The organism is Corynebacterium sp. 74A, from assembly GCF_008930665.1.
GTDB lineage: Bacteria > Actinomycetota > Actinomycetes > Mycobacteriales > Mycobacteriaceae > Corynebacterium > Corynebacterium megadyptis.
The window spans coordinates 57086-287771 of sequence record NZ_PQMG01000003.1 but is presented as its reverse complement, the minus strand read 5'-3'; the positions used below and the strand labels follow the sequence as shown (position 1 = coordinate 287771).

The following is a 230686-nucleotide window of genomic DNA, read 5'->3' as shown; positions in this document are numbered from 1 at the left end:
ATGTGGAATTTGCCGTGCAGCTGCTGCAGATGGTGCACGGCCGCGTGGACGAGACCCTGCGCACCAAGGCCACCGTGTCTGCACTCGAGGCGCTTATCGACGCCGGCTATGTGGGCCGTGAAGACGGCAAGGTGCTCATCGAGGACTATGAGTTTCTCCGCACCATCGAACACCGCTTGCAGTTGCAGCGCCTGCGGCGCACACATGCCCTGCCCAAGCCGGAGGACACCACCGCCCTGCGGTGGCTGGCGCGGTCTGCCGGGCTGCGCGGCGAGGGACGCGGCACCAGCGCGGAAACCCTGTTGAAGAAGCTCAAACGCGTCTCCATTCAGGTCCGTGGGCTGCACACGCGGCTGTTCTACCGCCCCTTGCTGGGCTCGGTGGCGGCGCTCGATTCGGGCACGCTCACCTTGAGTAAGGAATCCGCGAAGCTGCAGCTGGCTGCTTTGGGTTATCAATTCCCAGATCGGGCCTATGAGCATCTCACGGCGCTCGCCTCGGGCTCCTCCCGCAAGGCCAAGATCCAGGCGATGCTGCTGCCCACCCTGATGGAGTGGCTGGGCGATACCGCCAACCCGGACCAAGGCCTGCTCAACTATCGCAAGCTCTCGGATGCGGCCTATGACCGCACGTGGTTCTTGCGTACCCTGCGCGATGAGGGGATCGTGGGGCAGCGCCTGATGAAAGTGCTGGGGACCTCGCCCTATGCGGCGAATCTGGTGGTCTCCGCCCCCGAGGTGCTCAAGCTCTTTAGCGACTCCGCCAAGGGACCGCGGCTTTTGGAGCAATCCCCGGAGACTATTGCCAAGTCACTGCGTGCGGCCGCGGCCCGGCACGATGATCCCGACCGGGCGATCACCGTGGCCCGCTCTCTGCGTCGAGTAGAGCTGGCGCGTATCGCCTCCGCGGATCTCCTCGGGCTTATCGACGTGCAGACGGTGTGTGCGAGCCTCTCGGAGATCTGGGATGCGGTGCTCGACGCCGCCCTCGCCGCCGAGATCCGCGGCTCCGTGCACAAGGGCGAGGTGGACAAACCCCTTGCCCGCATCGCGGTGATCGGTATGGGCCGATTGGGCGGTAAGGAGCTGGGATATGGCTCCGATGCCGATGTGATGTTTGTGGCCGAGCCCGTGGAGTCGGTGGGGGAGAATGAGGCGCTGATGTGGGCTAAGCGCATCGTCGATCGCATGCGCCGCCGGCTGAGCAAGCCCTCCAGCGATCCCTCCCTCGAGGTGGATTTGGGCCTGCGCCCCGAAGGGAAATCGGGGGCCGTGGCCCGCACCGTGGAAAGCTATCAGCGCTACTACTCCTCGTGGGGTGCGGTATGGGAGAAGCAGGCGCTGCTGCGGGCCACCGACATTGCCGGCGATAAGGAGCTGGGCGTGCAGTTCCTTGCCGCCATCGACGAGTTCCGCTATCCCCCTGAAGGCGTGGATGAGAAGACTGTGCGCGAGGTGCGCCGCATGAAGGCGCGCGTGGACAATGAGCGCTTGCCGCGCGGCGCGGATCGTAAAACCCACACCAAGCTGGGGCGGGGCGCGCTCACCGATATCGAGTGGACGGTGCAACTCGTGAGTATGCTCGAGGCGCACAAGCACCCAGCCCTGCACACCACCTCCACCTTGGAGGCGCTGGATGTGATGGAACATGAGGGCATCGTGGACGCGGAGAAGGTACAGATTCTGCGCTCCGCATGGCTGGCCGCCACCCGCGCCCGCAATGCGCTGGTGCTGGTGCGGGGCAAGCGCACCGATCAGCTGCCGCAGCCCGGGCCGCAGCTCGCGGAAACCGCGGCGGCCGCCGGCTGGAACCCCATGAATTACCAGGAATTTTTGGAGGACTATCTGAAAAAGACCCGCCGCGCTCGGCAGGTGGTGGACGAGGTGTTCTGGGGCGAGTCCACCATCAGTGATGAGATTGCCGATTCGGAGGGGATGGAGCACCGATTCGGACCCATGGGTTCTTTCTCCGGCGGCGGCCAGCAGCGGCCCCAGCAGATGCGGCGCATTCCCCAGGGGAGTGAGCGTTTCTAAATCGCTACACTGGGGTGCACGTAGTGCCTAGAAGGAGCAGTGCAATGAATATTTCGATGCGTATCGGGCTCGATATGGATAGCCCTACCGTCGCTGATCTCATCGAGTTCGCCGATACCCTCCGTACCCTCGGGGTCGATCCCGAGGAGTATCTCGTGATCGATGAGGACACGCGCGAGATCTATGTAGAGCACAACGGCGTGCCCGGTGCTCCCTCCGCTGCCTCGGCCGCCGAGGATGTGGTGGACGCGGAGGAGGTGGAGGATGCCGAGCCCGCAGCGGCGACCCCGCCCACCGGAGATGAGGGCGAGGACAGGATCGAATTTCCGCGCGGTACGAGCTTCGACGCCGGCAAGGTCTATGACGCCGTGCGTCAAACCTTAGGCGACCAAGCGGTGCACAGCGTGGTGGATGCGCTGCTGCGGGGCCGTGGTGGCCCCAGCCCGCGCTAGCGGCGCTCGCGGCGGCGCGCCCACACCAAAGCACTGGCGCCCAGCGCCCACACGATGAGGGCGGCGAGCCCAGCGAAGCGGAAATCGCCCCACGTGTAGTGGGTGCTGTCCGCGGCGGCGACGTCGAGAAGCATGCCATAGCCTTGGGCGACGATCATGCCGGCGGTGAAGCCGCCCATGTTGGCCAAGCCCGTGCCCGTGGCGAGTACCTCGTGGGGCACGGCCTCGCGCACCTGGTCGAAGCCATAATTGGCCACCGGAGCGAGCGCACCCATCACCACATTGAGCACCACGATCCACGCCACCCCGCGCGGGGAGGAGCTGCAGAAAAATAGCGCCCACAGCGCTATCGTGATGCCCGAGCTCACCAGCGCCAGCATCCAGCGATTCGCCCCGAAGCGCGCCGAGATGAACCCGTGGAGCGGGCCGGCAAGAACCTGAACTACGGTATTGACCACCAGCACCCAGCCGGCGACGTGGGCGCTGATTCCCATGCCGAGGGTCATCAGCGGGATGCCCCAGGTGAGAGTGAAGACCACCTGTGGAAATAGGCCGATGCCGTGAATGAAGAAGCCCTGCCAGCAGGCCGGATGGGTGGCCACGATACGCAGGCGGGCCCGCAGCGGCTGGGTGGAACTCACCAGCCGGCGGGGCGGCTCCTGAATAGCCACCCAGGCCGCCAGCGCCACCAGCACGCCCGCCGCCGCCGCGGAAATGAAGGCCACTTCCCAGCCCGCGGCGTGGAGGATACCGAGAAACACCACCGCGGAAAGAAACTGGCCCACCTGTCCCAACGCGGCAGTCAGCTGCGTGAAAATGGGCGCCCGGTGCAAGGGAAACCACTGCGGAATGATGCGCATCACCGACAAAAATGCGGTGGCATCGCCCATCGCCACCAGCACCCGGGCGATGATGGCCACCGTAAAGCTCGTGCTCAGCGCGAGCACCAGCTGGCCGCCGGCCATGACGAGGGCGCCGGCGACGAGCAGGCGGCGGGCACCGAAACGATCAATCAGCACGCCGGTGGGAATCTGGGCGAGGGCATAGACCCCCATTTGCACCGCGGTGAACACGGCGAGCCCACTGGCGGAGGCGGAAAAACGCTCGAAGGCTTCGACGCTGGCCACGCCAAAGGAACCGCGGCCCATGATGGCCACGATGTAGACCACGACGGCGGCCAGCCACACCACGATCGCTTGGCGCTGGCTGACGGCAGCGGTGGGGTCGGTGGGGTCGGTGGCGCCAGCGGCGGACGCGGCATCAGAGGTGTTCATCATCCACCACGATAGTGCTGGGAAGAGCGCTGCTGGCAGGCGGGTCCTAGGCAGAGTCCGAGCGTTGGTAGTGTCGAGTCTGTCCGCCTGTGGCCCGCAGCGATAAGGAAGGCTTTGGAGCTGAAGTATGTCTACCCCGATTCACGATTACCTATCGCTCGCCCTCGAGTCCATCGACTATGACGCGGAAGGCACGGTCGCCGACTATATCCCCGTGCTGGCGCAGGCCGATCCGGAGCGCAAGGCCATCGGCCTGTGCACCTCGCATGGCCGCATCTACTGTGTCGGCGATGCCGAGCACGAATTCTCCATGCAGTCAGTCTCCAAGCCCTTCGCCTATGCCCTCGCCCTCGAAGAATGTGGGTTGCAGACCGTCTTAGAAACCGTGGGCGTGGAGCCTTCCGGCGAGGCGTTTAATGAACTGTCTTTGGATACGCCCACCAACCGCCCGGTTAATCCCATGATTAATGCGGGGGCGATCGCTATTAACCAGCTGATTAATGGCGTGGACTCCACCATTGAAGAACGCGTGGAGAAGATCCTTGCCCAATTCTCTCGGCTGGCCGGCCGCGAGCTCAGCGTGGACATGGCGGTGGCCTATTCGGAATTGGACAACTCGGATCGTAACTTCGCCATCGCGCACATGCTGCGCTCCTACGGCATCATCGGCGACGACGCCCATGACGCCGTGGTCTCCTATGTGTATCAGTGCTCCATCAACGTCACCGTGCGGGATCTCGCGGTCATGGCCGCCACCCTGTCCAATGGTGGGGTGCAGCCGCTCACCGGCGAGCAGGTCGTGAGCGAGGACGTGTGCCACCAAGCCTTGGCCGTGATGGCCTCGGCGGGCATGTATGACGCCGCCGGGCGATGGATGACCTCCGTGGGCATTCCCGCTAAATCGGGGGTTTCGGGCGGCATGATGGGCTGTCTGCCCGGGCAGCTGGGCATTGCCACCTTCTCCCCGCCGCTCGACGTCAATGGCAACTCGGTGCTGGGGCGCAAGGTATTCCAGCGGCTCTCCCGTGATTGGGGCCTGCACTTGATGTCCACCGACCGGCGTGGCGTGAACGCGGTGCGCGAGCTGGTCCAAGAGGGAGATATTTCCCTTCTCAAGCTGCAGGGAACGCTCAATTTCTCGGCCGGCGAGGCCTTATTGCACGCCATGCGCACCCGCGAGATTCGCGGCCCGATCTTCGCCGTGGACATCTCTCGCGTTATCTCTTTGGCACCGGTGGCCTTGCGCATGCTGCTCGAGGGGCTGCGGCGGCTGCGCGAGGAGGGCCACCGCGTGGTGATCATCGACCCCGATTCGCAGGTGGACCAATCCTCCCTCAGCGGGGATGAGTGCTTTGAAGTAGTCACCGATATCGGGTTGATTCGGTACTAGCGCCAGGCTGGCGCCGCCACAGCGGGGGTAGTGGCGGCCGCGCCGCGGCTCGCTCCGGAACTATCGCCCAATAGGGGGTAGAGCGGCGAAAAAAAGTGAAGAACTTTGCATAACTTACATTGGGGAAGGGGGTGTATCGGGCGCGAAATGCGACATGGTTACCCCCATGCAGGTAGATTATTGATGCATCAAAGTATTTTTTAGTCCATTTTGTCCGTCACTTGCGGCATGGGTTGCGATGGTGGTGTGCCGCACCTTTGCAGACGTGCAAAGAAGTTTAGGCGAGGCTCATTTTTTTGCGGGGGTGGTGCGCTCGGATGAGAAAGGAAAGTTGCTTCACAGTCTTCACATCTGTCTGTAGTGTCTCACTTCACAACGGCTGCACATTATGAGCTCCACGTCACATGCATGGAGGCATGTGGTGGATCATAGTGTCGGTCGATATGAGCCCAACCTTTGATAATAGGAAGTGAGACACCCATGCCTGTGTCCCCATCCCCCTCCTCGCACGGTAGGGATCCGGTCGTGCCCCGGACTCCCACCGAGCAGGATTTCATCGAGACCGCCCACACAGAAGACTTCACACACCTGCGTAGCACCTTCCGTGGATTTGTCTTCCCCGTCTTCGTCGCCTTCATCACCTGGTATCTGCTCTACATTGTCACCGCCACCTTCTTGGTGGACGTGGTGACCATCAAGGTGTTCGGCTATATCAACCTCGGCATGGTCCTCGGCATCGCCCAGTTCCTCACCGCCGGGATTGTCACCTGGGCCTATCTGCGCTTCGCCGATAACACGCTGGATCCCGCCTCCGCGCTGATCCGCGAGCAGATGAACGAGCGCCTCAGTGAGCCCCAGCAGCACTAGCGCCGCCCCCTCCTAGCAGATACCAAGGACTACTTATGACTCACTCCACAACAGTGCTCGCGACTGAAGCGATCAGCACCGGCAACCCGGTGCTCAATATCTCCATCTTCGTGGCGTTCATCGTGGCCACTATGGGCATCGTGATCCGCGTGACCCGCCAGACCTCGCAGAAGGGTTCCGATTTCTACACCGGCGGCGCCTCCTTCTCCGGCAAGCAAAACGGCCTCGCCATTGCCGGCGACTACCTCTCCGCCGCCGCCTTCCTCGGCGTCACCGGCGCCATCGCCCTCTATGGCTATGACGGCTTCCTCTACTCCGTGGGCTTCCTCGTGGCCCTGCTGGTGGCCCTCGTGCTCGTGGCAGAACCGTTGCGCAATACTGGCCGCTTCACCATGGCCGATGTGCTCTCCTTCCGGCTGAAGCAAGGGCCGGTGCGTACCGCGGCTGCGATCTCGACGCTGTCTATTTCGCTGTTCTATCTCATCGCCCAAATGGCCGGCGCCGGCGGCCTCGTCGCCCTGCTGCTGGGCATCGAGGGCAAGGTCGCGCAGTCAGGCGTGGTCGCCATCGTCGGTGTGCTCATGATCGTCTACGTGCTCGTCGGCGGCATGAAGGGCACCACCTACGTGCAGATGATCAAGGCAGTGCTGCTCGTGGGCGGCTCCATCCTCATCACCCTGCTGACTTTCTTCGCCGTGAAGGGTGGCTTCAATGAGCTGCTCGGATCCGCCGTGGCCAATCACCCCAAGGGCGAGGATATCCTCGGGCCGGGCCTGAAATACGGCGCCTCCACGCTGACCAAACTGGACTTCGTCTCCCTCGGCATGGCGCTCGTCTTCGGCACCGCTGGCCTGCCGCACGTGCTCATGCGTTTCTACACCGTGCCCACCGCCCATGAGGCACGCCGCTCGGTGGCGTGGACCATCGCCATCGTCGCGCTCTTCTTCCTGCTCACCGTATTCATGGGCTATGGCGCCGCGGCGCTGGTGGGCCCCGAGCAGATCCAGGCCGCACCCGGTGGAGTGAACTCTGCTGTGCTGCTGCTCTCGGCGCGGGTCGGCGGCACGATCTTCATGGCTGTGATCTCTGCCATTGCTTTCGCCACCATCCTCGCCGTGGTCGCCGGTCTGGCCATCACCGCCTCGGCCTCGGTGGCACATGACCTCTACAACAACGTGATCCGTAAGGGGCAGGCCACCGAGGAGGAGCAGGTGCGAGTCTCGCGCATCACCGTGGTGGTCATCGGCGTACTCGCCATCGTCATGGGCATTGGTGCCATGGGCCAAAATATCGCCTTCTTGGTTGCCTTGGCCTTCGGTATCGCCGCCGCGGCCAACCTGCCCACGATCATTTACTCGCTCTACTGGAAGCGCTTCAACACCACCGGCGCTCTGTTCTCCATGTACGGCGGCCTGCTCACCTCCGTCATTCTCATCGTGCTCTCCCCAGCATTCTCCGGCTCGGAGACGGCCATGCTGCCGAATGCGGACTTCGCGATCTTCCCGATTACCAATCCCGCGATCGTCGCGATCCCTGCCGGGTTCCTCCTCGGCATTATCGGCACCTACCTCGGTAAGCCCGATAACTTCGAGGGCAAAGCGGCGGAGATGGAAGTGCGCGCTCTCACCGGAATCGGCGCCGCTAAGGCGGTGCAGCACTAGCTGCTTCTCGCTTATCGACGCCACCTCGCGCCACACCGGCCCACCACCTCAGTGCAGACTCGAGGGGTGGGCCGGTGGTGATTTTAGTGGGCGGTGGTCAGCCGCGAAATATGCCAGGTCATGCCCAGCGCGCCCAAGGGGAACAGGGTGTAGACGAGCACATGATCCACGCGCCAGATGGCCAAGGCCACGGCCAGCCATATCGTGGTGAGGGTGAAAATCTTGTGCTTTTTGCTCATCGCCCCAGATTGATAGTTGGTGATATAGGGGCCGAGTTGCGGGTGGGAGAGCAGCCAGTCGTGCATCCGCGGGGAGCTTTTGGCAAAGCAATACGCTGCGAGGAGCAAAAACGGCGTCGTGGGAAACAGCGGCAATACTATGCCGATGATCCCGCATCCGGTGGCGATCACACCGACCGCCCGCAGCATAAACTTAAGCACCCTTGCATACTAACAAGGGTGCTTTAGGCAAGACTAATATTTGCTGCTTGGCGCTAGGCGAGGCGTTCGTCGATGAAGTTCTTGACGCGCTGGGCATCATTGGGCATATCGAAGACGCGGAATTCCACATCTTCAATCCCAGCAAAGCGCTCCGGTGCTTCTGGGGCAGAGCCAATGGCCTCGGTGATGGTCTCGGCGAATTTCACCGGCAGCGCCGTCTCCAAGCAGATGATGGGGGAGTCGGTGGACTCGCGGTTCTGCTCGGCGGCGGCCACACCATCCGCGGTGTGGGGATCGATGAGCACCCCATAGTCGCGGTGCACGCGGGCGATGGTGCGCAGGCGATCGGCGTGGGTGGACGTGCCGGCGAGGAAGCCATACTCCGCTGCGGCGCGGGCAAAGGCGGGATGCTCGCTGAGCGAGAAACCGCCCTGCTTCACCTGGGTGCCAAAGAGTTCCGCGGTGGCCGCTGCGTCGCGGTCGAGGAGATCGAAGATGAATCGCTCGAAGTTGGAGGCCTTGGAGATGTCCATCGACGGCGAGGAGGTGGCTTGGGTTTCGGCGGAGCTGCGCACCCGGTAATCGCCGGTGCGGAAGAACTCCTCCAACACATTGTTTTCGTTCGTGGCTACGATCAGCTTGTCGATGGGAACGCCCATCGAGCGCGCGATATGGCCGGCGCAAATATCACCGAAATTGCCGGTGGGCACGGAGAAGGACACCTGCTGCTCATTGGAGGAGGTGGCGCGAATCCAGCAGGAAACGTAGTAGACCACCTGCGCCATGAGCCGCGCCCAGTTGATGGAGTTCACCGCACCGATCGACCGGGTGGATTTAAAGTCGGCATCCGCAGAAATGTCTTTGACCACGTCCTGGCAGTCATCGAAGACGCCATCGAGGGCGATATTGAAGATATTGTCATCGTGCAGGCCAAACATTTGGGCCTGCTGGAAGGGCGTCATACGCCCTGCGGGGGTGAGCATGAACACGCGGATATTATCGCGCCCGCGCATGGCATATTCCGCCGAGGATCCGGTATCGCCGGAGGTGGCGCCCACGATATTGAGCGACTGCTCGCGCCGGGCCAGCTCGTATTCAAAGAGCTCGCCCAGCAGCTGCATGGCCATGTCCTTAAAAGCGGCCGTGGGGCCCATGGACAAGCGTCCGAGCAGCAGGCCATCGCCTAGGGCGCGCACCGGAACGATCTCCGGGGCCGAGAATTTCGGGGTGGTGTAGGCGCGCTCGCAGATACCGCGCAGATCCTCCGCGGGAATGTCATCGACGAATAGCTGTAGCACCTCGAAAGCGAGGGCGGCATAGCCCTGCTCATTCAGCACAGATCGCCACTGAGTGAGCTGCTCGTCGCTGAGCTGCGGGTAGCTTTCGGGCAAAAAGAGCCCGCCGTCGGGGGCGAGGCCGCCGAGGAGAATGTCGGTGAAGGAATACGGGGTAGCCGAGGTATCGCGAGTAGAAATGTAGTGCACCTCACCCAGCTTAGGGGGTTGCTGCAGTGAGCAAAACTTCAACCCCGCTCCTGCGGCGGATGTCTCCCCTGAAGCGGGTGAGGGCGCGGGCGCACCGGCTATCCGTGCAGCGTGTGCGGGTAGAGTCAGGTGATATGCCTACACCTGACTATATTCTCAGTCTTCGTGAAAAAATCGGCCACGAGCCGCTGCTTTTACCAGGGGTGACCGCGATCGTGTTACGCGAGTCCACCACCGGCAATTTCCTCAATGCTCCCGAAGTATTGCTCGTCCGCCGCGCGGATAATGATATGTGGACGCCGGTCACCGGTATCGCCGATGCAGGAGAAGAACCCACCACCACGGCCGTACGCGAGGTCAAAGAAGAGGCCTGCCTCGATACCCGAGTGGCCGCGCTTCTCGGGTGCGGGGCAGTGGGGCCGGTGACCTATCCCAATGGAGACGTCGCCTCCTATATCGATATCGCCTTCCGTCTCGAGCTGGTGGGCGAGGGCGAGCCGGCCGTGGGCGATGACGAATCCAGCGCGGTGGGCTGGTTCAGCATCGCCCAGCTGCCCTCCTCCGTGGCGCCGCGCTTCCGACTGCTCATCGCCGACGCCGTTGCGCAACGACGCCGCCCGCAGGGCTTCCAGCCGCGCATGGGCTATCACAAGCGGGACAAGCCGGCCTTCTAGCGGCGGGGGAGGCCGTGGCCACCGGCCCTGTGGGGGAGGGGTCGGTGATGGCCGTAATAGACATAAAGGGTTCGGTTTTGGGGGAGATAACTGGGGGTGTCTGGGCGCAAAACGAAAGGACACATATGCCCGCTTACCGATTGGTAGCTTTGTTTCCTGTGGTGTGGTGATCATTTTCAAATTCGCGGGGGTATAACTCATTACCATTTCGTAGCTTATGTGAATAGGCATGGGATGAATTCTTCAAAACGCCAGCTAGAAGACGGTTACTGTTTCGTAGTTTTGGGAGTCCTTATCCTCAAAAAACAGGCCCCGAAAGGGGGTAGTGACGGCGCCGTAGGTTAGCGGGATAGTGTGCTACAAGTCACATCAAAATGTGTATAGCTCACTGCATATATGTCTGCGACCTGCATTTATGTTCCTTTGTGTGGGACTTGCTTTGCCCTGCTAATAAAAAGCACCCTTTTGGGGTGGGGTGGGCGCTGTTACTCTGGACTTTGACATCAGGACTCAGTGCTCTTGGTGATGAGAGTGTTAGAACTTTCCTAACTCCCGCACTGCGTCCTCACCTCAACCCATTGTTGGCCTCCACCGATGCGCCGAAGCTCACCTGTTGGTGAGTGCAACACGAGGCGTCGACGGGCCGGAAAGGTCGTGAATTTCACATGGCTTCCACATCGAAGCAGGCACTCAACCCCGAGTACTACGAAGAATCTTGGGAGAAGTTCGGTTCAGAGAAATTTGACGTCGTCATCATCGGCGGGGGCTCGGTGGGCGCAGGTGCTGCCCTTGACGCCGCCACCCGTGGTCTCAAGGTCGCGGTGATCGAGACCCGCGACTTTGCCTCCGGCACCTCCTCTCGTTCCTCCAAGATGTTCCACGGCGGTTTGCGTTACCTCGCGATGCTGGACTTCCGCCTCGTGGCAGAATCCCTCCGCGAGCGCGAGCTGAATATGTCCACTCTGGCTCCGCACCAGGTCAAGCCGCTGAAGTTCCTCTTCCCGTTGACCAACCGCGTGTGGGAGCGGGTCATGATGTTCGGCGGCTTCACTCTCTATGACCTCATGGGTGGCGCCAAGACCGTCCCCATGCAGAAGCACTACACCCGCAAGGGCGCCCTCAAGGTAGTCCCAGCGCTGAAGGAAGATGCTGTTGTCGGTGGTATCCGCTACTACGACACGCTTGTCGATGACGCCCGCCACACCATGACGGTGCTACGCACCGCCGCCGAGTACGGCGCCACCATCCGCACCTCCACCCAGGTGGTCGGTTTTGAGAAGAAGCACGGCCGCGTCGTTGGTGCTACCCTGCGCGACACCGACACTGGCCGTGAGACCAGCGTCCACGGCTCCGTATTCATCAACGCCACCGGCGTGTGGAATGACGACATCCACAAGATGGCCGGCGTGGAGGGTAAGTTCTCCGTGCACGCATCCAAGGGCGTGCACATTGTGGTGCCGAAGGACAAGATCGAATCCGACGCCGCACTCTGCTTCGTCACCGAGAAGTCGGTGCTCTTCGTGATCCCGTGGGGCGAGTACTGGATCGTCGGCACCACCGACACCGAGTACACCGAGGGGCGCCCGGACCCGGCCCCCACCAAGGAAGACATCGACTACATCTTGGGCGAGCTCAACGAGCGGGTGCGCACCCCGATCACCCACGGCGATATCGTGGGCGTCTACTCCGGTCTGCGCCCGCTGGTGGCCGGCTCCTCCGATACCACCACCAAGCTCTCCCGCAACCACGCTGTTGCCCGCGACCTGCCAGGCCTGATTTCCGTGGCCGGCGGTAAGTACACCACCTACCGCGTGATCGGTAAGGATGCCGTGGATCTCGCTATCGGCGACATCCCGAAGCAGGTTCCGGAGTCCATCACCGATCAGACCCCGATCCTGGGCGCCGATGGCTACCATGCGCTCGCCAACCAAGTGGACGCTCTGGCGGCTCGCCACGGGCTGCCCGCCGCGACCATCGAGCACCTGCTCGGCCGCTATGGCTCCCTCTATGAAGAGGTGCTGGCCCCGGCCGCCGAGGATAAGGACCTGCTCACGCCCATCGAGGGTGCAGAGGGCTATATCTGGGCAGAGGTGCTCTACGCCGTCACCCACGAGGGTGCGCTGCACCTGGAGGACGTGCTCAACCGCCGCCTGCGCGTGGCTATGGAGTACGACGACCGCGGCACCGTCGCGGCCGAGGCTGTTGCCACCTTCATCGCCCCGCACCTTGGCTGGGATGACGCAACTGTGGAAGCAGAGCTGGAGAGCTTCCGCGGCCGCGTCGAGGCCGAGCTCAACGCCGAAAAGGCTCTCACCGATGCCGCTGCCACCGACTACATGATCAAGGCCGGCGATCCCCGAACCAACATCGACGAAAGCGTAGATATCTAATGATCACAGCAACCCAAGCGCTGGGCTGGGAATTCCTCGGCACCGCCCTGCTCCTGCTCCTCGGTAATGGAGTGTGCGCCGTTAATACGCTGCGCACCTCCGGCGCCCGGAACACTGGCTGGCTTCTCATTGCCCTCGGTTGGGGTATGGCCGTGTTTATCGGTGCCTCCGTGGCCAATGTCTCCGGAGGCCACCTGAACCCGGCCGTGACTGTGATGCTTGCGCTCAATGGTGCCACCCCGTGGGAGCTCGTTCCTTATTACATCGTCGGTCAGATGCTCGGCGGTCTCTTCGGAGCAGTGCTCTGCTACCTCACCTTCAAGCAGCTTTTCGACGCCAACTCGCTGGACGACAACGGCGAGAACACCGATGCGAACAGTGTGACCGGTGGCATCTTCTTCACCGGCCCCGCCCATCCGAAGAATGGCTGGAACGCATTCACCGAGTTCATGGCAACCTTCGTGCTCCTGGCCTTCATCGCCTGGGGTCCCACCGGTGGCGAGCTCGGCCCGATGACCTACTTCGCCGTGGCCTTCGTGGTGGTCTCCATCGGTATGTCCCTTGGTACCCCCACCGGTTATGCCATCAACCCGGCCCGTGACCTTGGTCCTCGTATCGCCTATGCCTTCCTCCTGCCCATCAAGGGCAAAGCCGACGCGAACTGGGGCTACGCCTGGGTTCCTGTTGTCGCCCCGATGATTGCAGCCGTCGTCGTTGGCCTCATGGCCACCGTCATGTAATCCACCTTCCCCCATCACCCCACCATTGGAGAACACTATGTCCACCAAATACATTGCCGCGATTGATCAAGGTACTACCTCGACTCGCTGCATCATTTTCGATCACGACGCCAACCAAGTCTCTGTGGGCCAGTACGAGCACAAGCAGTACTTCCCACAGAAGGGCTGGGTGGAGCACGACCCCAAGGAGATTTGGGACAACACCCGCCGCGCCGTCGGCCGCGCTCTGGCTAACCAGGACATTTCCGCCCAGGATGTGCTGGCTGTCGGTATTACCAACCAGCGCGAGACCACCATTGTCTGGGACAAGAACACCGGTGAGCCCATCTACAACGCCATCGTGTGGCAGGACACCCGCACCACTGAGATCTGCCGCAAGCTGATCGGTGAGGGCACTGCCGATAAGTGGCAGAAGCGCACGGGTCTGCTCATCAACTCCTATCCGGCCGGCCCGAAGGTGAAGTGGATTCTCGACAACGTCGAGGGCGCCCGCGAGCGTGCCGAGAAGGGCGAGCTGCTCTTCGGCACCATCGACACTTGGCTGCTGTGGAACATGACCGGTGGCGCCGAGGGTGACGATGGGGCAGAGGCGCTGCACGCCACCGATGTCACCAACGCCTCCCGTACCTTGCTCATGGACCTGGAAACCCTGGAGTGGGACGAGGAGCTGTGCGAGGCCATGGGTATTCCGATGTCCATGCTTCCCGAGATCCGCCCCTCCGTGGGTGACTTCCGCTCCATCCGTGCCCGCGGCTCGCTCTCCGGGGTGCCGATCAAGGCCATCTTGGGCGACCAGCAGGCTGCCATGTTCGGCCAGGGCTGCTTCCGCGCCGGCGACGCCAAGAACACCTATGGCACCGGCCTGTTCTTGTTGCTCAACACCGGCACCAAGCCGCAGCTGAGCGAAAACGGCCTGCTCACCACCGTCTGCTACCAGCTCGAGGGCGAAAAGCCCGTCTACGCCCTGGAGGGCTCGGTATCCATGGGTGGCTCCCTAGTGCAGTGGCTGCGAGACAACCTGCAGCTGATCCCCAACTCGCCCTCCGTGGAGAATCTCGCTCGCGAGGCCAAGGACAATGGCGGCGTGTACATCGTGCCCGCCTTCTCGGGGCTATTCGCCCCGCGCTGGCGCTCCGATGCCCGCGGCGTGATCGTCGGCCTGACCCGCTTCACCAACCGCAAGCACATCGCCCGCGCCGTGCTGGAGGCCACTGCCTACCAGACCCGCGAGGTGGCCGACGCCATGGTGGCCGATTCCGGAGTGGAGATCACCAACCTGCGCGTCGACGGCGGCATGACCATGAACGAGCTGCTCATGCAGTTCCAGTCCGATATTCTGGGCACCAAGGTGGTGCGCCCGAAGAACGTGGAAACCACCGCGACCGGCGCGGCCTACGCTGCCGGCCTGGGGGTCGGCTTCTGGGAAGACCTGGCTGCATTGAAGGACCAGTCCTCTGAGGCGAAGACATGGAGCCCCTCCATGCCGCAAGAAGAGGTTGATCGTCTCTACAGCGATTGGAACCGTGCTGTGGAACGCTCCTATAACTGGGAGGTCCCCGAGGAGGATTAACCTCCGTACGGGACAGTGTGTGAGGGAATAGATACAAGCCCCGTTCACGGTGTGCATTCGCACTCATAGCCACCGTGGGCGGGGCTTGGCCCTGTCCGTGTCCGCTCGGCACGCTACGATACTCAACTATGCGTTGCCTCAGAATCTCCCTCGCCGCCCTAGCCACCACCGCACTCATCATGCCGCTCGCCGCCTGCGGCTCGGATGCCGATAATTCTGCCGCGGAGTCCCCTGCCGCCGCAGCCTCTAGCTCCGCCAGCGAGGAGGCTCCCGCTGCGGCGGATGTGCCCGCAGATACCGCCGGCACATGCGCCCCGATCGAGGGGCCGAGCGCCGAGGTTACCGTCGGCGATACCGGCTATACCGTGGCGATGCCCCTGCCCGAGGGCTGGGAGCGCCACCCAGAGGCCGAAGCCGATTCCATTCTGCTGTCCATGAGCTCCGGCTCGGTCACCGCCAGCATTGTGGGCGGCACCGTCGAGGTCGGCCCAGAGGAGGCCTTCCAGCAATACACCGACACCCTGAACATGCTCTCCCAGGATGGTGACCTCCAGGTCACCGACGCCCCCGAAGTCTGCGGCTATCCTGCGAAGAACATGACCTACAACACCACCATGCTGGATGTGCAGGTCGTGCAGGAGGCGAAGATGATCGTGGTGCCGCTCGGGGAGCGTTCGATTAGCCTCGTGGCCACCGTGATCGATGAATCAGGCGAGCCGGTGCAGTCAGAACTACGGGACCAGTTGCTGGAGAATATCTACATCAACGCCCCCGCCTAAACGGGGATTAATCCGGCGAGGTGGCGTCGATAAGCGTGGCGGCAGCCGCGAGAACCTCAGGGGTCACGTCGCGCTTCGCCGTGCAGCAGAATCCGGAATTGATTTCGTTGTAGTACAGGCCATCGCCCAGCAGCAGCACGGCGATGGCCACATTCTCGTTGGGGCAGTAGCGCCGCAGCTCGGCGAGAAAGCGTTCCTGTACCAGCGACAGCGCGTTCTCCACGGTGTCGCTGTGGCTCGCGCCGATCTTTGTGACGGCCATGAGCGTGCGGCCGAAGTGATCATTGGTGACGGCGGAGGTGCGCAGGTAGTAGTTCACCGCGCCCTCCTCGGCGGTGCGCATCGTCTCAATATCGTCGCTGGTGCGGCGCTTCAGCCTGTCGATGAGACCGTCTGCGAGCGCCTGTTTGCTGGGGAAGTGGTAGAGCAGCCCGCCCTTGGAACAGCCGGCGGCCTGCGCGATGGCCTTGATTGTGGCGGCCTGATCATCGCGTTCAATGAGCAGCGTTTCATAGGCGTCGAGGACAGCTTCGCGTGCGGACATGCCGTCATACTAGCGCAGTAAGGTGCTCTTTACCAGCAAAACTGTACCGGCTGGACGGTTTAGTCTGGGTCTGTTAGATTGTGTATCGCTATGACTCCAGAACAGAGAGATAGATGGAAGGCCCTGGCGGTACTCATGCTGCCGGTGCTGCTCGTCTCCATCGATAACACGGTCCTCAGCTTCGCCCTGCCAAATATCTCCGAGCAGCTGACGCCCACGGGCACCCAGCTGCTGTGGTTGGTGGATATCTACCCGCTGGTATTGGCTGGATTGCTGATCCCCATGGGCAGTATCGGCGATCGCGTAGGCCGGCGCCTCATGCTGCTGATCGGTTGCTCTGGCTTCGCGGTGATCTCCGTGGTGGCCGCCCTCGCTCCGAGCGCCGCCCTGTTGGTGGTATCTCGTGCGGGCATGGGCCTGTTCGGTGCGATGATCATGCCGGCCACGCTCTCCTTGATTCGTAATATCTTTAGTGATCCCACGGAGCGTCGCCTCGCCATTGCGATTTGGGCCGCGGGATTCTCCGGCGGCGCCGCCATTGGCCCCGTTGTGGGTGGCGTGTTGCTCGAGCACTTCTACTGGGGCTCCGTCTTCTTGATGGCTATCCCAGTGCTCGTGCCGTTGATCGTGCTGGGGCCACTGTGGATCCCCGAATCTCGTAACCCGAATCCTGGGGCGCTGGATGTTGTCTCCATTGTGCTCGCGTTTTTCACCATGGGGCCGATCGTGCTGGCGATCAAAAACATCGGCGCCTCCGGCTTCAGCTGGCAACCGATTCTCTTCGCCACCACCGGCGTGCTCTGCGGTGTGCTCTTTGTGCGCCGGCAGCTGGGCAGTGCGAATCCGATGCTCGACATGCGTCTGTTCCGGTTGGGTCAATTTTCCGGCGCCGTGCTGGCCAACCTCTTTGCCATTCTGTCGCTGGTGGGGCTGCTGTATTTCATCTCCCAGCACTTCCAGCTGGTCAGTGGACATAGCCCCATGGTGGCCGGGCTCTTGCTCGTGCCGGGAATGATCGCCACGATCATCGCCGGCCTGCTGGTGGTAAGGGCAGCTATGCGTATCGACGCTCATCTGCTGGTGACTTTCGGACTGCTGATGAACGCGGTCGGCTATCTCCTGGTGCTGTTCTCGGGTCGCTCCCACTCCGACGTGGGCCTCGTGCTCGCCTTCATGGTGATCGGCATCGGTGTGGGCGTGGCGGAGACGATTTCTAATGACCTCATTCTCTCCGCTGTGCCGCCGGAGAAGTCCGGGGCGGCATCCGCGATCTCGGAAACCGCCTATGAGGTGGGGGCCGTGCTTGGCACCGCGGTGCTCGGCTCGGTGGTAAATGCCGTCTATCGCAGCAATGTGGATGTGCCCGACGCCATCTCCGGCTCCGCGGCCGCTACCGCCCGCGATACTCTCGGCGGCGCTATTGCCACCGCAGAGTCCATCGGCGGTGAGGCGGGGGAGGCGCTCGCTGCCTCGGCGCGGGCCGCCTTCGATTCTGGCGTGGTGGTGACCTCCGCGATCGCCGTGGTGCTTATGGGCGCGACCGCGACGATGGCATTTTTCACCCTGCGCCCACAGCGTTAAGCGCACAGTGCGGTAGCGTGGTTCACAACCACCAGCCACACCGCCGCATAGTGCAGCGCGGCGGCCACCACCGTGGCGGCATGAAAATACTCGTGGTAGCCGATATAGCGGGCATTACGTCCTGGGCGTTTGAGGCCATAGATGACAGACCCCGCGGAATAGATCACGCCACCGGCGGCAAGAAGCCACACCACAGTCCATCCCGTGCCCGCAAGAAGTTGCGGGAGGATAGGAACCACGAGCCAGCCCAAGACGAGATACACTGCCACATCCAGCCAGCGGGGATGGTTGATCCACACCATATTCAGTGCCACCGCGGCGGCGGCGCCGGCCCACGCGGCCACGAGCATCCACTCAGCGAGAGGGGAGTCGACACTCAACAACAACATGGGGGTGTAGGTGGCGGCGATAAAGACGGCGATGGTGGAATGATCGGCACGACGCCACCACATCACGGTGCTGGGGCGGCGCCACGGCCCAAGATGGTAGGTCGCCGACACACTAAACAGGGCCACCATGCCCGCCCCATAAATCATCACGCCGCTCGCTTGGGCTGGGGTGAGCATGATCCAGCTATAGGTAGCCAACACACTGGCGGCAATGATTCCCAGCACGGTGGCCACGGCGTGTACCCAGCCGCGCCCCCGCGGTCGCTCGCCGCGATAAGCACGAGTGCTGTGGACCGTTATTGTGGAGGGTTCCACGGGGGACGCCTTTCTCTTATGGGGTGTGCCGAAGGCCGTAATGGATAGTGTATGCCTAGCCATTCTTCCTACCCGCCGCGGTGGGTGGACGTTCACAGCTTAAGCTCGGGTGAATTCACCGGCAAGGCGAGCTAGATCACGTATAAAGTTCGAGCATAGCTGGGGTATCGCCCCACTAGGGGGTAATCTATTGACACTCTTCTCCAGATAGTTTTAGCCTAAGCTCAGCTTGGTTCAATCAATTGAACCTTGTCTCGAGCCGCGTCCAAAAAGTGATTTTTTGGACAGTGGCGCGATGTAAACCGTAACTGTGCACAAAAGGAAAGGGCTCTCATGAAGCTTTCCCGCTCCATTCTCGCAATCGCCGCCGCCGGCTCTCTGGCGCTCGCTGGCTGCTCCAGCGAGGAGGCCAAGGACACTGTGTCGTCCGCAACCGAATCTGCTACCTCCGCCGTCTCCGAGGCTAGCGAGACCGCCTCCGAGGCCGCCTCGGATGCCACCGAGGCCACCAAGGCCACCCTCGCCGACTGGGATGGCACCTACCGCAGCCTCGGCAGCTACATTGAGGACCCTGAGATGGAGGAAGGCTTCGCCAAGGCTGCTGAAGAGCACGGCGAGAGCGTCGACGAGCTCAAGAAGGAGCTGCAGGAGTCCTACGGTCTGCCCTACGAGGGCCTGGTTGTCGATGGCGACTCCATGACCTTCGTCAAGACCGCGGACGAGCTGGAGAACCCCTCCGAGGAACCCGTCGAGTACGAGTTCCTCGAGTCCGTGGATAAGAGCTTCAACGGCAAAGACTTCACTTGGTACGTTTTCGAGGCCAAGGGTGACGCCGAGAACAAGTATGTCCTGCTCATGCCGAAGCACGGTGAGGAGACCCTCGAGCACTTCCACGCTCGTTTCGGCGATGACAAGGATGCCCTTCTCGATTCCGAGAACTTCCCGACTTTCGTGAACCCAGATAGCGCTACCCAGGCACAGATCCAAGAAGAGCTTCTGGAGCACGCTCACTAAAATTGATGGAGGTTGTGCCGATTAGGCACGCATTGAAGTGATGAAAAGAATCCTTCTGCTCCTCAGTTTGCTTGTCGCTCTCGCTGGTTGCGCGGCTTCGCCTAGTGCAACGAACGGCGGGGGCGACGAGTCGTCTTCAGGCCCTTCAGGCGATACTCCGCTGATCTACGCGTCGTTTTATCCCATCTACAGCCTCGTGTCCGAGATCGCCGGCGATCACGCCGAGGTGCGTAGCTTTTTGCCCCAAGGCCAAGACCCGCATCTCTGGGAGCCCACACCGAAAAACATCAAGGCCCTCTCTGAGGCCGACATGCTCGTAGTCAACGGCGCCAATATGGAGCCGTGGTTACCGCAAATTCGCGACATTCTGCCCAACCTGCCGGTATTGCAGCTTTCTGACTACGTGGACCTCATTAACTACAAGGGCGCAGCCGCTCTCGGCGAGTTCCAATACATGGGGCGCGGCACCATTGATAGTTCGAGGAACTACACCATGGTCTTTGGTCACACCCACGAACGCTCGCTGCGCGGTGCCTTCTTCCCCTTCGAGGAAGGCCTGAGCGAGCAGGACTACATCGACAAAGGCCGCGAGGTGATGGACGATAAGGGGGCACAGCTCGAGCAGCGTGCCGCCACCGAGGTCGTCCCCGGCCAGGTGTATGACATTCAGATGGGTCACCAATCTGGCGAAGTGACCTTCAAATTCCCCGAGTCGGGGGAGTGGGTGTTCGTCTCTGATCGCGTCTCCGAGTCTCTGCTGGAATACAGCTTCGTGGATGGTGACGGCCATGAGCTACAGCTGAGCAATGTGGTCGACGGAGGTTCCTCCGAAACGGATACCGTGAGCTTCGACCCGCACTCGTGGCTATCGGTGGTCAACGCTAAGCGCTACGCGAATGCCATCAACGTGGAACTGGGCAAGCTGATCCCCGCTCATGAAAAAGAGATCGAGAAGAACAAGTCCAACCTGGTGCGTGAACTCACCACCATGGAGGCACAGTTCAAGGAGAAGCTGCTCGACGCCCCGCGCCGCGATTTCGTGACCGCCCACAATGCTTTCGCGTACCTCGCACGTGACTATCAGCTCACTCAGCATCCGCTGCAGGGGCTGACGACGAACTCGGCTCCGAGCCTGCGCGTGCTTACCGATTCCATTCGCTTCGCCCGTGCGCAAGACATCGACGTTGTGTATTACGAAGACGGCACCGATCCCAAGACCGCGAATGTGGTGGCCGAAGAAGTCGATGGTCGGGCGCTGCCGCTGAACTCCATGGAGTACGGCGGAGGCGACAAAGGCTACACGGGATATATGCGCATGAACCTAGAAAACCTCTACGAATCATTGGGGGAAAAGCAGTGAGCACCGCAGTTATCGAAACAAAGGACCTGCACTTTTCTTTCGGCCGTTTTCCCGTCCTCAAAGGGGTGAACTTCACCCTCAATAACGGCGAGGCTGTGTGTCTCACCGGTGAGAACGGCTGCGGCAAGTCCACCGCCCTGAAGATCTTCATCGGCGCCTATAAGCCCACCGAGGGCACCTCGATGTTGTTCGGATCGCCCTCGGCGAAGGGGGATCAGCTCCACCGCGTCGGGTATGTGCCGCAGGCCACCACCACCGAGAAGATCTCCTTTCCCATCACCTCCCGCGAGTTGGTGGCCCAAGGCCTGACTCGGGAGATGGGAATGTTCACCTTCGCTCGGAAGACGCAACGGGACAAGGCAGAGGAGACGCTCCGCTCCATGGGGCTGGAGAAGATCATCGACGTACCTTTCTCTGAGCTGTCCGGTGGTTTACAGCAGCGGGTGCTCATCTCCCGTGCGCTCATTACCCAACCCGATCTACTCATCCTGGATGAGCCGATCTCTGGTGTCGACGCCGGCTCTCGTGTCGAGTTTCTCACTCTCATTGAGCAGCTGCGTAAGGAGCATGGCCTCACCGTGCTCATGGTTACGCACGATCTCGACGAAATCCGCCGACATGTCACCATTGATCGCATCCAACGCATCGAGGAAGGACAGTTGATCGATGCTTGAGCTTTTCTTCGAATTCGAGTTCGTCCGCCGCACCCTGCTGGTGGGCCTGCTGCTCTCGATATCCATTCCCTTGATCGGCATCGTGATGGTGGCACGCCGCACCGCGATGATGGGCGATGCGCTCTCCCACACCTCGCTTGCCGGCGTGGCCCTCGGCCTGATCGCGGGCTTCAGCCCCGTCGTTGGCGCCATTGTGGTAGCCGTTATCGGTGCCTTCGGCATCGAGCTTATGCGTAAGAAGTTCCCGCAGTACGGCGACATGGCTACGGCTGTGACCCTCAGTGCCGGCCTTGGTGTGGCCGTGATCCTCGCCGACCTGGCGCCGAGTGGCCGTAGCTTCGAGTCCTATCTCTTCGGCTCGATTACCGCCGTCACCCAATTCGATGTGTGGGCCACCTCCATCGTGTTTGTGCTCGTCGTCGCCGCCAGCGTGGTGTTCTACGGCAGCCTGCAAGATATGGTGGTCGATCCTTTGCTGGCTCGTATCTCCGGCACCAAGGTGCAGTTGGTGAACACCGTGTTCACCGCGCTCGCCGCAGTCACTGTGGCATTGGCCGCCAAGGTGATCGGTGCGCTGCTCGTGGTCTCTCTCATGGTGCTGCCAGTGGCCACCGCGCTCATTGTGGCCCGCAGCTACAAGCAGGCCTATTTGCTCTCGATCGTGCTGGGCATCATTTACACCATGCTCGGCATGACTCTCAGCTACACCTTCGATCTGCGCCCCGGTGGTGCGATCGTCGTCACCGCTGTGGTGGGCCTCCTGATCTTCGTTGGCTACCGCGCCATCGTGAAGCCGGATCGTAAGCAGTCGGCGCTCAGCGATACCTCCGCAGTGCTCAGCCGCGCCGCCTAAACCGCCGCCGCTGAGTACAGACACCATCACGGGCCTTGGTCGGCCTGCAGGGACGAGCACCTCATTCCCGCCGCAGGTACGACGAGGGCCCGTATTTGTGTATCGTCCGGCGCCCGACGTGCACGGTCGCTCGCGGGCAATCGCAAACGGATCGTTATCCATATATAGATCAGCGGCGATATATCTCCGGTAGCCTTGGGTGCTGTTTACCCTTGTCGCAGTATCGAAGGGTGTCTATTTATGAAGAAACTACCGAAGACACTCATCGCTCTGGGTGCCGCCAGCGCAGTGGACCAAGCCGGCTGCTCCAGCGACGAGGTTTCCGATAGCGTATCCGATGCCACCAGCGCCGCCCTCGAGGTGGCCACCGAGGCCACCGATGCGGTCTCCGATAAGGCAGATGAGGCTGCGGCCGCCCTGCAGGATTGGGATGGCTCCTACCGCAGTCTCGGCAGCTATATCAACGATCCCGAAATGGCCGCCGACTTCGCCAAGGCCGCTCTCGAGCATTCCGAGAACTGGGCGCTGATCTGAAGAACACGATCCTCGAGACCGTGGATCCTACAGTCGGCGATGATGATGACTTCACGTGGTACGTATTCAGGGGCACGGATGACACCGCCCCGTACCCCTTCCTGCTGATTGGCGAGAAGGAAAAGGAGGATGACCCCACCTTCTTCCACGCCCGTTTCGGCGAGGACAAGGTCGGCAGCTGCCGACCTTCCTCGATCCCGCCACCGCCGATCAGTCCAGCATCGAGGAACTGCTCTTCGATCACGATCTCGCCGAGCATGACCACGACGACTAAGCCGGAAGCGCCGTAGTCGACCGCCTTCTTTCGCTCTATGCGGGAAGGCGGTCGTCGTCTGTCCGGGCCGTGATGGTGGCGGGAGGAGGCGTCGATAAGCATAAAAAACACCGCCCGCAACGAATGATGCGGACGGTGGAGCTACGCGCAGCGTTTAGCAGTCGTAGTAGAGCTCGTACTCCAGCGGGGTCGGGCCCATGCGAGACGGGGTGATCTCGGTGTCCCACTTGTACTTGACGTAGGTGTCGATGAGATCCTCGGTGAACACGTCGCCTTCGGTGAGGAAGTCGGCGTCCTTCTCAAGTGCGGCCAAGGACTCCTCCAGGGAGGTAGGCGCGGTCGGGATGGACGCGGCCTCTTCCGGCGGCAGCTCGTAGAGGTCCTTATCCACGGGCGCATGCGGCTCGATGCGGTTCTTCACACCGTCCAAGCCGGCGAGCATCATCGCGGAGAACGCGAAGTAGGGGTTCGCCGAAGGATCTGGGGCGCGGAACTCGATGCGCTTGGCCTTCGGGTTCGAGCCGGTGATCGGGATGCGCACGGCGGCGGAGCGGTTGCGCTGCGAGTACACGAGGTTGATCGGGGCCTCGAAGCCCTTCACCAGGCGGTGGTAGGAGTTCAGCGTCGGGTTCGAGAACGCCAGCACAGCGCCGGCGTGTTCCAGGATGCCGCCGATGAAGTAGCGGGCGGTATCGGAGAGGCCAGCGTAGCCGGACTCGTCGTGGAAGAGCGGCTCGCCGTCCTTCCACAGCGACAGGTGAGCGTGCATGCCGCTACCGGCGGAGTGTGCCAGCGGCTTCGGCATGAAGGTGGCGGTCTTGCCCCACTTGATGGCGGTGTTCTTCACCACGTACTTGAAGCTCTGCAGCAGATCGGCGCTCTGGAGCAGGGTGTCGAAGCGGTAGTTGATCTCCTGCTGACCATTGCCCACCTCGTGGTGGAAGCGCTCCACATCGAAGCCGATGCGCAGCAGGTTCTTGGCCATGGCGTCACGCAGATCCATGGTCTGGTCATAGGGGGCAGTGGGGAAGTAGCCGCCCTGGTGTCGGTTCTTATAACCCAGGTTGGGGCTGCCGTCGATCTGCGTTGCAGCGTCGCGGTTCCACCAGCCCTCGCCGGAGTCCACCTCGTAGAAGCTGCGATGCACATCGGAGGCGTAGCGCACCTTGTCGAAGAGATAGAACTCGGCCTCGGCGCCGACGAAGCAGGTGTCGGCGATGCCGGTCGAAGCTAGATACTCCTCCGCCTTACGGGCCACATTGCGCGGGTCGCGGGTGAAGGGCTCGCGGGTGAAGGGGTCGTGCACGAAGAATCGAAGGTTGAGGGTCTTCGCAGCGCGGAAGGGATCGATATAGGCGTTCGACAGATCCGGCAGAAGATTCATGTCCGACTGGTCGATCGTGGTGAATCCGCGAATCGACGAGCCATCGAACGCCAGTCCCTCCTCCATTGCGTCCTCGTCGAGCATGGACGCTGGGATAGTGAGGTGATGCTCCGTGCCGGGAACATCGGTAAAGCGCACGTCTACAAACTCAATGTTTTCGTCCTGAATAAATTTGACTACGTCGCTCGGGGTTTCAAACTCCACGGGTGTTAGCTCCTTGGGGCTATTTTATTGGGGTGAGATCTCCTCCCCAGTCTAGGTGCTACATCGCTGCCGTGGGGCCGCTATGGCGTGTGAGTTATGCGCGCTTATCGACGCAGCCCTCCAGTTAATGAACACCGTCAGGTATGAGGAGAACGGCGCGGGCTATATTGCGATATAGCGCGTGCCGCTGAAACTCCATAGTACCCGAATATCTATAGCTCGAACGAAAAGGGGGGTGTTTCGCCCAGCGGCCAAGGGCACTGGTGGCGCCACGCGGCCGTGAGCGTGATGAGGAAAAGGGCAGCGCGAATAGTTTCATTTCTATCGTGTCCCCGATTACATTGGGATCATGGCAGAAAAGAGGCGTAGCTGGCTTGACGGTCCCGCAATTCCTAGTTCGGCCGAGAACGCCGATCGACCCGCCAAGTGGGCTGGTGAAAAGCTCGGATTCCCAGAGTCGGGGCCCGGCGCTTTGGCATCGGTGATGCGGCGGTCCGTCGGTGTTCTCGTGGACTGGACCCTGTGTTGGGGTACCGCCATCATCATCGATCAGTTCTCTGATTTCTTCACCGGTACCGCCACCCTGACATATCTGTGCTACTTCATCCTGGGCACGATCAGCGTGGCGTTGCTCGCCCGTACTCCTGGGCAGGCCTTGCTGGGAGTTGGTGTGGCCCGCATTGATGAGGAGACCACGGTGGGGCTGTGGAGGGCCGCCGCCCGTACTGCTCTCACCCTGCTGATCTTCCCCGCCGCGATGGTGGATGAGGACGGCCGCGGAATCCACGACCGAGTCACCAAAACCGCCGTAATCTTCGGCTAAAAGAACGCATGCAGGCCCCTGGTTAATTACCAGGGGCCTGTACTACGAGGTGCGTCGAGGCGCGTGCTAGAGCAGCATGAACACCAAGACTTGGGCCAGGATGATCTTCGCCACCATGGAAACGGGGTAGACCGTGGTGTAGCCAATCGCAGGCAGTTCATTCTTGGTCTGGTCAGAGACATAGCTGAGCACGGCAGGATGGGTTTGCACGCCGGCGAGAATGCCGGCAACCTGGCCGAACGGAATCTTCATCCAGAAATAGCCGGCGAGAATGGTGATCGTCGAGACCAATACGGTGATGATGAAGCCCACGCCGATGATGGTCAATGAGGCAGGATCGCTGAGCGCAGTTTTAAAGCCCGCCCCAGCCGTGGTACCAATTCCCGCGAGAAAGAGGGTGATGCCGGTGGTGCGAAGGACGTTATTCGCGCTATAGGAAACCTGCCAGACCACCGGCCCGGTGCGGCCAATCGCGCCCAAGACCAGCGCGACGAGGAGCGGGCCTCCCGCGCTGCCCAGTTTGAGTTCAGAACCGCCAGGCAGCGGGAAGGGGATGAGGCCAACAAGTAGGCCCAAGGCCAAGCCGGCCAGCAGCGGCAGCATGTCGGCATTGGACACCCGCGCATAGGAGTCACCGAAAATACGATTCGCCCGGCGCAGTGTTTGTGGGTCGGCCACCACACGGACGCGGTCGCCGAGCTGCAGCATCATATCGGGAGTGGCCACCATGTCGGCGTCGCCGCGGCGAACACGGGTGACCAGCATGCCCTGGAGCTTCGGCTCAAGCTTCGACAACGGTACTCCCACGACGTCCTTCGAGGAGACGAAGATGCGGCGAAAGTCCAGCTCTTCGTCGTGAGAGGGCCCGCCTTCGAGAGGTTTTCCGAGGCGCTCGACGGCCCGCTCGACCTCGGACGGTTCGCCGACGATGGTGAGGATATCGCCGGGGCGCACCCGATCGCCATACTCCGCCAGCCCTTCCCGGTGTCCGTGTTGGACACGGGAAATAATCACGCGCAGTTGCCACAGCAGTGGAATATTGTCCACGGCCGGAACATCATTGGCGATCACCAAGACGCGCTGTGACACCAGCTCGTGGGGCGCCACGCCGGCATCGATGGCTTCCTGCTCATGATCGATCTTGAGCACTTTCGCCAAGATGGCGATCACCATGATCACGCCGAGCACACCCAGCGGATAGGCGAGGGAATAGGCCACCACGGGCAGATCGAGGTGCTCCGGTTTCGAGATCTCGGCCAGTGAATCCACCACCGCGGCCAGTGCCGGAGTATTGGTGACCGCGCCGGTAAACATGCCGGCACCGGTAGACTCCCCCAAGCCGGTGAGCGTGATCAATCCCCAGGATATGGCCGTGACTAAAGACAGCACCGCGAGGATGAAAGCATTGTGCTTGAGCCCACGGGTGCGTAAAGAGGCGAAGAATGTCGGCCCTGCCTCGAGCCCGATGGTGTAGACGAATAACGCCAACCCCAGCAGGTACACCACCTCGGGAAGCTTCACGCCCGGTTCAACGGTGGCAAAGCCTAATCCAACAAAGAGTACAGCGGCTACCCCGAGGCGAAATCCCCCGATGTTAATCCTGCCGATAATCAGCCCCACCGCCATGATGACAGTGAGCGCGAGCAGGTGGTTCTCAGCAAAGATACTCACCCATCCATCATTGCACGTTCGCAGTCTAAAACATAGGACGCCCACCCGTGCCAAACAGGCGTGGGGGAGGGCAGAGAAAAACCTCCGCGCCCAGTGGGCAGCGGAGGTAAGAGGCAGTGCTTGTGGCTGATTTTGAGGCGCGGTCTACTTGGAACGACGCTGGGCGGCGCGGCGGGCCCGGCGGTTCATACCCGCCATGGATGCGCCCTTGGGCACAGGTCCCTTCGGCATGCCAGCGGCCTGGAGCGGGTCGCGGTCCATGGCTTCGAAACGAGCAGAAAGGGCGCCCAGCTCCTTCTTCTTATAGTTGCGGGGCAGCTTCATCATTTCCTTTTGCAGGTTGCGCACCCGCACCTGGTCCTCGCCCTCGCCGGCGAAAATCTCATAGATCGGGGTCTGCCCAGCGATACGCACGAGGCGGCGCTTGTAATTCGCCATGAGCGGGCGGACCCGCTTGATGTCGCCCTCGCCAACGAGCACCACACCGGCGGGGCCGATGACGCGGTGTACGGCATCCATGTGGTGGTTGGTGGCCACCGCGGTGCGGGTGTGCCACTCCACGCCGGGACCACTACGCAGATTCTCGAGCGCCCAGCCGGCGGCGCCGGCCTGGCCCTCGGCGCGATCGTACACGGTGTTTTCCACGCGTTTGGTGAAGATGTACATCGCCAAAGCGAAGCCCAGCACCAGGCCCAGCGGTAGCAGGAACCACTGGCCACCAAAGAGCGAACCGATGAGGAAGAAGACGAGGCCGAGACCGATGATGGCCAGAAGCATGAGCGGAACGAGCTTCTTGTCGTTCTTCGCCTGCATCTTGAAGGCCTGCCAGACCTGCGCCCGGCTTTGCTTGCGCTGCTGTTTCTTCAGCGCCTTTTCTTCCTTCGCGGCCTGCTTTGCCGCTAGTTTCCGTTGTTTCTTATTCGTATCAGCCATGTGTTTTAGGATAGGCGATCAGCGTGCTCACGCCCGCATTGCCTCCTCCTGTGTCACCCTTTCCTCACGTGTGTCTGTCGGGGCCGTTCTAGCGGCGGGCAGAGGTTACCGGAGTGTCCTTGGACGCGCCATAGCGCTGAATGAGGCTGGAGGCCTCTTGGGCAGTAGTGCCGGTCTCTTCGCCCAGGTGCGCGAGATTCTCCGGCAGGGCCTCTCCACGCTCGGCCATCGCCCGCGCATAGAGGCGCCCAGCGCGGTAGGAGGAGCGCACCAGCGGCCCAGACATCACGGCCTTAAACCCGATCTCCTTCGCGGCCTTGGAATGCGCCACGAACTCCTCGGGCTTCACCCAGCGATCGATGGGGTGGAAGAGCGGGCCCGGGCGGAGATACTGCGTGATGGTGAGGATCTCACAGCCGGCATCATGTAAATCCTGCATCGCCTCGCGTACTTCCTCCACCGTCTCGCCCATGCCAAGGATGAAGTTGGACTTGGTCACGAGCCCATAGTCACGAGCTTGGCGGATCACATCCAAAGAACGCTCATAGCGGAAGGCGGGACGGATCTTTTTAAAGATGCGCGGCACCGTTTCCACATTGTGCGCGAATACCTCCGGCTCGGACTCGAAGACCTGCTGCAGGGCATCTGTGTTGCCCCGGAAATCATCGACCAGCAGCTCCACACCCGTGTTGGGGTTGAGTTTGTGGATCTGGCGGCAGGTCTCGGCGTAAATCCACGATGCCCCATCGGGGAGATCGTCGCGGGCCACGCCAGTAATCGTGGAGTAATTCAGCTGCATCTCCTGCACGGACTCAGCAACACGACGAGGCTCATCGCGATCGACCTCTGTGGGCCTACCCGTGGCAATCTGGCAGAAATCACAGCGCCGGGTGCACTGATCGCCGCCGACCAAGAAGGTGGCCTCGCGGTCCTCCCAGCACTCGTGAATATTGGGACAACCGGCCTCTTGGCACACCGTGTGCAGAGAGGCGCCGGACACGCGATTTTTCATGTCCTTATACTCCGGGCCAGTTTTGACCTGGGTGCGGATCCAGCGTGGCTTATTCTCAATCGGAGTCTCGGCGTTCCGCGCCTCGATGCGTAGTAGCTTCTTTTCGCTCACTTTGTCCTCAAATTAGTGGCCCCACCGTGGGCGAGGCGTGTGTTTTATAGCGATAGTTTCCGGATGGCAGCTGGGGAGCAGGGGTCCTCGGCGGAGCCAAAGCTGTGATCGGCCACCTCCAGCCGGCCTGCAAAAGCCTCAACCAGCCAGTGGTAACACGGCTCAATCACATCCTCCACCCGCACATCGGTGTCCAGCTCCCGTGACAGGGTAGTGACCCCAGCGTCACTAATGCCACAAGGAACGATGTGATCGTAATACTCCAAGGTGTTATCACAGTTCAGCGCAAAACCATGCATAGTTATTCCCCGCGTAATGCGAATACCCAATGCCGCGATCTTGCGATCTGGGCCGCGCTCATCAGCGGGCACCCACACCCCCGAGCGGCCATCAATCCGCCCAGCCTTGCTCAACCCCAGCGAACGCACCAGTTGAATGAGGGCCTCCTCGACGCGGCGAACATAGTCCACCACATCCACCGGATCCCGCAATTTGATGATGGGATAGCCCACCAGCTGGCCCGGACCATGCCACGTGATTCGCCCGCCGCGATCCACATCAATGCAGGGCACACCATTGGTTGGGCGATCTGACTCCTGCGTGCGCTTCCCCGCCGTGTAGGTGGAGGGGTGCTCGAGCATGAGCACGCGGTCAGCGATCTCATCGCGGGCGCGCGCCGCCGCCAGATCCGCCTGCTCGTGCCACATCTCCACATAGTCGCGGTTGCCTAGCCGGTGCAGCTCAATAGGGGTATCGAGATGCCTGATCGCTTGGCTTGCGGGGGTAAAAGGCTCGCGCGGTGCAGTCATAATGACTCAAGGGTACACGCGCCCTGTGGCGTGCACCTCACTCGCCTTGCTGCCGTGGGCGGCAGCTGGTTGCGGGGCAGAGGTGGGCGTCGATAAGCAGGAAAAGGCCGCTCCACACAATAAGCGTGAAGCGGCTGATAGACGAGTTAGGCGTTCTGTGCCTCGTACTCGGCGGCGTCCATGAGCTCGCCGACCTCCTGCACCTCGACCTCGAAGAGATAACCGCCCGCGAAGGGCTCGTCATTGATCAGGCCCGGGTTATCCTCGAGCTCCTCGTTGACGGAGCTGACGGTACCGGTGACCGGGGCGTAGATATCCGAGACGGACTTGGTGGATTCGACTTCACCGCAGATCTCGCCAGCCTCCACGGAATCGCCCACAGCGGGCAGATCCACGAAGACGATCTCGCCGAGACGATCCGCGGCGATGGACGTCAGACCAACTTTGACGGTGTTGCCGGCGGCGTCATCCGCGGCGCAATCGATCCACTCGTGATCCTCGGAGTAGGAGAAAGTGGAGGGCAGCTGGGACATGGGTGAGTCCTTTCTGTCGAGCTGGAGAACGTAATGGGAAATAGTTTAGCCGCGCTTGTAGAAGGGGCGGGCAACAATGGTCATCGGCTGGCGCTTGCCACGCACATCCGCCTCGAGGGTGGCGCCCTCTGCAGCGTGATCGGCGTTTACATAGGCCAAAGCGATGGGGTGGCCGAGGGTGGGGGAGAGCTGGCCGGAGGTGATCTCGCCGACGCGCTCCTCACCGACATACAGCACGGATCCGGCGCGAGCGGCGCGACGCCCCTCGCCTCGCAGCCCCACGAGCTTGCGCTGCGGGGTGGGCAGCTCGCGGAGCTGATCGCCGTAGAACTCACCCGTCTTGTTCTTGCCCACGAGCACGCGCAAGCCGGCATCGACGGGTGTGAGATCCTCGCTCAACTCGTGGCCATAGAGCGGCATAGCGGCCTCGAGACGCAGGGAATCCCGGGCGGCTAGGCCACAGACGGCACCCTCATAGGCCTCGAGCTTGTCGACCACTGCGGAGAACACAGCGGGGGCGTGCTCCTTGTCCACATACACCTCGAAACCATCCTCGCCGGTGTAGCCGGTGCGAGCCACGAGGGTGTCCACCCCGGCCACCGCGAGCGGGGCGGCGGAGTAGTAGCTGAGCCCGTTGAGAGTGTCGGTCGATTCGGCGGGAACCAGTTCACTGAGCAGCTCGGCGCTGCGCGGGCCCTGGACGGCGATGAGGGCGGTGTCCAAGCTCTGGTTCTCGAGCACCAGATCAGCATCGGCGAAGCGCTCGCGGGCGCGATCCTCGAAGGCGGCCCACACGGCGGGCTGGTTGCCGGCGTTGGGCACCACCAAGAACTCGTCCTCGGCGAGGCGATAGCTGATGAGATCATCGATGATGCCGCCCTCGGCGTTGACGATCATCGAATACTTCGCCTTGCCCACCGGCAAGGTGGACAGCTGCGAGACGAGCACATAATCCAAGAATGCGGCGGCATCGCTACCGCGCACCGAGAGCTCGCCCATATGTGACAGGTCGAAGACGCCGACACGCTCGCGCACGGCGCGGTGTTCTTCGAGCTCGCGGCCGTACTTCAGCGGCATATTCCAGCCCCCGAAGTCGGTGAAGCTGGCGCCGAGCTTCTCGTTGAGATCGTGCAACGGGGAGTGCAAAAGATCAGTCATGGTGAGCCTTTCGGGTTAAGCGTGGTCGGAGTCGATGTCGAAGGCCTCCGGCGGCGGGCAGGAGCAGACCAAGTTGCGATCGCCATAGGCGTCATCAATACGTCGGACGGCGGGAAAGTACTTATCGCGGCGCAGCCCCGGCACGGGGAAGGCGGCCTTTTCGCGGCTGAACTTCTCGTTCCACTCATCGCTGATGACGCTGGCCGCGGTGAAGGGAGCCTTGCGGATCACGGAGTCCTCCACGGCGACCGTGCCGTCGATGATCTCCTGGATCTCTTCGCGGATCACGAGCATCGCCTCCACGAAGCGATCGAGCTCCGCAAGGTCCTCGGACTCGGTGGGCTCCACCATGAGGGTGCCGGCCACAGGGAAAGCGAGGGTGGGGGCGTGGAAACCGAAGTCCACCAGGCGCTTGCACACGTCGAGGGCGGTGACACCGGACTTCTTGGTCAGCTCCTGCAGATCCACGATGCATTCGTGCGCGACCAAACCATTCTTGCCGGTATAGAGCACCGGATAGGCGCCCTCGAGCTTCTTCACGATGTAGTTGGCGGCAAGCACGGCATGGGCGGAGGCGGCGAAGAGGCCTTCGCTGCTCATCAACCGCAGATACATCCACGAAATGGGGGTCACGCCCGCCGAGCCATAGTAGGTGGCAGAGATCGGCACGCCCTCGCCCACGGGGGCATCCTCATGAGGATTAGCGGTGCGGGCATCGGTGGGCAGGAAGGGCACCAAGTGCTCGGCCACACCGATCGGGCCCACGCCCGGGCCGCCACCACCGTGCGGAATGGTGAAGGTCTTGTGCAGATTCAGGTGGGAGACGTCGCCGCCGAACGCGCCGGGGCGGGCAATACCGGCGAGGGCATTCATGTTGGCGCCATCGATGTAGACCTGGCCACCGGCCTCGTGCACCAGCTCGCACACCTCGCCCACATTCTCCTCATACACGCCATGGGTGGAGGGGTAGGTGATCATGATGGCGGCGACGTGGCCGGCATGGACCTCCAGCTTGGCCTTGAGATCCTCGATATCGACCGTGCCATCATCAGCGGTGGCCACCACGACCACGCGCAGGTTCGCCAACGCAGCAGAGGCGGCATTGGTGCCGTGGGCGGAGGCAGGCACAATGCACACATCGCGCTGCTCATCGCCACGGGAGACGTGGTAGCGGCGGATAGCCAGCAAACCGGCCAGCTCGCCCTGGGAGCCGGCATTGGGCTGCACCGACACTTTGGCGTAGCCGGTGATCTCTGCCAACCATTTTTCGAGATCCTCGATGATGCGACGCCAGCCCTTGGTATGCGATTCCGGAGCGAAGGGGTGCACATCCGCCAGATGGGGCCAGGTGATCGGCTCGACCGCAGAGGTGGGATTGAGCTTCATGGTGCAAGAGCCCAGCGGGATCATGGTGCGGTCGAGGGCCAGATCGCGGTCGCCGAGACGGCGAATATAGCGCATCATCTGGGTTTCGGAGTGGATCTGGGAGAAGATCTCATGCCGCAGCGGTTCATCGGCGCGCTCCTGCTCGATGCGCGACTCGGCCTCCTGCTCCAGGGCATCTTCGGCGATACCGAAGATGCGGCACAAGGCCGCCATATCGTCCTCTGTAGTGGCCTCGCCGAAGTTCACGCACACGCGGTCCTCGTCTACCGCGCGGATGAGATAGCCCTCCTCGAGGGCGGTGGTGGAGAACTCTTCGGCACGGTTGCCCGTGGAAATGCAGACGGTATCGAAGAAGGTGGAGTGCACCAGCGATAGCTTCGCGTCCGCAGACTCGATGGCAGCGGCAAAGCTGCAGGCCTTGCGGTGGATTTCGCGGGCGATGCACTTGAGTCCCTCCGCGCCGTGATAGACGGCATACATCGAGGCCATGACGGCCAGCAATGCTTGGGCGGTACAGATATTGCTGGTGGCGCGATCGCGGCGAATATGCTGCTCACGGGTCTGCAGAGCCAGACGATACGCCGGGAAGCCATCGAGATCCTTACTCACGCCCACGATGCGGCCTGGGATCTGGCGTTTCAAGGAGTCGGTGACCGCCATGAACGCGGCATGCGGCCCGCCGAAGAAGAACGGCACACCGAAACGCTGGGTGGTGCCCACGCACACGTCCGCGCCGAGATCACCAGGGGCGGTGTGCAGGACCAGCATCATGGGATCCGCTACCACCGTGGCGAGGCCGCCACGATCGTGGGTGGCGTCGATAAGCGAAGAAATATCGCGAACATCGCCCTCGGTGCCGGTGTAGGCAATCACGGTGCCCACAAGGTCCTCGGCGACCAACCCCACGGACAGGTCTTGGACGTGCGCGTCGAGCTCCATAACGCGGGCACGCTCGCGGGCGATGCTCAGCACCTGGGGATGTAGGCGGCTGTCCAACACCACGCTGCGACCCTTCTTCACCTTGCGGCTCATCAAGCTAATGGCCTCGGCCACGGCTGTGGCCTCATCCAGCAGCGAGGCATTCGCGATGGGCAGGTTGTACAGCTCGGAGATCATGGTCTGAAAGTTCAGCAGGGCCTCGAGGCGGCCCTGGGAGATCTCCGGCTGATAGGGGGTATAGGCGGTATAGAAGCCGGCATCCTCAAGAACGCCCCGCCGGATCACCGACGGGGTGATGGTGGAGGAGAAGCCTTGGCCATAGAAGGACTTGAGGGGGATGTTCTGCTCGGCGTCGTGGGCGAGCACGCGCTGCGCCTCAAATTCCGACTGCTCGCTCGGCAGGTTCATCCGCTCGGTATTGATAATCGAGGCCGGGACGGCCTTCTCAATGAGTTCGTCCAACGAGGAGACGCCAAGCGTGTCCAGCATGATCGAAGTTTCATGAGCGTCGGGGCCGATATGGCGATCGCTGAAAGACAAAGTGGGCCTTTCCGTGGGGTTGATGTGCCTTGGGGATTAAGGACAGTAAGGAAAAGAAATGTCCCTCTCATTATAGGAGCTGGGTCACTGTTTGGGATTGAGAGTGGTGGCCCCCATTCTCGGATTGCAGACATCCTGCGGTGATGGATTGCGGGGGTAGCGGTGGGGGTAACTGCGGGGTGGTACATAAAGACAACCACCCCGCGCTGGCGTTGAAGCACTGCGCGGGGTGGTTGGGGAGAGCCGTGTGTTTAGCTCAGCTCGAGATCCTCGGTGAAGTCGATGTTCTCGAGGCGGTCACGGACGGTGGTCATGAAGCGACCAGCGTCAGCGCCGTCGATGATCTGGTGATCATAGGAGAAGGGCAGGTAGGCCATCTGGCGGATAGCGATGGCGTCATTGCCGTTCTCGCTGACCACGACCGGACGCTTGGTGATAGCGCCGGTGCCCACCATGGCTGCCTGCGGCGGAACCACGATCGGGGTATCGGAGAGCGCACCCTCGGAACCAATATTGGTGATGGTGAAGGTGCCACCGGTCAGATCGGCCGGCTTGAGCTTGTTATTGCGGGCACGATCAGCCAGGTCCACGATCGCCTTCGCCAGCTCCGGCAGGGACAGCTTCTCTGCTTCGTGGATCACCGGGGTGAGCAGGCCCTTCGGCGTGTCGACGGCGATAGCCAGTCCGACGCTCGGGTGGTAGGTGATCTCCTTGGTGTCAGCGTTGTAGGAGGCGTTGACATTCGGGTGAGACACCAGGGCCTCCACGATGGCCTTCGCGAAGAAGGGCAGGTAGGTGAGGTTCACACCATGAGCCTTGGTGAAGGCCGGCTTGGCCTCCTTGCGCAGGGCAGCAATGGTGGTCATGTCCACCTCGTGCAGCTGGGTGAGCTGTGCGGAGATCTGCAGGGCCTCGAGGGTCTTCTTCGCGGTGATCTCGCGAATACGGTTGACCTTCTGGGTGGTGCCACGCAGTTCGGCCTTGGCCGGGTCCACAGACTTGGTGGACACGCGGGGAGTCTCCTCCTTGGCCGGGGCCGCGTCCTCGGACTCGCCCTTGGCGGCAGCCAGCACATCCTGCTTGCGGATGCGGCCGCCCACGCCGGTGCCCTCGACAGTGGAGAGATCAATGCCGTGCTTATCAGCCAGCTTCCGCACGAGCGGGGTCACATACGGCAGGTTATCGCCGGTATTGACCTTCTCCTGCTTCTTCTCTTCCTTCTTCTCAGGCTGAGCCTCGGACTTCTCCTCCTTCTTCGGAGCAGACTCCTGCTTAGGCTCCTCCTTCTTCTCGTCCTTTTCTTCCTTGGCTTCAGCCTCTTCGGCCTCGTCTTCATCCGAGTCGTCGGAGGAGCTGGCGGCGTCGGCGTCGCCGATGCGGGCGATGACGTCACCGACGTCGACGGTGTCGTCTTCTTCGGCGAGGATCTCGAGTAGGGTGCCGGCGACGGGGGAGGGGACCTCGGTATCGACCTTGTCGGTGGAGACTTCGAGGAGTGGTTCGTCGACCTCGACGCTGTCGCCGACGGACTTCAGCCAGGAGGTGATGGTGCCTTCTGTAACGGACTCGCCCAGCTCGGGCATGGCCACGTCGGTGGCCTCGCTGGAGGAGGACTTCTTGTCAGCCTTCGGCTTGTCCTCAGACTCCTTCTTCTCTTCCTTGGCTTCAGCCTCTTCGGCCTCGTCTTCATCCGAGTCGTCGTCGGAGTCGTCGGAGGAGCTGGCGGCGTCGGCGTCGCCGATGCGGGCGATGACGTCACCGACGTCGACGGTGTCGTCTTCTTCGGCGAGGATCTCGAGTAGGGTGCCGGCGACGGGGGAGGGGACCTCGGTATCGACCTTGTCGGTGGAGACTTCGAGGAGTGGTTCGTCGACCTCGACGCTGTCGCCGACGGACTTCAGCCAGGAGGTGATGGTGCCTTCTGTAACGGACTCGCCCAGCTCGGGCATGGCCACGTCGGTGGCCTCGCTGGAGGAGGACTTCTTGTCAGCCTTCGGCTTGTCCTCAGACTCCTTCTTCTCTTCCTTGGCTTCAGCCTCTTCGGCCTCGTCTTCATCCGAGTCGTCGTCGGAGTCGTCGGAGGAGCTGGCGGCGTCGGCGTCGCCGATGCGGGCGATGACGTCACCGACGTCGACGGTGTCGTCTTCTTCGGCGAGGATCTCGAGTAGGGTGCCGGCGATGGGGGAAGGAACCTCGGTATCAACCTTGTCGGTGGACACCTCGAGGAGCGGTTCGTCGACCTCGACCGTATCGCCCACGGACTTCAGCCACGTGGTGATGGTGCCTTCTGTAACTGACTCGCCCAACTCGGGCATCTCTACGGAGAACGCCATTGTTTTTAAGTCTCCTCGCATGAAAGTAGCGTGTGAAAAATCGTCAAACGGTAACAACAAAGAGAGTACCGCTTTTAAGGGTTCATTGTAGGCGGTTAGGCTCCGCATTCTGTGCATAGCGTGCCCCCATCCGCGTGGCCCCGCGCGTGGGAGTGCATCTCTGCATGCTGTGCAGGCGCGCCGCGGCCCCCAGTGGAGAGCAGCCCCGCCTTATCGCAGGGGGCTTGTAGAATGATGTGTCATGTTCAATCTTTTCAACCGTGGCAGATCCAAAAAGGGGCTCAAGGCTCCCCGCAGCGCCACCGGATCCATCCGGGACGCCGATCTCGCCGAGCTGCGCGCATGGATGCAGGGCCGTGGCTTCGTGGAGGGCTTTGTTGAGCCCGAAACGCTGGTGAATGAGATGAGCGTGGTGTTGGTGGATGAGCATGGGGACTTCATCCGCCGCCGGATTGGCGGGCCCAAGGGCATCAACGACACCGCCTCCGCGCTGGGTATCGGCCTCTTCGATGTGGAGGAGACGGGGTATCCGCAAAGGATGCGCGAGCGAATCGAACGTGACCGTATCCTCCGCAAGCGCGAGGAACAGCGGCAGCGGCGCGAGGAGTGGGAAAAGAGACACAATGAGCCCGAGGGCGACGTCGATAAGTAGCCCTAGGTAGAAGGCAGAGAAAAAGAAAAATCCCATCCACCGAAGTGGATGGGATTAGTCATGGGTGCAGGTCTTTAACCATTGGCCGAGATGTCACGGAGCAGATCCACCAGGGTGCGCACCGGAACACCGGTGGCGCGCTTCGGGGTATAGCCGTGGACGGCGGTGGTGTTGAAGGCGGGGCCCGCGATATCGATGTGGGCCCACGGTATGCCCTCGCCGACGAAACGGCTGAGGAAATAGCCGGCCTGCATCATGCCGGCGGAGCGGTTGGTGCCAATGTTGCGCAGATCCGCGGAAGGCGAGGAGAACTGCTCGGCGATCTCCTCCGGAATCGGCATGGCCCATGCCGGCTCACCTGCATCGCGGCCCGTGGCGGCAATGCGCTCACGGAGAGCTTCATCGCCCATCACGCCGGAGGTACGGTCCCCCAAAGCAACTACCTGGGCGCCGGTGAGGGTGGCGCTATCGATGAGATAGTCCGGGTTGTCCTCGCTGGCGCGAACCAAGGCATCCGCAAGGATGAGGCGGCCCTCGGCGTCGGTGTTCTGGATCTCGGAGGTGGTGCCGCCATAGTGGGTGATCACATCACCCGGACGGTAGGCCTTGCCACCCGGCATGTTCTCCGCTAGCGGGATAGTGGCGGTGATCTGCACCGGCAGCTCGAGGCGGGCGGCGGCAATGATGGTGGCGATCATGGCCGCGGAACCGCCCATATCGGAGATCATGTTCTCCATATTGGCTCCCGGCTTGATGGAGATGCCGCCGGTATCGAAGGTCACGCCCTTGCCCACCAAGCCCACATGGGTCTTCGCCTTCTTCGGCTTCCACTCCAGACGAACAAGCCGCGGGGTGCGGGACGAGCCCATGCCTACGGCGAGGATGCCGCCAAAACCGCGCTTGGCGAGCTTCTTCTCATCCAGCACGGTGGCCTGCAGCCCCACCTTCGCGGCTTCTTCGGCCACGAAGGATGCATAGGACTCGGGGTAGAGGTGCGAGGAGGGAGTGTTGACGAGGTCGCGGCACAGCGCCACGGACTCGGCCACAATCACGGCGGCCTCGAAGTCCTTCTTATCGGCGCCGAGGAAGGCCACCGAGGTAGGCCGGGTGCTCTCGCCTTCAGTGCGCAGTCCGCGATAGTCATAAGCACCCAGCGCACAGCCCTCGACGGCGGCTGCGGTATTGAGCTCAGAGAGGGTGGTGGCCACAACGGCGTGCTCGGGCAGGCTGCGCATGGCGTTACCGGCGGCACGGCGAATCGTCTCCGCATCGGAGTCCTCGGCAGCGCCCAGACCCACCGCGGCGACTGCCTCTACCTTGAGCTTTTTCGGGGCGGGCACAGTGTGCACGGTGCCGGCCTTGCCGGTCGCGCCGACAGCGCTCAGCGCAGCGCACAAGGAGCGCGCCGAGGCATCGTCCAGCGGCCCCAGTACGGGCAGCTCCAATTCACTCTCGCCCTCATAAACGGGCACGAGTAGCACGGAGGTGTTCTTCTCCAGCTTCTTGCTTCGCTTTAATTCAGGCAGGTAGCCGCGCGCGGGCAGGGAGTTCACCATATGGTTCGCAATCCTTTCTGTACAGCGGTCAATGCTTATCGACGCCCAGCTGTGGTCGGTGGCGCCGGCAGCGTCTTGTGAATAAGACTTCCACCAGCCTAGCGTGAGCAGAGAAGCGCCGTCGCGAGTTGGTTGCCCGAAACTTAGGGTAATCAGGGCTCGGAAACCAGAGAGGGAGTAGCTTAATACCATGCAAGATTTAGAGTTCACCATTAGGAAGAACGAGAACCCCACCCCCGCCGCTGAGATCGCGAAGATTCTTGAGGCCCCGGGGTTTGGCAAGCACTTCACCGATCACATGGTGACCATTGAGTGGTCCCACGATAAGGGATGGCACGACGCCCAGGTGCGTCCCTATGGCCCGCTGTCCTTTGATCCGGCCACGAATGTCTTTCATTATGGACAGGCCATTTTCGAAGGGCTGAAGGCCTATCGGCACGAGGATGGCTCCATTGTGACCTTCCGCCCCTACGCCAACGCTGCGCGTTTCCAAAACTCGGCGCACCGCTTGGCCATGCCGCAGCTGCCCCAAGAGGTATTCCTCGAGTCCATCCGCCAGCTGGTGGATATCGATCGCGACTGGGTCCCGGCCGCCGGCGGCGAGGAATCTCTGTACCTGCGTCCCTTCATGATCTCCACCGAGACCTCCTTGGGCGTGCACCCGGCGAATAGCTACACTTATGTGCTCATCGCCTCCCCAGCCGGCGCCTACTTCTCGCGAGGCATCAAGCCCGTGTCGGTGTGGATTTGTGAGGACTTCGTCCGCGCCGCCCGCGGTGGTACCGGTGCGGCCAAGTGTGCTGGCAACTACGCTGCCTCGCTCTTGGCCCAGGCCCAGGCGGAAGAAAAGGGCTGCGACCAGGTGGTGTGGCTGGACTCTATCGAGCTGAACTACATCGAGGAGATGGGCGGCATGAATCTCATGTTCGTCTACGGCGAAGGGGAGGATGTCACCGTGGTGACCCCCGCCCTGTCCGGCTCCCTGCTTCCCGGCGTGACCCGCGATTCTCTGCTGCAGGTGGCCCGCGATCTCGGCTACCAGGTGGAGGAGAAGCTGGTGTCGAAGGAGCAGTGGCGTGACGACGCCACCTCGGGGGCCATGACCGAGGCCCTGGCCTGCGGAACCGCGGCTGTGATCACCCCGGTGGGCGCGGTGAAGTCCGCCCACGGCGATTTTGAGATCGCCGGCGGTGCCACCGGCACAGTCACCATGGAGCTGCGCAATCACCTGACGGGTATCCAGCGCGGCACCGTGGAGGATACCCACGGCTGGATTCACACTCTCATCGAGGCCTAAGCGGCTGAGTCATAGCAGACAACACCGGCGCTGTCCCTTAAAAGAAGGGGGCGCCGGTGTTGTTGTGTGCGTGAGATGTATCGCTTAAATCTAAGGGTGGCTTAGAGAGCCGAGAGATCGATGTTGAGGTCGAGCAGATCGGTGGAGCCGAAGTGCGCACCGGAGAAATCTACGGTGGTGAGGTTCGGCAGGATCGCCGGTGCTGGGGGCGGGCAGCAATTGTTGCCGCCAAACTCGAGGTACAGATCTTTGATGGGGCCATCAACGATCTCATTAATGGATAGGACGAAGGACAAAGTGTGTCTCCCTCTTGTGGTGCCACAATCGTGGCTTTCTGAACACTTGCACAGAGGAGATTAATTGCTCGCTCACTAAGGGGCAATAAGTAAAAAAACGCTGTGTGCGCTGGGGAAACAATGCTGATGCGGCCGCAGAAAATTTATTCATTACTTCTCGCTCGGGGCGGGAATTTTCTCCACGATGTCGACGTGTCCACAACGCCTGCGGCGGGAGCATGCCGTGTCACCCCCGCTGCCTCCCCCTGCACCTAAGGGGCGAGCCAGGAGAGGCTAAGCCCGTAGGCCACGGCGGCAAGGGCGGTGGTGATCTCGATGATCGCGCCGGTGCAATCCCCATTGAGTCCGCCGAAGCGGCGAGCCATATGGCGCACCAGGCCCTCGGCGCAGAGCCAGATCACCGCGGTGCTCACGATCGTAGCGGCAGCCATGCCACAAGCACCCAGCGCGAGCCACCCCGCAGTGGAGACGATGCAGAATCCGGCGGCCCATGCGGCCACCCGCCACGCGGGCACGGTGCCCATGATCAGTGCCCCGAAACCGGTGGGAGAGAGCGCCTGGCGGTGCGGCGATGCACTGCGGCGACACACCACCAGCGCCGACCACCGGGAGAGAAAGAAGATACTGAGCAGGGCCAGTACCAGCGCGGCCGAAGGGGCTACTGCGCCGAGAACAGTGGCCAGCCCAGCCACCTGGGTGAGCAGGGCGAGCACGACCGCGCCCATACCCAGCGCCCCGGTATAGCGATCGCCAAGAATCTCGCGTGCTCGCTCCGGCGGAGCATAGGAGCCCAGCGCATCGCCCACATCGGCCAGCCCATCAAGGTGCATGAGGCGGCTCAAGAGTTGCACCGCCACCACGACGAGTACCGCGGCCAGCGCGGCGGAGGCGGGGGCGCAAACCACAGCGATCAGGGTGGCGACGACGCCGAAGGCGAGGCCGACCAGCGGAACGGAGGTCATGGCCCGCCGGCCCGTGGTGCTATCAAATACCGTGGCCCCGCGGAGGGGAACCACGGTGAGCCAAGAAAAGATGGTGGCTGGCCCCTCCCACAGCGGATGGCCGTGGCGGCCACCGCCGGAGGGGCCCGCTTTACCCGACACTCTCGTCCTCATTGTGGGTGGAGACTCCCGCAGAGCTGAACGTGGCCATGTCCGTCATGATGTCTACAGCAGCCCGCACGATCGGCAGGGCAGCGGCGGCGCCGGAGCCCTCCCCGAGGCGCATACCGAAATCCAGAACTGGGGTGAGATCTAAGGCTTCGAGTGCGGCGGAGTGCGCCGGCTCCACGGAACGGTGTCCTGCGATCCACCACTGACGCGCGCCGGGAGCGAGGCGGTTGGCCCAGAGCGCGGCGGCGGTGACGACGACGCCGTCGAGGATCACGGGGGTGCGGCGCACCGCAGCCTGGGCGAGGAACCCAGCCATGGCGGCCAGATCCGGCGAGCCGATGGTACGCAGCACACTGACGGGTTCCCGGTTGAGCAAGCGAGCGCGGAACATGGCATCCCGCACCGCGGCGACCTTGCGTTTCCAGCCTTCATCGTCGATGCCGGTGCCGCGGCCGACCACCACAACGGGCTCTAGGCGGGTGGCGACGCCGGTGAGGGCAGCTGCCGGGGTGGTATTGCCGATGCCGAGGTCGCCGGCGATGAGGAGGTCCGCGCCGCGATCGATTTCTTCATCGGCGATGCGCTTGCCGATCTCGAGGGCGCGCACCACCTGCTCATTAGTCATGGCATCTTCGCGGTCGATTGAACCGCAGGACCGGGAGACGCGCTCATCGCCCCACACATCGTGGTCGAGGGAGACATCCACCAGCCGCACCTCGGCGCCGGCGGCCCGGCCCAGCACATTGATCGCGGCGCCGCCGTGGCGGATATTCTCCGCCATCTGAATCGAGACCTCAGAAGGATAGGCGGAGACACCATTGGCGGCGATGCCGTGATCGCCAGCGAAAACCACAATGGTGGGCTGAGTAATGGTGCGCGGCGGGCACTGGTCCTGGCAGGAGGAGATCCAGATGCCGATCTCTTCGTAGCGGCCGAGGGCGCCCACAGGCTTCGTCAGGTCCGCTTGGTGCGCGATCGCCGCCTGCCGCGCCGCAGTGCTAGGGGGATCTACCTTGGCAAATAGATCGGAGGCGGAGGGCAGGGACTCCATGAGACAGCTCCTTATAGTGGCACGGGAAACCGCGGGTGGTTTCCGCATTGGGGATCAGACGTACCCAGAATACGGCCGCAGCACCGAGAATTTCATTTTTTTAAGGGCAGCGCCTGGCCGGCGACCACCAAGGTGACGCGGTCCATCACCGCGGCGAGCTGCGCATTCAGCCAGCCCAGCTCATCGCGAAAGAGCCGGCCGGAGCGGTGCTCGGGGATCACACCCATGCCCACCTCTGGGCTGACCAGTACCAGTGTGGTGGATGCGGGAAGCGAGGAGATGGCGTCGATAAGCGCCGTGCAGCGCGGGCGGATGGTGCCGCGCGGTGCCTCCCACGCTTGGGCGCGGTCGAGCTCATGGGTGATCCACGTTCCCAGATCGTCCACCAACAGAGTCGCGGCAGGCGGGGTGCGCAGCACAGCGAGAAGATCGGAGGAATCATCCGTGCGCCACCGCGGATCACGGCGGCGCTGATGCTCGGCGATGCGGGTGGCGAAATCCTCATCCCCCGGCCACGGCCGAGCGGTGGCCACATAGAGCACATCTGGGGCATCGCTGAGCAGCGCTTCGGCATAGCCCGACTTGCCACTGCGGGCCCCGCCGAGAATCAGATGACGCATCGCGCACCTTTCAGCATGGCTCTAGACCTCGGCGCCGATCTCCACGCGCGGGCGCGGGGAACGCCAGCGGCGGGGCTGGCCGGCGCGGGAGAAAGCGTAGAAGCCCAAACCGAAACCAGGCTCGGTGGAGCCTGGGAACTTCAGGCGGGCGGCCCTATTCACGCGGCGGCCCATGATGATGCCTTCGATGAAGATCGCCAGCATAATGATCATCGCGATCACCGATGCTGCCATCGAAATCTGCGGCACGGCATTAGAGACCAGCATGATAAACAGCAGGATCAGGGCCAGCGGCATCATCATATTGGTGATGAACCGGCGGGCATCCACCCAGTCGCGGGCAAAGCCACGCACCTCGCCCTTATCGCGCTCGAGGAGATAGCGCTCGTCGCCGCGGTCCATGGCCTCTTGGACCCGGCGCTGCTCGTCGCGGCGCTGCCGCTTCTGCCGCGCCTTGTACTCCTTGTACTCCTCCTTCGTCATCGACTCCTTGAACTTCTTCCGCCGAGCGCGGGCCTCGGCGCGCGTCTCCGGTGCGGAGAAGTGCTCGCGGCGCACCCCGCGCTCGCGCTCACGCTCATTGCGCTTCGGGGTGGGGCGGCCCTTCTTCGGGGTATAGCCCCGCGGCCGCTGCTCTTCGGAGTCGGTGGAATGCTCCGCCGCAGCGCTGGTGTCAGCGGGGGCGTCGGATGCGGTCTCGTCTTGATTCTTCTGCCACGGTAGTTTCACGCCTAATAGGCTAGTAAAAGAATCCCCAGAGATACCCATCGGCGCGCGCGAAGTACCCACGCTGGCCGGCGCGGCAGGTGATACGGGTATGTGGTGGCGGCGACGCACCCCCGCCCGAGCTGCAGCGCGGCGGGCCGGAGCGCTGTTCACAGGCTTCCCGCCGGCGAACACAGGGTGGGGAATAGGTGCCTGTGAGGATGTGTTTACACTCAGTAGAGGCACGCGGTAGCCTTGGTGCCACTGACATGACAGCAGCGTCCGTGCTCGGGAGCACAGCATCAGCCCGCCTCCCACGAGGATCGCCGTGTGTCGTATGACTCAATAACTATAAGGAGAATCCACTCACCATGACTGCACCCGAATCCGCCACCGGAGTAATCCTCACCGAGGCTGCCGCCGCGAAGGCGAAGGCCCTGCTCGAGCAGGAGGGGCGCGAAGATCTCTCCCTGCGTATCGCCGTGCAGCCTGGCGGCTGCTCTGGTCTGCGTTATCAGCTCTACTTTGATGACCGTTCCTTGGACGGCGACAAGATGGATGAGGTCGGCGGCGTGAAGCTTGTCGTGGACAAGATGAGCACCCCATATCTCGCCGGCGCCACCATTGATTTCTCCGACACCATCGAAGCCCAGGGCTTTACCATCGACAACCCGAACGCCACCGGCTCCTGTGCCTGCGGCGACTCCTTCCACTAAGCACGCACGTGTGAGTGGAGGGCGGCGTCGATAAGCGTCCATACACACACCACAGCCCAGCTCCCGATTGCGCGGGATGCTGGGCTGTGGTGCTGTGTGTGGTGGTTTAGAGATCCACCGGGTAGTCGCGCTGCTCGATCTGCGGATCGATGCGCTTTTCCACGAAGATGCCGTGCCAGACCATGAAGGCCAGCACCGTCCACAGGCGACGGGAGTGATCCGAGGTACCGGCGCGGTGCTCGGCGAGCATCTTCAGCACCTCAGGCTTATTGAAGATCTCCTCGGTCTGGGACTCGTTGATGGTGTCCTGCGCCCAGCCGTGCAGTTCATCGCCAGCCAGCCAGTGACGCATCGGGACGGGGAAGCCCAGCTTCTTGCGGTGGAGCACGTGCGCCGGCACGATCTGCTCCATGGCCTTACGCAGCGCGTACTTGGTGGTGGACTGCGCGATCTTGAGCTCGTGCGGGATGGTCTCCGCCACGGCGAAAACTTCCTTATCAAGGAAGGGCACGCGTAGCTCGAGGGAGTGGGCCATATTGATCTTGTCGGCCTTGACCAAGATATCGCCGCGCATCCAGGTGAAGAGATCGAGGTGCTGCATGCGGGCTACCGGATCCATGTGGGTGGACTCGGCGTAGATCGGTGCCGTGACCTCACGGTGATCCCACTCGCGGCTCGCCCATGGAATCACCCGCTGCATCTGCTCGAAGTTGAAGGAGCGCGCATTGCCGTAGTAGCGCTCCTCCATCGTCATGGTGCCGCGCTCGAGCAGCGACTTGCCCTTCATGCCCTCGGGCAGCACAGCGCCCAAACGACGCAGCCCCGCGCGCAGGGGAGAGGGCACCTTCTCAAAGGGCGCCAGCGACAGCGGCTCCTTATATATTGTGTAGCCGCCGAAGAGCTCATCGGCGCCCTCGCCGGACAGCACCACCTTGACGTGTTTGCGGGCCTCCTGCGCCACGAAATACAGCGGCACCAGCGAGGGGTCCGCCACCGGATCATCCAGGTACCACATGATCCGCGGAATCGCCGTGGCGTACTCCTCCGGGGAGACGATCTTCACGATGTGCTCGACGCCGATCGCCTCCGCGGATTCCGCCGCCACATCCACCTCGGAATAGCCCTCGCGCTCGAAGCCGGTGGTGAAGGTCAACAGGTTCGGATTGTGCCGCTTAGCGAGGGTGGCGATGGCGGTGGAGTCGATACCGCCAGAGAGGAACGAGCCGACAGTCACATCTGCACGCATATGCTTTTCGACGCTATCCTCCAGCGCCCGAGCGATACGGTCAAAAAGATCCTGTTCGGCACCCTTGGCCACGGGGGTGGTGTTGAACTGCGGGCGGAAATAGCGCTGCTGCACCAGGTTCTCGCCCGGGCGCACCGTGGCGAAGCAACCCGACTCGAGGCGGCGAATATCCTCGTGGAGCGACTCCGGCTCCGGCACATACTGCAAGTCCACGTAGTGCTCGATGGCGCGATAGTCAAGGCCCAACTCCAGACCGATGGCCTCCGCCATGGAGAAAATGGTCTTCTTCTCGGAGGAAAAGACCGTGCCGGCTGGGGTAGTGGCGAAGTAGAGCGGCTTAATGCCGAACTGATCGCGAGCCAGGAAGAGGACCTGCTCCTTGGTATCCCAGATGGCGATGGCAAACATACCCCGGAGGTGCTCGACCACCTTATCGCCCCAGTGGTGATAGCCCACGGCAATAGTTTCAGTATCGCCATCGGTGTGGAAGGTATAGCCCTCCTTACGTAGGGTCTCCCGCAATTCGATGTAGTTGTAGATCTCGCCGTTGAAGGTCATCGAGTAACGATCCGGCTCACCCTCTGGGCCCCAGTGTAGGGGCTGGTGGGAATGTGCGAGGTCGATGATAGAGAGGCGGTTGAAGCCAAAGACAGCATGCTCATCGTGCCAGGTGCCCGAGGCGTCGGGGCCGCGGTGATGCATGCAGGGCAGCGCCTGCTCCACGGCGTGTTGAAAGTCGGCGGCATTCGCCTCGGCGGTGAGCATTCCAAGAAGACCACACATAGTCGGGCTGGTTCCTCGATTCCTAAAGAGTGTCAGAGGGCTATAGATATTAGGGACGTAGCGTACAGTGCCGACGGTGCGCTCTGGCGCGACCGACACTGCTGCGGGATCCCCGCGACGGGCGCGGGCTATGGCGCCTGAGGCGGCGCGGGTTCAGCCACGGTGCCCAAGCGCGCGACGTATCCACGACAGGGCATGCTACGCCGTTCCCAATAGTACAGCCGTGATCACGTGGAGCCCTAAGCGTTAGGCGGGCTGGGTCGAGGGGCGTGTAGTCTCAATACTCGCCATGGCGCGGCCGCGATGGTGCCCGTGATGCGAGCGCGAGCGGGGGCGGCTACGCCCGAACGGGGGAGAACAGCACACCCCGAAACTGGTGACTTAGGGCACAATATTGACGGGTATCGCTCTCGTTGTGGCAGGAAGTGCCGAGTACAATCCTCAGAGAATTTTCAGGAATTACCCGAATCCTTAAAGAATCATGACAAACAACATGGAAAAACAGCCGATATGCAGTACTCTGCTTAGTTAAGAGAGTGTCTTAGGACGAGCTCGCAGCTCTAGGCACTCATAAAGTTTTTGTGTGGACAGGAAGGCAGACACACGTGGAACAGCGTAAAAAGCGTGGTATTTCGCGCAAGGCGATGCTTGCAGGCGTCACCGGTGTCAGCGCACTTGCGTTGACTGGTTGTGACGTCACCCCACCTGATAACGGTTTTTTCCATGCCCTGCGCATGGGTTGGCCCGAGGGTGTGACCCCTGAGTCGTACGAGATGGGAAACTTCTGGGTGTGGGTCTGGGTTACAGCCTGGATCATCGGCATCATCATGTGGGGCCTCATGATTTACTCGATCTTTGGGTTCTCCGCGAAGCGCGCTAAGAAGGCTGGCAAGGACGAGTTCCCGCGCCAGACCCAGTACAACATCCCCCTTGAACTCGTGCTCACCGGTGTGCCAATCCTCATTGTGATGGCACTGTTCTTCTTCACCGTGCAGACCCAGGACCGCGTCACCGCGTTGGATAAGGATCCGAAGGTGACTGTGGATGTTACCGCCTACCAGTGGAACTGGAAGTTCGGTTACCAAGAGGTGGACGGCCAGTTCACCCCGACCGGTAACGAGTACCAGGGCACCGATGAGAAGCGTCAGGCTGCAGCCGAGGCATCCGCTAAGGATCCCGAGGGCGTGAAGAACCCGAACCCGATTCACGGCACGTCCCTGAACGATCGTTCGTACCTCCACTACAACAAGATCGAGACCGTGGGCACCACCGAAGAGGTTCCGGTTCTGGTCCTGCCGACCAACACCGCAATCTCCTTCCAGTTGGCTTCCGCTGACGTCTCCCACTCTTTCTGGGTGCCGGAGTTCCTCTTCAAGCGCGACGTGTACTCCCACCCGGAGGCTAATAAGTCTCAGCGTGAGTTCCAGATTGAGAGCATCGATAAGGAAGGCGCATTTGTGGGGCGCTGCGCTGAGATGTGCGGTACCTACCACGCCATGATGAACTTCGAAGTTCGTGCAGTCTCCCCCGAGAAGTTCAAGCAGTACCTCGAGTACCGTATTAATAATCCGCAGGCCACCAACGCGGCTGCTCTGGAGTCGATCGGCGAGGCCCCCTACGCCACCTCCACTGCTCCGTTCGTCTCTGGCCGTGAGGATTCTCGCGATGGCGGGAACTTCCTCGACAAGCCCGGCGCCAACGCGGGCAACTAGGAAACGAGGTCAAGAAACATGAAGGTCAGCTCTAAACTCTTGTACGCCCTCACCGCATACATTGGTGCGGCGTCCATCATCTACATTTTCGCGACCATCTTCGTTGAAGACTCCGGAAACCTGCCGGGTGGCGAGTGGATCGGTATCACCATGCTGGTGATCTCCACTCTCATGACCCTGATGCTCGCGGGCTACTTCCACTTCACTGAGAAGCGCCAAGACATCCTCCCGCAGGATTGGGAGGAAGCAGAAGTGGAAGACGGTGCCGGCACGTACGGCTTCTTCTCCACGAGCTCCATTTGGCCGGCCGTGATGTCTGGTTCCATCTTCGTGCTGGGCGCGGGCATTATCTACATGCACTACTGGATGATTGGCTTCGGTGCGGTTCTGGTTATCTGGTCCACCACCATGCTCAACCTGCAGTACGGCATCCCGAAGGAAAAGCACTAAGTCTTTTTCCGAGACAACGGTTAGACGGGCCCGCGGTGTGTAGGTTGTCTGCTTCCTACGTACGGCCCGTATAGCGCACAAAAACTTTTCACGCGGCACCCACCTCACTTTCGGTTGAGGCGGGTGCCGCGTGTGTTGTATCTAAGGGCAGCCTAAGAACCCCGGCTGACCTAGGCGCGGTTCTGGGACATCGTGGCGCTCTGTCCTCATTGAGGGTGGGGGAGGTGAATCTTCGGGCGGATAGCGCCTCCGCATGGGGGTAACTATGGGGGTCGGGACCCAGTTGTGTAACGTTGTGAGATGAATCTCGCCGTTCTTAGGGTGCATTTATGAGAGTTAATAAGCACTGATCCGCTAGCATAAACGCATACTCACTTTCGCCCGCAGAGATAGCAGAGCGCGAGAGAATTGGGCACACGCTGCTGAGATCCTCGACGATCACGCTGCGGGCCCGCTTGGGGGAGTGACTGCCACCGCCGACGGAGGGGCGTCGGATTCGGTTCCAAAAAGTTCCCGGCTCATCGAAAACTTCTTAAATTCTTAGAAAACCCTCGAGTGCGAACTGGGAAAACAGAAAAAGTTGGCGCTATATCGGGGGTAGATGATGAATCTTCCTTAGGAATCAGTCATACTGAGAAGCGTGACGAGCGCAGTAAATAACTCAGGAACGGCAGCAACACAGCGCGTTGCCGCACTGAACCGACCCAACATGGTCAGTGTGGGAACGATCGTGTTCCTGTCTCAGGAATTGATGTTCTTCTGTGGTCTGTTCGCCATGTACTTCGTCTCCCGCGCCAATGGCCAGGGAGTTTCGTGGGACGAGGGAACGGGCCACCTCAATGTCCCCTACGCGATGATGATCACGGCGATCCTTATTTCGTCGTCCTTCACCGCACAGTGGGGCGTTTTTGCAGCAGAAAGGGGTGACGTCTTCGGTCTCCGCCGGTGGTATGCACTGTCTGCGCTGTTGGGCGCGATCTTCCTCGTTGGCCAGGCATACGAGTACTACCACTTGGTCGAGCACGGCTTGACTATTCAGAGCAGTGTCTACGGCTCGGTCTTCTTCATTACGACTGGCTTCCACGCAGCCCACGTCCTCGCGGGCGTTCTGGCCTTTGTGGTTGTCCTGCTTCGTATCGCGAAGTCCAAGTTCACGCCGGCACAGGCAACCGCAGCAATGGCAGTGTCCTACTACTGGCACTTCGTCGATGTTGTCTGGATTGCCCTGTTCGCAACCATTTACTTCATTCAGTAGGCCGTATCGGTCTCGCGCCATTTCTGGCTCTCAACCGCAGTCTGTGACAGGCAGGCGCTAATGCGGCAGGGCAGAAGGAGTGGTCGCGGATCAACAGCCCTTCACTTTCCGAAACCCGAAAAAGGAAAATGATGGATACCACACCACACGATGTTTCTGCGGCGAAGTCCGCGGAAGCAAAGAAGACCCGGACGCGGCGTAAGGCACGCCGTTCCGTCGCGGGTGCTCTTGCACTCACGGTGGGTCTGACTGGCGCCGGCCTGCTGGCTCACGCACTGACCCCCGATGCACAGGTAGCAACCGCCCAAAAAGACGATGCCGCTCTCGTTCAAGAGGGCAAGGACATCTACGACGTAGCCTGCATTACGTGCCACGGCACCAACCTTCAGGGCGTTGAGGGACGCGGTCCCTCCCTGATCGGTGTTGGCGAAGGCGCCGTGTACTTCCAGGTGCACTCTGGCCGTATGCCGATGCTGCGCAATGAGGCACAGGCACAGCGCAAGACCCCGCGCTACAACGAGCACCAGGCACTGGCCCTCGCCGCATATGTTGACGCCAACGGTGGCGGTCCCGGCCTCGTGAAGAACGAAGATGGCACCATCGCCATGGACTCGCTGCGCGGTAGCCACTACGACGGCACTATCGATCCGGCAGACGTCGCCCGCGGTGGCGAGCTCTTCCGACTGAACTGCGCGTCGTGCCACAACTTCACCGGACGTGGCGGTGCGCTCTCCTCCGGTAAGTACGCTCCGGTTCTGGATCCCGCCAACGAGCAAGAGATCTACCAGGCTATGCTCACTGGCCCCCAGAACATGCCGAAGTTCTCTGATCGTCAGCTCTCGCTGGACGAGAAGAAGGACATCATCGCGTACATCAAGTCCACGAAGGAAACCCCGAGCCCCGGTGGTTGGAGCCTCGGCGGCCTCGGCCCAGTGGCTGAGGGTATGTTCATGTGGCTTGCCGGTATGGCAGCGCTTATCGCTGCTGCTCTGTGGATTGGATCGCGCTCATGAGCAAAAACAGCAAAGAATACACCTCGCAAGAACTCGCTGCGATGAGCAACGAGGAGCTCGCCCGTCTCGGAACCGAGCTTGATGACGTCACGGTTGCGTACCGCAAGGAACGCTTCCCTATTGAGAATGACCCCGCAGAGAAGCGAGCCGAGCGCTCGGTCGCTTTCTTCTTCATCGCGGGCATCGTTCTCATGCTCGCCTTCATGGCGATCTACCTCTTCTGGCCGTGGCAGTACAAGGCACTCGGCCAAGAGGGACTGTGGCTTTACACCTTCTACACCCCGATGTTGGGCCTGACTGCCGGTCTGGGCATCATCTCGATGGGTATGGGCGTAGTTACCTATGTGAAGAAGTTCATCCCCGAAGAGATTTCCGTCCAGCAGCGTCACGACGGCGGCTCCGCTGAGGTCGATGCAAAGACCCTCGGCGCGTTGTTCAACGACGCATGGGAGACCTCCACTCTGGGGCGTCGCAAGATGCTCAAGGGTGTCATGGGCGCCGGCGCAGCCGTCGCCGGCTTGGGAATCTTGGCCCCGCTCGGCGGCATGGTGAAGAACCCGTGGAAGCCTCACGAGTTGGGCATCCAGGGTGACGGGACCCTTTGGACCTCCGGCTGGACCCTCTCCGAGCACGGCACCAAGCTGTACTTGGGGCGCGACACCGGCGTGACCGCGGAGAAGCACGATGGGCACTACACCACCCAGGGCGTGACCCGTCTGGTGCGTATGCGTCCCGAAGACCTGTTGGCAGCCTCGATGGAAACGGTGTTCCCGCTTCCTGACGAGTACGTCAACGACGGTGACCGCTACGACAAGCAGGCCATGGTCTACGAGGAGCACATGCACTCGATCCACGGTCCGCGTAACGCCGTCATGTTGATCCGCCTGCGCAGCGCCGACGCTGCCAAGGTGATCGAGCGTGTCGGACAGGAAAACTTCCACTACGGCGACTACTACGCCTACTCCAAGATCTGCACGCACATCGGTTGCCCGACCTCGCTCTACGAGGCCCAGACCAACCGAATCCTGTGCCCCTGTCACCAATCGCAGTTCGACGCTTTGCACTTCGGCAAGCCGGTGTTCGGCCCCGCCGCTCGTGCGCTGCCGCAGCTGCCCATTACCGTCGATGAAGATGGTTACCTCGTCGCCGCAGGCAACTTTATCGAGTCTGTCGGACCGGCATTCTGGGAGCGTAAATCATGAGCAATAAACTAGCTGAGCGCGCAGAAGCCATTGACTCTCGCTACAGCGGAGCCGGCTTCCTGCGCACCCAAATTAACAAGGTGTTCCCGACTCACTGGTCCTTTATGCTCGGTGAGATCGCGCTGTACAGCTTCATTATCCTGATCGTCACGGGTGTCTATCTGACCCTGTTCTTCGATCCGTCTATCTCCAAGGTCATCTACGACGGTGCCTACGCACCGCTCAACGGTGTGGAGATGTCTCGTGCCTACGAGACCGCGCTGAACATCTCCTTCGAGGTGCGTGGTGGTCTGTTTATTCGACAGATGCACCACTGGGCCGCCTTGGCCTTCGCGATCTCCATCATCGTGCACATGATGCGTATCTTCTTCACCGGCGCCTTCCGTCGCCCGCGTGAAGCGAACTGGATCATCGGCAGCGTGCTGATGCTGCTGTCCGTCGCCGAGGGCTTCTTCGGCTACTCACTGCCGGACGATCTACTCTCCGGTGTGGGTCTGCGCATTATGTCCGCCATCATCGTCGGTATGCCGATCATCGGTACCTGGATGCACTGGCTGATCTTCGGTGGAGACTTCCCCTCCGATATCATGCTGGACCGCTTCTACATCGCTCACGTGCTGATCCTGCCGGGCATTATCTTGGCTTTGATCGGTGCACACCTGGCGATTGTCTGGTTCCAGAAGCACACCCAGTTCCCGGGCGCAGGCCGCACCGAGAACAACGTTGTGGGCGTCCGCATTCTCCCGGTGTTCGCTCTGAAGGCCTCTGCCTTCGGCATCATCACCGCCGGTGCTCTGGCCCTCATGGCAGGTATCACCACGATCAACGCCATTTGGAACATTGGCCCCTACAACCCGGCACAGGTCTCCGCTGGTTCCCAGCCCGATATCTACATGCTGTGGACTGACGGTGCTGCCCGTGTCATGCCGGCGTGGGAGCTCTACATCGGTAACCACACCATCCCGGCCGTGTTCTGGGTTGCCATCATGCTCGGCATCCTCGTGGTCCTGCTCTTCGCCTACCCGTGGATCGAGAAGAAGATCACCGGCGACGACGAGCACCACAACCTGCTGCAGCGTCCCCGCGACGTACCGGCGCGTACTGGTATCGGCGTGATGGCCTTGGTCTTCTACGGATTGCTGACCGTCTCTGGTGGTAACGACCTCTTCGCTTATCACTTCGATATCTCGCTCAACGCCATGACGTGGGTTGGTCGTATCGGCCTCATCTTGCTGCCGCCGATCTCTTACTTCATCACCTACCGCATCTGCGTTGGCCTTCAACGCGCTGACCGCGAGGTGCTGGAGCACGGCGTGGAAACCGGCGTGATCGTGCGCCTGCCGCACGGCGAGTACGTGGAAGTTCACCAGCCCATCGGTCCGGTGGACGAACACGGACACCAGATTCCGCTCGATTACGCAGGCGCCAAGGTGCCAAACCAGCCGAACCAGCTTGGTTTCGGTGGACACCCGGGTCGCGGCCTGTGGAAGGCCGACAGCGAGGATGTCGCTCGCCGCGCTGCCGAGATCGAGCACGCCAACGAAGAGGAAGAGCGCACCATGCTCGAGAACCTCAACGAGGCTAATCGCCGCGCCGACAAGGATGCCGGCCGCGACTAGCGTCACACCTGAAGTGCATATGCTGTACTGAGACTACTGCGTCATAGAGTTAAGGACCTTCACCCTAGGGGTGAGGGTCCTTCTCTTATGTTCGGGTCACACAAGCGAGGGCCCGTACCCCGCGCCCGTACCCCGCGCCCGCACCCCGCGCCCGCAGTCCGCGTGGTGGGGAGAAGCTGCCCGTGGCTACCGTGGTTGGTAGCACGCTCCGCCGGTGGATCACAGGCCCTGCGCGGTAGGGAAGAGGCGCGCACAGCGCGCTTCGGCCCGCCATACCGCCAGCACGCAGTACTGGAGGAACGCTGCCTTCTAGAGAGTGCGGTGGTGCGCCCAGGGGGTGCAACCGAAGCGTCTGCGGCGCTAGTCCTCAGACATAGGAGACCTAGCTTTGATCGCGCTGAGATAACGTTGAGGGCACGATCACGGCCCGATAACGGCCATAGTGGGGAAGGTCACAAAAATATTTCTGGAGTCCTGAGCGACGGTGGGCAACCCCCACTATCGGTGCAGTATAGGCCTAAAATATGCGAAAAAACGCAGGTAAAAGAGCCGGTGTTCGAACATTCTGTGGGCGCGTCGCGGTCGCTCCTTTCGATCACCGAATGGTCACTAGAAGATTACGACTTGATAACAGCGCCTAGATTTTGCTGAAAGCTGGACAAGTATCGTTGCCGTTTCGTAACCTAAACGAGACTTCGCGGGACGAAGCAGAGAGTAAAAAACGATCTGGTCGCCACCGACGAACATCTACCGAAAAGAATAAGCCAGACCTAATCCGGCACAGTCTCTGATCGACTCCGATCATGGGGATGCCGCCGGAGCCGGGGAACCACCTAATTATCTGGGGTGAAATTCTCGCAAGAGTGCTCATTATAGAGAGCGCGGCGCGAGGATGGGAGGCCTTCCGGATGCCTAGCCCGTCAGCTAACCCGGCCGGTTCAAACAAGGAAGACGTGGAAAAGTTTCAAATGGGTAATCACAATCGTCGTAGCGCAAGCCGTATCGTTCGCAACGCAGCAGCCGCAACCGCTGTCGCCGCCGGTGCCTCCGCCGCACTGGCCACTCCGGCTCAGGCCCTCGACATCAACGTGCCGGTCGTTGGCAACGTGTCCGTTCCTGGCGTGCCGAACGTTCCCGGTGTGCCGGCAGAGATCAACAACATCGTTGACACCGGCCAGCTGACCTCTCAACTGCCCGTGCAGATTCCCGGTCAGGCTCAGGTCGCCCGCTCTGTCGCTCCGGCATCCTCCAACTCCGTTGGTGACCGCATCGTGAGCATCGCTCGCTCCAAGACCGGCGCTCCCTACGTGTGGGGCGCTGCTGGCCCGGACGCCTTCGACTGCTCCGGCTTCACCTCCTGGGTCTACTCCCAGGTGGGCAAGTCCATCCCGCGCACCTCTCAGCAGCAGGCAGCTGCCGGCATCCGCGTGCCGCTGTCCCAGATCCAGCCCGGCGACATCGTTGCCTACTACGGCGGCGCTTCCCACGTCGGTATCTACGTGGGCAATGGCACCATCATCGACGCCATGCAGTCCGGCACTCCGGTGGGCGAGCGTCCGCTCGACTACATGCCGATCCACTCCGTGGTTCGCTTCTAAGAGCCACCGGCTAGACCAGCCGTGACAGCACACCGCAGACCAACGAACGGTCTGCGGTTTTGTCGTTATGGTGGCGCCTCGGCATCCGCTGGGTCGCCGGTGCTCATAGACCCTCTTCGCCCGCCGCCTACGTTTGGGGGTGGGCAAGGCAGTGGCCGTGCCGAGCTGGATAGGCCAATAACTTTCACCACTGTGATTTACTCTAAGCTTCAGTGGCCACATCAAGGTTGGTATTGGCAGAATTTACGCTAAACTTACCTGCTATCTGGGTGTTTGCTCCCTAGGGGAGCAGGAACACCACACAGCGAGGCCCTTGGCCCGCTGTAGCTTTTACTGTGACGCTGTTGTTTCAGCGCCGGCACTTCGAACTCGCACGTGGAGAACACATGAAACTCACCAAGCTCGGGCTTATTACCTGCGCCCTTGCCCTATCTGCCAGCAGCATTGCCGCGCCCCTCGCCAGCGCTGACCCCGCCCAGATGGACAGCCTCATTAAGGAGATGGACGCGGTCTCCCACGAGGCCACTGCGAAGAACGAGGAAGTCAAGCAGCTCTCCATCGACATTGACAAGAGCAAGGAGGAGGCGGGTCGCCTCGCGGAGGAGTTCCAGCGCGCTTCTGCAGCTGCGCAAGAAGCAGCCGAGAACGCCGAGAGCATCCGTAGCGATGTGAACCAGGTGGCTAAGGCTCGCTACCGAGGTGCGAGCCTCGATCCTCTTTCTGGTATCTCCTCGGCCCATAACCCGCAGGACGCCATTGATCGCACTGCCTATATGAGCGCTCTGGTTCAGCGTAATGAGCGCATCATTGTGGAATTGCAGGAGGCGCTGCGCGAGGCCGCTCAGGAACACGAGCGTGCCGCCGCAGCCAAGGCGGTGGCTGATTTCCGTCTCGGCGACCTGAAGGCCCAGCGTGCCAAGCTCGAACGTGAGCAGGATGAGCTGAATAAGCGCACCAGCGAGCTGGAGGCGCGTATCGACGCGCTCGAGCCGAGCTTGCGTCAGGCCTGGCAAAATAAGAACGGCCCCATCGAGGGATTCGATCTCGCCGGTATTACCAGCTCGAACCCGGGCGGGATGAGCGCGGTTAATGCCGCGATGAGCAAGCTCGGCGCTCCTTATGGCTGGGGAGCCACCGGCCCCGACGCCTTCGACTGCTCCGGGCTGATGGTGTGGTCCTATGCGCAGCAGGGCAAGTCCATTCCGCGTACCTCCCAGGCCCAGATGGCTGGTGGGACGCCGGTCTCTCGTGATCAGCTGCAGCCGGGCGATATCGTGGGCTACTACCCCGGAGCCACCCACGTGGGCATGTACATCGGCGATGGCAAGCTGGTTCACGCCTCGGATTACGGTATTCCCGTGCAGGTCGTCTCCGTGGATTCGATGCCCTTCTACGGCGCGCGCCGCTACTAATACCGTCCGGCCCCTCTTCACACCACCGTCCTCTCCGGGAGGATCGCGTGGTGTGATTTTTTTAGGCCCCACGGTGCGGCCTAGGGTGCGTCGCTAGAATGGGGTGACTATGGGCCGCACGCTGCTTGTTACCAATGATTTCCCGCCCACAGTCGGCGGGATCCAGTCCTATCTCCGTGATTTCGTCTCCTATCTCGACCCCGCGGAGATCGTGGTGTTGGCCTCCACACAAGACGCTGCGGCGGCCGCGGCATGGGATGCGCAGGCCGAGTACACGGTGGTGCGCTGGCCTCGCCGGGTCATGCTGCCCACCCCAGGGCTCAAGGCGGAGATGTGTCGTCTCATCGCGCTCTACGACATCCACACCGTATGGTTTGGGGCCGCGGCTCCACTCGCGGTGCTCGGCTCGGCGGCGCGGGCGGCTGGGGCCCGCCAGGTGGTGGCCACCACCCATGGCCATGAGGTCGGGTGGTCGATGCTGCCCGGGGCCCGGCAGATTCTGCGGCGCATTGGCCGTTCCGCTGATGTGGTTACCTATATCTCCGACTACACCTTGGGCCGGATCCGCCCAGCACTGGGCCCCCATCCCCGCTATGAGCCCTTGCCCTCAGGCGTGGATCCCGAGCTATTTCACCCCCTGAGCGAGACGCAGCGGCAACAGGTGCGCGCCCGCTATGGATTTGGCGATGAGCCGCTGATCATCTGTATCTCGCGGCTTGTGCCCCGTAAGGGGCAAGACCAGTTGGTCCGCGCTATGCCGCGTATCCTTGCCCGCCACCCCGAGGCGCGGCTCGTACTTGTCGGCACCGGCTCTTATGAGAAGAAGCTGCGCACGCTTATCGACGCCAACTCCCTTGGCAGCGAGCGCATCCACCTCATGGGCCAGCTTGAATTCACCGAGATGCGGCAGCTGCTTGCCGCCAGCGATGTCTTTAGTATGCCTGCGCGTACCCGCGGCAAAGGCTTGGACGTCGAGGGACTCGGTATCGTCTACCTCGAGGCCCAGGCCTGCGGGGTGCCGGTGGTAGCAGGCGACTCTGGCGGTGCGCCAGAGACCGTGACCAAGGAGACTGGCATCGTGGTCGATGGCCGCGATATCGACAGCCTGGTGGATGCGCTAGTTCATGTGCTCGATGATGACGTCCTGCGCAGCACAATGGGCGAGCGGGGCCGTGCCCATGTGCTGGAGCACTGGGCGTGGCCGATTATGGCGGCACGGCTGCAGCGTATTCTTTGCTCATCCAGCGATTAGAGTGGCGCAGTCTGGCGCATATATACTGGGTGAGTTTTAACGTCTAGAGACGGGACCTATAGAGCTTCCATTATGTCTGCCACCCACTCCATCGGTTTCGATATCGGCGGTACCAACCTTCGCGGCGCCGTAGTGACGCCCGAGGGGCGCATTATCGACTCGGCACAGGTTCCCACCCCGTCCACCCAGCGTGGGCTCGACGAGGCGATTGCGTATGTGGTCACGTCTCTGCGTTCTCGCCACGATGTGGGGGCGGTGGGGCTGGCTGTCGCCGGCTTTATTGATCCCGATTGTGAGCGGGTGCGTTTCGCCCCGCATCTGCCGTGGCGCGATAAGAATGTGCGCGCGGATATCGAGCGGCTCATTGACCTGCCCGTTGTGCTCGAGCACGACGCCAATGCTGCCGCGTGGGGCGAGTACCGTTTCGGTGCCGCCCGCGATGCGCAGACGTGGGTGCTATTTGCTATCGGCACTGGGATCGGGGCGACGCTCATGCATAACGGGGAAATTTATCGTGGCGCTTTCGGCACTGCCCCCGAGTTTGGTCACATCACGGTGGTTCCCGATGGGCGCCGCTGCCCCTGCGGCAAACGGGGCTGTTTAGAGCGTTATTGCTCGGGCACGGCGCTGCCGGATTTTGCCAAGGAGATCATCGGCTCCGGTGAGTTCGAGGATTCGAGCTTTGTGCGCCGCTTCCGCTCGCAGGCTGATGAGCTCACCGGCAGGCGGATTATGCAGGCGGCCTGTAATGGTGATCCTGCCGCGCTGAAGGTGGTGGAGCACTTTAGCCATTGGCTAGGAGAGGGGCTGGCCATTGTCGCCGATATCCTCGACCCCGAACTCATTGTGGTCGGCGGTGGCGTGGCCAAGGATTCCCCACTGTATCTGGAGGCCGCGAAGCAGCGCTTCGCGCGGCGCATTGTGGGCGCCGGATACCGTCCGCTCGCCGATATTAAGACGGTGGAGCTGGGCTCGGATGCTGGCATGATTGGCGCCGCCGATCGGGCGCGCACCCGTTTCCTCGCCCCGGTGGAGTGATTCTGTGCGCACCGAGGGGCTCCCTGCGGCGAAACTTCGGGACGTGAAGGCTAGTTTCTACTAACCTATACTTACGGTCCTCCTGGGAGGACAGATCATGCATTCACCGGCGCCGAGCCGTGGTGTGCCCCGTGCAGGGCAGATCATCTGCAGCGCCCCATTTGCTAGGGAAGTCGCACATGAAAAACAAGTGGTACTGGGTGTTTAAGAACATCCTCATCGGACCCTTCCTGCGGGTGTATAACCGCCCAGAGATCGAAGGCAAGGAGAATATCCCAGCGAGTGGCTCTGCGATCATCGCCTCTAGCCATCAGTCCGTGATGGACTCCTTCTTCTTCCCGCTGCTGTGCGACCGTGAGATCACCTTCCTCGCCAAAAACGAGTACTTCACCGGTACTGGTCTGGTGGGCAAGATCCAGCTGTGGTTTTTTACCTCGCTACGCCAGGTGCCGATCGACCGCACATCTGAGGATGCTGCCGCTAACGCTATTGCTGCGGCCCGTAAGGTGTTCGATCGCGGAGACGTGCTCGGCGTCTACCCCGAGGGCACCCGGTCGCCGGATGGTCGCATCTATCGCGGCAAGACCGGCATGGCCCGCACCGCCTTGGAGTGCCAGCAGCCCATCGTGCCGGTGGCGATGATTAATTCCCGCAAGGCCAATCCCATTGGCTCGTGGATTGTGCGCCCCGCCAAGGTATGGATGAAGGTTGCCCCACCGATCGACCCTATCGCCTTTGTGCAGGAGCGCGGCCTAGACCCCGATAGCTATGAGGCCGCTCGCGCGCTCACCGACCACATCACGGCCCTGTTCTCGGAGATGTCCGGCTATCCCTATGTGAACCTCTACGCCGCCGATGTCAAAGAAGCGCTCGCTGCGGGCAAGGGCTATCCGGAAGGGGCAGAACTCCCCGCCAATTGGGAGGGCTAAGACAGCTATTTTTAGGTTACGCTAAGGTGGCATAGTTTAACTTTTTTGAGCGGCGTCGATAGGGTTAGGGAAGTCCTGCACAACCCCCTATCGGCGCCGCTGCTGCATGCGCACTCGCGGTGATCGTGTCGGGGAGCTGAGCGTCGATAAGCGCGCTCGTCGATGAAGGGGCACGAGGGAGAAAGTGAAGGGCGCATGATGCAGAATCAGCCTGCCGCGCGATATAACGCTGCCGATGTGGAACAGCGGATGGAGCCGGATGCCACCGGCCACGGGATGCCACATATGCATGAGCGCACGGTGGTGAAAGAGCGCCTGAAGTGGCCCGACGCCGCGAAGGGGCTGTCCATTGTGGGGGTGGCGCTGCTGCACGTGTGCTTAGAGGTGCCCTATGGTATGGACACCTGGCTGGCGGAGCTCAACCATCTGCTGGATCCACTGCGCATGCCGCTATTCTTCTTGGTCTCCGGCTACTTCTCGGCGAAAGTGCTGCGCTTTTCCCTCCGCGAGGTCTTCACCAAACGTATCTGGTTTTTCTTTCTGCCCTACCTGGTGTGGATGCCCATTTATTTGTTCATCAAAGAGTATGAGATGGTGCGCTTCGCCGACTTTGAGCACCGCGGGACGGGGTGGGTATTCGATAGCGTGCTCCGCGGCGAGGGCATGTACTGGTTCCTGTATTGCTTGGCCGTGTTCTGCCTCTGGGCATGGGCCACTCGTCGGCTGAGCAATGGAGTGGCAGTGGCCGCCTCCTTTAGCCCGGTGCTGCTGCAGCTCACCCCCGTGAGCGCGTCGATTGTGCTGCATTTCGCGCAATATCTGCCCATCTACATGATCGGACTGCGCTACCGTTTCGCCATCACTTGGATTGCCCGCAGCTGCGCCAAGCCGCGCTTCATTGCGGCCTATGCACTCAGTGGGCTGGCAGCCTATGCGGCGCATGAATGGTGGCTGGACTCGGCTCGCTCTGAGGCGATCATGGACATACCCGTGCGCGAGGAAGGCATGTGGGGATGGAACACTGAGTTCATCGACCTCATCGAGGGGCTGATGTGGCGGCTCTGGCTGCTGCCCACGGCCATTTTGTTGGCGGTGGCGCTCGCTAGCGTGCCGCTGCTGTTTTCCGCACTCGCTTTCGTCGGCCGCCACACCCTCGTGGTCTACATCGGTCACCCTATCGCGATCTCCGTGCTCTTCGGCATGCTCTTTCGCTACCGTGAGGACGTGCTCATTGAACCGGGTAACGGGCTCCTAGCCAGCCCATCGCTCTGGGTGATCGGCGTGTTCATCGTGGCTATGGCCGCCTGCTATGTCTTCTACCTGCTCTCTCGTATACCAGTGATCGGCTGGACTCTGGCGCCGCCGGCGATCGATCCGATGATTGCAGGCCGCAGGGATGCGAGGAAGAATCATCCGGACAACAACGCCGAATCGGCCGCGGCCGTCCACCACCAACACTCCTAGTCGCGGGCGTGTGGCCGGCTGTGGCGAGGGTGGCTATACCCCCGCTGAGCACGTGGCGCGCTGGTGTGCTTAGACTGAAATAACACTTCGAGTACGTTCGCCTTTCTGTGCTCTGTCGGCTTCTCTTAACCGTGCAGCGCGCAAACGGCCACGCTCGCGCCGGGGCACACGAGTTTCCGGGGCGTAGAAAGCAAGCAGACAACCACCGTGCGATTCTTCTACGACACCGAGTTTATTGAGGACGGGACCACCATCGAGCTGGTCTCCATCGGGATTGTTGCCGAGGACGGCCGTGAATATTACGCCGTGTCGAGCGAGTTTGATCCGCGCTCAGCCAATGACTGGGTGCGCGCGCACGTGCTCGACAAGCTGCCGGAGCGCGGCAGCCGCGAGTGGAAAACGCGGGCCACCATCCGCCACGAGGTCTTTGAGTTCCTCACCCATGACGGCACGCGCCCCGAATTGTGGGCCTGGGTGGGCGCCTATGACCACATTGTGCTCGCGCAGCTCTGGGGGGATATGCGGGGCCTGCCACGGCAGCTGCCGCGCTTTACCCGCGAGCTGAAGCAGTACTGGGAAATGGCTGGTAGACCGCAACTACCCGCCGTGCCGAGCGCAGTACACGATGCGCTTGTCGACGCTAGGCATAACCGCGCCAAGTTTCTTATCTGCACCAACGCCATGCCGCTGGGCCTCGATGGGGCGGCTCAGTCCATCTCGCGCCGAAAGTAGCATCCGCCCCGCTCTGCTGGGGTAGGCAAGGGGAGGGAAGAATAGTTCGGTGTGCTAAGAATAAACGTGTGAGTTGGAGTGTAGATATATCAGAATCCGAGCTGCCCGATCTTCCCCCGCTGCCTGCGGGCATTCGGGAGCGTTTCGACGATGTCGTGGCGCGCCCAGCCAAGCAGCAGCCGTCGTGGGACGAGAAGGAAGCCCTTGCGGTGCGCAAGATCCTCGAGTCTGTGCCGCCGGTGGTGCTGCCACCGGAGATTCACCTGTTGAAGAACCAGCTGCGTGAAGTGGCGCTTGGTAATGCATTCCTGCTGCAAGGCGGCGACTGCGCCGAAACCTTCGAGGCCAATACTGAGCCGCACATCAAGGCGAATGTGAAGACCCTGCTGCAGATGGCGGTCGTATTGACCTATGGCGCTTCCACCCCGGTGGTGAAGATGGCCCGTATTGCTGGCCAGTACGCCAAGCCGCGCTCCCAGGATCTCGATGCCAATGGGCTGCCCAATTACCGTGGCGACATCGTCAATGGCGTGGAGGCAACCCCTGAGGCGCGCCGCCACGACCCGGCCCGCATGATCCGCGCATACGCAAACTCCTCGGCCGCGATGAACTTGGTGCGTGCCCTTACTGCCTCCGGCACGGCGGATCTGTACCGCCTGACGGAGTGGAACCGCGAGTTCGTGGCTCAATCGCCGGCTGGTGCCCGCTATGAGGCCCTGGCGCGGGAGATCGAGCGCGGACTGAGCTTCATGCAGGCCTGCGGTGTCTCCGACGAGTCCCTGCGCCAAGCCAATATCTTCTGCTCCCACGAGGCGTTGCTGGTGGATTATGAGCGCGCCATGCTGCGTCTCGGCCAGGACGAAAACGGCGACACCGGACTCTACGATCTCTCCGCGCACCAGCTGTGGATCGGTGAGCGCACCCGCGGCATCGACGATTTCCACGTCAACTTCGCCGCGTTGATCTCTAACCCCGTGGGCATCAAGCTGGGCCCGAAGACCAGCCCAGAAGAGGCCGTTGCCTACGCCGAGAAGCTGGATCCGAACAAGGAACCGGGGCGTTTGGCCATGGTGGCCCGCATGGGACACGACAAAGTGCGCACCGTGCTGCCCGGAATCGTCCGCGCCGTGGAAGAAGCCGGCCACAAGGTGGTGTGGCAGACCGATCCGATGCACGGCAACACCCACACCTCCTCGAATGGGTACAAGACCCGCCACTTCGACAAGGTGCTGGATGAGGTGCAGGGCTTCTTCGAGGTGCATCGCGCCCTCGGCACCCACGCCGGCGGCATCCACGTGGAGCTCACCGGAGAAGACGTCACCGAGTGCCTGGGTGGCGCCGAAGACATCACTGATATCGATCTGCCCGGTCGCTATGAGTCGGCCTGCGATCCGCGGCTGAACACCCAGCAGTCCTTGGAGCTGTCTTTCCTCGTCGCGGAGATGCTGCGCAACCAGTAGCGTCCTGCTCGCGACACGCCCACGGCCCGCCTTCCTGATACAGGGAGTGCGGGCCGTTGTGTTGTGCGGGCTGGGCGCTAAAGGGCCGTGAGTTCGATGGTCACGTCCCCGCGGGAGGAGTCTCTGCTCAGTCCAGGGAGGGGACTTTGGGCGATCACGCGATCATCGTCGTCTAGCCCCGAGGTATCCACCGCGAAGCCGTCCTTGGTGAGTTGTTTCACCGCATCGGATACCCGCTTGCCCAAAACACTCGGGATCTTCACCTTCGACGCCACCTCCACGGAGACGGTGGGGTTGGACGGATCCAGGGCGGAGCCGGGGGAGGGGCTCACCGCCACCACTTCATCGACCACGCGGCCGGTCTGCGATACATAGGAGGCATCCCGGACGCTGATACCGGCGTCGGAGAGGACGTCTTTCGCCTCGTCGAGGCTCAGCCCAGTGATCTTCGGTACCTTGATGGCATTCGACATCACCAGGATCACCGAGTCGCCGCGGTTCAGCGAGGTACCGGAGGAGGGGATGGTCGATACCGCCTCGTCTGGGTCCACGCCCTCGTCGTATTCCTTGCGCACGTCGGAGACCTTCAAGCCGGCCCGCTTGAGCATAGCGCGGGCAGAGTCTTCGCTGCGGCCGCGAATGTCCGGCACCTCGACGGGGGCGGGGCCTTTGGACAGAATCACCGATACCGCCGATCCCACCTTCACCTCGGTGCCGGGGGAGGGAGAAACGTCGAGGACTTTGCCGGCGGGAACGGTGTCATCATAGGCGGCCTCGCCCAGCTCCCACTCCAAGGTGCGGTCGGTGACCGCCGCCTCGTATTTCAGCGGATCGTGGTCTTGGGGGATGGCGGGGACGGTCGGCTTGCCACGGGAGAGGAGTACCACGACATCATGACCGCGTGGTACTCGCTCGCCAAAAGGGGGCTGGGTATTCACCGCCTCCCCAGCCGCGGCCTCGTCGTCATAGATCTCGTCGGTACTTACCGAAAAACCAGCCTCCTGCACGGTCGCTACGGCCTGTTCTTGGTCCATGCCGAGGACCGAGGGGATATCGCCGTAGCGTCCGGAGCCGAACCACCAACCGCCCACGGCCACCGCTGCGGTGGTGAGGGCAATCACCACCAGCCATACCCAAAAACCGATGCCGCGGCGATTACCGGCGGGCCGAGACGGGCGCGAGGGCGCTGCCGACGCAGCGGGGGCCGGGGGATTATCAGGGGCATCGTAGGCGGTGGGCTGTGCCGCGCCATGCGGGGTGGGGGCGTCGGGGGCGCCCATGGGTCCTGCCGGAACCGCCGGACCTGCCGGAACCGCCGGACCGACTGGCCCGGCCGGAGGAACGGCGCCAAAGGTGCGGGTTTCCTGCGTGGTGGCGTGCGGGCCGGCCTCCTCCGGGGTATCGGGGAATTGTCCCTCGCGCGGGTGATGTGGCTGGCCGGGGCCTTCCACGTGGCCGTTGGGCCCGGGATGCATCGCGGGGCTCACCACGGTGGTGGCCCGGTGTGCGGCACCGTGGCGGGGCACGGGCACGGAGAAATCGGGAAGGTTCAGGGTGCGTGCGGCGTCGTTGACGGCGTCGAGGAACTCTTGGGCGTCGGCGAAGCGATCGGCGGGGTTGCGCGCACAGGCGCGGGCCACGAGCTCGTCGAATTCTGGGGGGACGCCGTCGATGCGCGTGGAGGGCGGCGGCACATCCGCGTGCAGGCGTGCGTAGGCGTGGGCCATGGGGTTGTCCCCAGTGAAGGGGGTATCGCCGCTGAGAAGTTCGAAGAGCACGATGCCGGCGGAGTACACATCCGAGGCGGGGCCGACCGAGGAGCCGTCGACCTGCTCGGGGGAGAGATAGGAGACGGTGCCGATGATCTGGTCGGAGGTGTGGTGGGCATGCGATGTGGCGCGCACCAGCCCGAAATCGGCGAGCTTGACCTGATGGTTGCCGTTGATCAGCACGTTATCGGGCTTGACGTCGCGGTGCACCATGCCTTCGCGGTGCGCCACCGCCAGCGCGGTGAGGACACTACGCATCACAGCGGTGGCCGCGTGCGGCGGCATGGGGCCGCGCTCGGAGAGCAGCTCGCGCAGGGTGCCGCCGGTGATCAGTTCCATGATGAGGAATACGTGATCGCCGGAGGAGTTCGTGTCATAGACATTCACGAGGCTCGGGTGCGAGAGCTGCGCCATGGAGCGGGCCTCGCGGCGAAAACGCTCCCGCGAGACGGGGTCATCCATGAGCCGATCATCGAGCACCTTTGCCGCCACGGGGCGCCCGAGGCGTAGGTCTAGGCACCGGTACACAGAGGACATTCCGCCCCGAGCGATAAGAGTTTCCACTCGGTAGCGCTGATCGAGAAGTGTGCCGACCGCCAGTTGAGTCATGGTGAATAGTATGCCTGCATTAACGAAGTTAAGCTAACCGTTTGTCGTCACTCTGTAATACATTAGGTGCCGTGAGTTCGATTCCAGTGTCCAAGGATGTTTTAAGCCCTGACGAGCCCGTGCTAGCCATCCCTGATGTGGCTGAGCGCATGGGTGTGGTGGTGACGAAGGTGCATCACCTGGTCCGCGATCATCAGCTGCTTGTGGTGCAGCGGGATGGCGTGAAATATGTTCCGGAGCGCTTCCTCAACGAGGACGGGTCGCTCAACCGCTTTGTGCCCGGAGTGATCGCGCTATTGTCCGATGGCCACTACACGGACGCTGAGATCCTGGAGTATCTCTTCAGCGCCGATGATTCGCTGCCCGGTCGCCCCGTCGACGCTCTACACGGGCATCTCGCCCGCGAGGTCATGCGCCGCGCCCAGGCTATGGCTCTCTAAACCCAGCACGCTTATTGACGCCCCGTCGCCGGCACAGCATCCTTTTGCCGCAACGCAGCCCTGCGTTCGGCTCAGGCTGTGCGGTGCTGGGGCTGTTGTCGTTCTGCGTCGGTGAAGATATAGCCGGTGGCGAAGTAAGCCACGATGGTGGTGGGCACCATCCAGACTGGGTTGTAGAGCTGGTGATTGCCGCTGCCGGTGAAGGCGAGCGCAATGATGATAGACAGCAGGGTGGTGGCCTTGATGACTCTCATCGAGGGATGGAAGGTCCCAATCACATTGAGCAGGCTGGTGTAATACCACGGGAGGGTGACGGCGTTGAATACCACTGCGCAGCCATAGGCCACGGCGATGCCGATGATATTGCGCCGATTGTTCTGGCGATAGATCCACCACGCTGCTGCGATGCCAAGAAGCATGATGACCCCGCAGATGGGGCGGGTGATGGCCAGCGCGGTGTTATAGGTGAAGTCATCGGTGATGAACAGGATCACCGGGGTGACAATGTCGGCGATGAGGGAGGGCAACGCCAGCGGGTTGATCACCTTCGAGTTCCCCGAAAGCTGCGATACCCACCCCCAGTTCGAGCCCGAGGCGGCGGTGACCGCGATCATCACCACGGCGAACTCCACCACCATCCAGGCGCCGGTAACGAAGAAGGCGATGAGCGCGCGGGGAGTAGGAGTGAGCCCCGTCCGGCGTTCGAGGACGGCCGCGAGATGGCGGGCTCCCATCCAGACGATAAACGGCAGTGCCAGCGCCGCCGTGGCCTTGAGCGAGACCGCGACAGACACCAGTAGCACGGCGCAGAGGAAGCGCTGGCGCAGCGCGCAGAGCAGGCCAAGGCTGACCAAGCCCACCATGAGCGATTCGTTATGCATGCCGCCCACCAGATGGAGCACCATCACGGGGTTGGCCACGCCCAGCCACAGAGCCAGCGCGGGCGAGCCCCCGAGGCAGCGCGCAATCTTCGGCGTTGACCACGCGATAGCGATGAAGCCGGCGATAGAGACCACCTTGTACAGCAGCACGCCAAGGGTGACGTTCTCGCCGACTAGGCTCGTAACGCCCTCGCCGATCCACAGGTGCAGCGGCCCATAGGGGGTGGTGGTGTTGCGCCAGTCGTGGCTGACTTCCAGCAGGAAGGGGCCCGGATTGACCGCGGCACCCTGGGTGTAGGGGTCGAAGCCATCGCGCAGCATCGCTCCCTGCATGAGATAGCTATACACGTCGCGCGAGAGAATCGGGGCGGCGAAAAGAAGTGGCGCGACCCAGGTGATAAGGCAGAAGCGGATCTCAGCGACTTTGTCCTTCTCGGAGAGCCGCGGATTCCACATCACCTGCCGGCCTAAGAGCACCCACGCGGCCACAGCGCCCATAATGCCGAGCCAGACGATGGTATTGGACACCCCAGCGCCATGGCCGTAGCCCATAAAGTCCAGCCCGAGTGCCTCTAACACTCCGCCGCGGTTGCGGATGGCGCCACCGCCATAGGATCCCGCGATAATCAGTACTGCTGCGGCGAGGCCGACCCAGCGCGCACGAGCCCAGTCCATCGCCACTACATCCTCCGCGCGGTCGCGCGCTCCGCAAGATCGCCGAGAATACCCTCCACCGCGGGTACCGCTGTGATGGTGGCGAGCGCCTGGTTCTTCAACTCGGTGATGTGGCTTTCCACCTCATCCACAGCTCCGGAGTCCGCGATAATCTCCGCTAGCTCCTGAATATCGGCGGAACTCTCCACCTGGCCGAGGCCTTCACGCAGCCGGGCAGCCCGCTGCGGGGCCTGAACATCGAGAATCGCGAGCGTGCGCGCCACCAATACAGTGCGCTTTCCCTCGCGAAGGTCATCGCCGGCCGGTTTGCCGGTGACGGCTGGGTCGCCGAAGACCCCGAGGACATCATCTCGCAGCTGGAAAGCTATTCCCACATCGCGCCCATAGGAGCGATAGGCGGCAATAGTTTCCTCGTTTGCGCCGGCAATAGCGGCCCCTAGGTGCAGCGGACGCTCGATGGTGTAGGCGGCCGTTTTATAGCGATTGACGCGCATGGGTGCTTCCACGCCCTCGACGCCTTTGGACTCGATGGTGATATCGAGGATCTGTCCACCGATCACTTCATGGCGCATCGCCCGCCACGGCTCACGCATGCGCCGCAGAGCGGCATCTGACAGGCCGGAATCCATCACCATGTCATCGGCGTACACCAAGGCCATATCGCCGAGCAAAATCGCCAGTGATTCGCCAAAGTGGGCGGCATCGCCGGAAAAGCCTTGCTCCCGGTGATAAGCCTCCACCCGTCGGTGCACGGTGGGGAAGCCGCGCCGAGTATCGGAGGAATCGATGATGTCATCGTGAATAAGAGCGCAGGCTTGGATGAACTCCAGGGCGGATAGGGCGGTGGTGACAGCCTCAATATCCTCGGGGCATTCGGGGCTCCGGGCGCCCATGTAGCCGGTCCAGCCAAAGAGGGGACGCATACGCTTGCCGCCGCTGAGCACGAAATCTTCCAGTACCGCGGTGCCGAGATGCACGTTTTCGTCCATTGCGAGGGAGTGGTGCTTGCGCTGTGTGCAGTAGCTCAGCAAATGCTCACGGACGACCAGAGGAATGGCCTGAATGGGGTCGGTGAACAGCTCTGAGTGAGTCGACATCACAGTCTCTCCAGATCGATAGTGGGGTATGGGGTCAGCGAGGCCCCAACCGGCGGCGAGGAGGGTCTAGGTTGTATCACTGTTGACTCTAGCGTGTGCTGCAGACATGGGGTGCGTGCGGGGCACATAATTTTCTGCGGGAATGAACCGCTCTGTTCACTTTTGGGGGCAATTCGCGCACAAAGCGGTTTGTATGTGCTTTAATGCAGCACCATGCCCACAACACAGCCGCAGCACCGTTCGGTTATCGACGCCATCACTGCCCCTCGCGATGCCCGCGTGGCCTTCTCGGTGGAATTCATGCCACCCCGCGATGACGCAGCCGAGCAGCGCATGTGGGATGCGGCGAGCACCTTCCACGACCTGGGGGCGGCCTTCGCCTCGGTGACCTATGGTGCGGGCGGGTCTACCCGCGAGCGCACTGGCCGCATCGCGCGACGGCTCTCGCAGCATCCGCTGACCACCTTGGTGCATCTGACCTTGGTGGAACACACCGCGGAGGAACTTACGTCAATCCTGCGGGAATACGCCCACCTGGGGCTCACCAATCTCTTGGCCCTGCGCGGTGATCCGCCCGGCAACCCGCTGGGGGAGTGGGTGCCCACCGAAGGCGGGCTGAACTATGCAATCGATCTCATCCGCTTAACCAAATCGGTGGAGGAGTGTCGCGACTTCACTATCGGCGTCGCCAGTTTCCCCGAAGGCCACTATCGCGCAGAGAACCTCGACGCGGACACGCACTGGACCCTAGAGAAATTGCGCGCTGGGGCGGAGTTTTCCATCACCCAAATGTTTTTTGATGTGGAGCACTTCCTGCGGCTCCGGGATCGCCTCGCTGCCGCCGATCCCGTGCACGGCTCGAAGCCGGTGATCCCTGGGCTGATGCCGATCACGAGCCTGCGCTCGGCCCGCCGCCAAGTGGAGTTGTCCGGCTCCTCCTTGCCGGCGGCGCTCGAACGGCGTTTGCTCGCCGCAGAGACGGATGAGCAGGTCCGTGCTGTGGGGATCGATGTGGCCTCCGAGATGGCCGAGCGTTTGATCGCGGAAGGGGTGGAGGATCTGCACTTTATGACGATGAACTTCGCCCGTGCCACCCAAGAGGTGCTGCACAATCTCGGTATGGCCCCGAAGTGGCAGCCGAGCGCCTAGGAAGCGGTGGGAAGGTAGAGCACCGCGAAGGGGCGGGAATCACCCAAGAAGCGAAAATTGCGCAGAAGATCCTGGAAGCCTAGAGAGCGGTAGAGGCCGAAGGCGCGGTTGTTTTCCCCTGCGGTTTCTGGAGTGGAGAGAAGAATGTGGGTGGGGGCGGCGTCGATAAACGACCTAATGAGGCGGCGTCCAATGCCTCGGCCTTGATAGGCGGGATCGACGTGAATCTCGGAGAGTTCCACATAATCGTTGAGGGTGTCTAGCTGCGGACTATGGGCGCCGTAGGTCTGGCGCACCCCGTGATAGACCTGATTGAACCACCACTGGGTGCTATTGCTGCGAAAGCCGTACACCACGCCGACGATGGAACGATCATGGACGGCGATGAAGGCGTGAAAGTCGCGGTTGCGGGAGTTATGTCGCCACGCAGAAACGCGGGAATCGGCCAAGGTGGGGTCATAGCCCATCGCGCGGATGTAGATGTCCACTAAGTGCGGGGTCAGCATGCAAAACTCGACGGTGCTGAGTTCGCGTATTTCCTCCACGGCCATAACTTTTTATTTCACCATTCTTCTCTGCGATGTGTGGCTCATTCTAGCCGAACATTGCCAGTAGAACACATGTTCGAACACGGCGGGTGGGGTGTCCTGGGTGCTCACTAATGTCACAGCTAAACAACGCACCAGAACACTCAATAATTAAGGAGCAGCTCATGGCCACCCCGATCGTATCCTCCACCGTCTCTTCCCTTCGCCCCCGCGTTCCGAATAGTGTCCGGCTTTTCCGCAGTGCCGTGGACAATTATGAGGCCGCGCAGCAGGCGCTGCTGGACGATAAACTGCTCGATGCTCTCGAATATGGATACCGCGCGGCGCTGCGCCTCGCGGGAGCGCGGGTAGCAGATAGTCCGGTGGCGAAGCGGCGGCGGCTGCCGCGTTCCGCTTGGGATCAGCTGCGCCTAGTAGATCAGCGCGGGGCCGAGTATGCGGATCTCTTCGAGGCGTTCTCCCGGGTGAGGCAGCGTGCACTTAATGGTCTTGATCGGCGCATTTCTCCAGCCCGCGTGGGCACCTTGATACGGCTGGTAGAGTCCTTCCTAGACGATGTAGATGAGCAGCTGCATCCCACTTCCACCGCAGCCTAGAAGTTCGGCCGCACTGTCGCCTAGCGGCGGCTAGTGATGGCGGGGCGTGTGGGGCTGTCGGGGGTGGGAGTGCTGCCGGTGAATGGTGATCGGAACAATTCACGGCAGTGAAACGTTGTTGTATTTTGAAGACCCATCAGCGGCAGGTGCTCTGCACATGGAGCCCAGCCACACACCCGCCCGGGAGGAACAGTGTCGCTTTCAGAGCAGGAGAAAAAGCTTCTCCGTGAGATTGAGCAGTCACTACTTGCAGACGATCCCAAGTTTGGATCCTCGATTAAAGAGGAATCCGCTTTCGGTGGTGGTTCCGGATCGCTGAGCCTGCGAGGGATTGCCGTCGGCGTCATCGGTCTTCTTGTGCTGATTGGTGGCATCGCGCTGAGCCAGGCCAACCTGTGGTTCATCGCTCTCGGCGCAGTGGGCTTTCTCATCATGTTTGGCGCTGGCCTCTGGATGCTGCGTAGCGGTGGCGATGGCGGCTCGTTCGATTCCGGTCCGAAGCTGCACACCGTCAGCAGCTCCCGCCCTGCAGCCGCACCGAAACAAGACACGAGCTCGATGGAGGAGCGTTTCCGCCGCCGCTTCGGCGAGCATTAATCTCCGCCGGTGATCTCTAGGGGGCTAAGGGTCTGACGCTCCCACCCAGCGCGCACCTGAAGGTGCGCGCTTTTTTCATGCCCATACCGCGCGCCATCGGCGTCGACGCACCCCTATGGCGCTGCCGCACTGCGCGGCTTCCCACTTTCTCCCACCACGATCCCCCACTGCGCCCCACGCGGAGCTCCCCACTGAGTAAAAAGTGAAGATAGTGCGGCTGAAAAGCGAAAAGATAGAGGTGGTGCGTATGGGGATCCTGGGGGTCAAGACCACTACAGTCACCTCTCGTGTCCTATTGTGACGTTCTGAAGTGCCCTCGCGCACAGTGTCTCCCACTGTGGTCGAGAGAAAAATACCGCCATGAACAGTGGTTTTAGTGAGAAGAAAAAGAAATGGGCGGCGCAGGCTGTTAAAAGTGGGGGAAAGTGGGGTATTGTGGGGCCTAGGTCAGCTGGCCGGCTCATTGTGGCCGCTCGGCGGGCAGGAAATTGGATATCGAAGGCATGCGAGATGTGCACCTGAGTGCCGCGTTGAACGAGGTATCCCGCATCACTGGGTTTCGAGGTGATTGACACGTAAAGGAGGCCAATAAACCCATGTTTCTTGGCACCTATACCCCGAAGCTCGATGACAAGGGACGGTTGACGCTGCCGGCAAAGTTTCGTGAGGAACTTGCGGGCGGCCTCATGGTTACCAAGGGCCAAGATCACAGCTTGGCCGTGTATCCCCGTGAGGAGTTTGCCGCTCGAGCACGCAAGGCAGCGGCGGTGTCGCGTACCAACCCAAAGGCGAGGGCGTTTATTCGTAACCTCGCTGCGAGCGCGGACGAGCAACGCCCTGACGGGCACGGCCGAATTACCCTTTCGGCGGCGCATCGCGAGTATGCGGCCTTGAAGAAAGAGTGCGTAGTGATCGGCTCGGTCGACTTCCTAGAAATCTGGGATGCCGAGGCATGGGCTGCGTACCAGGCCGAAACTGAGGATTCCTTCGCGGATGCAGAGGATGACGTTTTGGGCGGCTTTATCTAACACGAGGCCCGCTGTCGACCACGCGCACGCGGTGTGTGTAGACCTCCGGCTGAGGTTGAAGTTCTGGTGTACTTCCCCGATACCAGAATGTTCCCTCGGACGGAGCTCTATATACACCGCCGACGTGTCCGGTGAGACCACATCTATTTGCCTGCACGACTCATAGCGAGAGGGGGTGCGATCGCGCACCATGACGGCACAGCACACACAACAGGAACACGACGTGGATACAGCCAGCGCCCAAGCGCGGGAGCTCGACGCCAATCATGGCCATATCCCCGTGCTGCGTGATCGTGTCACCGAGCTGCTCGCTCCCGCGATCGAGGCTTCCGAGAATCCGGTGGTCGTGGATGCCACCCTCGGTGCGGGTGGACACACCGAGCACCTGCTGTCGACCTTCCCCAGCTGCTTCGTTATCGGCGTGGACCGCGATGCCCGCTCCCTAGCTGAGGCCACCGCTCGGCTCGAGCGCTTCGGCGCTCGCTTCTGCCCGATCCACGCCCGCTTTGATGATCTGGGTGAGGAGATCGATCGCTCGACGGCGCCGGCCGCTATCCGTGCCCAGCAATACGGCCTCACTGGGGCGCTCGCCGACCTAGGTGTGTCCTCCATGCAGCTCGACCAAGTCGATCGAGGTTTCGCCTATAGGGTGGACGCCCCGCTGGATATGCGCATGGATAATAGCCAGCGTTTAACCGCGGCGGATGTGCTCAACACCTATAGCCACGGAGATCTCGCGCGCATCCTCAAAACCTATGGTGACGAGCGTTTCGCGGGCAAGATTGCCAGCGCGATCGTGCGGGAGCGCGAGAAGGAGCCCTTCCAGTCCTCGGCGCGGCTCGTGGAGTTGCTGTACGACACCATCCCCGCGGCGACCCGGCGTACGGGCGGACATCCAGCCAAACGCACTTTCCAAGCCCTGCGCGTGGAAGTTAATGCGGAACTCGAATCGCTGGAGAACCTCATCCCGGTGGTGACCGAACGCCTCGCCCCGCACGGGCGAATGGTGTTCATGAGCTATCAGTCGCTCGAGGACAAGATCGTGAAAAAGGTACTCACCGATCTCACGACCTCCACCACTCCGCCGGGGCTACCCATGGATCTCCCGGGAACCGCTCCGTCGTTCCGCTTGCTCACCCGAGGCTCGGAGAAGGCATCCCCCGCGGAGATCGAGGTGAACCCCCGCGCCGCATCGGTGCGGGTACGCGCCGCTGAAAAAGTATCGGAAGAAAGGCTCTAAGACATGACCCTCACCGCAGGAACTCCCGTGCGGCGTCCTCGGCGCAGCGCGCAGGATGGCTCGGGCCAGGCAGAGCACGATGCTTATCGGCCCTCCCCGCGTTGGGCAAATTCTTCCCATCGCTCGCGGGATTACAGCACGAGCACTTTCAGCAGCGTCGATACGCTCGAGCGCGACAAGGACACCGCCGAGCGGGAGTCGTTGAGCACGCGGTATGGTCACCGCGCCACCACATTGCGGCCGCAGGCGCCGGCGGCGCCGAAGCCGCAGCGGAAGTTCCAGCGCAGGCTGGGCAGCCAACAGGTGGTCTCGGTGCGCGGCCGCCGCGTGGAATCCCCGCGCCCAGACCAGGGCGTGGTGCGCACCTTGGTGTTCTTCCTCTTGCTCAGTGTGCTCGGTGTGGTGGGCACGATGTCGCTCTCCGGACTGAACACGGAGCAGACCTTTACTATTCAGCGTCTCTCGCAGCAGGACGCCCAGCTGGGTAATCAGCTGGAAACCCTGCGCCGCGATGTGGAGCAATCCCGGGCCGCCGCCGATGCGGCCGCCACGGCCGCCGATCACAAGATGGTGATTCCCGGCCAGCCGGGTGCTCTCGACGTGCGCAGTGATGGGGTAGTGGAGGAGAAGCTGGCTCCCAACCCCAATGGGAATTTGCCGATCATTGACGTCAATAAGGGGCAGGGCCGGCCGAACCGCGCCAGCAGCGATCCCAACCGCACCGAGGAAATGCGGGATCGTCTCGAAGCCGTCGCGCCGCGTAATAACTCGGTGAATGATGGTGTCGCCGAAACGCGCGAGACGCCGAATAGCGGTCAATCCGGTGCGCCGCTCCCCTATGCGGGGCGCTAGGCGGTTTAGACTGAACCCGACCTCTATAGACAGGGCACTAGCTGTAGTTTTGAGGCTAAAAGCCCTGTCTTGTCAGTTCCAAGGCCAGCGTTTTCTTAAGGGTAGTGAAGGAGTCTCGGTTCGTGAGTGAATCATCTAGGCCGCGCCGCAGGGAACCCCGCCGCCCGGTTCGCCGCGAACGCGGTGAGGCGGCCGACGTCTCGGCACGTTCTCGCCGCCGACGCCCCCAACTCGACGATGCTCCCCGCGCCCCTCGTCCGGAACGCGGGTCGCAGCCGCCCCAGGCCACCTCGCGTTTCTGGACGTGGCTCAGCACCAGCGGCCCCGTGAATCTGAAAAAGCGCCTCGGCGTGGCGCAAGTTTTTGCGATCCTTCTCGCCGTGGTGCTCATCGGCCGACTCGCCCTCGTGCAGGTCGTGTGGGGCCCGGAGTTTGCGGCCAAGGCGGAGGCCCAGCGCAGCCGCCTCTATGTGGATCCCGCGCGCCGTGGTGCGATCGAGGATCGTCATGGCCACAGCCTTGCCTCGACCATGCAGGCCCGATCGCTGACCGTCTCACCGAAGCAGTTCCGCGAGGAAGAGCGCGAACGCCAGGACTATAAGCTCTACGAGGCCGGCGGCTACAACGATATGAGCGAGCAGGAACGCGAGCAGGCCATCGCGGACAACGTCGATAAGCAATTGGAGAAAATTGCGCAGGAGATTCCCGCCACCATCAAGGAGGCAGGGGCCAGCGCGGAGGACGTGAAGCCGGAGGATATCCTCACAAAGCTTGAGGCCGATTCCACGTATGAAATCCTCGTGCGCAATGTGGATCCGGATGTGGCGGCGGAGATCGTCGACACCTTCCCCGGTATTGCCGCGGACTATCAAGAGATTCGCAACTATCCCAATGGAGCTATCGCCCAGAACGTGGTGGGTAAGACCAGCATGGAAGGCGAGGGCCAGTTCGGCTTCGAGCTCTATGCGGACGAGAATCTGGCGGGGAAGGATGGCTCCTCCAAGGAGGATGTCTCCACCAATGGCCAGGCCATTCCGGGCACGCTTCGCGACGTTGTCCCGGTACAGGATGGCGCCAGCTATGAGCTCACACTGGATCTGGATCTGCAGACCTATGTGCAGCAGCAGGTACAGCAGGCCAAGGATATTTCCGGCGCCGAGAGCGCCCAGGCCATTGTGCTCGACGCCCGGAGCGCCGAGGTGCTCGCCATGGCCAATTCCGACACCATCGACCCCAATGGCGATATTAAGAAGCAGCTCGAGGAGGGGCGGAGTTTCACCAACTCGACTATCTCCAATCCCTTCGAACCGGGCTCGGTGGCGAAGATCATCACCGCCTCTGCGGCGATCGACAATGAGCTGACCACCCCAGACGAGGTGCTCAGCGTGCCCGGCTCTATCGACATGGCGGGCGTGACCGTGCGCGATGCGTGGGAACACGGCACTGTGGGCTTTACCACCACCGGTGTTTTCGCTAAATCCTCCAACGTGGGCACCTTGATGCTTGCCCAGCGCGTGGGGGAGGACCGCTTCAATGACTATCTGCACCGTTTCGGCCTCGGGGAAGCCACGGGTGTGGAACTGCCCGGCGAGACCGCCGGCCTGCTGCCTGCCCGCGAGGACTGGGGTGGCGGTACCTTCGCCAACCTGCCCATCGGACAAGGTATGGCGATGTCGCTGCTGCAGATGACGGGGATTTATCAAACCATCGCCAATGACGGCGAGCGCATCCAGCCGCGGATCGTGAAATCTAAGACCGATGCCGAGGGCAATGAGGTGCCCATTGCGGCGCCCGAGAGCGTGCAGGTGATGAAGCCCGAGGCGGCCAAGGTGGTGCGCAATATGTTCCAAGGCGTGGTGCAGGGCGCCGATGGCGGCCAAGCCGGTACCGCCCCCGATGGGGCGATCGAGGGCTATCAGATTTCCGGCAAGACCGGTACCGCGCAGCAGATCGATGAAAACACCGGCGCATACTCCAATTCGGATTATTGGATCACCTTTGCCGGCATCGCCCCGGCGGATGATCCCCGATATGTCATCGGCATCATGCTCGATGATCCAGAACGGGGCGTACACGGCGGCGGTGGCGGCACGGCCGCGCCCCTGTTTAAAGACATTGCGCAGTGGTTGCTGGCGCGGGATAATGTTCCGCTCAGCCCGCCGCGCGAGGGCAACCTTGTGCTTCAGGCCTACTAGGCACAGGTTCCGCTCCACCCGCAGCGGGCGGTGCAGGCGGGTGCGGCATCGCCCGACGGTTGCGCTTAAAGTAGAGCGCAACCGAATGAGCACGACGGAGCCGGCAAGCAGCTCGGCACCGTATAACTGAATAGCGCTAGAGACTAATGAGCCCTATATATCAAGGAGGAAACTGCGCGTGGCACTGAACTTTTCTGAGGTCCTGAACCTCAGCGGCGGCAGCGTAATCAATGAGCCCAGCGAGGCTCTGAGCGTGAGCGAGATTGGACTGGATTCCACCCAGCTGCCCGCGGGCGCTGTGTTCGCGGCGCTTCCCGGCACTCAGGTGCACGGCGCCACCTATGCCGGCAGCTGCGAGGCCGCGGTGATCCTCACCGATCAGGCCGGCGCCGCTATTCTCCGCGACGCGGACGAGACCCGCCCCATCATCGTGGTGGAGGACGTGCGCGAGATCCTTGGACCGGTCTCTGCGGCCATCTATAACAACCCCTCGGAGAAGCTCAGCATCATCGGCGTCACCGGCACCTCCGGCAAGACCACCACCAGCTACATGCTGGAAAAGGGGATGATGAAGGCTGGGCATCGAGTGGGGCTGATTGGCACCACCGGTACCCGTATCAACGGCACCCCGGTGGCGACCAAGCTCACCACCCCGGAGGCCCCGACGCTGCAGAAGCTCTTCGCCACCATGGTGGAGGAGGGCGTTACGCACGTGATTATGGAGGTCTCTAGCCACGCCCTCGTGCTCGGTCGCGTCGCCGGCACGCACTTCGCTGTCGCCGGCTTCTCCAACCTGTCGCAGGATCACCTCGATTTCCACCCCACGATGGAGGAGTACTTCGAGGCCAAGGCCCTGTTCTTTGATCCTTCCAGCACGCAGCACGCCGCCCAGACAGTGGTGTGCATCGATGATCGCTGGGGCGAGTCCATGGCCGAGCGTGCCGGCGAGTCCGTGCTGCGCGTGGCCACCCACGGCCAGAGCGCCGAGGTGACCGCCTCCGATATTGAGGTCTCCGCCACCGGCTCCCAGCGTTTTACTCTCACCGTGGATGGCGCCGCCCACACCGTAGAGCTGCCGCTGCCCGGCCGCTTCAACGTGGCAAATGCCGCCCTAGCCATCGCCTGCGCCCATGCCGCTGGCGCCGATGTGGACCTAGTGGCCCAGGGCATCGCCGAGGTGGCCGTGCCCGGCCGCATGGAATCCATCGATGAGGGCCAAGACTTCATGGCCGTGGTGGATTATGCCCATAAGCCGGGGGCGATTGCCGAGGTGCTGGACACTGTGCGTGCCCAGATCTCCGGTCGGGTCGCAGCGGTGATTGGTGCCGGCGGCGATCGCGACGCCACCAAGCGCCCGATCATGGGCGCCGAGGCCGTCAAGCGCGCCGACTTTGTGGTGATCACCGATGACAACCCGCGTTCCGAGGAGCCGGCGTCCATCCGCGCCGAGGTCGTGCGCGGCGCCACCGAGCAGCAGGCCGAGACCCCGGGCGCCGAGGTGACTGAGATCGGCGATCGTCGCGAGGCCATTATCGCCGCCATCAACTGGGCACAGCCGGGCGACGCGGTGGTGGTGTGCGGCAAGGGTCATGAGACCGGCCAGCTGATCAAGGGCGTCAACCACCACTTTGATGATCGTGAAGAGGTCCGTGCCGCACTGCAGCAGCGCGGTACCGAGAGCAAGTAAAGGCCAGCTGATGAAGACGTACACGCTCGCGCAGATCGCCGAGATCACCGGCGGGGAGCTTTCTGCCAGTGCCGATCCTGAGTCCCTCGTGACTGGGCCTGTGGAGTTTGACTCCCGCAATGTTGCCCAGGGCTCGTTATTTGTTGCCCTGCCCGGGGCGAATGTGGATGGCCACGACTTCGTGCCTACCGCCCTCGAGTCTGGGGCGACGGCCGCCCTCGTGGCCCAAGAAGTCGAGGGGCCCGCGATCGTGTTACCGGTGACCGAGCTGGACCGCAGCATGGACAACGCCTATGCCTTCGCCGTCGATACCACCGGCCGCACGGAGGCCGTGGTGGGCGGGTTGGCGGCGCTGGCCCGCCGCAATACCGCGGAGTTGCAGCAGCACGGGCTGAAGGTGGTGGGTGTGACCGGCTCCGCCGGGAAGACCTCCACCAAGGACTTCCTGGCCACGTTGCTGCGTTCGGTGGCGGAGACCGTCGCCCCGCCCGGGTCTTTTAATAACGAGATCGGTCTGCCCTATACCGCGCTCAAGTGCGATGAGGACACCACCTATCTCATCAGCGAAATGTCTGCTCGCGGGATTGGGCACATTCGCCATCTCACCGAGATCACTCGCCCCGATATCGCGGTGGTGCTCAACGTGGGCAGCGCCCACCTGGGTGAGTTTGGCTCGCGGGAAAATATCGCCACCGCTAAGGGCGAGATCATCGAGGCCCTGCCCGCCGACGGGGTCGCGGTGCTCAACGCCGATGATGAGCTGGTGGCGCAGATGGCGCAGACGACCGCGGCGAGGGTGCTCTTTACCTCGGCCGCGCTCGACGGGCGCACCCCGAAGCCGCAGGCCGATATCACGGCAACCGAGGTGCACGTGGATGAGCTGGCGCGTCCGCGCTTCGTTCTCACCACCCCGAGCGGCAGCGCCGATGTCCAACTGCAGGTCAGTGGCGAACATCAGGTGTATAACGCCCTGGCTACGGCGGCGGTGGGGCATGCTGTGGGCCTGGAATGCGCGCAGATCGCGGCGGCTCTGAGCGCCCACACGGCGGCCTCGGCGAACCGCATGGCCATCACCACCCGCAGCGATGGAGTGGTGATTATCAACGACTCTTATAATGCCAACCCAGACTCCATGCGCGCGGGCATCAAGGCGCTGGCCTCCACGGCCGCCGCCGCGGGCACCGGCAGCTGGGCGATCTTAGGACAGATGGCCGAGCTGGGCGAGGATGCCATCAGCGCCCACGAGGAGCTGGGCCAGGTGCTGGTGGATCACGACATCGATCACCTCATCACGGTCGGTACGGATGTGAACACCCACGCCCTTGCCGGCGTGGCCGAGGAGCTGGGTATCGACACCCATATCGCCGAGGGCGTGGACGGGGCGCTGAATATCATCGCCGCCGGCGTCGAGCCGGGCGAGGTGGTGTTGGTCAAGGCGTCCAATGCCGATCGGCTGTGGTACGTCGCCGAGCAATTGGCGCAGCTGAGCAAGAGCCGATAAACGCCAGAACAGTCACGAAGGTATAGAAAGAAACGCACGGGTAGATTACGTCATGACGCAGATCATCATCAGCGGGGTAGTGAGCTTCCTCATTGCCATTTTCCTCACCCCGGTGCTCATTCGTCGCTTCTCGGCCGAGGGGCTGGGCCAAGAGATTCGCGAGGATGGACCGGCCTCGCACCTCCGTAAGCGCGGCACGCCCACCATGGGAGGTATCGCGATCCTCGCCGGTATTCTCGGCGGCTATGTGGTCGCCACCATCGTGGGCGCGATCACCGGATCCACCGCCTTCACCGCCTCCGGCATCTTGGTGCTGTTGTTGACGCTCGCCCTCGGCGGGCTGGGCTTCGCCGATGACTACATCAAGCTGGCGAAGGGCCGCAATCTCGGCCTGAATAAGAAAGGCAAGCTCTTCGGGCAGCTCGCAGTCGCCGTCATCTTCGGATTCTGTGCGCTGCGCTTCGAGAATGACCAGGGCATCAGTCCCGCGTCCACGCACCTGTCGTTCATTCGCGATATCGACACCTTGGATCTGGCTTTTGGCGGCGGCATCCTGGGCACCCTAGTGTTCCTCGTGTTCATCTACATCCTCGTGTCCGCCTGGTCGAATGCGGTGAACCTCACTGATGGTCTCGACGGACTCGCCGCCGGCTCCACTGCCATGGTGATGGTGGCCTATACCACCATGACCTTCTGGCAGTTCCGCAACTCCTGCGATGTCGCCGTGCAGCCGGGCTGCTATTCCGTGCGCGATCCGCTTGATCTCGCCATGCTCGCTGCGGCCGGCGCCGGCGCTTGCGCGGGCTTCCTGTGGTGGAATGCCGCGCCCGCCAAGATCTTCATGGGCGATACCGGTTCGCTCGCGCTCGGTGGCCTCGTGGCGGGACTGTCCGTGGCCTCGCGCACGGAGCTGCTCATGATTATCGTCGGTGCGCTCTTCGTGATTGAGGTCGCCTCGGTGGCCATTCAGATCATCGTCTTCAAAACTCGCGGCACCCGCGTGTTCCGCATGGCCCCCTTCCACCACCACTTCGAGTCCGGCGGGTGGGCTGAAACCACCGTTACCATCCGATTCTGGCTGCTCGCAGCCATGGCCTGCACCGCGGGCATGGCGCTGTTCTACAGCGAGTGGCTCACCAGCGCAGGGGTATAGCCTTTCATCATGTCTGCAGATCAGCTCTCCCACCCATCCACCGCTGACAGCTCTGGGCTGCCGGAGTTTCTCGCAGGGCCCATCCTGCTGGCTGGGGCCGGCATTTCGGGCCGCGGCTGCGCCAGACTCGTGCGTGCCCTGGGGACGGAGATGGCGATCGCCGACGATAACCCCGCCGCAGCCGATGCCATCGCCGAGCTCGGCGCCGAAGCCCTCAGCACGGCGGCGGCCCGCGCCCGCCTCCACGAGTTCTCCTGCGTGATCACCTCGCCTGGATGGCGCCCCGATTCGCCGGTGCTTGTCGACGCCATCTCCGTGGGTATTCCCGTCCTTGGCGATGTGGAATTCGCCTACCGGGTCGACCGCGCCGAGATCTTCGGCCCGCGCCGCACCTGGCTGGCGATCACCGGCACCAATGGGAAAACCACCACCACCGCCATGCTGGCGGCGATGATCAAGCGCCATAATCCGGCCTCGGCGGCGGTGGGCAATATCGGTATTGCCATCCCCGATGCGCTGCTGGCCACCCCGCGCGTGGAGGTCGTGGTAGCGGAGCTCTCGAGTTTCCAGCTGCACTGGACCAGCGAGTTCACCCCGGATTGTGGCTGCGTGCTCAACCTGGCCGAGGACCACATCGACTGGCATGGCAGCTTCGCTGACTACGGCGCGGACAAGGCACGGATTCTGCGCGGCGAGTTGAGCGTGCTCGGCGTGGACGATGCGCATGTCCGCGCCATGCAGCCCCAGGCTGCCGGGCGCACCGTGGGCTTTACTCTCGCCGAGCCCGCCCCCGGGCAGGTGGGGGTGCGGGAGGGCTGGATCGTGGATCGAGCGTTTCTGCCCGCAGCAGCCGACGCCGAGGAGGGCATTCCCATCCGCCCCATCGAGGGGATCTCCCCCGCAGGGCGCGCCGGTCAGCTCGACGCCTTGGCCGCTACTGCCATGGCCCGTGCCCACGGCGTTGCCCCCACCGACATTGCCGCCGCTCTCGATAGCTTCGGGGTGGCCGCCCACCGCGGCCAGGTGGTGCACCAGGTGGCTGATGCTGCTGGGGCTATCACCGTGATTGATAATTCCAAAGCGACCAATCCCCACGCCGCCGACGCTGCCCTCAAGGGCTTCGAATCCATCCTGTGGGTGGCCGGAGGCCAGCTCAAAGGCGCGGATGTCTCCGCGGTAATCCGCGCTCATGGCGAGCGCATGGTGGCCGCCGCGCTGCTTGGCGTGGATGCCCCGCTCATTGCCGAGCAGCTGGCGCTGCACGTGCCCGAGCTGCCGGTCTATGTCTCAACCAGCACCGATAAGCATGAGGCCATGGCGGAGATCGCTGCTTTTGCCCGCGAACACGCCGTGGCCGGTGTTGACGTGATCTTGGCGCCCGCTGCGGCATCATTGGACATGTATAGCGGCATGGGCGAACGTGGCGATATCTTCGCCGAGGCCATGCGTGCCGCATTCCCCACAACTGGAGGTGGCAATGTCTAACGTGCTCACCAGCGAACACGGCGGCCGACGGAAGTATTTTCACGTGGCCCTGCGGCCACTGCTGGACTACTACGCTGTCGCTTCCATCGTGGTCATCCTCGCCTTCTTCGGCATTTTGATGGTGGCCAGCTCCTCCATGACATGGTCGGTGCTTGAGGGAGCCTCCGTGTTTGGCACGGCGATGCGCCAAGCCGTCATGGTTGGCGTGGGCTTCGTGGCGATGTGGCTGTGTCTGCGTCTGCGCCCTCAGTCCATTCGGCGCAGTGCCCCGTGGGTGCTGATCGTGTCCGTCCTTTTATTGGTACTTGTGCTCGTGCCTTCCATTGGTACCGGCCTGGAAGAGGTGGGGTCCCAATCCTGGATCGTGCTCGGCCCCATCCGGCTCCAGCCCTCGGAGCTGGCCAAGGTGGCGATTGCGGTATGGGGCTCCGCGTGGCTAGCGGACTGCCCTCCGGAGAAGAAGAAAATACGCTTCATCGGTTTCATCGTCATCGCCCTGCTGATGCTTGGGCTCATTCTTTTGGAGAAGGACGTCGGCATGGCCCTCGCCTTCCTCGTCGTGGTGGGTGTGACTCTGGTGTTTGCGGGATTGGATCTGCGCTATATCGTGTTCACGGCTCTCGCTACCGTCATCGGATTGGCGCTGGCAGTGAAGAATTCCTCGGGTTTTCGTTCCGATCGCATCTCGGTGTTCAAAGACGCCTTCTTTGGTCACTTTGATGACACCCGCGGCGCCGCCTTCCAGTCCTACCAGGGCTATCTCTCCCTCTCCGATGGTTCCTTGTTCGGGGTGGGGCCGGGGCAGTCTCGCGCCAAATGGTTCTATCTGCCGGAGGCGAAAAACGACTTCATCTTCGCCATTATCGGCGAGGAAACTGGGCTGCTGGGCGCCACCATGGTGATCGTGCTCTACGCCGCACTCTGCGTGCTCGGCTTCCGCATCGCGCTGCGCAGCAATAACCGCTTCCTGTCCTTGTTGGCGGCCACGCTCACCGGCTCCATCGTGATCCAAGCATTCATTAATATCGGCTATGTGATCGGTCTGTGGCCGGTGACGGGTATTCAGCTGCCGCTGATCTCCGCGGGCGGAACCTCGGCGATTATCACCCTGGCATCCATGGGCCTGTTGTTGAACTGCGCCCGGCACGAGCCGGAGGCGATCTCCGCCCTGCAGTCCCACGGCCGGCCGTGGTTCGACCGGCTGCTCATGCTGCCCGAGCCGATGGTCACGGGCGTGTCCGTGCGCGAGGGCCGGGGCGAGTCGCCCCGCAGTGGGGGAGAGCACGAGCAGCGTGATGCCCGGCCGAGCTCGCGGCGTCGAGAAGCGCTCACCCGGCACAGCGAACGCGATCGCGTGCGCCGCTATGGCGAACCGCTCACCCATGTGCGTCACCGTCCTAGTTCCCAAAATCGGCAAAGGTAGAAAGGCCTCATGAGCGAGACAACACTATCCGTGGTGGTGGCTGGCGGCGGAACCGCTGGCCACATCGAACCTGCCCTCGCTGTTGCTGATGCACTGCGGGCGCGGGAGGAGAACATCCGTATTACGGCCCTCGGCACCACTCGAGGACTCGAGATGGACCTCGTGCCCGAACGCGGCTATGAGCTGCGCACCATCCCACCGGTACCGGTGCCCCGCAAGCCCAGCATGGCCCTAGCCAAGCTGCCGTGGCGAGTGCTGAACTCGGTGCGCGCCACCACCGCGGTACTCAAGGAGGTAGACGCCGACGTGCTCATCGGCTTCGGCGGCTATGTCTCCGCGCCCGCCTATCTGGCGGCGCGACGCCTCGGCATCCCCTTCTTCGTACACGAGGCCAATGCCCGCGCCGGCATGGCCAATAAGCTGGGCGTGCGTCTCGGAGGCACTGGGTTGAACGCGGTGGCCGAGTCCGGCATCCCCGGCGATGTGGTGGGCGTGCCCATCCGCAGCGCCCACGCCCATACCCGCGGCACGCAGGCACAGCAGGAGGCGCGGGAGAGCTTCGGTCTGGATCCGCAGCGCCGCACCCTGCTGGTCACCGGCGGCTCCCAGGGCGCGCGCTCGCTCAACCATGCCGTGGCCGAGGGACTCGAGGAGCTCCTCGCCGGCGAGGTGCAGGTGCTACACGCCTATGGCAAGAAGAACGAGGCCCCCGCGGCCCGTGCCGGCTATGTGCCGCTGCCGTATATCACCGAGATGAACAAGGCCTATGCGGCCGCGGATATCATCTGTTGCCGTGCCGGCGCGATGACGGTGGCCGAGGTAAGTGCCTCCGGCACCCCCGCCATCTACGTGCCGCTGCCGCATGGCAATGGCGAACAGGGATTGAATGCCCAGCCGGTGATCAGTGCCGGCGGCGCGACCATCATCGCCGATGCCGATCTCAACGGCCACAGCCTCGCCACCCAGGTGCTGGCAATCCTGAGCGATGAACAGCTCTATGAGGCCATGGTGCACTCCACCGACCAGGCCGGATTAGGCAGCGCCGCTGAGGACATCGCCGAACGTATCGTTCAGGCCGCACGCGGCTAACATCAACCCTAGGGCGCGCCGCGCCGGCCACAGGAGGACTGTGGCGGCGAGGTGGCGTCGTCACGAGCACAGAAACACACATAAGCGAGGAGAACAGTGGTGAGCGAGCAGACGGTGGACGCGGACCTAACGCGGGTGCACATGATCGGAATCGGCGGTGCGGGCATGTCCGGCATCGCGCGTATCTTGCTGGCACGAGGATCCGAGGTCAGTGGATCCGATGCCAAGGATTCTCGGGTGGTGTTGGCGCTGCGCTCCATGGGCGTGGACATCTCCATCGGCCACGACGCAGCCAATATCGACCGGGAGGGCACGCCGCCCACGGCCGTGGTCACCTCCTTCGCGGCGATCCCCCAAGATAATCCCGAGCTGGTGCGCGCCCGCGAGCTCAATATTCCTATTCTGCGCCGTTCGGAAATGCTGGCGCTGCTCATGGACAGCCACGATCAAATCCTCTTCGCGGGCACCCACGGCAAAACCTCCTCCACCTCCATGGCGGTGGTGGCCATGCAGCAGGCAGGCATGGATCCCAGTTTTGCTATCGGGGGCCAGCTCAACAAGGCCGGCACCAACGCCCACCATGGCACCGGCAGCTGCTTTGTGGCCGAGGCCGATGAGTCTGATGCCTCGCTGCTGCAATACCGGCCCAAGGTGGCCGTGGTGACCAATATTGAGCCGGATCACCTGGACTATTTCAAAACTCACGACGCCTATTTCACCGTCTTCGACGATTTCGCAGCGCGGCTTGTCGACGACGGCACGCTGGTGGTGTGCCTCAATGATGAACACGCCGCCGCGCTGGGGGAGCGGTGTGCGGCTAAGGGCACTACGGTGGTCGGCTATGGCACCCGCGAGGCCTGTTCCATGCACCCAGACGTGCCGGCCGGCGCGATTATCGAGGAGCGCACCACCACGGTTTACGGCACCCGCGCCCGGATTCTCCTCGAAGATACGGTTGTGGACGTCACCATTCACGTGCCCGGGGAGCACATGGTGCTCAACGCTGCCGCCGCATTGCTCGCCGGACACGTCGCCGGTGGCGATGTAGCAGCTCTGGCCGAGGGACTCAGCGAGTTCACGGGGGTGCGCCGCCGCTTCGAGTATCACGGCACCGTGGCCGAGGGGCCGGCTCTCGGAGTGAGTGTCTTTGATGACTATGCGCATCACCCCACCGAGGTCTCCGCCGTGATTCGTGCCGCCCAAGACAAGGTGGGGGCGATCGGCCGAGGCAAAGTGGTGGTGGTATTCCAGCCGCACCTCTACTCCCGCACAATCGAGTTCGCCACAGAGTTCGCCGCCGCCTTGTCGCTGGCAGACGCCGTGGTGGTACTCGATATTTTCGGCGCCCGCGAGGAGCCCGTAGAAGGCGTGAACGGCAGCATCATCGCCGATAAGGTGAGCGCGCCCTGCCGCTATGTGGATAGCTTCGCGGAGGTACCCGGAGTGGTTGCCGAGCTCGTGAACCCGCACGACATTGTGCTCACCATGGGGGCGGGCTCGGTGACGATGCTTGCCGACGAAATTCTCGAGGGCCTGAGCAGCGCCACTACCACAGCAGAGGCGGGAGAGTAAGTGAGCCGCAGGAGGATTGTCCAAGCTTTCGGCGCGGTGATCGCCCTGGGGGCAGTGGCAGTGCTGATCTGCGTGTTTTTTCCCATTATCACCGTCTCTCAGGTCTCGGTAGAGGGAAATAAGGAAACCTCCACGGAGGAGGTGCTCGCCGCCGCCGGTGTGGTGGAAGGGGAAAACTCGCTGCGGGTGGATACCGCCGGTGCGGCGACCCGCGTCGCGGAGCTGCCGTGGGTGAAATCTGCGACGGTGGGCCATTCCTCGCCCCGCGGCATCGAAGTCCAAGTGGTGGAGCGCGAGCCCTTCATTTTCTCCGAACAGGCCGATGGCGCGCATCTCGCCGACCGCGATGGGGTGCCCTTCGTGATTAGCGATGATCCGCGCGGAGCGATGAAGGTCGTGGGCATGAGTGATGACAATCCCAAGATTTATGCGGCCGTCGTTGGCGCTGTGAACGCGTGGGAGGAGATCGCCGGCGACCAGCGCGGCCTGCTGCGCTTCGTGGAGGCCCCGAGCCCCTTCGAGCTGACCTTGCACTTCGAGAACGCCGAGATGGGGGCGAAGGCCGTGTATTGGGGCTCGGCCGAGGATGCCACCAATAAGGCGCGGGCTACCCGTGCGGTGCTCACTCGCCCCGAGGAGTGGTGGAATGTTACCAACCCCAACATGGTCACGACCCGCTAAGCGAAAGCCCACGTCAGAAGTCTAAAGTTGAGCTTTAGGGTTAAAGACACGCCGCGCGAATGTCACCCTCAAATGCGTATGTGTCGACCATGATGGACTTACATTGTTTCAACAGTATGTGGGCTACACCTGAGCGCACATAAAACTAGGATCACACGAGAAAAACCCGAAAGGCGAGCCTTATAACCATGACCTCACCGAACAACTACCTCGCCGTCATCAAGGTCGTCGGTGTCGGCGGCGGCGGCGTCAATGCCGTCAACCGCATGATCGAAGAGGGCCTGGCGGGCGTTGAATTTATCGCCGTTAATACCGATTCGCAGGCTTTGCTCTTCTCGGATGCCGACGTCAAGCTCGACATTGGCCGTGAGGCCACCCGTGGCCTTGGCGCCGGGGCGAACCCCGAGGTGGGTCGCACCTCTGCCGAGGATCACAAGTCTGAGATCGAGGAATCCCTGAAGGGCGCCGATATGGTCTTCGTGACCGCGGGCGAGGGTGGCGGCACCGGCACCGGCGCTGCCCCGGTGGTGGCTAATATCGCCAAGAAGATGGGCGCGCTCACCGTGGGCGTTGTGACTCGCCCCTTCAAGTTCGAAGGCCGTCGCCGCATGCGTCAGGCGCTCGAGGGCATCGAGGCATTGCGCGACTCCTGCGACACTCTCATCGTGATTCCTAACGATCGCTTGCTGCAACTGGGCGATGCCAACCTCTCCATGATGGAAGCCTTCCGCTCCGCGGACGAAGTGCTCTACAACGGCGTGCAGGGCATTACCCAGCTCATCACCACCCCGGGCATTATCAACGTGGACTTTGCGGACGTGCGTGCCGTGATGTCCGATGCCGGTTCCGCCCTCATGGGTATCGGCTCCTCGCGGGGCGATAACCGCGCGGTGGCGGCAGCAGAGCAGGCCATCAACTCTCCTTTGCTGGAGTCCACCATGGAAGGTGCCAAGGGAGTGCTGCTCTCCTTCGCCGGTGGTTCCGATCTTGGCCTGCAGGAGGTCTACCAGGCCGCAGAGATGGTGGAGAGCCAGTCCGATCCGGATGTGAACCTCATTTTCGGAACCATCATCGACGACACCCTCGGCGACGAAGTGCGCGTCACCGTGATTGCCACGGGCTTCGATGATGCCGCCTCGGTGGCCGATAACGATAACGTGCGCCAGCCCGCGGAGCGCCCGGCTGCCGCCAGCCCCACCCCGGCACCGCGCCAGAACGAGGGCATGTTTGGTCGCGGCGAGCGTGCCGAGTCCGGCGAGCGCCCCGCCCCCGAGCGTGCCGAGGAGCCGGACCGCGAGCACCGCGCCTACGATGACCGCGCCAACCAGGCGCGCCACCGCTTGGGCAGCGATCGCTCCCCGGGGTTGTTTACCCACAATGACTACGAGGAGCGCCCCGAACCGCGCCGCTCGGAGCCTCCGGTGGATGACCTCGACATTCCCGATTTCATGCGTTAGGAACTGAAGCAGTTACGTGACTATCGATACTCGCCCCGTCCGCAAGGTTGTTACTAGCCGTGCCGGCGGGGCTTCGGCCTTCCCCTACGACAGTTTTAATCTTGGCGATCACGTGGGCGATGATCCGCAGGCTGTCGCCGCTAATCGTCGCCGGCTTGCCCGCATCATCGGCCTCGCCCCGGAGCGCATCGTGTGGATGGAGCAAATCCATTCCCCGACAGTCGCCGTGGTCGATGGCCCGCAGGAGGAGCCGGTGCCCGCAAGCGACGCGCTGGTGACCACCAGCGCCAACCTAGCCCTCGCCGTGCTGGTGGCTGACTGCGTGCCGGTGCTGCTCTCGGATCACCATGCTGGGGTGGTTGCCGCTGCCCATGCCGGCCGGATGGGCGCGCGCAATGGCATCGTCCGCCGCACCGTAGAGACCATGGTGGAGCTCGGGGCGCGGCCGGAGGCCATCCATGTGCTGCTCGGCCCCGCCGCATCGGGGGCACGCTATGAGGTGCCGCCAGAAATGGCCGCCGATGTCGAGTCCCGCCTGCCGGGCAGTCGGTGCCGCACCGCCACGGGGACCACGGGGCTGGATATTCGGGCGGGTTTGGTAGCGCAGCTGCGCGCGCTGGGCGTGCGCGCCATTGATGTTGATCCCCGCTGCACCATTGAGGACGAGTCGCTGTTTTCCTATCGCCGTGCCCAGGGGCCCACCGGACGCCAGGCGGGACTGGTGTGGCTCACTGGCAGTGCCGCGGCTCACGCCCACGAGCCACGCTGATCGTAGGAGGAAAGAATGAGTGAAGAGACGATGACTAGGCGCGAAGAACTCGCCACCCGGCTAGAGCGGGTGCGCGCCACCATCGCCGAGGCCGCCGCCCATGCGGGCCGCGACGCCGCTGAGATTCAGTTGCTGCCAGTGACGAAGTTTCATCCCGTCTCCGATGTGGCACTGCTGCAGGAGCTCGGAGTCACAGCGGTGGGGGAGAACCGAGACCAAGAGGCCAAAGAAAAGAAGGAAGCCCTGCCGGAGATGTCCTTTCACATGATCGGGCAGATCCAATCCAAGAAGGCCAACTCGATCGCCCGCTGGGCAGACTGGGTACACTCCGTGGATTCGGTGGCCATCGCCGAGAAGCTAGATCGCGGAATGGAGCTGGCCATCGACCGTGGCCAGCGCCAGGAAGGCGCGGTGCTGCACTGCCTCGTGCAGCTCTCCGCCGATGGCGATAGCGCGCGCGGCGGCACTCGGCTGGATCAGCTGGCAGAGATCGTCGACATGCTCGAAGCACAGCCCCGCACCCGCTGCGGCGGGTTCATGTGTGTGCCGCCGCTCGACGCCGATCCGCGCGAAGTGTTTGAGCGCGGCGCCGCGGTTGTGCAGCGCTGGTCGGAGCAGCTAAGACGGCGCTTGGACTACTCGGCAGGCATGAGCGCGGACATGGTGCACGCAATTGAGTCGGGATCGACATTTGTGCGTGTCGGAACGGATATCCTCGGCCCGCGGCCAGTAGTCTAACGATAGAAATTACGCGGTTGTGAGCCTCGCGCACTCTTGGTTACACCCCAATTGACCAGCACAATCCCTCCACATAGATCTAAGAAGAGGAACACCACACGATGTCGAGCTTGAACAAGTTCAAAGAGTATTTCGGACTCGGCCCCATCGCCGATGACATGGATGACGCCTACTACGGCGACGAGGCCGGCTACCAGGAGCGCGGCTACGCCGAGCGCCCCTATGGTGAGGATCGCTACAGCGAGCGCTACGGCCGTCGCTACGAGGAGCCGAGCCGAGAGTCCGAGGGCTACTACGAGCGTGACCGTGACCGCTCCTATGCCTGCGCCATCGTGCCCGTGGAAATCTCCAGCTACACCGAAGCCGCGCGCATTGGTGAGCCCTTCCGTGATGGCGATGCCGTGGTGTTCGATATCAGCCGCATGAATAGCGAAGACGCCCATCGCGTGGTGGACTTCGCTGCCGGCCTCGGCTTTGCGCTGCGCGGCACCATGAAGAAGGTTGCCCCGCGTGTCTTCGCCCTCATCCCGGACGGGGCACACGTCTCCACCACCCAGTTGGAGCGCACCGCCCGCGTCTAATACGCCGGCCGCCCCACGATCTTTTTTCGCCCACCGACGCTCCTCTTTTCGTTGGTGGGCGTAGTACTAGCAGCAGTGTGCAGCATGTGCGCTCGGCTGTGCGCCGCGCCTAGAGTATGACGTTCGCTACACTCCGCGGCGACTGGTCGGCTCGCACGGGGCGAGAAATATTGTTCCTCGGCACGTGAGATACGTTAGGCTCTACACCCGTGACTACAGCTTTTATGATTCTGCTTTGGGCGATCCGCATCTTTCGCTATGTGCTCATCGCCCGCATCCTGATTGAGATGGTGGTGTCGTTCTCGCGCAGCTTCTCTCCGCCGCGCTGGTTCTACTACATCGCCGAGCCCATCTTCATGGTCACCGACCCACCCGTGAAGGCCCTGCGCAGGATGATCCCCTCGGTACGCATGGGCGGAGTGGCTCTGGACGTCTCCGTGCTGGTGCTGTTCATCGGCCTCATCCTGCTGGAGTACATCGTCATCGCCATCTATAGCGCCGCGTTCGTGTAATTTGTGCAATTCTCGACGGTTTCACCTCCCACCCCGTACACTCGGGATATCAGCTTCACTGCCGTGAGGCTGTGGCCCGGTATACGGGGTGATGTTCTGTGTAGAGCATGAGAAATCGGATACTACGATGTGGCTAGCGGGGGTAACCTGCGGGCAGAGTCCTCGCGGACTCGGCAGCAAATTGCGTAGACATCCGAAATCAAACCCGTATATTGTGTTAAGGTGCAGTGCACCTTGAGGGAATCTGCGTAAGATAACGTAATAAGAGAAAAACGTAGAAATATAGATTCGACGGAGGCAGATCCCCCGTCGGTCGCGAAAAATTTTCAAAGCTGCGAAAGAGTGTCTAAGCATCCTGTACGGCGCCAGAGCGGCTGAGAGAATTTTTAAGATAGAGAAACTAACGCGAAGGGAATCGTCAATGCCGCTGACTCCAGCCGACGTGCACAATGTTGCCTTTAGCAAGCCGCCGATCGGCAAGCGAGGCTACGCTGAGGATGAGGTTGACCAGTTCCTCGATCTCGTCGAAGACACTCTTGGTCAACTCCAGGACGACAACGATGCACTGCGTGCACAGGTGGAGGAGCTCCAATCGGAGCTCGACTCCGCCGACAGCGTGCGCGGTGGCGCAGTTGCTGCCAGCCCGGCGGTCAACGAGACCGAGCTGCGCACACGCATCGAGAAGGAGCTCGCCACCAAGTACGAGTCCCAACTCGCAGAAGCCAAGAAGCAGGCCGAGTCTGCCCGCAAGGAGGCCGAAGAGGCCCGCAAGGCAGCAGCTCAGGCCCGCGACAAAGCTGGCGCTCAGCAGCAGCCGCAGCAGCCGGTCTCCGTGGCCGCTGCCGCAGATGATCAGAACGCTTCCCCCGAGACCCACATGCAGGCCGCTCGCGTCCTGGGTCTGGCTCAGGAGATGGCCGATCGTCTCACCAACGACGCCCGCAACGAGTCTCAGTCCATGCTGGACGAGGCCCGCGCGACCGCCGAGAAGACCATCAACGAGGCCAACGAGACCTCTCGCCGCACCCTGGGTACCGCCAAGGACCAGGCCGCAAAGACCATTGCGGAAGCCAACGAGAAGTCCGAGCGCATGCTCTCCGACGCCAAGCAGCGCTCCGAGACCATGATCCACGACGCCACCGCGCAGTCCGATGCCAAGGTCAAGCAGGCCGAGCAGAAGGCCTCCAGCCTGCAGACCGAGGCCGACCGCAAGTACAGCGAGACCATGGCCACCATGAAGCAGCAGCAGAGCGTCTACGAGAACCGTATCGACGAGCTGCGCGTCTTCGAGCGCGAGTACCGCACTCGCCTGAAGAACCTGCTGGAGACCAAGCTGCAGGAGCTGGATACCACCACCACCTCGGCTCCGAACCCCCACAACGGTTCGAACAACTAGCAGTTTTTGTAGCTACAGGCCCCACGCACCGATGTGTGTGGGGCCTTCGGCATGCTCGCTTGTCGACGCCACCCTGGAGGCCGGCAGGCCTTGAAGTCGCTCGTAACGCCGGGAACGTGGGGCAGTGGGGTTAGCTCTGGTGACGGCGTTCCGCGGAGTGGCTCGAGTGGCGAGGGGAAGAAACGCGGAGATACAGCGGGAGCACGGCGAGGAGATAGAGCATCCAGCCTGCTATCTGGAGGTGCGTGGGGGAGAGGTTCAGCTTGAACATGGACTCGGCCAGAACAAACCACAGAGTATCGGTGCGCAGGAGAAGATTACCGTTGTCGAAATACCCCGAGACGTCATAGAGCTGACTACTCCAGCCGGGCAGGAGCGAGGCCGCCTGAAGATCCCCGAGGCCGTGGGAAACGCTGCCCGCGGCGGCCAGCAGGAAAAGAGCAGCCATGAAGCGAATGCATACGGAAAAATTCATCCAGCCGATGCCGGTGTAGACCAACCATCCAATGACTGCCGAGGCGATCAACCCCGCCACGCTGCCCGCAGCAGGGGCCACCACACCGTCCGTGTGGACGGCTTTGAGGGCAGAGCACACAAAAAGGGCAGTGTCTGTACCGAGGCGGGCGACACTGATGATGGCCAGCACCAGCACCCAGATCGTGCCCGTTGGGGTGAGTGCGGCTGGTGGATCATGCCGGTGTTTGTTGCTGCGGGAGTGCGTGGCCAGCCAGAAAATCAGCCACGTCACCACACCGGCGGACACCACAGACAAGACGCCGCTGAGCAGTAAGTGGGCTCGGGCCGACGCAGCATACGGTCCCCATGTGGCAACAGCGCCCAGCAGCAGCGACAGCCCTGCGGCCAGGGTCAGGCCCAGCCACAGCCGTGGCAGAAGATCGCGGCGACCGGCACGGGTGATAAGGGCAATGAGCATCCCCACGATCACTGCGGCCTCGACCCCCTCGCGGAGGCTAAAGAGGAAATTCGCCAGAAACACCTGACACTCCCTTATGCACGACATCGCGTAGCCCTCATAGGCCCTCAACACTTATCCGAGGCCGAGTCAAAAGTAGCCTCGGCGCGATTGTATTCTTCAACGCAGGCTTACCTAAAAGAGCAGGGTGACGGTGGGCGCATGTGGGGGGGTGGTGCACACTCGGGAGCGCGGGTGGCGTCGTAAAGCACAAAACAGCCCCTCACCCTCTACAATCCTGCCTATGATGCTTCTCGCTATCGTGCTCGCCCTCGCAAGTTTCTTTCTGCTTGTTCTCACTGTGCAGACCGAGGAGATCATTTTCGCTTACCTTCTAATCGCTACCTCCATCGCAGGCATCGCGGTGTGGGGGATCGATACATGGCGCTACGCGCGGCGAAAGCGATAGCCACCGTCGCGCGGCGACGGGCGAGGAAAACCGAACTATCGCTGAAGGAGAATTCTCCGATATACTTGCTCGGAAGCATCACATACGAGGGGTGAACACCCCGTGACGCAACACAAGGCGTTGATCCGGCCATCACCGGGGAGCTGCTGGAAGAACCCCGCTACGGCGGCAAGTAGAACCAGCCGACGAGGGTCGATAATCCTTACACAAGACAAACGAAGAGGCGCGCGCCCTCCTGGGGTGCACGCAAATAGGGTGGTACCGCGGGTACCCAGGGCAGAGATGCTCAGGGAAACTCGTCCCTAGGCGAATAACACCACACGCATAACTGCCCGGAATTGTCTTTGTAAGGAGCCCACATGACCACAGGCGACAGCTCATCGAAGAGCAACGTAGGCGGAGTCTATCCCCGCGTAGACATGAGCGGCGGAAGCAGCCGATTCCCCGACATGGAAAAGAACGTTCTCGACTACTGGAAGAACGATCGCACCTTCCACGCCTCCGTTGAACAACGCGAAGGCGCCAAAGAATTCGTTTTCTACGACGGGCCTCCCTTCGCCAACGGCCTGCCGCATTACGGCCACCTCCTGACCGGCTATGTCAAAGACATCGTGCCCCGCTTCCAAACGATGAAGGGCAAGAAAGTCGATCGCGTCTTCGGCTGGGACTGCCACGGCCTGCCCGCCGAGCTCGAAGCAGAAAAGCAGCTCGGAATCACCGACAAAGGTGAGATCGAAGACATGGGTTTGGCGAAATTTAACGAATACTGCGGCACCTCCGTGCTGCAGTACACCGAAGAGTGGAAAGAATACGTCACCCGCCAGGCCCGCTGGGTGGACTTTGATAACGGCTACAAGACGATGGATCTGAACTACATGGAATCCATCATGTGGGCGTTTAAAACTCTCTACGAGAAGGGCCTGATCTACCAAGGCTTCCGCGTGCTGCCCTACTCGTGGGCCGAGCACACCCCGCTGTCTAACCAGGAAACCCGCCTCGACGACAGCTACAAAATGCGCCAAGACCCCACCCTGACGGTGACCTTCCCCATCACCGCAGCCCACGGCGACGCCAACCCCGAGCTCGTGGGCACCCAGGCACTTGCATGGACCACCACCCCGTGGACTCTGCCGTCCAACCTGGCGCTCGCTGTACACCCCGACGTCACCTACCTGCGGGTGCGCGTCGGCGACGACGGACTGGAAGAATTCCGCGGCGCGGACTTCCTGATCGCCGAAAACCTGCTGGGGCAGTACACCAAGGAGCTCGGCGAGAATCACGAGATCGTCTCTACCCACCCCGGAAACGAACTCGTTGGCCTGAGCTACGAGCCGATCTTCCCGCACTTCAAGGACCACCCCAACGCTTTCCAGATCCTCGGCGCCGACTATGTGACCACCGAGGACGGTACCGGCATCGTTCACCAGGCCCCCGCCTTCGGTGAAGACGACATGAACACCTGCTCGGCCAATGGCATCGACGTGGTCATCCCCGTGGACATGGACGGTAAGTTCACCAACGCTGTGCCCGAATACGAGGGACAACTGGTCTTCGATGCGAACAAGCACATCATCAAGGACCTCAAGGCCGCCAAGCGCGTCCTCCGCCACCAGACCATCGAGCACTCCTACCCGCACTCCTGGCGCTCTGGAGAGCCTCTGATCTACATGGCGCTGCCCTCCTGGTTCATCGAGGTCACCAAAATCCGCGACCGGATGGTGGAACTCAACCACGACCAGATCCGCTGGGTTCCCGAGCACATTCGCGACGGCCAATTCGGCAAATGGCTGGAAGGCGCACGCGACTGGAACATCTCCCGCAACCGCTACTGGGGATCGCCCATCCCAGTGTGGGTCTCCGACAACGACGAGTACCCGCGCGTTGATGTCTATGGCTCCCTCGACGAGCTTGAACGCGACTTCGGTACGCGACCTACGTCGCTGCACCGCCCCTACATCGACGAACTGGCCCGGCCCAACCCAGACGATCCGACCGGGCAATCCACCATGCGGCGCGTACCAGAAGTCCTTGACTGCTGGTTCGAGTCCGGCTCCATGCCGTTCGCACAAAAGCACTACCCCTTCGAGAACAAAGAGTGGTTCGACACCCACAACCCGGCCGACTTCATCGTCGAGTACTCGGGCCAGTCGCGTGGCTGGTTCTACACCATGCACGTCATCGCTACTGCGCTGTGGGACAAGGCCGGCTACTCAAACGTGGTGGCCCACGGCATCGTGTTGGGTAGTGACGGGCTGAAGATGTCCAAGTCCAAGGGCAATTACCCCAACGTGAACGAGGTATTCGACCGGGACGGCTCCGACGCCATGCGCTGGTTCCTCATGTCCTCACCCATTCTGCGCGGCGGTAACCTCATCGTGACCGAGCAAGGAATCCGCGAGGGTGTGCGCCAGGCACTGCTTCCGATGTGGAACGCCTACAGCTTCCTGCAGCTGTACAGCTCCACCTCGGCGCGCTTCGACACCAGCTCGTCAAACGTGCTGGACCGCTATATCTTGGCTAAGACCGGTGATCTCGTCGAGGCAGTAGACAAGGCGCTCGATGATCTGGATATTGCTACCGCTTGTGATGAGGTGCGTTGGTTCTGTGATGCTTTGACCAACTGGTATGTGCGTCGCTCTCGTGACCGTTTCTGGGCGGGCGATCAGGAATTCCCGGAGGCATTCAACACTCTCTATACCGTGCTTGAGACTCTCACGCGCGTGGCCGCCCCGCTGCTGCCGATGGCTACTGAGGTGATTTACCGCGGTTTAACCGGTGAGCGTTCGGTGCACCTGACTGACTTCCCGGATGCGTCGCAGTTCCCGCGCGATGAGAAGCTTGTTCAGGCAATGGACGAGGTGCGCATGGTGGTATCGGCTACCTCCTCGGTGCGTAAGTCGCACAAGCTGCGTAACCGCCTGCCTTTGCCGAAACTCACCGTGGCTGTGCCGCACGCGGAGCGCCTTGAGCCTTTCGCGGACATCATTCGTGATGAGGTGAACGTGAAGGAGGTTGAGCTCACTGACGATGTGGATGCCGTTGGTCGATTCGAGGTCGTGGTGAACGCACGTGTCGCTGGTCCGCGCTTGGGCAAGGATGTGCAAAAAGCAATCAAGGCGGTCAAGGCTGGAAACTACTCTCGTTCCGGCGACACCGTGGTTGCCGATGGCGTCGAGTTGCAGCCGGGCGAGTTCACCGAGAAGCTAGTTGCGGACAACCCCGAGTCCACCAACCAGATTGCCGGTATGGAGGGGCTCGTGGTGCTCGACATGACCCTCACCGAGGATTTGGAGGCCGAGGGCTGGGCCAACGATGTAATCCGCGGTATTCAGGATGCTCGTAAGGCCGCCGAGTTTGAGGTGTCCGATCGAATCACTGCCGTGTTGTCGGTTCCGGAAGACAAGCTGGAGTGGGCGACTAAGCACAAGGACACCATTGCTGGTGAAGTTCTGTGTACGGATCTGTCCATCACTGATGATGCTCTCAAGGATGGCCATCCTGTTCTCGACGGCGTGTATGTCTCCGTGAAGAAGAACGAGGCATAGTAGCCGCGTCACCAAGCCCCGCTTCGGCGGGGTTTGTTGCGTTTGTGGGGCTGGTTAGCTGGCATAGCGCCATTCCGTGGTCTCCTCTGTGCGCAGGGGTTGGGGCCATGGTTGCTGCCGGATACGTGCCCCCGCTGAGCGCTGAGCGTCGGGGGAGTCGTTGAAGGTGATGGTGGGGGTGGGGTGCGTGGCTGTAGCGGGGTAGGTCACGCCCACACGGCCCGTGCGGGGATCCCGTACCGCGTGGGTTTTGTGTGGGTTGCTGCGCGAGTCGTCGTTATCGCTGTGGTGTTCGGGACAGAGCAGGGTGAGATTCGGGAGCTCGGTTTGTCCTCCGTCTTTCCACGCGAGCAGGTGGTGGACCTGGCAGCGGCTCGCTGGTTCGTTACAGTCTGGGTGCGAGCACACCAATTCGGAGGCGAGCAGCGCTATGCGGTCGCGGAAGCTGGCGAGACGTTCCACCTTGCGGACAGACAGTGCTTGGCCTGTCTCTGGGTCGTGGACGCACACGAAGCCATATTTCTGCTCGGCTACCTTGAGGACGTCTGGTGGGCTTAGGCTCACGCCAGTGTCAGTGGGGAAGCTGACGTTGGCGGCTTGGTAGTCCTCGATGTCGAAGTCCTTCGCTGAGATGGAGATGGCAAAGACGCCCTTGTTTTGGTGTGAACCGATGGCTGAGTCGAAGGCGTCGGCCATGACCTGGTTGAGGCTGCGGGCATCGTCCTTGTCGCGGGTGGTGCGCAGATGCTTGTCCATGTGGGAACGCAACTTGGCGCAGGTGCGTGGCGGCAGATAGCCGTGAATACGCTGCCCGCCGTGTTTATCGGGCTTGGATACGGTGACGAAACGGTTGCGTTCGGCGTGCTCTTTGTCGGGTTCGAGCGTGTCGTTGAGCGAGGCTACCTTCTCGCGGAGGAAGGAGCGGGTGGCATTGAAGCTATGGCTGGCGGCGTAGTCGATGGCCTCAGCACGCAAGGTTTCGGTTTGTAGGGAGCTGTGTGCCATGAGGTTGAGTAGCTGCTTATCAATGAGGGTGCGTTTTTCTGCGCCAATGTGCTGGGTGAGCAGTTTCTTGCGGGAGATGGCGCGCAAATCGATGGCAAGACCCACATCTGCCTTGACTTCGGCGTCGAGAGCGGGATCGGTTTCGGCCGCTTCGACGCGGGCATCTTTCACGGGACTGTATAGCCGGCTCGCCTCGCCTATAGCAGCGGTAATTTTTCTTCCTGACCAGCCCAGATGCTCGCGCAGTACGCGGCGTGGCTTATTGGTCCCAGCGACGTGGGTGAGGTTTTCTTTGCCCGCGAGATGGCAGAGCAGAATGTCTAAATGCGCTTGTACAGCCTTGTGTTTTTCTAGCTCTACGAGCGCCGGCAAACTCTCGGCGAGGCTCAGGGTTCCACCCTGGTCGAAGTCAAAAAGTTCGACGAGCTCCTCATAAGCGTCGCCGATGACGCGAATGAGCTGGTGACAGCGTTGTACAGACATGATGGTGTTCTCCTAGAGGCGGTAGTTCTTGGGGTGTAGCCGAAGACTAGCGACCCCAGGCGATCTCGGCTTGGCAGAACGCCTGATATGCGGTGCGCCTGTGGAATACTCAGCTTTGGTCTGGGGTTATGCACAACTGGGGCGTACCGCCTCACCCAAAACGACGGTGTGGAACTAGACTGCGATGTTTGGTCAGGCTCCTGTGTGGGTACATCGGCAGGAGACGTCGTCGATAAGCGCATGAGAAAGATCTGGAAAACTCGAAGGTATGAGACGTTGGGTGCTGCACATCGACATGGATGCGTTTTATGCATCCTGTGAGCAGCTAACGCGGCCCACGCTGCGCGGCCGGCCCGTGCTCGTAGGCGGGGTGCACGGGCGCGGTGTGGTGGCCGGGGCGTCCTATGAAGCGCGCACGTTTGGTGCGCACTCGGCCATGCCGATGTTTCAAGCAAAGGCCATGGTGGGCTTCGGGGCAGTGGTCGTGCAGCCGCGTCGGGCCGTGTACAAGGCAGCATCGGCGCGCGTATTCGAGATCGTGGCACGGCGGGCCGGCGTTATTGAACAGCTCTCCATCGATGAAGCTTTTCTCGAACCCCACGAGATACAAGGCGAGGAACCTCACGTTGTGAAAGCCTGGGCCGAACAGCTGCGCGAAGAAATTCGCGAAGAAACAGGCCTGCCCGCCTCGATCGGGGCCGGGAGCGGTAAACAATTCGCGAAAATCGGCTCAGGTGAGGCGAAACCGGATGGCGTCTTCGTGGTTGCCCAGGAAGAGGAATCAGCCATGTTCCATCCCTTGGACGTGGGCAAACTCTGGGGGATCGGTCCTGTCTCAGCATCCAAGCTGCGGGCGCTCGGGGTGGAAACGATCGGTGACTTCGCGGCACTCAGCGAAGAAGAAGTGGTGATAAGCCTCGGCCGAAAAACCGGCCTCGAATTGTGGAATCTTGCGCGCGGACACGACCACCGTTTAGTCAAACCGCGCGCGATTGCGAAACAAATCTCTCAAGAGCACACGTATCCGCTGGATCTTGTCACAGTCAATGATGTGGACGCTGCAGTGGAGCGCGCCGCGAGCGGAGCACATCGACGGCTACTCCAGGATGGCCGCGGCGCCCGTACGGTCACAGTGAAATTGCGTATGGCGGATTTTCACATCGAGTCCCGCTCACACACGCTGAACTATGCCACCGATGATTTCGACACTTTGCACGCGGTGGCCAAGAAAATGGTGCGCTACCCAGATGAACTCGGGCCGATCAGGCTCGTGGGAGTGTCGTTTTCCGGCTTGGAGGCTGCACGCCAAAACGTCATGTTTCCAGAGCTTGATCAGCGGGTCCTGCCGCCCGCGAAGTTTGACGATACTGAGGTGGGCGTTCGGGATAGTTCTTCAGAGCCCGCTCATGACGGCGAAGAATCCCCAGAACCAGAGCCGGACAGCCCCACCTGGACCGCCACCCAGGACGTGGTACACCCCGAGTACGGTCACGGCTGGGTACAGGGCTCTGGACACGGAATCGTGTCGGTGCGTTTTGAAACTCGCACGACAACGCGTGGGCTTACGCGAAGTTTCGCCGTAGATGACCCGGATCTTCAGCCTGCCAATCCACTGGCCTCCCTGGAGTGGGAGGAGTGGTTGGCCGAGTATGAAGAAGACATGGATTAACTAGAACAGCGTCGCGGGGTGAACGCCGGTGGCAATAGCAATGGCAAGCAGAATGCGTGCCTGAGCTGCGCGGAAGTACTGGGATCCCAGGGCTCCCTTTTGGAGCAGGGTGGCGCCGCCGCCGGCACCGCCATAGGAGCCGTGCACGTCGCCGCGGGGGACGCGGGTGGTGATTACCACGGGTGTGCCGGCGTCGAGGGCTTCGCCGACGGCGATGGCGAGTTCTCGGCCGACGTTGCCTGCGCCCATGGCTTCAATGACGAGGCCGTCGGCTCCGTGCTCGAGGGCGGCGTCGACAAGCGTGCGTGGCGCGCCGGGATAGGCGGCGATGATATCGACGGAGACATCAGCCAGGGACGCGAGGGGCACAGGTTCGGCACGGGTGGGTTCTTCGGGGGCGTTGGTGGCGAAGGCAAGGTTGTCGCTGGTGTGCCATTTGGTGGCGCCGCGTGCGGGGATGACGGCGTGGCCGAACACGATAATGACGCCGATGCCGCGGGCGCTGGAGTCCATGGCGATCACGACGGACTCGAAGAGGTTGCCGATCCCATCGGAGTCGGGGTGGTCGAAGCTGCGTTGGGCGCCGGTGAAGACCACGGGGCGGGGATCATCGTGGAAGGTGTCGACGGCAATGGCGGTTTCTTCCATGGAGTCGGTGCCGTGGGTGACGACGACGCCGGTTACCGTGGGGTCGTCGAGGGCGTCGTGGACGGCGGCGATGATGGCGTCAATATCGGCGAGTGTCATCGCGGACGAATCGAGGCGGTCTAGTTCCCGCACCTCAAGCGCTAGCTGTGTGTCTTCGAAGCGTTGGGCGACCGGTTCCAGCAGCTCGGCTCCGCTCACTGTGGGCAAGAGCACTCCGTCGCGATCGGTTGTGCAGGCGATCGTTCCGCCCGTGGTAATCACAACAATCTTGGCAGCTGGGGTAGTGGCGTGCTCCGCAGTGGTATCGGTCTCGTTAGTCATGCATATAGCGTGCCACACCGCCGCCGCGCCGCGGGCGGAAACGCCTCGATAGCCCGCTGCCGCGCTACTCCGAACAGCGACCGTGGCTCCTATCGCACGCCCGCACCCGCCATTCGGTGCTTATCGACGCCGTCCAGGATGTGGCCATTCACGTTGGCCCGTGTAGAATCCAAGTACTAGATTTTCCGCCCGAGACCTGCATGAAGCGGCTCTAAGCTGCCGCTGAGAAGGGACTGAGATGGCTGTGTCATCTCGTGATCTACGGTCACTGATGGTGCCCGTAATCGTGGTTCCTACCCGTGTGGACGCGCCAGCGCCACGCCGAGTGGCGCTGGGTGGACAATCACAAAACTGACCTACACAGTCAAGGACTGAGGAGAGTAGTGAAACTTTACAAGGCACGTGCACTCGCACTAGTCACCACCGCATCGCTGGTGCTGGCAGGGTGCGGCTCTGAGGACAGCGATTCCAAGGAGACTGAGACCAGCTCCAGCACCAGCTCCTCGACCGCCGCTGTCGAACTTCCCACCTTGGAACAGCTCAACGGCGTTCTGGCCCGGGCAACCGATCCGAACTTGCCCATCGAGGAGCGCGTGCTCACCGTGCAAAACGGTGACCAAGCCCCCGAGCTGTTCGACGTCATGACCCGCTCTAAGCAAGAGTCCGGCGCCAACTTCCAAGTGGTGGACCCGATCCTGCCCGGCTGGACCCCAGATAGCGTGATGGCCACCATCCACTTCACCCTCCCGGATCGCGAGCCGCAGATCGCTGAGGGCGTGGAGTTCGTCAACGAAGACGGCCACTGGAAGGTATCCCAAGACTGGGCCTGCACCGTGGTCAACAGCACCGTCGCCCCGGAGGAAGTTCCCGCATTCTGCAAGGAGCTCCCCGCCCCAGCACCGGTGCCCGAGGACAACGCCCCTGAGGGCAAAGCACCCGCCCCTGAAGGCGAGGTTCCTCCCGCACCCGAGGCCGAGGTTCCTCCCGCACCGGAAGGCGCCCCTGCTCCGCAATAAGCTGACACGGCGAGTTCATCGCCGCACAGCACATGGCCCATCTCCCCGCGTCGGGAGGATGGGCCATTATTGTGCGCTCTATTCGGGATGCGGTGCGGGAATATCGATCACGCGATGCTGCCACCGCCGCTTGATCCACCGATCGTGGGTGGCCAGCAGCAGCACCCCCTCATAGCCGTCCAGCGCCTCCTCGAGCTCCTCGGCCAAGGTGAGGGAAATATGGTTGGTGGGCTCATCCAACAGCAAAATATCCGGTGGATCCGCCAACACGATCGCCAACGCTACCCGGCGGCGCTGCCCCAAAGACAGTTTTTCAATCGGGCGCCTGGCGGCTTCCTCACTGAGCAAACCCAGCTCGGTGAGGGAAGCGGCGCCCTTGGGTGCGTGATCGGCGTAGATGTCATTGGCGCTGCGGAATGGATCGTCCCAGTCGGTGTCCTGCTGCATCCAGCCAACGCGGAGATCATCGCCGATGATCAGATTGGGGTTCTCGTCATCGGTGGTATTCGCGATTGCTTCCAGCAGCGACGATTTTCCGGCGCCGTTCGGGCCGGTGATGAGAACGTGATCTCCGTGGCGAATCTTTGCCGATAATGCGTGGTCCATGCGGCCAGCAATGGTGAAATTACGAAAAATGAGTGCGTAGTCCGACCCAGTGGTGGTGAGAAAGTGCTCCGGCAAACCAGCAAATTCGAGCCGCTTCGGCGGCGCGGGGATCTCCCGCCGCTCGAGAGCGTCGAGGCGATTGCGGGCGGTGCGTATGCGCTGCCCGTGCACTTTGGCTGCCTTGTCGGCGTAGAACTTGGCTGATGAGCGAGTTTCTGTTTTGGCTTCTTGGCGGGAAAAGAGATCGGTTTCGCTTACTTGCACCCCGGCTTCGAGGCGGGAGCGTTCTGCTTCCTGGATTCGGTAGTCGTGCTCCCATCGGGCGCGAAGTTCTTTGCGATAGGCGAGGTATTCGGAGAAACTTCCGCCAAACACCACGCCTTGTGCGAGATTTTCACCTTCGCCGCCCTCCGGCCCGAGGGAATGATCGAGATCGACGATGTGGGTGGCGACTTTGTCCAATACCCAGCGGTCGTGGCTGGCCATCAGCACGGGCCCGTCGAAGGACCGGAGTTCGTCGATGAGGAAGTCGCAGGCGAGATCGTCGAGGTGGTTGGTGGGCTCGTCCAAGATGAGCGCGTCGACGGGCCGGAGCAGCAGTGCGGCGAGGGCGAGGCGGCGGCGTTGCCCGCCGGAGACGGAGCCTATGGGGGCGTCGAGATCAACTTTGGCCAGCCCCAAGCCGGCGAGGACTTCTGCGATACGGGCGTCGAGGGTCCAGACCTGGTGGCGTTCGGCGGCGGCGAGCAGAGTGTCGAAGCGTTGCGCGAGTTCGGCCGAGTCGGGGTGGGTGGCGAGTTCTTCGGAGACGCTGATGATGTCGCGCTCGATGGCTTTAAGCTCGCCGATCGCGTCGGAGATGATAGAGCGCAGGGGAGCGGTGGGCGGCCACGATACTTCTTGGGTGAGGTAGCCAGTTTTGGTGGGGGTGATGATTGCTCCCACATCGGGTTCGAGGCTGCCGCTGATCAACTGCATGAGCGTTGATTTTCCGGCACCGTTTTCGCCGATCAGTCCGGCCACCGCGCCGGCGCCGACGGCGAAGGACACATCGGTGAGGACGCGGTGTGCCCCATAGGAAAAGCTGACACCGTCGACGGCAATATGGATGTGTTTAGACATGGGCTGCTCCTCATCGGCGGGTGATGGTGTCTACCCCACAGCGCGCAGGCGCGTTGAGACGTCGCCGGCGCGCGGGCTGGGCGCGCGGCGACTGCTGTAGTGGGGTGACACCCAGTGTTCTATGGGGAAGAATACTCCACTGCGCTGGTGAGATCTTGAATCACAGCCTGCTGGTCCTCGCGTGCCGCATGGGCGGCGTAGACCAGTCGGGTGGTCACTGCCATGCGGCCGGTGTTTTGGATACTGCTGTCGAGGTCCACGGTGAGTTCGCCTGTGGAGGTTGATTCCGTGGAGACGACCGCCAGTTCTGGATGATCCTCGCCGGCGCTGAGCGCCCCGAGGGTGGAGCGGCGTTGAATCTCGGCGCTGAGTGTGGCGGTGGCTCCCTCGTGGGAGTTGAGGGTGTAGGTGATGGTTTGGAGCATGGAGTTTTCCCCGGGCACCCGGCTGTCCACGGTCCACTGGGCGCCGTCGCCGAGGGGCTCCTCGGGGAACACCACGGAGAGCGACAGCCAGGTAAAGACCGCGGATTCCACCATGGAGCGGGCCTCGTCGGAGGCTTCCTTCGGGGCGGCGAGACGCACCGAGTTCGCTACTCCACGATCGCTGCGGTCGACCGCGATCCGGAATCCTTCGGCGCTAGCGAGGGTGTCGTTGAGGGACAGATCCGTCGAGGTCGGGGCGCCTAGTGCGAGTTCGAGCCGGCTGCTATCGCCGTCGATGCGGCCGGTGAGCGGCAGGGTGAGGCTGGTGACATCACCGCCGGCGGGGGCCTGTGGTGTCACCTCGCTGAGGGCTGCGGTCTGTTGGCTAAAACCGTCGTAGGCCACCACCGATAGTTCTTCTTCTGGGCTGTCCGCAGTCGCGGTGTAGCGAAGTTCGGTGGCAGAATCCTGCGCCCCAGCATCGATGACGGTGACTTTGGGGGAGTCCAGCTGCAACTCCACCGCGTTATCGCTGTCAACGGCAGCGGTGGTGGGGGAGGACTCCTCAGCGGAGCATCCTGCTAAACCCACGGCGCCAACTGCGCACAGGGCGATGACGCTGCGGGATAAACGACGAGGGCGGTGGCTGCGGCACGGGGGTGTCATAACCGATGATTCTAGTGAGACTGCATGGGCTGGTTAGTGCGGGGGCCAGTGTGCAGCGGTGTGGCGGTAGGCGTCGATAAGCGCGGCGGAAGGCGCGGCAGTTCTGTTCTGCGCGGGGAGTAAGGCAATATTGATGGCGTGGAAACAAAGAAGAGGAGCGCATTGAGAGTGCTGGTCCCGATCATCGTTGTGGTCGCGGTGCTGGACCAGGTGATCAAACAAGTCATTTTGCACACCATCGACCCCCTCAATCCCGTGTCGGTCATCGGCGATTGGGCGCGTCTGGTGCTGGTGTTTAATTCCGGTGCGGCATTTTCTATGGGAGAAGATCACACCTGGGTGTTCACCACGGTGCAGTTGGTGTTTGTTCTCGGCGCGCTTTACTTCGGTCGCACAATGGTGTGCCGTCCCCAGATCATCGGAGTCGCTCTCATCGCGGGTGGGGCCCTGGGAAACCTCATCGATCGGCTCTTTCGTGCCCCCGGTTTTTTCGTCGGCCATGTCGTGGACTACATCTCCATCGGCAGATTCGCCGTATTTAACTTGGCGGATTCCGCGATCACCATTGGGGTTGTCGTGGTGATAATTTCGCTGTTTTTTGAACCCGAGCCAACGAAGGAGAAAGCATGAGCTCTGAGCAGTTTCGCCGCATGCTGGTCCCGGATGGTTTGGCGGGAATGCGCGTAGACCAAGGCCTATCCAAGGTATTGGGGATTTCACGGTCGGCGGCCGCGGATATTGTTGCGAAGGGCGATGCGCTTATCGACGGTCAGCCGGTGCGGAAATCTGATCGGCTCGCCGTCGACGCGCTGCTCGAAGTCACTCTGCCTGGGCCGAACCAAGATCTCATTCCCAAAGAGGAATTGATCGAGGGCATGGAGGTGCTGTACTCCGACGAGCACGTCATTGCCATCAATAAGCCCGTCGGCGTGGCCGCGCATCCCACGATCGGTTGGGAGGGGCCCACCGTGGTCGGCGGGCTGAAGGCCGCGGGCTTTAGCATCGCCACCTCGGGGCCACCGGAGCGCCAGGGCATCGTGCAGCGGCTCGATGTGGGAACCTCGGGAGTGATGGTGGTGGCCGTATCCGAGCTCGCCTACTCGGTGCTCAAGCGCGCCTTCAGGGAGCGCACGGTGACCAAGACGTATCACGCTCTCATCCAGGGTCACCCCGATCCGCTCGAGGGCACGATCGATGCCCCCATTGGCCGCCACCCCTCCGCGGGATGGCGCTTCGCGGTGACGCGCGACGGCAAGCCGAGTGTCACCCACTACGAGACTCTTGAGGCCTTCGCCGAGGCATCCTTGCTCGATATTCACTTAGAGACGGGGCGCACACACCAGATTCGCGTGCACTTTTCCAGCCTGCACCATCCCTGTGTGGGCGATCCCATGTACGGTTCGGATCCGGCGCTCGCGGAGCGTCTCGGCCTCAACCGTCAGTGGCTGCATGCGGTGTCATTGACTTTTGATCACCCTGCCACGGGGAAAAAGATGACGATTACGAGCGACTACCCAGAGGATCTTGCGCGAGCGCTCGATACTCTTCGGGAAAGTTAGCCGATACACCACGATGGGTACGCAATGTCTGATGTGAACCACTCCTCGATGCTGCGGTATGTCCTCATTGCTGTGGGCGTGGCGCTATTGACCATTGCCGTGGTCTTCACGGCCGGCCGGGTCTACACCGGCGAGCGCCCTCCGAGCTCGAATGGAGACATGCTGGGGCGGGAGACAGGCGAATCTATCGATCACTATGCCGAGCGCGCCGCGGCGACGGTATCGGGGCTCGACAGTACAGAGCCCGCCTTCGCGTTGGTGACATTCGACGCACCCGTGTCGGTGACCCGGGCGGCGCGCATCGCCGATGAGTTGGATGTGCCTCGGGTCTCGGCGGTGGTGCTCAACATGTCCTCGCCGGTGGTGGTGCCGGAGCCTTCGGCCGCCGCAGATAGGCGTGAGGTATTTGCCACGGCGCTGCGGCACGATCTGGCCGCCCAGTTTTTGCTTGACGACGCCGAGTCCACGCCAATCGAAGGACTGGTGATTTGGGCTCCCACCCGCACCATCAAGACACTCAGTTTGAATGAGGACGTCGCCTATCTGGAGGCGCTGCCTAATGACGCCGCGTGGGGGCGTTTCGGGATCATGCCGGTCCACCGCGCCGATTTCGAAACAGCGCAGCAGGCTCCGGCCACGATACAGCAGACTCCGGCACTCTAAAGCCGGCCGGGCGCTAGGAGTTCTGGCGTCGGTTCTGGGAGCGGCGGTGTACTCCGTGCGCCGCGATATCGACGATGAAGATCGTGACTGAGATCCAGATAATGATGAAACCGATCCAGCGCACCTGATCGAGGTGTTCGTGGGTGACAAAGAGCGCCCAGAGCATCTGAATGGTGGGGGTGATGTATTGCAGCATGCCCACCGTGGAGAGCGGGATGCGCTGTGCCGCCATGCCGAAAAGCAAAAGCGGCAGCGCCGTGACCGCGCCGGAAGACGCGAGCAGCCCCATGTGCCCGATCCCAGTGGAGAGGAATGTGCCCTCACCGCTGGCCTCAAGCCAGAGGAGATAGAGCAGGGCGAAGGGCAGCAGCACGATAGTTTCGGCCGCGAGCGAGGCGCTTGGGCGTAGCGGCACCCGCTTTTTGAGCAGACCGTAGATTGCGAAACTAAACGCCAGGGTGAGGCCGATGAGTGGTGGGGTGGAGCTAAAGAGCAGCAGTAGCGCGACCGCGATGCTGGCGATTACCACCGAGACCGTCTGTAGCGGGCGCAGTTTTTCGCGTAAAAACACCAATCCGAGCACCACGGCCACGAGGGGATTGATGAAGTATCCCAGTGCGGCCTCGGCGACATGGTCGGTGGTCACCGCAATAACGTAGACGAGCCAGTTGATCGCGATCACCACCGCGGCGGCGGCCACAGTCATCCAGGTGCGGCTGCTGGCACGCCAGAGCTCTTTCCACGCCCCTGTGATATTGATAACGATTACCATCACTACGGCGGTCCACACGATGCGGTGCGCCAGGATTTCGAAGGGGCTCGCGGGGTCGAGCAGAGGAAAATAGGCGGGAAAAAGTCCCCACAGCAAATAAGCAAGAACGCCGTAGACCATGGTAGATACCTTAGGCCCTCGGCCTGGGGCGGGTTTCATTGCTGTGGGGCAGCGTCGATAAGCGCGCAGTGGGGAAGAAGAAGGGCCGCGCCACGAGGGGCTTCGAGGCGGCAGCGGAAAGCAGTTAGAATCGTGACACTATGGGCTCATCCTTCGTTCATCTGCATAATCACACAGAGTTTTCCATGCTGGACGGCATGGCCAAGATCGACCTGCTCGCTGAGGAAGTCAAGCGTCAGGGCATGCCGGCCGTGGGCATGACCGATCACGGCAACATGTACGGCTCTGATGCGTTTTATCGCAAGATGACCGATATGGGCATCAAGCCGATCATCGGCGTGGAAGCCTATTTGGCCCCGGAATCGCGCTTTAATAAACAGCGCATCCGGTGGGGCGAGCCGCACCAAAAGTCGGATGACGTCTCTGCCTCGGGCGCGTATTTGCACCAAACGATGATCGCGGAAAACGCCACTGGGTTGAAGAATCTCTTCTACCTCTCCTCGATGGCCTCCTATGAGGGCCAATTGGGTAAGTGGCCGCGCATGGACGCCGATCTGATCGCCGAGCGCGCCGAGGGCATTATCGCCACCACCGGCTGCCCCTCCGGAGACGTGCAAACCCGTTTGCGTCTCGGGCAGTTCGATCAAGCCCTCGAGGCGGCCGCCATGTGGCAAGACATTTATGGCAAAGACAATTTCTTCCTCGAGCTCATGGACCACGGGCTCGATATCGAAAAGCGGGTCCGACGGGAACTGCTCGAAATCGGGCAGAAGCTACAGCTGCCGCCGCTGGTGACCAATGACTGCCACTATGTGCTCGAATCTCAGGCGAAGGCCCACGAGGCGATGCTGTGCGTGCAGACCGGCAAGACCCTGCACGATGAAGATCGCTTCAAATTCGGCGGCACCGGCTACTACATCAAAAGCGCCGATCAGATGCGCGATACCTGGGACACTCTGGTGCCCAAGGCCTGCGATAATACGCTGTGGATCGCGGAGCGCGTGGAAGACTACAGCGAAATCTGGGAGCCGCATCCGCACGATCGCATGCCGATCGCCGATGTGCCGGAGGGCGAAACTCCGACGTCGTGGCTGCAGCACGAGGTGCTTGAGGGCCTGCGTAACCGTTTCCCCGATGGAGAGGTGCCGCAGGACTATATCGACCGCGCCCAATACGAGGTCGAAGTGATCGACATGAAGGGCTATCCCTCCTACTTCCTCATCGTGGCGGAGCTGATCAAGCACGCCCGCTCTGTTGGTATCCGCGTGGGGCCGGGCCGTGGTTCGGCCGCAGGCTCCTTGGTGGCCTATGCGCTGACGATCACCAATATTGACCCGATCGAGCACGATCTGCTGTTCGAGCGCTTCCTCAACCCAGAGCGTCCCTCCGCACCCGATATCGATATCGACTTCGACGATCGCCGCCGCGGCGAAATGGTGCGCTATGCCGCCGATCGCTGGGGTGAGGACAAAGTGGCGCAGGTGATTACCTTCGGCACGGTGAAAACCAAGCAGGCGCTGAAGGACTCGGCGCGCGTGCAGTTTGGCCAGCCCGGTTATCAGATCGCGGACCGCATCACGAAGGCCCTGCCGCCGGCGATCATGGCGAAGGATATTCCCTTGGCCGGTATCACCGACCCCGAGCACGAGCGCTACGAGGAAGCCGGGGAGGTGCGCTCACTCATTGAGTCCGATCCGGATGTGAAGCAGATCTATGAGACCGCCCGCGGCCTCGAGGGCGTGGTGCGACAAGCGGGCGTACACGCCTGTGCGGTGATCATGGCCTCGGTGCCGTTGATGGACCACATTCCGATGTGGAAGCGTTCCGACGGCGCCATCATCACTGGCTGGGATTATCCTGCCTGCGAAGCTATCGGTTTGCTGAAAATGGACTTTCTGGGGCTGCGCAACCTCACCGTCATCGGTGACGCCCTAGAAAACATCAAGGAAAACCGCGGCGAAGAGCTGGATTTGGAAAATCTCAGCACCGAGGACGAGCCGACCTATGAGCTGCTCTCCCGCGGCGATACTCTCGGCGTGTTCCAGCTGGACTCCTCCGGTATGCGCGAGCTACTCAAGCGCATGAAACCAACAAACTTCGACGATATCGTGGCGGCGCTCGCGCTCTATCGCCCAGGACCAATGGGTGTGGGCGCGCACTTGGCCTACGCGGATCGTAAGAATGGGCGCAAACCCATCGAGCCGATCCACCCCGAGCTGGACGAGCCGCTGAAGGAAATTCTCGCAGACACCTATGGTCTGATCGTCTACCAAGAGCAGATCATGCGTATCTCGCAGAAGGTGGCCAATTACTCGGCGGGCCAAGCGGATAGTTTCCGTAAAGCCATGGGTAAGAAGAAGCCCGAGGTGCTGGCGAAGGAGTTCATCACCTTCGAGAAGGGAATGAAGGAAAACGGCTATTCCTCGGAGGCCATCAAGGCGCTGTGGGATACCATCGAGCCCTTCGCCTCCTATGCGTTCAATAAGTCGCACGCCGCGGGCTATGGCCTCGTTTCGTTTTGGACGGGCTATCTCAAGGCGAACTACACCTCTGAGTACATGGCGGCGCTGCTCACCTCGGTCTCGGATAACAAGGACAAGTCGGCCGTGTACTTGGCCGATTGCCGCCACCTTGGTATTCACGTGTTCCCGCCGGATGTGAACGATTCCAAGCTGACCTTCCAATCGGTGGACAAGGACATTCGCTTCGGCCTGGGTGCGGTGCGCAATGTGGGCGAGGAAGTGGTGGATTCCATCATTGCCGCGCGTGAAGAAAAGGGAAGTTTCACCTCCTTTTCCGATTATTTGGACAAAATCGACACCGTGGCGTGCACCAAGCGCGTGACCGAGTCGCTGATCAAGGCGGGCGCTTTCGACTCCTTGGGCCATCCCCGTAAAGGCCTGATGCTGATTCACGAAGAAGCAGTCGATGGTGTCTCCTCCACCAAGAAGGCGGTGGCCAAGGGCCAGTTCGATCTCTTCGCCAGCCTGGGCGATGGCGCCGAGGACACCACGATCTTCGAGATCGATGTGCCGGACCAGAATTGGGATAAAAAGCAGCAGCTCGCCCTCGAAAGGGAAATGCTCGGCCTGTATGTCTCCGGCCACCCGCTGGACGGTTTCGAGGACGCGCTGGCGCTGCAAACCGATACGGCATTTACCGACATCTTGGAGCGCAATGTGCGCCATGGACAAGAGGTGACCATCGGCGGCATTATCTCCAAGGTGGACCGTCGCTTCTCGAAGCGCGATGGCTCGCCCTGGGTGATTATCACGATCGAGGATCACATTGGCGCCCAGCTCGAGGTGCTGGTGTTTAACAAGGTCTACGCCTTGGTGAGCGGCATGATCGCCGAGGACAGCATCGTGTTGGTGAAGGCGCACATTTCCGAAAAGGATGAGCGCCAATCGATCTTCTGCGATGACATGAAACAGCCCGATCTTGCGGGAAGTGGCAATGGTATTCCGTTGCGGCTGCGCATGCGCGCCGATCAGTGCACGATTGCAAATATTTCCCGTTTGAAGGGTGTGCTGCAGGCTAATAAGGGCGAATCCGATGTGTATCTCACGCTCGAGTGCGGCGAGGAAACCACGATGATGGTGCTCGGCGATCACTTGCGCGTGAACCGTACTCCCAGCTTGATGGGTGATCTCAAGGCAGAGATGGGGCCTGGCATTCTGGCCTAGCGCCCCTATGTCGCTTATCGACGCCACCCTCCGGCCACCATCGCGCTCGCGTCTGCGATGGCCCTGAAGGGTGGCGTTTTCTGCGCTCTAGGGGAGGGGAGCACATGGGCGATAGCGCGAGGCGCTAGAATCTTGCTGCATGACGGATCACCACAGCGCGACTGACGCGCCCACGCCACTTGACACCGCGACGCACGATCTTGCATCCCTGGAGATTCACGCGTCCGATATTCAAATGGCGCAGGCACGAATTTCCACCGTGTTGGGTCCCTCCCCGCTGCAGTACAGCCCCCGTATGTCCGAGCTCACCGGCGCGGAGGTGTACCTGAAGCGCGAAGATCTCCAAGACGTGCGCTCCTATAAGATCCGCGGCGCCTATAACAACATCTCGCAGCTCGATGACAAGCATCGTGCCGCCGGGATCGTGGCCGCCTCCGCCGGCAATCACGCCCAAGGCGTGGCCTATGCGTGCCGCACCCTCGGTATCACCGGCCGTATCTATGTGCCGGAGCAAACCCCGAAGCAGAAGCTCAAGCGCATCCGCGTGCACGGCGGCGATTTCGTCGAGGTCATCCAGATTGGCGATACCTATGACGCTGCCTCGGCGGCGGCGAAGGCCGATGCCCAGGAGACCGGCGCCACCATCGTGGAGCCCTTCGACGCCCGCGACACCATCATCGGCCAGGGCACCGTGGCCGCCGAGATTCTCGCCCAGCTCACTGCCATGGGGAAATCGGCAGACACCGTCGTGGTGCCTGTGGGCGGCGGCGGCCTGCTGGCCGGGGTGGTCAGCTATCTGGCCGATATGGCGCCCACCACCGCCATCGTTGGTGTGGAACCGGAGACGGGCGCCTCGATGCAGGCCGCCCTCGAGAATAAGGGGCCCACTACGCTTCCTAGTGTCGATCCGTTTATCGACGGTGCGGCCGTCAAGCGCGTGGGCGATCTCAACTATCGCATCATTGATCGCAACCGCTCGCGCGTGCACATGATCTCCGCCAACGAGGGCGCGGTGTGCACCCAGATGCTGGGGCTGTACCAAAACGAGGGGATCATCGCCGAGCCCGCCGGTGCTTTGTCTGTGACGGGGCTTTTCGACGTCGCCCTCAAGCCAGGCGAGATCGTGGTGTGCATCATCTCTGGCGGCAACAACGATGTGTTGCGCTATAGCGAGATCGTGGAGCGCTCTTTGGTGCACCGCGGCCTCAAGCACTACTTTTTGGTTGATTTTCCCCAAGAGCCCGGCCAGTTGCGGAGCTTTGTCACCGATATTCTCGGCCCGGATGATGACATCACCCGATTCGAGTACCTCAAGCGCAATAACCGAGAAACCGGCACCGCGCTGGTGGGGTTGCAGCTCTCTCGCGCCCGCGATCTCGATCCTCTTCTAGAGCGCATGGACGGCTCTCGGATGAAGTGCACCATGCTCACCCCAGATTCGCCGGAATACCAGTTCCTGGTGTAGTTCTGAGGACGCTGCCGGCCTAGCCCATAACAACGCCACCTGCTCCCGGATCGTGCCCTCGGTACGGGGAGAGGTGGCGTTTATGCGTAGTGCTACCGGCTGCGTCCTAGCTCTTATCCGCCTTGAGGAGCGCGAACTCCCAGGGGCCGAGCGTGGTGTGGGTCTCGCCCACCTCGGGGGAGGTGAAGGAGTAGACGAGGGTGCCGCCGAAGGGGACGCGGGCTTCACGTTCGGAGTAGTTGCCCACAAATACGTACTCGCCGCGGTCCATGGCCACCCACTGCTCATCGCAGCTGACGTCCATGTGCTCGAGCCACGGATCGGCTAGGCCGCAGCTGCGGCGGAGCTGCAGCAGTGTGCGATAGGCCTCCATGATGCGGTGTTGGGTGGCATCGAAGTCCCAGTTCAGCTTGGAGCGCAGGAAGGTGTCCTCCTCAGCTGGGTTGGGCACGTCTTCTGGGTCCCAGCCGGCGCTGGCGAACTCACGCAAACGGCCCTCCGCGGTCAGGCGCAGCAGCTTCTCATCGCCGTGCGAGACGAAGAACTGGAAGGGCGTGGTGGCGCCGAATTCCTCGCCCTGAAAGAGCATCGGGGTATAGGGGGAGAGGTAGATCGTGGCGGCCTTGAGCACCTGCTGGGTAGGGGTGAGGTTCTGGCTGGGGCGATCGCCCTGGCAGCGGTTGCCCACTTGGTCGTGGGTGGTGGTGTAGGTGACAAAGCGGCTGGCGGGAATCACATCGGTGTGGAGGCGGCGGCCGTGGCGCTTCCGGCGGAACGTGGAGTGCCAGCGGGTGTGCACGAATACTTCCTCCAGCGCATTCGCCAGGGTGGCCGTATCGCCAAAGTCTGTGTAGTAGGTGTGCTGCTCGCCGCTGACGAGGGAGTGGAGGGCGTGGTGGATATCGTCGATCCACTGTGCATCGAGGCCATAGCCGCCCGCCTCTTTCGCGGTGACAAGTCGGGGGTCATTTTGATCGGATTCGGCGATCATGAACCGCGAGATTCCGGTCTCTGCCTCGACGCGGCGGGCCACTTCGGAGATCTCCTCCAAAATCGGTACCGCGCCCGGATCGTCGAGGGCCTGCACCGCGTCTAGGCGCACCCCGTCGATGTGATAGTCGTGCAGCCATTGTTCGATGGCGTCGAGGACGTAACGCCGTACTTCATCGGAATCTTCCCCGTTGAGGTTGACCACCTCGCCCCAGCCGGTGGAGCCTCCCGAGGTGTAGGGCCCAAAGGCGCCCACATAGTTGCCTTCCGGGCCAAAGTGGTTGTACACGCAGTCCAGCACCACGGCGATGCCGCGGCGGTGGGCGGCGTCGACAAGCGCCTTCAGCCCATCGGGTCCGCCATAGCCGGCGTGGACCGCGTGCAGCGATACGCCATCATAGCCCCAGTTGCGATTGCCGCCGAAGGGTTGTACGGGCATCAGCTCAATCGCCGTGACACCGAGATCAACAAGGTGATCGAGCTTGTCGATCACTCCATTGAAGGTGCCCTCGGGGCTAAAGGTGCCCACATGCAGCTCGTAGAGCACCTGGCCGGGAAGGCTGCGGCCGGTCCACGCCTGGTCCTCCCAGGGATAATCGTGATCCACGACGGCGCTGAGGCCATGCACCCCATCCGGTTGCGCGTGAGAGCGGGGATCGGGCAGGGGCCCGAGCTTATCGACGCCACCCTCGGCCTCCTCATTGTCTGTGGTGAGGATGAACCCATAACGATCGCCCGGGCTGGGGCTGATATCCGAGGTGGTGTAGACGTCTCTGCGATGGGGATCGCGGTGCAGCTCGATAATGCGCTCCTGGGAGGAATCTCCACCGGGGTGGACAAGCAACGACACGGCACGTGCATACGGGGCCCATACGCTAAAAGTTTTCATGCTTGTCCACTGTAGCAACCACGCCGGCCAGCACCGCCGCACCGAGCGAGCACATCGGGGCGGGACAATGCGGTCGAGCGCGCGGACTAATGCAAGAATGTCACCTATGTACCAGCTGCCAGCAGAGAGCATCGAGGCGCCCGCAGAGGCAGAATTTGAAGAAAAGCGCTCCCGTTTTATCGGATTGATCGCCCGCGCCGACAGCGAAGAGGACGCCCGCGCCTTTATCGCGCGCTGCGTCTCCGACTACCCGGATGCCCGACATCATTGCCACGCCTTTATCCTCCACGTGGACGGTGCTCAGCCGGTGGAGCGGTCCAGCGATGATGGCGAGCCGTCCGGCACCGCCGGAATGCCCATGCTCGATGTGCTGCGCGGCTCCGGACTGCAGAAGGTTGTGGCCGTGGTGGTGCGCTACTTCGGTGGAATAAAACTGGGCACCGGCGGGCTGGTGCGCGCCTATGGGCAGGCGGTGCACTGCGCCATGGAGAACGTCCACGTGGTCGAAAGGGCGGAACGGCTGCTGCTGCGACTGGAGCTCGATCACGCCACCGCCGGAAAAATAGAGGCAGAGCTGCGCTATCCGCATGGCTTCGAGCTGACGGTGCTCGATCCGGAATACACCGCCCAAGGGGTGGCGTTGAGCCTTGCGCTCGACCCGGCGGACGAGGAGCGCGCCCAGACACTGATCGCCCAGCTCACCGGCGGCACGGTGGAGGCCCAGCGGGACGGCACCATGTGGGTGGACACGCCGCAGCGAAAGTAGCTGCACACGCCCGTGCCCGCGCTGCTTATACGGCGAGGGCAGTGGGTACTATTGGGTGCATGAGTATGCAGCGCTACCCCAATAACCCCGTCGAACGGCGCAAACGAGCGGTTCGGCAATACTCCCGCAACGCGGCTATCTGGGGCATCGGTGGTACCGGTGCGGCCATTGTCTCTGGGCTTATTATCAGCTCAACGCTGGCGATGCTGGTGTTTATCTGTGCGGTCGCGGGGGCGTCTTATAACGTCTGGCGCGTGAACAAAATTATCAACCACCGGGACCTGAATTAGCTGTGACCTCTCCCAGTAGCGAGCCCGTGCGTATCGACGCATGGATCTGGGCTGTCCGTATCGTTAAAACTCGCACCCGTGCCGGGGCGACGTGCAAAGCAGGGCATGTCAAGATCAATGGCACCACGGCCAAACCCTCCCAACTCGTCGCGCCGGGAGACCGCGTCAGCGTGTGGGTGGAGCACCGCAACCTTGAGCTTGAGGTCACGCAAACTCCCAAGAAACGCGTCAGCGCCACCATCGCCCGCACCTGCTATGTTGATCACTCCCCGCCGCCTCCGCCGCGAGAAATCTTGGTCTCGCAACCGCGGCGCGACCGTGGTGCCGGCCGTCCCACGAAGAAAGAACGCCGCCAACTCGATCGCCTGCGTGGCCGCAGCGACCAGCTATAGCTCTGCAATACACACGAGCGCCGCACCGGAAGAAAAACAGTGACGTTCTTGTTCCAGTGCGGCGCGTGCGATAGCTGGTGGAAAGCTAGAACTCCATGCTTCCTACAACAGCGTCCAGATCGTCCATGCCCCATTCAGCGGGCGGAATATCGATCCCGTACTCGCGGAAGAAATCGGCTGCCCGCAGCGCCCACACGTGCACCATGTCAGCGGCAACAGGGAACTGCTCTGCAAAACTATCCATCTCGATCGTCTCCTTGCACTAGTCGGATGGGGTATCTACCAGCCGCCAGTCTAGCCCACCGACCCTACGGTGGAGAAGCCTCTAGGTGTCCTCACGGCGCAGCCGCTTCAAGCGGCGGGCGAGGCGATGTGGCCGCTGAGCAGCGCGGTTACCGGTGGAATCAGTGCGGGCAATGTGCTCTTCGCCGAAGCGGTCGAGCAGCAGATCGTCCACGATACGCACCTGGCTGGGTTGGAAACGGTAGTCCAAGCGTCGCCGCAGCCGCGCAATCGCGGGCGCGTTTACCAGCTCCTTCAACTCGGCCACGGTGGTGACACCATTGCGCTTGAGGAGCTCTTCCAGCCATGGATAGTGCTCGGATTTAGAACGCGGGAACTGCGAGCCCAACAAAATGGCCAGCACGCCGGGCAAGGTGATCGCAGTCAAGGCAACATCATCGCCCGGCTCTGGGGAAGGATTCTGGATGCTCGCTATCTGATCAAATTGCTGATCGGCCAACTCAATCAGCCCGGCGGCGAGAGTAAAAGCGCGATCCACCCGCGGATCCACAGTGGCCCCGGAGGCTTTATAGCGGATATCGTGCTCGAACTCGGCCCACGCATGCTGCAGCACGGTACGCAATTGCACCTCGAAGGTCAGCCCAGCGAAATCTTCCAGATCGTCATGATCGGAAGGAACCCGCACCACCAGGTGGTGACTGCCATAGCCGAAACTACCGCTCACCCGCGTCTGCGCAGTCTTATCGATTGAGCGCAGCACATGAAAATGCCCGCCCAGCATGTCGATCACGATGGGAATCTCGGTGGAGTAAAACGTGGTGACCCGCACCCCGAGAATGTCATGAATATCGTCCCAGGGATGCGGATACACCCACTCGCCCTCGGCATCCCGCTTATAGGCTTTCGCCTCTAAGGAGGGCCATTGTTTCACCCGCGCCACCACCCGGTCATAGGTGATACCGCCATCGGTGAGCAGATCCTCGATCACATCTTGAAAGCGTTCCGCCGCATCGGGATGCGCAGCGCACCACTGCGTATAGGTGTCGCTGAGGGCGGATATGTGCTCGGGGGTGTGTACGATGTCCCCCTCGGAAACAGGTTCAGTGCTCACTCCGTTTTAGATACCTTCCAGCAACGCGATCGGCAGGGTAGCGAAAAGATCCGCGACGGCGATGGTGCCCTGCCACTGGCGCCCCGTGAAGCGGTCCTGCCAGGTGCCGTCGGGCAGGGTGATGGTGGTATCGCGCCAGCCGCCGTCATCGTCCAAGAGCAGCGGGGTGCGGGTAGCCACCGCAATCACATCCACATTGCGTTCCCCATCGCCGCGGGCCATGCCCACGAGGTGATTCTCCGCCACACCTTGGGCGAATACCGACTGGTAGTCGGCGTTGATGAAGTAGTCAGGGTGCTCTCGGCGCAGAGTCAAGGACTCGTGCACCACGGCGAGCTTCACCAGGTCGGGGGTGGCATCGATAAGCGCGGTGCCCTCCTCGGTGCGCAGGCCCTGCTCGATCAGCATCTGCAGGCACTGCTCGCGCTTGGTGTAGTCGACGAAGCGGCGATTATCCGGGTCCACGAGGGAATCATCGAAGAACTCGTTGCCCTGGTAGATGTCTGGGATACCGGGGCCGATGAGCTGCAGAAGTTTACGGCCCACCGAGAGCACCCGTGCCGAAGGCGCCAGCCGCTGCACATAGGCGGTGATCAGCGGGGTGGCGGGGCCTTGGATGAGCGCATCGATCCAGTTGTGAATGGAATCTTCGAACTGGGCATCCGGATCTGTCCAGGTGGTGTGCACACTGGCCTCGCGCATCGCCTTTTCCGCATAGGCGTGGAAACGCTCCACGAGAGAATCGGGCACCTCGCCGTTTTCCGGCCAGATACCCAGCAGGTTCTGCAGCAAAAAGAGCCCAGTCTGGGAATCCGGGGCAGGGGTGAGCGCCAAGACCTCGCGCACCAGTTCCGCGAACTCGGTGGGGGTCTCAGAAATAGATAGGATGCGGGCGCGCACGTCCTCGCCGCGCTTGGTGTCGTGGGTGGTCAGGGTGGTCATGGCCTTCGGCCACAGCACGCTGCGCTCCTGCTGCAAAAGATGGAACTCTGCGGCGGAGACACCGAAACGCCCTGGGGCGCCGCCCACCTCTTGTAGTGCCACCAAACGGCAGGCGCGGTAGAAGGTGGTGTCCTCCACGCCCTTAGCCATCACCGCGCCGCACACCTGGGCGAAGCGGATCTTGGCCTCGCCATCTGCCAATAGGCCAGCAGAGATGAGGTCGAGGGCGTTGCGGCGGGAGGGGAAGCGCCGGCCCATATCCGCCACGATCGTGGCGGTCACGCGCGACAAAGAGAGATAGTCCGCGCGGTAGACCGGCATGGCGGCCACCAAGTCCACAATGGTGTCGAAAAGTTCCTCGTCGGAGACCCGCCCGCCCACAGTGGAGAAGTTATCGCGGCGCAGCGCCCGCGCCAGGCGGCGCACCTCGGCGGAGAGCTCATCGGCAGCCACATCCCGCTTCAGGGCGTGCTCAGTCGCATCAATCGCCGCCTGATTCCAGGTAGAGCCGGACTGCTCGAGAGCCAGCATCGAGAGTGCATCCTCGGCGCGGCGATTGAGAAAGACCCCGTCGAGCTCGCGCAGGGCGTCATAGCCGGTGGTGCCATCGGCAGCGAGACGGGCATCGAGCGGCTCGTGCACATCGAGGATCTTTTCCACCACGAGCCAGCGATCCTCACCAATCACATCGCGCAGCCGCTTGAGATAACCAAAAGGATCGGAGAGACCATCGGGGTGGTCCACTCGGATACCGTCGATAAGCCCCTCAGCGCAGAGCTGACGGATCACGCGGTGGGTGTGCTCAAACACCAGCGGATCCTCCTGGCGGATGCCGGCGAGGCCATTAACGGAGAAGAAGCGGCGATAGCTGATCACCCCGTCGCGCCAGTACATCAGCTTATAGTGTTGCTGGCGATAGGTATCGAGCGGATCCTCGCTGAGTGTGCCCTCGTCGATGGGGAAAATATTGTCATAGTAGGCAAGGACGGTCTCGCCCTCGACCTCGCGGAACTCGAGCTTGTCCTCATCGCCCTCCGCGCCGAGCACCGGCAGCCCCAGCTTGCCCCCAGCACCATTATCCTTGTGCCAGTCGATATCGAAATAGGACTCAAACTCCGAGGCTTGGCCGCGCTTGAGTACATCCCACCACCACGCATTAGCGCGGGGATTATCGATGCCCACGTGATTGGGCACGATATCGATGACTAAGCCCATGCCGTGCTCATGCACCACATTCGCCAAAGCGCGGAAGCCCTCGATACCACCCAGCTCCGGATTAACGGTGGTGGGGTCGATCACATCGTAGCCGTGATTGGACTCCGGTGCCGCCGCCAGAATCGGCGAGCAGTACACGTGGCTGACACCCAGCTCATGCAGATAGGGGACCACCTCGGCTGCTTCGGCAAAACCAAACGCACGGCCCTGGGCATCGGCCTTCGGGCCGCGCAGCTGGAGACGATACGTGGAGGTAATGGGTGTTCGGGGCATGAAAAATCAGTCCTCAGTTTGTAGAAATCGCACAATGTGTGACGGTACAGGCGGCGCGCCTATGCCGCCGCTCGACAGAGACTTAAAGATTCGTCCCCGCTATCGAGGAGCAGGCGCACACGCACATGTGCCTTATGAGTGTAGACCTGCTCGCACCCGCGGCGGCAGAACTAGCCCTGCGCGGGCGATTCTCTTGCTCGTGCGGGGCCTCGTGCGGATTCTGGTGCAGGGGCTGGTTCGGGCGGGCATGCCCCAGCCCACCCGTGCCTCTACGGGGCTAGCTTGCTTCGCTTCCCATGAGCGGAATAGTGCGCCGCCGCCGCGCTGCGGCCGGGGAGGAAGCAAGCGTGCTCGGTATATTCTGCGGACTGAGCTCATGCGGAAAGCCATCTTGGTAGAGCAAGGCGTGCGGGCTGAGCGGCTGCGGGGGCTTTCCGGGGCGCTGCGGCAGGTGGATGCGCGCGAGTTCGGTGATCCAATCATTGCTGAAGCCTGCGGCCGCTCGCACCGGAACAGCGAAGAGATGATCATCGGAGAGCGCTACGAACACCACATTGCTGCCGAGCAGGTTGCTGCAATGATTATTGAGAATGGTGAAGGTGGTGGGGTGTGCCAGCCATGCAGTAGGCGAGTGGCCAGGGGTGCGGATTTGGGTAATTTCCCCGCACCGGCGAGTGAGGAAACGCAGGCCACGCGGGCTGCGGGCGGCGTTGACGAGGTTAGTGGCCGCCATGCCCCACGCGCGTGAGACGCTGATTTGCAGGGAGTCGATATCGCGCTGGGTCAGCGGGGTGCCGTCATGGCAGAGGGTTGCGGCCAAGGTGGTGCACAGATTCACCAGCGGTGCTGATGTCGCGAAGTGGGCGCTGTCGAGACGGTCTCGGCGCACTAATGCCGTCGGCCGGAGAAGGGGCGTGATCAGATGCGTATGAAGAGTCATAGTGATGTGGACTCTCCTGAGGGCGGCTGAGGTTCCGCTAGCCCCATACCTCACCCCTTATCGGGGGCTAAAATGGCGGCTCTTCGTCCAGGCCCAGCACCTGCAGCAACCGTGGCTGATCCCAGAATTCGATGCTCTGGCCTTGGTCGCGGTATTTCTCCGCCTTCTTCTGCTTAGAGGTGATTCCATTCCACGGCCCGCACACCAGAATAGTGGTCTTTTTGGTCACGTTCTTGCCTACGGTGGCGCCGCAGTCGGCGATGCGCTCCCAGAGCTGTCCTTTGTCGAAGGGGGAGAACTCGCCAGTGAGGGTGACATTCTGGCCGAACAGCGGGTTGTCCTTGGTGGCATTGGGGTTGGCCTCCGGCACCGAGTCGGGGGCCTGCACCTTGGCCCATGCCGGGGCGTTGGCAGAGCCCTTGGCCTTCGCCCCCGCAGTCGTGTCGGATGCCTCCTGTCCCGCGGTAGTGCTCGCGGCGGCACGAGCGCTCGTGCCGGAGACACCGGCCAGACGATCATGCACTACGGGCTGCACTGTTCCGGAGGCGGTGCAGCGTCCCAGCCGCAGCGAGGAGGCCGCCCACACTGCGCGGAGATCCCTGGGCTCGGTGGCGTCTGCGGTGGCAGCGCCAAGCAGGGTGAGTGTCTCCGCAATGGACACGCCCAAACGGACCTGCTGGGCGGGGGCATCCGCCGTGGCAGCTTGGGCGCGGGTGAGCGCAAGCAAGCAGCCACACTCGCACTCCGGCGCATCCACGCCTTCCCGGCGGGCCGCCTGGGCAATACCCAGTAGAAGCGGCTGCGCGTTATAGGCCACTAGGATGTCCTGGCCCAAGAACTCGCTGCAGCGAGTGGCAATGTCTGCGCCTTCGAGGGTGCGCTCTTCTTCTATCCGCCCAGCGCGAACCCGTGCGAGGCTCAGCGTCTCGAGCTGGCCTGGATCACCATGCGCGAACTCGCCGCTGGCGAGCACACAGTCCAAGCCGGGAATGGACATGCCCTCTCCCGTGGCGATGCCGGTGATCACCCGCACGAGATCTCGGGCGGTCTCGGCGTGGTTGGGCGCGACAGTAATCGTCAGGCAGGAGTCATCGGAACGTACGGTGAGCGTGCCGCAGCTGAGTGCGGTCGGCTCCTCTAGCTGCCACGTACAGGAGGAATCCAGGCGCATGGACTGCGCCGGCACCCGGAGGGCGCGGGCAAGCTCGCTGGGCTGAAAGGTGAGCGTGGTGCCCACAAATTCCACATTTCCGCCATGAACCGCAACCACGTGTCCAGCTCCTTATATCCATTCGCGCTAACAAGGCCGTACACGCCCTGTGCGTTCGCGCACCCGCGCACATAGCCGACGCCCGCGCAGAGGAGCGTGTACATGTCTGTCACGATCATACGCGGGCGTGGGTGAAGCCTTGAGGCGGCCTCGTGCTGAGCTAGTCGGCCTTGTTCTCCTCGACGCGCTCGGCGGTCTCGCGGGTTACCTGCTCGACCTTCTCGTGGGCGCGCTTTTCGGCATCCACCAACTCTTCGGTCCAGTCGGTGTGCGAGCGGGCCTCGGTGTCGCTGCAGGAGTAGGACTGTGCCTGCTGCTCACCTTCGCTGTCGGAATCCTCGTGGGCGTGCTGCTCGGCTTGGGCCATGAGGAGCTCCACCTCGGCCTTCAGGGCGTCCACCTCGGCTTCGTCCAAGCCCTCTGCCTCCTCGAGTTTCGCCTTGGCGCGCTCAAGCTTGGCCTTAGCCTTCTCGGGATCGGTTTCGGCGAGCTTGGCCAGTTGCGCCTGAGACTGCTTGATGCGGTGATCGCGGTCGCGCAAGGCACGCTCGAGGCGCTCACCGGAGTAGTTGGTGCGCTCGGAGCCCACGTTCACGGCGTGCAGACGGCGAGCGTACTCGTCATCGTTGGCCTGGTTCTCCTCGGCCTCTGGCGGCTCGATCTGCTTGAGGATGGAGGTGGAGCGGGCGGGAACCACGAAGGTCTGCCCGGCCTCGACCACTTCTTCCTCCAGCGGGTAGCCGGTGGCCTCGGTGGTGTCCACGATCAACCGCCAGCTCTTACCGAACTGCTCATCGGGAACGGTGAACTGGATGTCTTCGTGATAGGCGTTGAAGCACAAAATGAAGGAATCATCATGGATCTTCTCGCCGCGCTCATCGGGCTCGGCAATGGCATCGCCATTGAGATACACCATGAGCGACTTGCCGAAGGCGAAGTTCCAGTCCTCTTGGCTCATCACCTTGCCATCCGGCACCAACCAGGCGATATCGCGCTTTGCCAGCTGCGCATCACCGAGCGGGCCGCCGGCGAGGAAGCGACGACGACGGAACACCGGGTGAATGGCGCGAATGTTCAGCAGGCGCTTGGTAAAGGCCACCAGATCGGCATTGGTTTCGGCCTGCTCCCAGTCCATCCACGCGATCTCGTTGTCCTGGCAGTACACATTGTTATTACCGCCCTGGGTGCGGCCCATCTCATCACCGTGCGCCAGCATCGGCGTGCCCTGGGAGAGCAGCAGGGTCGTGAGGAAGTTGCGGCGCTGTTGGGCACGCAGCTGCAACACCTGCGGATCCTCGGAGGGGCCCTCTTCGCCACAGTTCCACGAGCGGTTATGGGATTCGCCGTCGTTATTGCCCTCGCCATTGGCGTCGTTGTGCTTGTTGTTATAGCTCACCAAGTCATTGAGGGTGAAGCCATCGTGGGCGGTGACAAAGTTAATGGAGGCCGTGGGGCGGCGACCATTATTGGCATAAAGATCGGAGGAGCCGGTCAGACGGGAGGCAAACTCGCCGAGGGTGGCGGGCTCGCCACGCCAGAAATCGCGGACGGTATCGCGGTATTTTCCGTTCCACTCGGTCCACAGCGGCGGGAAGTTACCCACCTGGTAGCCGCCCTCGCCCACATCCCACGGCTCGGCGATGAGCTTCACCTGGGAGACGATCGGGTCCTGCTGGACCAGATCGAAGAAGGAGGAGAGGCGGTCCACGTCGTGCAGCTCGCGGGCCAAGGTGGAGGCCAGATCGAAGCGGAAGCCATCGACGTGCATCTCGGTGACCCAGTAGCGCAGCGAATCCATGATCAGCTGCAGCGAGTGCGGGTGGCGCACATTCAGGGAGTTACCGGTGCCGGTGTAGTCCATGTAGTGACGGCGATCGCCATCCACCAGCCGGTAGTAGGCGGCGTTGTCGATACCGCGGAAGGAGATGGTCGGGCCCATGTGGTTGCCCTCGGCGGTGTGGTTGTACACCACGTCGAGGATCACCTCGAGGCCAGCTTCGTGGAAGCTGCGCACCATTCCCTTGAACTCGGCCACGGCTCCGCCCGGTTCGGAGGCGGCGGCATAGTCTTCGTGCGGGGCGAGGAAGCCGAAGGTGTTATAGCCCCAATAGTTGCGCAGGCCCAGCTCGCGCAGGCGATCGTCCTGGAAGAACTGGTGGACCGGCAGCAGCTCGATGGCGGTGACGCCCAAGTGCTTGAGGTAGTCAATGATGGCCGGGTGGGCCAAGCCGGCGTAGGTGCCGCGCAGGTTTTCCGGCACGTCGGGGTGCGTCATCGTCATGCCCTTGACGTGGGCTTCGTAGATGACGGTCTCGTGATAGGGAACCTCCGGTGCGCGATCTGCGCCCCAGTCGAAGAAGGGGTTAATCACGACCGACAACATGGTGTGGCCCAGGCTGTCCTCGGTGTTGCGGGCGTTCGGATCCTCGGGATTGAAGATGTCGTAGGAGAACAGCGAGGGATCGCCATCGTATTCCCCGGCGAAGGCCTTGGAGTAGGGATCAACCAGCAGTTTGTTCGGGTCGCAACGGTGTCCGTTGTCGGGGTCATAGGGGCCGTGCACGCGATACCCGTAGCGCTGCCCAGGCTGAACGCCAGGAAGGTAGCAGTGCCAGATGTGGGCATCCACTTCTTCCATATTGACGCGGGTTTCGTTCAGATCCGCATCAATGAGGCAGAGTTCCACTTTCTCCGCAATGTCGGAAAAGAGGGCGAAGTTGGTTCCGGCGCCGTCGTAGGTGGAACCCAAAGGGTAGGCATCGCCGGGCCAAACTTCGAAGGGTAGATCAGAAGTGCTCATAGGGAACGATCATAGACGGTATTGCGAGATAATACCCTTAACCAGCAGCTGGGCGCCCATATCGAAGCGGCTGTGATAGTCCACCTCGTGCAGGTGAGAAGGGGATTTTTCGCGCGGGTGAGCGAGTTCAGTGAGTTGGCGTGTGGACTGCTCCGCCAACACGGCTCCAATCACGTAGTGCAGAAATACTGCTGCCATGTCCTCGCGCTGTGCGGCGGGGACCTCCGGTGGCAGATGCGCGCTGAAAATCTCGCCGGCGCGGGCCGCGAGCTCGGGTTGGGGAAGTGCGGCGCTCACGATCTCGGCGCCATCGCGGTGGGCGTTCAGGCATTCCCGCAGCCGATCGGCCGCCTGCTCGAGGCGTTCGCTCCAGTGCTTATCGACGCCCTCTGCGGGTATCTCTGCCCACGCCGGGGCGAGGATCTGCTGGGCGATCTCCGCGATCAGCGCCTGCTTGGAGGGGATATGCCAGTACAAAGCCCCAGGGGCGACCCCGAGGTGTGTGGCCACACGCCGCATGGTCATATCGGCCAATCCAAAGGTGTCCAGGATGGTCATGGCGGAGTCAATAATCGCCTGTTTCGATAGTTGCACAGTTTTTACTGTAGTGAACTCTGCCGAGCGGGTGGCGTCGACAAGCGTGAGGATGGTTTTCAGCGGAGTCTGGGAGTGGTCTGCGCAGATTCTCATATGGTTGTCAGGTGTGTTTGCTACGGTTGATCCAGCACTGACCCGCGGGATGAGATGCCTATGCGGGTAGTAGACCTTTAGCTGAGGAGAAGTTGTCTATCGTGTCCATCGCGTCTCTGTCCAAGAAGAGCGTCGTCGCAGCACTATTGGTGCTGCCTCTGACATTGAGTGCCTGCAGCCGCGACGAGGAGGACTCGGCACCGAGCTCGTCCTCGAGCAGCAGTAGCCAATCCACCACCACAACGACCTCTACCTCCACGGCCACGCCGGAGCGCTCCGAGGAGGAGAAGGCCGAAGAGAACGAGGACAATCAGGCAGAAGAGCGCCGCCCGGAGGATGAGCGCGAGCGGGTGCAGCAGGCCCAGCAGGAGCAGCTGGAGGCGGCCCGGCAGGCGGCCCAACAGGCTGCCGTGGCGGCCCCCGACCAGCAGCCGATCGAGGGCGGACAGCCGGCAAATGAGAAAGACAAGCAGGAAATTGAGCAGCTCGTGCGCGGCTGGGGCGAGCAGACCACGCTGCGTTCCTTTATGGAATATGCCAATAACAACAGCTGCCGGCGCGTGATTGAAAGCAATGGCGGCTATGCCGCGGGCGATCCCTCGAAGGTGCCGGATGTGTCGCTGGAAAACCAGCCCAATCTCAACCTCGGGGTGCAAGACGTCAGCGATATCCAGGTCAATGGCGATTCCGCGAGCGCGCAGGTCACTCCTACCGGCCCGAATGCCGAAACCAGCACCATGCGCTTTGAACGCGAAGACGGCCGCTGGACCATGTGCAACTAGGTGGGCATGGCAGGATCGGCTAGCGCCACGTCTTCTCTGCGGCGCTATGTGAGCGAGCGCCCCGCTGTGCGCACGGCGCTCGGCAGCTTTGCCTTCGCGGTGGGGGTCAATTCGGCGTGGGCTGTCCCGTGGGGTCTGCTGCGCCCCGGCCAGCGGGTCACCGTGGCCGCTGATGGCCGAGTATTCAGCGATGCCGCGGCCATTGCGCAGCAGTTTCCGCAGTATGCGCTATGGGTTATCGCGAGTTCCGCGGTGGCGATGGTGCTGGGCGTGGGCGCTTATCGACGCTGCCTCGCCGCCCCAAGCCTCTGGACCATGGTAGCCGTGGTGGGCAGCGCCGCCATCGGCGCCTTGATGGCCTTTGATCTTGGCAATTGGCTGGCCATGATGGCCCATCCGGTGCCCGACCTGCACGATAGTGAGGTGGGGGATAGCGCCATGATCGCTCTGACTCTCACTGGGCGGGTGGGCGTGCTGGCCGCGGCCGGCGTGGCGGCGCTGTCCTATTGGGTGAGCGTCGGCGTCAGCGAGCAGGAGGTCGCAGCGGAGCAGCACTGAGCGCGGTGTCTCCTGCGGTATAGGTGTCGGGGGCTACACCTGTACGGGGCGTAGAATGCCGATAGTTAAGGGTGGGCTCTTACAATAGCCCCACACGCCCGCCGAGCAGCCGATGAATATAACGAAAGATGTGTGTGAGCGATGCTGCAGATTACTGACCTTCGTGGAACAACCCCCTCGACCCGCGAACTGCGGGAGGCGCTGCCGCGCGGCACCACTGATGTGAGCGCTGTTATCGAGACCGTCGCTCCCATGGTGGCGGATGTTCAGGAGCGCGGCGCCGCCGCAGCCTTAGATTATGGCGAGAAGTTTGATGGCATCCGCCCCGAGTCGGTGCGGGTGCCACAAGCGGTGCTGCGCGAGGCTGCGGCATCGCTTGAGCCGCAGGTGCGTGCCGCCCTCGACGAGGCTATTTCTCGCATTCGTCAGGTGCACGCCGCCCAGGTTCCGCAGAGCAGCACCACGACTTTGGCCGACGGGGCCACGGTGACCGAGAAGTTCATTCCCGTCGAGCGGGTCGGGCTGTATGTGCCCGGCGGCAATGCCGTCTACCCCTCCTCGGTGTTGATGAACGTCATCCCCGCCCAGGAGGCCGGGGTGACCAGCCTGGTAGTGGCTTCTCCGCCGCAACAGCAGTTCGGCGGCTGGCCACACCCGACCATCTTGGCTGCCTGCGAGCTGCTCGGTGTGGACGAGGTCTGGGCCGTTGGCGGTGGCCAAGCGGTGGCCCTGCTGGCCTATGGCGATGACAGCGCCGGTCTGGAGCCGGTCGATATGATCACCGGACCGGGCAATATCTTTGTCACCGCCGCTAAGCGCTTGGTGCGCGGCGTGGTGGGCATCGACTCGGAGGCCGGCCCCACCGAGATCGCCATCGTCGCCGATGACAGCGCCGATGCCGTGGAGGTGGCCTATGACTTGATCAGCCAGGCCGAACACGATGTCATGGCGGCGTCTGTATTGATTACTGATTCCGCAGAGTTCGCCGCCGCCGTCGATCGTGAGGTGGAGCAGCGTTATTCCGTGACGCTGAACTCTGAGCGCGTGGCCCAGGCCCTTCGTGGCGCCCAGTCCGGTATCGTGCTGGTCGATTCCATGGACGAGGCGCTGCGCGCCGCCGACGCCTATGCGGCCGAGCACCTCGAGGTGCACACCCGTCAGTCTCGGGCGGATGCGGAGAAGATCCGCAACGCTGGGGCGATCTTTGTGGGCACCTATTCGCCGGTGCCCTTGGGTGACTATGCGGCCGGATCCAATCACGTGCTGCCCACCTCGGGGACGGCTCGACACAGCTCGGGGCTGTCTACCCACACCTTCCTGAAGGCCGTGAATCTCATCGAGTACAACGACGCGGCCTTGCGTGAGATCGGCCCCGCCGTGATCGCCCTCGCCGATGCCGAGGCCCTGCCCGCCCACGGTGAAGCCATCAAGGCCCGCACCGACGCAGCCACCGACTAAGAAGAAAGAGGCGTGAGACTTCATGGCAGCTTCCCACCCTTCGCTGAATGACTTGCCCTTACGCGATAGCCTGCGCGGGCAATCGCCGTATGGTGCGCCGCAGCTCGAGGTGCCGGTCGCACTCAACACCAATGAGAACCCCTATCCGCCCTCCGAAGCGATCGTCGCCGAGTTACAGGAACGCCTCGCCGCCGATGCCGCGCGTCTCAACCGCTACCCGGAGCGAGACAGCGTGGAACTGCGCACCGCGTTGGCCGAGTATTTTTCCCGGCAGACGGGGGTCGAGGTCACCGTAGACAATGTCTGGGCGGCCAATGGCTCTAATGAGGTGCTGCAGCAATTGCTGCTGGCCTTCGGCGGCCCCGGCCGGTCCGCCCTCGGCTTCCAGCCGAGTTACTCCATGCACCCGATTCTCTCCGAATCGACCATGACGGAGTTTCTCAACTGTCCCCGCGATGAGAATTTCGCCATCGATATCGATAGGGCGCTCGCCGCGATCGCCGAGCACGCACCCAGCGTGGTGTTTGTGACAACCCCCAATAACCCCACGGGCGGGCTGACCTCGCTGGAGGATATTGCCACCATCATCGAGGCCACCGAGGGCGTGGTGATCGTGGACGAGGCCTATGCGGAGTTCTCCGATCAACCCTCGGCTGCCACGCTGCTCGATACCTATCCGGACAAGCTGGTGATCTCGCGGACGATGTCGAAGGCTTTCGACTTCGCTGGCGCCCGCGTGGGCTATTTTGTGGCCGCGCCCGCCTTCGTCGAGGCCGTGATGCTCACCCGCTTGCCCTATCACCTCTCCGTACTCACGCAGTCCGCTGCGGTGGTGGCGCTGAAGCATTCCGAGGATACCCTGGCAACGGTCGCCACCCTTGCTGCGGAGCGCGACCGGGTGTCCGCAGAGCTGAAGGAGATCGGCTACGAGGTGGTTGATAGCTCATCGAACTTCATTTTCTTTGGACGCTTCGCCGATGCTCACCAGGTGTGGCAGCAGTTCTTGGATCGGGGAGTACTGATCCGGGACGTGGGCGTGGACGGTTTCTTGCGCGTGACCGTGGGCCTGCCGGAGGAAAATGATGCCTTCCTCGCCGCCGCACGTGAGATTCAGCAGAATACATAAGCAGAGTTCTCAGAACACGACACGCACACCATGCCGGTCCCAGCCACAGTGCTCGGGCCGGCGTAGACACCAAGGAGCACATCATGCCCGATCTCAGCCACAGCAGGGATCAGCGCATCAGCGCAGAGACCGCCGATAAGGAGCGTCGCGCTCGTATCGAGCGGGCCACCCAGGAATCCACCATCTCGGTGGAGTTGAACCTCGATGGCACCGGTAAGGCCGATATTTCCACCGAGCTGCCCTTCTTCGACCACATGCTGCACGCCTTTGCCAGCCACGGCAGCTTCGACCTCGAGGTGCGTGCCAAGGGCGATATTGAGGTCGATGCCCACCACACCGTGGAGGACACCGGCATCGTGCTCGGCACGGCCTTCGCGGAAGCGCTGGGCGATAAATCCGGTATCCGCCGTTTCGGCTCCTGCCAGCTGCCCATGGACGAGTCCCTGGTGGAGGGCATCGTTGATGTGTCCGGTCGTCCCTATTGCGTGATGAAGGGGGAGCCGGACCAGATGCTCACGGCGGTGATCGGCGGGCACTATCCCACCGTGATCAACCATCACTTCTTTGAAACCCTGGCCCTTAATGCGCGGATCGCGCTGCACGTGCGCTGCCACTATGGCCGCGACCCCCACCACATCACCGAGGCCGAGTACAAGGCGGTGGCCCGCGCCCTGCGCCAGGCGGTGGAAAAGGATCCGCGCGTGAGTGGTGTGCCCTCGACTAAGGGAAGCCTGTAGATGCAGATTTATGTCCTCGCCGCCGCCGATATGCAGCGAGACACGGGCACCTCGTGGTTGATATATCTGCTGTTCATGGTGGCTGGTTTGCTGGTCGGCGGCGCTATCTCGGCCTATCGGGCAGAGCAGAAAGTACTCACGATAGTCTTAGGTGTATTAGCCCTGATCGGCTTCGCTGGCGGGGTGTTATGGATGATTGGAGAGTTAGGAGCCTAGATGAGCACTCGGGTACTTTCACGAGCAGAACTCGAAGAACTGCCCAGCATGTGGAAGTCGCCCGGGTTTATTGCCACGCTCATCGCAGTGGGCTCGGCCTTCGGCGCTTTCTCCATTCTGCTGCCGGTGGTGCCGCTGGCCGTTATTGATGCCGGTGGTTCCGACGCCCTCGCTGGTGCGACCACGGCCATCTTCATGGCCGCCACCGTGCTCACCCAATATTTCACCCCGCAGGCCATCCGCGCCGTCGGATACCGGCCGGTGATGGTGGCCTCGGCATTCATGCTCGGCGTGCCCGCCCTCGGCCACCTGCTGGGTATGACAGTGGTGCCGGCGCTGCTCTTTTCCGCCCTCCGCGGCGTGGGCTTCGGCGCTATCACCGTGGCCCAGGCCGCCCTCATCGCGGAGATCGTTCCGCTGCGTTTCCTAGGTAAGGCCTCCGGCATGCTGGGCGTGTGCGTCGGCTTATCGCAGATGGTCTTTTTGCCGATTGGTCTCGCGGTGGCCGATAATGTCAGCTTCACGGTGGTCTATATCATCGCCGCGGTGATCGGTGTCTCCGGTGCGGCGCTCTGCGTGCTCATTCCGCCGGTGCGGCCCAATCCCGTCACGGATAACCAAGAGGAGTCCGAGGGCTTTAACCAGCGCGTCGCCACGTGGAAACTCATCACCGTGCCCGCCATCGCCATCTCCACGGTGGCCATGGGCTTCGGTGCGGTGTCCTCCTTCCTGCCGGCCGCGATCCGCGATCTGGACCCCAACACGGGTGCCTTTATCGCCGGTATCGTGCTCTCGGTTGTCGGTGGCGCACAGATGATCTTCCGTTTCCTCTCGGGCGTGGTGGCCGATCGCCGCGGCGAGGCTGGGGCCACTATGCGCCCCGCCCAGATTCTCTCTGCACTGGGGCTCGTTGCTATCGCCGTAATTATCATTTTCGAGTGGCCCAGCTGGCTGCTGCTCTTTGCGGCACTGGCCTTCGGTGGTGGCTTCGGCGCCATCCAAAACGAGGCCCTGCTGGCCATGTTCAACCGACTGCCGCGTTCGAAGGTCTCCGAAGCCTCCGCGCTCTGGAATATGTCCTATGACACCGGCACCGGCATGGGTTCCTTTGTGCTCGGTATCGTGGCCGCCCGTGCCGCCTACCAGGACGCCTTTATCGTCGGCGCTGGCCTGGTCGTGGTGGGGCTGATGATCAGCTACGCCGATGCGGTGATGGGCCGGCATCGTATCGCCGAATACGGCAACACCCGCGCCCAGCTGCGCCAAGTGCCGGTGGCCCGCAAAGCCGTCTATGGCATGCGCAAGATCCGCCGTGTCGGCGCCAGTGCCGTGCCGGTGGAGGCGCTGCTGCGCCGTGCCCCGCGCCCCGGCGGCTGGAAGCGTGGAAAGAAAAACAAGAAGCGCGGCTAGGTTCGGCCACCGCAGGCTAGAATTCGTGGATGCGCCAGCCCCGCCGCTGCAGGGTGGCGTCGATAAGCACAGAACAAGGTGGAGACAACCTCATGACAACAACAGTGGCCATTCTGGACTATGGCGCCGGAAACCTGCGCTCGGCGCACCGAGCAATTGAACGCCACGGCGTGACCACGCTGGTGACCCACGATCCGCGCGAGGTTCTCGCCGCCGATGGTTTGCTCGTTCCCGGGGTCGGCGCTTATGCCGCCTGCATGGAGGGGCTGAAAAAGGTGCAGGGGCCGCGGTTGATCGGGGAGCGTCTCGCCGGAAGCCGGCCCGTGCTGGGTATTTGCGTCGGTATGCAGGTGATGTTTGCTCGCGGCGTCGAACATGGCGTGGATGCCGCGGGGCTGGGGGAGTGGCCGGGCACGGTGGAAAGGCTCGAGGCGGATGTATTGCCGCATATGGGCTGGAATACCGTCGAGGCCGATACCGGCATGCGCATGTTTGACGGCATTGACCCAGCCGAGCGTTTCTACTTTGTGCACTCCTATGGCGTGCGCTCCTGGGAGATGCAGGTAGAAGAGCCCTTCCTGCCCCCGAAGCTCGCCTGGAGCGAGCACGGTGGCGATCGCATTCTCGCTGCCGTAGAAAACGGCCCGCTGTGGGCCACCCAGTTCCACCCCGAGAAATCCGGCGACAGCGGCGCCGAACTGCTGCGCAATTGGATTGCTACGCTCTAAGCTAATCCCGCCCAGGCCCCAAGCGGCCACCGACCCTGTTCACGTGAAGGATCCTTGATCGTCATGAGTTTTACTCTCATTCCCGCCGTCGACGTTGTAGATTCCCAGGCCGTGCGTCTGCACCAGGGCGAGGCTGGGACAGAGAAAAGCTATGGCAGCCCGCTGGAGGCGGCCCGCACCTGGCAAGAGCAGGGCGCCGAGTGGCTGCACTTTGTGGATCTCGACGCCGCCTTCAAGCGTGGCTCCAATCACGAGCTCATGGCAGAGGTGATTCGGGAACTCGACATTAAGGTCGAGCTCACCGGCGGTATCCGCGACGATGCCTCGCTCGAGCGCGCCCTCGGCACCGGTGCCGCCCGCGTGAATATCGGTACCGCGGCGCTGGAAAACCCGGACTGGGCCGAGGCGGTTCTCGAGCGCTATGGCGAGGCGGTAGCGATCGGGCTCGATGTCAAGCACATCGATGGCGAATGGCGCACCCGCGGCAATGGCTGGGTCTCCGATGGCGGCGATCTCTGGGAGGTTCTCGAGCGTTTCGACGCCGCCGGCTGTAGCCGCTTCGTCGTGACCGACGTGTCCAAGGACGGCACCCTGACTGGGCCGAATATTGAACTGCTGCGCGATGTGGCCGCCGCTACCGATGCCCGCATCGTCGCCTCCGGCGGCATCTCCAGCATCGAGGATGTGCTGGCCGTGGCTCAGCACCGCGCCGAGGGCATCGACTCGGTGATCATCGGCAAGGCCCTCTACGAAAACCGTTTTAGCTTCGCCGAGGTGCAGGCCGCCGTAGACGCGTTGGACTAGCGACGAGCACGGCACCGACACATCAGGATTGGGCGGAGACCACCATGGCGCAGACACCCCAGACGGACTATGACGCCCAGCAGCTTGAGCAGCTGCGGTGCACCGCGGAAGGCATCCTGCAGCCGCTGCTGCCGGTCTTTCGCGGCGGGCTCGGCTCCCCGCCTGCTATTAAGAAGGGGCCGGGGGACTTCGCCACCGCCGTGGACTTACAGCTCGAGCGCACGCTCAGCGAGGAACTTCTCGCCCACACCGGTATCTCCTGTGCTGGGGAAGAATTTGGCGCGGTGCGCGACTACGCAGTAGCCGCCACGACCCCCAGCCCGCAATGGGTGATCGACCCCATCGACGGCACCTCCAACTACTCCGCCGGCAACCCGCAGTGCGCGATCCTGGTCAGCCTCATCGTCGGTGGACAGGCCGTGGTCGGCCTGACCGCGCTGCCCGCCACCGGTGAGTTGCTCTCCGCCACGGCGCACTCGGGGGTGTATCTCAACGGGGTGGCGGCTCCGCAGCCGGCGGAGCATGTGCGCTCGATCACCCAATTCGGGTTCGGCTCTATTGTCTCGCCCCGCGATTCCCGCTTCCCTACGACACTGCGCCACGCCCTGCTCGGGGAGCTCATCACCCGTTTCCCGCGGCTGCGCATCAGTGGCTCGGTGGGCGTGGATCTCGCCTATACCGCCCTTGGCCGCTTCGGCGGGGCCGTGAGCTTTAGCCCCCACCCGTGGGATAACGCCGCCGGTTATGTGCTCAACACTGCGGCGGGCAATGTAGTCACCGACCTTGGCGGCACGCCGTGGCGGCCCGGGGGTATCGGCATGGTGGCCGCCACCCCAGAGATCCACGAGGTGGTCATGGACGTCATCCAGCAGGCCGGCTAGGGCGGCACGAAAGGCAGTCGGGTACAGCCGGCGGGCCACAGCTGATGGTGGCTGGAGGGTGGCGTCGATAAGCCCCACCCCGTACGCGGTGTATAGGCCGGTGCGTGGGAGACTGATAGCGAGAATTCAACTACAGTCAAAACCTCTGTAATCGTGAACAACAATCGTGGGTAAGGACGAACAACCGTGGGCGTAGCAGTGCGAGTGATTCCGTGTCTGGATGTGGATCAAGGGCGCGTGGTAAAAGGCGTGAACTTTCAGGGGCTGCGCGATGCCGGCGACCCCGTGGAACTCGCCGCACGCTATGACGCCGAGGGGGCAGACGAACTCACGTTCCTCGACGTATCCGCCTCGACCGCCGGCCGCGGCACCATGCTCGACGTGGTGCGCCGCACCGCGGATCAAGTGTTCATCCCACTCACCGTTGGCGGCGGGGTGCGCAGCGTGGAGGATGTGGACCAGCTGCTGCGCGCCGGGGCGGACAAGGTGAGCGTGAATACCGCCGCGATTGCCCGGCCCGAGCTGCTCACCGAATTGGCGGAAACCTTTGGGTCCCAATGCGTGGTCCTCAGCCTCGATGCCCGCCGCGTGCCCGCCGGGGGGACGCCGCAGCCGAGCGGGTTTGAGGTCACTACGCACGGCGGCACCCGTTCCGCCGAGATCGACGCTATCGAGTGGGCCCGCGAGGCGGAGCGCCGCGGGGTGGGGGAGATCCTGCTGAACTCCATGGATGGCGATGGCACCAAAGCCGGCTTCGACACCGAGCTGATTCGCCTCGTCCGCGCTGCTGTGTCCGTGCCCGTGATTGCCTCCGGTGGCGCCGGTAGCGCCGAACATTTCCCGCCCGCCATTGAGGCCGGCGCCGATGCGGTGCTCGCGGCCAGTATTTTCCATTTCCAAGAAGTCAGCATTGCCTCCTGCAAGCAGGCGCTTATCGACGCCAACCTGGAGGTGCGCACCAGCTGGGACGGCGGCGTCGCTCCGGCCGTGCAGTCCGATGCAGCCGAGGGAGACGATGATGCCGAGTAGTAATCCCGCCGATTATGAGCTGGACCCCGCCGTCGCCGCGCAGGTGCGCTTTAATGCCGATGGCCTAGTTCCCGTGGTGGTGCAGGAGGAACGCGGTGAGGAAGTGTTGATGATGGCGTGGATGGACGCGCACGCGCTGGCCTATACCTTGGCCTCGCGTCGTGGCACCTACTATTCCCGCTCCCGCCAGGAGTACTGGATCAAGGGGCTGACCAGCGGGCACGTGCAAAAGGTGGTTTCGCTGGCCGCGGATTGCGATGGCGATACCCTCTTGATGCGCGTGCACCAGACCGGCGCAGCCTGCCACACCGGCAGCCGCACCTGCTTCGATGACCGTGAGCTCAGCTTCGGCTGCGCGCTCGAGGATACAGAAGGAGAACAGCAGTGAGCTCGCACAGCACAGCCCAGCGCCCCGCCAAGTACTGGATGGCCTTGGGGGCGATTGCCCTGGGCGCCGTGGTGGCGTGGGTATCCACCCGCATGGTGTGGGTGAGCGTCGATAGCTTCGACGATAAATCCGGTGCAGCCTCCTTTGAGATTCTCGGCGCCACGTGGTCGACCGAGCTGGCCGCCATCGCCCTGCTTTTTCTCGCCTCGGTGGTAGCGGCGGCGGTCTTGCGTCCCCTCGTGCGCCGCGTGATTGGCGGCGTGGTGGCTGTGGCTGGGGTAGTCGGCGGCTATGCCCCGCTCAGCGTGCTGGGAGGTGAGCCTGATCCCTCGCGGGCGCGGGCGCTGCTGCTCGCAGACTCGAACGATGCGGGCGCCTCCGCGGCCGGCACCTCCCAGCAGGTGCAGACACTCACCGAGTGGGCCAGTATCCAAGCCGTTGATAGCTCCACCCTTGGTCCTGCATTGGCCCTGGTCGCCTGCGCCAGCGCGGTGTTTGGTGGCGTCTTGTTGCTGCTGCAGCCAGGGCAGGCGCGCGCGGCGTCGAATAAATACGAAAAGCGGGCGGCGCGGCGCGAGAAACTCGGCGAGGATCTGCGGGAATCCCCCGACTCCGGGCGCGTGATCTGGGATGCCCTCGATGAAGATATTGATCCCACCGAGGCCCCGGACACCTCCGTAGACGACAATGACGCAGGCAACACATCCGCCCGTTAAGCCCTCTGCATAACTCCGTTTAGAGGGGCTGTGAGCTGCGAAAACAGGGCTAATTTAGGGATAGCCCGTGGCAGGCTATAGCCTAAAAGAGTTAATTGCAGGGCGGTGGTGCGATTCTTATACAGGCCACCACAGCCGCCGGGCACACTCTAAGGACACGGCATGGTTTCGGAGATCGAGCGCATTCTCGCTGGCGTCAGCGAGGACGTGAAGGCGCGCGAGCACCGCCTGCCCTTTAAAGAGATCAAAAGGCTCTCTTTCTCGGCACCGAAGCCGCGGGATGCCCGCGCCGCGCTCTCCCAGCCGGGATGCTCCATTATTGCCGAGCTCAAGCGCGCCGTGCCCAATAAGGGCGAGCTCGCCGCCATTGAGCACCCCGCACTCTTGGCCCAGCTGTTTGAGCGCGAGGGGGCGCGCATCATTTCCTGTCAGACTGAGCGCCGCCGCTTCAACGGCGATCTGCGTGATGTGCGCGCGGTGAAACAAGCAGTCGATGTGCCGGTGATGGCCAAGGACTTCATTATTGATCCCTACCAGATCCACGAGGCCCGCTACTTCGGTGCAGACGTGGTGCCGTTGATTGCTGCCATCTTGGATCAGCATCGGCTCGAGGCGCTGCTCGATCGCATCGAATCCCTAGACATGACCGCGTTGGTGGAGGTAAACACGCGCGAAGAAGCAAGCCGGGCGGTGCAGGCCGGGGCCACGCTCATCGGGGTGAACGCCCGTTCCATGGAAACCTTCGAGCTCAACCCCACGGCCTTTTCGGAGATCGCCCCTGGACTGCCCAGTGGGGTGGTGCGCATTGCCATGTCGGGCGTCGATACCCCGCAGCAGCTGATGACTTACGCCGGTTGGGGTGCGGATGCGGTGATCATCTCTACCTCCTTGGTCACCCATGAGGACCCAGCGGGGCTGTGTCGTAAACTGGTGGCAGCCGGGCAGCATCCGGCGTGTCCCTCCACCCGCTAGCAATTCACGAAGCGAGATCCCACACGGTGCTAGACCAGTTTATTTCCGCCGGAATTCCGTCTGCGCTTTTCTCGGGCGACCTCGGTCGCTTCAGCGCGGGGCTGACCCGCGCCATCCCCTCCCCGCCGCAGGGCGTATGGCAGCTCGGCCCTATTCCCGTCCGCGCCTATGCGCTCTGCATCATCGCCGGCATCGTGGCGGCGCTGCTGCTGACCAAAAAGCGCTATCAGGATCGCGGCGGCGATGGCGAGGTCGTCTACGATGCGGCGCTCGTGGCCGTGCCCAGCGGCATCATTGGCGGCCGGGTGTATCACGTGATCACGGATCACGATAAGTACTTCTGCGAGACCTGTTCTCCCATCGACGCGGTGAAAATCACCAATGGCGGACTGGGGATTTGGGGTGCGATCGCCCTCGGCACCATTGCCGTGGCGGTGTATTTCCGCATGAAGAAGATCCCGCTCGCCCCCTTTGCCGATGCTGTCGCCCCCGGCATCATCTTGGCCCAGGCCATCGGCCGACTCGGCAATTGGTTCAACCAGGAGCTCTATGGCTATCCCACCGATGTGCCTTGGGCGCTGGAGATCTATGAGCGCGTCGACGCCAATGGCATGCTCGCGCCGGTCACGGGCCGCTCCACCGGCGAGGTGCTGGCCACCGTGCACCCGACGTTCCTCTACGAGCTGCTGTGGAACCTCATCATCTTCGCCCTGTTGCTGTGGGCAGATAAGCGCTTCTCGCTGCGCGGCGGTCAGGTGTTCGCACTCTATGTAGCCGGTTATACCGCAGGCCGCTTCGTCATCGAGCTGATGCGCTCGGATGCGGCCACCCATATCTTTGGCCTGCGGGTCAATACTGTTGTCTCCGCTGTGGTGTTCCTCGCCGCGGTACTCATCTTCATCATGATGCGGGCGCAGCAGCGCCACCGCGACGCCGCGCAGACCCAGGTCGCTTCTGGGGAGTATCCACAGAGCACACTCTGAGGCGCCAGACTAGTCGCGCCGACTGTGCCCTGGCCCTGCGGCGATCGCGCGCTGACACCGCGCCGACCGAGAGCTCAGAGACCGCACTCACCACGTGGTGAGTGCGGTTTTATGTATCGGTTATTGCCGCGTGCGGCGGCGTCACCGACGACGCCGTGGGTGCTGGTGCGGGGAAGTGTGATCAACTTCGCCAGACAGGGTGGCTGTGGCCACATCTCGCACACATCGGGGCGAGGTGAAACCAGATCACAATGTGGTTTTGTGCCTGTTTGACCTGCATTTGTGTGGTTTTGTGGACGTTTCCGTGGATAAAACAACAGCGCGGTATGGGGTTCTGCGGGGCTGTTAGCGCGTCTTCCAGCGCTTTCTTCACTGCGGCGCGTGTAGCCGGATTGCGCTAGGAGCACTACAGTGGGGAAGCGTGAATAGGAGAACGAAAATCGTATGTACCCTCGGTCCCGCCGTTGCTAGTGAGGAGGGCATTCTTGAGCTCGTCAAATCTGGTATGGACGTGGCTCGCCTGAATTTCTCGCACGGTGATCACTCCGACCATGAACAGAACTATCGCTGGGTTCGTGAGGCCACCGATAAGACTGGTCACGCTGTCGGCATCCTCGCCGACCTGCAGGGCCCCAAGATCCGCCTCGGCCGTTTCATCGACGGTTCCACTATGTGGGAGACCGGCGAAACCGTCCGTATCACTGTGGACGATGTGCAGGGCACCCACGACCGCGTGTCCACCACCTACAAGAACCTGGCCAATGACGCCAAGCCGGGTGACCGCCTGCTGGTCGATGACGGCAAGGTCGGCCTCGTCTGCATCGAGGTCGATGGCAACGACGTTGTCTGCGAGGTCACCGAAGGTGGCCCAGTGTCCAACAACAAGGGTGTCTCCCTGCCCGGTATGGATATCTCCGTGCCGGCCCTGTCCGAGAAGGACATCAAGGACCTGCGCTTCGCACTCAACCTGGGCGTGGACTTCATCGCCCTGTCCTTCGTGCGCTCCCCGGCCGACGTCGAGCTGGTGCATAAGGTCATGGATGAGGAAGGCCGCCGCGTCCCCGTCATCGCCAAGCTGGAAAAGCCCGAGGCCGTTGACGCTCTCGAGTCCATCGTGCTGGCCTTCGACGCCATCATGGTTGCCCGTGGTGACCTCGGCGTGGAAGTGCCGCTGGAGGAGGTGCCGCTGGTTCAGAAGCGCGCCATCCAGATCGCACGCGAGAACGCTAAGCCGGTGATCGTGGCCACCCAGATGCTGGATTCCATGATCGAAAACTCCCGCCCGACCCGCGCCGAGGCCTCCGACGTGGCCAACGCCGTGCTGGATGGTGCGGATGCCGTGATGCTCTCCGGTGAAACCTCCGTTGGTGTGGATCCGCACAACGTGGTGCGCACCATGTCCCGCATCGTGCGGGTAGCGGAAAAGGACGGCGACGTGCCGCAGCTGACTCACGTTCCGCGTACCAAGCGTGGCGTGATCACCTACTCGGCCCGCGATATTGCCCAACGCCTAAACGCCAAGGCTCTGGTGGCCTTCACCACCTCCGGCGATACCGCGAAGCGCTTGGCTCGCCTGCGCTGCCCGCTGCCGCTGTTGGTATTCACCCCCGATCCGGCCGTGCGTTCGCAGCTGGCACTGTCTTGGGGTGCGGAGACCTTCCTGACCGAAACCGTCCACGACACCGATGAGATGATGGTGGCCGTCGACGAGGCTCTGCTGGCTATGAGCGAGTATGAACGCGATGACGTGATGGTGGTTGTTGCCGGTACTCCTCCCGGAATCCCCGGTAACACCAACATGATCCAGGTGCACCTGCTCGGCGATAACACCCGCTCCACTAAGCGTGAGAGCGAGAGCGACGCCACCCTGGTAGCGGAGACCCCCTCCACCGCCAGCAGCACCGGCACGACGAGCTCGACCTCGAAGTAGTCGGCGCCTGCCGTAAGTGTCCGCCTCGGCTGGCACTACGGCTGATGGCTGCGGATGATACCGCACTACATAACACAGACCACCGATCCTCTCCCATGACAGGAGTGGGGATCGGTGGTCTGTGGCGTCTGTGGCCCCGTCTCAGCAGGGACGGTGGCCGATGGTTTTACTTCCGCAGCTCGTGGGCGCGGTGTGCCGCCTCGGCGTCGGGGAGGTTCGCGGATTCCACCACGGCCTCCGAGCGCACCTCAGTGGGGTCGGAGGGAAGATTCTTCGGCAGATTCGCCTCGTCCGGTCGCTGGATGGTGGCCTCGGACTTATCGTCTACCAAGTAGGTGAGCACGGCGCACAGTGCGGCCTTGGTGGAGGCATCCACAGAAGGCTCATAATCCGGGAGGAAGTCGCCGGCGTGGTTGACCGGGATGTCCTCGATGTTGTCCTCGGCGAGAGCCTTATCCCACTGCTCGCGGGGAGTGATACCCACCAGCCAGAAGAAGTAGGGGGCGCCGAAGGCGCGGGGGATATTGGTGAAGTCCTCCGAGGCGGTCCAGCGTTTGGCGTCCACGCTCTCCTCGCCGAACACCTCGTCGAAGGTATAGCGCACGTGCGAATACACCACGGGGTCATTCTCGGTGAGTTCGCCGTGATTGGAGAAGCGGAACTCAGGGGCGCGCTCGCACCCAGATGCCTGGCACTCGCCGTGCACCACGCGCTTAATGGCCTGGTAGGTCTTGCGCTTGACCTCGTTGTCGTAGAAGCGGCAGTTGAGCACCAAGGTGGCTTCGCCGGGCACGGTGTTATTGGTGTGACCCGAAATCAAGGAGCCGACGGTGATCACAGCGAAGTCATTGGGGTTGATCTCGCGTCCGACGATGCCCTGGAGTCGCACCACGATCATCGCCGCCAAGTAGGTGGGGTCGATGGAGTTGTGCGGCATGGAACCGTGCGCGGACTTGCCGTAGAGCTTGATGGTGATGGTGTCGCATGCAGCAAGTGCCGCTCCGGGGCGGGACAGGATGCGGCCGGCGGGGCCGGCGATCACATGCTGGCCAAAGCACACATCTGGCTTCGGGATGATATCGGCGAGGCCATCATTGACCATCGCTGCCGCGCCCACCGAGATCTCCTCGGCTGGCTGGAAGAGTGCCACGAAGGTGCCGGACCAGCTATCGCGGGTGGAGTCCATGACGGCGCAGGCGCCGAGCAGGGCGGTGGTGTGCATGTCGTGCCCGCAGGCGTGCATGATCGGGGTTTCCACCCCAGACTCGCGCACCCGCGTGCGGGTGGAGGCGTAAATGGCGCCGGAGGTTTCCTTGACCGGCAGTGCATCGAAGTCTGCGCGGAACAGCGCGGTGGGGCCATCGCCATTGCGGAAAATAGCGACGATGCCGTGGCCACCGATGCCGGTGTGTACCTCGCAGTCGAAGTTGCGCAGGTGCGCGGCGATTTTCCGGGCGGTTTCCACCTCAAATCCGGAGAGCTCCGGATTGGCGTGCATGTCCTGGTAGAAGGCTTTCTGCCAGTCGAGTTTCACCCCGTGATTATCAATAATGTTCTTGATAGTCCGGCTCTTATCGCGCGCATGCGCCGAGGCGGCTGTGGTGTCATTCACGGGGGTACTAGGTTCCTTTCGCAGGTTGCGTGCACTGGGTGGTTTCGCCTCCTTTTCCTGAGCTCGCCGCCCGCCGCGGGAGGCGGTGGGGCAAGCAAAAAGCCCCTAGGGGGCAACTATAGGAAAAGAAGGTATAGTGCCATCAACCCTAGAGGCGCAGGCAGCGCGGCACAAGGGGGTTATGCACCCCCTATGGCTTCTACACAGGCGATAGGGGGTGGGGTGGGAGCTGCGTGCGGGCGGAGAATGTGCCTGTTAGCTACGCTTCGCGCGGGCGAACCACAGTGCGGTTCCCGCTGCCCCCAGCACGCCGAGAGCGCCCAGCGCCCAGGCCGCGGCCGAGAGGCTGACCAGGCTGCCGATGAAGCCTGCGGCCGGGTAGGTAAGCAGGTAGCAGGCGTGGGACGCGCTGAATTGGGTGGCGAATACGGCGGTGCGGTTATCGACGGTGCTGTGGCGGCGCAGCAGCCGTGAACTCGGGGTGGCAATGAGCGCGGCGCTCGCGCCGAGCAGAGCCCAGAGCAGACACATCAGCCACCACGCGGCTGCACCGTGCAGAGCGAGTGCTACCGCAGCGAGGAGTAACGGGGCACTGATGGCGCCGAGAACCATGACTGTGGTGTCTACTGCGTAGTGCAGCAGCCGCGGCAGCACGATGGCAATGAACATCGAGCCGGCGCCAAAGAAAGCGAGCAAAATGCCCAGATCTGAATCCGGCCGCTGCAGCTGATCGCGCACCACCACCACGGTATTGATGATGACCATCGCCCCGACCGCAGCCACGGTGAGGTTCGACCATGCCACTCCGCGCAGTTCTGGGGTGCGCCGGAAGATGCGGGCTCCGGCGAGAGGGCGACGGACGATGGATTCGGTGTGGTCGATCTCGAGAGTGCGGCGGTACACCCCGATGTGGGTGCTGAGAATGAGCGCTGCGGAGCAGGCAAAGCCGACGATTGTGCCGAGGAAGAGAAGGTGATAGTTCATCACGGCTAGCAGCGCGGCGGCGAGAAGCGGCGAGAGCACCGATTCCAGATCGTAGGCCAGCCGAGACAGGGACAGTGCCTGCGTGTAGTCCCCTTCATCGGGCAGCACATCGGGGATGAGGGCCTGGAAGGTCGGAGTGAAGGTGGCCGAGGCGGCCTGCAGGATAAAGATGAGGATATAGATTTGCCACGTCTCGGTGACAAAGGGCAGGCCGCAGGCAATGAGGCCGCGTACCACGTCCGCCGATACCAGCACCACCTTGGGATTCCATCCCGCGAGCAGCGTGGTGGCCACGGGGGAGAGCAGCACATAGGCAATAATCTTGATGCTCAGCGCGGTGCCCAGCACGCTGCCGGCCTGGCTGCCGGCGATATCGAAGGCGAGTAGGCCCAAGGCAACGGTGAGTAATCCCGTGCCCACGAGAGCAATAACTTGGGCCCCGAAAAGCCGAGCGTAACGGTGATTGCGAAGAACAGAAAGCATGCCGGTGCCTTTAAGTGTCGTGGGTGTGGGTGTGGGAGAGCGCCTCGGCGCTCACGGCGTGCTCAGCCTGGTTCATGGCCTCGCTGATGAGCTGGATGGCGTGCTCATCGGTCAGCGAGTAGTAGACGCTGGTGCCTTGGTGGCGGGTGGTGACCATCCGCGCGAGGCGCATTTTGGCGAGATGCTGGGAGACGGTAGCGGGACGCTTAGCGACGGTGGCCGAAATCTCGTTCACGCTCATCTCTTCGGCTTTACCCAGGGTGAGGATGATGCGAATGCGCGTGGGGTCCGCGAGCAGTTTGAGCACTTCAGCGGCGGCAAGTTCCAAAGAGCCGCTCTCGGTGATGGCAGGTACGTGCACGTGATCACTCGGGGCGCGTTTAGGTGAACCATTCCTTAGCTTCTTATCTTCGTGCATATGAAGATAATAGGGTTGCTGCCGGTGGGTGGTCAAGAGTGTCGGGCGTACGCGTCTAGAGTGGTAGCTATGACTACTCTCACACTTCAGGCGCTACGCGCCGCTGGTATTGACATCACGAGTTATTCGGCCCCGCAGGATCGTTCCGCTTTTGTCCTCGTGGACGGGCAAAATGACTTCGTCGAAGGGGGCGCCCTCGGCGTGGAGGGCGGCGCCCAGGCTCTGACGGCGACGGCGGAGTTCTGCGCCGCCCATGCCCGCAACTATGCGGTGTGCGCGGTCACGCGCGATTGGCACATCGATCCGGGAGCCCACTTTGCAGATGAGCCCGATTATGCCGAGAGCTGGCCGCGGCACTGCGTGGCCGGCACTACTGGAGCGGAGTTACATCCCCAAGCGCTGCGGGCGCTCGATAATGCTGCCGCGGCCGCCCCCGAGCAGATACGCATTGACGTCAGCAAAGGCGAATACACTGCGGCGTATTCAGGATTCGAAGGAGCCACCCCGCATGGCACCAGCCTCGCCGAGGCGCTGCGGGAACACGGGGTGACAACCCTCGATGTTGCCGGCATCGCCACGGACTATTGCGTGCGAGCCACGTGTCTCGATGGCCTTGCAGAGGGCTTCGCCGTGCGGCTTCTCGTGCCTTTGACTGCTGGGGTGGCGGAGCAGAGCTCGCTGGAGGCGTTGCGTGAAATCCGCGCCCAGGGTGGCCAGCTACTGCTGGTCTAACCCCACCCAGACGAGCGGTTGGAGTCGAGGAGACTTAGTGCGCGGCGGCGAAGGCGCGCAGGATCTCCTTGTTGAAGGCGGGCAGGTCGGCGGGGGTGCGCGAGGAGATAAGTGCGCCATCGACACAGACCTCGCGATCAACCCAGGTGGCCCCCGCGTTGATGAGGTCGGTCTTCATCGAGTGATAGGAGGTGATGGTCCGGCCGCGCAGCACATCGGCGTCGCTGAGAATCCACCCACCGTGGCAGATCACGCCCACTGGTTTGCCGGCCTCCACTAGGTTCTTCACGAGTGCGACGGCGTGGGCATCGGTGCGGATGGTATCGGCGTTTTTGGTTCCGCCAGGCAAGAGCAGACAATCAAAATCAGCGGCATCCGCCTTGTCGGTGGTGACATCCACCGATACGGTGGAGCCCTTCTTGCTCTCGATCTCACCGGCCTCGGTGGAGACCACGAGCGCCCGCCCACCGGCCTCGGTGATGGCGGCGATGGGGCTGGAGAGCTCATCATCATCAAAACCATGAGTGGCCACAACGGCGACGGTCACAGACTTTAGATCAGGCACGACGTACACGTCCTTTCACATTATTTTTCGGCTTTTTAGTGTGCGGCCCAGAATAGGGCGGGCCGTGCCGTTTGTGCCACCGTCGTCGCCGGGCGCGTGTCTTGAGACACGCAGCGGCCAGCAGTGCAGCGCCTTGGGGGATAACGCAGTCAACCCGCGCGCAACGTGCGAGAAGCACGCGGGTTGATGGGCCTGAGCACGAGGTCGGTGCTGGCTTATTTCTTTTCTAGCTTCAGCAGGATGTCATCGTCTGCCTTGGGATCAGCGCCGAGGAAGCCGGAGGTTTCATCGGGGTGCTTCATCAGCTGCACGCTGAAGTACACCAGCCCGCCCCAGATGACGAGGATGAACAGGGCCATCATGATGATTGCAGTACCGGTCATGATTAGTGCGCCTCCTTGGTGTCGGTGGTCTTGTGGAGGGTGGCCTCGGGGCCATCGTCGACGATGCCGCGGAAGCCGAGGGAATGATCGACATCCACACCGAAGTCCGAACCGGGCGGGCCATCGAGGGTCTGGTTGCCGCGCCACGGCAGGATGGTCAGCGCCATCGAACCGATGAAGATCACGCCGATCACGCCCCAGCCGTAGATCCCCAGCTGGGCGGGGGAGTAGCCCTCATAGGGCTCGGCAATCAGGGAGGTGATCTCCTGGAAGAGGATGATCGCCAGCACCACGGGGGTGATATTGGCGACGAAGATGCGCCAGGTGTTGCCCACGCGGAAGGAAGAGACGGCATTGAGGTGCAGTGCCAGCTCATCGGTGCGGTGCAGAATCCAGTCCACCACGATGATCGCGGCGATAGCGACGGCGACAATACCGATGTTGTTGGTGAACTTATCCACGATGTCAAGGGTGACCAGACCAGAGGTGGTGGGGAAGAAGATCATGGCGATCACAGCCATGGAGCCGCCCACCAGCAGCACAGCCTGCACGCGGGGAAGGTCGAACTTGTCCTGGAAGGCGCCGATGACCACCTCGAGCAGGGACTGCAGGGAGGTAATACCGGCGATCACGAGACAGGCGAAGAATACAACGCCGAAGACCGAGCCCCAGAGCCCGCCCATTTCCGAGATAACGGTGGGGAAGGCCACGAAGGCCAGGCCCGGGCCGGAGGAGGTGACCTCGTCCACGCCCACGCCCGCTTGGGTCGCCATGAATCCCAAGGTGGCGAATACGCCGATACCGGCCAGCACCTCGAAGGAGGAGTTAGCGAAGGCGGCCACCAGGCCGGTGCCGGTAAGGTTGGAGCGCGGCTTCAGGTAGGAGGAGTAGGTGAGCATGATGCCGAAGGCCACCGAGAGCGAGAAGAAGATCTGGCCATAGGCGGAGATCCACACCGTCGGGTTGCTCAGTGCCGACCAATCGGGTGTAAAGAAGGCGTTCAAGCCGGCGGCGGCGCCGGGCAGGGTGAGCGCGTAGATCACCATGCCGATGAACATCACGGCCAGCACCGGGATCGCCCAGGTGGACAGGCGGCCAATGCCCTTATCCACGCCCAAAGCCAGCACGGCGAGGACCAGTACCCATACGACGGCGAGGACGATGGCGATCGGCCACACGAAGTTCAGGCTGTTGATGGAAGTGGCGTCAATCTGCAGGAAGTCGTTGAAGAAGTATTCCTCCGCATTATCGCCCCAGGACTTGCCGATGGAGCTAAACGCGTAGATGGCGGCCCACGCAATAATCACCGAGTAGTAGATGGTGATGAAGAAGGACACACCTACTTGGAACCAACCGACCGGCTCGGTCCAGGACTTCAGACGACGAAATGCCTTCGGTGCCGAGCCGCGGAAGCGGTGGCCCACGGCGAAGTCGAAGAACAGCAGCGGGATGCCCGCGGTAATCAAGGCGACGATATAGGGGATGAGGAAGGCGCCACCGCCGGACTGATAGGCAACATAGGGGAAGCGCCAGATGTTTCCTAGGCCCACAGCGGAGCCGATGGCAGCGAAGAGGAACGCCTGCCGCGAGGAGAATGTTTCGCGGCTCTGAGCGACCTCGGCGCTACCTGCGGTGCTCGTGGAGGTAGACATGTCTCGGTCTCTTTTCTACTGATTCCGATGCGCCGCAGTGTGCTGCGCACCTCACTCTCAAAGAAAGTTTCACATGGTGAGAAACTTGGTCTCACAATAACAGAGTCGGTACGGATATAAGAACAGCCTCTATAGAATTTCAGGGAAATCTAAGAAAAGCGGAGTGTCCCAGCTAGGAGGGCTGCCGAGGGGGTGTGGCTACACCCATCTGGGGGCGGTGGGCTTGCGAGGGATGCTGCTGCGCGCCGCGAATCTCGGGTCGCGGGAGCGAAGAGCAGAAAAATAGGGGCCGTATATAGTAATGCCCATCAATAAAGGCGCCGCAGTGGAGATTCACTCCAGTGCGGCGCCTGCGGAGATATACCCCGCCCAAGCTTTAGTGGTTGCGCTTCAGCGGCGAGAAGTGCACGGCCGTGGCCAGAATGCTGCCGATGATCGCACCGACCGCGAGCGAGTAGCCGGTATTAATCAACCAGCCGAGGAAGCTGTAGTGGCCGTGGGAGAGGGAATGCATTAGGTCCTCGGGGCCACGCCATCCCAGCTCGGCGACACCGTGGACGATAATATGCCCGCCGACCCAGAGCATGGCGAAGGTACCGATCACGCTAATCGCGGCCAGCACCTTCGGCATGGCGGCGACCAGTCCGCGGCCGAAGGCGGCGGCACCGGAGTTATCGGAGGAGGCGAGCTTAAGCCCCACATCATCCATCTTGACCAGGAGCGCCACCGCGCCATAGACCAGCGCGGTCAGGCCCATGGCCACCACCACGAGCACCGCGGTGCGCACCCCGAAGGTCAGGTGGGCCACCTGGTCGAGGGAGATCACCATGATCTCCGCGCTCAAAATGAGATCGGTGGCGATGGCGCTTTTCACCAGCTGGTCCTCATCCACGGACTTATTGGCGGAGGCGGGGGTTTGTTTGCCCTCCTCGCCGGTGGCTAGCTCGACTACCTTTTCCATGCCTTCGAAGCAGAGAAAGGCACCGCCGACCATCAGGATCGGGTTGAGCAGCCAAGGCACCAGCCAGCTCAACAGCAGCGCCAGCGGCAAGATCACAATGAGCTTGTTAAAGAGCGATCCTCGGGCGATACGGAAAATCATGGGCAGCTCGCGCGAGGGGGAGACTCCGGCGACGAACTTCGGGGTCACAGCCGCATCATCGACCACCACGCCGGCGGCCTTGGTAGAAGTCTTGGCCGCGTGGACAGCCACATCGTCAATATTTGCGGCGGCAGCCCGAGCGAGAAGGGAGACGTCGTCGAGAAGCGCTGCAAGCCCACCGGCCATGAGGAGGTCCTAACTAGATAGGGGGAAACGAGCGGTTGCTTAGGGTGCACTAGCCCCGCTAGTGTTGCAAGAGCCGTGTACCGGCGCCCGAACTCCGCACATTGTGCATGCACCAGCTCTGGCCTGTGCGTTTATCTTTGTGGGAGTCGCGCCGTTGCCTAAGCATACTAAATACTGACATTACCGCGGGTGCCCGCGCGCCATAGGCCGCGCTGGGGCTGAGAACACACCGTGTGAACCTGATCCGGGTAATTCCGGCGAGAGGGAGGGTACTTTTTCATGACATCATCAACCCAGCGCACCGCCTCGCGGTGGCGCGTCGTCGACATCGTGGTGGCCGCCGTATTGGGTGTGGCGACTGGTCTGATTTTCTGGATCTGGAATTCGGTGGGCTACGCCTGGTACACCGCCGCGGACGCGCTCACCCCTGGTTTGGGCGGTATCGCCGTGGGCGTGTGGCTGCTCGGCGGCGTTCTTGGCGGGCTGGTGATTCGCAAGCCCGGCGCCGCGATTTTCGTGGAGCTGCTCGCCGCCGCCGTCTCTGCCACCTTGGGTAGCCAGTGGGGGCCGGAAACCCTGTACTCCGGTCTGGCGCAGGGAATCGGCGCGGAGCTGATCTTCCTCATTTTTGCTTATCGACGCTTCACTCCCGTTGTGGCCATGCTGGCCGGTGCCGGCGCCGCAGTCGGGGCATTCCTGCTGGAGCTGGTGCTCAGCGCCAACTACGCCAAGTCGCTGCTTTTTAATATCACCTACCTTTCCACCCTGATCGTCTCCGGTCTCTTCCTCGCAGGTCTGCTCGGCTATGTGCTGGTGCGGGCGCTCGCAGCGGCTGGCGCCTTGGATCGTTTCGCGGTAGGCCGCGAACACCGCGCCGAAGTCTAAGCTGCCCGAACCGCATCCGCCGCAGTGCGTGGGTGCGTCGCCGCCCACGGCGAGTATCTCAAGGAAAGTGGCCCATGGTGAAGCACCCACACGGTCTGTCGCAGTTCAGCGACGCCGCTGCCCCTGTGCATGTGCGGGACTATTCCTGGCGGCACGGAGGACGAAAAAATCCCACGCTGCGCTCCATTAATCTGCAGATCGAGCAGGGTGAGCGGGTGCTCGTTTTAGGGCAGTCCGGAGCGGGCAAGTCCACGCTGCTGCACGCCATCGCCGGCGTGCTGGGCGGCGAGGATGAGGGCGATGAGCACGGCAGCATCACTGTTGCGGGGCGCTCGCCCGAGCAGGCCCGTGGCCTCGTGGGAATGGTGCTCCAAGACCCCGACTCGCAGGTCATTAGCTCGCGCGTGGGCGATGATGTTGCCTTTGGCTGCGAGAACCTCGGCGTGGAGCGCGCGGAGATCTGGCGGCGAGTACCCGAGGCACTCGAGCTGGTGGGTCTGCATCTGCCGCTGGATCATCCCACCGCGGAGCTTTCTGGCGGGCAGAAGCAGCGCCTCGCCTTGGCCGGGGTGATCGCGATGGGCGCGCGGGTGATTGTGCTCGACGAGCCCACCGCCAACCTCGATCCCACTGGGGTGCGCGAGGTCCGCGATGCGGTTATCGCCGTTGCCGAGCGCACCGGGGCGACACTCATCGTGGTGGAACACCGGGTAGACATCTGGCAGCAGTACCTCGATCGCACAGTGGTCGTGGGTGCTGCGGGCGATATCGCCGCCGATGGCCCCATCGACACTGTCATCGCCGAGCATGGTGCCGAACTGGCAGAGCAGGGAGTGTGGGTTCCCGGGGTGGAGCTTGATCTGCCCGCCGCCCACATCGTGCCGGTGAGTGCCGATGCGGCACTATCCGCCACGGATCTTATGGTGGGGTGGCAGAAGAACCAGCCGGTGGCGGGGCCGCTGAGTCTCAGCATTCCCGCCGGGCATTCCACCGTGATCACCGGCGATAATGGCGCCGGTAAATCGACGCTGGCGCTCAGCCTCGCCGGCCTGCTCCGGCCCGTGCGCGGGAGTGTGCGGGTGCACACACCGCAGCGCAGCGTTGATCCGCATCGCTTGCGCTCTGTCGCGTTGGCCCAAACCTTGGGCTATGTGTTTCAGGACCCCGAGCATCAATTTGTCGCCCGCACCGTGCGCGAGGAGTTGCTCGTGGGCCCGCGTGTGATTAGCGGCAATAAGCATCTGAAGGAGCATCCCCGAGTGGATGAGCTTTTAGAGCGGCTGCGGCTAGCCCACCTCGCCGAGGCCAATCCTTTTACTCTGTCCGGCGGACAAAAACGCCGCTTGTCTGTGGCGACGGCGCTGGTTGCCGCGCCGCAGGTTTTGCTGCTGGATGAGCCCACCTTTGGCCAAGACCGGCGCACCTTCACTGAATTGGTGTATCTGATCCGCGAGCTGGCCGATGAGGGCGTGGCGATCGCTTCCATCACGCACGATCAGCTCTTTATCGACGCGCTGGGGGATCACCGCATCCACCTGGATAAGCACGCGCCCGCACCCCACGCGGGGGAAGGGGCATCATGAGCGCGCGCGTGAACGTGCTCCGTGGCACCAATCCCGTCACCCGGCTGCTGGGGGTACTCTTTCTTACGACACCACTGCTCATCAGCGTGGACTGGGTATCGGCCGGGGTGGCGCTGCTCTGCACCCTCGCGGTGACGCCGCTGTGCGGGATGTCCTGGCTTCAGCTGGCTCGCCGCGGCTGGCCGATTCTGGCTGTCACGCCCATTTCGGGTATCTCCATGGCCCTCTATGGCCGGCCCGAAGGTACCGAATATGCCAGTTTCCTCTTCGCCCACATCACGGACAACTCCCTCGAGCTGGCGCTGGCGATCATGCTGCGCGTGCTCGCCATTGGTCTGCCCGTGGTGCTCGTCTCTTACAAAGTCGATCCCACCGATTTCGGTGATGGGCTGGCCCAAGTGCTGAAACTGCCTGCCCGCTTCGTCATCGGTTCGGTGGCCGGCGTGCGTTTGATGAGTCTTTTCCAACGCGACTGGCGGGCCCTAGAGCGGGCGCGCCGCTCGCGCGGGCTCGGCGATCGCGGCCGCGTCACCCGCTTCTTCGGCCAGATCTTCGCCCTGCTCGTCCTAGCTCTGCGCCGCGGTTCCAAGCTCGCCACCGCCATGGAAGCCCGCGGTTTCGGCAGCGAGCACGAGCGCACCTGGGCGCGGGAATCGACCATGTCCGGCCGCGACTACGCAATCTTGCTCGCCTGCCTGTCCATTTCCTTTGTGGCGCTCGGGGTGTCCATCGCCAGCGGCGCTTTCCGTTTCCTCGGGGCTTAAGATGCCACGCACTGTGCTTATCGACGGCCGCTCTGGGGCGGGCAAAACCACCCTGTCGCGATGGTTGGCCGACTGTGGCGGCGCCCAGCTGGTGCACCTCGATGATCTCTACCCGGGCTGGAATGGGCTGGCCGCCGCCGGTGAGATCGTTGCCACCGATGTGTTGGCACCCATCGCGCCGGGGTACCACCGCTGGGACTGGGAGCAGGGGCGGGCAGGGCAGTGGCGGAGCCTTAAGGCCACCGCGCCACTGATTGTGGAAGGCTGCGGTGCCATCACCCCCGCCACTGTTGCGGCCGCCCGAGCGCGCGGTCCGGTGGCCACGATCTTCCTCGATCTCGACGCTGCCGAGCGCAAGCGGCGGGCGCTCGAGCGCGATCCGGGCTATGCGGCCTATTGGGATATGTGGGCGGCACAGGAGGATCGGCATATTCATTCCGTGCTGCCGTGGCAGGATGTGGACTTTTCCCGCACACCCTAGCTAAATACCCCCGCGTGGGGGTGGTTTCTGGGGACCTATAGAAATCGTTTCCGGCCCCCACAAGGGGTGAAGGTTTAAGGTAGCTAAGCTGCAGCACACAGTTTGCTAAGAGTTTTTCGTGTTTACTTCTCAGGCAAACTAAGATGTGACGTGCCGCAAAGGCGATCGTCATAACACGATGACGTCACCATATGCATGACCTACCTCGAATGGGAGAACTAACGCCATGACGCTAAAGAAGTCCCTGGCCATCCTTGGCGCCGCGTCGCTCACACTGGGCCTCGCTGCGTGCTCGGATGATAATGGCTCTGGCGGGGGAAGCGGAGCTGACTACATCCGCGCCAACGGATCCGAGCCACAGAACCCACTGATTCCGGCTAACACCAATGAGACCGGTGGTGGCCGTATTATTGACCTCATTAACTCGGGTCTCGTCTACTACGACACTGAGGGTGAAGTTCATAACGATCTCGCCGACTCCATCGAGTTGGAGGGCGATAAGACCTATCGTGTGAAGCTCAAGGAGGGCAAGAAGTTCTCCGATGGCACTGAGATCAAGGCCGAGAACTTTGTGAAGGCTTGGAACTATGCCATGGAGAACGAGCAGCTCTCCGCCTACTTCTTCGAGCCCATCATGGGCTACGAGGAGGGCGCCTCCGAGATGGAGGGGCTGAAGGTGGAGGACGATTACACCTTCACCATTGAGCTCCAGCAGCCCGAGTCTGACTTCCCGCTGCGCCTTGGCTACTCCGCCTTCTTCCCCCTTCCCGACGTCGCCTTCGAAGACATGGACGCCTTCGGCGAGTCCCCGGTCGGCTCCGGCCCCTACAAGCTCGAAGAGTGGAACCATCAGCAGGACGCCCTCATCGTCCCGAACGAGTACTACGACGGTGAGCGTGCCGCCCAGAACGACGGTGTGCGCTTCACCTTCTACCCGCAGCAGGACGCCGCGTATGCCGACCTTCTCTCCGGCAACCTCGACGTCTTGGATGCCGTGCCGGATTCCGCCTTCTCTACCTATGAGGAAGAGCTCGGCGACCGCGCGGTGAACCAGCCCGCCGCTGTGTTCCAGTCCTTCACCATCCCGGAGCGCTTGGAGCACTTCAACGGTGAGGAGGGAAAGCTGCGTCGTGAAGCCATCTCGATGGCGGTGAACCGCGACGAGATCACGGACAAGATCTTCCTCGGTACCCGCACCCCAGCGAAGGACTTCACCTCCCCAGTGATCGACGGCTATGACCCCGAGCTCAAGGGCGAAGAGGTTCTGAACTTCAACCCAGACCGCGCTAAGGAGCTGTGGGCCGAGGCCGATGAGATTGCTCCCTTCGAGGGCACCTTCGAGATCGCCTATAACGCCGATGGTGGCCACCAGGCATGGGTGGATGCTACTGCTAACTCCCTGAAGAACGTGCTCGGTATCAACGCCCAGGGTAAGCCCTATCCGGACTTCAAGTCCCTGCGCGATGAGGTGACCAACCGTGAAATCACCACTGCCTTCCGTACCGGCTGGCAGGCTGACTACCCGGGCTTGGGTAACTTCTTGGGGCCGTTGTACGCCACTGGCGCCAGCTCTAACGATGGTGACTACTCCAACAAGGACTTCGACGCCAAGCTCAATGAGGCTGCCGGCGCTGGGTCCGTGAAAGAAGCCACCCCGCTCTACAACGAGGCCCAGGAGATTCTGCTTGAGGATCTGCCCGTGATCCCGCTGTGGTACGCCAACGTCACCGGCGGCAGCGCCGACACCGTGGAGAATGTGGTCTTCAACTGGAAGTCTGTCCCCGTCTACGAGCAGATCACCAAAAAGTAATCTGTCGTAGCCTGCGCCTGAGGCGGTGTGGCTCGGCTCGTGTACACATGGGCGGGTGGCACTGCTGGGCGTAGTGCGTGCTTCTCAACTTCCCAGCACCCCTGGTGCCCTGGGATGAGTCTCCGAAAGGACGTTGCGCTCTGAATATTTACAGTTCTCAACGCTCATACGGTGTCATCCGCAGTGGCCAGGGGTGCTGGTGTCTGTGAAGCTTTGGTAATTTAAAGCGAATAGTCTCGCCAGTCTCACTGCGCCCCCGAGCTCCCCGTGCATCACAGGACAATCGGATCGGCCAGCGGTGGTGGCTTGCGGGAGGATCGACGCGTCAACCGCGCTACCTAACCTAGAAAGTCCTCGCCTATGCTGCGCTATGTGGGGCGCCGCGTTCTGCAGATGATTCCGGTGTTTATCGGAGCGACTCTGCTGATCTATGCGCTCGTATTCCTCATGCCGGGTGATCCTGTGCAAGCCCTGGGTGGTGACCGTGGACTATCCGAATCCGCGGCTCAACGCATCAGGGAAGAGTACAACCTGGATAAACCCTTCCTCGTCCAATACCTGCTTTACATCAAGGGCATCTTTACTCTTGACTTCGGCACCACCTTCTCTGGCCAGCCCGTGTCCTCGGTGATGGCCAATGCCTTCCCCGTGACCATCAAGCTCGCCTTCATGGCTCTGGCTTTCGAGACCATCTTCGGCATCCTCTTCGGCGTGGTCGCCGGTATCCGTCGCGGCGGCATTTTCGACTCCACCGTGCTGGTGCTGTCTCTGCTGGTGATTGCCGTCCCCACCTTCGTGATCGGCTTCGTGCTGCAATTCATGGTGGGCGTGAAGTGGGGGCTATTGCCCACCACGGTTGGCCCCAATGAGTCCTTCGAAGCGCTGCTTATGCCCGCGATCGTGCTGGGCGCGGTGTCCTTCGCCTATGTGCTGCGCCTGACGCGGCAGTCCGTGAGCGAGAATCTCACCGCCGACTATGTGCGTACCGCCCGCGCCAAGGGCCTGAAGGACAGCACGGTGATGAGCCGCCACGTGTTGCGTAATTCCTTGATTCCCGTCGCCACCTTCCTCGGCGCGGATCTCGGTGCCCTCATGGGTGGCGCCATCGTGACCGAGGGCATCTTCGGTATCAACGGTGTCGGCGGTTCCATTTACCAAGCCATCCTCAAGGGCGAACCCGCCACCGTGGTGTCCTTCACCACCGTGCTGGTGCTCGTCTACATTGTGGCCAACCTGCTCGTGGATTTGATCTACGCCGTGCTCGATCCGAGGATTCGCTATGCCTAAACCATCTCCCGCACACCTCAACCCCGAGAAGAACCTCCAAGGCCCCGCCTTTGAGACGAAGAAGGGCCAAGAGCACTTCGTTGACGCCGTGGATGAAACCGGCCTCGGTGCTGTCGACGCGGTGGCCGATGAGTCCGCACCGACCTCCCTGTGGGGCGAGGCGTGGCAAAACCTGCGTCGCCGTCCTCTGTTCTGGACCTCGGCCGTACTCATGCTCGCCGCCATCGTGCTCGCTTTGGTCCCGCAGTTGTTTACCAGCGTCGATCCGCAGACCTGCGAGCTCGCCAACTCCCTCCAGGGGCCCACGGATGGTCACCCCTTTGGTTTCGACCGCCAGGGCTGTGACATTTTCGCCCGCACCATCTACGGGGCGCGCGCCTCGGTGCTCGTCGGCGTGCTCACCACGATGTTCGTCGTGGTGCTCGGCGTGCTCATCGGTGCTACCGCCGGCTATCTCGGCGGCATCGTGGACTCCATCTTCTCCCGTATCACCGACGTTTTCTTCGCGCTGCCGCTGGTGCTGGCCGCCATCGTGGTGATGCAGATGTTTAAGGATCATCGCACGGTATTCACCGTGATCGTGGTGCTCGGCCTCTTCGGCTGGACCTCGATCGCCCGCATCACTCGCGGTGCCGTGATGAGCGTGAAGAATGAAGAGTTCGTTACCGCCGCCCGCGCCTTGGGCGCATCGCGCACCAAGATCCTGTTTAGCCACATCCTGCCCAATGCGGCGGCGCCGATCATCGTCTACGCCACCGTGGCTCTGGGTACCTTCATCGTGGCGGAAGCCACGCTGTCCTTCCTGGGTATCGGTTTGCCCTCGACGGTGGTCTCCTGGGGTGGCGACATCTCGCGCGCTCAGGCCTCGCTGCGCACCCAGCCGATGGTGCTCTTCTACCCGGCTGTGGCGCTGGCAACGACCGTGCTCAGCTTCATCATGATGGGTGACGTTGTGCGCGACGCCCTCGATCCGAAGGCAAGGAAGCGATAATTATGACGAATACTACGCCCCCTGCCGGCACCGATAGCTCCGCCGAGGTGGATCGTTCCGTGCCACTATTGACCTTCGAAGATCTCAAGATTTCCTTCGAGTCCACCACCGGCACCGTGGACGCCGTGCGCGGCATTAACCTCGCCATCTATCCCGGGCAGTCCGTGGCGATCGTGGGCGAGTCCGGCTCCGGTAAGTCCACCGCCGCCATGTCCATCCTCGGGCTCTTGCCTGGCACCGGAAAGATCACCGGCGGTTCCATTACCTTCGACGGCCAGGACATCACCGATGTCTCCGAGAAGGAGCGCCAAGAATACCGGGGCAAGATGATCGGCCTGGTGCCGCAGGACCCGATGAGTAACCTCAACCCCGTGTGGCGCATCGGCACCCAGATCAAGGAATCCTTGCGCGCCAATAACGTGGTGGATCCGAAGGAGTACGACGCGCGAGTCGCTGAGCTGCTCGAGGAGGCGGGTCTGCCGGACGCGGAGCGCCGCGCCAAGCAGTATCCCCACGAGTTCTCCGGCGGTATGCGCCAGCGCGCCCTGATCGCCATGGGCCTGGCCGCGCATCCCAAGCTGCTCATCGCCGACGAGCCCACCTCGGCTCTCGACGTGACGGTGCAAAAGCGCATCCTGGACCACTTGGGAACCCTCACCGAGGAACTCGGCACTGCCGTGCTGTTTATCACCCACGATCTGGGTCTTGCCGCCGAGCGCGCCGAGCACCTCGTGGTGATGCACCGCGGCCGCATCGTGGAGTCGGGTCCCTCGCTGAAGATTCTGCGCAACCCGCAGCACCCCTATACCCGTCGCCTTGTCGACGCCGCCCCCTCGCTGGCCTCCGCCCGCATTCAGCAGGCACAGCAGCAGGGTGTGGAGTCCACGGACAAGCTCAGCAGCGATCACTCGCAGGTAGAGGACGAGGTGATCCGCGTGGAGAACCTCACCAAGATCTTTGATGTTCGCGGCGCGCGCGGCGCTAAGAAAGAACTGCGGGCTGTCGATGATGTCAGCTTCGGGCTGCGCACCGGCACCACCTTGGCGCTGGTGGGCGAGTCCGGCTCGGGTAAGTCCACGGTGGCGAACATGGTGCTGAACCTGCTCGACCCCACCGAGGGAAAGGTGTATTACAAGGGCACCGATCTGTCTACCTTGGGCCGCAAGGAGCTTTTCGATATGCGCCGCAAGCTCCAGGTGGTGTTCCAGAACCCCTATGGTTCGCTCAACCCGATGTATTCGATCTACCGCTGTATCGAGGAGCCGCTGAAGGTACACAAGGTGGGCAACCGCGAGCAGCGGGAGAAGCGCGTCGCCGAGCTGCTGGATGTGGTGCAACTGCCGCGCTCGACCATGCGCCGCTACCCTAATGAGCTTTCAGGCGGTCAGCGCCAGCGCATCGCTATTGCCCGCGCCTTGGCGCTGCAGCCGGAAGTGATCGTGTTGGACGAGGCCGTCTCCGCCCTGGACGTGCTGGTGCAAAACCAGATTCTGCAGCTGCTGACGCAGCTTCAGGATGAGTTCAATCTCTCCTATCTGTTCATCACTCACGATCTCGCCGTGGTGCGCCAGACTGCCGATGACATCGTGGTCATGCAAAACGGCAAGGTAGTCGAGCAGGGCAGCGCGGACGATATCTTCGATCACGCCCAGCAGGACTACACTCGGAATCTCATCGATTCAGTGCCTGGGCTCGGCATCGAGCTCGGAGCAGGGGAGTAAGCCCCGCACCCACAACGCCACAAGGGCCGCCGCAGTACGTGCTGCGGCGGCCCTTGTGGCGCTATCTAGGGGAGAATCAGGCGGGGTCGATGATCTCCTCGAGTTTCTCTGTGGGGCGAGCAATAACCACCCCGGAGGCACTACGCACAAAGGGTCGTTCGATCAGCGTCGGGTGGGCGAGCATGGCCGCGATAAGTTCATCCTCCGGCGTCTCGGGGCTCAGCCCTAGCTCGGCATACTCGGATTCGCCGGTGCGGATAGCCTCATGCGGGCGCAGGCCAGCATCCGCGAGCAGGCTGCGGAGCGTCTGTTCGTCGGGGGTGTCCTCGAGATAGCGCACGATGGTCGGCTCGATGCCGTGATCGCGCAGATACTGCAGCGCCGCGCGGGACTTGGAACAGCGGGGATTGTGATAGATCACGGTCATGCCGCCAAGGCTACCGGTGTGGAGCGTGGCGTCGTCAAGCGAATGAGCAGCCCGCAGGAGTGAGGGTGACGTTGTCCGCCCACTCGAGGGTGATACCGCGCGAGCGCAGCCACTGGTGGACGTCATCGCCGTAGCGGGTGATGCCTTCCACGGCGGTGAGCGTGCGATCGATGGCGCGCTCAGCCTCGGAGGCGGTGATGAGCCCAGCGGAGGTGGCGGCGGCGAGCTCGTCGATGTCGAGCACGTCGATGGGGGTGCCCGTGGTGGCCACGAGATCCACGTAGAGATCCCGTGTGGTCCAAGTGGAGCCCTCGCGGTTGATGTCTGCGATGTCGATATAGAGCTCTTGGTCTACATCCACCCCGGGACGGAAGTGAAAGATATTGGCGCGCAGGCCGAGATCGGGCAACAGCCACGACTCGAGATAGCCGAAGCGGGGATGATCCGCCCCGCGCGCCATGTACAGCCCGAAGTCGGTTTCGGTGTAGGTATCCACCGCGCGCAGGTAGCCCTTGGGGTCCGTGTTGGTCAGCGCGGAGACGTCAAAGGTCTCCTGCTTCACGGGATGGAGATCCACAGTGGAGCCTCCATCCTGCGCATCGGGCTGGGAGGTGGACATGAGATACCTGCGCAGTTGCTCTTAGACCGTGAAGATCGCGGCGGTGGGGGCGAAGTGGCAGGCAGTCTCGGAGGTATTCACAGTGCCCTCGAGAACGGCGATGATGGTGCCCTTGCCGGTGGCTGCCGTGCCGTTGAGGGTGGCGGGGCCGTCGGGGTTGAGGCCGCCATTGCCCAAGCGGGAGGTGCCGAACTGCAGGGTGTCGATATTCATCCAGTGCACGTTGAGTGCGTCCTGCTGCTCTGCAGCCAGGCCCGGGGTGCCAAGTGCGGTGAACACGAAGCCGGCCTCGTCAGCGGGAACACCCGGCAGCGGCAGATCTGCCGGCCCGGGAACAGCGATGGCGGTGCCCACGGCGGTGTGCTCGCCGCCGATGCAGGAGCCAGCGATGGTGGGCCAGTAGAACTGGGTGAACTCGGGGGTGTTCTCCGGCTTCAGCAGCGGCGCACCCGCGGGGGAGTGGCCACCCTCGTAGAACTCCACGGCGGCGATCACGGCGTTGCGCAGCTGCTCGGGGATGAAGGGCTGGTTGGCGAAAGCGCGGGCCTGAGCCAGCACCTCAGGGGCGGGGCGGCTGAGATCGTCGATCAGCTGCGGATTGGTAATGACGGGAATCGTCATATCGGAGCTGGTCTGCGCGGTGGCCAGCGGGGCGGAAAGCGTGGCGCCAACGGTCAGGGCGGCAGCGCAGGCGACGGCGATCGGGGTACGGAGTTTCACGGGGTTTCAGTGTCCTTTCTTGGAAGCTGTACATGCGACGGGCACAAAGCTCTAGTCCACAGACTTCACTTAAACCACATTAGTCACAACAGTCATAACACTAATACATTTCTCAGAGTGAGGCTAGGCCTGTGTTCACTATCATCGTCGCAGCTGCGGGCGGAGCAGGCCTGGGCCTGCGGGGTATCCGCACCGGGGCGGCGTCGTCACGCGCAACGGCCGCAGTAGCTACCGCACTCTGTGAAGGCATAAGAGGATGTGTCACTGTCGGAATAGATAGGTTTTTGTTGCCATTTCGTTACAATCTACTCTAAAAGATGTGGTATCGCCGGAAAAGGGGGTACACTCGGCTAGTCGTTGCCCGCGTATGACGCGCAGGCGACAGGCGCGCTTCCTTCTTCATCGTCTGCGCGCCGCGATCACCATCTATATTTCAGGAGTACACACAAGCCCGTGAGCGAAAACAACACTACCGCGCGCACCGAATTCCGAAACGTCGCCATTGTCGCACACGTTGACCACGGCAAAACCACCCTCGTCAACGCCATGCTCGAGCAATCCGGTGCCTTCGGTGACCACGGCGAGGTCGCCGATCGGGTGATGGACTCCGGTGATCTGGAGAAGGAAAAAGGCATCACCATTCTGGCTAAGAACACCTCCATTCGGCGTGTGGGCCAGGGGAAGAATGGCGAAGATCTCATTATTAATGTCATCGACACCCCCGGCCACGCCGACTTCGGCGGTGAGGTGGAGCGTGCGCTGTCCATGGTCGATGGCGTGGTGCTGCTCGTCGACGCCTCCGAGGGCCCGCTGCCCCAAACCCGCTTCGTGCTGGGCAAGGCCTTGGCGGCGAAGATGCCGGTGATTATCTGTGTGAACAAGACCGACCGCCCCGATGCCCGCATCGACGAGGTGGTCGAAGAATCCCAGGACCTGCTGCTCGAGCTGGCCTCCACCCTCGAGGATGAGGAAGCCCAGCAGGCCGCCGAGACTCTGCTGGATCTTCCGGTGCTCTACGCCTCCGGCCGCGCCGGCACCGCCTCCACCGAGAACCCCGGTGATGGCAATGTGCCGGATGCGAAGGATCTGCAGGAGCTCTTCAACGTGCTCTACGATGTGCTGCCCGAGCCCTCGGCGGATATCAACGCCCCGCTGCAGGCCCATGTGACCAACCTAGACTCCTCTTCTTTCTTGGGCCGTATCGGCCTAGTGCGCGTGCACGCCGGCGTGTTGAAGAAGGGCCAGCAGGTGGCATGGATTCACTACGACGATGAGGGCAATCAGCACACCAAGACCGTCAAAATTGCCGAGCTGCTTTCCACAGAGGGCATGCAGCGCGTGCCCGCCAAGGAGGTTATCGCCGGCGATATCGCGGCTATCTCCGGTATCGATCAGGTGATGATCGGCGACACCCTCGCCGATGTGGAGAATCCGACCCCGCTGCCGCGCATCACCGTGGATGAGCCGGCGATCTCCATGACCATCGGCGTTAATACCTCGCCGATGGCCGGTCGCGGCGGTGGCGATAAGCTTACCGCCCGCGTGGTGAAGGCCCGCCTCGAGCAGGAGCTCATCGGTAACGTCTCACTGCGCGTGCTGCCCACCGAGCGTCCCGACGCCTGGGAGGTGCAGGGCCGCGGCGAGATGGCGCTGTCCGTGCTGGTGGAAACCATGCGCCGTGAAGGTTTCGAGCTCACCGTGGGTAAGCCCCAGGTGGTGCCCAAGACCATCGACGGCAAGATCCACGAGCCCTTCGAGCACATGGTCATCGACGTACCCGCCGAATTCCAGGGTGCCGTGACCCAGCTGCTAGCCGGCCGCAAGGGAATCATGATGTCCATGGACACCACCGGAAGCGACTGGGTACGCATGGAATTCGAGGTGCCCGCCCGCGGTTTGATCGGCTTCCGTACCGTGTTCATGACCGATACCAAGGGCACCGGCATCGCCAATCACTACTCGGATGGCTACCGCCCCTGGGCCGGCGAGATCAAGGATCGCGCCTCCGGTTCCTTGGTGGCCGATCGCTCCGGTCAGGTCACCACCTATGCGCTGATGCAGCTGGCTGATCGTGGCCAGTTCTTCGTGGAGCCCGGCATGGAGGCCTACGAGGGCATGGTTGTGGGGCAGAACAACCGTGATGAGGACATGGACGTCAACATCGCCAAGGAGAAGAAGCTCACCAATATGCGCTCCGCGACGGCGGATGCCACCTTTACCCTGGCTAAGGCGCATGTGCTCTCCCTCGATGAGGCCATGGAGTTCTGTGGCCAAGACGAGTGCGTGGAGGTGACCCCAGAGCGCATTCGCGTGCGCAAGGTGATTCTCTCTGCCACCGACCGTGGCCGCGCCCGTGCCCGCGAGAAGGCCCGCAACAAGTAGCGCGACTTCTCGGCCGCGGGGGCCTAGCCGCTAGACTCATGAGGGTGATCAATGTGCTTCGCCGTGCCTCGCTTTGCTGCACCAGCGTGGTCGTCGCTCTCAGTATTGCCAGCTGTGCAGCCAATCCGGGCCCACCGCCGGTGGAGGAAGTGGAGCGGACGATCAGTACCACGTCCTCCTCCACGCCGCCGGAGCGCCCCGAGGACATCGATCCCGCTGAGCGGAACAAGATCATCGTGGGCATGGATCCCTTGCTCAACGGTTTTAACCCGCACCTGATCGCCGATTCCACGCCTTTTGTGGAATCAATGGCAGCGCTGGTGTTGCCCAGTGCCTTCGTCGGCGGTGAGCTCAATTCCTCTTTGCTCACCAGCGCCGAGGAGATAGAACCGGTCGGCGATGCGGTGCAGACGGTGCGCTATCAGATCAGTACCGCGGCCCAATGGTCTGATGGCACCCCCATCACCGGCTCCGATTTTCAATACCTGTGGGAATCCATCGTCTCCACCCCGGGCACGACGGACACCGCTGGCTATCGCCAGATCTCCAGCATTCGTGTCAGCAATGGCGGCAAGTCCGTAGCCGTGGACTTTGGTCACCGCGTGGAGCAGTGGCAGAGATTGTTCACGCACCTACTGCCGAGCCATATTTTCCTCACCGGCACTGATGGATTCGACCGCGTTTTGGCCAATACCATGCCGGTCTCTGGCGGGCGTTATCAAGTCTCTTCCGTTGACAGGCAGCGTGGCGAGGTAGTGCTGTCGCGGAATGATCGCTACTGGGGGCTGCAGCCCGCGAAGATCGAAAGGCTCATTTTCCGCGAGATTCGCTCGGCCGGTAGCGCCGCCGAGATGATGCGCCGCGGCCAAATGGATCTGGCCGATCTCTCGCTGGAGGAGACCACCGAACCCGCCCTGAAGCTCGTACCCAGGGTGGAAACCGCCACCCGCGTCTATCATCGCCGACTCGACGTGGTGTTCAACACCCAGGCCCCCACTCTGGACACCCCGGCGAAGCGGGCCGGTTTCATCAGGCTTATCGACGCCCCCCTCGTGGCCAAGCTCGCCACCGGCCGCAGTACGCATCTCGGGCTGGCGGATCCCAGCGAGTTCCCGCAGCCAGAGATAGAACCGGAGGCGCTGCCCAGCGGCCGCTCCGTCATCTTGGGCGTGGATGCCGCCGATGACGAGGCCGTGACGGCGGCGCGGTCTATCAGCGATCTCGCCGCGCAGCAGGGGATCGATGTGAACGTGATTCTCTCCACCACCGCCGAGCTCTTTAGCACCCTCATGCCCGAGGGGCATATCGACGGTATCGTCACCCACTCCCGCACAGAGCAAACTCCCATCGGGCTCGCGACCCGCTATCTGTGTGGGGTGGCCGTGACGCAGCTGTGCGATAGCGATCTCGATGCCACGCTGCGCGAGTATCTCGCCGGCGCGGTGGATGACACCGCCGCCACCGAGGCGGTGCGGGCGGTGGAAAATCGCGAGATCCTGACCTATCCGCTGTCCTATACCATCCGCCTTGATGCGGCAGGGGCGCGTATTATCGGCCCCGCCTCCACTTTCGCTGAGTGGCCCGTTGATCCTTATGCTGGGCGACTCGCCGGCGCCGCCAGCTGGAGCGTGCGCCAAGGCCTAGGCCCCAGTCGTATCGGCACCCCTGAGGAGAACACCGAAACCCCATGATCACCACTGTGCAGTCCGAGACGCCCTTAAGTGACGTCACCGTTCTTGCTGTCCACGCCCATCCTGATGATGAGGCCATCTGGACCGGCGGGCTCCTCGCCCATCTGGCGCGCCGCGGCGCAAATGTCATCGTGGTCACCTGCACCTTGGGTGAACAGGGAGAGGTGATTGGTGACCCCTACCAGAACTTAGTCGCCGAGCACTCCGATCAGCTGGGCGGTTTCCGTATTCGCGAGCTCCAGGAATCGCTGGCGGCCCTCGGGGTGCGCGGGATTCACCTCGGTGCCCCAGGGCAGTGGCGAGACTCCGGTATGGCCGGCGATCCTTCCGCGGCGCACCCGCGGGCCTTGGTGAATAACCTAGATCAGGCCACTGAGCAGCTGCGGCAGCTCATTGCCGAGTACCGCCCTGAGCTGTTGATCACTTATGGCCCGGATGGCGGCTATGGCCACCCGGACCACATCGCGGCGCACACCATCACCCACCGGGCTGCCCCGGAGCACACCCGCATCCTCTGGGCGGTGACGCTGGAGGAGGACCTCGAGGCCGGCTTCGCGGGAATCCGCTCCATTCCGCAGACGTGGCGCCGCGCCGATGCGGAGATCGCGCGGGTCGAGCACGCCGATATTCGCTTGGCCCTGACCCCTGCGGAGCAGGCCCAGAAGGTGGCGGCGATGAAGGCCCACGCTACCCAGATCTGGATCGCCGACGGCTCCGTGAGCGCCACCAACCCGGTGCCCGCGCATGCTGCGGCAGATACTCCTGTGTTTGCGCTATCGAATCTCATTGCCCAGCCGGTGACGGCGAGCGAGAGCTATCAGATTGGTGCGGGGCCACAGCTGCCGAGTGACGTCACGGATGTACTCGATGGGGTGAGTGAGGTCTATCGGCTCGGCGAGGATGCACTGGCACACCTTCCGCACTGTGGGAAGGAGGACTAAGCGATGAAGCTCAGCCATCCACAGCGATACACCTACGCCGAGCACAGCACCGGTGAAATCGCCGGTGGCCTCCTGTGGTTATCGGTGGGGTCGCTGGTGTCGGTGCTGTTGGAGGTGGTCTATTTGGGCACGTGGATCACACTGCCGGGCGGGAACTCGATTCCTTTTCCCTACACCATCGTGATCGCCTTCTTCTTCACGGCGGTGCTGACCCGCACGGCGCGGCTGTGGACAGAGAACATGCTCGCGGCGGCACTACCGGCGATCGTGTGGGTGTCAGGTTATATGATCCTAACTTTTTCGGTGTCGGTGACTGGGGATATGCTTGTCGGGTCTAGTTTGCGCTCGGTGTTGTTACTTGCCGCTGGAATCGCGGGCGGTCTCATCCCGTTGTGGCAGAAAAGCCCGCGGCCCCCGCGCCCCGATGCGCACACCACACAACCATAGTTGTCACACATTTTCAGGAGTTAGCTCACATGACGTACACCATCGCTCAGCCTTGCGTCGACGTGATGGACCGGGCGTGCGTGGAAGAATGCCCGGTGGACTGCATCTACGAGGGCAAGCGTTCGCTCTACATCCACCCGGATGAGTGCGTGGACTGCGGCGCCTGCGAGCCGGTGTGTCCCGTGGAGGCTATTTTCTACGAGGACGATGTGCCGGATGAGTGGATTGACTACAACGACGCCAATGCCGCCTTCTTCGATGACCTCGGCTCGCCCGGCGGCGCTGCCAAGCTCGGCGCCCAGGACTTCGATCCGCCATTGGTCTCCGAGCTACCTCCCCAGGCTTAAAGGTTCAGGGAGGCTCTCATCGTGACCGCGCGTTCCCGCCAGCCCTTGGCCCGCCGCCTTCCCGCCTTCCCGTGGGATAGCCTCGGGCCCATTAGCGAGCGCGCCCACGCCCACCCCGAGGGAGCCATCGACCTGACAGTGGGCTCGCCGGTCGATCCCGTGGCCGAGCCCATCGCCGAGTCCCTGCGCGCCCACGCCACCCATCCCGGCTATCCGCCGACTCTGGGCACTCCGGCGCTTATCGACGCCATCTCGCAGTCACTGCACCGCCGTTATGGGATACAGCCCGTTCCCGCGGCCGCGATTGTGCCCGTGGTTGGCACCAAAGAACTCATCGCCCAGCTACCGTGGCTGCTGGGCCTCGGATCCGACCACCGCATCGCCGTACCGGCGATCGCCTATCCCACCTACGATATCGCCGCCCGGCTGTGTGGGGCGCGCGTCGAGGTGGCCGAAGAAGTCGCGGATATCATCGCCTCCGATGCGGACTTCGTCTATATCAACTCGCCATCTAATCCCACCGGCCGTGTCCGTAGCGCCGCCGAACTCACGGAACTGGTGGCGTGGGCGCGCGAGACCGGGGCGATTATTGCCTCCGATGAGTGCTATCTCGGCTTGGACTATTCTGGGCGGGCCCGCTCCATCGCTCACCCCGAGGTGTGCGGGGAGAGCCTCGAGAACCTCATCGTGATTCATTCGCTGTCGAAGACTTCGAATATGGCCTCCTATCGAGCAGGTTTCATCTTCGGCGACAGCGGCCTGCTGGGCGAGGTGGCCGAGGTGCGCAAGCACTGTGGCCTATCGCTGCCTTGGGCGGTGCAACACGCCATGGTGTGCGCGCTGAGCAGCGAGGAGCATGAGCAGCAGCAGTACGAGGTCTATCGCCGCCGCCGCGAGACGCTGCGCGCCGCCCTCGACGCCGCGGGGCTGCAGGTGGACTATTCCGATGCTGGGTTGTACTTCTGGGTCACTCAAGGGCGCAGCGCCCAAGAGACCGTGGAGGCCTTCGCGGATCTGGGAATTATCACCGCGCCGGGCACCTTCTATGGCGATAACGAGCAATGCCGCAGCCATGTGCGCTTATCTATCACTGCCAGCGATAGTGCGATCGAGGCGGCTGCACGGCGCCTCGCGGGAGGCTTCGGCCGAGCGCCGGCCTAGGCCATAACCCGCGCCTAGGGGCCACTCAGGGTTCCTATTCTGCGGCATGCAGCGGGTAAACTCTGGATGAACACCAGCGGGTGGATACCCGCCTTAGCCGCATTCAACATGGCATTCGCTAGGGGAGAGAGTAGTGACTAACCACCAGGTAGCCCAGCCGCGCAGCGGTTCGGGGGCCTCACGCTATCGCCGCAATTTCCGGCAATTCCTCAAGTTTGGCATTGTCGGCGCCTCCGGCGTTGTGGTGAACTTCCTCACCGTGGTGGTAGTGAAGAAAATCCTCGACGGCGGCTTCGGTATTCACGAAGAAGACGCCGCCATGAACCTGCTAGACACCCAGTTCCACATCCGCTGGTTCCACATCATCTTGACCATCGCCTTCCTGGTGGCCAATATGTCGAACTTCCAGCTCAACCGGATGTGGACCTTCCGCAGCTCGCACCGGCCTCCCTGGCTGAAGCAGTTCATCCCCTTCCTCGTCGCCGGGCTCGGGGCGCTGGTAGTCACCCAGGTAGTGTCCACCTTGCTCATCAACCCGGAATCGCCCGTGGCTCTGCCCTCGGATATCTTCGATGGCTCCACAGGGCTGCGCACCAAGCTCTACTGGGCGGCCCTAGCCGGTACGGCGGTGGCCATGCCGGTGAATTTCGTGGTGAATAAGCTGTGGACCTTCAGAAAAACACGGGTCGTACTGGAGCAGGCCCCGGTTTAGCTGGGTCGCCGCATCTCCGCGAACTTAAGCAGATAGACCACACCCCGAGCAGCCTGCATATCAGGCGTCTCGGGGTGTGGTGCGTGTGGAGGCCAGCCTAGGGCTTGTGTCCCCACACTCTGCTGCGTAGTTACTTCTTTCGCGCCGAACGCTTCGTGAGGAAGGACAGGGCGACAAGCGCCAGGGTCAGTACCGTCACGGAGCTGACTTGGGGGCGGGAGGAGGCGTCGAAAAGCATGAGAATGGTCAGCCCTGCCAGCATGGCGAGGGTGACCCAGCCGAGCCACGGATAGCCCCACATGCGGACCGAGATTTCCTTATTGCGCTCCATCTCCGGGTGCAGCTTGAGATAGCTGGCGACGATGAATCCCCAGATGACGATGAGGCAGCCGCCGACAGCGTTGAAGAGGAACTCCAAGAGCCCGGCAGGGTTCCACCACTGCAGGGCCACGGAACCGAAAGCGAAGATCACCGAGAGGATCACCGCGAGCGTGGGAACCTGGTTAGTGCCGCTGAGCGAGCGGAAGACCTGAGGCGCGTAGCCGCGCTGCGCCAAAGAGTAGACGAAGCGCGAGGTGGCGTAGATCTGGGCGTTGAATGCCGACAGCAGTGCGAGCACAATCACGGCCTCCATGAAGCCCACCGTGCCGGGGATATTCGCCATGCCCAAAATGATGGTGAAGGGAGAATCCGCCGCGGAATCGGCGCCGCCGATACGGGAGTAGGGCAGCAGGAAGGTGATCACCAGTACCGCGCCCAGGTAGAACACGGAGATACGCCAGATCACCGAGCGCACCGCCACGCGAATGGACTCGCGAGGCTTTTCGGACTCTGCTGCGGCGATGGTGACGATCTCAATACCGCCGAAGGCGAAGGCCACAGCCAACAGCCCAGCGGCGATACCGGAGATGCCATTAGGGGCGAAGCCGGCGTCGATGAAATTGGTCAAGCCCACCGCCTCGTGGCCGGGCAGCCAGCCCATAATCATGAGCACGCCGACGATAAGGAAGAAGATGATCACGGCGACCTTGATGAAGGCGAACCAGAACTCGAACTCGCCGAAACCGCGCACAGCGGCCAGATTCACGATGGCGAAGAATACTACGCAGACGAGCGCCGGGATCCAGGGAGCCACCCCGAACCACGAGCCCATGATGGCGGCCGCACCGGTCATCTCCGCGCCCATCACCATGGTGAGCATGAACCAATACATCCAGCCGAGCGTGAAGCCTGCCCAGTGCCCGAAGGCCATTTCCGCATATTCGGAGAAGGAGCCGGAGCGCGGGCGGGCAGCAGATAGCTCGCCCAGCATCTGCATCACAAATACCACGATGATGCCGGCCACGATATAGGCCAAGAGCACCGCCGGGCCGGCAGCCTTGATGCCCACGCCGGTGCCAAGGAAGAGTCCCGCACCAATGGCGGAGCCGAGCCCCATCATGGTCAGGTGGCGGGTTTTTAAGCCTGAGCCGAGTGTATTCTCAGCTGTGTCCACGGTAGTCATGGTTAGCTAGCGTATTACACTCTGTACCGCTCGGTACATTTTCTGCCAGCCGCCCCATCACATAAGGGGTAGCACGCTGGCGCGATGCTGCCCCTTCGGCGACCAATACACCCCTTAGCTAAAGCTGTTATAGCCCGGTGTCGCCTGCTGCGGCGCCTGGGAGGCGACGATGGTGCCGGCGCTCGCCGCGCAGCGCACCGTCCAGTTGTGCTCACCGGCCATGTCCGCGGCAGTGCCCCACCGGCCGTGTTCCATGGACGCGCCGGGCTGGGGGAGGGCACCGTCGAAGAAGAGCACGGGGGTGTGTGGCTCCAGCACTACGTTATTGCCGATGCTGCAGTGATCTCCCAGATCGAGCCCGATGACGCCGGCGCTGACTCCGAGTATGCAGTCCTCGCCGATGGTGGTGGGCACCCGCGGATTGGTTTCGCTGCGCCCAGCCATCACGGTGGCGGCTAAGCCGACCCGGGTGTTTTCCCCGATCACCGTGCCGGAGGACATGCGCCCCTCGATTTTGGTCGGCCCCAGCGAACCGGAGTTGAAGGAGACGAAGCCCTCGCGTAGCACGGAGGTGCCGGGGGCGAGATAGGCGCCGAGGCGGACCCGCTCGGCCTCAGCGATGCGCACCCCAGAGGGCACCACGTAGTCGACCATGCGGGGCAGACGATCGACGCCATAGACGTGGATGAGGCCGCGGGAACGCAGGGAGGTGCGCACGAACTCGAAATTATCGGGCAGGCAGGGCCCCTTATTGGTCCACACCACAGTGGAGAGGAGATCGAGCACGCGATCCATGTTGATTTCATGGGGGCGGACAATGCGGTGCGAGAGCAGATGCAGACGCAGGAACACATCGTGGGCATCGAGAGGCGGCTGAGAGAGATCGCGGATGGTGGTGGACACCGCCACCTGCTCCACCATGCGGTCTTCGTCGATACGCACCAGCGACAGCATTTTTGGGGTCAGTCGATGCGCGCCGAGGCGATTAGTTCCGGAACTCGAGGGCATCGTGTGCGAGTCCGCGTCCATAATCAGCTCGGGGTGGGGATACCAGGTGTCGAGAACAGTCCCATCCATCGCGATATTTGCAATTCCCACTGCAGTGGCACCATGTGTGAGCATGAATCTCATCCTACCTTCAGCTTGGCGCGGCTTAAGTATGGGCAGGGTTCGGCCCACGGCGTTACTGAGGACGCCATCGCCACTGTGTAATGAAAGCAGAATGCCGCGTCCTGCGCACAGCGGTGGTGCGGGGTAGCCTTGGCAGCGCACTGCGTGTGCCCGTGGTGGACTCCCACGCTGTGGCCGCGCGAAACGCTAGTGTGAACAGCTAAAAACAGACGTCTCAAGCGAAGAATGGATGAGCATATGACCAGCGACACTACCCCTGACTCGCCCCGCCGTGGCCTCCGCGGCCCGGTATTGATGCGGCAGCAGTCTCCGCAGGAGTCCACTACCGATCAACGGCTATTGGATCACTCTGCCGCCGCCGACTGGCTGCACACCGATCCTTGGCGGGTGTTGCGCATCCAGTCCGAGTTCGTCGAGGGCTTCGGCGCGTTGGCGGAGTTGCCGCCGGCGGTGACGGTATTCGGCTCCGCCCGCACCGCGCCCGATCACCCCTATTACGCACTGGGCCGGCAGCTCGGCGCGACGCTCGCCGAGGCCGGTTATGCCGTGATCACCGGCGGCGGTCCGGGCCTGATGGAGGCCACGAACCGCGGCTGCAGCGATGCCGACGGGCTGAGCGTGGGTTTGGGCATTGAGCTGCCGCATGAGCAGCACCTCAACGAGTGGGTGGATCTGGGCCTGAACTTCCGCTACTTCTTCGTGCGCAAGACCATGCTGTTCAAATACACCCAGGCGTTTGTGTGCCTGCCCGGTGGCTTCGGCACCTTGGATGAGCTCTTCGAGGCGCTCGTGCTCACCCAGACGGGCAAGATCACCAACTATCCCATAGTGCTCATCGGCACCGAATTCTGGGCCCCGCTGAAACAGTGGATGTTGGATCGGGTGATCGAAGAGGGCTTTATTGACGAGGACGATGTCGATCGCTTCATCATCACCGACGATATAGACGAGGCCGTGCAGCACATCATCCGCGTGCACAGCGAGTTTGGCTTGACCGAGCCGCCCGCGGCGCCGCAGGCCTAGCCCATGGGGTAGTCCCAAGCACCTACGAGAGAGATCCTCATGCCCGCTTTGTCTTCCGCGTTTCGGCCCGGCCCGCTGCCGGCGGTGATGGCGATCATCAATCGCACCCCTGACTCCTTCTATGACAAAGGGGCCACGTTTAGTGACGCCGCCGCCCTCGCCCGTATCGACCGCGTTGTGCGCGAAGGAGCCACGATTCTCGATATCGGCGGGGTGAAGGCGGGGCCCGGCGAGTTCGTGTCTGCTGCGGAAGAGGTGGACCGGGTGGTGCCGATCATTGCCGCCGCCCATGAGCGCCACCCCGAGATAGCGATTTCGGTGGACACCTGGCGCACCGAGGTGGCGCGTGCCGCCGTGGAGGCAGGCGCGAGTCTGATTAATGACACGTGGGCGGGGGTGGATTCGGAGCTGGTCGAGCTCGCTGGGGAGAAGCAGGTGGGCTATGTGTGCTCCCATACGGGCGGGCAGCAGCCGCGTACCCGCCCGCACCGGGTGCGCTATGACGATGTGGTGGCCGCCGTGATTGCCGAGACCAGTGCCCTCGCCGAAAGGGCCGTGGCGTGCGGAGTGCCGGAGAATAAGGTGCTGATTGATCCCACCCACGATTTCGGCAAGAACACCTATCACGGACTTGAGCTTTTGCGCCGCATCGATGAGGTCGTGGCTACCGGCTGGCCGGTGCTCATGGCGCTGTCGAATAAGGACTTTGTGGGCGAGACCACTGGCCGTGCCGTGGAGCAGCGGGTGGCTGGCACCCTCGCGGCCACAGCGCATGCCGCAGCGCACGGGGTGGCGGCGTTTCGGGTCCACCAAGTCAGCGATACCGTGGATGTCTGCCGCATGGTCGCCGCGATTTCCGGCGATATGGCGCCGGTGTGGGCGCAACGAGGGTTGATCTAGGCGGCGCGCCCCGCGCTGAATAGATGCGCGCGAATCGATGCTGCTGCCTCGCTCCTGATATAACGAGACATATGACTCCGTCTGCGCCGCCCCTTACGTGTTCCGAGCACCTCGGCGGCGCCAGCGTATCGGTGGTGATTCCTGCCCTCAACGAGGAGTCCACCGTGGCCCAGGTTATCGCGGTCGTGCAGCAGGATGATCCAACAGAGATCATCGTCATCGACTCCGACTCCCAAGACCGCACCGCTGCCCGTGCCGCCGCCGCGGGAGCACGGGTGCTCAACTGGCGCGAGATCCATCCCGCTATCGAGCTCCGCCCCGGCAAGGGCGAGGCCCTCTGGCGCGGCCTCGCCGCCGCCCGCGGCGACTATGTGGTGTTTGTGGACGCCGATTTACAGAATCCGCCACCGCATCTCGTCCAGCGCTTGGTAGCGCCCCTGACCGATCCCTCGGTCCACCTCGTCAAGGCCGCCTATCGGCGACCATTCGGCGAGGATCCACACGGCGGTGGCCGCGTCACGGAGCTCACCGCCAAACCGATGTTGCGGATTCTGCACCCCGAGCTTGGCCACATCTCCCAGCCCTTGGCGGGGGAGTATGCTTTGCGTCGCTCCAGTGCCCGCGCCTGCTCCTTCATCATTGACTTCGGTGTGGAAATGGGGATCGTGCTCGATATCGCAGCTCGCTTCGGCCCCGCCGCCATCGCCGAGGCGAACCTAGGGGTTAAACGCCACAAGCACCGTCCGCTGCAGGAGCTGGCCCATACCGCCGATAGCGTGGCCCGAGTCCTGCTCGATCGTGACTCCTGTGTCAGCCGGCCGCCACTGGAATCGCTCGGCGTCGATGCCGCCGTCGCCGCTACTCCCACCACTCCCAGCACACCGTGAGCTGGCCCACTGTGGGCCAGTGAAGGCCGAGTACACCGGACAAAAGCAACGCATGGTCTCGTTTCACGGCGTAGGATGTATGGGTAGTTGTAACTATTTTTTGTCATAGTGGAAGGCTTATCGTGGCTGCTCAAAAACCGCGCACGGGGAATGGACCATTGGAAGCTGTCGAAGAAAACCGGAAAATCGTGGTGCGGATTCCCGCTGACGGTGGCGGCCGCTTGGTGGTGGAGATGAGCAAGGATGAAGCAGCCGAGCTTGGCCACCATCTTCTTGACGTCGCGGAGGCCTAGCCTCCTGCTTCCCTCTTCGCCCTAGCGCTTGTGCTCGGCACGGCCACGGGTGAAGTTTGGGTGCTCTTCCTCCTGGTTGTACCATGGGCAAAAATGTTGTGTGCCCAGTGCAGCGAGGAGGATTCCTTGTCTGCACTCTTATACTGCGGAAACCATCATGCGCGGCGACAATGCCGCGCGGCGCATGAACCGAACAAAGATCTAGATAGGCGGTAGCTGTGCTCGATGATGTAAGTGACCTCCTCGCCGACCCTGTGGACGGCACCCCGCTGGTGTCCCACGATGGCTACCGCAGCCTCGTGTCGGCGACAGGGCGAAGCTATGAGGTCTCTGCCGAGGGTTTTGTCACCCTCGCGGTGAATGGCCGGCTAGCCCATGATGGCGATGACGCCCAGATGGTGGAAGATCGCGAAACCTTTTTGTCGCAGGGGCACTACGCACCATTCGTGGAAGCCGTGACTCAAGGCGTGCACGAGGCCCTCGAAGACGCGGGAGTGGGCAACGATATCGCCCCCGCCTTGTGCGAGATCGGCGCCGGCACGGGTTACTATTTGTCGCACACGCTGGATGCGGTGGATGATTCCCGTGGCGTGGGCATCGACGTCTCTATTCCCGCCGCGGAAAAGCTCACCCACGCCCACTCGCGCGTCGGCGCCGTGGTCGCTGATGCTTTGGAGCGCCTGCCGTTGCTCGATCGCTCCATCCACGCCCTCACCCTGATCTTCGCCCCGCACAATGCCGCGGAATGTGCCCGTGTGCTCGCACCCGGCGGGAACGTAGTGATGCTCAACGCAGAACCTGGACACCTGAGTGAGCTGCGGGAGCCGCTCGGCATTCTCGATGTAGAGCAGGGCAGTACCGAGCGCCTGATCGAGGAGATGTCGGAGTATCTCGTCCCGGTGCAGCCGCCGCAGTTGGTGGAGTTCCGGATGAGCCTCGATCAGCCCTCTATCGCCGCCCAGATCGGCATGAGCCCCTCGGCACGCCACATCGAACCGGATGTACTCAACGAGCGCGTGGCTGGGCTGCCCAAACGCATGGAGATCACCGCTCGCGCCAGCATCACCCGCTTCGCTCGCGTCGGCGACTAGCCGGTACAGCCCAAAAACAGCAACGGGCCCGCACCCCTTTGTGTATGCAGGGGGTGCGGGCCCTTAAGCGATGAGCAGCGAGCCGCGGCGGCGAGCCGGGTTTAGAGCGGCTCGATCTCCATGGTCGATTCCACGCGTGCGCCGTGGTGGGCGGTGTAGGTGATGGACTGGCAGCCGCCATCGAAATACACTCGCGAGGCCATGGCGATCAAGCCGCCGTCGGCAAAGACTTCCACGGTGGAGCCATCCACGATGAGGGAGAGCGCCTCGGTTTCTTCACTGCTGCGCTCCGCCACGGCGGGGGCACTGCCCTCGTGGTGCGGGTTCATGCTGCGATCCAGTGAGATCTCATCGGAAGAATAAGACACACGCGCCCCGACGGCGCCTGTGGCATCGCGAAGCTCGATATCTACCACGGCATCCTCGCTCGGCTGGGCATCCAGCCGGGCAATGAAGGCGCGGGCGTGCTCGGAGGCGCGGATGGCGTCGGGAAGCCCAGCGCGCGGCGTTTGGTAGAGGATGCCGCCCTGCAGGGTTACTCGGCGCGGCAGGGTGAGGCAATTGGCCCAGTTTTCCTGCTGCAGGCTCAGATGGGTGGTGGGATCGTCACCGCGACCCACCCCGTTCATCAGGCCGAACATGGTGCTGGACGCGTAGCGCGCCGCGGGATCCGTGTTGAAGCCGGTCACCACATTGGTGTTGCGGGGTCGCGAGAAGTCATGGCCGCGGTCGAGGCGGGTGAAGGGGGTGATCACGCTGAACTCGGAGTCGGTGAGAGTGCCCACCAGATAGCCGGAGATATCGCGGCCGTCGGTTTCAACGGTCAACAGCAAGACATCATAAATCTTTTCGTCTACCTCATCCTGCAAACGAATCAGGCGGGGAGACACGATGCGCTTATAGTGGCTGACGCCGCTGGGCGTGCCGACGCAGCGCAGCGGGCCAACGAAGTTCCAGTCGCGGCGATCGGCGGATTCGAACACCACAATGTCGGGGTTGTCGGAAGAACCGGCCACGGCGAGCATGATCCAGCCGTGGTGATCATCGCGTTGCGTGGAGCGCCAATCAGGAACCACGCAGGGAGAGCGGAAGTGGGAGTAGCCGTGGCAGTCCGAGACCACGGTGTGCACATTGGCCACATGCCTATCGAGGTGCGAGATGTCATCGGCCACTGTTTCGGTGGTGGCGTCCGCGTCGGCGATCTCGGCCACCTTGATGGTGGTGGCGTCTGCGGAGACGGCCGTAAAGAAGATGTCGATGCCCTTACCCACGGGGATCACCGAGCCGGCGCGCAGCTCGACCTCGTCGCCGTGGGTGGCGAGCACATCATCGCATACGTCCCAGTCATAGGGCAGGGCGCGGGAGGCCTGGTGTCCCCAGCGGGAGCTGGCCGAGGCGCTCGGCTTGTACTGGTTGAAAACGTGCCACACGTCGTCGTGCAGCAGCACCCCAGCGGGGGCCGCAAGAATGCCTTCTTCGGCGGTGACGTGTAACTCGGGGCGGTGGCTCATAACGTACCTAGTGTTTCTTTCGACAACTTTGTTCGGGCACCGATTGGCTGCGGCGCACACCCAGTTCACAATGCGTAGAGCGTTGCGGCGTCGATAGTACTTAACTTTTTACTTCCGTGGTGTGGATCTGCTCATCGAGGTTCTCCGGCGCGAGGTCGGCGTGGGAGAAATCCGAGGAGAGCGGCAGCCGCAGGTTCAGCTCCGTTGCGGGGCAGAGCTCGATAATCGCGTCCTTGACGCGGAAATCCAGCACATGCCCGCCGTGGCTGCGCGCATCATCAATGAAGTGCACGTGGCAGCCGGGAACGGAAATACCTTTTTCGTAGACGGGGGTGCGAAACCCGCCGATCACACCGGAGACATCCGTAAAATGCATCTCGGTATCGTCTGCCGTTGCCTCCACCATAGGTCGATAGGGCTTTTCCTGTCGGGTGACCGTGCGCACGGACACGTCGTGGAACTGGCCGCTAATCCGCACGGCATACATGTAGTTTTCGCTCGGCTGGAGCGAATCGATGTAGGTGCCGAGGTCGCTGCGCGACATGTCATTCGGTGCGTGGGCGCTAATGCGCGGCACAAAGTTGGTCACCACTGTGAACGGCGAGCACTGGTCGAGGCGCGCCGGGCGGGCCGTGCCGTCGCCACGCACCTGATAGCACCGGCCATCGACGATGATCATCTCCCCATCGAGGGCGTCGAAGGTGCCAATTCCAAAATTGCCCTGCCCCAGCAGCTCACTCACTGTCATGTCGCCGTCGTAAATGCCATCGAGCAGTGCGGTCATCAGCGAGTTTTGAAAAATCGTGTGTCGTTCCACCGGCGCGAGCTGGGTGCTGTGTGTGGGGTAGTGGGTCATGGCCCCAGCCTAGTGGCGACTCCCGCGCTGCCGCCGCTCGCTTATCGACGCCACCCCGCCTGCCCTGAAAAACACCTCACCCGCCCACAGCGGCGTGCTGGGGCGGGAGGAGGGGTGCGGGTGCGAGCAGTTACATCAAAGAACGGTAGACATCAATGGTCTGCTCGGCGATGGTGGCCCAGGAGAACTGCGCGACGGCGCGCTGGCGGCCCTTCTCGCCGATGTCCTTGGCGCGAGTGCGATCAGCCACCATCTCATTGACCGCGGCGGCCAGGTCGCGCTCGAAGGCCTCGGTGTCCTCGGCATCGTAGTGCACGAGGCTGCCGGTGACGCCGTCATTGACCACCTCGGGGATACCTCCCACATCGGAGGCGACCACGGCGCTGCCGCAGGCCATGGCCTCGAGATTGACGATGCCCAGCGGCTCGTAGATGGAGGGGCAGACGAAGGTATCCGAGGCGGTGAGGATTTCCTGAATCTTCGGCTTCGGCAAAAATTCCTGCACCCAGAACACGCCGTCGCGCTGCTGTTGCAGCTCCCGCACCAAGGTGGCGGTGCGCTCGCCGATCTCGGGAGTATCCGGCGCGCCGGCGCAGAGCACCAGCTGCACGCCCTCGTCGAAGTGGGAGGCGGCCTTCACTAGGTGCTCGACCCCCTTTTGGCGGGTGATACGGCCCACGAAGGAGACGATGGGCTTGTTCGGGTCCACGCCGAGCTCGCGGAGCACGGAGTCCTCGTTGTCATCGAAGGTGGGGCGGGGATGCCACAGCTCGGGGTCGATGCCGTTGAGAACCACGTGGATACGGTTCTCGTCGATGCGCGGATAGGCCTCCATGATGGCGTTTTTCATCTGCGCCGACACAGCGATCACCGCATCGGCGTATTCCATGGTGTTCTTCTCCGACCAGGAGGACACTTCGTAGCCGCCGCCGAGCTGCTCGCGCTTCCACGGCCGGTGCGGCTCGAGGGAGTGCGCGGTGGCGATATGGGGGATGTCGTAAAGACGCGCCGCCAGGTGTCCGCCCAGGCCCGAGTACCAGGTGTGGGAGTGCACCACATCCACATTGTTCGCGGCAGTGGCCATGCGCAGCCCCGTGGAGAGGGTCTTGATCGCGGGGTTGGCATCCTCCAGCGCGGGATCCACTCCGTGGACATACACATTCTTCTCGTCGCGGGGCGCACCCATACAGTGAACATCGACGTCCACCAAGGTGCGCATGAAGCGGGTCAGCTCCGCCACATGCACGCCTGCGCCGCCGTAAATCTCCGGTGGGTACTCCTTGGTCATCATTCCAACTCGCATAATCCCCACAGTAGTGTGACCTCGCGAGTGAGGGGGCGGAAGTGTGTATGGGGTAACCCACTTTTCCGGCGCGTCTACATAAAAGGGGATAGATTGGAAGGCGTGAAACGCCAACCACATGTTCTAGCAATTGTCCTTGCTGGCGGCGAAGGTAAGCGCCTGTATCCCTTCACCGCTGACCGCGCCAAGCCAGCCGTTCCCTTTGGCGGCACCTATCGCCTCATCGATTTTGTGCTGTCCAATCTTGTCAACGCGGGATTCATGCAGATTTGCGTGCTCACCCAATACAAGTCGCACTCCTTGGACCGCCATATCTCTCAGTCGTGGCAGCTCTCTGGTCTCGCTGAGCAGTACATCACCCCAGTGCCCGCGCAGCAGCGCCTCGGTAAGCGCTGGTTTACGGGTTCCGCCGACGCCATTTTGCAGTCGCTGAACCTGATCTATGACGAAGAACCGGATTACGTTATCGTCTTCGGCGCCGATCACGTCTATCGCATGGACCCCTCCCAGATGGTGGAGGAGCACATCAAGTCTGGTAAGTCCGTCTCGGTGGCCGGTATTCGCGTGCCCCGCTCCGAGGCCACCGCCTTCGGCTGCATCCAGTCCGATGAAGACGGCAATATCACCGAGTTCCTCGAGAAGCCCGAGAACCCGCCGGCTACCCCGGACGATCCGGACGTCACCTATGCCTCCATGGGTAATTACGTGTTCACCACCAAGGCCCTCATCAAGGCCCTGCTGGATGATGAAGACAATGACGACTCCGAGCACGATATGGGCGGAGACATCATCCCCTATTTTGTGGAGCGCGGCGACGCTCACGTCTATGACTTCATGGCCAATGCGGTGCCCGGTTCCACCGAGCGCGATCATGGCTACTGGCGCGATGTCGGTACCGTGGACGCCTTTTACGAGGCCCACATGGATCTCATTAGCGTCCACCCGGTGTTTAACCTGTACAACAAGCACTGGCCCATCCACACCTCCGAGATCGGCAACCTGCCGCCGGCCAAGTTCGTGCAAGGCGGCATAGCGCAGTCCTCGATGGTTTCTTCCGGCTGCATCATCTCCGGCGGTACGGTGCGCAACTCGGTGCTATCGAACAATGTCATCGTGGAAGACGGCGCCACTGTTGAAGGCGCAGTGCTGATGCCTGGCGTCCGCATTGGCAAGGGTGCGGTGGTGCGCCACGCCATTCTGGACAAGAACGTCAAGGTGAGCGAGGGCGAGTTCATCGGCGTCGATCACGAGCGCGATAAGTCCCGCTTCAAGGTCAGCCCCGGCGGCGTGGTCTGCGTAGGTAAAAACGAGATCGTCTAGCTAGATCCACACGTTTCAGCGCCTGAGCTTTTCCCATAAGGAAGAGCCCAGGCGCTGACGTCTATGGTGTGGCCTTGCGAGTATGCGTGTCGACGCTGTCCTCGCTGCCTAGGGGCGCTTGCTGATAATGCTGAGACCGCCGGCCAGGGGGAGGCGGGTGACGAGGGCATCGTGATAGTCGCGCAGTTGTTCGTCGAGGGCGCGGGCCGCGGCGGTGTCTCGGTCTGTGCGGGACTCATCCGCCACGGTGCCATCGAGCAGGCTCGCTGCCACGATGATCATGCCGGAGGGGCGGATCAGCGGCCACGCGGAGTCCACAAAGGCCTGCATGTCCTGCGGGGCCACATCGCCGTAGACGATGTCATAGGAGTTCGTGGCCAGCCGGCCCATCACCTCGAGGGGGCGCGAGGGCAGGAAACGGAAGCGCGAGGCTGCGATACCAGCCTCGGTGAAGCTCCGGCGCGCCAGTTTCTGGTGCTCGAGCTCTGGGTCGATACAGGTGAGATGGCCTGCCGGTCCCATGCCCTCGAAGAGGTGCAGGCCCACCACTGCGGCGGCGGGGGTGACAGCAATTGCGCTTGGTTCGACGCCACGGGCAGCTTGAGAGCCCAGCAGAGTTAATACGGATCCGCTGATCGCGTCGAGGGTGGGAACGCCGAATTCCGCTGCGCCCTCCGTTGCGGCCTGCAGGCTCTCGCTAGTGACGGCGGTAGAGCGAATGTAGTCAGTCAAAGCACGGTATGCAGTCTCAGTCACGCGCCTTATTTTAAGGTGGTGCTACGCAGGGCGGGGGAACAACGCACCACCAGCAGCAAAGCTGTGACAGGTGTGGCTTAAGTGCCATAAAAGGGGGCAGTAGCTGTGCTGACAGCTCATCCCCAGCTGAGCGTTACGGGATCGTTGTGTGGAACTCAGTTATTTCTTATCTCCATGCGGCACAATGGCTGACATGACTGATCGTCCTGCCCTCGCTTCGCCCGCCGCTGCAGATTCACTTACAGCTGCAGCGTCTGAGGAACCGCTGCACGGCACTGCCGCCTTCGATGCAGGACAAGGATCGATGCCCACGTGGGCCGAGCTCGTCGAGGAACACGCAGACAGCGTGTATCGCCTCGCCTTCCGTTTGTCCGGTAATCAGCACGACGCCGAGGATCTCACCCAAGAGACCTTCATGCGGGTGTTTCGCTCGCTGAAAAACTACCAACCGGGCACCTTCGAGGGGTGGCTCCACCGCATCACCACTAATTTGTTTCTCGATATGGTGCGCCACCGCAGCAAGATCCGGATGGAATCGCTCCCCGAGGATTATGAGCGTGTTCCCGGCACTGCCTTGACCCCTGAGCAGGCCTATCACGTGGCCAATCTGGATCCCAGCTTGCAGGAGGCCCTCGATAGTTTGTCGCCTGATTTTCGTGTGGCGATCGTGCTCTGTGACGTACTTGGCATGTCCTACGATGAAATTGCAGATACCCTCGGGGTAAAAATGGGAACTGTGCGCAGCAGGATTCACCGCGGCCGGACCCAGCTCCGAGCCTCGTTGGAACGGGCCGCCGCAGCGGATGATGAAAACGCGAAGCTGTTGGTGCCGCACCACAGCTAGCATCGGAACTACTGCGGCAGCTGCTGCAGCACAGCACACAGGAACACACGAGCACAGAGATGGTGAGGTGAACGACGGAGATGATCAGCGACTACCGCAACGAAGCCGATAGCTTCGACTCAGTCGAGCACCTAGGACCCGAGGCCATTGCCGCCTACGTGGATAACGAGCTCAGCCCTGTCGCCGCCGACCGCGCTCGGGTGCACTTGGTGCACTGCCCTTTGTGCCGCCATGAGGTTCATCGCCAGCGTCAAGCCGCTGAGTCAGTGCGGCAAAGGGTCAATGATGGGCTGCGGGCGCCGCGTTCGCTCATCGCCAAGCTTGCCCAGATTGAAATGTCCTGTCCGGAAGGGCCAGGCGCAGACGAGGTAAGTCGCGGTAGTGCACCCAGCTTGATGGATCGCGTCGAGGTGTTCTACCGCGCTGTTCGTCACGTGCAGGGGCGCTAGAGCCCCTGTCTTTTTCCTGCGGGTGTGCCTGCTGCTCCTGCTGCATACCGCGCCGGCGTGGCGCGCTAGAATCTGAAACAAGTAGTGTCCTGCTGTAGCGAGATGGTGCGAAGAAGAAAGAGGGACTGGTGTTTTCTAGCGTTGGCTGGAGCGAGATTTTCGTCGTCTGCGTAGTGGTGCTCATCGTGGTCGGCCCGGACCGGCTGCCTGGAGTCATCCAAGACGTCCGTGCCGCGTTCATCGCCGCCCGCGATGCCATCAACCGCACCAAACAGACTCTTAATGAGGAGATTGGCCCCGAGTTCGAAGAGGTGGCTCGGCCCGTACAAGAGCTGTCGAAATTCACCGCCATGGGCCCCAAAGCGGCCCTGACCAAGGCGCTATTCGACGGCGATGGCTCCTATCTGGATTCCTTTGATCCGAAGAAGATCATGGCCAGCGACACTCAAGGCGAGGCCTACCGAGACCGCAACTCGGTGCCACCCGCCTCAGGAAGCACGGTGGTGCCAAATACTCATGGCCAAGGCGCCAATTCCGCCACCCAGCCTCCGGCACAGCAGATGCCGCCCAGCGGGCCGCAGAACCGCAATTTCAGCTGGGATGACATCACGTAGACCGCGCTGCTCCTGAAGACACACCACACCCCGCCTCGTGAGAGAAAAGATCCTCCACGCAGGCTGGGTGGTGTCTGTGCGCGCCTCACGCAGCTGCTAGCGCCTCGGGTTTACTCCCAGCTGCACGCCGGTGAGTGAGCCCTCGCGGCGCACCAGCTGCTCGGCAATTGCGGTCACCGCCGCGCCGGAAGGGCTGCTGGGATCATGCACGGCGATCGGGGTGCCCGTATCGCCCTGTTCCCGCAGCGCGGGGTCAAGAGGCACCGATCCCAATAGCGGCACTTGGGTTCCGAGAAGCTCGGTGAGGCGAGCGGCCACGGTTGCGCCGCCACCGGAGCCGAAAATGTCCATAGTGCTGCCGTCGGGAAGGACCATGGCCCCCATGTTTTCAATAACCCCGCGCACCCGCTGCCGCGTCTGTTGGGCAATGGTGCCGGCGCGTTCCGCCACCTCGGCGGCGGCGGCCTGCGGGGTGGTGACGATCAACAACTCGGCGGTGGGCAGCAGCTGGGAAATCGAGATCGCCACATCGCCGGTACCGGGCGGAAGATCCACCAAGAGCACGTCGATATCGCCCCAAAACACATCTGTGAGGAATTGGGTGATCGCGCGGTGCAGCATTGGCCCGCGCCACACCACCGGAGCATTGCCCTCGGTGAAGTGGGCGATGGAGATGTGTTTAATGCCGTGCGCCTGGGGTGGCATGATCATGTCTTCGACCATGTTGGGCGCCTCAGTGCTGCCGAGCATGTGCGGGATGGAGTGGCCGTAGATGTCGGCGTCGAGAATGCCCACACTGAGCCCACGCGCTGCGAGGGCGGCGGCGAGATTCACCGTCATCGACGATTTGCCCACGCCGCCCTTGCCGGAGGCCACGGCGAATACGCGGGTGGTGGAGTCGGGTTGTGAGAAGGGGATAACCGGATCATCTTGGCTCCCGCGCAGCCGCAGGCGCAGATTGCGGCGCTGCTCGTCGCTCATCACATCCGTGCTGACCGAGACCTCGCCCACGCCGTCGAGCTCCTCGATAGCGGCGCGCACATTCTCGGTGATGGTGGACTTCATGGGGCAGCCAGCGATCGTCAGATAGATCACCACTGCCACATCATTGCCGGTGACCTCCACCGACTTCACCATGTCGAGCTCCGTGATGGGACGACCAATTTCGGGATCTTCGACGCGAGAAAGGGCCTGGCGGACGAGGGATTCTTCAATATGAGACATCGGGGTGTGCGATTTTCCTGACTGTAGGCTTTTAGCTATGGGGGCGGCGGTTGGTGTCTACCACATCGCCTTGAGTGGGCTCATGGAACTCGGAGGACTGGTGATCGCCGTGTTCGCGGGCGATGCGTGCCGCGGACTCATCATCCAGCTTCGCCTCGATGCGCTCAAGCAAACCGGACAGATCTTCCATCTCGCGGCGCAGATAATCACGAGTAACGCTATCACCCAGCGCGAGGCGTACCGACGCCAGCTCGCGGGCGAGGAACTCCGTATCGGCCTTGGTCTGGGCGGCGCGGCGGCGATCCTCGCTCAAGGAGACGCGGTCGCGGTCTTCCTGCCGGTTTTGGGCCAAGAGGATCAGCGGCGCCGCATAAGCGGCCTGAGTGGAAAAGGCCAGGTTCAACAGGATGAAGGGGTAGGGATCCCACTGCCACTTCCACGCACCGAGGTTCAACGCGATCCACGTGATCACGAAGATAGTTTGCCAGAACAAGTACTCGCCAGTTCCGAAGAAACGGGCAACCTTTTCTGCCATGGCGCCAACAGCGTCCGCATTGATGCGGAGGCCGCGGCGCCGAGTGGCCATGGGCGTATCAAGGCTATTGCGGTGATCGCTCATCAGCTAGGCCTCCTGTAGGGGCGTCGTGGTGTTGGACTGGGCGGGGCGGATACCGGTCTCGCGCCAGTCCTCGGGCAGCATGTGGTCGAGCAAATCATCGACGGCGACGGCGCCAAGGAGGTGACCGTCATCGTCCAACACGGGGCCACACACCAAGTTATAGGTGGCGAAATACCGGGCCGCAGTTTCCTGCAGGTCATCGGCGTAGAGCGGCGGGAGATCGGGGTCGAGCAAGCCGCCGATGAGTTCGGAAGGAGGTTCGCGCAGCAGCTTTTGCAGGTGCAAACATCCCAAGTAGGTGCCGGTAGGGGTCGCTGTGGGAGGGCGCACCACGAACACCATAGAGGACAGTGAGGTCGGCAGATCTGGGTTGCGAGCCATCGCGAGCGCCTCGGCGACAGTGCGCTGCGGGGTCATCACCAACGGATCCGAGGTCATGAGCGCACCGACCGTATCAGGCAGGAAGCTCATGAGGCGGCGCACTGGGGCAGAGTCTTCTGGATCCATCAGTTCCAGCAGCACATCAGCGGTGGCGTCGGGAAGCTCTTCCAACAGGTCGGCGGCGTCGTCTGGGTCCATCTCCTCGAGCACGTCCGCGGCGCGTTCGATGGCAAGCTCCTCGATCAGTTCGGCCTGGCGTTCCTCAGAGAGCTCCTGGAGAATATCGGCCAATTGCTCATCGTTCAGGCCGCTGGTGACGGCACGACGCTGGGAGGCGCTGAGGTTGTAGAACAGCGGCGCCGCGTCGGCCGGACGCATCTCCTCGAATTGGGAGCGCAGCTTGGCAGTTTCCTGCTCGTGGCTGGTCGTGGTTTCACCCAGACCATGCACATACTTCCACGGGGTGACATAGAGCGTAGGGCGCCGGCCAAAGGTGGATTTATTGGCGCTCACCGCGATCTTGGAGATCACCCAGTCGCGGGTGCGGGTGCGGGTCAGTTCCACATCGGCGACCTCCACTGCTTTGCCATGGATATTCTCCAGCTCGGGATCATCCACGTGCACCTTGGCACCGATGATGTCTTGGGAGATAGTAGTTTCGCCCTCGCGGGGCTGATAGGAGCGCATCGACACCTGCCCCGAGGCAAGGACGATCTCTTGGGGCTCGATGGTGGCTACGCGCAGCATCGGCAAGAAGATGCGGCGCTTGGAGGGAAGCGCCACGATCAGGCCGAGTACGCGAGAGTCACGTTCGAGCCCGTGCATCATCACGACAACGTCGCGGACACGACCAATGGGTTCGGCGTCTGGGCTACGCACCACCATTCCGGCCAGTCGGCCGGCATACACTCTCGTCACTGCATTCATAACTAGATATTGTAACGGCCAGCTGCACAGATCCTGCTACTGCTGCTGGGGCTCGCCCAAGCTGGGTGTTCACCTGCGGCACGAGGGGAGGTGGCGCGAGGTGGGCGTCGATAAGCGTACTACGCATGGGAAACCTCACGGACGAGGTAGTGGAACGTATTGTTCGGGAACCTTCCGCAGGCTTCGGGCGTTAGGGCTAGTGAAGGCCCGAAAATGAGCCAGCCCTCGTGGTGCGGCTTAAGCGAGCTCTGAATGATTCCTAGGCGGCGCTGTGCTGCCCGTAGATGCAAAGAAGTTGGTAGATACTGCTATGACATCCCCCGCGAACAACGTGAAGGCGATGGCGATGAAGAAGCGCCCGGAAGGGTGGCCGGTTGCAAGTTTCGAGAGCTATGAACAGGCGCAGGCCGCCGTAGATATGCTCTCTGATCAGGAGTTTCCGGTAAAGGACCTCACCATCGTGGGTGTTGATCTTATGGAAGTCGAACGCGTTCAAGGTCGCTTGACCTGGGGCAAGGTGCTCTTAGGCGGGGCAGTATCCGGCGCGTGGGCGGGCCTGTTTTTTGGGCTGCTCTTCGGGCTGTTTTATGAGAATTGGCTGGTGCCGCTGCTGACGGGCGCGATTCTCGGTGTGATTTTCGGGCTCGTGTCCGTGAGCGTGCCCTATGCCGCTTCGAAGGGGAAACGCGATTTCGCGTCGAGCACCCAGATTGTGGCCGGGCGCTATGACATTCTGTGCGAGCCGCACACCGCTCGCCAAGCCCGTGACTCGATTGCCCGCGGCCAGATCGTTCGACCGCGCACTAACGATCGCGGGGCTTGGAACCAGCAGCCTGTGCAGCAACAGCCTGCGCCGCAGAACCCGCAACAGCCGCAACAACCCCAGGGCGGCTGGTCCGCACCCCGTGAGGAGCAGCAGCCGCAGCAACCGGCGCAGCCGCAACCGCAACAGCCTGCGCAACCGCAGCGGGAACAGTCGTGGGACGAGCCGTCGGATAACTCGGAGTTTCCGCGAAGCTAAAGCCGTGCATGAAACACGATGAGAGCCACTGGCTCTAGCCTGCGTCCTAAGAGCGCCGAGGTTAGAGCCAGTGGTTTTTCTTGAGCACCCACCACATGAGAACCACCGCGGCAATCATGACGCCGAGCACCACGTAGTAGCCGTACTCGTAGTGTAGTTCCGGCATGTGGTCGAAGTTCATGCCGTACACGCCGGCGATCATGGTGGGCAGTGCGGCCATACCGACGAGCGCGGAAATCTTACGCATATCCGAGTTTTGCTGCATGGTCACCTTCGCCACGGCAGCATCGATCAAGGCGGTGAGTCGCTCATCGAGAGAGGCGATGGAGTCGGCCGCAATGAGCTGATTGTCCAGCACGTCACGGAAATAGGAGCGCAGCGGCTTAGTCAGCACATCTTTGTGGTTCTGAGTGAGAATACGCAGCGCGGTGCTGAGCGGATCGACCGAGTGCCTCATCTCCAAAATCTCACGCTTGAGCATGTAGATCTGGGAAATATCGATGGGGGAGTTCGGGGTGAAGACTTCTTCCTCGATCTCGTCCACATCCGTGGTGAGCTCGCCGGCGATGCGCACATATTCGTTCACCACGAGGTCAGAGAGCTGCCACGCTAATGCCACAGGGCCCAGCTCGAGCTGCTCGGACCACTCGTTCAGCTCGCGGCGCCAGCGCTTCAGCCCAGTGAGCACTCCGTGCCGGATAGCGATGATGAAGTTCGGGCCCAGAATCATCTGGAGTTCACCGGTTTGGATGATCTCCTTGGCGTCACGCACGCGCTCATGCTCCTGATACACCACGGTACGCAGCACAAAGAAGAGCTGATCATCGTAGCGCTCCACCTTGGGCCGCTGATGGGCGGTCACGGTGTCTTCCACGATCAGCTCATCCACCCCGTAGATCGCGGCAATGTGCTCCATCTGCTGCTCATCAGGTTCTGAGAGCTCCAGAAGGACGTAGCAGTCTTCGTGCTCAGTGGCGTAGTGCAGAGCATTCTCGTAGGAGAATTCTTGGTTCAGCTCGCGTCCTTGGTAGATCACGCGACAACGATCCACGGCCCGTTCCACGGGCACGCGCAGCCGAGAGCCCACAGGGTGCTCCTGGGCGTCAGTGTGTTCGCCACGCTTACGCGGCAAACGAAGTGGATCAACCATGCGAGAACCTCCTTGACGTACACGCCCAGCACTGTGGTGTGGACCGCAGGCAAGTGTACCGTCGCTCGAGGCGATATCAGCAATTCCGTGGCGGCACGGGCTCTATGGGTAGCTGCGCTAGAATCAGCGGTGGTGTGGCCGCGCGTGTGCGCTGCATGCGACGTGATCCACGCTTGGCCCACCGTCAGTCCTATTTGCCTAGCTAGATTGGCCTGCTTGCACCATGACCACCACGATGTCTCGGCAATTCCACCCCAGCGCCCCAGCGACCGTGCGCACTATATGCGCCCTCGGTGTGGTGGGCGCGGTGAGCAGTGGATGCGTCGCCGAGCCCCACCGCCAGGTCAATGAGGTAGAGGTGTCGCCCGTGCAGGTGATGGTGGATTCTTCCGATCAAGAACAAGTGATCATGGGTGAGCTGTACTCGCGGGCGCTTGCCTCTCGTGGCCGCCAAACCTTCGTGGACTTTGAGTATGACATCGGCACGGCCGAGCGGATCCAAGCCGTGGAAACCAACCACGCCGATATCGTGGTGGTGTGCCTTGGAACGGCCCTCGAAGCACTTAATCCCGCCCGCGCCAAGGAACTATCACAGGACTACACCGCAAAGATTGATGCCGGTGAGATCACGCCGACCGATATTGATTTCTCCGAGACGGTGCTCGATAGCCTCTTGGGCTCGCTGCCGCGCACCGTGCACAACTCGAACTTTTCGCCGACTCATGGCTGCGCAGAGAGTGAAGATCTGAAACTTCCGCAGAACTTTATCGTGCTCTACCAGCGCCCGCTGCTCAACCGTAAGGAATGGGACAAGCTCAACGTGGTCAATGGCGCGATCTCCGAGGCCTCCTTGAAGGAGATCGCTGAGGAGCTCAATAGCGGCGAGGATCAAGATGAGGTCTACTCCACCTTCTTGTCCTCCAACCGAGTCCTTTCCAATGGCGCGGACTAAAAGCTACGCCGCAGCAGCAACAACGCAGAGAACGCATCAGCCCCAGGAACCGAGTGATCTCGGTCCTGGGGCTGATGCGTAGTAGCACTGTGCTGAGCCCGCTCGTTATGTGGGCTCAGCCTGCAGGCGTCTAGTCGGCGAAGGCCTCGTTAATAAGCTGCTTCTGCTCGAACTGGTGCACCTTGGCCATACCGGTGGAGGTAGAGGACTGGGCGCGGCGAGACACGCGGCGCAGCTTCGGCATATCCGGCAGCAGGTCCGGCAGGTGCAGGGCCAGGAAGGGCCAGGGGCCCTGGTTGGCCGGCTCGTCCTGCACGAAGCGCACCTCTTCGGCGTTCGGATAGCACTCGAAGGCATCGTTGAGGCGGTTGTGCGGGATCGGGTGCAGCATCTCCAAGCGGACGATAGCCACATCGTCGCGGCCGTCGTCGGCGCGGCGCTTCTCCAAGTCGTAGTAGACCTTGCCGGAGCACAGCAGGATCGTCTTGACCTTCTCGGGATCGCCCAGCTGCTCGCCGTTGCGATCGAATTGGTTCGGGTCATTGATCACCGACTGGAACTTGCTCACCTCGGTGAAGTCCTCCACGGCAGACACGGCGGCCTTGTTGCGCAGCATGGACTTCGGGGTGAAGACCACGAGCGGGCGGTGCAGGTCGCTCAGGGCGTGGCGGCGGATGAGGTGGAAGTGGTTCGCCGGGGTGGTCGGCTGGGCCACGGTCATGGTGCCTTCGGCGCACAGCTGCAAGAAGCGCTCGATGCGGGCGGAGGAGTGGTCCGGGCCCTGGCCCTCGTAGCCGTGAGGCAGCAGCAGGATCAGCTTGGACAGCTGGCCCCACTTCGCCTCACCGGAGGAGAGGTACTGGTCGATGATGGTCTGGGCGCCATTGGCGAAGTCACCGAACTGTGCTTCCCATGCCACCACAGCATCCAAGTTGCCCACGGAATAGCCGTACTCGAAGCCCATGCCGGCGAACTCGGTCAGAGCCGAGTTGTACACCATGAACTTGCCCTCGCCGCCTTCGCGAGCGATGTGATCGATCGGGTTGTACTCCATGGCGGTGTTCGGATCGAACATCACGGCGTGGCGCTGGGTGAAGGTACCGCGGCGGGAATCCTCGCCGGCGAGACGCACGGTGCGTTCCGCACCGATGGCCAAGGAGCCGAAGGCGAGCAGCTCGCCCCAACCCCAGTCGATGCCGCCTTCCTTGACGGACTGGGCACGCTTCTTGGCCACCGGCTTGACGCGCTTGTGGATCTCGAAGCCCTCGGGAACATTGACATAGGCCTGGCCCATCTCCACGAGCTCCTCGCGGGTAATGGAGGTGTCCAAACCATGCGGCAGCTCCTGGGAGGAGGTGATGCCCTCCTGACCGGAGGCGTCGCGCTTCTTGGCTTCCTTGACCTCGTTGAACACCGACTCCATCTGATCGTGGAAGTCGCGGGCGGCAGCCTCGGCGTCATCCTTGTTCAGATCGCCACGACCAATCAGGTCCTGGGTGTAGCGGGCGCGGACGGTCTCGCGGCCGTCAATCAGGTCGTACATCTTCGGCTGGGTCATCGAGGGATCATCGGCCTCGTTGTGGCCGCGACGGCGGTAGCAGATGAGGTCGATGAAGACATCCTTGCCGTAGCGACGGCGGTACTCGGTGGCCAGCTGGCCGACCCAGTACACAGCCTCCGGGTCGTCGCCATTGACGTGGAAGATCGGGCAGCCATAGGCCTTGGCGAGATCGGTGGCGTAGTGGCTGGAACGACCGGAATCTGGGGTGGTGGTGAAGCCGATCTGGTTATTCACCACGATGTGGACGGTGCCGCCCACGGTGTAGCCGCGCAGCTGGGCCAGGTTCAGGGTCTCCTGCACCACCCCCAAGCCTGCGAAGGAGGCGTCGCCGTGCAGCAGCAGCGGCATGACGGAGAAGCCGGCCTCGCCCTTGTCCAAGATGTCCTGCTTCGCGCGGGCGATGCCCTCCATGACCGGGTTAACGGCCTCGAGGTGCGAGGGGTTAGCGGTGAGCGTCACCTTGATCTCGCCGTCGCCAAACATCTGGATGTGCTTGCCCTCGGCGCCGAGGTGGTACTTCACGTCGCCGGAACCACCGGCAGCTGCCGGGTCAGCGTTGCCCTCGAACTCCTTGAAGAGCTGGCTCAGCGGCTTGCCGACGATATTGGCCAGCACATTCAAACGGCCGCGGTGAGGCATGCCGATAACGACCTCGTCCAGGCCCTGGCCGGCGGCAGTATCGATGGCGGCATCCATCAACGGGATGAGGGACTCGGCGCCCTCGAGGGAGAAGCGCTTTTGGCCCACGTACTTGGTTTGCAGGAAGTTCTCGAAAGCCTCGGCGGCGTTAAGCTTCTGCAGAATGTACTTTTGCTGGGCGACGGTGGGTTTGGGCATGCCCGCCTCGAGGCGGTCCTGCAGCCAGGTGCGCTCGTCATTATCCAAGATATGGTTGTACTCGGAGCCCACCTTCAGGGTGTAGGCGGCGCGCAGCTTGGTGACGACCTCGCGCAGGGTCATGGTTTCGCGCTGGTCGAAGCCACCCACGTGGAAGGTGCGGTCCAGATCCCACAGGGTCAATCCGTGGGTCTCCAGCTGCAGATCGGAGTGATCCGGAATCGGCATGCCGGGCTGATGCCAGTTGAGCGGATTCACATCGGCGATGAGGTGGCCGCGGGAGCGGTAGGCCTCGATCAGCTGCATCACGCGGGTGTTCTTGTCCATGCCGGTGTTGGGCTGATCCTGGCGCCAACGAATCGGCGCATAGGGCACGGACATGCAGGTGAAGATCTCATCCCAGAAGGTGTCATCCACCAGCAGCTGGGACATGGTGCGCAGGAACTCGCCGGACTCGGCGCCCTGGATCACGCGGTGATCATAGGTGGAAGTAATGGTCACGAGCTTGCCCACACCCAGCTCGGCGAGGCGATCCTCAGAGGCGCCAGCGAACTCGGCGGGGTAGTCCATGGAACCTACGCCCACGATGAGGCCCTGGCCCTTGGTGAGGCGGGGCACAGAGTGGCGGGTACCGATGCCACCCGGGTTGGTAAGCGAGCAGGTGATGCCTTGGAAATCCGGCATCTTCAGCTTGCCGGTGCGGCCGCGCTCGACCACATCTTCGTAAGCCTCGACGAACTGCTTGAAGTCGAGGGTTTCACACTCGGCGATCTTGGCGACCACGAGGGAACGCTCGCCGCCCTTGCCCACCATATCGATGGCGAGACCGAGGTTAATGTGCTCCGGCACCACCAGGTTCGGCTTGCCGTCAATGACCTCGTAGGAGTTATTCATATCGGGGTGCGCCATGATTGCCTTCACCATGGCGTAGCCGATGATGTGGGTGAAGGAGATCTTGCCGCCCACAGTCCGCTTGAGGTGATTGTTAATCACCGAGCGGTTTTCGAACATCAACCGGGCCGGCATATCGCGCACCGAGGTGGCGGTCGGCAGCTCGAGAGAGATGTCCATGTTCTTTGCCACGGCCTTGGCAGCACCCTTCATGGGGAAGTTGCCGGCCTCGGGGCTGTCCTGAATCTTGGTCAGAGGCGATTGAGCTGCCTGACGCTTCTTCTCCTTGTCGGCCTCGCGAGCCTGCGCAATCTTGGTATTGGGATCGGTGGCTGTTTTACGGGCCTTCTCAGCGATGGGCTGTGGCTCGCTGTGTTGGGCCTTATTCTTCGGGCCTGCGGTGTTCTTCGGCGCTGCAGGGGCCTTAGGGCCGGAGCCCTTGGTGTCCTTGGGGGCGGCCTTCTTGGAGCTCTTGGACGAGGATGCGGGGGTGTTCGCGGGGGTGGGCTCTGCGGGGCTGCCCTCCTTTTCGAACAGCTCGCGCCATTCCTTGTCTACGGAGGAGGGATCCTCCTTGAACTGCTGGAACATCTGGTCTACCAGCCACTGATTTTGGCCGAAAGTACTAGCGCTGCTCACGGCAGGTGCTCGCCTCATTTCCTTGGGTTATTGGGTGATTCATACACAGTTTAGTGGTATTGGACCAGACTAACGGTGGTCCACCCCTTTTGTCGCCTAAATCTGGGCAGAAATTACGCACCTCTCGTGCGAGATCTGACCACCATGGTCGCGGGTGTGAGCGGGTTAACCACTCCTGGCGCCGAGTACACCCTCCTAAGAGGAAGTCCACATGCGCCAATAGGTTCCCTTTTGGTTGAGTAAGTTCTCGTGGGTGCCGTCCTCGATGATGCGGCCATGATCCATCACAATGATTCGATCCGCCCGCGCGGCGGTGTTCAAGCGATGGGCCACGACCACGCTGGTGCGGGCGTCCGTGACGCGGTCTGAGGCCTGCAGAATGGTGTTTTCCGTGGCGGGATCCACGGTGGCGGTGGCCTCGTCGAGAAGCAGCAGGGACGGTCGGGTCAGCTCGGCGCGGGCGAGCGCAACGAGCTGGCGTTGGCCCGAGGACAAGCCGCGGCCCTTTTCCCCGAGAGGGGCGCGGAATCCGCCGGGGATGCTGGCGATTGCGCTTAGCGCCCCGACACGAGCGGCAGCATCGGTGATCTCAGCGCGGGTGGCCTCGGGGCGGCCATAGGCGATGTTCTCAGCGATGGTGCCGCTAAAAAGGTGCGCCTCTTGGGGGACCATGCCGATTTGGCCCCGCCATGCGGCGAGCGGAAAGTCGCGGATGTCTATCCCGCGGGCGCGCACCGCGCCGGAGGCAGGGTCGTAGAAGCGGGCAGCGAGTTTGATGATGGTGGACTTGCCCGCCCCAGTCTGGCCCACCACCGCCACCGTGCTCCCGGGGGCGAGCTCGAAGGATAGATGCTCGGTGACCGCAGGGGTATCTGGGCCATAGCTGAAGCTGACATTATCGAGGGCCAAGGCGCCGCTGGCGGCGTGGGCGGCGTCGTCCCGCGTGCCCGTGGACACCACGCTGGGCTGGGTGGTGAGCAAATCGCGGATGCGGTTGAAGCCCACCGAGGCCTGTTGATAGCTGTCGAAGACTTGGGAGAGCTGTTGGATCGGGCCGAAGAGAGCGCTGAGATACATGACGAAGGCAACGAGCACGCCCGCAGAAATCTCCCCCTCGAGCACCATCGTGGCGCCCCAACCCACCACGGCCGCTTGGGTGAGCTGCGAGATGGCATTAATGCCGGGGAAATAAAGAGAAACGGCGGTGTGGGAGGCGATGCGCAGCCGCTTGTATTTCGCTGCTGCGGCCGTGAACTCCGCGAGGCTGCGATCCACGGCGCCGTGCATCTGGCTGGTGCGTAATGCTCCCACCGATTCCTGAAACTCGGCGTTGACTGCCGATATCTGTTCCCGGCTGCGGCGATAAAGTCGGGAGGAGATGCGGCGAAAAACCACGGTGGCCACTGCGACGATCGGCAGCGCGCAGAAGGCCAGCAGCGAGAGCTGGACATCGGTGGCCAGAAGCATCACGGAGATACCCACCAGCGTGCTCAACGCCACCACGGTCTGTGCCAGTCCAGTTTGGAGAAAAGAGCTCAGTGCATCGATATCGGTGGTCATGCGGGTCATGATCTTGCCCGAGAGGGTGCGTTCGAAAAAGTCCATGGACAGCCGCAGGATGTGGCGGAAGGAACGCACGCGTAACCCGTAGAGCAGGCGCTCGCCCGTGCGGGCGGTGATGATGGTTTGGGCCACCGCCGCCGCCCAGCTGAGCAGGATGATCGCCAGTCCGGCAAGCGCCATGAGTACCAGCATGCGTAGGTTGTTCTCGCTGATGCCGCGGTCGATGGCATAGCGGATGAGGGTGGGCAGGGCGATATCGGCGAGCACCCCCATCACCAGCAGCACAATGCTGGTGAGGATGAGACCGCGCACGGGGCGAAACAGCCGCTTCAGGCTAAAACCCTCCTCGGTATTCGACACGGTGAGCTGAGGCTGCTCGGTAGCCTCGGGTAGCCGTGCGATATCGGCGGCGAGGCGATCATTGAGCGGCTGCGACATCAGCGCCCCGCGGCCGCTAATAGCGGTGGCCTGAGACTTAGCAATCGTGCCGCGCTCGTGCGGCCGCCGCCCCACCGGCTCTGCAGGCCAGAGCTGCTCATCGCTGGGCCGGACCTCCGAGTCGAAGGGCACGGGCTCCTCTTCGCTAGGGCGCTGTTGGAAGCTGAGATCCATCAAGTGCGCGAAGTCGTGATTCGCTGAGATCTCCTCCAGGCTGCCGCAGGCAGTGACGCGGCCTTCATCCACAAGAGTCACCGTGTCGGTGAGCTCTAGGGTGGAGGCGCGGTGGGCGATAGCGAGGATCGTCAGGTCGGGGTAGTGGCGGCGAATGCCCGCGTAGATCGCTGCCTCTGTGATGGCGTCAATGGCAGAGGTGGCGTCGTCGAGCACCACCACATCCGCGCCCCGCGCCAAGGCCCGGGCGAGGGCGATGCGCTGGCGCTGCCCCCCAGAGAGATCGAGGCCGCGCTCTCCTAAGACGGTGTCGAGGCCGTTGTCGAGCTCAGCAACGAACTCAGCGGCGCAGGAGGCCTCGAGGGCGGTGCGGAGCTCCTCCTCCGAGATATCCGCCCCGACGGTGATGTTGTTGCGGATGGAATCCGAGAACAAGAAGGGGTCGTCGAAGACGATGGCTACCCGCTCACGCAGCTCGGCGCGGCGAATATCGCGCAGGTCATAACGCTGGGAGGTGGCGTCGATAAGCGCAATACTGCCCTCGTCGGGATCGTAGAAACGGCCCACGAGCTGGGTGAGCATCGTTTTCCCAGAGCCGCCGGGGCCCACCATGGCCATGCGGGTGCCAGGGGGAATGCGCAGCGACATGCCGTTGAGCACGGCGCGGCCACTCTCCGGCTGGCTGAAGTGCACATTGTGCACGTCGAGGCCGAGACGGCTGGCGGGCAGGGACTCGGGATGGGCGGGATCGGGCAGTGCGGGGCGCTGGTCGAGAACATCAAACACGCGTTCCACCGAGGAAAAGCCCATGTAGATGCGCATGAGCATGCCGGAGGAGACGCGGGCGAGGCCGGTGAGGGAGACCAGGTAGGAGGAGAAGGTGACAAAGACGCCGAGGGTGATCGTGCCGTTGAGCACTAAGAGACCGCCGAGGGCGACATTGGCCACTAACGCGATCTGCGGGAGGCGTTCAATAAAAGGGATGCTGCGGGCGGTGAGACGGGCGACGCGCATGCGCAGGGCAAAAAGCCGGCGGCTGGCATCGGCGAGAGTAGTACTCTCGCGGTCTTCCTGGGTGAAGGCTTTGACCACGCGAATACCGCTGACGGTTTCCTCCACGTGGCTCGCCACCTCGGCGGCTTGCTGTTGTGCGGTCCAGGTGGCGGCGTAGAGCGGGCGCCGCGACACCGCCGCAGCCACGATCACCACCGGCAGCGATATCACCGCCACCAGCGCCAGCAGGGGAGAAAGCCAGAGCATGACGGCGAGCTCGGCAAGGATTTTGAGTAGCGAACCCAGCGCCAAGGGGGTCATGGCTAAAATACCCTGGATCTGGTTGAGATCCGAGATAGAGCGCGAGACCACCTCGCCGGTGCGGATGCGGTCATGGCCAGGGCCGTCGAGGCGAGAAAGTGTGGAGAGAATACGTATGCGCAGCAGGTGCTGAACGGAGATGGATAGCCTGCCCGCGGAGTAGCGGCGCCCCGCTTGAAAGACGAACCGAATGAGGGCGGCAAGGATGAGCGAGATCACCACGATCCGCAGCGCATCGGCGCTTCCGGATACGCCGAAGGGGGAGAAGATGCCGGAGCGGTGGACGAACTCCGTCCACGAGGTGGCCTCGCGTGAGCCCGTGGCGATATCCACCGCGCTACCGGTCAGCAGGGGCACGCTGAGTTCGGCCACAACCTCGGCGAGGGTGCAGACGATGGCAAAGAGGCTGACCGACTTCAGCTCCCAGGCGGTACTGAGCAGCCGTTGCAGGGCCGGAAAGCCACGCTGGGACTTAGTGGACGGGTGCTGAGCTGAGGAGGTGCGGGAGCTGCCGCGCTCGGTGATACCGGCGCGCTCCGTCTCAGAGTGCGCGGACTGCGAAGCGGTCACAGTTCTACTCCTCCTTAGCTCTATATGCCGATCTAGTTGTGTATCACCCTTGGCGGGCTCGAGCTGTCGATGCAGGAAAACCCCGCCACCTGCGTCGACCGCATGAAGCGGTGGGCGAGCACAGGTGGCGGGGCCGAGTGCTGCCCCGAGGGGCAGCGGTGCACCGTTGGGTGCTTTTTAGCGCACGAGGTTAGGCCTCGCCGTCGGTGGCGTCCTTCTTCTTCGGTACGAAAGGAAGTTTACGCACTGCACCGGACACGCCTCCAGCAACCCCGTGGGCGGCACCAGCGACGCTGCTGCCGACGTTGCTGGCGGTGGAGCTGACAAACTCCCAGCTGCGGGCAGCCAGGCTCTCGTTCTGGTGGGCCTTGGTGACGGCGTCGGTGACTTCCTTGTCCATGGAGCTGACGTCCTCATCCTTGATCTCCTCGAGGGCAGGCAGGAGGGAGGGGAACTCCGTCGGTGCCGAGCCCAAGGAGTCATAGGTGTTGCCGATGAGCTTCTTGGCCAGCTTGCGGTTGGCGACGGTGCCGATCACAGCGCCAATACCCAAGGGCATAACCTTGCCGATCCACGCGGCGCGCAGTCGCTTATTGGTCTGCTTCAACGCCTGCTTGAGCAGGCGGTTATTAATCTTGCTCATCGACGGACCGGAGAAGCGGGAGAGGGTAGAGATCGTCGAGCTGCCTCCCTCAACGCCCAGATCGCCCACGGCTGCATCGACGAGGGCGGTGCCGGAGGACCCCATGATCACCACGAGAATGAGCGCTTCTCGACGCTGGGGATCGGAGATATCCGCGCCGCGCAGGTAGGCCGAGGCCATGGTGTAGAAGGCGGCGGCGTCGAGAAATACCAGCGATTCCGCGCCTACGGCGGCGGCGCCGGTGATAAAACCGATGCCCGGGACGGCAGCGGCCATGCCGGCAGAGGCCCCGGAGCCGGTGGCCAGATAGGTGATGTGCTGGTCCAGTATCTTCTGAATATCAGCCGGGCTGGCCTCTGGGTTGCGCTTGCGCAGCCAGTTCACATAGCTGGTGATAGAAGACGCCTGCATCTTCACCACATGGTTCAGGGCCTTAATGAGCAGCTTGCCGGATGCTCCGGTGCGCTCGTGCAAGGTTTCGGGATCAGATCCCAATGCATCAGTGATGTCATAAGTCGGTTCGTGCGAGCTGGATTGAGACATAGTAAGAGATCTCCTTAGTAGAAATTCATAATGGGGAAAATAATCGGCGATACGGAATTATCTGAGTGCTAGGAATGCCTGCCCCGTGCGGCCTCATTCTGGCGAGGGCGCTGTGTATTAGGGCTGGTGGGCATTGTTGTCCAGTGTAGTGGTTGTACTGCACCGCCGGATATAGATAACACTAAACGACACCTGCGCATTATTAATAGTCCGCACGGGCCTGCCGCACCCGCTGTGATCTCTTCTCCACACGCGCCTAGTATCGAATAGCTGCGCGCCGGCGGGGCCGCAAGAACTCTGCTGCGTAGTAGCCCGCACTGACTACGCGGAGCAACTACCGTGGAGGATATGGAAACGCTGGTCCGAACCACCGCTGGTTATGTCAAAGGAGTGGCGCGCTCCGGACTGCTGACGTGGCGAGGAGTGCCCTATGCGGGGCTTGTCGACGGCGAACGCCGCTGGCGGGTGCCCCATCCCGTCGAACCGTGGTCCCGAGTGAAAGACTGCACCGAATATGGTGCCAAGGCGTGGCAGCCGGCCAGTTTGTGGGGAACGAAATTGGCGGGCGGGCCAGACTGCCTCAACCTCGATATTGTGCGCCCAGATACCGATGAGCAGCTGCCGGTGGTGGTGTATTTTCACGGCGGTTCTTACTTGGTGGGCTCCTCGCATGAAACCATGCTGCGCGGGCATAACTTTGTGCGCGCCCTGAATGTGGTCTACGTGTCTTTGAACTTCCGGCTGGGGGTGTTCGGCTATCTCGACTTATCGGAGATCGGCGGCCAATGCGTGCCCACCCCGGCGATGCACGATCAACTGGCGGCGTTACGCTGGGTGAAAAAGAATATCGCTGCCTTCGGTGGCGATAGCAGCAACATTGCCATCATGGGCGAATCCGCGGGGGCGGCGAGCGTGATTTCGCTGCTGGCCTCTCCGGCAGCGCGAGGGTTATTTCACAAGGCTATTGCCCAGTCCGCGCCGGCGGCCTCGTTTCACTCCCAAGAGCAGTCGCGGCGCTGGGCGCGGGCGCTGGTCGACAATCTGAAACTGCACGACCTCGCCGATATGTCCGTGCTCCGGGCGCTGCCGCCCGCCGATCTGGTGCGCGCCGGCAGCCTGTCCCAATTGCGCTTGCGCGACATGCTCAATCTCAACTCGCCCTATGGTCCGGTGGTGGACGGCCACGTGCTGCCGCAGCACCCGCTGGATGCCTTCGAGCAGGGGCGCCAGGCTCCGGTACCGCTTTTGATCGGTACGAATAATGACGAAGCCTCTGTAGCCAAGGCCCTCTACGTTCGCGAGTCCGCGCGCTCGCGTTCGGCGCACCGCATACTCACCGCATTCGACACCGAACGCGCCCACGAGGTGCTGCGCGAGTACTCGGCCGCGTTTAGCCGCGAGGATTTTGCGGACCTGCTTACCGATGCTGTGTTTTGGGTGCCTTCGGTGCGGCTCGCCGAGGCCCATGCGCGTATCGCGGACACCTGGATGTATCGATTCGACTTCGCCCCCGCGGCGCTGCGCCGCCTCGGCATCGGGGCCATGCATTCACTCGAACTCACCGCCGTCTTCGGCGATATGGAGGCATCGCGCGTCTCTGGGCTCAATAAGCTCGGAGGCGCCGCCGAGTTTGCGGCACTCACTACCGAGTTGCAGGCCTATTGGGGCAACTTCATTCACCACTCCCAAGTCGGTTCGGGATGGCCGCGCTACCGCGCCGCAGTGGCGGACCGCATGCCGCGCCGGGCCACCAGAATCTTCGACACCGCATCGACGGTTGTCTATGATCCACGCTCGCAGCGTCGTCAAGCGTGGGATAATTATGATCTGCGGCAGTGGGGAAGTGATGAGCCCGATCTCACCAGTCCCACCCGGGTGGCAAAGACGCTCGCGCTACTCGAGTCGATTCTGCCCCGCACTGCCCAACGCCCGGCGTCTCAGGAGGAATGAGGAAGATGAGTTTTAGCCCTGCGTCGCACTGGTCGCTGCTGATCCACGAGCATCCCCGCTTCAGCCAGGCCCTAGTGCCATTGAATGAGGACTCGGAGCAGTTACTTTCCACGCAGCTTATCGACGCCGCCCTCGTGGACCGTCTGTGCCAGGCCATCGCCGCCACTCATGAGCTTTTTCCCATGGACGAGGATAAACACTGTGCACAGCTGTGGTTTCACAGTTTCGTCACCACTCTCATTGAGCCGACAATGATGCTCGCCCTCGATCACGACCTCGTGGCGATCTGCGATGCGGAGCATCCAGCCACCATGTTCGTGCATACCCCCACCGGCCATGGCGCGGGTTTTTGGTACGGCTACCACCCGAACCATGTGCTCGACCCCTCCGCAGATAGCTACCGGCAGCTCGGGGCGGGATGGGCGGAGCTTTTCGAGCCGATTGTGGGCGGTCTCGCGGAGATCACGGATGTCTCTGTCGCCGCGTTATGGGCGGTGGTCAGCGATGCGGTATCCATGGCGGCAGCCACAGCGGGTAATGAGGCTTTCGCCCCCTATGAGGGCATCGCCGCTTGTCTGGCGGTGCTGGAGGGGATGCGCGCAAAGCTGCAGGATCGCGCCCGCGTGGTGGAACCGCGCTTCTTCGACTATGTCGATGGGGAGTTTCGCCCCAGCGATTTGCAGATGGCCCTTCGCGAGGATGAGCCCGATGATGATGTGGTGCTGAGCACTAAACGGCTGACGTGCTGCATGATTTTTCACTCTCCTGGCTGCGGTGTGTGCGTGTCGTGCCCTAAACAAAAACCCGATATCAAGCGCGAACGCATGGCACAGCAGTGTGCGGCGCTCGCCAGCTTCTAAGACACCTCTCGCGTGCCGCCCCAGTATCCATGAAGCACCCTGCGGCGATTCTGCGGCGGGCCAACTAGGCTGTAGAGCGGCAGCCCCGCCGCTCGTGGCGGGGTGTCACGTAACCATCTATGTGGAAGGAAAGCCTGCCTCCATGAGTTTCTTAGAGGATATTGCAGCGGCACTAGACGATGCGGGCATCGAGTCGCGTGCTCACGACTGCACTCTCTTTGTGCCGATCACCTCCGAGGTGGAGATCCACTTTGTGGACATCGACCCTGACTTTCCTGCCGCCAATGTCTACATTGCTGCCGCCGATGTGGATGAGGAAGATGAGGATTTCGAGGCCGTCTTGGTGGCGGTGGTGTTCTCGGTAGAGGATGCCGTTGCCACCGTGAGCGAGCATATTGCCACCGACCAGGTGGTCACCATCCTGCGGGATGTGCTCAGCGGCACCGATGATCGCATTGCGGATCTGGATTTCTTCCAAGACGAGGACGACGCCCACACCGTGCGCGCCGAGGTGGCAGCCAACTCCGAGATCCTCGTCCGCGTGGACCTCGACGAGGGCGTGCCCACGGCAACGGTGGAGTTCATCGCCCTCGGAGACGATGATGAGGCGTGGGATGACGAAATCCTCAGCCTCGGCTCCTTCACTGACTATGACCGTCTTTTCGATGTCATCAGCCTCGCCGCGGATCAAGCCGAGGACTGGGAGGATCAGCTCGCACCCATCGATGAGGACGATCACGATGCCGCCCAGCGGCGCGCCGCACTCGGCGGACTCTATGACACCGAGGACGAAGAGTATTTCGACCTCGACGAGGACGACAGCTAGGTAGTCATGCCGACGGCAGCGCCGCTCGCTTTAGGCGGCGCTGGTGTGTTGGACAAAAAAGGACACCGGCGAGGGCAGTGGTGTATAGGTGCTGTCGACGACCCAGCAGTATGTGGGGGCAGTGGGTGTGAGGATCTCGTGCACCATCGATGACGCCTCCTCGGGGATGAATGAGCGCATCCACGCCTCGCTCACGCTGGCTGGAACGCTATCGCCGCGAGGATTCGTAAAGCGCGCGATCACGGCATACGCCGGAGTGGAGGAGTGCGCTCCCTGGGCGAGCGCTGCCGCCATGGCTGGGTTCGCCCGATAGCGGGTGATATTCAGCTTCAATTCGGGAACGCCGGCGATGTCCACCGCGGGAAGGGTGAGTGTTGGTGGCCGCCACGTACTGGGGGTGCGCGCTAAAGAGCGAGGGTGATGGATCGTGGATGTCACCCGCTCCACGATGTCGGGATGGTCACGCCTGATTAAGGCTAATGCTGTAGCAGTGGATACTGGCCGCTGCCCAGTGCGGCTGGAGCTGCTATAACGCTGTGCGGGATTAAAGAAATGGGGCTTAGTGTTGCTGTTAATGTTTCGCATGGCCCGCATTCTAAACAGCGGCTGAGACACTCCCACGCCAGAGGTGAACACATGTTCGAAAGGTTGGGGTGGGGTATCGAAGGAGGAGTGAGGCGCGTGATGCGTCGACCAGCACACACGCGGGATAGGCAGAAGCGTCCTGTCCCGCCGCTGCCCAAGGAGATCTGGGCGCTCGTCGTGGCGGCGTTTATTATTGCCGTCGGTTTCGGCATCGTGGCGCCGATCATCCCGCAATTCGCCCGCAGCTTTGATGTCTCCCTCGCTGCGGCGAGTGCCGTCGTCTCCGTGTTTGCGGGATCGCGGCTTCTCTTCGCCCCAGTTTCAGGGCGGGCAATTGATCGCCTGGGCTCCCGCAAGGTCTATCTCACCGGTCTGATCACCGTGGCAATTACCACGGGTCTCGTCGGCGCGGTGAGTGACTATTGGCAGATCCTGGTGCTGCGCGGTATCGGCGGTATTGGCTCGACCATGTTCACGGTTTCGGCCATGGGGCTGATTGTGCGCATGGCGCCGCCCGAGGTGCGCGGCAAGGCGTCGTCTATCTATGCCACCGGTTTCCTCGTGGGCAATATCGTCGGCCCGGTGGTGGGCGCCGCCTTGTCCTTTATGGGCATGCGCGCACCATTTTTCATCTATGGCGCCACCGTGCTGCTGGCCGCGGCAGTGGTGTATGTGATGCTCTCTGCCGAGGCGATGGGCTCCTATGAGAACACGAATAGCTTGGCCCCGATGACCTTCTCCGAGGCGTGGCGTGATTCCGCCTATCGGGCAGCGTTGGTCTCCGCCTTCGCCAATGGCTGGTCCAACTTCGGCGTGCGCGTGGCCATCATCCCTCTCTTTTCCGCCGCGATGTTCCACCAAGCAGGTGCCGTCGCCGGTATTGCGCTCGCCTTCTTCGCCGCAGGCAACGCGCTCGCCCTGCAATTTTCTGGGCGATTGTCCGATCAATGGGGGCGCAAGCCCCTGGTGATTACGGGGTTGGTGATTAATGCGGTGTTTACGGCCAGCATTGGTCTGACTCATGAGCCGATCACGCTGCTGACCGTCTCCGTCTTCGCCGGTTTCGGGGCGGGCTGCCTCAATCCCGCTCAGCAGGCGGCGCTGGCCGATGTGGTGGGGCGGGAGCGTTCCGGTGGCCGCGTCCTCGCCAACTTCCAAATGGCCCAAGATTTCGGGACGATCACCGGCCCGATTGTGGTGGGTGCGCTCGCGGGCTGGGCCGGCTATGGCTGGGCCTTCGCCTCCTGCGGGCTAATTGGATTAGCCGCCGCAGTGGTGTGGCTGGGAGCGCGTGAGTCCCTTGAACCCCGCGATGACACCGCCGCTGAAAGCCCTTGTAGGAAGGGATAAGCCCTTTGCAATTGGCTATGCACCGCCGCGCAGCGTAACGTGGTGGGGCAATGAGTAACACCGATAACGTCACCGGAGACGTGGACAGTCCGGATCATATCGTTTCGTCGGACTCTCAGGATACTTCGCAAGGTGCGGCAGCACAGTCTGCCGATCAGCACAGCACCAGGGATGCGAACACTTCTGAGGACACCGGCTCACCCACCGGCTTTGAAAGCTTGGACTTACCCTCAGATGTGTTGGAGGCAGTCACCAAGGTTGGCTTTGAAACGCCGTCCCCTATTCAAGAACAAACCATTCCCGTTCTCATGGGAGGCCACGATGTCGTAGGCCTCGCCCAGACGGGTACCGGCAAGACCGCCGCCTTTGCGCTGCCTATTTTGGCGCGCATCAACAAGGACGAGCGCTCTCCGCAGGCACTGGTATTGGCACCGACGCGCGAGCTCGCGCTGCAGGTTGCTGACTCCTTCCAGTCCTTCGCCGATCACCTCGGCGGCATTAACGTGCTGCCGATCTATGGTGGACAGTCCTATGGCATTCAGTTGTCGGGCCTGCGCCGCGGTGCACACATCGTTGTGGGTACCCCGGGTCGTGTGATCGACCACCTGCAGAAGGGCTCGCTGGATATCTCCGGTCTGCGCTACCTCGTGCTCGACGAGGCCGATGAGATGCTGCAAATGGGCTTCCAGGAGGATGTCGAGCGCATCCTGGCCGACACCCCTGCAGACAAGCAGGTGGCACTGTTTTCGGCCACGATGCCGAATGGCATTCGAAAGATTTCCCAGCAGTATCTCAATGAGCCGCAGGAAATCACCGTCCGTTCGACCAGCCGCACCAACACCAATATCAACCAGCGCTATCTGATGGTGGCGCACCGGAACAAGCTCGATGCTCTGACCCGTATCCTCGAGGTCACCGAGTTTGAAGCGATGATCATGTTTGTGCGCACCAAGTTCGAGACAGAGGAACTCGCCGAAAAGCTGCGTGCTCGCGGGTTCTCTGCGCAGGCCATCAACGGCGATATTCCGCAGGCCCAGCGCGAGCGTACCGTGGACCAGCTCAAGGATGGTCGCCTCGATATTCTCGTGGCCACCGACGTGGCTGCCCGCGGTTTGGATGTGGAACGTATCAGCCACGTGCTAAACTACGACATCCCACACGATACCGAGTCCTATGTGCACCGCATTGGCCGTACCGGCCGTGCCGGTCGCTCCGGCGAGGCTATTCTCTTCGTCACCCCGCGTGAGCGCCGCATGCTGCGATCCATCGAGCGCGCAACTAACGCGCCGCTGAACGAAATGGATCTGCCGACCGTTGATGAGGTGAATGAATCCCGCAAGGAGAAGTTCGCCGATTCCATCACTGAGGCGCTGGAAGACTCTCAGGTCAATATCTTCCGTTCCTTGGTGCAGACATACTCTGATGAGCACGATATTCCGATGGTGGATATCGCGGCGGCATTGGCAACGCAGGCTCAGGCCAGCGACGAGTTCTTGATGAAGGAGCCGCCGCGCGACAAGCGTAAGGACCGCTCCGATCGTCGCGACCGCGACTTCGATCGTGGGGGCCGTGACCGCGGCGACCGCGGTGGTCGTTTCGAGCGTTCGAATCAAAACATGAGCATCTATCGCCTCGCCGTGGGTAAGCGGCAGCATGTGCGTCCCGGTTCCATCGTGGGCGCGCTGGCAAACGAAGGCGGGCTCAATTCCAAGGACTTCGGCCGGATCGTGATCAATGTGGATCACACCCTAGTCGAGCTGCCCAAGGACCTGCCTCGCGATGTGTTCGACCGGCTGGAAGATACCCGCATTTCCGGCCAGCTGATCAATATCGAGTCGGCCCCCGACGCCTCCTTGGAGCGCGGCTATGGCGACCGTGGTGGTCGCGGCGGTGGCCGTGGTTTCGGTGGCCGTGGTGGTCGCGATGGCGGTCGGCGCTTCGATCGTGGCGATCGCGGTGGCCGTGATGGCGGCCGTGGTGGCCGTGGCTTCGACCGTCGCGATAGGGGAGACCGCGGCGACCGCCGTGGCAGCTTCCGTCGCCGGGACGATCGCTACTAATCCTTTCTGAGCTTTCAGGGCTCACACACCACACCACCTCGCTGGATCTTCCGGCGAGGTGGTGTTTTCTCTTGTGGCGACTGAATGGGGCTCTCGCACATGCCGCCCGCTGCGTCGCCGAGCCGCCACACCGCCCGCCCGCCGAGCCGCGCCGCTACAACAGTGGCGGTACAGAGACATAAAAAACCTCGCTGCCACGGGGCAGCGAGGAGGCAGTATAAAGCGTGCCGCTACATCGTCATCATCAAAGCGAAGATGATGATCCACAGCAGCGAGAAGATGCCGCCGAACATCGACAGCTGGGACTTTGCCTTGTCCCAATCCTGCACGGTGGCATTCTCCGGCATATCGTCGGCGTCGAGAATACCCAGTTCGGCAGCCATAGCCTTCTGACGGGGCAGAATCAGGAAGTACAACACAGCCCATGCGATAACGGACAGCAGAATAGACGTGTGCAGCAGCCCTTCCTTGATCCATGCGTCGAGGTTGGAGAACATCACGCCAAAGCCCAGCAGCGGCACCAGCAGCGAGAGCAAGCCGTAGGTGTTGCTGATCCGGTAGAGCAGCGCGGCGGAACCCTTGGCCTTATCGTTGCCGTTATGTGCATGGGCTGCTTGCACATGGAAGGTCGATACAGCCACGGTGACCGGGCCCAAGAAGAGCACGGCGGAGAGCACGTGGAGTGCCAGCATCACAGTAGAAATGGTGAGTCCTCTTTCACTAAGGGGTGAACTATTACTGGGTGGTAGAAACATCACGCCGAGGCCGCCCGCGCTGGCCACGCTGTGGGTGTCCAACCGGATAACTCAGCGCAAACTGCGAGTTTAGTGAAACTCCTAGAACTTCGCTAACCCAGCAACTGCGCTTCATGCGCGTAATATCCGGCTGGGATAGCGCCAGCTGATACCGTGCCGCCACAGCGGCGAGACGTTGGGAATACCAGCAGCGATGCCGGTGGTAGGGAGGCATCCATGCCGCGGGCAGCGCATCGCTTTTATCTTGATTGGCGGCGGCGCTCACAGCCACCACGTTGAGTGGATCATTGGCAAAGTCCTCCGCTTTGGCCCGCGGCCAGGTGGCCGCCCCCATATCCCACGCGGCCGCGAGCGGAAATACGTGATCGATCTGGAGCTCATCGACGGCCGCGTCAATCCGCTCGCCGGTATAGAGATCCTGAATCACCCCGCGGAGCCCGCGCGAGCATGGCGCCTGCACCCCCGCCGCGCGCAGCGCGCGATCCCGAGTGGTACAGCCTGCGCCCAAGCTGGGCTGGGCCCGCCAGCCCGGCCCGAAGAATTCTCGCCGGTATCCAGGGTGACGGGCACGCGTCTTGACGACGCTCACCTTGGGCAGTGTGCTGTGTAATCCAGGCAGCTGCGGCTCGGTGGGCGGATGCGCAGGCACCCGTGCTACAAGGCCGATAAGAAGCCAGAGAAGCGTCGATAAGCATAAAAGGGTATACCAGCCGCGGCGGGAAGAGAGATCCATACCTCTCAATGACGAAAGGGAACCTCGATGAGGTTCCCTTTGCGTGTGGTCGAGAGGATTTAGCCCTTGGTCTCGAGCTGCTCGGCGGCAGTCTCGATGTCCATCTTGGGCTGCTCCTCGGCGATGGTGGCGAGCTTCGACGCGCTGTCGAATTCATCCAGCACTTGCTGGCTGGGGCCCTTGGACATGATCGAGACCACGGCCATCACGACGGTGGCGGCGAGGAAGCCGGGCACCATCTCGTAGAGGGTGTCGCTCAGCGGCGACATGCCCCAGGCGAAGGAGACGACCGCGCCGGTGATCATGCCGGCAATCGCTCCGCCGGCGGTGAGTCGACGCCAGTAGAGAGAGGCGAGAATGATCGGGCCGAAGGCAGAACCGAAGCCCGCCCATGCGAAGCCCACCAGACCCAGAATCGAGTCGGAGGGGTTGATGGCCAGCACCGCGGCGATCACGGCCACGGCCACCACGGCGGTGCGCGAGAGGTTCACCAAGACATTGTCCGGCAGCTTTCGCTTGTAGACGATCTTGGTCAGATCCTCGATCAGAGCAGAGGAGGTGACCAGCAGCTGCGAGGACAGGGTGGACATAATGGCTGCCAGCACGGCGGTCAGCAGCAGACCGGCGAGAAGCGGGTGGAAGAGAATCCGGCCCATGTCCAGGAAGATCGTTTCGAAGGCCTCGCGGTCGGTGACCCGAATGGAGGGATCCTGGCCGAAGAAGGCAGTTCCCACCAAGGCTGCGAAGGTCGCGCCGATGATGCACAGCAGCATCCAGCCCACACCAATCCAGCGACCGGCCTTAGCTTCATAGGGCGCGCGCAGCGCCATGAAGCGGACAATCACGTGCGGCTGGCCGAAGTAGCCCAAGCCCCAGGCGAGGTTACCGATGATCGCGGTAATCGAGACGCCAGAGATCATGTTGAAATAGGAGGAATTACCCGCCTCATAGGGGCCATAGGGCTGCTCGACGGCCCAGGTAAAGATGCTGGTGGGCTCGTCCAAGGCGAGCAGCGCCATGATCGGCACCACGATCAGTGCGGCGAACATGATGGTGCCCTGCACGGCATCGGTGTAGGACACAGCAAGGAAGCCACCAATGAAGGTATAGGCCACCGTCACGGCTGCCACGATGAGCATGCCGTCTAGGTAGCTGCCACCGAAGGTGGACTCGAAGTACTTGCCGCCGGCGACCATGCCGGAGGAGACATAAAAGGTGAAGAAGAGGATGATCACCACGGCGGACACAATACGGAGGATGCGGGACTTATCCTGCACACGGTTTTCCAAGAAGCTTGGAACCGTAATCGAGTTATTCGCGATCTCCGAATAGGAGCGCAGGCGCGGCGCCACCCATGTCCAGTTCGCCCAGCAGCCGATCAACAGGCCGATGGCGATCCACAGCTCCGAGAAGCCGGTGAGGAATAGTGCGCCCGGCAAACCCATGAGCAGCCAGCCGGACATATCCGACGCTCCCGCCGAGAGGGCGGCAACGAAAGGATTCAGGCCGCGACCAGCGAGCACATAATCGTCATATTCGTCTGTTTGCTTATAACTCCAATAACCAATCGCGAGCATCGCCAACATGTAGATGATGATCGCGAGAATAAACCAAGTATTTTCGCTCAAGTCGTGCACTCCATTCTTGTTTTCTCCGATGCTACGCAGCTTGTCATGCCTGTGCGCAGGCACCAGCACAGGGCTGGGGCGTCGTCCTCGACGCTTCTTCACGGCATTACTCGCCTGCGCACAGCCCAATCTCAGCGCGCCACTCACACCCTAGGGCGGAGACCAGCGCGCCCACTTAGACCGTTGTCGTCGAACATCGGGGTAGCTGCCACATACACCACGTGGCCGTTGTGCGTTGGCCGATAGTACAGAGGTTGTGCTCTCATGTCTTATTCAGGTTGCTCGCTAGGCTCTTATGAGGGGGACGAGAGCTGTCCAGCCGGAGGAGCTGCGGGTAGCGCCATATACGTGCGCAGCAGCGTCGGGCCGTGTCAGCTGGGCGCAGCCGCACGCGGCGCGGAGAAGGACTAGAATCGATCGCTTAGGGCTGAGAAGCTGATCCGGCAACGACACGATCTGCGGCTGCGGATGTACCACCGCCGCCATCGTGATGAGCACAGGAAAAGGACGAGGACTAAGGAAAGGAGGGTGGACGGACGTGACGCATCTCGTGCACGGTTTCTGGCACCGCGAAAGCGGATTGATTCTGTGGATCGAGCAAGTGGAGGGGCACAAAATCCTCATCCCCGAACAGCTTCCCACCGGCGCTTTTAGCCCGCAGCTTCTCGCGCTCGTTCACCCTCTCAACTTTGGCCATCGTTTCACTGCGCACTTGAGCACGCCCAAAGGGCGGCGCGTGCGGCTGCCCATTCCCGTCGCCCGCTGCTATCCCGAGAAGGCCGTGGAGATCATTGAGGAACTGATCGGCCTGCTCGATGGGGAGCAGGGAGATAGCGTCGTCACGCAATTAGCGCCCGATCTGCTGTGGATCATTCAGTTCTATCGGGGGCTGAAGCAGTTCGTGCGCGCCGGGCGGGTGGTGCTGCGGGTTCGCTGGGCAGATGATCATTGGTGGCCGCAATGGCAGCTCTTGCCCTCCGGGCGGGAGCGAGTGTGGATGGGACGCATGCACTTAGCGATTCCGCAGGTGCTCACCGCCAATGGCAGCGCCGCCGTGGCCGATGACATGGCCGAGGAGCTGCCGCACTGGATTGCCTCCTATATTTTGCAGGACTTTATTGATGAGCCCCGCTCCCGCGAGCTGCATACCTTCTCGCGCACCTTGCTTAACTCCGAGTCGCTGCGTCGCGGCGGTCCGACGCTCGCGAGCAAACTCAATGAGTGGAAGGATTCTATCAATAGCTCCCGGGTGGAGCTCATGGTGATTGTGGAAGACGCCCCCACCCATTCCGATCTCGCAGACTCCGACGCCGACGCCGAAGAGTTGCTCTTTCCGGTGCGGATTCAGGTGCGTTTCGGGGTGGATACACCTCTGCCGGTACAGGCCGAGCTTATCGACGCCGCCTTCGCGAATAGGCTGCGCGATGATCACAATCGACTCCTCGAGGTGGCAAGCACCCTCGGCAGCCCCGAGGTGGAGCAGCAACAACAGGATGATCCGTGGGGCGAGGAGCCCGGCGCCCGCGGGGATTGGGATCGTTTCCTCACCCTAGAGCAGCTGGGGGAGTTTCTGGATAAGGATGTGCCGAAGCTCCGCAGCGCGGGCTATACGGTGATGCTGCCGCGGTCGTGGGGAGAGCATGAGCTCACGGCCAAACTGCATACCTCCAAGGTGCAGAATCTCACTATTGCCTCCACCTATGGCATGGATCAGCTGCTCAGCTATGACTGGACGCTCTCGCTGGGCGGGGTGGAGCTGGAGCCGGAGGAAGCGCAGCGTCTGATCGAGTCCACCTCCGGCTTGATTGAGCTGCGCGGGTCGTGGGTGATGGCTGATAGCCGCAGCCTCGACGGGGTGCGCGCCTATGTGGAGATGGTGAAAAACCATAGCGTGAGCGCGAATGATCCCGCGGCGGAGAAAGACGATCCCCGCGCCGATGAGCTCGATCTCGCGGAGGAGAATTATCTTTCGGCCGCGGCGCTGCGCGAGATGGCGCTGAAGACTGCGGGTCAACGCTATATCGAATTCCGTGGCAGCGACTGGTTTAGCTCGCTGATGAGCGCGGACGCCGATCCCGTTCCCACCCCCGTGCGCCTAACAATTCCCGATAGCGTGCACGCCACATTGCGGGAATATCAGCGCCGCGGCGTGGATTGGCTGTATTGGATGGCGCGCCATGAGCTGGGCGCGGTGCTTGCCGATGACATGGGTTTGGGTAAAACTCTGCAGCTTCTCACCCTGCTGGCGATAGAGAAGCACGAGGGGCTCACGACGGCGCCCACCATGGTGGTGGCGCCGACCTCGGTGCTGTCGAATTGGCAGCGGGAGGCCCAGAAATTCACCCCAGATCTCTCCGTGATGGTCTATCACGGCTCACAGCGGCCGAAAGGCGAAGAGTTTGTGCACCAGGCGAAGCAGTGCGATCTGGTGATCACCAGCTATGGGGTGCTCTCTCGCGATGTCGAATTATTCTGCGAGCTGCACTGGCAGCATCTCGTGCTGGATGAAGCACAGCAGATCAAAAACTCCTCTACCCGCATGGCGCGTGCGGCGAAAGTGATTCCCAGTGCGCATCGCATCGCGCTGACGGGTACCCCGATCGAAAACCGCTTGGCGGAGATCCATTCGCTGATGGATTTCTGCAACTACGGGATGTTGGGCAGCGCCTCCTTCTTCCGGAATCACTTTGCCCGCGCTATCGAGGTCTATGACGATCCGGAGATGAAAGACGCGCTGCGCCGGCTCACCGCCCCCTTCATCCTGCGGCGACTAAAGACCGACCCAGCGGTGATCGACGATCTTCCCGATAAAACCGAGAACGTCTTGCACGTGCTGCTGAGTAAAGAGCAGGCGGCTTTATATAAGTCCTATGTGGATCGCATTAAAAAGGAGGTGGAGGATACCGCGTCGATGAAGCGGCGCGGCATGATCCTCGCCGCCATGACCCGCATTAAACAAATCTGCAATCACCCCGCGCACTTCCTCGGCGATGGCTCTTCGATCACCTACCAGGGCGTACACCGCTCCGGTAAGGTGGGCAGGCTCGTGGAGCTTATCGACGCCGCCCTCGACAATGGGGAAAAGATGCTGGTGTTCACCCAGTATCGTGCTTTTGGCGATATTCTCGTGCCCTACTTGAGCGAGCACGTCGGGCGGGAGGTGCCCTTCCTTCACGGTGGGGTGTCGCAGAAGGGGCGCGACCGGATGGTCACCGAGTTCCAATCGGAGGAGGGCCCACCGATTATGGTGCTCAGCCTCAAAGCCGGCGGGACCGGGCTGAATCTGACTGCGGCCAATATTGTGGTGCATATGGACCGCTGGTGGAATCCGGCGGTAGAAAACCAGGCCACGGACCGCGCCTATCGGATCGGCCAGCGCAAGGATGTGACGGTGTACAAGATGGTGTGTGAAGGCACCATGGAAGAAGCCATCCAGGATGTTATCGAAGGCAAGATCCAGCTGGCCAGCGATATCGTCGGGGAAGGCGAAGGCTGGGTGAGTGAGCTGAGCCAAGAGGATCTGGAGACCCTGTTGACGTACCGCGGAACCATCGAGGAGGACGAGGACTAATATGCCCCGCTATACCTCACGCGATAACGTCATTTATGCGAATTTTGGCGCGAAGCGGCACGACCCTCAGCAGCTCGCCGATACCGCCGACAAGAACAACGACGACCGCGAGTGGCTGCCTATAGTCTCCCGATTCATCGTTGATTCTGTCGAGCGTGACACCGATCCGGGCCGCAAGCAGCGCGGCCGCGACTATGCCCGCGAAGATCGGGTGACGCTGATCAGCTATAGCGAAAATCTGATCGCTGGACAGGTGCGTGGCTCCCGGCCCGAGCCCTTCGAGGTACAGCTGCGCTTCGCTCCCATTGCGCGCCGCGACCAGCGCGAATTGTGGGACTATCTTGTCTCCCTGCCGGATTATCTGCCGGCATTCTTAAGGGGTGAGCTGGATCGTCGCGCGCAGCGCCTGCTCGGCTTTTCCGACCCGCGCAGCATCACGGGCACATGTGAGTGCCCAGATTCCCATCCGGTGTGTAAACACATCGTGGCCGTGGCCCATGCCGCCGCAGCAGAAATATCCCGCCGCAGCTACCGCATCTTCGATCTGCGCGGCTGGGATCCACAGGAGATCGAGGCGGCGGTACTGCGGCGGGTTGAGCAGGACGCGGCGGCGAACGCTCCGGCGGATACCGCAGCGGACGCTCCGGCGGAGCGGGGGAAGGATACAGATCGCAGCGGCAGTCCTGATGAGTCTGCTGGCGCGGCGGAATCTGGCCCCGCAACCGCGCAGAAACGCCAGCAGCAGGTGGATGCCACGGCGTTTTGGCAGGGAGGTCAGCTTCCTCCCTTGCCGGATCCGAAGGTGGAGCCTGCCCTTGACGACTCCGATCTCAGTCTCTTGCACATCGCCATGCGCTCGGTGTCCTATACCTCGATTGATGAGCTGCGGGCTATTACAGATATCGAGGATATGTACTATTTCCTCACGCACAACGAGGATTCTTCGAGCCCAGATTCCCCTTAAGTCAGCCGCAGTAGAACATCGGAGCGAACAGCGCATCGTGCAGTGTCCGGTAGTTTTGCTAACAATGAATGCATGACACGGACACGATTTATTCACACCTCGGACTGGCAGATCGGAATGAAGCGGGGTTTTCTTCCCGCTGAGGCGCATAGTCGCTTTGATGCCGATCGTCTCGCGGCCATTAAAAAGCTCGGTGATCTTGCCACCGAGCAGGACTGCGAGTTCATTGTCGTCGCCGGCGATGTATTCGACGCCAATAGTCTCAATGCCACAACAACCGGCCGCACCATGGAAGTGCTGCGCAACTTAGCTGTGCCAGTGTATCTCTTGCCGGGCAATCATGATCCCTTAGTGGCCAATAATATTTTCCGGTTCACGGACGCGATCGACAATGTCCATGTGATCCGGGATAACGCGCCTATCGAGATTCGCCCAGGCGTCGAGCTCGTCGGCGCCCCCTATCTCAGCAAGCGCGTCTCCACCGATATCGTGGCCGAGGCTCTGGAGGATCTCGAGCCCGCAGAAGACGGAAGCGTGCGCATTGCCGTGGGGCACGGCCAAGTGGAGTCGCGCAGCAATGACGACGATAGCGTCCCGATTGACCTTGCCACCGTTGAGCGTGCCGTGGATCGTCGGGTGATTGATTATCTGGCCTTGGGCGATACCCACTCCACCGCCTCGCTTGGCTCCACGGGGCGCGTGTGGTTCTCAGGCAGCCCAGAAGTTACCGATTATCGCGATTTCTCCACCGTCGGCGGCGGCGAGAAGGATTCCGGCAATGCTCTCGTTGTAGACATCGAGGCCACCGGTTCCACCTCGCAGGTCACGGTCGAGCCGCACCACATCGGCACCTGGACGTGGCATGCGCTCGAATACGACATAGCCAGCCACGAGGATGCGGAGGCCTTCATTAGCGCCCTGCGGGAGTATCCCGATAAGGCCACCACGGTGGTGAAATATGCCCTAGTGGGCACGGCAACCCTCGATACGATGCGCTACCTCGAGGAGCAGCTGGCAGACCTGGAGAGTATCTTTGCCGCCCTTTATCGACGCGAGCGCACCTATAACCTCCTGCTGGCCCCGTCCGAGGAGGAGCTCGAGAATCTCGGGCTCGGTGGATATGTGGGGGCGGCGATGACCGACCTGATCGAACAAGCAGACACAGACGACACGGCGAGCGACGCGGTGGGGCTGCTGCACCGGCTGATCGTTTCTGAGCGGAAGTAGGGCAGTACCATGCAGATTCATTCCATCACTATCGACAATATTCGCTCCATCGAGCACCTCGAACTGCGAGACATTCCGGCCAGCGGTGTGTGCATGATCAGTGGCCCCAATGAGGTGGGTAAGTCCACCATTGTGGAGGCTATTGACCTCGTGCTCTCTGAAAAGTCCACCGCGCAAAAGAAGTGGATTAAAAGCATGCGCCGGGTGGGCAGCACCGAGCCTATGCAGGTCAGCCTTGAAGCCACGATCGGTGATCAGCACTTCACCATCAGCAAGCAGTTCCTCAATAAGCCGACCGCTCGGCTTGTCATTCACTCCCCGAATCCGCGGACCTACACCGGCGATCAGGCCAATGATGAGTTGCTGCAGATCATCGACGAGCACCTCGATAGCAATCTGCATAAGTTACTCTTCGTCAAACAGGGCGCATTGGACCACACTCTAGGGGAGGTGGGCTTTAACCAGCTGGAAAAGCCCCTGCAGCTCGCCGGCGCCGGGGATGGTGCCGGTATCGCGCAGGGGTCACAGTCCGAATTGATGGCGAAGGTGCGCGATGAGGTCTCGCGCTACTACACCAAAACAGGCAAGCCTTCCAAGGAACTCAAGCATGCCCAGCAGGAGGTAGAAGACGCCACGAAGCGTCACGCCGAAGCCCGCGCGGCGATTACCGACTTGAGCGCCCAGCTAGAAAACTATGAGGCTGCTGAGGCTGAGCTGGCTCGGCTGAAGCCACAGATCCCAGAGCTGAAACAGCAGGTGGAGGCGTCGCAACGCGAGGTGGTGCGAGCGGAAAAGCGGGAATCCGAGCGGGAACGCCTGCAGACGAAAAAGGATGTCGAGGAGCAAAAGAAGCAGCGCATCGAGGAAAGAAAGAAGCAGCGGGCCCGGGCTGCCGAGGAATTGGCTGCGAGCGCGCAGCGCGTGACAGAGTGCGAGCGGACGCAGCAGGAGCTCGAACTACAGGCCAAGGAGCATGCGGAGAAGATCGAGGGGCTCCGCAGCGCACTCGATGCCGCGGTGGGAGCCGAGCAGAGCGCCCGCGCCGATTATCGGGTGTGGGAGCAGCACCAGCATGCCGTGCGCGAGCGAATCCGTCACCAGAAGGACACGGAGTTTTTGGCGCAGTACGACGAGTACACCGCCGAGATTTCCCAGCAGAAAAAGAAACTGCCGGAGGATGTGCCCAGCGGTGCAGACATCGCTCGGGCGGAAGAGATCGCGGAGAAGATTGTCTACGCCCAGGCCACGGTGGCGGCGGCGAGTTCGACACTGACGCTATCCGCTGCCGCGGGCGCCGAGATTGCGGTTAATGGTGAGCCCCAGACGCTCAGCGATACGGCCACGGTGGTGCAGGTCAGCGAACGCACGACACTACGCATCGGCGAGGTCGACGCGGTGATCGAACCGGCGGCCAATGTGGCTGCCGAAAAGGATGCTCTGGACCAGCTCATCCGCGAGCGCGATCAGCTGTGCACCGAGTTCGAGGTGGACTCTGTGCAGCAGCTCAAGCAGATCGCCACGACCGCCGAATCCATCACCGCGGATATTGCGCGTCTGAAGAAGGCGCGGACACGGCACGCAGGGAAGCGGGACGTGGATGATATCCGAGACGCCGTTGAGAAATTCCAGGCCGCGGAACTCCCAGAGGGCATTAGCGCCGACGAGGCAGGGGAGAAGGCCCTCGAGGAGCGCCTACACGAGCTGCGCACGGCCGTGGAACAGGCCGATGCCGCCACCGCGAAGGCGCGGACGAACCTAGAGGAGGCCCGGACCTCGCGGATCGACCAAGACGCGGCGGTGGCCCGAGAGAAACTCAAGGACGCCATCGATGAGCAGAAGCGTCGCGCGCAGGCGCTCGAGGCCGCGGAGCAGGAGCACAGCGATGAGGCCGAGGAAGAGGAACTGCGCAGCCTCGATGCTCACCTCGCCACCCTTAGTGCGGCGCTGCAGGCCTTGGAGGAAGACGACAGTGTCCTTAGCCTCGAGAAGGCGCGTCGCGCCGCGGAACAGGACGAGACCCTGCTGAAGAACACCGAGGGGCACCTAGAGGAGGCATATCGGCGCCAGTCGGAGATTAAGGGCAGTATCAACGCCTTTGAGGGCGCTGCCGAGAAGGAGAAGATCGCCAAGGCCGAGCTCGAGCGCAGAGAGAGCATTCTCGCCCGTACCCAGCACAAGGCCGATGTGGCCAAGCTGCTGCTGGATACCCTCGAGCGGCACTACCGCGATGTCACGCAGCGCTATGCCAAGCCGATCCGCGAGGAGCTTGAGCGCTTGGCCGCCCAGCTGCATGAGGGCGATGTGTCCTATGAGTTCGACGAGACCGGTCTTGTCGGGCGAGTGATCCGCGAAGAGCAGCTGAGTGTGGATGAACTCTCTGGTGGCGCCTCTGAGCAAGTGGGGTTGATGCTGCGGCTCGCTATCGCCAACCTAGCGGCGAACAACGCGGATTCGGACGGCGTCGATACCGTGATGCCGGTGATCATGGACGACGCCCTCGGCAATTCCGATGTGCTGCGGCTCAAGCGCTTGTCCGGGTTGATCGAGCGCGAGGCAGCCTCCAAGCAGATCTTCCTCATGACTTGTGATCCCCAGCGTTTCGCCGCTATCGGCAAGCGCAAAGAGTATCGCGTCGAGGAGTTGAAGCGCGCTGCCAATGAGACGCCGCTGAGCAAACGCTGAGTGCGGCAGCAGGCGGCCTGTGGCAGCAGCCGAGCACGCGAGCGAGGAGTATCTCCTTCTCGCGTGTTCGCTGGGGCATGTCACGGCGCTAAGCCAGTTTGTTCCAGCTAAGCAAAGATGACGTGACTGCTGTGACACGCTAGTCTTAGAAGAACTCAGTGACATGAGCACCGCAGGTGTTCTGTGCGTCACGAGCTATTCCCTCATCTCCCGTTACGGGGTGAGGCGCCGCTAGTGCGGTGCCGTCACTCACACTCTGCAGCGGGGCACTGCGGTCGCATCAAGGCTGGCTACAGCCGCGGCCGTCCGCACCAGACCGGTAGCGCAGAGATCTCGCGCGCGGAAAAGTTAAGGAAGATAAGGGATAGTGATTCAGCACGAGCCACGCTGGCTAAATGACAATCAGCAAGCACTCTGGCGCCTCATGCTCGATGCGATACGCAAACTCGAGCGCGATATAGAGGACACTCTGCAAGCTGAAGCCGAGCTGACCTCGCCCGAATTCGCCGTGCTGGTCGTGCTGTCCGAGTCGGAGGATGAACAAGCTCGGATCCGCGAAATCTGCACTCACCTGAATTGGGATCGCAGCCGCGCCTCGCACCAGCTCTCCCGCATGCAACGCCGCGGGCTGATCGAAAAAACCAAATGCGTCGGTGATGGCCGCGGTGTTGTCGTGATCATGACCGAGGAGGGCAAGCGGCGCCTCAAGCAGGCAGTGCCCATGCACGTGGAGTCCGTCAATCGGCTGATCTTCGACCACATGAGCAATGATCAAGCCCACCACCTCGACGTGTTCTTCAAGCACGTACTCCAGGCCCAGCCCACTCCCTAAACCCGCCATGGGCGCGGGCGCGGGAGCGCCGCGCGCCGTTTCCCTGCGGCAGCGGAAAAGACCACAAGGGAGGGGCCGCAGCATATCGCTGCGGCCCCTCCCTTTTATCTGTGCCCCCGACACGATTCGAACGTGCGACCTTTGGTACCGGAAACCAATGCTCTATCCCCTGAGCTACGGGGGCAAAAATATGCGTAGTAGCAGTTATCCGCTGCTATGCACCGTACGTATGTTAGCACTATCCCTGCCGTGCGATAAAACACGGGTTGGAGGTGCTACTACGCAGCAGAGTGGGGCCCAGCGGGTGGCGCTCTCAGAGGCCCCGCTGAGCCCCAAGGTGGTGCGTCTAGTCCACCAGCACCACGATCAGGGTGCGGGGACCGTGCACGCCTTCGACACGGCTGAGCTCGATGTCGGAGGTGGCCGAGGGGCCGGAGATCATCGTGATCGGGCGGTGGCGGTCGAGGCGGCTGATCATGGCGGGAACGCCGTAGACCACGGTGTCCATGCGCACGATGCAGATGTGGCAGTCCGGAACCAGGGTGAGGGCGCGCCGGCCGTTGGTCTCATTAGATTCCAGGCAGATCGTCCCGGTCTGGGCGGAGGAAGTGTGGGAGTCGGTGACGACCACGTCCACAGAGTCGAGTAGGCGGGGATCGCTTGTCACATCGTCGGGGGTGGCACTGCCGGAGAAACCCTCAAAGAGGCCGGCGTCGAGGCCGGGCGCATAGCGCACGTCCTTGGCCTCGCGCTCTTCGAGCAGGCGCACGATGGTGGCACCGAGTTCTTCCTCGCTGCTTTGCTCCACGATGGCCTTGTAGTCCAGCAGGCGATCGATGAGCACTTCTTTGATTTCCTCGCGCGGATAGTCGTGCTCGGTGATGTAGTTGCGCACCACATCGTAGCCGCCGGTCTGCACATTGGAGAGCTTCTGGGCGTTGCGGATGCGGTTGAGGATGTCCTTTTTGGCCTCGTCGTTACGCGTAGACATGGCTACTTCTCCTCTTCGTCGGTGCCGGCGTGGGTGGCGGCGGGCAGCCCCTCGCGCTTGGCGTCCTTGAGCAACTGTTGGGCCTCCTCGGACTTGAACCAGTCGCGGAAGGAAGTCTTTGCCGGCACAGCAGTGTCGCGCACATCGGTCCAACCGGCGAGGAAGCTCGGCATGTGGGTGATCTTCTTATTGAAGCCGCCGAGGACTCGTCCCAGAGAGGCCGACTTGGTGGCGAGGCTCCAAATCTTGGCGTTGCCGAACACCAGCCCCATGGCGCCGAAGATGGCGCCCTCGATCTTCGGCTTATCGGTTTCGATCTTCTGGTGGCGTAGCTCCAGCAGTGCGGCCGGAATATCGATCTTGACGGGGCATACCTCGAAGCAATAGCCACACAGGGAGGAGGCGTAGGGCAGCGAGGCATTCGGGTCATTGTGATCGATGATGCCGGTCAGCTGCGGGGAGAGGATGGCGCCGATGGGGCCGGGGTAGGTGGAGCCATAGGCGTGGCCGCCGGCGCGTTCGTAGACCGGGCAGACGTTGAGGCAGGCCGAGCAGCGGATACACTTCAGTGCCTCGCGGCCGATCTCATTCGACAACGCGTGGGTACGGCCATTGTCCAGCAGCACGATGTGGTAGTTCTTCGGGCCGTCATTCTCGGTCACGCCCGTCCACAGCGAGGTGTAGGGGTTCATGCGCTCACCGGTGGAGGAGCGCGGCAGCAGCTGCAGGAATACTTCGAAGTCCTGGAAGGTGGGCAGCAGCTTTTCAATACCCATCACCGAGATGAGCGTCTCGGGCAGGGTGAGGCACATGCGGCCATTGCCCTCAGACTCGACGATGCTCACGGTTCCGGTCTCGGCCACACCGAAGTTGGCGCCGGAGATGGCCACCTTGGCTTCCATGAACTGCTTGCGCAGGAACACGCGGGAGGCCTCGGCGAGCTCCGGCGGGTTAGCCGGCAGGGAGTCGTCGGTGTGGGGCATCTCGCGGACGAAGATATCGCGGATCTCGGCGCGGTTGCGGTGAATGGCAGGCACCAGAATGTGCGAAGGGAAGTCGTGTCCCAGCTGCACAATGAGCTCGGCGAGGTCGGTCTCGCGGGCGGTGATGCCGGCATCGCGCAGCTGGTCGTTGAGCCCGATCTCCTGGGTAGCCATGGACTTGATCTTGACCACGTGGGTTTCGCCGGTTTCCTTGATCAGATCGGTCACGATCTGGCCGGCCTCGACGCCATCACGGGCCCAGTGCACGTGTCCGCCGTGGGCGGTCACGGCTGCCTCGAACTGCTCGAGCAGCTCCGGCATGCGGGAGGCAACATCGCGTTTGATACCGGAACCGGCTTCGCGCAGATCCTGCCAGTCGGGAAGTTCATCCACTACCTGGGCGCGCTTATTGCGGATGGTGTGGGTGGCGTTGTAGAGATTGCGGCGCTGGGTGGCGTTGTAGAGACCATCGTGGGCGCCTTTTTGGAAGCTGCGCGAGCCGCGCAGATAGCCGACACCTTCGGGCGCTGTCGGAGGAACGGTGGGGTTTCCGAGGAAGGTGGTCACAGCATGAACTCCTTGGTATAAGCGGCGGAATCCGGGGTCCACGGATGCTCCTTGGTGGAGGCGAGAATCTCGGCGATATGCACGCTGCGGATACCGCTGTGCTGGCGCGAGAGCGTGCCGGAGATGTTCATCAGGCAGGAGTAGTCCGCGGAGGTGACGTATTCGGCGAGGGTGGACTTGATATTGCGGGTCTTGTCATTGACCATCGCGGCCGAGGTTTCGGCGTTCTTCACGCAGAAGGTGCCGCCGAAGCCGCAGCACTCCTCAGAGAAGGGCAGCTCCACCAAGTCGATGGCCTCCACGGCGCGCAAGAGCCTATAAGGGCGATCGCCCAGTTTGAGCAGGCGGCGCGAGTGGCAGGAGCTGTGATAGGTCACGCGGTGCGGGAAGAAAGCGCCCACGTTTTCGAGCTGCTCCACGTCGGTGAGGAACTCGCAGAGCTCATAGGTTTTCTTGGCGGTGCCTGCGGCCCCATCGCGCAGCGCTGCAGAGCCGTAGCGATCCGCGATCCGCTCGTGTTCGTGACGCACCGCAGCCGCGCAGGAACCGGAGGGGCTGACGATGCAGTCGATGGAGGGATCGGAGAAGGCGTCCACATAATTTTCAATCTGTGGCACGGCTTCGCGCTGGTAACCAGTGTTAATGTGCATCTGGCCGCAGCAGGTTTGTTTGTCGGGGACCACAACATCGTGGCCGAGGCGGGACAGAATCAGGGCTGTCGCCTTGGCGATGTCCGGCCCGAGAATGTCACCGATACAGGTGGTAAAGATCGCGACTCGCACGGGCGCTCCTTTAACTAATGTTGGCTAACTATTGTTGGCGCAAAATGGCGATTACATCTAGTGGCTATGAGGTCGAGCTCGCGGCGGGGCTACCGCTCTGGACTGCCTGACGTGCCAAAGTCAAGAGGCCGACGCGGTGAGGGGGTAGTTGCACGTCGCGAACGAACGGCGGCGATGCCAGCTTTCACCGACACATCCTACGTTCGGATATGTCTAATCTACCCGAAATCTGCTCAGAATGTGAACCAGTTGCACTTCTAAAAAAGCCGGTCCACCTGCATATAGTTAAGAAACACTCCTGTTTCCTAATTAGGGCTGTGACGGGCGAGTCGACCCCAAGGTGGGGGAGAGAGGGGTGGAGAAACCCCCGTGGCCGAGTGCAGAGCGACGGGGGTAGAAAGCTGAGCGTTACCTAACTTTCATGGGTGCTGGACCTTATTGGCACCCACTCCTGGCCCCACCACCAGCACGGCGGGCGCAGGTGCCGATGGGGAATATGGGGCAGCGGGACGGCGTCGATAAGCGCCGCGGTCGTACTAGGGGACCACGGGTGCCATGAAGGAGAGCACGTTGGTCTGCAGGTAGACAATGGTGCACACGGCGATGAGCATACCGAAGGACCACAGGACCACAGACTTGAAAATATCGGACTCGCGACCTTCCATCTTCACGGCCGTGGCGGCAATCGCCAGCGACTGCGGGGAGATCATCTTGCCCACCACGCCACCGGAGGTATTGGCCGCGAGCATGAGGTCCGGGTTTAGTCCAGCGTGCTGCGCGGCGGTGACCTGCATCTTGCCGAAGAGGGCGTTGGCAGAGGTATCGGAGCCGGTCACGGCCGTGCCCACCCAGCCCAAGGTGGGGGCGAGGAAGGCGTAGGCGCCGCCCAGCGAGGCAACGAACTCGCCGATGGCGATGGTCTGGCCGGAGTAGTTCATCACATAGGCCAGCCCCAGCACGAGCACGATGGTCAGGGCAGACCACCGCATGCGGTAGGCGGTGTCGGTGAAGGCCTGCAGCACCTGGCCGGCCTTGAGCGGATAGGTGCCATTCTCGTCGAAGATGGCGTAGACCACGGCCACGATCAGCCCAGAGATCAGCATCAGGCTGCCGGGATTGGCGATGATCGCGAAAGTGTAGGTGGACTTGATCGGATCGCCCTGGGCATTGACTAGGCGATCGGCCAGTATCGGCCACTCCACGCTGATGGCGATGGACTTCAGGGCCTCAGGGATGGTGGAGCCCAAGTTAGCGATACCGAAGACGAGGGTGACCACGCCATAGGGCATGAGTGCCATTCCGACGCGGCGAGCCGGCAGCTCCTCGGCCACGGCGGCCGGGGGAAGGTCCATGCGCTCGCGCAGCGCCTCGATGCCGCGCGGGGTCCAGAATTGCAGGAAGACGAAGGCCACGCCGAGGGAGACGATGCAGGCGACCACGTCGGTGAGCTGGTAGGCGAAGAAGTTCGAGGTGGCCCACTGGGCGATAGCGAAGGCGCCGCCGATAACGAAAGCGGGGATCCATGCTTCCCGGACACCACGCACGCCGTCGAGGATGAAGAGCAGGATAACGGGAACGAACACGGCGATCAGCGGGGCCTGGTGGCCGACGATGGCGGCGATGTTGGCGGTTTGCTCCGCCGTACGGCCGGCCACATCGCCGGCGGTGGTGATCGGAATGGCCACGGCGCCGAAGGCCACTGGCGCGGTATTAGCCAGCAGGACCGCGGTGGCGGCACGCAGCGGCTTCACGCCGAGGGCGAGGATCATGGTGGCGGTGATGGCTACGGGGGCACCGAAGCCGGCGAGGGCCTCGAGCAGGCCGCCGAAGCAGAAGGCGATGAGGATAGCTTGGATGCGCACGTCGCCATCGCCGAGCTTGTCAAAGGTGCGGCGTAGGTCCTCAAAACGGCCCGAGGCCACCGTGATCTGGTAGAACCAGATGGCCATCACGATCACCCAGACGATGGGCAGGAGGCCGAAGATGCCACCGCGGAGCGCGGACATGAGGGCGAGTTCGGTGGGCATGCTGAAGCCGAAGATGGCGACTAGGATCGCAGCGAGGGTGGCGGCCGCTGCGGAGACGTGTGCTCGGGCCTTGAAGCCGAGGAGCAACACGAAAAAGGTGACCAGGGGGATGGTTGCGACTAACGCAGAGAGGCCAAGACTGCCTCCCACTGCATCAGTGACCACGGTAAATGTATTGTTCACCGCAACTCCTTAAGTGTGGTGGACCTGTGTCTGTCTGCTGTATCGCTTCAGAAAATGCCTATCTGCTGCTGGCCCGTGCCGCTGAGGGGTGGTGCGGCGCGTGTTCCTGTGTGGGCCAGTAGTGCACTCGCAGTGTGAAGTTCTGCACACCGATACTGGTTCTATGAGACACCCACAGGTGGGATGTGATGTTCACAACCATTCTTACGTAGGATGTCGTGAATCCAAAAATAAGCTGAGGTGCTCTGTGTCTCATTTCAGGATTTTTTAAGATTACGCTGGGGGTTCGTGGAGAAATTGGTGGAGCAAATGGGGGTATGCGATACACTGATCCGCTATGACACCTGCCGATCTTGCTGCATTAATCCGACGCACCGCGGAATCCGTATTTGCCGAGCACGACCTCGATTCCTCTGTCCTTCCTGAGACAGTGACCGTCGAGCGTCCGCGCAATCCGGAGCACGGTGACTACGCCACGAACCTCGCCCTCCAGGTGGCCAAGCGTGCGGGGGCCAATCCTCGCGAGCTCGCCCAGTGGCTGGCCGAGGCTCTAGCACAGCACGAGGGCATTTCCGAGGCTGAGATCGCCGGGCCGGGCTTTCTTAATATCCGCCTCAACGCCGCCGCCCAGGGCGCGATCATCGCCGAGATCCTCGCTGCAGGTGAGCGTTATGGCCACGCCGATACCCTCGCTGGTGAGCGCGTGAATCTCGAGTTCGTCTCGGCCAATCCCACCGGCCCCATCCACTTGGGTGGAACCCGCTGGGCCGCCGTGGGCGATTCTTTGGGCCGTGTGCTCGAGGCCAGCGGCGCCCAGGTGACCCGCGAGTATTACTTCAATGACCACGGTCGCCAGATCGATCGTTTCACCAACTCCTTGATCGCCGCGGCTAAGAATGAGCCCGCCCCCGAGGACGGCTATGCCGGCGACTACATCACCGAAATCGCGACCGAGGTGTTGCGCCGCGTGCCCGACGCCCTCGAGCTGCCCGAGGCGGAGATGAAGGAAACCTTCCGCTCTCATGGTGTGGAGATGATGTTCGCGCACATCAAGTCCTCGCTGGCGGAGTTCGGCACCACCTTCGATGTCTACTTCCACGAGAACTCCCTCTTCGAATCCGGAGCAGTCGATGCCGCGGTGCAGACGCTGAAAGATAATGGCAGCCTGTACCAGGCCGATGGCGCGTGGTGGCTGAAGTCCACCGACTATGGCGACGATAAGGACCGGGTGGTCATCAAATCCGATGGTGATGCCGCCTATATCGCCGGCGATATCGCCTATGTGGCCGACAAGATTGATCGCGGCCACGACCTGTGCATCTACATGCTCGGCGCTGATCACCACGGGTATATTTCCCGGCTCCGAGCCGCCGCTGCCGCTTTGGGCTATCGCCCCGAGCAGGTGGAAGTGCTCATCGGTCAGCTGGTGAACCTGGTGCGCGATGGCAAGCCCGTGCGCATGTCCAAGCGCGCCGGCACCGTGATCACCCTCGATGATCTGGTGGAGGCCGTGGGCGTGGATGCTGCCCGCTATGCGATGATTCGCTCCTCGGTGGATCAGAGTCTCGACATTGATCTCGCGTTGTGGGCCTCCCGCTCCTCGGATAACCCGGTGTTCTATGTGCAGTATGGCCACGCGCGTTTGTGCTCGATTGCGCGCAAGGCTGCCGAGTTGGGCGTGAGCCTGCAGGGCGCCGATATCGATTACTCGGTGCTCGATAGCGAGCGCGAGGGTGATCTGATCCGCACCTTGGGCGAGTTCCCTGCCGCAATCGCTTCGGCCGCTGACCTGCGCGAACCACACCGAATTGCCCGCTATGCCGAGCAGCTGGCCGGCACCTTCCACCGTTTCTACGACACCTGCCAGATTCTGCCTAAGGCCGGCGAGGAGACCACCGAGCTGCACATCGCGCGTCTGGCCCTGGCCGCCGCTAGCCGCCAGGTGTTGAGCAATGCGCTCGGTTTGTGCGGGGTCACCGCGCCGGAGCGCATGTAGCGTAGGGTAATCTCGTTCACCACGAACTCCCGACCGCAGGTGGCCGCGATCGCTTATCGACGCCACCTCGCTGCCTCCCACCTCGCGGTGGGGCGCCGGCGTGGTGGTGGGGTGGGCGTGTATGCCGCCGATCAAACTACTTAAGTAAAAGAGCCCCTTGATGAACGACTTCAACAGCATTCCCTCCCACGTGTGGCCGCGCAACGCCATGCGCCAAGACGACGGCGTGGTCACCATTGCTGGTGTGCCGCTTCCCGAGATCGCGGAGACCTATGGCACCCCGTGTTATGTCATCGATGAGGACGATTTCCGTAGCCGCTGCCGCGATATGGCCGAGGCTTTCGGCGGCGGCCATAACGTGCACTACGCATCGAAGGCGCTGCTCACCGCCACCGTGGCGCGCTGGGTCGATGAGGAGGGGCTATGCATGGACGTGGCCTCCCTCGGAGAGCTGCAGATTGCGCTTGCAGCCGGATTCCCCGCCGCGCGGATCACCGCCCACGGCAATAACAAGTCCGTGGCCTTCCTGCGCGCCATCATTCGCGAGAAGGTGGGCTCCGTGGTGCTGGATAATGCCGATGAGCTGGAACTACTCGATGAGCTCAGCGCCGCATCCGGCCACGTCCAGGATGTGTTGGTGCGCGTGAAGCCCGGCGTGGAGGCCCACACCCACGAGTTCATCGCCACCGCTCACGAGGATCAGAAGTTCGGCTTCTCCCTCGCCTCCGGCTCCGCTATGGAGGCAGCGCGTGCAGCCGTGCGCGCCGAAAACCTGCGCCTAGTCGGCCTGCACTGCCATGTCGGCTCCCAGGTCTTCGACGCCGATGGCTTCTCCGTGGCGGCCGAGCGTGTGCTGGGGCTGTTCAAGCAACTACATGATGAGCTGCCCGCTGCGGACACCGCAGAGCTGCGTGTGCTGGATCTCGGCGGCGGCTATGGCATCGCCTACACCGAAGAGGAAGAGCCGCTCAATGTGCGCGAGGTGGCCGCCGACCTAATCGGTCGAGTGGCCGAGTGTGCCGACGAGCTGGGAATTCCTGCGCCCTCGGTGAAGGTGGAGCCGGGTCGCGCTATCGCGGGACCATCGACCGTCACCCTCTATGAGGTGGGCTCGGTGAAGGACGTGCACGTGGACGCGGACACCACCCGCCGCTATGTGGCCGTCGATGGCGGGATGAGCGATAATATTCGCCCCGCCCTCTATGGCGCCGCCTATGATGGCCGCCTGGTCGATCGCTTCGCCGAGGGTGAGAACACCAGCACCCGCATTGTGGGCGCGCACTGCGAGTCGGGCGACATCCTGATCAATGAGGCCTCCTATCCGAATGACCTGCGTCGTGGCGATCTTTTCGCCATCGCCGCCACCGGCGCGTACTGCTATGTGATGTCCAGCCGCTATAACGCCTTTTTGCGCCCGCCGATCGTGAGCGTGCGCGGCGGCGAAGCCAAGCTCATGGTGCGCCGTGAGACCGTGGAGGACATCTTGGCGCTGGAAAATACCACCGGCTCCTAGCCCGCAGCGTCCCATCCAGCGTCCTTGAGGCCTGGGACACACCCACGGCGATCGCGGCGGCGGAGGTTTATACTTGCCTCACGCTGCGCCCGCCCAGCGCGGATGCTGTAGCTATCCGCCCAACACTGACAACAGACAGAAATAATTCTTAAGGGGAATATCGATCCATGTCTGAGAACGCACCCGTAACCTTCAAGCCCGGGAAGGGCGCTGGCTCACCGGTTGGCGTCGCGATTCTGGGGCACGGCACCGTCGGAAGCGAAGTGCTGCGCATTATGCAGCAGGACGCCGATGCTCTCGAGCACCGCATTGGCGGCCCGCTGGAGCTGAAGGGCGTGGCCGTCTCTGATATTGAGAAGCACGCCGACGCCGTCTCCCGAGATTTGCTCACCACCGACGCTATGTCTCTGATCACCCGAGACGATGTGGACATTGTGGTGGAGGTTATCGGTGGTATCGACTACCCCCGCAAGCTGGTCCTCGCCGCACTGCGTGCCGGCAAGTCCGTGGTGACCGCCAATAAGGCGCTCGTCGCCGCCCACTCGGCCGAGCTTGCCGAGGCCGCCGATGCCGCTGGCGTGGATCTGTACTTCGAGGCCGCTGTGGCCGCCGCTATCCCCGTGGTGGGCCCGCTGCGTCGCTCGCTCGCCGGCGACCAGGTGGAGCTGGTGATGGGCATCGTCAATGGCACCACCAACTTCATCCTCGACGGCATGGACTCCACGGGGGCGAACTACGACGACATGCTCGCCGAAGCCACCCGCTTAGGCTATGCCGAGGCCGATCCCACGGCTGATGTTGAGGGCCACGACGCCGCCTCCAAGGCCGCCATTTTGGCCTCCCTGGCTTTCCACACCCGCGTCACCGCGGATGACGTGTACTGCGAGGGTATTAGCGATATCTCCGCTGACGATATCGCGGCCGCCAAGGATGCCGGCTACATCATCAAGCTGCTGGCCGTGTGTGAGCGATTTACCAACGATAAGGGCGTGGAGGAGATCGCCGCCCGCGTGCACCCCACGCTGATCCCGCGTTCGCACCCGCTGGCCAGCGTGAACAAGTCTTTCAACGCCATTTTCGTTGAAGCCGAGGCCGCTGGTCGTCTCATGTTCTACGGCAATGGTGCCGGCGGTGCGCCTACCGCCTCCGCGGTGCTGGGTGATCTTGTGGGCGCCTCCCGAAACAAGGTGCACGGCGGTCGCGCCCCGGGCGAGTCCACCTACGCCAATCTGCCCATTGCTAGCTTCGGCGATGTGCGCACCCGCTATCACGTGGATATGGAAGTTCAGGATCGGGAGGGCGTGCTCGCCGAGATCGCTACTAAGTTCGCCGAGAACAAGATCTCGATCCGCACCGTGCGCCAAGAGGAGTTCGAGGACCATGCACGTCTGATCGTGGTCACCCACTCCGCCACCGAGGCGGATCTGGCCGCCACCGTGGATGCCATTAAGCAACTCGACGCTGTGCGTACCATCCGCAGCGTAATCCGTTTGGAAGGACGCTAAAGGCCATGGCGACGGACTTGGTTCCCGGCACTCGGGTCAGCGTCACCGTTCCAGCCTCTTCGGCCAATCTCGGCCCAGGTTTCGACACACTCGGCGTGGCGCTGGGGTTGTACGACACCGTTGAGGTCGAGGTCACCTCCTCAGGCCTCGAGGTGGAGATTTTCGGCGAAGGCCAAGAAGATCTGCCGCGGGGCGAAACGCACTTGGTGGTGAAGGCGCTACGCAGCGGTCTCGCCGCGGCGGGGATGAGTGCGCCTGGGTTGAAGGTGAGCTGCCATAACAACATTCCGCAATCGCGTGGGCTCGGCTCCTCTGCGGCTGCCGCCGTGGCGGGGGTGTGTGCCGCCAATGGGCTTGCCGGCGAGCCGCTCAGCGCCGCGGAAATTGTGCAATTGGCCTCC

Annotated in this window: 195 protein-coding genes, 1 tRNA gene, 1 pseudogene and 2 riboswitches (2 of these 199 cut by a window edge); of the genes and pseudogenes, 126 read left to right on the top strand and 71 right to left on the bottom strand. The window is 62.4% G+C overall.

Going from position 1 to position 230686, the window contains the following annotated elements; all coding sequences use genetic code 11:
- Positions 1–2033, top strand: the 3' portion of a protein-coding gene (locus GBB11_RS06315; RefSeq protein WP_151549239.1) for a bifunctional [glutamine synthetase] adenylyltransferase/[glutamine synthetase]-adenylyl-L-tyrosine phosphorylase. Its footprint begins 1150 nt before the window's first position; 2033 of the gene's 3183 nt are visible here — the last part of the coding sequence; its start codon lies off the left edge, out of view; its stop codon occupies positions 2031–2033.
- 44 nt (positions 2034–2077) lie between these two features.
- Complete coding sequence (locus GBB11_RS06310; protein ID WP_151549238.1) at positions 2078–2485, top strand: hypothetical protein; 408 nt, start codon at positions 2078–2080, stop codon at positions 2483–2485.
- On the opposite strand, the gene GBB11_RS06305 is transcribed toward GBB11_RS06310, so the two are convergent.
- Complete coding sequence (locus GBB11_RS06305; protein WP_225979143.1) at positions 2482–3762, bottom strand: nitrate/nitrite transporter; 1281 nt, start codon at positions 3760–3762, stop codon at positions 2482–2484. The genes GBB11_RS06310 and GBB11_RS06305 overlap by 4 nt on opposite strands.
- 124 nt (positions 3763–3886) lie before the next feature.
- On the opposite strand from GBB11_RS06305, the gene GBB11_RS06300 reads away from it, so the two are divergent.
- The 3 genes from GBB11_RS06300 (at position 3887) to GBB11_RS06290 (ending at position 7677) form a co-directional block, all read left to right on the top strand.
- On the top strand, positions 3887–5149 hold the full coding sequence (locus GBB11_RS06300; protein ID WP_151529208.1) for a glutaminase: 1263 nt from the start codon (positions 3887–3889) through the stop codon (positions 5147–5149).
- Between the two features lie 525 nt (positions 5150–5674).
- A complete protein-coding gene (locus tag GBB11_RS06295; protein WP_225979141.1) occupies positions 5675–6016 on the top strand; it encodes a DUF485 domain-containing protein in 342 nt (113 codons plus the stop codon).
- Positions 6017–6051: 35 nt separating this feature from the next.
- On the top strand, positions 6052–7677 hold the full coding sequence (locus GBB11_RS06290) for a cation acetate symporter (RefSeq protein WP_151549236.1): 1626 nt from the start codon (positions 6052–6054) through the stop codon (positions 7675–7677).
- Positions 7678–7760: 83 nt separating this feature from the next.
- Here GBB11_RS06290 and GBB11_RS06285 read toward each other — a convergent pair whose 3' ends face one another.
- Both GBB11_RS06285 and thrC read right to left on the bottom strand, forming a co-directional pair.
- The gene (locus GBB11_RS06285) at positions 7761–8117 is read right to left on the bottom strand and encodes a YbaN family protein (protein ID WP_225979139.1); all 357 of its coding nucleotides are present in this window, start codon (positions 8115–8117) and stop codon (positions 7761–7763) included.
- A gap of 53 nt (positions 8118–8170) precedes the next feature.
- Complete coding sequence (gene thrC / locus GBB11_RS06280) at positions 8171–9601, bottom strand: threonine synthase (protein WP_151549235.1); 1431 nt, start codon at positions 9599–9601, stop codon at positions 8171–8173.
- A 134-nt stretch (positions 9602–9735) separates the two neighbouring features.
- Here thrC and GBB11_RS06275 point away from each other — a divergent pair, with 134 nt between their 5' ends.
- The 5 genes from GBB11_RS06275 (at position 9736) to GBB11_RS06255 (ending at position 15754) form a co-directional block, all read left to right on the top strand.
- Positions 9736–10275 (top strand): NUDIX domain-containing protein, encoded by a 540-nt coding sequence (locus GBB11_RS06275; RefSeq protein ID WP_151549234.1) that lies wholly within the window; start codon positions 9736–9738, stop codon positions 10273–10275.
- Between the two features lie 665 nt (positions 10276–10940).
- Positions 10941–12665, top strand: coding sequence for a glycerol-3-phosphate dehydrogenase/oxidase (locus GBB11_RS06270; RefSeq protein ID WP_151549233.1), 1725 nt, complete (start codon positions 10941–10943; stop codon positions 12663–12665).
- The gene (locus tag GBB11_RS06265; RefSeq protein WP_151549232.1) at positions 12665–13405 is read left to right on the top strand and encodes an MIP/aquaporin family protein; all 741 of its coding nucleotides are present in this window, start codon (positions 12665–12667) and stop codon (positions 13403–13405) included. The genes GBB11_RS06270 and GBB11_RS06265 overlap by 1 nt, the downstream gene beginning before the upstream one ends.
- Positions 13406–13442: 37 nt before the next feature.
- Positions 13443–14975 carry a glycerol kinase GlpK gene (glpK, locus tag GBB11_RS06260; protein WP_151549231.1) on the top strand — a complete coding sequence of 511 codons (1533 nt, stop codon included), beginning with the start codon at positions 13443–13445 and terminating at the stop codon, positions 14973–14975.
- Positions 14976–15103: 128 nt separating this feature from the next.
- Positions 15104–15754 carry a hypothetical protein gene (locus GBB11_RS06255; protein WP_151549230.1) on the top strand — a complete coding sequence of 217 codons (651 nt, stop codon included), beginning with the start codon at positions 15104–15106 and terminating at the stop codon, positions 15752–15754.
- A 7-nt stretch (positions 15755–15761) separates the two neighbouring features.
- On the opposite strand, the gene GBB11_RS06250 is transcribed toward GBB11_RS06255, so the two are convergent.
- Positions 15762–16298, bottom strand: a complete 537-nt coding sequence (locus GBB11_RS06250; RefSeq protein WP_151549229.1) for a TetR/AcrR family transcriptional regulator — start codon at positions 16296–16298, stop codon at positions 15762–15764.
- 90 nt (positions 16299–16388) lie between these two features.
- Between GBB11_RS06250 and GBB11_RS06245 the strand changes: the two genes are divergently transcribed.
- The gene (locus GBB11_RS06245) at positions 16389–17879 is read left to right on the top strand and encodes an MFS transporter (protein ID WP_151549228.1); all 1491 of its coding nucleotides are present in this window, start codon (positions 16389–16391) and stop codon (positions 17877–17879) included.
- Here GBB11_RS06245 and GBB11_RS06240 read toward each other — a convergent pair.
- On the bottom strand, positions 17876–18583 hold the full coding sequence (locus GBB11_RS06240; protein WP_225979137.1) for a hemolysin III family protein: 708 nt from the start codon (positions 18581–18583) through the stop codon (positions 17876–17878). The two genes, GBB11_RS06245 and GBB11_RS06240, sit on opposite strands and share 4 nt — an antisense overlap.
- Before the next feature lie 333 nt (positions 18584–18916).
- Between GBB11_RS06240 and GBB11_RS06235 the strand changes: the two genes are divergently transcribed.
- The 6 genes from GBB11_RS06235 (at position 18917) to GBB11_RS06210 (ending at position 23308) form a co-directional block, all read left to right on the top strand.
- Entirely contained in the window at positions 18917–19597 is a 681-nt protein-coding gene (locus GBB11_RS06235) for a ZinT/AdcA family metal-binding protein (protein ID WP_151549226.1), read from the top strand.
- Between the two features lie 40 nt (positions 19598–19637).
- Positions 19638–20957 carry a metal ABC transporter solute-binding protein, Zn/Mn family gene (locus tag GBB11_RS06230; RefSeq protein WP_151549225.1) on the top strand — a complete coding sequence of 440 codons (1320 nt, stop codon included), beginning with the start codon at positions 19638–19640 and terminating at the stop codon, positions 20955–20957.
- Positions 20954–21631 carry a metal ABC transporter ATP-binding protein gene (locus tag GBB11_RS06225; RefSeq protein ID WP_192796346.1) on the top strand — a complete coding sequence of 226 codons (678 nt, stop codon included), beginning with the start codon at positions 20954–20956 and terminating at the stop codon, positions 21629–21631. Before GBB11_RS06230 ends, GBB11_RS06225 begins: the two co-directional genes overlap by 4 nt.
- A complete protein-coding gene (locus GBB11_RS06220; RefSeq protein ID WP_151549223.1) occupies positions 21624–22484 on the top strand; it encodes a metal ABC transporter permease in 861 nt (286 codons plus the stop codon). The genes GBB11_RS06225 and GBB11_RS06220 overlap by 8 nt, the downstream gene beginning before the upstream one ends.
- A gap of 240 nt (positions 22485–22724) precedes the next feature.
- Positions 22725–23018 (top strand): hypothetical protein, encoded by a 294-nt coding sequence (locus tag GBB11_RS06215; RefSeq protein WP_151549222.1) that lies wholly within the window; start codon positions 22725–22727, stop codon positions 23016–23018.
- A gap of 20 nt (positions 23019–23038) precedes the next feature.
- Positions 23039–23308, top strand: a complete 270-nt coding sequence (locus GBB11_RS06210) for a hypothetical protein (RefSeq protein WP_151549221.1) — start codon at positions 23039–23041, stop codon at positions 23306–23308.
- Positions 23309–23446: 138 nt separating this feature from the next.
- Here the strand turns inward: GBB11_RS06210 and glnA are convergent, their stop codons facing one another.
- The gene (gene glnA / locus GBB11_RS06205) at positions 23447–24880 is read right to left on the bottom strand and encodes a type I glutamate--ammonia ligase (RefSeq protein ID WP_151549220.1); all 1434 of its coding nucleotides are present in this window, start codon (positions 24878–24880) and stop codon (positions 23447–23449) included.
- A 349-nt stretch (positions 24881–25229) separates the two neighbouring features.
- Between glnA and GBB11_RS06200 the strand changes: the two genes are divergently transcribed.
- Complete coding sequence (locus tag GBB11_RS06200; protein WP_151549219.1) at positions 25230–25703, top strand: RDD family protein; 474 nt, start codon at positions 25230–25232, stop codon at positions 25701–25703.
- Between the two features lie 66 nt (positions 25704–25769).
- On the opposite strand, the gene GBB11_RS06195 is transcribed toward GBB11_RS06200, so the two are convergent.
- The 8 genes from GBB11_RS06195 to sucB form a co-directional block, all read right to left on the bottom strand.
- The gene (locus GBB11_RS06195) at positions 25770–27374 is read right to left on the bottom strand and encodes an aspartate:alanine exchanger family transporter (RefSeq protein ID WP_151549218.1); all 1605 of its coding nucleotides are present in this window, start codon (positions 27372–27374) and stop codon (positions 25770–25772) included.
- 144 nt (positions 27375–27518) lie between these two features.
- A complete protein-coding gene (locus tag GBB11_RS06190; protein ID WP_151529228.1) occupies positions 27519–28307 on the bottom strand; it encodes a DUF4191 domain-containing protein in 789 nt (262 codons plus the stop codon).
- A gap of 88 nt (positions 28308–28395) precedes the next feature.
- Positions 28396–29430, bottom strand: a complete 1035-nt coding sequence (gene lipA / locus GBB11_RS06185; protein WP_151549217.1) for a lipoyl synthase — start codon at positions 29428–29430, stop codon at positions 28396–28398.
- Positions 29431–29474: 44 nt separating this feature from the next.
- A complete protein-coding gene (gene lipB / locus GBB11_RS06180; RefSeq protein WP_151549216.1) occupies positions 29475–30239 on the bottom strand; it encodes a lipoyl(octanoyl) transferase LipB in 765 nt (254 codons plus the stop codon).
- A 146-nt stretch (positions 30240–30385) separates the two neighbouring features.
- Positions 30386–30772, bottom strand: a complete 387-nt coding sequence (gene gcvH / locus GBB11_RS06175; RefSeq protein WP_151549215.1) for a glycine cleavage system protein GcvH — start codon at positions 30770–30772, stop codon at positions 30386–30388.
- A 45-nt stretch (positions 30773–30817) separates the two neighbouring features.
- Positions 30818–31930 (bottom strand): glycine cleavage system aminomethyltransferase GcvT, encoded by a 1113-nt coding sequence (gene gcvT, locus GBB11_RS06170; protein WP_151549214.1) that lies wholly within the window; start codon positions 31928–31930, stop codon positions 30818–30820.
- Positions 31931–31945: 15 nt separating this feature from the next.
- Positions 31946–34795: an aminomethyl-transferring glycine dehydrogenase gene (gcvP, locus tag GBB11_RS06165; protein ID WP_151549213.1), complete on the bottom strand. Its 2850-nt coding sequence runs from the start codon at positions 34793–34795 to the stop codon at positions 31946–31948.
- Positions 34796–35046: 251 nt separating this feature from the next.
- Complete coding sequence (sucB, locus tag GBB11_RS06160) at positions 35047–37128, bottom strand: 2-oxoglutarate dehydrogenase, E2 component, dihydrolipoamide succinyltransferase (RefSeq protein ID WP_151582272.1); 2082 nt, start codon at positions 37126–37128, stop codon at positions 35047–35049.
- Positions 37129–37369: 241 nt separating this feature from the next.
- On the opposite strand from sucB, the gene GBB11_RS06155 reads away from it, so the two are divergent.
- Positions 37370–37780, top strand: coding sequence for an oxidoreductase (locus GBB11_RS06155; protein ID WP_151549211.1), 411 nt, complete (start codon positions 37370–37372; stop codon positions 37778–37780).
- 74 nt (positions 37781–37854) lie between these two features.
- Here the strand turns inward: GBB11_RS06155 and GBB11_RS06150 are convergent, their stop codons facing one another.
- The gene (locus GBB11_RS06150; RefSeq protein ID WP_151549210.1) at positions 37855–39336 is read right to left on the bottom strand and encodes a leucyl aminopeptidase; all 1482 of its coding nucleotides are present in this window, start codon (positions 39334–39336) and stop codon (positions 37855–37857) included.
- 190 nt (positions 39337–39526) lie between these two features.
- Here GBB11_RS06150 and GBB11_RS06145 point away from each other — a divergent pair, with 190 nt between their 5' ends.
- A complete protein-coding gene (locus GBB11_RS06145) occupies positions 39527–40633 on the top strand; it encodes a branched-chain amino acid aminotransferase (protein ID WP_151549209.1) in 1107 nt (368 codons plus the stop codon).
- Positions 40634–40734: 101 nt separating this feature from the next.
- On the opposite strand, the gene GBB11_RS06140 is transcribed toward GBB11_RS06145, so the two are convergent.
- The 5 genes from GBB11_RS06140 to GBB11_RS06120 all read right to left on the bottom strand — a co-directional run bounded on the left by GBB11_RS06140 (position 40735) and on the right by GBB11_RS06120 (position 44441).
- Complete coding sequence (locus tag GBB11_RS06140; protein ID WP_151529238.1) at positions 40735–40929, bottom strand: hypothetical protein; 195 nt, start codon at positions 40927–40929, stop codon at positions 40735–40737.
- A 251-nt stretch (positions 40930–41180) separates the two neighbouring features.
- Positions 41181–42032, bottom strand: a complete 852-nt coding sequence (locus tag GBB11_RS06135) for an adenosylcobinamide-GDP ribazoletransferase (protein ID WP_151549208.1) — start codon at positions 42030–42032, stop codon at positions 41181–41183.
- Complete coding sequence (cobT, locus tag GBB11_RS06130; protein WP_151549207.1) at positions 42022–43092, bottom strand: nicotinate-nucleotide--dimethylbenzimidazole phosphoribosyltransferase; 1071 nt, start codon at positions 43090–43092, stop codon at positions 42022–42024. The genes GBB11_RS06135 and cobT overlap by 11 nt, the downstream gene beginning before the upstream one ends.
- Before the next feature lie 92 nt (positions 43093–43184).
- Entirely contained in the window at positions 43185–43712 is a 528-nt protein-coding gene (locus tag GBB11_RS06125; RefSeq protein ID WP_151549206.1) for a bifunctional adenosylcobinamide kinase/adenosylcobinamide-phosphate guanylyltransferase, read from the bottom strand.
- Between the two features lie 21 nt (positions 43713–43733).
- Positions 43734–44441 (bottom strand): DUF3043 domain-containing protein, encoded by a 708-nt coding sequence (locus tag GBB11_RS06120; protein ID WP_151549205.1) that lies wholly within the window; start codon positions 44439–44441, stop codon positions 43734–43736.
- Between the two features lie 347 nt (positions 44442–44788).
- On the opposite strand from GBB11_RS06120, the gene erpA reads away from it, so the two are divergent.
- Positions 44789–45133: an iron-sulfur cluster insertion protein ErpA gene (gene erpA / locus GBB11_RS06115; RefSeq protein ID WP_151529243.1), complete on the top strand. Its 345-nt coding sequence runs from the start codon at positions 44789–44791 to the stop codon at positions 45131–45133.
- Positions 45134–45239: 106 nt separating this feature from the next.
- Here erpA and asnB read toward each other — a convergent pair whose 3' ends face one another.
- Positions 45240–47162 carry an asparagine synthase (glutamine-hydrolyzing) gene (asnB, locus tag GBB11_RS06110; protein ID WP_151549204.1) on the bottom strand — a complete coding sequence of 641 codons (1923 nt, stop codon included), beginning with the start codon at positions 47160–47162 and terminating at the stop codon, positions 45240–45242.
- A 605-nt stretch (positions 47163–47767) separates the two neighbouring features.
- On the opposite strand from asnB, the gene GBB11_RS06105 reads away from it, so the two are divergent.
- The 14 genes from GBB11_RS06105 (at position 47768) to GBB11_RS06040 (ending at position 64298) form a co-directional block, all read left to right on the top strand.
- The gene (locus GBB11_RS06105; RefSeq protein WP_151549203.1) at positions 47768–48874 is read left to right on the top strand and encodes a cytochrome c oxidase subunit II; all 1107 of its coding nucleotides are present in this window, start codon (positions 47768–47770) and stop codon (positions 48872–48874) included.
- A gap of 18 nt (positions 48875–48892) precedes the next feature.
- Entirely contained in the window at positions 48893–49324 is a 432-nt protein-coding gene (locus GBB11_RS06100; RefSeq protein ID WP_151529246.1) for a cytochrome c oxidase subunit 4, read from the top strand.
- A 640-nt stretch (positions 49325–49964) separates the two neighbouring features.
- Positions 49965–50579 carry a heme-copper oxidase subunit III gene (locus GBB11_RS06095; protein WP_151529247.1) on the top strand — a complete coding sequence of 205 codons (615 nt, stop codon included), beginning with the start codon at positions 49965–49967 and terminating at the stop codon, positions 50577–50579.
- A 131-nt stretch (positions 50580–50710) separates the two neighbouring features.
- Positions 50711–51592, top strand: coding sequence for a c-type cytochrome (locus tag GBB11_RS06090; protein ID WP_151549363.1), 882 nt, complete (start codon positions 50711–50713; stop codon positions 51590–51592).
- Positions 51589–52794 (top strand): ubiquinol-cytochrome c reductase iron-sulfur subunit, encoded by a 1206-nt coding sequence (locus GBB11_RS06085; RefSeq protein ID WP_151549202.1) that lies wholly within the window; start codon positions 51589–51591, stop codon positions 52792–52794. Before GBB11_RS06090 ends, GBB11_RS06085 begins: the two co-directional genes overlap by 4 nt.
- Positions 52791–54413, top strand: a complete 1623-nt coding sequence (locus tag GBB11_RS06080) for a cytochrome bc complex cytochrome b subunit (RefSeq protein ID WP_151549201.1) — start codon at positions 52791–52793, stop codon at positions 54411–54413. Before GBB11_RS06085 ends, GBB11_RS06080 begins: the two co-directional genes overlap by 4 nt.
- Before the next feature lie 757 nt (positions 54414–55170).
- A riboswitch (cyclic di-AMP (ydaO/yuaA leader) is annotated at positions 55171–55368 on the top strand.
- Positions 55369–55381: 13 nt separating this feature from the next.
- Positions 55382–56011 (top strand): C40 family peptidase, encoded by a 630-nt coding sequence (locus GBB11_RS06075; RefSeq protein WP_151549362.1) that lies wholly within the window; start codon positions 55382–55384, stop codon positions 56009–56011.
- Between the two features lie 386 nt (positions 56012–56397).
- Entirely contained in the window at positions 56398–57423 is a 1026-nt protein-coding gene (locus GBB11_RS06070; protein ID WP_151549200.1) for an NlpC/P60 family protein, read from the top strand.
- Between the two features lie 109 nt (positions 57424–57532).
- On the top strand, positions 57533–58675 hold the full coding sequence (locus GBB11_RS06065) for a glycosyltransferase family 4 protein (RefSeq protein ID WP_151549199.1): 1143 nt from the start codon (positions 57533–57535) through the stop codon (positions 58673–58675).
- A 72-nt stretch (positions 58676–58747) separates the two neighbouring features.
- Positions 58748–59713: an ROK family glucokinase gene (locus GBB11_RS06060; RefSeq protein WP_151549198.1), complete on the top strand. Its 966-nt coding sequence runs from the start codon at positions 58748–58750 to the stop codon at positions 59711–59713.
- A gap of 179 nt (positions 59714–59892) precedes the next feature.
- Complete coding sequence (locus GBB11_RS06055; protein WP_151549197.1) at positions 59893–60642, top strand: 1-acyl-sn-glycerol-3-phosphate acyltransferase; 750 nt, start codon at positions 59893–59895, stop codon at positions 60640–60642.
- A 195-nt stretch (positions 60643–60837) separates the two neighbouring features.
- Entirely contained in the window at positions 60838–62106 is a 1269-nt protein-coding gene (locus GBB11_RS06050; protein ID WP_192796345.1) for an acyltransferase family protein, read from the top strand.
- 207 nt (positions 62107–62313) lie between these two features.
- A complete protein-coding gene (locus GBB11_RS06045; RefSeq protein WP_151549195.1) occupies positions 62314–62838 on the top strand; it encodes a polyadenylate-specific 3'-exoribonuclease AS in 525 nt (174 codons plus the stop codon).
- Between the two features lie 68 nt (positions 62839–62906).
- Positions 62907–64298, top strand: a complete 1392-nt coding sequence (locus GBB11_RS06040; RefSeq protein WP_151549194.1) for a class II 3-deoxy-7-phosphoheptulonate synthase — start codon at positions 62907–62909, stop codon at positions 64296–64298.
- 77 nt (positions 64299–64375) lie between these two features.
- Here GBB11_RS06040 and GBB11_RS06035 read toward each other — a convergent pair whose 3' ends face one another.
- Positions 64376–66676, bottom strand: a complete 2301-nt coding sequence (locus GBB11_RS06035; protein ID WP_151549193.1) for a PASTA domain-containing protein — start codon at positions 66674–66676, stop codon at positions 64376–64378.
- 71 nt (positions 66677–66747) lie between these two features.
- Here GBB11_RS06035 and GBB11_RS06030 point away from each other — a divergent pair, with 71 nt between their 5' ends.
- Positions 66748–67116, top strand: a complete 369-nt coding sequence (locus GBB11_RS06030; protein WP_151549192.1) for an Rv2175c family DNA-binding protein — start codon at positions 66748–66750, stop codon at positions 67114–67116.
- 71 nt (positions 67117–67187) lie between these two features.
- On the opposite strand, the gene GBB11_RS06025 is transcribed toward GBB11_RS06030, so the two are convergent.
- A complete protein-coding gene (locus tag GBB11_RS06025; RefSeq protein WP_192796330.1) occupies positions 67188–68672 on the bottom strand; it encodes an alpha-(1->6)-mannopyranosyltransferase A in 1485 nt (494 codons plus the stop codon).
- A gap of 5 nt (positions 68673–68677) precedes the next feature.
- Positions 68678–69769: a polyprenyl synthetase family protein gene (locus tag GBB11_RS06020; protein WP_151549190.1), complete on the bottom strand. Its 1092-nt coding sequence runs from the start codon at positions 69767–69769 to the stop codon at positions 68678–68680.
- 213 nt (positions 69770–69982) lie between these two features.
- Here GBB11_RS06020 and metF point away from each other — a divergent pair, with 213 nt between their 5' ends.
- A complete protein-coding gene (gene metF / locus GBB11_RS06015) occupies positions 69983–70918 on the top strand; it encodes a methylenetetrahydrofolate reductase [NAD(P)H] (protein ID WP_151549189.1) in 936 nt (311 codons plus the stop codon).
- Here the strand turns inward: metF and GBB11_RS06010 are convergent.
- Entirely contained in the window at positions 70915–71469 is a 555-nt protein-coding gene (locus GBB11_RS06010) for a GNAT family N-acetyltransferase (RefSeq protein ID WP_151549188.1), read from the bottom strand. The two genes, metF and GBB11_RS06010, sit on opposite strands and share 4 nt — an antisense overlap.
- A gap of 161 nt (positions 71470–71630) precedes the next feature.
- Here GBB11_RS06010 and GBB11_RS06005 point away from each other — a divergent pair, with 161 nt between their 5' ends.
- From GBB11_RS06005 to GBB11_RS05910, 20 genes are all read left to right on the top strand, one after another.
- The gene (locus GBB11_RS06005; protein ID WP_151549187.1) at positions 71631–72062 is read left to right on the top strand and encodes an SAV_6107 family HEPN domain-containing protein; all 432 of its coding nucleotides are present in this window, start codon (positions 71631–71633) and stop codon (positions 72060–72062) included.
- Between the two features lie 192 nt (positions 72063–72254).
- Positions 72255–72659, top strand: coding sequence for a DUF3040 domain-containing protein (locus GBB11_RS06000; RefSeq protein WP_151549186.1), 405 nt, complete (start codon positions 72255–72257; stop codon positions 72657–72659).
- A 596-nt stretch (positions 72660–73255) separates the two neighbouring features.
- The gene (gene mraZ / locus GBB11_RS05995; RefSeq protein WP_151530365.1) at positions 73256–73687 is read left to right on the top strand and encodes a division/cell wall cluster transcriptional repressor MraZ; all 432 of its coding nucleotides are present in this window, start codon (positions 73256–73258) and stop codon (positions 73685–73687) included.
- A gap of 190 nt (positions 73688–73877) precedes the next feature.
- Complete coding sequence (rsmH, locus tag GBB11_RS05990) at positions 73878–74927, top strand: 16S rRNA (cytosine(1402)-N(4))-methyltransferase RsmH (protein ID WP_151549185.1); 1050 nt, start codon at positions 73878–73880, stop codon at positions 74925–74927.
- Positions 74928–74930: 3 nt separating this feature from the next.
- Complete coding sequence (locus tag GBB11_RS05985) at positions 74931–75779, top strand: hypothetical protein (protein ID WP_151549184.1); 849 nt, start codon at positions 74931–74933, stop codon at positions 75777–75779.
- Between the two features lie 332 nt (positions 75780–76111).
- Positions 76112–77974 carry a penicillin-binding protein 2 gene (locus GBB11_RS05980; RefSeq protein ID WP_192796333.1) on the top strand — a complete coding sequence of 621 codons (1863 nt, stop codon included), beginning with the start codon at positions 76112–76114 and terminating at the stop codon, positions 77972–77974.
- Positions 77975–78152: 178 nt separating this feature from the next.
- Positions 78153–79661 (top strand): UDP-N-acetylmuramoyl-L-alanyl-D-glutamate--2,6-diaminopimelate ligase, encoded by a 1509-nt coding sequence (locus GBB11_RS05975; protein ID WP_151549182.1) that lies wholly within the window; start codon positions 78153–78155, stop codon positions 79659–79661.
- 10 nt (positions 79662–79671) lie between these two features.
- A complete protein-coding gene (gene murF, locus GBB11_RS05970) occupies positions 79672–81162 on the top strand; it encodes a UDP-N-acetylmuramoyl-tripeptide--D-alanyl-D-alanine ligase (protein WP_151549181.1) in 1491 nt (496 codons plus the stop codon).
- 52 nt (positions 81163–81214) lie between these two features.
- On the top strand, positions 81215–82315 hold the full coding sequence (gene mraY / locus GBB11_RS05965; protein ID WP_151549180.1) for a phospho-N-acetylmuramoyl-pentapeptide-transferase: 1101 nt from the start codon (positions 81215–81217) through the stop codon (positions 82313–82315).
- A 9-nt stretch (positions 82316–82324) separates the two neighbouring features.
- Entirely contained in the window at positions 82325–83800 is a 1476-nt protein-coding gene (gene murD / locus GBB11_RS05960) for a UDP-N-acetylmuramoyl-L-alanine--D-glutamate ligase (RefSeq protein ID WP_151549179.1), read from the top strand.
- Positions 83793–85223 (top strand): FtsW/RodA/SpoVE family cell cycle protein, encoded by a 1431-nt coding sequence (locus GBB11_RS05955; protein WP_151549178.1) that lies wholly within the window; start codon positions 83793–83795, stop codon positions 85221–85223. The genes murD and GBB11_RS05955 overlap by 8 nt, the downstream gene beginning before the upstream one ends.
- Before the next feature lie 9 nt (positions 85224–85232).
- Positions 85233–86312, top strand: a complete 1080-nt coding sequence (gene murG, locus GBB11_RS05950; RefSeq protein ID WP_151549177.1) for an undecaprenyldiphospho-muramoylpentapeptide beta-N-acetylglucosaminyltransferase — start codon at positions 85233–85235, stop codon at positions 86310–86312.
- 141 nt (positions 86313–86453) lie between these two features.
- Complete coding sequence (gene murC / locus GBB11_RS05945; protein ID WP_225979157.1) at positions 86454–87884, top strand: UDP-N-acetylmuramate--L-alanine ligase; 1431 nt, start codon at positions 86454–86456, stop codon at positions 87882–87884.
- Complete coding sequence (locus GBB11_RS05940; protein WP_151549175.1) at positions 87885–88565, top strand: cell division protein FtsQ/DivIB; 681 nt, start codon at positions 87885–87887, stop codon at positions 88563–88565.
- A 188-nt stretch (positions 88566–88753) separates the two neighbouring features.
- The gene (ftsZ, locus tag GBB11_RS05935) at positions 88754–90022 is read left to right on the top strand and encodes a cell division protein FtsZ (RefSeq protein ID WP_151549174.1); all 1269 of its coding nucleotides are present in this window, start codon (positions 88754–88756) and stop codon (positions 90020–90022) included.
- Between the two features lie 16 nt (positions 90023–90038).
- A complete protein-coding gene (gene pgeF / locus GBB11_RS05930) occupies positions 90039–90791 on the top strand; it encodes a peptidoglycan editing factor PgeF (protein WP_151549173.1) in 753 nt (250 codons plus the stop codon).
- Between the two features lie 30 nt (positions 90792–90821).
- Positions 90822–91529 carry a YggS family pyridoxal phosphate-dependent enzyme gene (locus GBB11_RS05925; RefSeq protein WP_151549361.1) on the top strand — a complete coding sequence of 236 codons (708 nt, stop codon included), beginning with the start codon at positions 90822–90824 and terminating at the stop codon, positions 91527–91529.
- A gap of 101 nt (positions 91530–91630) precedes the next feature.
- Complete coding sequence (locus GBB11_RS05920; RefSeq protein WP_151549172.1) at positions 91631–92110, top strand: cell division protein SepF; 480 nt, start codon at positions 91631–91633, stop codon at positions 92108–92110.
- Positions 92111–92319: 209 nt separating this feature from the next.
- On the top strand, positions 92320–92622 hold the full coding sequence (locus GBB11_RS05915) for a YggT family protein (RefSeq protein ID WP_151530352.1): 303 nt from the start codon (positions 92320–92322) through the stop codon (positions 92620–92622).
- A gap of 421 nt (positions 92623–93043) precedes the next feature.
- Entirely contained in the window at positions 93044–94018 is a 975-nt protein-coding gene (locus GBB11_RS05910) for a DivIVA domain-containing protein (RefSeq protein WP_151549171.1), read from the top strand.
- A gap of 130 nt (positions 94019–94148) precedes the next feature.
- Here GBB11_RS05910 and GBB11_RS05905 read toward each other — a convergent pair whose 3' ends face one another.
- On the bottom strand, positions 94149–95015 hold the full coding sequence (locus GBB11_RS05905; RefSeq protein WP_192796329.1) for an FTR1 family protein: 867 nt from the start codon (positions 95013–95015) through the stop codon (positions 94149–94151).
- A 220-nt stretch (positions 95016–95235) separates the two neighbouring features.
- On the opposite strand from GBB11_RS05905, the gene GBB11_RS10840 reads away from it, so the two are divergent.
- Both GBB11_RS10840 and ileS read left to right on the top strand, forming a co-directional pair.
- Positions 95236–95400 (top strand): hypothetical protein, encoded by a 165-nt coding sequence (locus tag GBB11_RS10840; RefSeq protein ID WP_192795949.1) that lies wholly within the window; start codon positions 95236–95238, stop codon positions 95398–95400.
- A 359-nt stretch (positions 95401–95759) separates the two neighbouring features.
- Positions 95760–98945: an isoleucine--tRNA ligase gene (gene ileS / locus GBB11_RS05900; protein ID WP_151549169.1), complete on the top strand. Its 3186-nt coding sequence runs from the start codon at positions 95760–95762 to the stop codon at positions 98943–98945.
- 54 nt (positions 98946–98999) lie between these two features.
- On the opposite strand, the gene GBB11_RS05895 is transcribed toward ileS, so the two are convergent.
- Complete coding sequence (locus GBB11_RS05895; protein WP_151549168.1) at positions 99000–100433, bottom strand: HNH endonuclease signature motif containing protein; 1434 nt, start codon at positions 100431–100433, stop codon at positions 99000–99002.
- A gap of 268 nt (positions 100434–100701) precedes the next feature.
- Between GBB11_RS05895 and GBB11_RS05890 the strand changes: the two genes are divergently transcribed.
- The gene (locus GBB11_RS05890) at positions 100702–102102 is read left to right on the top strand and encodes a DNA polymerase IV (protein WP_151549167.1); all 1401 of its coding nucleotides are present in this window, start codon (positions 100702–100704) and stop codon (positions 102100–102102) included.
- Here GBB11_RS05890 and GBB11_RS05885 read toward each other — a convergent pair whose 3' ends face one another.
- Entirely contained in the window at positions 102103–103071 is a 969-nt protein-coding gene (locus GBB11_RS05885) for an asparaginase (RefSeq protein ID WP_151549166.1), read from the bottom strand.
- Between the two features lie 383 nt (positions 103072–103454).
- On the opposite strand from GBB11_RS05885, the gene GBB11_RS05880 reads away from it, so the two are divergent.
- Positions 103455–104087 (top strand): hypothetical protein, encoded by a 633-nt coding sequence (locus GBB11_RS05880; protein WP_151549165.1) that lies wholly within the window; start codon positions 103455–103457, stop codon positions 104085–104087.
- Between the two features lie 78 nt (positions 104088–104165).
- Here the strand turns inward: GBB11_RS05880 and GBB11_RS05875 are convergent, their stop codons facing one another.
- A complete protein-coding gene (locus GBB11_RS05875; RefSeq protein WP_151549164.1) occupies positions 104166–105815 on the bottom strand; it encodes an ABC-F family ATP-binding cassette domain-containing protein in 1650 nt (549 codons plus the stop codon).
- Between the two features lie 119 nt (positions 105816–105934).
- On the bottom strand, positions 105935–106906 hold the full coding sequence (locus tag GBB11_RS05870; RefSeq protein ID WP_151549163.1) for a hypothetical protein: 972 nt from the start codon (positions 106904–106906) through the stop codon (positions 105935–105937).
- A 138-nt stretch (positions 106907–107044) separates the two neighbouring features.
- Here GBB11_RS05870 and lspA point away from each other — a divergent pair, with 138 nt between their 5' ends.
- Genes lspA through GBB11_RS05855 form a run of 3 tightly spaced genes read left to right on the top strand, consistent with a single transcriptional unit; the run spans position 107045 to position 109128 of the window.
- Positions 107045–107536, top strand: a complete 492-nt coding sequence (gene lspA, locus GBB11_RS05865; protein ID WP_151549162.1) for a signal peptidase II — start codon at positions 107045–107047, stop codon at positions 107534–107536.
- Positions 107533–108465 (top strand): RluA family pseudouridine synthase, encoded by a 933-nt coding sequence (locus tag GBB11_RS05860; RefSeq protein WP_151549161.1) that lies wholly within the window; start codon positions 107533–107535, stop codon positions 108463–108465. The genes lspA and GBB11_RS05860 overlap by 4 nt, the downstream gene beginning before the upstream one ends.
- 24 nt (positions 108466–108489) lie before the next feature.
- A complete protein-coding gene (locus GBB11_RS05855; protein ID WP_151549160.1) occupies positions 108490–109128 on the top strand; it encodes a hypothetical protein in 639 nt (212 codons plus the stop codon).
- A 13-nt stretch (positions 109129–109141) separates the two neighbouring features.
- On the opposite strand, the gene rarD is transcribed toward GBB11_RS05855, so the two are convergent.
- A complete protein-coding gene (rarD, locus tag GBB11_RS05850) occupies positions 109142–110020 on the bottom strand; it encodes an EamA family transporter RarD (protein ID WP_151549159.1) in 879 nt (292 codons plus the stop codon).
- 140 nt (positions 110021–110160) lie between these two features.
- Here rarD and dnaE point away from each other — a divergent pair, with 140 nt between their 5' ends.
- Together dnaE and ilvA are read left to right on the top strand one after the other, a co-directional pair.
- Positions 110161–113706: a DNA polymerase III subunit alpha gene (gene dnaE, locus GBB11_RS05845; protein WP_151549158.1), complete on the top strand. Its 3546-nt coding sequence runs from the start codon at positions 110161–110163 to the stop codon at positions 113704–113706.
- A 139-nt stretch (positions 113707–113845) separates the two neighbouring features.
- Positions 113846–115171, top strand: a complete 1326-nt coding sequence (ilvA, locus tag GBB11_RS05840; protein WP_151549157.1) for a threonine ammonia-lyase IlvA — start codon at positions 113846–113848, stop codon at positions 115169–115171.
- A gap of 106 nt (positions 115172–115277) precedes the next feature.
- Here ilvA and treZ read toward each other — a convergent pair whose 3' ends face one another.
- Positions 115278–117050, bottom strand: a complete 1773-nt coding sequence (gene treZ, locus GBB11_RS05835; RefSeq protein ID WP_151549156.1) for a malto-oligosyltrehalose trehalohydrolase — start codon at positions 117048–117050, stop codon at positions 115278–115280.
- Between the two features lie 106 nt (positions 117051–117156).
- Here treZ and GBB11_RS05830 point away from each other — a divergent pair, with 106 nt between their 5' ends.
- Genes GBB11_RS05830 through GBB11_RS05820 form a run of 3 tightly spaced genes read left to right on the top strand, consistent with a single transcriptional unit; the run spans position 117157 to position 118498 of the window.
- Positions 117157–117816, top strand: a complete 660-nt coding sequence (locus GBB11_RS05830; protein WP_151549155.1) for a YigZ family protein — start codon at positions 117157–117159, stop codon at positions 117814–117816.
- 59 nt (positions 117817–117875) lie between these two features.
- On the top strand, positions 117876–118106 hold the full coding sequence (locus tag GBB11_RS05825; protein WP_151549154.1) for a hypothetical protein: 231 nt from the start codon (positions 117876–117878) through the stop codon (positions 118104–118106).
- 2 nt (positions 118107–118108) lie between these two features.
- Positions 118109–118498 (top strand): RNA-binding S4 domain-containing protein, encoded by a 390-nt coding sequence (locus tag GBB11_RS05820; protein WP_151549153.1) that lies wholly within the window; start codon positions 118109–118111, stop codon positions 118496–118498.
- An 85-nt stretch (positions 118499–118583) separates the two neighbouring features.
- On the opposite strand, the gene GBB11_RS10835 is transcribed toward GBB11_RS05820, so the two are convergent.
- From GBB11_RS10835 to GBB11_RS05790, 7 genes are all read right to left on the bottom strand, one after another.
- Positions 118584–118742 (bottom strand): hypothetical protein, encoded by a 159-nt coding sequence (locus GBB11_RS10835; RefSeq protein ID WP_192795947.1) that lies wholly within the window; start codon positions 118740–118742, stop codon positions 118584–118586.
- Between the two features lie 81 nt (positions 118743–118823).
- The gene (locus tag GBB11_RS05815; protein ID WP_151549152.1) at positions 118824–119852 is read right to left on the bottom strand and encodes a GTP pyrophosphokinase family protein; all 1029 of its coding nucleotides are present in this window, start codon (positions 119850–119852) and stop codon (positions 118824–118826) included.
- A 6-nt stretch (positions 119853–119858) separates the two neighbouring features.
- Positions 119859–122282, bottom strand: a complete 2424-nt coding sequence (gene treY / locus GBB11_RS05810; RefSeq protein ID WP_151549151.1) for a malto-oligosyltrehalose synthase — start codon at positions 122280–122282, stop codon at positions 119859–119861.
- Between the two features lie 277 nt (positions 122283–122559).
- Positions 122560–123222, bottom strand: coding sequence for a hypothetical protein (locus tag GBB11_RS05805; RefSeq protein ID WP_151549150.1), 663 nt, complete (start codon positions 123220–123222; stop codon positions 122560–122562).
- A 67-nt stretch (positions 123223–123289) separates the two neighbouring features.
- Complete coding sequence (locus GBB11_RS05800; protein WP_225979135.1) at positions 123290–124492, bottom strand: BRCT domain-containing protein; 1203 nt, start codon at positions 124490–124492, stop codon at positions 123290–123292.
- Between the two features lie 160 nt (positions 124493–124652).
- Complete coding sequence (gene glgX, locus GBB11_RS05795) at positions 124653–127292, bottom strand: glycogen debranching protein GlgX (protein WP_151549149.1); 2640 nt, start codon at positions 127290–127292, stop codon at positions 124653–124655.
- A 9-nt stretch (positions 127293–127301) separates the two neighbouring features.
- A complete protein-coding gene (locus GBB11_RS05790; RefSeq protein ID WP_151549148.1) occupies positions 127302–127982 on the bottom strand; it encodes a TetR/AcrR family transcriptional regulator in 681 nt (226 codons plus the stop codon).
- 101 nt (positions 127983–128083) lie between these two features.
- Between GBB11_RS05790 and GBB11_RS05785 the strand changes: the two genes are divergently transcribed.
- From GBB11_RS05785 to pyk, 16 genes are all read left to right on the top strand, one after another.
- Positions 128084–128764 (top strand): hypothetical protein, encoded by a 681-nt coding sequence (locus GBB11_RS05785; protein WP_151549147.1) that lies wholly within the window; start codon positions 128084–128086, stop codon positions 128762–128764.
- Positions 128765–128770: 6 nt separating this feature from the next.
- On the top strand, positions 128771–129322 hold the full coding sequence (locus GBB11_RS05780; protein ID WP_151549146.1) for a hypothetical protein: 552 nt from the start codon (positions 128771–128773) through the stop codon (positions 129320–129322).
- Positions 129323–129463: 141 nt separating this feature from the next.
- A complete protein-coding gene (gene hisD / locus GBB11_RS05775; protein ID WP_151549145.1) occupies positions 129464–130780 on the top strand; it encodes a histidinol dehydrogenase in 1317 nt (438 codons plus the stop codon).
- 22 nt (positions 130781–130802) lie between these two features.
- Positions 130803–131906 carry a histidinol-phosphate transaminase gene (locus GBB11_RS05770; RefSeq protein WP_151549144.1) on the top strand — a complete coding sequence of 368 codons (1104 nt, stop codon included), beginning with the start codon at positions 130803–130805 and terminating at the stop codon, positions 131904–131906.
- An 83-nt stretch (positions 131907–131989) separates the two neighbouring features.
- A complete protein-coding gene (gene hisB, locus GBB11_RS05765) occupies positions 131990–132643 on the top strand; it encodes an imidazoleglycerol-phosphate dehydratase HisB (RefSeq protein WP_225976683.1) in 654 nt (217 codons plus the stop codon).
- Between the two features lie 30 nt (positions 132644–132673).
- Positions 132674–132859, top strand: coding sequence for a hypothetical protein (locus GBB11_RS05760; RefSeq protein ID WP_369408538.1), 186 nt, complete (start codon positions 132674–132676; stop codon positions 132857–132859).
- On the top strand, positions 132860–134269 hold the full coding sequence (locus tag GBB11_RS05755; RefSeq protein WP_151549142.1) for an MFS transporter: 1410 nt from the start codon (positions 132860–132862) through the stop codon (positions 134267–134269).
- A 92-nt stretch (positions 134270–134361) separates the two neighbouring features.
- Complete coding sequence (hisH, locus tag GBB11_RS05750; RefSeq protein ID WP_151549141.1) at positions 134362–134997, top strand: imidazole glycerol phosphate synthase subunit HisH; 636 nt, start codon at positions 134362–134364, stop codon at positions 134995–134997.
- A gap of 63 nt (positions 134998–135060) precedes the next feature.
- The gene (gene priA, locus GBB11_RS05745) at positions 135061–135801 is read left to right on the top strand and encodes a bifunctional 1-(5-phosphoribosyl)-5-((5-phosphoribosylamino)methylideneamino)imidazole-4-carboxamide isomerase/phosphoribosylanthranilate isomerase PriA (protein ID WP_151549140.1); all 741 of its coding nucleotides are present in this window, start codon (positions 135061–135063) and stop codon (positions 135799–135801) included.
- 44 nt (positions 135802–135845) lie between these two features.
- Positions 135846–136682, top strand: a complete 837-nt coding sequence (locus tag GBB11_RS05740) for an inositol monophosphatase (RefSeq protein ID WP_151549139.1) — start codon at positions 135846–135848, stop codon at positions 136680–136682.
- Positions 136683–136868: 186 nt separating this feature from the next.
- Positions 136869–137711 carry an imidazole glycerol phosphate synthase subunit HisF gene (hisF, locus tag GBB11_RS05735; RefSeq protein WP_225979134.1) on the top strand — a complete coding sequence of 281 codons (843 nt, stop codon included), beginning with the start codon at positions 136869–136871 and terminating at the stop codon, positions 137709–137711.
- Complete coding sequence (gene hisI / locus GBB11_RS05730; protein WP_151549359.1) at positions 137701–138099, top strand: phosphoribosyl-AMP cyclohydrolase; 399 nt, start codon at positions 137701–137703, stop codon at positions 138097–138099. The genes hisF and hisI overlap by 11 nt, the downstream gene beginning before the upstream one ends.
- Positions 138096–138815, top strand: coding sequence for a TIGR02234 family membrane protein (locus GBB11_RS05725; RefSeq protein ID WP_225979133.1), 720 nt, complete (start codon positions 138096–138098; stop codon positions 138813–138815). The genes hisI and GBB11_RS05725 overlap by 4 nt, the downstream gene beginning before the upstream one ends.
- Positions 138816–138977: 162 nt before the next feature.
- On the top strand, positions 138978–139787 hold the full coding sequence (gene trpC / locus GBB11_RS05720; protein ID WP_151549138.1) for an indole-3-glycerol phosphate synthase TrpC: 810 nt from the start codon (positions 138978–138980) through the stop codon (positions 139785–139787).
- Positions 139788–139888: 101 nt separating this feature from the next.
- Positions 139889–140770, top strand: a complete 882-nt coding sequence (lgt, locus tag GBB11_RS05715) for a prolipoprotein diacylglyceryl transferase (protein ID WP_151549357.1) — start codon at positions 139889–139891, stop codon at positions 140768–140770.
- Between the two features lie 421 nt (positions 140771–141191).
- On the top strand, positions 141192–142700 hold the full coding sequence (gene pyk / locus GBB11_RS05710) for a pyruvate kinase (protein WP_192796328.1): 1509 nt from the start codon (positions 141192–141194) through the stop codon (positions 142698–142700).
- A 166-nt stretch (positions 142701–142866) separates the two neighbouring features.
- On the opposite strand, the gene GBB11_RS05705 is transcribed toward pyk, so the two are convergent.
- The 3 genes from GBB11_RS05705 to GBB11_RS05695 all read right to left on the bottom strand — a co-directional run bounded on the left by GBB11_RS05705 (position 142867) and on the right by GBB11_RS05695 (position 146197).
- Positions 142867–144312, bottom strand: coding sequence for an amidohydrolase (locus GBB11_RS05705; protein ID WP_151549137.1), 1446 nt, complete (start codon positions 144310–144312; stop codon positions 142867–142869).
- A 255-nt stretch (positions 144313–144567) separates the two neighbouring features.
- A complete protein-coding gene (locus GBB11_RS05700) occupies positions 144568–145779 on the bottom strand; it encodes an MFS transporter (protein ID WP_151549136.1) in 1212 nt (403 codons plus the stop codon).
- 10 nt (positions 145780–145789) lie between these two features.
- Positions 145790–146197 (bottom strand): metalloregulator ArsR/SmtB family transcription factor, encoded by a 408-nt coding sequence (locus GBB11_RS05695; protein WP_151549135.1) that lies wholly within the window; start codon positions 146195–146197, stop codon positions 145790–145792.
- Between the two features lie 69 nt (positions 146198–146266).
- On the opposite strand from GBB11_RS05695, the gene GBB11_RS05690 reads away from it, so the two are divergent.
- On the top strand, positions 146267–146929 hold the full coding sequence (locus GBB11_RS05690; protein WP_151549134.1) for an isochorismatase family protein: 663 nt from the start codon (positions 146267–146269) through the stop codon (positions 146927–146929).
- Positions 146930–146963: 34 nt separating this feature from the next.
- On the opposite strand, the gene GBB11_RS05685 is transcribed toward GBB11_RS05690, so the two are convergent.
- The 4 genes from GBB11_RS05685 to GBB11_RS05670 all read right to left on the bottom strand — a co-directional run bounded on the left by GBB11_RS05685 (position 146964) and on the right by GBB11_RS05670 (position 150817).
- Positions 146964–147494 (bottom strand): type 1 glutamine amidotransferase domain-containing protein, encoded by a 531-nt coding sequence (locus tag GBB11_RS05685; RefSeq protein WP_151549133.1) that lies wholly within the window; start codon positions 147492–147494, stop codon positions 146964–146966.
- Positions 147495–147709: 215 nt separating this feature from the next.
- Positions 147710–147877, bottom strand: coding sequence for a methionine/alanine import NSS transporter subunit MetS (metS, locus tag GBB11_RS05680; RefSeq protein ID WP_151529880.1), 168 nt, complete (start codon positions 147875–147877; stop codon positions 147710–147712).
- Between the two features lie 2 nt (positions 147878–147879).
- Complete coding sequence (locus GBB11_RS05675) at positions 147880–149529, bottom strand: sodium-dependent transporter (protein ID WP_151549132.1); 1650 nt, start codon at positions 149527–149529, stop codon at positions 147880–147882.
- Between the two features lie 376 nt (positions 149530–149905).
- Complete coding sequence (locus GBB11_RS05670; protein ID WP_151549131.1) at positions 149906–150817, bottom strand: DUF808 domain-containing protein; 912 nt, start codon at positions 150815–150817, stop codon at positions 149906–149908.
- 175 nt (positions 150818–150992) lie between these two features.
- Positions 150993–151102: riboswitch (TPP riboswitch) on the top strand.
- Here GBB11_RS05670 and GBB11_RS05665 point away from each other — a divergent pair.
- The 8 genes from GBB11_RS05665 (at position 151097) to GBB11_RS05630 (ending at position 160339) form a co-directional block, all read left to right on the top strand.
- Entirely contained in the window at positions 151097–151702 is a 606-nt protein-coding gene (locus tag GBB11_RS05665) for an ECF transporter S component (RefSeq protein ID WP_151549130.1), read from the top strand. (Overlaps the previous riboswitch by 6 nt.)
- A 74-nt stretch (positions 151703–151776) precedes the next feature.
- Positions 151777–153285: an ABC transporter ATP-binding protein gene (locus tag GBB11_RS05660; RefSeq protein ID WP_151549129.1), complete on the top strand. Its 1509-nt coding sequence runs from the start codon at positions 151777–151779 to the stop codon at positions 153283–153285.
- 8 nt (positions 153286–153293) lie between these two features.
- A complete protein-coding gene (locus GBB11_RS05655) occupies positions 153294–154049 on the top strand; it encodes an energy-coupling factor transporter transmembrane protein EcfT (protein WP_192796331.1) in 756 nt (251 codons plus the stop codon).
- Position 154050: 1 nt separating this feature from the next.
- Positions 154051–154530 carry a hypothetical protein gene (locus GBB11_RS05650; protein ID WP_151549127.1) on the top strand — a complete coding sequence of 160 codons (480 nt, stop codon included), beginning with the start codon at positions 154051–154053 and terminating at the stop codon, positions 154528–154530.
- Positions 154531–154756: 226 nt separating this feature from the next.
- Complete coding sequence (locus tag GBB11_RS05645) at positions 154757–156340, top strand: ABC transporter substrate-binding protein (protein ID WP_151549126.1); 1584 nt, start codon at positions 154757–154759, stop codon at positions 156338–156340.
- 360 nt (positions 156341–156700) lie between these two features.
- Positions 156701–157627: an ABC transporter permease gene (locus GBB11_RS05640; protein WP_151549125.1), complete on the top strand. Its 927-nt coding sequence runs from the start codon at positions 156701–156703 to the stop codon at positions 157625–157627.
- Positions 157620–158618 carry an ABC transporter permease gene (locus GBB11_RS05635; protein WP_151549124.1) on the top strand — a complete coding sequence of 333 codons (999 nt, stop codon included), beginning with the start codon at positions 157620–157622 and terminating at the stop codon, positions 158616–158618. The genes GBB11_RS05640 and GBB11_RS05635 overlap by 8 nt, the downstream gene beginning before the upstream one ends.
- A gap of 2 nt (positions 158619–158620) precedes the next feature.
- On the top strand, positions 158621–160339 hold the full coding sequence (locus tag GBB11_RS05630; RefSeq protein WP_151549123.1) for an ABC transporter ATP-binding protein: 1719 nt from the start codon (positions 158621–158623) through the stop codon (positions 160337–160339).
- 76 nt (positions 160340–160415) lie between these two features.
- Here GBB11_RS05630 and arsC read toward each other — a convergent pair whose 3' ends face one another.
- Genes arsC through GBB11_RS05615 form a run of 3 tightly spaced genes read right to left on the bottom strand, consistent with a single transcriptional unit; the run spans position 160416 to position 162105 of the window.
- A complete protein-coding gene (gene arsC / locus GBB11_RS05625; RefSeq protein WP_151549122.1) occupies positions 160416–160766 on the bottom strand; it encodes an arsenate reductase (glutaredoxin) in 351 nt (116 codons plus the stop codon).
- 34 nt (positions 160767–160800) lie between these two features.
- Positions 160801–161385, bottom strand: coding sequence for a DUF402 domain-containing protein (locus tag GBB11_RS05620; RefSeq protein ID WP_151549121.1), 585 nt, complete (start codon positions 161383–161385; stop codon positions 160801–160803).
- Between the two features lie 21 nt (positions 161386–161406).
- On the bottom strand, positions 161407–162105 hold the full coding sequence (locus tag GBB11_RS05615; protein ID WP_151549120.1) for a hypothetical protein: 699 nt from the start codon (positions 162103–162105) through the stop codon (positions 161407–161409).
- 453 nt (positions 162106–162558) lie between these two features.
- On the opposite strand from GBB11_RS05615, the gene typA reads away from it, so the two are divergent.
- The 7 genes from typA to GBB11_RS05580 all read left to right on the top strand — a co-directional run bounded on the left by typA (position 162559) and on the right by GBB11_RS05580 (position 169786).
- Positions 162559–164487: a translational GTPase TypA gene (gene typA, locus GBB11_RS05610; protein WP_151549119.1), complete on the top strand. Its 1929-nt coding sequence runs from the start codon at positions 162559–162561 to the stop codon at positions 164485–164487.
- Between the two features lie 44 nt (positions 164488–164531).
- The gene (locus tag GBB11_RS05605; protein WP_192796327.1) at positions 164532–166178 is read left to right on the top strand and encodes an ABC transporter family substrate-binding protein; all 1647 of its coding nucleotides are present in this window, start codon (positions 164532–164534) and stop codon (positions 166176–166178) included.
- The gene (gene mshB / locus GBB11_RS05600; RefSeq protein ID WP_151549117.1) at positions 166175–167119 is read left to right on the top strand and encodes an N-acetyl-1-D-myo-inositol-2-amino-2-deoxy-alpha-D-glucopyranoside deacetylase; all 945 of its coding nucleotides are present in this window, start codon (positions 166175–166177) and stop codon (positions 167117–167119) included. The genes GBB11_RS05605 and mshB overlap by 4 nt, the downstream gene beginning before the upstream one ends.
- Before the next feature lie 3 nt (positions 167120–167122).
- Positions 167123–167566 carry a hypothetical protein gene (locus GBB11_RS05595; protein ID WP_151549116.1) on the top strand — a complete coding sequence of 148 codons (444 nt, stop codon included), beginning with the start codon at positions 167123–167125 and terminating at the stop codon, positions 167564–167566.
- 29 nt (positions 167567–167595) lie between these two features.
- Positions 167596–167913, top strand: coding sequence for a ferredoxin (fdxA, locus tag GBB11_RS05590; RefSeq protein WP_151549115.1), 318 nt, complete (start codon positions 167596–167598; stop codon positions 167911–167913).
- A 21-nt stretch (positions 167914–167934) separates the two neighbouring features.
- Positions 167935–169074 carry a succinyldiaminopimelate transaminase gene (dapC, locus tag GBB11_RS05585; protein WP_192796326.1) on the top strand — a complete coding sequence of 380 codons (1140 nt, stop codon included), beginning with the start codon at positions 167935–167937 and terminating at the stop codon, positions 169072–169074.
- 133 nt (positions 169075–169207) lie between these two features.
- Positions 169208–169786 (top strand): GtrA family protein, encoded by a 579-nt coding sequence (locus tag GBB11_RS05580; RefSeq protein WP_151549114.1) that lies wholly within the window; start codon positions 169208–169210, stop codon positions 169784–169786.
- A gap of 130 nt (positions 169787–169916) precedes the next feature.
- Here GBB11_RS05580 and GBB11_RS05575 read toward each other — a convergent pair whose 3' ends face one another.
- Together GBB11_RS05575 and GBB11_RS05570 are read right to left on the bottom strand one after the other, a co-directional pair.
- Complete coding sequence (locus tag GBB11_RS05575; protein ID WP_151549113.1) at positions 169917–171290, bottom strand: amino acid permease; 1374 nt, start codon at positions 171288–171290, stop codon at positions 169917–169919.
- Positions 171291–171404: 114 nt separating this feature from the next.
- On the bottom strand, positions 171405–172412 hold the full coding sequence (locus GBB11_RS05570; RefSeq protein ID WP_151549112.1) for a DapH/DapD/GlmU-related protein: 1008 nt from the start codon (positions 172410–172412) through the stop codon (positions 171405–171407).
- Between the two features lie 246 nt (positions 172413–172658).
- On the opposite strand from GBB11_RS05570, the gene GBB11_RS05565 reads away from it, so the two are divergent.
- From GBB11_RS05565 to GBB11_RS05545, 5 genes are all read left to right on the top strand, one after another.
- A complete protein-coding gene (locus GBB11_RS05565; protein WP_151549111.1) occupies positions 172659–173444 on the top strand; it encodes a TIGR00730 family Rossman fold protein in 786 nt (261 codons plus the stop codon).
- Between the two features lie 39 nt (positions 173445–173483).
- Positions 173484–174344 carry a dihydropteroate synthase gene (gene folP, locus GBB11_RS05560; RefSeq protein WP_151549110.1) on the top strand — a complete coding sequence of 287 codons (861 nt, stop codon included), beginning with the start codon at positions 173484–173486 and terminating at the stop codon, positions 174342–174344.
- A 71-nt stretch (positions 174345–174415) separates the two neighbouring features.
- Entirely contained in the window at positions 174416–175231 is an 816-nt protein-coding gene (locus tag GBB11_RS05555) for a glucosyl-3-phosphoglycerate synthase (RefSeq protein WP_151549109.1), read from the top strand.
- A 122-nt stretch (positions 175232–175353) separates the two neighbouring features.
- A complete protein-coding gene (locus GBB11_RS05550; RefSeq protein WP_083878338.1) occupies positions 175354–175524 on the top strand; it encodes a DUF3117 domain-containing protein in 171 nt (56 codons plus the stop codon).
- A 218-nt stretch (positions 175525–175742) separates the two neighbouring features.
- Entirely contained in the window at positions 175743–176615 is an 873-nt protein-coding gene (locus GBB11_RS05545) for a methyltransferase domain-containing protein (RefSeq protein ID WP_151549108.1), read from the top strand.
- Positions 176616–176716: 101 nt separating this feature from the next.
- On the opposite strand, the gene GBB11_RS05540 is transcribed toward GBB11_RS05545, so the two are convergent.
- From GBB11_RS05540 to glgA, 3 genes are all read right to left on the bottom strand, one after another.
- Positions 176717–178126 (bottom strand): GH32 C-terminal domain-containing protein, encoded by a 1410-nt coding sequence (locus tag GBB11_RS05540; RefSeq protein ID WP_151549107.1) that lies wholly within the window; start codon positions 178124–178126, stop codon positions 176717–176719.
- A gap of 100 nt (positions 178127–178226) precedes the next feature.
- Entirely contained in the window at positions 178227–178982 is a 756-nt protein-coding gene (gene budA, locus GBB11_RS05535) for an acetolactate decarboxylase (RefSeq protein WP_151549106.1), read from the bottom strand.
- Positions 178983–179112: 130 nt separating this feature from the next.
- Complete coding sequence (gene glgA / locus GBB11_RS05530) at positions 179113–180285, bottom strand: glycogen synthase (protein ID WP_151549105.1); 1173 nt, start codon at positions 180283–180285, stop codon at positions 179113–179115.
- A gap of 102 nt (positions 180286–180387) precedes the next feature.
- Here glgA and glgC point away from each other — a divergent pair, with 102 nt between their 5' ends.
- Positions 180388–181605 carry a glucose-1-phosphate adenylyltransferase gene (gene glgC / locus GBB11_RS05525; protein ID WP_192795942.1) on the top strand — a complete coding sequence of 406 codons (1218 nt, stop codon included), beginning with the start codon at positions 180388–180390 and terminating at the stop codon, positions 181603–181605.
- Positions 181606–181713: 108 nt separating this feature from the next.
- Here glgC and GBB11_RS05520 read toward each other — a convergent pair whose 3' ends face one another.
- Positions 181714–182361, bottom strand: a complete 648-nt coding sequence (locus GBB11_RS05520) for an O-methyltransferase (RefSeq protein WP_151549104.1) — start codon at positions 182359–182361, stop codon at positions 181714–181716.
- A 193-nt stretch (positions 182362–182554) separates the two neighbouring features.
- On the opposite strand from GBB11_RS05520, the gene sigE reads away from it, so the two are divergent.
- The 3 genes from sigE to tatB all read left to right on the top strand — a co-directional run bounded on the left by sigE (position 182555) and on the right by tatB (position 184268).
- Entirely contained in the window at positions 182555–183205 is a 651-nt protein-coding gene (gene sigE / locus GBB11_RS05515) for an RNA polymerase sigma factor SigE (protein ID WP_151549103.1), read from the top strand.
- 80 nt (positions 183206–183285) lie between these two features.
- Positions 183286–183654 (top strand): anti-sigma factor, encoded by a 369-nt coding sequence (locus tag GBB11_RS05510; protein WP_151549102.1) that lies wholly within the window; start codon positions 183286–183288, stop codon positions 183652–183654.
- Positions 183655–183782: 128 nt separating this feature from the next.
- A complete protein-coding gene (tatB, locus tag GBB11_RS05505; protein WP_151549101.1) occupies positions 183783–184268 on the top strand; it encodes a Sec-independent protein translocase protein TatB in 486 nt (161 codons plus the stop codon).
- A gap of 96 nt (positions 184269–184364) precedes the next feature.
- Here the strand turns inward: tatB and GBB11_RS05500 are convergent, their stop codons facing one another.
- Genes GBB11_RS05500 through GBB11_RS05490 form a run of 3 tightly spaced genes read right to left on the bottom strand, consistent with a single transcriptional unit; the run spans position 184365 to position 187419 of the window.
- Positions 184365–185492: an Mrp/NBP35 family ATP-binding protein gene (locus GBB11_RS05500; protein ID WP_151529914.1), complete on the bottom strand. Its 1128-nt coding sequence runs from the start codon at positions 185490–185492 to the stop codon at positions 184365–184367.
- Positions 185493–185523: 31 nt separating this feature from the next.
- Positions 185524–186111: a DUF1003 domain-containing protein gene (locus GBB11_RS05495; protein WP_151549100.1), complete on the bottom strand. Its 588-nt coding sequence runs from the start codon at positions 186109–186111 to the stop codon at positions 185524–185526.
- A 3-nt stretch (positions 186112–186114) separates the two neighbouring features.
- The gene (locus GBB11_RS05490; protein WP_151549099.1) at positions 186115–187419 is read right to left on the bottom strand and encodes a magnesium transporter MgtE N-terminal domain-containing protein; all 1305 of its coding nucleotides are present in this window, start codon (positions 187417–187419) and stop codon (positions 186115–186117) included.
- Between the two features lie 310 nt (positions 187420–187729).
- Between GBB11_RS05490 and GBB11_RS05485 the strand changes: the two are divergent.
- Positions 187730–188197: pseudogene (locus GBB11_RS05485) on the top strand (general stress protein); the annotation flags it as partial.
- A gap of 304 nt (positions 188198–188501) precedes the next feature.
- Here GBB11_RS05485 and GBB11_RS05480 read toward each other — a convergent pair.
- Positions 188502–189590, bottom strand: a complete 1089-nt coding sequence (locus tag GBB11_RS05480) for a magnesium and cobalt transport protein CorA (RefSeq protein ID WP_151549098.1) — start codon at positions 189588–189590, stop codon at positions 188502–188504.
- A gap of 223 nt (positions 189591–189813) precedes the next feature.
- Between GBB11_RS05480 and GBB11_RS05475 the strand changes: the two genes are divergently transcribed.
- The gene (locus GBB11_RS05475; RefSeq protein ID WP_151549097.1) at positions 189814–190542 is read left to right on the top strand and encodes a hypothetical protein; all 729 of its coding nucleotides are present in this window, start codon (positions 189814–189816) and stop codon (positions 190540–190542) included.
- 130 nt (positions 190543–190672) lie between these two features.
- Here GBB11_RS05475 and GBB11_RS05470 read toward each other — a convergent pair whose 3' ends face one another.
- From GBB11_RS05470 to GBB11_RS05460, 3 genes are all read right to left on the bottom strand, one after another.
- Complete coding sequence (locus GBB11_RS05470; RefSeq protein ID WP_151549096.1) at positions 190673–194470, bottom strand: multifunctional oxoglutarate decarboxylase/oxoglutarate dehydrogenase thiamine pyrophosphate-binding subunit/dihydrolipoyllysine-residue succinyltransferase subunit; 3798 nt, start codon at positions 194468–194470, stop codon at positions 190673–190675.
- 195 nt (positions 194471–194665) lie between these two features.
- Positions 194666–198409 (bottom strand): ABC transporter ATP-binding protein, encoded by a 3744-nt coding sequence (locus GBB11_RS05465; protein WP_370513512.1) that lies wholly within the window; start codon positions 198407–198409, stop codon positions 194666–194668.
- A 310-nt stretch (positions 198410–198719) separates the two neighbouring features.
- Positions 198720–199715: a hypothetical protein gene (locus GBB11_RS05460; RefSeq protein ID WP_151549095.1), complete on the bottom strand. Its 996-nt coding sequence runs from the start codon at positions 199713–199715 to the stop codon at positions 198720–198722.
- 348 nt (positions 199716–200063) lie between these two features.
- Here GBB11_RS05460 and GBB11_RS05455 point away from each other — a divergent pair, with 348 nt between their 5' ends.
- The 3 genes from GBB11_RS05455 to GBB11_RS05445 all read left to right on the top strand — a co-directional run bounded on the left by GBB11_RS05455 (position 200064) and on the right by GBB11_RS05445 (position 203351).
- Positions 200064–201665 (top strand): carboxylesterase/lipase family protein, encoded by a 1602-nt coding sequence (locus tag GBB11_RS05455; RefSeq protein WP_151549094.1) that lies wholly within the window; start codon positions 200064–200066, stop codon positions 201663–201665.
- A gap of 5 nt (positions 201666–201670) precedes the next feature.
- Entirely contained in the window at positions 201671–202525 is an 855-nt protein-coding gene (locus GBB11_RS05450; RefSeq protein ID WP_192796325.1) for a (2Fe-2S)-binding protein, read from the top strand.
- A 142-nt stretch (positions 202526–202667) separates the two neighbouring features.
- Positions 202668–203351 carry a hypothetical protein gene (locus tag GBB11_RS05445; protein ID WP_151549092.1) on the top strand — a complete coding sequence of 228 codons (684 nt, stop codon included), beginning with the start codon at positions 202668–202670 and terminating at the stop codon, positions 203349–203351.
- Between the two features lie 30 nt (positions 203352–203381).
- Here GBB11_RS05445 and GBB11_RS05440 read toward each other — a convergent pair whose 3' ends face one another.
- Entirely contained in the window at positions 203382–203789 is a 408-nt protein-coding gene (locus GBB11_RS05440) for a hypothetical protein (protein WP_151549091.1), read from the bottom strand.
- A 246-nt stretch (positions 203790–204035) separates the two neighbouring features.
- On the opposite strand from GBB11_RS05440, the gene GBB11_RS05435 reads away from it, so the two are divergent.
- Together GBB11_RS05435 and GBB11_RS05430 are read left to right on the top strand one after the other, a co-directional pair.
- Complete coding sequence (locus GBB11_RS05435; RefSeq protein ID WP_151549090.1) at positions 204036–205286, top strand: MFS transporter; 1251 nt, start codon at positions 204036–204038, stop codon at positions 205284–205286.
- A 50-nt stretch (positions 205287–205336) separates the two neighbouring features.
- A complete protein-coding gene (locus GBB11_RS05430) occupies positions 205337–207346 on the top strand; it encodes a DEAD/DEAH box helicase (RefSeq protein ID WP_151549089.1) in 2010 nt (669 codons plus the stop codon).
- Between the two features lie 230 nt (positions 207347–207576).
- Here the strand turns inward: GBB11_RS05430 and GBB11_RS05425 are convergent, their stop codons facing one another.
- The 3 genes from GBB11_RS05425 to putP form a co-directional block, all read right to left on the bottom strand.
- Entirely contained in the window at positions 207577–208050 is a 474-nt protein-coding gene (locus GBB11_RS05425; RefSeq protein ID WP_151530002.1) for a DUF2269 domain-containing protein, read from the bottom strand.
- 31 nt (positions 208051–208081) lie between these two features.
- The gene (locus GBB11_RS05420) at positions 208082–208690 is read right to left on the bottom strand and encodes an HNH endonuclease family protein (protein WP_225979131.1); all 609 of its coding nucleotides are present in this window, start codon (positions 208688–208690) and stop codon (positions 208082–208084) included.
- A 203-nt stretch (positions 208691–208893) separates the two neighbouring features.
- Positions 208894–210462, bottom strand: coding sequence for a sodium/proline symporter PutP (putP, locus tag GBB11_RS05415; RefSeq protein WP_151549087.1), 1569 nt, complete (start codon positions 210460–210462; stop codon positions 208894–208896).
- 490 nt (positions 210463–210952) lie between these two features.
- Here putP and GBB11_RS05410 point away from each other — a divergent pair, with 490 nt between their 5' ends.
- From GBB11_RS05410 to GBB11_RS05390, 5 genes are all read left to right on the top strand, one after another.
- Positions 210953–214033, top strand: coding sequence for a DEAD/DEAH box helicase (locus GBB11_RS05410; protein WP_192796324.1), 3081 nt, complete (start codon positions 210953–210955; stop codon positions 214031–214033).
- Position 214034: 1 nt separating this feature from the next.
- Entirely contained in the window at positions 214035–214997 is a 963-nt protein-coding gene (locus tag GBB11_RS11035; RefSeq protein ID WP_151549085.1) for an SWIM zinc finger family protein, read from the top strand.
- A gap of 72 nt (positions 214998–215069) precedes the next feature.
- Positions 215070–216224 carry a DNA repair exonuclease gene (locus tag GBB11_RS05400; protein ID WP_151549084.1) on the top strand — a complete coding sequence of 385 codons (1155 nt, stop codon included), beginning with the start codon at positions 215070–215072 and terminating at the stop codon, positions 216222–216224.
- Between the two features lie 9 nt (positions 216225–216233).
- Positions 216234–218906 (top strand): AAA family ATPase, encoded by a 2673-nt coding sequence (locus tag GBB11_RS05395; RefSeq protein WP_151549083.1) that lies wholly within the window; start codon positions 216234–216236, stop codon positions 218904–218906.
- A gap of 424 nt (positions 218907–219330) precedes the next feature.
- Positions 219331–219738 (top strand): MarR family winged helix-turn-helix transcriptional regulator, encoded by a 408-nt coding sequence (locus GBB11_RS05390; RefSeq protein ID WP_225979130.1) that lies wholly within the window; start codon positions 219331–219333, stop codon positions 219736–219738.
- Between the two features lie 111 nt (positions 219739–219849).
- On the opposite strand, the gene GBB11_RS05385 is transcribed toward GBB11_RS05390, so the two are convergent.
- The 5 genes from GBB11_RS05385 to GBB11_RS05365 all read right to left on the bottom strand — a co-directional run bounded on the left by GBB11_RS05385 (position 219850) and on the right by GBB11_RS05365 (position 225271).
- Positions 219850–219922: transfer RNA gene (locus GBB11_RS05385), tRNA-Arg, on the bottom strand.
- A 162-nt stretch (positions 219923–220084) separates the two neighbouring features.
- The gene (locus tag GBB11_RS05380) at positions 220085–220729 is read right to left on the bottom strand and encodes an LUD domain-containing protein (RefSeq protein ID WP_151549081.1); all 645 of its coding nucleotides are present in this window, start codon (positions 220727–220729) and stop codon (positions 220085–220087) included.
- A gap of 2 nt (positions 220730–220731) precedes the next feature.
- Positions 220732–222279 carry a lactate utilization protein B gene (locus GBB11_RS05375; protein WP_151549080.1) on the bottom strand — a complete coding sequence of 516 codons (1548 nt, stop codon included), beginning with the start codon at positions 222277–222279 and terminating at the stop codon, positions 220732–220734.
- Positions 222276–223061 (bottom strand): (Fe-S)-binding protein, encoded by a 786-nt coding sequence (locus GBB11_RS05370; RefSeq protein ID WP_151549079.1) that lies wholly within the window; start codon positions 223059–223061, stop codon positions 222276–222278. The genes GBB11_RS05375 and GBB11_RS05370 overlap by 4 nt, the downstream gene beginning before the upstream one ends.
- A 536-nt stretch (positions 223062–223597) precedes the next feature.
- Positions 223598–225271: an L-lactate permease gene (locus GBB11_RS05365; RefSeq protein WP_151549078.1), complete on the bottom strand. Its 1674-nt coding sequence runs from the start codon at positions 225269–225271 to the stop codon at positions 223598–223600.
- Positions 225272–225608: 337 nt separating this feature from the next.
- On the opposite strand from GBB11_RS05365, the gene argS reads away from it, so the two are divergent.
- The 4 genes from argS to thrB all read left to right on the top strand — a co-directional run.
- Complete coding sequence (gene argS / locus GBB11_RS05360) at positions 225609–227267, top strand: arginine--tRNA ligase (RefSeq protein WP_151549077.1); 1659 nt, start codon at positions 225609–225611, stop codon at positions 227265–227267.
- Between the two features lie 160 nt (positions 227268–227427).
- Positions 227428–228780 carry a diaminopimelate decarboxylase gene (gene lysA / locus GBB11_RS05355; protein ID WP_151549076.1) on the top strand — a complete coding sequence of 451 codons (1353 nt, stop codon included), beginning with the start codon at positions 227428–227430 and terminating at the stop codon, positions 228778–228780.
- A 167-nt stretch (positions 228781–228947) separates the two neighbouring features.
- Positions 228948–230285 carry a homoserine dehydrogenase gene (locus GBB11_RS05350; RefSeq protein WP_151549075.1) on the top strand — a complete coding sequence of 446 codons (1338 nt, stop codon included), beginning with the start codon at positions 228948–228950 and terminating at the stop codon, positions 230283–230285.
- A 5-nt stretch (positions 230286–230290) separates the two neighbouring features.
- On the top strand, positions 230291–230686 hold the 5' end (the start) of the coding sequence (gene thrB / locus GBB11_RS05345; RefSeq protein ID WP_151549074.1) for a homoserine kinase. 528 nt of this gene lie beyond the right edge of the window; only the first 396 of its 924 coding nucleotides appear in the window; the start codon lies at positions 230291–230293; its stop codon lies off the right edge, out of view.

Bases quoted from the DNA above. Each gene is read 5' to 3' on its own strand.
- GBB11_RS05670 (WP_151549131.1), bottom strand. From the start codon at position 150,817: ATGGCCGGTGGGCTTGCAGCGCTTCTCGACGACGTCTCCCTTCTCGCT.
- metS (WP_151529880.1), bottom strand. From the start codon at position 147,877: ATGACCGGTACTGCAATCATCATGATGGCCCTGTTCATCCTCGTCATC.
- GBB11_RS06025 (WP_192796330.1), bottom strand. From the start codon at position 68,672: ATGGACTGGGCTCGTGCGCGCTGGGTCGGCCTCGCCGCAGCAGTACTG.
- ftsZ (WP_151549174.1), top strand. From the start codon at position 88,754: ATGACCTCACCGAACAACTACCTCGCCGTCATCAAGGTCGTCGGTGTC.
- murF (WP_151549181.1), top strand. From the start codon at position 79,672: ATGAAGACGTACACGCTCGCGCAGATCGCCGAGATCACCGGCGGGGAG.
- GBB11_RS06200 (WP_151549219.1), top strand. From the start codon at position 25,230: ATGGCAGAAAAGAGGCGTAGCTGGCTTGACGGTCCCGCAATTCCTAGT.
- treY (WP_151549151.1), bottom strand. From the start codon at position 122,282: ATGCCCCGAACACCCATTACCTCCACGTATCGTCTCCAGCTGCGCGGC.
- GBB11_RS05630 (WP_151549123.1), top strand. From the start codon at position 158,621: ATGACGAATACTACGCCCCCTGCCGGCACCGATAGCTCCGCCGAGGTG.
- GBB11_RS05400 (WP_151549084.1), top strand. From the start codon at position 215,070: ATGACACGGACACGATTTATTCACACCTCGGACTGGCAGATCGGAATG.
- GBB11_RS06020 (WP_151549190.1), bottom strand. From the start codon at position 69,769: ATGTCGACTCACTCAGAGCTGTTCACCGACCCCATTCAGGCCATTCCT.
- glgX (WP_151549149.1), bottom strand. From the start codon at position 127,292: ATGAGCACTTCTGATCTACCCTTCGAAGTTTGGCCCGGCGATGCCTAC.
- GBB11_RS06055 (WP_151549197.1), top strand. From the start codon at position 59,893: ATGAAAAACAAGTGGTACTGGGTGTTTAAGAACATCCTCATCGGACCC.
- GBB11_RS06090 (WP_151549363.1), top strand. From the start codon at position 50,711: ATGGATACCACACCACACGATGTTTCTGCGGCGAAGTCCGCGGAAGCA.
- GBB11_RS05635 (WP_151549124.1), top strand. From the start codon at position 157,620: ATGCCTAAACCATCTCCCGCACACCTCAACCCCGAGAAGAACCTCCAA.
- GBB11_RS06060 (WP_151549198.1), top strand. From the start codon at position 58,748: ATGTCTGCCACCCACTCCATCGGTTTCGATATCGGCGGTACCAACCTT.
- GBB11_RS06010 (WP_151549188.1), bottom strand. From the start codon at position 71,469: ATGGCCGTGGAGGAAATACGCGAACTCAGCACCGTCGAGTTTTGCATG.
- folP (WP_151549110.1), top strand. From the start codon at position 173,484: ATGCCCGCTTTGTCTTCCGCGTTTCGGCCCGGCCCGCTGCCGGCGGTG.
- GBB11_RS05480 (WP_151549098.1), bottom strand. From the start codon at position 189,590: ATGGTTGATCCACTTCGTTTGCCGCGTAAGCGTGGCGAACACACTGAC.
- GBB11_RS05665 (WP_151549130.1), top strand. From the start codon at position 151,097: ATGACATCATCAACCCAGCGCACCGCCTCGCGGTGGCGCGTCGTCGAC.
- GBB11_RS06050 (WP_192796345.1), top strand. From the start codon at position 60,838: ATGATGCAGAATCAGCCTGCCGCGCGATATAACGCTGCCGATGTGGAA.
- GBB11_RS05565 (WP_151549111.1), top strand. From the start codon at position 172,659: ATGACCAGCGACACTACCCCTGACTCGCCCCGCCGTGGCCTCCGCGGC.
- GBB11_RS06235 (WP_151549226.1), top strand. From the start codon at position 18,917: ATGAAGCTTTCCCGCTCCATTCTCGCAATCGCCGCCGCCGGCTCTCTG.
- GBB11_RS05870 (WP_151549163.1), bottom strand. From the start codon at position 106,906: ATGACACCCCCGTGCCGCAGCCACCGCCCTCGTCGTTTATCCCGCAGC.
- dnaE (WP_151549158.1), top strand. From the start codon at position 110,161: ATGGGCTCATCCTTCGTTCATCTGCATAATCACACAGAGTTTTCCATG.
- GBB11_RS10835 (WP_192795947.1), bottom strand. From the start codon at position 118,742: ATGGATAGTTTTGCAGAGCAGTTCCCTGTTGCCGCTGACATGGTGCAC.
- GBB11_RS05805 (WP_151549150.1), bottom strand. From the start codon at position 123,222: ATGACTCTTCATACGCATCTGATCACGCCCCTTCTCCGGCCGACGGCA.
- metF (WP_151549189.1), top strand. From the start codon at position 69,983: ATGCCCACAACACAGCCGCAGCACCGTTCGGTTATCGACGCCATCACT.
- glpK (WP_151549231.1), top strand. From the start codon at position 13,443: ATGTCCACCAAATACATTGCCGCGATTGATCAAGGTACTACCTCGACT.
- GBB11_RS05455 (WP_151549094.1), top strand. From the start codon at position 200,064: ATGGAAACGCTGGTCCGAACCACCGCTGGTTATGTCAAAGGAGTGGCG.
- GBB11_RS05855 (WP_151549160.1), top strand. From the start codon at position 108,490: ATGTCTGATGTGAACCACTCCTCGATGCTGCGGTATGTCCTCATTGCT.
- GBB11_RS05985 (WP_151549184.1), top strand. From the start codon at position 74,931: ATGACCCTCACCGCAGGAACTCCCGTGCGGCGTCCTCGGCGCAGCGCG.
- GBB11_RS06125 (WP_151549206.1), bottom strand. From the start codon at position 43,712: ATGCGTCATCTGATTCTCGGCGGGGCCCGCAGTGGCAAGTCGGGCTAT.
- GBB11_RS11035 (WP_151549085.1), top strand. From the start codon at position 214,035: ATGCCCCGCTATACCTCACGCGATAACGTCATTTATGCGAATTTTGGC.
- GBB11_RS06065 (WP_151549199.1), top strand. From the start codon at position 57,533: ATGGGCCGCACGCTGCTTGTTACCAATGATTTCCCGCCCACAGTCGGC.
- GBB11_RS10840 (WP_192795949.1), top strand. From the start codon at position 95,236: ATGATGCTTCTCGCTATCGTGCTCGCCCTCGCAAGTTTCTTTCTGCTT.
- GBB11_RS05690 (WP_151549134.1), top strand. From the start codon at position 146,267: ATGACTACTCTCACACTTCAGGCGCTACGCGCCGCTGGTATTGACATC.
- GBB11_RS05895 (WP_151549168.1), bottom strand. From the start codon at position 100,433: ATGTCTGTACAACGCTGTCACCAGCTCATTCGCGTCATCGGCGACGCT.
- gcvH (WP_151549215.1), bottom strand. From the start codon at position 30,772: ATGTCCCAGCTGCCCTCCACTTTCTCCTACTCCGAGGATCACGAGTGG.
- mshB (WP_151549117.1), top strand. From the start codon at position 166,175: ATGATCACCACTGTGCAGTCCGAGACGCCCTTAAGTGACGTCACCGTT.
- argS (WP_151549077.1), top strand. From the start codon at position 225,609: ATGACACCTGCCGATCTTGCTGCATTAATCCGACGCACCGCGGAATCC.
- hisI (WP_151549359.1), top strand. From the start codon at position 137,701: ATGCCGAGTAGTAATCCCGCCGATTATGAGCTGGACCCCGCCGTCGCC.
- GBB11_RS05640 (WP_151549125.1), top strand. From the start codon at position 156,701: ATGCTGCGCTATGTGGGGCGCCGCGTTCTGCAGATGATTCCGGTGTTT.
- GBB11_RS06250 (WP_151549229.1), bottom strand. From the start codon at position 16,298: ATGTCCGCACGCGAAGCTGTCCTCGACGCCTATGAAACGCTGCTCATT.
- glgA (WP_151549105.1), bottom strand. From the start codon at position 180,285: ATGCGAGTTGGAATGATGACCAAGGAGTACCCACCGGAGATTTACGGC.
- GBB11_RS06075 (WP_151549362.1), top strand. From the start codon at position 55,382: ATGGGTAATCACAATCGTCGTAGCGCAAGCCGTATCGTTCGCAACGCA.
- hisD (WP_151549145.1), top strand. From the start codon at position 129,464: ATGCTGCAGATTACTGACCTTCGTGGAACAACCCCCTCGACCCGCGAA.
- GBB11_RS05510 (WP_151549102.1), top strand. From the start codon at position 183,286: ATGATCAGCGACTACCGCAACGAAGCCGATAGCTTCGACTCAGTCGAG.
- budA (WP_151549106.1), bottom strand. From the start codon at position 178,982: ATGACCCACTACCCCACACACAGCACCCAGCTCGCGCCGGTGGAACGA.
- GBB11_RS06215 (WP_151549222.1), top strand. From the start codon at position 22,725: ATGAAGAAACTACCGAAGACACTCATCGCTCTGGGTGCCGCCAGCGCA.
- GBB11_RS05740 (WP_151549139.1), top strand. From the start codon at position 135,846: ATGGCGCAGACACCCCAGACGGACTATGACGCCCAGCAGCTTGAGCAG.
- GBB11_RS06245 (WP_151549228.1), top strand. From the start codon at position 16,389: ATGACTCCAGAACAGAGAGATAGATGGAAGGCCCTGGCGGTACTCATG.
- hisH (WP_151549141.1), top strand. From the start codon at position 134,362: ATGACAACAACAGTGGCCATTCTGGACTATGGCGCCGGAAACCTGCGC.
- arsC (WP_151549122.1), bottom strand. From the start codon at position 160,766: ATGACCGTGATCTATCACAATCCCCGCTGTTCCAAGTCCCGCGCGGCG.
- GBB11_RS06230 (WP_151549225.1), top strand. From the start codon at position 19,638: ATGAAAAGAATCCTTCTGCTCCTCAGTTTGCTTGTCGCTCTCGCTGGT.
- GBB11_RS05350 (WP_151549075.1), top strand. From the start codon at position 228,948: ATGTCTGAGAACGCACCCGTAACCTTCAAGCCCGGGAAGGGCGCTGGC.
- GBB11_RS05595 (WP_151549116.1), top strand. From the start codon at position 167,123: ATGAAGCTCAGCCATCCACAGCGATACACCTACGCCGAGCACAGCACC.
- GBB11_RS06220 (WP_151549223.1), top strand. From the start codon at position 21,624: ATGCTTGAGCTTTTCTTCGAATTCGAGTTCGTCCGCCGCACCCTGCTG.
- GBB11_RS06310 (WP_151549238.1), top strand. From the start codon at position 2,078: ATGAATATTTCGATGCGTATCGGGCTCGATATGGATAGCCCTACCGTC.
- murG (WP_151549177.1), top strand. From the start codon at position 85,233: ATGAGCGAGACAACACTATCCGTGGTGGTGGCTGGCGGCGGAACCGCT.
- GBB11_RS05570 (WP_151549112.1), bottom strand. From the start codon at position 172,412: ATGCTCACACATGGTGCCACTGCAGTGGGAATTGCAAATATCGCGATG.
- GBB11_RS06155 (WP_151549211.1), top strand. From the start codon at position 37,370: ATGTTCAATCTTTTCAACCGTGGCAGATCCAAAAAGGGGCTCAAGGCT.
- GBB11_RS06070 (WP_151549200.1), top strand. From the start codon at position 56,398: ATGAAACTCACCAAGCTCGGGCTTATTACCTGCGCCCTTGCCCTATCT.
- GBB11_RS05675 (WP_151549132.1), bottom strand. From the start codon at position 149,529: ATGTCTACCTCCACGAGCACCGCAGGTAGCGCCGAGGTCGCTCAGAGC.
- GBB11_RS05875 (WP_151549164.1), bottom strand. From the start codon at position 105,815: ATGTCTAAACACATCCATATTGCCGTCGACGGTGTCAGCTTTTCCTAT.
- GBB11_RS05475 (WP_151549097.1), top strand. From the start codon at position 189,814: ATGACCACCACGATGTCTCGGCAATTCCACCCCAGCGCCCCAGCGACC.
- GBB11_RS06080 (WP_151549201.1), top strand. From the start codon at position 52,791: ATGAGCAATAAACTAGCTGAGCGCGCAGAAGCCATTGACTCTCGCTAC.
- GBB11_RS06150 (WP_151549210.1), bottom strand. From the start codon at position 39,336: ATGGTGAACTCCCTGCCCGCGCGCGGCTACCTGCCTGAATTAAAGCGA.
- GBB11_RS05620 (WP_151549121.1), bottom strand. From the start codon at position 161,385: ATGTCCACCTCCCAGCCCGATGCGCAGGATGGAGGCTCCACTGTGGAT.
- GBB11_RS05645 (WP_151549126.1), top strand. From the start codon at position 154,757: ATGACGCTAAAGAAGTCCCTGGCCATCCTTGGCGCCGCGTCGCTCACA.
- lipB (WP_151549216.1), bottom strand. From the start codon at position 30,239: ATGACTGCACCGCGCGAGCCTTTTACCCCCGCAAGCCAAGCGATCAGG.
- sucB (WP_151582272.1), bottom strand. From the start codon at position 37,128: ATGGCGTTCTCCGTAGAGATGCCCGAGTTGGGCGAGTCAGTTACAGAA.
- mraY (WP_151549180.1), top strand. From the start codon at position 81,215: ATGACGCAGATCATCATCAGCGGGGTAGTGAGCTTCCTCATTGCCATT.
- GBB11_RS05390 (WP_225979130.1), top strand. From the start codon at position 219,331: ATGCTCGATGCGATACGCAAACTCGAGCGCGATATAGAGGACACTCTG.
- murC (WP_225979157.1), top strand. From the start codon at position 86,454: ATGATCGGAATCGGCGGTGCGGGCATGTCCGGCATCGCGCGTATCTTG.
- GBB11_RS05885 (WP_151549166.1), bottom strand. From the start codon at position 103,071: ATGACTAACGAGACCGATACCACTGCGGAGCACGCCACTACCCCAGCT.
- ileS (WP_151549169.1), top strand. From the start codon at position 95,760: ATGACCACAGGCGACAGCTCATCGAAGAGCAACGTAGGCGGAGTCTAT.
- GBB11_RS06100 (WP_151529246.1), top strand. From the start codon at position 48,893: ATGAAGGTCAGCTCTAAACTCTTGTACGCCCTCACCGCATACATTGGT.
- GBB11_RS06005 (WP_151549187.1), top strand. From the start codon at position 71,631: ATGGCCACCCCGATCGTATCCTCCACCGTCTCTTCCCTTCGCCCCCGC.
- GBB11_RS05955 (WP_151549178.1), top strand. From the start codon at position 83,793: ATGTCTAACGTGCTCACCAGCGAACACGGCGGCCGACGGAAGTATTTT.
- rarD (WP_151549159.1), bottom strand. From the start codon at position 110,020: ATGGTCTACGGCGTTCTTGCTTATTTGCTGTGGGGACTTTTTCCCGCC.
- GBB11_RS06265 (WP_151549232.1), top strand. From the start codon at position 12,665: ATGATCACAGCAACCCAAGCGCTGGGCTGGGAATTCCTCGGCACCGCC.
- GBB11_RS06035 (WP_151549193.1), bottom strand. From the start codon at position 66,676: ATGACTCAACTGGCGGTCGGCACACTTCTCGATCAGCGCTACCGAGTG.
- GBB11_RS05380 (WP_151549081.1), bottom strand. From the start codon at position 220,729: ATGTCTACGCGTAACGACGAGGCCAAAAAGGACATCCTCAACCGCATC.
- GBB11_RS05450 (WP_192796325.1), top strand. From the start codon at position 201,671: ATGAGTTTTAGCCCTGCGTCGCACTGGTCGCTGCTGATCCACGAGCAT.
- ilvA (WP_151549157.1), top strand. From the start codon at position 113,846: ATGACGGATCACCACAGCGCGACTGACGCGCCCACGCCACTTGACACC.
- GBB11_RS06255 (WP_151549230.1), top strand. From the start codon at position 15,104: ATGCGTTGCCTCAGAATCTCCCTCGCCGCCCTAGCCACCACCGCACTC.
- hisB (WP_225976683.1), top strand. From the start codon at position 131,990: ATGCCCGATCTCAGCCACAGCAGGGATCAGCGCATCAGCGCAGAGACC.
- GBB11_RS06270 (WP_151549233.1), top strand. From the start codon at position 10,941: ATGGCTTCCACATCGAAGCAGGCACTCAACCCCGAGTACTACGAAGAA.
- GBB11_RS05650 (WP_151549127.1), top strand. From the start codon at position 154,051: ATGCCACGCACTGTGCTTATCGACGGCCGCTCTGGGGCGGGCAAAACC.
- GBB11_RS05780 (WP_151549146.1), top strand. From the start codon at position 128,771: ATGGCAGGATCGGCTAGCGCCACGTCTTCTCTGCGGCGCTATGTGAGC.
- GBB11_RS05395 (WP_151549083.1), top strand. From the start codon at position 216,234: ATGCAGATTCATTCCATCACTATCGACAATATTCGCTCCATCGAGCAC.
- GBB11_RS05825 (WP_151549154.1), top strand. From the start codon at position 117,876: ATGAGTATGCAGCGCTACCCCAATAACCCCGTCGAACGGCGCAAACGA.
- mraZ (WP_151530365.1), top strand. From the start codon at position 73,256: ATGTTTCTTGGCACCTATACCCCGAAGCTCGATGACAAGGGACGGTTG.
- GBB11_RS05445 (WP_151549092.1), top strand. From the start codon at position 202,668: ATGAGTTTCTTAGAGGATATTGCAGCGGCACTAGACGATGCGGGCATC.
- sigE (WP_151549103.1), top strand. From the start codon at position 182,555: ATGACTGATCGTCCTGCCCTCGCTTCGCCCGCCGCTGCAGATTCACTT.
- gcvT (WP_151549214.1), bottom strand. From the start codon at position 31,930: ATGACTGATCTTTTGCACTCCCCGTTGCACGATCTCAACGAGAAGCTC.
- GBB11_RS05920 (WP_151549172.1), top strand. From the start codon at position 91,631: ATGTCGAGCTTGAACAAGTTCAAAGAGTATTTCGGACTCGGCCCCATC.
- GBB11_RS05755 (WP_151549142.1), top strand. From the start codon at position 132,860: ATGAGCACTCGGGTACTTTCACGAGCAGAACTCGAAGAACTGCCCAGC.
- fdxA (WP_151549115.1), top strand. From the start codon at position 167,596: ATGACGTACACCATCGCTCAGCCTTGCGTCGACGTGATGGACCGGGCG.
- GBB11_RS05435 (WP_151549090.1), top strand. From the start codon at position 204,036: ATGCGTCGACCAGCACACACGCGGGATAGGCAGAAGCGTCCTGTCCCG.
- lysA (WP_151549076.1), top strand. From the start codon at position 227,428: ATGAACGACTTCAACAGCATTCCCTCCCACGTGTGGCCGCGCAACGCC.
- GBB11_RS05490 (WP_151549099.1), bottom strand. From the start codon at position 187,419: ATGAATGCAGTGACGAGAGTGTATGCCGGCCGACTGGCCGGAATGGTG.
- GBB11_RS05760 (WP_369408538.1), top strand. From the start codon at position 132,674: ATGCAGCGAGACACGGGCACCTCGTGGTTGATATATCTGCTGTTCATG.
- GBB11_RS06145 (WP_151549209.1), top strand. From the start codon at position 39,527: ATGCAAGATTTAGAGTTCACCATTAGGAAGAACGAGAACCCCACCCCC.
- GBB11_RS06290 (WP_151549236.1), top strand. From the start codon at position 6,052: ATGACTCACTCCACAACAGTGCTCGCGACTGAAGCGATCAGCACCGGC.
- GBB11_RS05770 (WP_151549144.1), top strand. From the start codon at position 130,803: ATGGCAGCTTCCCACCCTTCGCTGAATGACTTGCCCTTACGCGATAGC.
- treZ (WP_151549156.1), bottom strand. From the start codon at position 117,050: ATGAAAACTTTTAGCGTATGGGCCCCGTATGCACGTGCCGTGTCGTTG.
- GBB11_RS05790 (WP_151549148.1), bottom strand. From the start codon at position 127,982: ATGAGAATCTGCGCAGACCACTCCCAGACTCCGCTGAAAACCATCCTC.
- GBB11_RS06190 (WP_151529228.1), bottom strand. From the start codon at position 28,307: ATGGCTGATACGAATAAGAAACAACGGAAACTAGCGGCAAAGCAGGCC.
- GBB11_RS05695 (WP_151549135.1), bottom strand. From the start codon at position 146,197: ATGCACGAAGATAAGAAGCTAAGGAATGGTTCACCTAAACGCGCCCCG.
- murD (WP_151549179.1), top strand. From the start codon at position 82,325: ATGTCTGCAGATCAGCTCTCCCACCCATCCACCGCTGACAGCTCTGGG.
- priA (WP_151549140.1), top strand. From the start codon at position 135,061: ATGAGTTTTACTCTCATTCCCGCCGTCGACGTTGTAGATTCCCAGGCC.
- GBB11_RS05575 (WP_151549113.1), bottom strand. From the start codon at position 171,290: ATGACTACCGTGGACACAGCTGAGAATACACTCGGCTCAGGCTTAAAA.
- GBB11_RS06275 (WP_151549234.1), top strand. From the start codon at position 9,736: ATGCCTACACCTGACTATATTCTCAGTCTTCGTGAAAAAATCGGCCAC.
- GBB11_RS05925 (WP_151549361.1), top strand. From the start codon at position 90,822: ATGACTAGGCGCGAAGAACTCGCCACCCGGCTAGAGCGGGTGCGCGCC.
- GBB11_RS05500 (WP_151529914.1), bottom strand. From the start codon at position 185,492: ATGTCTCATATTGAAGAATCCCTCGTCCGCCAGGCCCTTTCTCGCGTC.
- GBB11_RS05495 (WP_151549100.1), bottom strand. From the start codon at position 186,111: ATGAGCGATCACCGCAATAGCCTTGATACGCCCATGGCCACTCGGCGC.
- GBB11_RS05700 (WP_151549136.1), bottom strand. From the start codon at position 145,779: ATGCTTTCTGTTCTTCGCAATCACCGTTACGCTCGGCTTTTCGGGGCC.
- GBB11_RS05540 (WP_151549107.1), bottom strand. From the start codon at position 178,126: ATGAGCCACCGCCCCGAGTTACACGTCACCGCCGAAGAAGGCATTCTT.
- GBB11_RS05460 (WP_151549095.1), bottom strand. From the start codon at position 199,715: ATGTCTCAATCCAGCTCGCACGAACCGACTTATGACATCACTGATGCA.
- cobT (WP_151549207.1), bottom strand. From the start codon at position 43,092: ATGGAGTCCCTGCCCTCCGCCTCCGATCTATTTGCCAAGGTAGATCCC.
- GBB11_RS05830 (WP_151549155.1), top strand. From the start codon at position 117,157: ATGTACCAGCTGCCAGCAGAGAGCATCGAGGCGCCCGCAGAGGCAGAA.
- GBB11_RS05860 (WP_151549161.1), top strand. From the start codon at position 107,533: ATGAGCTCTGAGCAGTTTCGCCGCATGCTGGTCCCGGATGGTTTGGCG.
- erpA (WP_151529243.1), top strand. From the start codon at position 44,789: ATGACTGCACCCGAATCCGCCACCGGAGTAATCCTCACCGAGGCTGCC.
- rsmH (WP_151549185.1), top strand. From the start codon at position 73,878: ATGACGGCACAGCACACACAACAGGAACACGACGTGGATACAGCCAGC.
- GBB11_RS05910 (WP_151549171.1), top strand. From the start codon at position 93,044: ATGCCGCTGACTCCAGCCGACGTGCACAATGTTGCCTTTAGCAAGCCG.
- GBB11_RS05660 (WP_151549129.1), top strand. From the start codon at position 151,777: ATGGTGAAGCACCCACACGGTCTGTCGCAGTTCAGCGACGCCGCTGCC.
- GBB11_RS06305 (WP_225979143.1), bottom strand. From the start codon at position 3,762: ATGATGAACACCTCTGATGCCGCGTCCGCCGCTGGCGCCACCGACCCC.
- GBB11_RS06085 (WP_151549202.1), top strand. From the start codon at position 51,589: ATGAGCAAAAACAGCAAAGAATACACCTCGCAAGAACTCGCTGCGATG.
- trpC (WP_151549138.1), top strand. From the start codon at position 138,978: ATGGTTTCGGAGATCGAGCGCATTCTCGCTGGCGTCAGCGAGGACGTG.
- GBB11_RS05410 (WP_192796324.1), top strand. From the start codon at position 210,953: ATGAGCACAGGAAAAGGACGAGGACTAAGGAAAGGAGGGTGGACGGAC.
- GBB11_RS05430 (WP_151549089.1), top strand. From the start codon at position 205,337: ATGAGTAACACCGATAACGTCACCGGAGACGTGGACAGTCCGGATCAT.
- GBB11_RS05555 (WP_151549109.1), top strand. From the start codon at position 174,416: ATGACTCCGTCTGCGCCGCCCCTTACGTGTTCCGAGCACCTCGGCGGC.
- GBB11_RS05890 (WP_151549167.1), top strand. From the start codon at position 100,702: ATGAGACGTTGGGTGCTGCACATCGACATGGATGCGTTTTATGCATCC.
- GBB11_RS06300 (WP_151529208.1), top strand. From the start codon at position 3,887: ATGTCTACCCCGATTCACGATTACCTATCGCTCGCCCTCGAGTCCATC.
- asnB (WP_151549204.1), bottom strand. From the start codon at position 47,162: ATGTGTGGTCTTCTTGGAATGCTCACCGCCGAGGCGAATGCCGCCGAC.